A 200334-nucleotide genomic window follows, 5' to 3' on the forward strand; every position below is an offset into this window, starting at 1 on the left:
CAACCCCGTTCCCAGGGCCTCAAGTGCGCCGATCTGTCGTAGCTGCACCGGTCAGTCGTTGCGACCACCGCTGCGGTGAAACCCCTCTAGGCCGGGTCGCTTTTGGGGTCAACACAAAAAGTGCCATTTTTCTGCAAAATTTCAAAAATCCTTTAGTTTTGACGGCTTAAGCCTGACGCCCTGGTCGGCCCTCGCGGAACCTTTGGCAGCTTCGCGATTCCGCCCTAGGCAGACATAGGTGTAGGGCCTTCCTAGTGACCGCGTACCAGGGAACGAGTGATACGAGCATGACGTCGCCCCGGATCACGGTCGCCCTGAGCGTCTACAACAACGCAGAATATCTGGCTGACGCGCTGGACAGCATTCTTGCCCAGACCTTTGGCGATTTCGAGCTGGTGATCGTCGATGACGGCTCGACCGACCACTCCCCCGCCATCATCGACCGCTATGCGGCGATCGATCCGCGTATCCGGGTGATCCGCCAGGCCAATCAGGGGCTGGTGGCGAGCCTGAACCATATCATCGCGGTGGCACGTGGCCCCTATATCGCCCGCATGGACGGTGATGACGTCGCCCTGCCCGAGCGTTTCGCACGGCAGGTGGCCTTTCTCGACGCGAATCCCGACCATGGCGTTATCGGTACGCAGATCCAGACGATCGATGCGCAGGGGCGTCGCCGCAGCGAACCGCCGGTCGATCACCCCTTGTCCGCCGATGTCATTGCCGCCGCCTTGCCGACCGCGTCGCCGCTTTGCCATCCTTCGGTGATGATGCGTCGTGATGTCCTGGAAGCCGCGGGTGGCTATCGGCCCGCCTATCGCCATTGCGAGGATTACGACCTGTGGCTTCGGCTGGCGGAGCGGACCCGGATCGCCAATCTGCCCGAGCGGCTGCACCTCTATCGCTATTCCCCATCGCAGGTGTCGCACCGGCATGTCTTGGCCCAGCGTTATGGCGTGGCGGTCGCGCGGCTGGCCCGGGTGGCGCGTGCCGAAGGGCGACCTGACCCTTCGGACGGCTGGACCGCCCTTCCCCCGATCGAGACGCTCGATACCATTTTCGGGCGGCCAGGTGTGGCAAGCGATGTCCGCGCCGAAGTGGTGCGCGGGCTCTTATACGCGCCCGAAGTGATGGCGGGAGAAGGCTTGACCTGGATCGCCGCGCATCTCGACGATGTGCGCCGGACGGGTAGTGAATCCATACCCGGGCTTTGGCGAGCCGTGGCGCGATTGGCGAGTCACCATCATCGGCTGGGCGCGATCCGGCTCGCCGCGCTGCTGACCCGGCATCGGATTCGGCGATGAGCGCTTCTTCGGTTCGCGGCGCGGCGCTCTGGTCGATCGGCGCGCAATATATCGCCTTTGCGATTCAGTTCGTCGTCAGCGTGGTCATATCGCGCTTCTTCCTCAGCCCGTCCGAAATGGGGCTTTATTCGATCGCGCTGTCGGCCGCGATGCTGGTGTCCGCGTTGCAGGATTTCGGCATCCGCCGGTTCGTGGCGGGCGAGCGCGACCTGACCGAGGAGCAGCTGCGCACCTGTTTTTCGGTTTCGCTGATCTTTGCGCTGGGTATCGGCCTGATCATCTTTGCGCTCGCCTGGCCGGTGGCGCGATTCTACGACAATGTCCGGCTGACCCCGCTGCTCGTCATCATCGCCGGGTCCTATCTGATCGTGCCCTTCGGCATCGTGCCGGGCGCGATGCTCCAGCGGCGGATGGACTATTACTCCATCTTCCTGACCAGCGTCGGGGCGGCGGTGGTCAATGCGGTGTTTTCGCTGGCACTGGCCTGGGCGGGCTATTCGGCCTTTGCGCTGGCCTGGGCCTCGGTCGCGCAACAGGTGGCCCGCGCGATCATCGGCCAGTGGCGATCCGGCATCCGTCCGCCCTTCCCGCCCAGCCTGAAGGGGATCGGCCCGATCCTGCGCTTCGGGTCGAACAGCTCGCTTCTCTATATCAGCGACGCGATCAGCTCGCGCAGCCCGGAGCTGGTCATCGGCCGTATCCTGACCCTGACCGCAGTCGGCCTGTACAGCCGCGCCTCCAGCCTGGGCGCGCAGTTGCAGATGCTGGTCAGCGGCGCGGTCGACGGCGTCTTCTATCCGGCCTTTGCCCGCCTGCGCGATGCGGGGGCCGATCTGGCCGCGCCCTATCAGCGGGTGGTCGCGGCCTATAGCGGCGTGACCTGGCCCGCCATGACCTTCCTCGCCACCGCCGCGACGCCGATCGTGCTGATGCTCTATGGCCCGCGCTGGGCGGGCGTGGCGCCGCTGTTGAGCTGGATCGCGCTGGGGCAGTTGTTCTTCGCCGCCGTACCGCTGCACTTCGAGCTGCCCATCCTGCTGGGGCATATCCGGCGGCTGATCGTCGCCAATGCGCTGGATACGATCGCGTCGATCGGGCTGCTGATCCTGGGGGCGACGGTCAGCCTGGAATGGGCGGCGATCTCTCGCATCGGCTATGGAATCGTGTGGTTCGTGCTCTACGCCACGCTGATGAAGCCGCTGACCGGCTTTGCCTGGCGGGGGATGGTCAAAGTCTATGCGCAGAGCCTGATCGCCACGCTCGCGACGGTCGCGCCGCTGCTGGCCGTCTACCGCTGGGTCGCATCGCCCGAGGCCGTCGGCTTCACGCTGTTGAGCGTGAGCGCGGCGGCGGGCGTGCTGGCCTGGCTGGTGGTCGTCTATGCCGTGCGCCACCCGCTCCGGCGCGAGATCGATGCGATTGCCGGGGGCATCTGGGCCAAGCTGCCGGTCGGGCGGTTGCGCCGGGCGGGGTAAGGTCTGCTCGGCTTGTCGAGCGGCCCCCCGTTGCCCATAGTCGGCCCATGTCCCCGCCCCCACCCGGACTCGACGATCCCGAACAGGCGGCCTTTGCCTGGGCGCGGTTCCGCATGCTGATGGCGTGGATGACGGTCGCGGCCGCCGTCGCGGTGGCCTTCGCGATGATCGCGCTGGCCGAGGTCTATGGCCCGCTCAACGGGGTGACGATGCTGGGGGTGATTGGCGGGATCGGCGGCATGGTGATGCTGACCGGTGCGCTGATGGGGCTGGTCTTCCTCAGCTCGGGCACCGGGCATGACGAGGATGTCGACCGGCGGCCATAAAAAACCGGCCCCCGCGAGCATCGCGAAGGCCGGTCCTTTATCCATCGAAAGAGTGGAAGGCGATCAGCCCGCCGCCGCCTCCGGCTCCACCGGAGCCGCCGCGCGGACGCGACGACGGCGGGGCTTTTCCTCAGGGGCCGCTTCCGCCTCGGGCGCGGCGCTCAGTGCCGGGGGCAGGCGATCGGCGTCGAAGCCGGTCTGCTCGCCCGTATCCTGCACCTCGGCGGGACGCTCGCGACGCGGACGACCGCGACGACGGGGGGCTTCCTCCTCGGCCTGCGGTGCCGAAGCGACCTCGGGGGTGATGACGGGCGCGGTCACGACCGGCTGCGCATCCTCGACCATGGCGGGCTGTTCGGCGCGCATCGGGCGGCGATCCTCGCGCGGCTCACGGCGCGGGCGATCGTCGCGGTCACGCCGGGGACGCTCTTCGCGCTGCTGATTGTCGCGCGCATAGGTTTCGCGCGGCTGGTTCTCTCTGGACTGACGCTCACGGCGCGGCTGTTCGACCTCGCCCTGCTGCTCGCCGGGACGGATGGGATCGCCCTCGTCGCCATAATCCTCGGCGTCGTTGTCGAAGCCGTCGTCATACTGGTCGTCGCGCGATTCCTCGCGCTGGCGGCGCTGATTCTGCTCCTCGAAGCGCGAGCGGGTTTCGCTCAGCACCCGGAAATAGTGATCGGCGAACTGCCAGTAATATTCGGTGTTGACCCGGTCGCCCTGACGCTGCGCCTCGGTCGCCAGATTCTTGTACTTCTCGTACAGCTGGCTGGCGTTGCCGCGTGCGCGGTTGTCGATGCGATTGCCATTGTCGGAACGGCCGGGATTGCCGCCCGGACGCTGCCCACCATTGTTGTTGCCGCCACGACCGCGACGGCGGCCGGCCTGCCGATTATTGATCAAGCTGTTCGTCCTTAGTCGTCAAACCAACAAGGTCCACTTTTTCCGACCCACTCTTCCCGACATCGCGCGCGGTTCGCGCGATGCGAAGCTGTCGCACCCGATTTCGGGCGCTGCCACGGCCGCCGGACAGCAGCGACTACATGACGAAGGGTATGGGCATCGGCCCGACATCCTGCGACCCCGAAAAACCGGTGAGAGTGCCAGATGTTCGCGTGCCCCTGTGCCCGATCTAGCGGGTCGGACCTAGGTCCTTCAAGTGAAATATAGGGCATCACGCGCGATTGTTCAATGCGCCAGCAAGGCACGCGGCCGCCCGCCCAGATCGCGGTGCAGCGTTACCGCAAAGCCTTGATCCGCCAGCAAAGCCGTCACCGCCCCGGCCTGTTCATGGCCGATCTCGACCACCGCCGCCCCGCCGGGGGCGAGCAGGCGGCGCAGTTCGGGGGCGAGCAGCCGGTAATCGTCCAGCCCGTCCCGCCCGGCGAAGAGCGCGGTGCCGGGCTCGTAATCGCGTACCTCGGGCGAGAGCGGCTCGGTCGTTCCGATATAGGGCGGGTTGGTGACGATGCAGTCGAACGGCCCCGCCAGCCCGGTCGCCCAGTCGCCGCACACGAACCGCGCCCGGTCGGCCAGGCCACAGGCCGCGGCGTTGGCGACGGCGTAGCGCAGCGCTTGCGGGGAACGGTCGACGCCCAGCCCCTTCGTCTCGCGCCACTCGTCGAGAAGGGCGAGCAGCAACGTGCCTGGCCCGGTGCCCAGGTCGAGCAGGGTGGCGGGGGCACGCCCCCGGAAGTGCCGCAGCGCCGCATCGACCAGCGTCTCGCTATCGACGCGGGGGACCAGCGCGCCGGGGCCGACCATCAGGTCCAGCGTCCAGAAACCACGTGTACCGGTGATATAGGCGACCGGCTCCTGGCGCGCGCGGCGCTCGACCAGCGGCCAGAAGCTCTCGGGGACGGGCCGGGTCAGGTCGAGCAGCAGGGCGTTGCGCTCGATCCCCAGGGCGTGGGCGAGCAGCAGTTCCGCGTCTAGTCGCGCGGTGGGGGAGAAGGTGAAACGCTCGGCAGCTTCCGCGAGCGCGGTACGGGCGTCGGTCACGCCGCCGTCTCACCCCGGCGCATGCCGAAAATTAGAAAAAATTGGTTCGCGCGGAGGCGCGGAGGCGCGGAGATGTCCGGCTTGGGGCAGCGCTTGGGTGCCATCGACCGGCGAAGATGGAAAGCCTGCGGCGCAGCGGGTTGCACCGCTCCGCGTCTCCGCGTCTCCGCGCGAATATCAGCCATCGAGCGCGGCGAGCCGTTCGGCTTCATCCTCCGCCAGCAGCGCGCCGATCAGTTCGTCCAGTTCGCCCTCCAGGATTTCGGGCAGGCGGTGCAGCGTCAGGTTGATCCGGTGATCGGTCACGCGGCCCTGCGGAAAATTGTACGTCCGAATCCGCTCCGACCGGTCGCCCGAGCCGACCATCGACCGCCGGGTGCCCGCGCGTTCCGCCGCCAGCCGCTCGCGTTCGGCTTCGTAGAGGCGGGTCCGCAGCACCTTCATCGCCTTGGCGCGGTTCTTGTGCTGCGAGCGTTCGTCCTGCTGGATCACGACCAGCCCGGTCGGGATATGGGTGATGCGGATCGCCGAGTCGGTGGTGTTGACGTGCTGCCCGCCCGCGCCCGACGAGCGATAGATGTCGATGCGCAGATCCTTGTCGTCGATCTGGAGATCGACCTCCTCCGCTTCGGGGAGCACCGCGACGGTCGCCGCCGAGGTGTGGATGCGCCCGCCCGATTCGGTGACGGGCACGCGCTGGACGCGGTGGACGCCCGATTCGAACTTCAGCTTGGCGAACACGCCCGCCCCCGCGACCGAGGCCACGACTTCCTTATAGCCGCCGGTATCGGGCACCGAGGCGGAGATGACCTCGACCCGCCAGCCCTGCCGCTCGGCATAACGCTGGTACATGCGGAACAGGTCGCCCGCGAACAGCGCCGCCTCGTCGCCGCCGGTCCCGGCGCGGATTTCCAGCATCGCGGCGCGTTCGTCGGCGGCGTCGCGCGGCAGCAGGGCCAGCGCCAAATGGCGATCCGCCGCCGCCAGCGCATTGCGGTTGGCGTGGAGCTCCTCTGCCGCCAGCTCACGCAGTTCGTCGTCGCCGTCCTGCGTCATGAACGCCAGGCTGTCGGCCTCCTGCCGCAACCGACGCACCTCGGCGGCGGCATTGGCGACCGGCTCCAGCTCGGCATATTCCTTCGACACCGCCACGAAGCGGTCCGAGGGCAGCTCGCCGGTGGCCATCATCGCCTGCAATTCGTCGCGTCGCGCCTCGATCTGCGCGATGCGCTCGGCCGAGATGGTTTTCATCGCGGCGTCAGACGCTGCGCCAATGGGGGAAGCTGTTCGCCATGATCCTCGGCGATCTCGTCCTCGAACAGCAGGTCGGACAGGCTCTGCGCCACCATGTCGAGCGAGACGGTCGCCTGCTCGCCGGTCTTCAAAGCCTTGACCTGCACTTGGCCGTTCGCCAGCTCGTCATCGCCCAGGATCAGCGCATAGCGCGCGCCCTGGTCGTTCGCCTTGGCCATGCGACGCTTCATATTGCCGCGAAACGCCATGTCGGTGGCGACGTCCGCACGGCGCAGCTCGGCGACCAGGCCCGTCGCACGCAATTCCGCCGCCGCACCCATCGGTACCACGACCGCATCGATCCCCGGCTTCTCCGGTTCGTCGAGCAGCATCGCCAGCCGTTCGACCCCGGCCGCCCAGCCCACGCCCGCCGTCGCGGGTCCGCCCAACGACTCGATCAACCCGTCATAACGACCACCCGCCAGCACCGTCCCTTGCGAGCCCAGCCGGTCGGTCACGAACTCGAACGCCGTGTGGCGGTAATAATCGAGCCCCCGCACCAGCCGCGCATTGCGCGTCCAGGCGACCCCCGCCGCGTCCAGCCCCGCCGTCACCGCCTCGAAAAAGGCGCGCGCCTCGGGCGTCAGATAGGCGTCGATATCCGGCGCGGCATCGGCGATCGGCCGGTCGCGCGGGTCCTTGGAATCGAGGATGCGCAGCGGATTCTTCTCCAGCCGCACCAGGCTGTCCTCGGACAGCTGGTCCCGGTGCGCCTCGAAATGCGCGACCAGCGCGTCGCGCCAAGCGTCGCGCGTCTCGGCATCGCCCAGCGTGTTGAGCTGCAGCGTCACGCCCTCGGCGATACCCAGTTCGCGCAGCAACTGGTCGGCCATCACCAGCAGTTCGACATCCGCCGCCGGTTCGGGCGCGCCCAGGATTTCGGCGTCGATCTGGTGGAACTGGCGATAACGGCCCTTTTGCGGGCGCTCGTACCGGAACACCGCGCCCGAGGTGACCAGTTTCAAGGGCGCATATTGCTGCCACCCCTCGGTCAGATAGGCGCGCGCGATCCCGGCGGTGAATTCGGGCCGCAGGGTCAGCAGGTCGCCGCCGCGATCGGGGAAGGTGTACATTTCCTTCGACACGACATCGGTCGTCTCGCCGATCGACCGGGCGAAGACCTGCGTATCCTCGAACACCGGCAGGTCGAGCCGCTGGAAGGCGTAAAGGCCGTGGACATGCTCGAAGGTGCTAAGCACCTGCGCAAAGCGGCGCTGTTCGTCGCCGAAGATGTCCTGCGTGCCGCGCACGCGCTTGGGGGTTTCGATCCGTGCCATAGAGGTGGCGCTATCTAAGGTAGCGAGCGCCGCTGCGCTAGAGTGCGATCATGGGCCTTGCGACAGCCAGTCGGCCAGCGCCAGTTCATGGGTGGGCCGGGTCTCCGCGCACATGCTGTGCCGCATGATCTCCAGCGCCCAGCGGCGATGAGCGTCGCTCTCGCTGGCCACCGTATCGCCCGGCACCCACAGGTCGTATTCGCGCATATGCGCATCGGCGGCGGTGAACAGCACGCAGATATCCGCTGCCACCCCGGTCAGGATGACGCGGCTGACGCCCAGTTGCGGCAGCAGCACCGGCAGGTTCGTCGCATAGAAGCCCGAAAATTGCGGCTTCACGATGAAATAGTCGCTGTCGCGCGGCCGGAGCGCGGCGATCAACGCGCGGCCGGGGCTGTCCTCACGGTCGCAATGCGCGACGATCGAGGAGCGTTCGGAATGCCAATGGCCGAAATTGTCGTTGACGTAGATGACCGGCACGCCCGCTTCGTCCGCCTCCTCCCGCAACGCGACGATCCGCCGCGCCGCCGCCTCGGCCGCTGCGCGCAGATCCTCCCCGCCCTCGAAGTCCAGGTCGTTGATCATGTCGATGATGATCAGGGCGGCGGCATGGGGCGCAGTGTCGGGCATGGCGGCAACATGTCACACCACGCACCCTAAAGCCTTGATCTGCTTGAATTACACTTCCCCATCGACGGTGAGGCCGAACAATTTGAACCGAACCAGCAACGATATCGGACCAATCGGTTGACCGGATTCCCAAGCGATTGAAGCAAAGACGAAAATCTCATTGGAATACATGCAAGCTGCCAATGTCTTTTATTTTCGGTAATACAAGATTTACCGAAGTGTTTATAGGGTCAGGACCGCCGGAGTTTACCATGCCTGACCGCCAAGAACTTGAGGAATCGCTTTCCCGCCTCGCCACTTCGAACCGTTTGCCGCCCCACCTCGAGCGGCAATTCGATTGCGATCGCGCCGATAGTTCACGCAGCCAGGTCGCCTATGTCCTTGTCACCCTTCTGGTTCTGACACTGTTCGGCCTGGTGGCGGATGCGCGCATCGGCGTTTTGAATCTGTCTCTCCACTGGAAGCTGAGCCTGCAATTGCCCGCCATCGCGCTGGGGCTGTGGCTCGTGGCGCAGCGGCGAATCGCACCGGCCCATATGTGGCTGGCCGGGGCGATCCCGCTGGTCATCACCGTCGCGCTGGTCACCCGCCTGTCACTGGCGGTACCACCACCCCTGTCCGAGCGGCTGGCCACGACCGCGCTGGTCGCGGCCTTTGCCACCAACCTCGTCCTGCCGATCAGGACGCACGCGGCGATCCTGGTGTCGCTCGCCAATATCGCCGCCTATCTGGGCCTGCCCTTCGCCATTGCCCCCAGGCCCCCGCTGCTCCAGTCGGTCGACATCCTGGTCTTTCACAGCGCGATGATCCTGGCGACGCCGGTAGGCGGCTTTTTCTACGAGCGGGTGCAGAAGGAGCGTTTCCTGCTGACCCTGATCCAGCACCGGCAGAGCAGCGAGCTGGAAGCCGCGGTCCAAGAGCTGACCCGCATGTCCCTCTGCGATCCGCTGACCGGGGCAGGCAACCGGCGCAGCCTGGACGCACGCTATCCGGAATTGTGGCAGGCCGCCCGGACGCGCGGCGAGGCGTTCAGCCTGATCCTGATCGATGTCGATCATTTCAAGCTGTTCAACGATTCGGCCGGACATGCGGCGGGCGACCTGTGCCTGCAGGCGGTGACGAAAACGATCGCCGCCGCCGCCCGCTGCCCGATCGAGCAGGTCACCCGCTGCGGCGGCGAGGAGTTTGCCCTGCTGGTCCCCGGCGCCGACCTGAGGGTTGCGGAGGCCGTTCGTCGCCATGTCGAGGCCATGGCGATGCCGCATCCCGGCCTGCCCCCCGGCCGCATCGTCACGGTCAGTATCGGGCAGGCGATCCTCTATCCGGGCCGCACCACCACCAGCCAGGACGATCTGTTCCGATCGGCGGACGACGCGCTCTACCGGGCCAAGCGGGACGGGCGCAATCGCGTGGCCATCGCCGAGGACGAATTGCGCGCCGTGGGGTGAGCCGGTTTCCCCCATGGCCAAGTCCGCTCGCTGCGCGTTAAGTCCTGCTCATGACCACTCCCCGCTGGCAGCGCCTGCAAACCCGTATCGGCGATCGGATCGCGCCGCCGCGTTTCCTGCTGTTCGCGCTGATCCTGATCGGGGCGGCTGGGGGGCTGGTGCCGGTTCTGGGCATGACGCGGGGCATCCTGGCCGGATTCGATGCCGCCGCGCTGCTGTTCATCGGGTCGCTCATCCCGCTGCTGCGGCAGGGTCAGGCCGTGAAGATGCGCGCCCGTGCCGCGCGCAACGACGCCAATCGCGCCGTCCTTCTCGTCTTTTGCGGGATCGTGCTGTTCGTCGTGCTGGTCGCGGTCGGCGGCGAGTTGCGTGGGCGGAGCAGCACCGTCACCGTGGCACTGGCCGTCGGCACGCTGATCCTCGCCTGGCTGTTCTCCAACATCGTCTATGCGCTGCATTATGCGCACCTCTATTACAGCGCGGATGGCGACGGCGATGCGGGCGGTCTGCAATTCCCCGACACGGCCGAGCCCGATTATTGGGATTTCCTGTATTTCTCGGTGACGCTGGGCATGACCTTCCAGACCAGCGACGTGTCGATCGCCTCGCGCCGGATGCGACGGGTGGTGACCGGCCAGTGCCTGGCGGCCTTCATCTTCAACCTCGGCGTCATCGCCTTTACCGTCAACGTGTTGGGCGGCGGCGGCGGATAGGGGACCGCCAAAAGGGTCTGGACGACTGGCCTATCGGGTGCCTAACCTGCCGCCATCTCTCCGTCGCCGCAAAAGGCCTTTCATGATCCGCCACCCGCTTCGTTCCGTGTTCGTCGCCTCGCTGCTCGTCTCTTCCGCTGCTGCCCCGCTCTTCGTGGCGAACGCCCAAGTCCCGCAGGGCAACTCCGCGCCCGCCGCTGCGGCTCCCTTCGTCAACACCATACCCGATGCGGTCGACACGCCCTATCCGGGCACGATCAAGCTGGTCGTCGATGCCACGGATACCCAGCGCGGCATCTTCCGCGTGAAGGAAACCATCCCCGTCGCCAAGGCGGGTCCGATGGCGCTGCTATTCCCCAAATGGCTGCCCGGCGCGCACAATCCGCGCGGCGAGATCGAGAAGCTGGCGGGCCTGGTCATCAAGGCCAACGGCCGCGTCCTGCCCTGGACGCTCGATACGGTCGATGTCTTCGCCTTCCATGTCGACGTGCCGTCGGGCACGAAGGCGCTGGACGTCGAGTTCCAGTTCCTGTCGGCGACCAAGCCGGACCAGGGCCGCATCGCCGTCACCCCGACGATGATCTCGCTCCAGCCCAATTCGGTCAGCCTGTATCCGGCGGGCTATTATACCCGCCAGATTCCGATCCAGATGACCGCGATCTTCCCCACGGGCTGGACGGCGGCAGGCGCGGTCCCGGCCAAGGCGTCGGGTTCGACCTACACCTATGACACGACCAATTACGAAATCCTGGTCGATTCGCCGGTGCTGGCGGGCAAGTACGGCAAGGTCTTCCCGCTCAGCCCGCAGGTGAACCTCAACGTCTTTGCCGACAACGCCGCCGAACTGAACGCCAAGCCCGAGCAGATCGCCGCGCACCAGCGGCTGGTCGATCAGGCGGTGAAGACCTTCGGCGCGCAGCATTACGACAAATACGAGTTCCTGCTGTCGATCAGCGACCAGCTGGGCGGGATTGGTCTGGAGCATCACCGCTCGTCCGAAAACGGCGTGACGCCGGGCTATTTCACCGAATGGGACGCCGGGCCGGGCCGTCGCAACCTGTTGCCGCACGAGTTCACGCACAGCTGGGACGGCAAGTTCCGGCGCGGCGCGGACCTGTGGACCCCCGATTTCCGCACGCCGATGCGCAACTCGCTGCTCTGGGTCTATGAAGGGCAGACGCAGTTCTGGGGTTATGTGCTCCAGGCGCGGTCGGGCATGGTGTCGAAGCAGGATACGCTGGATCAGTACGCCTCGATCCTCGCCATCTACGACACCGCGCCCGCGCGGCAGTGGCGCGATCTGCTCGACACCACCAACGACCCCATCATCTCGTCGCGCAAGCCCAAGGGCTGGACCAGCTGGCAGCGGTCGGAGGATTATTACAACGAAGGCCTGATGGTCTGGATGGAGGTCGATGCGATGCTCCGCCAGAAGTCGAACGGCACCAAGTCGATCGACGATTTCGCCAAGGCGTTCTTCGGCATCCGCAACGGCGACTGGGGCGAAGTGACCTATACCTTCGAGGATGTCGCCAGCACGCTGAACGGCATCGTGCCCTATGACTGGGCCGGGTTCCTGCGCCAGCGCATCACCGAGACGGGCAAGCCCGCGCCGATCAACGGCTTTGCCATGAACGGCTACAAGCTGGTCTACACCCCCGAGCCGACCCCGACCTTCAAGCAGGGCGAGAAGGGCAGCACCAACGTCACCTATTCGATCGGCCTGACGGTGGCGAACAGCGGCGACGTGACCAGTTCAATTTGGGACAGTCCGGCGTTCAAGGCGGGCATCGATGTCGGCACGCAAATTCAGGCGGTGAACGGCGAAAGCTATACCGGCGATCGGCTGAAGGCCGCGATCCTGGCCGCCAAGGACCCGAAAAAGCCGGTCAAGTTGGTGATAAAGAACCAGGATGTCTTCCGCGAGGTGACGATCGATTATACCGGCGGCCCGCGCTATCCGCGTCTGCAAAAGGTCGGCACCGGCGAGACCGGGCTGGATCGCTTGCTGACCGCACGCTGACGCCTGTCCGACGAAGGCTTCATCCTCGTCTATCGACACGACATGGCGGGTTGCGCTATCGCGCCCGCCATTGTTTTTCCACCGGAACTCTTCCGGTATTGGCAAGAAAGACCGATTCGATGCGCATCGACCTCATTCCCGTCGGCAAGAGCCCGCCCGATGACCTCAATGTCGTGATCGAGGTGCCGACCGGCGGCGAGCCCGTGAAGTACGAGTTCGACAAGGCGTCCGGCGCGCTGTTCGTCGACCGCATCCTGCACACGCCGATGCGCTATCCGGCGAATTACGGCTTCGTGCCGCACACCCTGTCGCCCGATGGCGATCCGCTCGACGCGCTGGTCGTGTCACGCTCGCCCTTCATCCCGGGCTGCGTCGTGCGTGCCCGCCCGATCGCCGTGCTGAACCTGGAAGACGAAGCCGGCGGCGACGAGAAGCTGGTCTGCGTGCCCGTCGACTCGACCTTCCCCTATTATTCGAACGTCGGCGGCCGCGACGACCTGCCCGAGATCGTGTTCCAGCAGATCGAGCACTTCTTCACCCACTATAAGGACCTGGAGAAGAAGAAGTGGGTGCGTATCGGCACCTGGGGCGACCGCGACGAGGCCCGCCGCATCGTCACCGAGGCGATCGAACGCTATGAGGACGCCAAGGCCAAGGGCGAAGAGCCCCACGACCACGACGTCCCCGGCCGCGCCTGATCTTTCCGGTTCCGGTTTGACGAAGACGCCTCGGTGCCCAGCGCACCGGGGCGTTCTTATTTCTACCTTTCTTCTACTCCCCTCCCGCAGGCGGAAGGGGTTGGGGAAGGGCCATCCCGAGAGCTTGAGGAAGGGTCCATCCCTTGGCCTTCGACTGCGCTCAGGCTGAACGGAGCGGGGGATGTGTGGCGGTTAAGAAGATTGGTTCGCGCGGAGGCGCGGAGAACGCGGAGGCGGCTCGCCTGCCGCTGACAGCATCCCTCCATCATCAGCCAAAGATAAAGGTGTGAGGCACGCCTCGGGGGCTCAACATCTCTGCGCCCTCCGCGCCTCTGCGCGAACCCTATTCCGGTCTACCGTCCCGCGAGCGTCTTCAAAGCCTCACCCGACACCCGCTGGACGGTCCACTCGTCCATCGCCTGCGCCCCCATCGCGCGGTAGAATTCCACCGCGGGCATGTTCCAGTCGAGCACCGACCATTCGAACCGCGCCCAACCGCGATCCCGGGCGACCCCTGCCAGATGGATCAGCAACGCCTTGCCGACCCCGGCCCCACGCGCGGAGGGCGTGACGTACAGGTCTTCGAGATACAGCCCGCGCCGCCCGGTCCAGGTCGAGAAATTGGCGAAGAACAACGCAAAGCCGACCGCCTGACCGTCCCGCTCGGCGATGACCGCCTCCGCCGCCGGAGGCACGCCGAACAGCGCCTCGGCCAGCATCGGCTCGGTGGCGACGACCGCGTCGGGCTCGCGCTCGAACGCCGCCAGTTCGCGGACGAAGCCCAATATCGTGGCGGTATCGGCGGGTTCGGCCGGGCGAAGGGTGATGCTCATAATCCGGCCTCGCTCTGTGATCCGGGCGCGACAGGCCGCCGCACCGCCACCACGCACCCTGCAATGATCAGCACCGCCCCCGCCAGCGTGAACAGCGAGACATGCTCGCCGAACACCGCATAGCCCAGCCCCGCCGCCCAGACGAAGGCGGTATATTCGACCGGCGCCAGCACCTGTGCCTCGGCGCGCGCATAGGCCCAGGCGAGCAGCAGCGCCGACAGGCTGCCGAGCAGCGCCGCGATCACGATGCTGGGCCATTGCTGCGCGGCGGGCCAGCCCGAGAGAATGGGCGCGGCGGGCGTCATCAGCACCGCGATGACCAGCATGGTAAACAGCGCGACCTCGGCCGGGCCCGCGACCTGCGCCTGCCGCCGCAACAGCACCAGACTGACCGCGTAGAGGATCGAGGCGACCAGAATGGCGAGCGAGCCCAGCACCACTTGCGTGGAGGCCTGCGCCTGCACCTCGCCGCCCGCGATCACCAGCACGCCCGCGCCCGCGATCAGCGACCCCAGGATCGCGGCGCGCCGGACCGTCTCGCCCAGCATGAAGGCGGCGAGGAACAGCGCGATCAGGGGCGACAGAAAGGTCAGCGCGATGCTCTGCGCCATCGGCACCCGCGCCAGCCCCCAGAAGAACAGCAGCACCGAGGCGCCGCCCGTCGCCCCGCGCGCGATATGAAGGGCCAGTACCTCGCGCGCGGGCCAGCGTCCCCGCTTGGCCAGGAACAAGGCACCGGTGATCGCCACCCCGACCCAGGACCGCCACAGCACCGCGCTATAGGCCCCGCTGTCGATCGACAGCCGCTTCATCAGCGTGTCCATCACCGAATAGATCGCGATACCCAGCGCGGCGGCGCCAAAGGCGATGACGGGAGAGGTGCGCGCGCTCATGCCGTGGCGATACCGGGGCGGCGGGGGAAAGGCGAGCACTCCGTCGCCTTTCATAACCACCCTCACTCTTCCCACCCGCTTTCGCGGGCGGGCCCCCTCCCTCTCCCCATGGGAGAGGGAGGGAGGCGCGAAGCGCCGGAAGGGTGAGGGTGTGCACTGGCCGACGGACCGATACCGGGATTAAACCCCGCCCGGCATCCGTTGCCCGTTCGAACCGAACATCAAGGGACAAAGGGAATGAAGACGCTGATCGCCGCAACGGGTCTGACGATGCTGCTGGCCGCCCCTGCGGGCGCGCAGGTCACCGCCTCGGTCGGCGCGGACTATGCGTCGGGCCAATACGGCACCAGCCAGGAGGTGCGCAGCGCCAGTTCCACCGCCACGCTGCGCGCCAAGCGCAAGCGGGTGACGGTGTTCGCCGCACTGCCCTATGTGCAGGTCGATGCGCCGGGCAATGTCGTCGCGCCCGGCGGACCGCTGGGCCTGCCGATCCTGGTCGATCCCACCAAGCCCGCCACCCGCGTGAAGCGCAGCGGGCTGGGCGATGCGGTGGTCGGCGCCTCGGTTCAACTGATCCCGCCGCGTCGCCATCATTTGGCGCTGGCCCTGACCGGCAGCGCCAAGCTGCCCACCGCCTCGGCCTCGCGCGGGCTGGGCACGGGCAAGGCGGATTATTCGGTCGTGGCGGAGGCAGCGGTGCCGGGCAAGGTCACGCCCTTCGCGGCGGTCGGCCACACCTTTGTCGGCCAGCCCGATGGCTATAGCTTGCGCGACGTGACCAGCGCGCGGGGCGGCGTGGCGGTCGGGATCGGCAAGGCGAGCGAGGTCAGCGTCTCGTACAATTACGCCTCGCGAGTGAGCGATCAGGTCGCCGACCGGCAGGAGATCGGCGCGGGGCTCGACACCGCGCTGTCGCAGCGCCTGTCGCTGGGCGTGCAGGGCAGCGCGGGGGTCAGCAAGGGCGCGCCCGATATGGGTGCAGGCGTGCGGCTGGGGTTGCGGCTGTAACGCTATCCTCCCCGGTACGGGGAGGGGGACCGCCGCGAAGCGGTGGTGGAGGGGGAGTGCCGCTAGGCGAGCCCTTTGTGGAAGTCCCCCTCCGTCAGGGCTGCGCCCTGCCACCTCCCCGTGCCGGGGAGGATTAGGGATATACCAGCATTTGCCGATACCAGGGCAGGATATGCTCGCGGAGCAGCGGCGCCAGCGTCATCATGTCCACCACGGCGCTATCGACCCAGATTGCTTCTTCGATCTCCGCCGCCGGAACCGGTACGTGCGTGCTGCGCAGGTGGAAGACCGTCGCGTCGATCCGGTGCCCCGGCTCATTCGCCGCCGCCGCCGCGAACCGGCCGACCGGCCGCAGCGCGTCCACATCCACGCGCAGCCCGATTTCCTCGTCCAGTTCGCGGATCAGCGCGGCGGCGGGGTCCTCGCCCGGTTCGATCTTGCCGCCCGCCTGCATGAAGCATGACGTGCCCGCCTTGCGCACCAGCAGCAATCGCCCCGCCCCGTCGTCGATCAGGGCGGCGGCGATACGGATGACGGCGGGCATTACTCCGCCGCGATCGCCGCCTTGGCAACGTCGGCCGCTTCCAGTTCGGCGGCCTTGGCCTCGACCAGCTTGACGATATGCTCGACCATGTCGGCATCCTCGACCGTGTGGTCGGTCAGGCCCGACAGATAGACCATGTGCTTGCCGTTGCCGCCGCCGGTCACGCCGATATCGGTCTCGCGCGCCTCGCCGGGGCCGTTGACGACGCAGCCCAGCACCGACAGCGACATGGGCGTGCGGATATGCTGAAGCCGTTCCTCCAGCACCTGCACGGTGCGGATCACATCGAAGCCCTGCCGCGCGCAGGACGGGCAGGATACGACGCGCACGCCGCGATTGCGGATGCCCAGCGCCTTCAGGATCTCGAAGCCGACGCGCACCTCTTCCTCGGGCTCGGCCGAGAGCGAGACGCGGATCGTGTCGCCGATGCCGAACCACAGGAGCGAGCCGATGCCGATCGAGGACTTGACCGTCCCGCCGATCAGCCCGCCCGCCTCGGTGATCCCCAGGTGCAGCGGGCAGTCGGTCGCCTCGGCCAGCCCCTGATAGGCCGCCACCGCCAGGAAGACGTCGGACGCCTTCACCGCCACCTTATATTCGTGGAAGTCATGGTCCTGGAGCAGCTTGATATGGTCGAGCGCCGATTCGACCAGCGCCTCGGGGCATGGCTCGCCATATTTTTCCAGCAGGTCCTTCTCGAGGCTCCCGGCATTCACGCCGATTCGGATGGCGCAGCCATTGGCCTTGGCGGCACGGACGACTTCGGCGACGCGCTCGGACGAGCCGATATTGCCCGGATTGATGCGCAGGCACGCCGCGCCCGCATCGGCGGCTTCCAGCGCGCGCTTATAGTGGAAATGGATGTCCGCGACGATGGGAACACGCGCCGCCTTGGTGATCTTGGCCAGCGCGGCGGTCGAATCGGTGTCGGGGCAGGAGACGCGGATGATGTCCGCCCCCGCCTCTTCGCAGCGCCGGATCTGGTTGATCGTGGCGACCGGATCGCTGGTCGGCGTGTTGGTCATGGTCTGCACGGTCACGGGGGCGTCGCCGCCCACGGGCACGTTGCCCACCATAATCTGACGGCTTTGGCGGCGGACGATATCACGCCAGGGACGAATGGACATGGACCCCTATATACGCGCAGCGAGTTGCGGTTCAAAGTCAGTGCTGTACCAGACCCCCTAAATGACCGTCGCCGCCCCCATCCCCCGCCATTACGGCCTAGACTGGTTGCGGATCGGCGCCTTCGCCATCCTGATCCTCTATCATATCGGCATGGTGTTCGTGCCCTGGGGCTTTCACGTCCAGCTGGCGCGGCTGCCCTGGGTGGCGATCCCCATGCTGGCGAGCAATCCGTGGCGGCTGATGCTGCTGTTCGTCGTGTCCGGCTATGCCACGCGCGCACTGGCGGTGCGGCATCCGAGCGTCTTCAGCTTCGCGCGGGGGCGCAGCATCCGGCTGCTGGTGCCGCTGCTCTTCGGCGTCTGCGTGCTGGTGCCGCCGCAGATCTGGGCCGAGCTGGCGAGCAAATATGGCTATGCCGGATCCTATTGGACCTTCTGGATGCGGGACTGGCTGGGCTTTCGGGCGATCGGGGGCGTGGTGCCGACGCCCGCCTGGAATCACCTTTGGTTCGTCGGCTATCTCTGGGCCTATACCATGGCGATCGCGGTCATGCTGGCGGTCGGCCATGGCCTGGCCGGGGCAGCGCAGCGGCTGTTCGACCGCGTGTTCGGCGGATGGGGCGGCGCGGTGCTGCCGGTGGTCTGGCTGTTGCTGGTCGATATCCGGCTGTTCCCCGGCCAGTCGGAGACCCATGGTCTGTTCGACGACTGGCTGGCGCATGCCATCTATCTCCCCGCCCTGCTCTTCGGCTTCGGCATGGCAGGGTCGGAGCGGGTGCTGGAGAGCTTCCGCCGGGGCTGGATCGTCGCCGCGCTGATCGCGCTGGCCAGCTATGCGGTCGCCGCCGGACTGGAGTGGCGCTGGCCGGGCATGGCGGGCGCGCCGCCGGGGCTGGGCATCGTCTTTGCGGGCGCGCGCGCGGTACAGGGCTGGATGGCGGTCGTCGCGCTGATCGGGGTGGCCGAACGATTCTGGAACCGCGACCATCCCTGGCGGCGGACGCTGACCGAAGCGGTCTTCCCCTTCTATCTGATCCACCAGACGATCATCATTCTGGTCGCCTTTGCCTTGCGCGGGCTGGGCTGGCCGCTCTGGCTCGATACCATGATCCTGATCGCGGCGACGGTGGCGGGATGCTGGGCCTTTTATCTGCTCGGGCGCAATGTCAGATGGCTGCGGCCCCTCATAGGCTTGAGGCCGGGGGATGGCAGCAAGCCTGCGATCTGATAGGGGCGCGGGCGTTTCCCTGACAGTTTCGGAGTTTCGCCCATGTCCCCATCCTGGTCGCTGGTCATCCATGGCGGCGCGGGCCGGATCACCCGTGATGTCCTGACGCCCGAACAGGATGCAGGCGCCCGCGCCGGGCTGGACGCCGCGCTCAAGGCCGGGTCGGCGGTGCTGGCCGATGGCGGCGGCGCGCTGGACGCGGTCGAGGCGGCGGTGCGCGTGCTGGAGGACGATCCGCATTTCAACGCCGGGCGCGGGGCCTGCTTCACGCGCGAGGGGACCAACGAACTCGACGCCGCGATCATGGACGGGCGCGACCGGCGTGCCGGATCGGTCGCGGGGGTGACTCGCACCCGCAATCCGGTGTCGCTCGCCCGCAAGGTCATGGAGGCGAGCCCGCATGTCCTGCTCGCCGGATCGGGCGCGGATCGCTTCTCGGTGGAACAGGGGCTGGAGCAGGTCGACCCCAGCTGGTTCCACACCGACGAGCGGCGGCGCCAGCTCGACGAACTCCTCTCCCGCAACGCCGACGCCTTCGACAGCGACATGAAATACGGCACGGTCGGCGCGGTCGCCTGCGACACCCAGGGCCATGTCGCCACCGCCACCTCGACCGGGGGCGTGACCGGCAAGCGCTGGGGACGGATCGGTGACTCGCCCTTGATCGGCGCGGGCACCTATGCTGACGACCGGGCCTGCGCGGTGTCGTGCACCGGATCGGGCGAGGTCTTCATCCGGGTCGGCGTCGGGCATGAGATCGCCGCGCGTCGCCGCTTCACCGGCGAGGATATCCAGACCGCCGCCGACACCGTGCTGGCCGAGGTCAAGGCGTTGGGCGGCACCGGCGGCACCATCGTCGCGGCACCCGACGGCGCCATCGCGTGGAGCCTGACGACGGCGGGCATGTATCGCGGCCGGGCGACTTCGGCGGGCGAACATCGGGTGGCGATCTATGCCGACGAGGGATAAAGGGCGCGCTATGAAGCACTTGCGTATCCTCCTCGGGATGCTGGCGGGCCTGTTCGCCAGCCTGTCCCTCGCCTCCCCCGCCGCCGCCTATTGGGAATATGGCCACGAGACCGTCGCGGCCATCGCCTGGGCGAACATCACCCCGCATGCCCGCGCCGAGATCCGCCAGATTCTGCGCGCCCAAGCCCAGCTCGACACGCCGACCTGTCCGGTCCGGACGATCGAGGAGGCCAGCGTCTGGCCCGATTGCGTCAAGCCGCTGAAGGACGAAAACGGCAAGTCGCGCTTCGGCTATGCCTATGTCTGGCACTATCAGAATATCGACATCTGCCAGCCCTTCCGCCTGCCCCCGGCCTGCGACACGGGCGACTGCGTGTCGGCACAGATTCCCCGCCAGCTCGCCATCCTGAAAAACAGGCATGCGGGCGCGAAGGAGCGGGTGATGGCGCTGGCCTTTCTGGTCCATTTCGTCGGCGACCTGCACCAGCCGCTCCACGCGGGGGACAAGAGCGACAAGGGCGGCAACGACACCCGTGTCGACTATGGCACCTATGCGACGCCCCGCCTGAACCTGCATTCGATCTGGGACGGCCTGCTTGCCGAGCGGGCGATCTCGACCCCGCCCAAGCTGGTCCGCGCCTATCCGGCGGCCGAGCGGCGGCGCGAGTCGGCGGGCGATGTGACGGCGTGGAGCCGCGAGAACTGGGCCATCGCCAAGCGCGCCTATGCCGCCGCGATGGGGGGCGATCCGTGCCGGCCGACACCGGCCCATATGACGATGGATGAAGCCGCGATCCGCGAAATGGCACCAGTCGAGCGCGAGCAGGTGAAGCGTGGCGGGCTGCGGCTGGCCAGGCTGCTGAACAGCGCGTTCAAGTCCTGATCCAATCCTCCCCAAGCTCTGCTTGGGGAGGGGGACCACCGCAAAGCGGTGGTGGAGGGGCAGGGACGGACCGGCCTGCCCTCTCTCATCGCCCTGACGGGCGACGCCCCTCCACCATGTCCTTCGGACATGGTCCCCATCCCCATCAAAGATGGGGAGGAGTATTTAGCTCAGCACCACCGTCACGGCGCGACGATTCTCGGCATAGCTGGCTTCGTCCGAACCCAACGCGACCGGACGTTCCTTGCCATAGCTGATGACGTTCATCCGCTCCGGCGAAACACCGCGCGCCGCCAGATAGTTCTTCGCGGCGTTGGCGCGACGATCACCCAGGGCGAGATTATATTCGCGGGTACCGCGCTCGTCGCAATGCCCCTCGATGGTGATGCGGACATTGGGATAGCGCGCCAGCCACTGCGCCTGGCTGTCCAGGATCGCGCGCGACTGGGGATCGATGTCATATTGGTCGAGCCCGAAATGGATCGTGTTCGACGTCACCGAGCGCTTGAAGTCGGCGTCCGAGCCGGGAACGATCGCGCCGTCCGGGTTGGTGTTCGCACCCGCATTGGGATCGACGCCATTGCCCTGGCTGACCGGCGCGGGCGGCAGCACTTCGGGGCGCTTCTTGGCGCAGCCCGCCATGGCGATCGCCATGGTGGCGACGACGAGCGTGGTCTTGATCTTGGTCATCGGACTCTCAACTCCCTACAGATTGGTGGAACCCCCAAAACAATTTACTGGCGCAGCGGCCCCCAGGCGGGGTCCGACCCGTCGAGCGGCGTCGGAATACGACGCTCGTTCACGCCGGTCAGGTCGACCATCCATACATCCGCTTTGCCCGACGACCCCTGCGTCGAGCGCTGGAAGGTGATGACGCGACCATTGGGCGACCAGCTCGGCCCCTCGTCCTGCCAGCTGTTGGTCAGCAGCTTTTCGCCGCCGCCCGACGGGTTCATGATGCCGATCCGGAACGCCCCGCCCAGCTTGGTGAAGGCGATCAGGTCGCCGCGCGGGCTCCAGACCGGCGTCGCATAGCGCCCGCCGCCGAAGCTGATCCGCTGCTGGTTCGAACCATCGGCGTTCATGACGTAGATTTGCTGCCCGCCGGACCGATCGCTCTCGAACACGATCTTCGAACCATCGGGGGAATAGCTGCCGCCGGTATCGATCCCCGGCGCATTCGTCAGCCGCTGCGGCGAGCCGCCTTGCGACGACACGCGGTAGATATCGGTATTGCCGCCCTGCGCCATCGAAAACAGGATCCAGCGGCCATCGGGCGAGAAGCGCGGTGCGAAGGTCGTCGCGGCATTCTGCACCACCAGGCGCTGCCGCCCGGTGCCGATGTCATAGACATAGATGGCGGGCCGCTTGTCGATATAGGACATATAGACGATCGACTGCTGGTTCGGCGCGAAGCGCGGGGTCAGCACGATCGACTGGCCGTTGGTCAGGAAACGATGGTTCGCGCCGTCCTGGTCCATGACCGCCAGCCGCTTGATGCGACGCGCCTTGGGCCCGGTTTCCGAGACATAGGTGATGCGGCTGTCGAAATAGGGGCCTTCGCCGGTCAGCTTGGTATAGATGGTGTCGGCGCATTTGTGCGCCGCACGCCGCCAGTCGCCCGGCGACACGACAAAGCCCTGCCGGGCCAGCTCGCTCTTGGCCAGCACGTCATAGAGATAGCAGCCGACCGTCAGCGTCCCGTCGCCATTGGCGCGGACATAGCCCTGGACCAGCGCCTGCGCGCCGGTGCCGTTCCAATAGTCGAAGGCGGGCGCCGTCACTTCCGGGAAAGACACGGTGCGCAGTTGCGCGGGCGGGATCGGCGTGAACAGCCCCGAATTGCGCAGGTCGTTGACGATGATCTCGGACAGCTTCTGCCCCACCACGTCGGTGGTGCCCGCCGGAGTCTGCACCACCGCGCTGGTCGGCATCGCCGGAACAGCGATCGGCATCGGCGCGGAAATACCGCCCTCGACATCGACGACCAGCCCTTCCTGACCGTTGGCAGGCTGGGCGGCGGGCTGCTGCCCGGCGGCGGGAGCGGCCTGATCCTGGGTTGCGGGCGCGGGCACATCCTGTGCCCCCACAGCGCTGGCCGCCAGCGCCAAGGTGAGCGGAAGAGTCAGCAGGGAACGGGGCATAAGCATCATCCTCAACCCGGAAGTTTGTAGCGCAGCGTGATGTTCCGCCAGCCATTGGGAATGTCGTACAGTTCCTGCGGAAGCCCCCGCAGCGGCGAGCAGCCCTTGAACGTCGCGATCGCCAGCGCGTCGACGCGGTCGACATAGCGGTCATTCTCGCCGTCGACGCCGGTATGACCGACGACGCGCGGTTCGGAGGCCAGGCTGCCGTCGCGGTTGATGTGCAGGTTGATCGCGACGCGGATCTTCTCGGCGCCCGGTCCCGGCGTCACCTGTCTATTGGCGCAGGGTTGGACCTGCCGCTGGATCGCCGAGGCGATATTGGCCAGCTGCTGCGCGCCCATCTTCGCGGCGGGCGCCGCCTCGGACTTGGAGGGCGACGGATCGGGCGACAGGCCCTTCAGGAAATTGTCGCCCAGACGCGATCCGCGCGGCTTGGCCGTGGTCGCCGTCTGGCTCTGGCCGCTGCCCCGCGCCGGGGTGGAGGGCTTGGCGGTGGAGGGCCTGGCCGCCGGGCTGGGCTTGGCCGGAGCGGCGGGCGCGGGCTTGGCCTCGCGTACCGGCTTGGCCGGGGCGGGCTTGGCGGGCGCGGGCTTTGGTTTCGGCTGGGGCTTGGGCTGCGGCTGGGGCTTTTCCGCCGGTTTGGGCTGGGGCTTCGGCTGCGGCTTGGGTTCCGGGCGCGGCTGGGGCTTGGCCGGTTCGGGTTTGGGCTGGGGTTTGGGTTGCGGCTGAGGTTTCGGCTGCGGCGCCGGGGGCGGCGGTGCGGGCTGGGGCTCGGGTTCGGCCTCCACTGGCTCGGGCGGCGCGGCGTCCTCGGGCAGTCCTTCCTCGGGCGCGATCGACTGGGCGGCCTGCTCGTTGGGGTTGGGCGACGCGGCTTCCAGCGCGACGTCCTTGACCAGCGAGATGTCGATCGGCGTGACCTTCAGCTTTTCCGGGTTCGGCGTCGACAGAAAGCCGACCGACAACAGGCCGAACAGGACGATATGTCCTGCGACCGCAATCGCCAGTCCGGTCCGTTCCCCACGCTCCATCAGCGAGCGCCCGCTCCCTGGGACGGTCCGCCCTCCACGGTGACCAGCGACACGCGGTTCAGCCCGGCGCGGTTCAGCTCGCCCATCACCCGCATCACCCGGCCATAATCCAGCGCGCGGTCGGCGCGCAGATAGACCTGCGGCACCTGTCCGTCCGGCCCCTTGCGTGCCGCGATGGCGTCCAGCCTGGCGGGCAGATCGCCTTCGGTGATCTCGTCATCGTTCAGGAACATGCGCCCCTGTTCGTCGATCGCAATCTGTTCGGGCTTTTGTTCCTGGTCCAGCGCCTTGGCGCGGCTGTCGGGCAGGTTCACCGGCACGCCGCTGGTCAACAGCGGCGCGGTCACCATGAAGATGATCAGCAGCACCAGCATCACGTCGACCAGCGGCGTCACGTTGATGTCCGCCATCGGCGCGCGGCGGCCCCGACCGGAGCGGGAGGGAAGGTTCATGGCCATCGCCGCTACCCTTTCAACGCGCCTGGTCGAGCTGGCGGCTGAGCGTAGTGTGGAAGCCGTCGGCGAAGCGGTTCAGCGACGCCTCCACCCGGTTCACGCCGTGGCTGAAGCGGTTGTACGCGATCACCGCCGGGATGGCGGCGAACAGGCCGATCGCGGTGGCGAACAGCGCCTCCGAAATGCCCGGCGCCACGACCGCCAGCGAGGTGTTCTGCGCCTGTGCGATGCCGGTGAAGCTACGCATGATGCCCCAGACGGTGCCGAACAGCCCCACGAACGGCGCGACCGAGCCGACCGTCGCCAGCACGTTCAGCCGGTCCGACAGCTTGTCGATCTCGCCCGCCACGGCCGATCCCATCGCGGTCGCCAGGCGCTCGCGCGTGCCGTCGCGGTCGATATGCCCGCCGGCGGTCGAGCGCCGCCATTCCTGCACGCCCGCTGAAAACACCCGAGCGGAGGGCAGTTCATTGTCCTGCTCCATCCGGTGAAAGGCATCGATATCCTCGGCCTTCCAGAAATCGCGCTCGAACCGGGTCATGCCCTTCTTCGTGCGCGCCAGCTTGCGCGAGAAGGCGACGATGATCGCCCAGGTCCAGATGCTGGCGAGCAGCAGGCCGATCATCACGAACTTCACCACCCAGTCGGCGTGGATGAACAGCGCGACGGGCGACAAACTGGCGGCATCCATGTTGAAGACGGGATTCATGGGTGTTGGGTGTCCCCTTGCCAGACAAGGCGTTGGTAGATGGCGATCCAGTCGGCGGGCTGCCGACGCGGGCGACCGTTCGGGCCGACCCACGCAACGGTCACGCGCGCGTCGGTCAGCTTGACCGCCCCGCACCTGACTGTCTGATGAATGACGACGCGCACCGCACTGACCTCGATCAGTCGGGATGTGACGACTAGGTCGTCGTCGAGCCGCGCGGAGGCGGCATAGCGGAGGGCGATATCGGTGACGGCATAGGCGCCCTGCCCCGCCTCATGCGCGCCGCGCTGGTCGATCCCGGCTGTCCGCAACATGTCGGAGCGGGCGCGCTCCATATAGCGCAGGTAATTGGCGTGATAGACCACGCCCGACAGATCGGTATCCTCGAAATAGACACGCACCGCAAAGCGATGCTCATGCCCCTCGAAGCGGCCGCCCTTCGGCTGGTCTTCTCCCGTCACCGTCATGGTGACTGCCCGTTAACCCATCCGTCCGAGCGAAGGAAGGCACTTGCGCGCCTGTTACCTACAGGTTACATGACACCTATAGGTTACAGGAGGTTGTGATGAATCTGGTGGAAAAGGCGGAACAACGCAGTCGGTTGCGGGCGGCGCTATTCTACGCGCTGGCGACGATATTGCCGCTGATGACGATCCTGGCGTTGGCGGGACCCGGTGAATCCACGACCCGGCTTCTGCTCTGGCTGCTCATAATCGGGCTGGCCGCCTTGAACCTCAGTAGCCTCCCGTTTCGCTGGAGCCGGTGTGGACCGGTATCCCGTCTCATGAATGACGAGACGACCAAGGATCACCGGCGATCAAGTTTTGCCGCCGGCTTTTGGGCAATGATCCTGTCGGCGGCGACGACCATGGTGGTGGCGACCTTCCAACCATTGGGTGCTGCGGCCCTGGGCCGAATCACGATCACCGCCGGGCTTACCGCTGCGCTCATCGCCTTTGCCACATTGGAACTGCGCGCCAGCCGATGAACGAGACGCTTTGCAACGACTTGAAGGCCGCGCGCGAAGCCGTCGGGCTGACCCAAGGCGCACTCGCCGAGGCGATCGGGGTCAGCCGCAAGACGATCAACACGGTGGAGAATGGCGTCTTCCAGCCCTCGACCCTGCTCGCACTCAAGCTGGCGCGGGCTTTGGGCCGACCGGTCGAATCGCTGTTCTGGATCGCGGACTGATCCGGGCTTACTGGATCGCGGCGGGATCGACCTTCAACGACGGCGGGTTGATGACCGGCGGGGTATAGGGCCTGGCGGCGGGCACCGGCTGGCTCGACAGCACGGGGCCGGTGGGCGCGGTGGCCGGGGCGACGGCGGGGGCCGCGCTGCTCGCGATGGTCAGCGGGGCGACGCCCTGCTGCACCGGCACCATCGTGCCCGCGCGCCAGGCGTCATAGGCGCGGAAGAAGGCGATGAAGGGTGCGTTGAGCTTTTCCAGCCGCTCGGCCGCCTTCATGTCGAAAGCGGTGGTCGGGGCGGCGCTGATATCGGCCAGCACTTCGTCGGCGGCGGCGCAGAAGGTCTTGCGGACCGGCGTGATCGAGAAGAAATTGTACAGCCGGGTCATCGCGTCGTCATAGCTGTCGCGCCAGTCGCCGCCCTGCGCCTGATACTCCGCCGAATAGCGCTTTTCCGCGGCCGCCAGCTCGATCCGCTGGACGGTCAGCATGGTGTTGTAGCGGGTGACGATCTGCCCCTCATCCGGCCCGCGACAGGCCAGCGCGGCGACGTTCAGTCCCGAGCGCAGGTGCCAGACGGTGGCGGCGCTGGTCAGCGAGCGATTGGGCGTGGCGTAATTGCCGTCGGGCAGCAGGGCCGGGATCCGCATCCCCGGCGTGGCACCGGCGGGCAGGGCTGCGCGGACATATTGCGGCGGGGCCGGGACCATGACCGGCGGCGGCGCGACCTTGGCGGTTTCGCGCGCGGCGCATCCCGCCAGCGACAGGCCGATCGCCACACCCGATACAATACGCAAACTCGCCATGACCCTGATCCTCGGAAAACCCCGCCCCCGGTTATGGGCGACGTCATGCCGAAACAAGGTTAACACGTCGTAACCTGTGCGATGAAACGAGGCGTATGTCAGGGGGTTGGAAGTCGTGCTATTCCTCCCCTGCAAGGGGAGGAACAGGTTTACGCCGCGCGCGCGACCAGTGCGGCGGCGGCTTCGGTCATCAGCTGGGCGAGGATGTCGGCGATCGGCTCTTCCTTCGTCACCATGCCGACCGACTGGCCTGCCATCACCGAGCCATGCTCGATATCGCCGTCGATCACCGCGCGACGCAGCGCGCCCGCCCAGTAATGTTCGATCTGGAGCTGCGCCTCCATCATCGCGACCTTGCCCTCGTCCAGCGCCTGGGCGACTTCGCGCTGCTTGGCGGTGAACAGCTCGCCGCCCGCATTCTTCAGCGCGCGGACCGGGATGACCGGCAGGCGCGGGTCGATCTGCACGCTGGCCACCGCATCGCGGGCCGAGGCGCGGATGAACGCCTTCTTGAAATTAGGGTGCGCGATCGATTCGGTCGCACAGACGAAACGCGTGCCGAGCTGAACGCCCGCCGCGCCCATGTCGAGATAACCCGCGATCGCCTCGCCCCGGCCGATACCGCCCGCCACGAAGACGGGGACTTGGGTCGCGATCTCGGGCAGCATTTCCTGCGCCAGCACGCTGGTCGACACCGGGCCGATATGGCCGCCCGCCTCCATGCCCTCGATCACCAGCGCATCCACGCCCGAGCGGATCAGCTTCTTGGCGAGGCTGAGCGCGGGCGCGAAGCAGATGACCTTGGCCCCCGTCTCCTTGATCGCCTCTAGCGCGCCCTTGGGCGGCAGGCCGCCGGCCAGCACGACATGGCCGACCTGGTGACGGCCGCACACCGCGATCAGGTCGAACAGCTGCGGGTGCATGGTGATCAGGTTCACGCCGAAGGGGCGGCTAGTCATCGCCTTGGTCGCGGCGATCTCGGTATCGAGCAGCTCGGGGGTCATCGCGCCGCACGCGATCACACCGAAGCCGCCCGCATTCGACATGGCGGAAACCAGGTTGCGCTCCGAGACCCAGGACATGGCCCCCGCCATGATCGCCATATCGGCGCCCAGAAATTCCGCGCCGCGCGCCATGCGGGTGGCGAGACGCTGTTCGCCGGTGGTGGTGGTGAGGGTGTCGGTCATCGACGCTCCATGCCGTGGAGCGGGGCGGACGGCAAGATTTGGTTCACGCAAAGCCGCGATGCCGCGAAGAAGTTGGTTCGCGCGGAGACGCGGAGGCGCGGAGATGACCTGCGCGCGGCAGCGCCATCACTTGATCGACGATGGTTGAAAAAGGAACGGCGACGCGGCTAGATTCACCACCTCCGCGTCTCCGCGTCTCCGCGTCTCCGCGCGAACCAATCTTCTTGCAGACGCTTCGTGTCTTCGCGGCTTCGCGTGAACGAAAGCCCCCTCCCCAAGCCGGACCCGGGGAGGGGGAAGCCTTTAGGCCGCCTCGGCGTCCAGGCCGTAAGCGGTGTGCAGCACGCGCACCGCCAGTTCGGTATAGTCCTCTTCGATCAGCACGCTGACCTTGATCTCCGACGTGGTGATCGCGAGGATGTTGATCCCGCGCGCGCCCAGCGTCTGGAACATGGTCGAGGCCACGCCCGCATGGCTGCGCATGCCGACGCCGACGACCGAGATCTTGGCGACCCGCGTATCGTGGACGAGGTTGCCGTACCCGATCTCGCCGCTCGCCTTTTCCAGCACGTCCAGGCTGCGCGCCAGATCGGCCGAAGGAACCGTGAAGGTCACGTCGGTCGAACCGGTCGAATGCGCGATATTCTGGACGATCATGTCCACATTGATCCCCGCATCGGCCAGCGGCGCGAAGATCGCGCCGACCGCGCCGGGGCGATCCGGCACGGCGGTCAGGGTGATCTTGGCTTCGTTCTTGTCATGCGCGATGCCGGTGATGAGCTGGCGTTCCATATCGTCGATTTCCTCTTCGCCCACGATCAACGTGCCGCGATGTCCGTCTTCGTCCCGTGCGTCGTCGAACGAGCTGAGCACCCGCACGCGCACCTGTTCCTTCATCGCCAGACCCACCGAGCGGGTCTGGAGCACCTTGGCACCGACGCTGGCGAGTTCCAGCATCTCCTCATAGGTGACCTTCGACAGCTTGCGCGCGCGCGGCACGATGCGGGGGTCGGTCGTGTAGACGCCGTCGACATCGGTATAGATGTCGCACCGCTCCGCCTTCATCGCCGCCGCAACGGCGACCGCGCTGGTGTCCGATCCGCCACGGCCCAGCGTCGTGACCCGGTTGCCCTCGGCCACGCCCTGGAAGCCGGGGATCACCGCGACCACACCGCTGGCCAGGCTCTGGTCGAGCGCGGTCGTGTCGATCTCGCCGATTCGCGCTTTTGCGAACGCGGTGTCGGTATGGATCGGCAGCTGCCAGCCCAGCCACGAGCGGGCGGGGACGCCCATCGCCTGGAGCGTGATCGCCAGCAGGCCGCTGGTGATCTGTTCGCCCGCCGAGACGACGACGTCATATTCCTGGGGATCGTAAAGCGACGAGGCCTCGCGGCAGAAACCAACCAGCCGGTCGGTCTCCCCCGCCATTGCAGAGACGACGACCGCGACCTCATGGCCCGCCTCCACCTCGCATTTGACCCGCGCCGCCACGTTGCGGATGCGCTCGATTCCGGCCATCGAGGTGCCGCCGAACTTCATCACGATACGGGCCATGCGGTTTTTGCCAATCTCCTTGGGGTAAAACGGCGGTCCTGATAGGTAGCCCCCATGACGAACGCAAGCCATTTGAACGATTCTACCATTATTGGGGCCGAAGCCGCACATTTCGGAAAGATGGCGGCGGATTGGTGGGACCCCAAGGGGTCTAGCGCGATGCTGCACCGACTCAACCCGCCCCGGCTGCGTTACATTCGCGAGCAGATCGATCTGCATTGGGATGCGGACGGACAGGGCTTCACGCCGCTTTCGGGCAAGCGGGCGCTGGATGTCGGGTGCGGCGCGGGATTGTTGTGCGAGCCGCTGGCGCGACTCGGGGCCGAGGTGACGGGGCTCGACGCCGCCGCCGAAAATGTCGCGGTCGCCGCCGCCCATGCCGCGCAATCGGGACTGGACATCCATTATCGTGCGGGCAGTGTCGAGGGATTGGCGGGCGAGACGTTCGACCTCGTCACCTCGCTGGAGGTGATCGAGCATGTCGCCGATCCGGCGCGATTCGTGCGCGGGCTGGCCGATGCGCTGGCGCCGGGCGGGCTGATGATCCTGTCGACGCCGAACCGCACGCCGTTGTCGAAGCTGGCGCTGATCACGCTGGCCGAAGGGACGGGTGCGATCCCCAAGGGCACGCATGACTGGTCGAAGTTCCTGACGCCCGACGAGCTGACCGCGCTGTTGACCGACGCAGGACTGACGGTCCGCGATGTGCGGGGTCTGAGCTATTCGCCGACCAAGGGGTTCATGGTCAGCGACTCGACCGCCCTCGACTATTTCGTGACCGCGACCCGCTGACGCCGCCATTCTCCCTTCGCCTTCAGGGGAAGGGTCGGGGGTGGGGCGCTTCCGCAAACGCACGGCCAGTGGCGACGCCCCACCCCAACCCCTCCCCTGAAGGGGAGGGGCTTGCTCGGGATACCCCCATGCCATCTTTTGACCGCCCCACGATTTCGGCCAACCACCGCCTCCTGATCCTGCTCGCCGTGGCGGTCCTCGCCCGAGCGCTGACCTTCGGCAATCCGGTGGTGCATGTGGACGAGGAGTTCTACTTCTTCACCGGCCATTCGATGTGGCAGGGCGCATGGCCGTTCGTCGATGTGTGGGACCGCAAGCCGGTCGGGCTGTTCCTGCTCTATGCCATACCCGCCGCATTCGGCTTTCCGGCGGGCATCTGGGCCTATCAGGCCATGGCACTGGCCAGCGTCGTCGCGACCGCCTGGCTGATCGCGCGCATGGCCGAGCGGCTCGGCTGGGGCGCAGGCGCGACGGCGGCGGGGATCGCCTATATTCTGTGGCTGGACCTGCTCGGCGGACAAGGGGGCCAGGCGCCGGTCTTCTACAATCTGCTGATGATGGGGGCGGCCTGGGCGATCCTCGAATCGGATCGGCGAAAGCTGCGCAGCCTGGGTCTTGCCGCAATGGCGCTGGCCGGCCTTGTCCTCCAGATCAAATATTCGGCAGTGGTCGAGGGGATGGTCTTCGGCCTGTGGCTGCTCGTTGCAGAGTGGCGGCGGAGCCGGTCGCCTGTTGCCCTGATCCTTTATGGCCTCGCGCTGGTAGTCGTGTCGCTGTTGCCCACCGCGATGGCGGCGGGCGTCTATGCCGCGATCGGGCAGTGGGACGCGTTCCTCTACGCCAATTTTCTGTCGATCTTTCACCGCAACCCCGATCCGCTGGCAGAACTGGCGGGCAATCTGGGGCAGATGGTGTTGATCCTGTCGCCCATCGTCACGCTGGCTGTGCTCGGATTGAAGCGAGCAGAGCGCGATCGGGAGCGGAATTTCCTGGCCGTCTGGCTGAGCGCGGCGATCATCGGGGTGCTGATATTCCGGCCTTGGTTCGACCATTACGGCCTGCCGATCCTGCTCCCCGCCTGTACGGCGGCGGCGGCGATGCTGGGGCGGGAAGCTTGGCGGCAGCGCTATACCCCTGCCCTGCTGCTGACCGTCGCGCTGGCGGGGCAGATCGTGCTGCTGTCCTTGCGCCACGAACGCGGCGACGCGACCGAGTTCGCCGCCCTGTCCCAGGCGGTCGGCAAGGGGCCGGGTTGCCTCTACGTCTATTCGGGCAGCACCATGCTCTATGTCGCGACCCGGCGCTGCGCCCTGTCGCGCTGGATCGTGCCCGCGCATCTCAGCCGCGCGCGCGAGGCCGGGGCCACCGGCGTCGACCAGGATGTGGAGATCACCCGCATCCTCTCGCAACATCCCGCCGTCGTCGTGATGCGCCCGCCCTATAATGGCGAACGGCCCGAGGCGCATGCCCGCGTCCTGGCGGCGATGGCCGATGGCTATCGGCTGGCAGCGAAACTGCCGATGGGCAATGAGACGATCAGCGTCTATAAATCCACGCGATGAAACGCCTTCTCGCCTCGATCCATGACGTGTCCCCCCGGTTCGAGGGGGCGGTCGATGCGCTGTACGACCGTCTGTCGGGGCATCTCGGCGGCCCGCGCCTCGCCATGCTGGTCATTCCCGATCATTGGAACAGCGCGCCGATCGCACCCGGCACCCCCTTTGCCACGCGGCTGCGCAACTGGGCGGACATGGGAATCGAGATGTTCGTCCATGGCTGGTCGCACAAGGACGACATGGTCCACACCGACCAGAAGACCGCGCTGAAGGCCAAGCACATGACCGCGGGCGAAGGTGAGTTCGTCGGCCTCGACCGCGCCGAGGCGCTGCGCCGGATGCAACGCGGCACCGCGCTGATCGAGGATATCATCGGCCGCCGCGCGACCGGCTTCATCGCCCCCGCCTGGCTCTATTCGGACGAGGCACGCTTGGCGCTGGGGGATGCGGGTTTCGGGCTGGCGGAGGATCATTTCCGCGTCTGGACACCGACCGACGGCAAGATCGTCGCGCGTGGCCCCGTCGTCACCTGGGCCAGCCGTTCGCGCGGGCGGCAATTAAGTTCGCTCGCCGCCGCCGCCGTGCTGCGTCACGGCCTGCGCCCGACCCCGGTGGCGCGCGTCGCGGTGCATCCGGGCGACAATGGCGTGCCCGCGCTGCTCGACAGCATCGACAAGACCTATGCGCGCCTCGCCCGTACCCATCGGCCGTCGCGCTACGCAGACCTGCTCGCCGCCTGAATCAGCGCGCCGCCAGCGTATGGAGGTAGCGATGCCGCGCCTCCGACCCGCGCGGATAGGCGGCAAGCATCTTCGCCTCACCTGCGGTCAGGCTGAATTTCTGATAGCCTTTGCTGCCCAGGCACCGTTCGACGTCGCCGACCTGAATGCCGTGGAGCAGGCGCTTTTGCCGATCCGGCTGCGTGCGACGAACGGACAGCATCCAGTCGTCGCCGCCATCGGCGGGGCTGGGGAAATTCATCAGGCGATCCGCCGTCTCGAACCCTCGGATGAACCGCTTTGCCGGTTCATCCTGCGATACGTCACGGAAATAGCCGATCTTGGCGCATTCGACCGAGTCGGCGCGATACTGGTCGAAGGTGACGCCGGATTTGCCCCAGCTTTCGATCGGGGGACGGTCGGCCGCCTGCGCGGCGCCCAAAGACGCCAGCATGATGCCCATCACGACTGCGAAGCCACGACTCATCGACCGTCTCCCATGACATTTTTGTCATGATGACAGACTCACGGGCGGTGCGAAAGGTCCGTTCCGGCTTAGGCGACGGCCTGCAACTGCTCACCCTGGTCGAGCAATTGCTGATAGCGCGCGATCAGCGCCTCGGCATGATCGCGGTCGCTGAACACCTTGCCCGCCGCCACGCGCGCGGCGTTGCGCAGCACGCGCTGGTCGCGCGCCAACAGCCGCTCGATCGCCTCGGCACAGGCCGCCCCGTCGCGCGCGCGGAAGGTCTCGGCGAACAGCGGATTCGCCACCTCGGCACAGCCGCCATAATCGGGCACGACCAGCGGCAGACCGGAGGCCAGCGCTTCGGACGCCACCAGCCCGAACGTCTCGGTCTCGCAGCCATGGACCAGCGCGTCGCAGCTCGCCATGATCCGGGCCAGGCGCGGGCGGTCATAGACCGGGCGGAACAGGCGGATATGGGGGCTGCCCGCGATCCGCTTCTCCAGCGTCCGGCTGGCGACGCCGCCGCCGATCAGGATCAGGCCGACCGGCCGGGTCGAAGCCACACGCTCGACCGCGTCGATGACCATCGGCCAGCGTTTTTCGGGATGATGCCGCCCCAACCCCAGCAACAGATGCGCGTCCTCAGGGAGAGCACACTGCGCCAGCAGCGCGGCGCGCAGCCGTTCGTCGCGGTGGTCGGGCGAGAAGAAATGCCGCTCGATGCCCAGCGGAATGCCCTCGTCCACCCGCACGCCGCGCTTGCCCAGGCGCTTCACCAGCGCCGGGCCGTTGGACAGCACCAGGTCGTAATGGTCGAGGAAACGGTTCATGTAGCGGCTGTACCAGCTGAACCAGTCCTCCACCCGCTCCTGCGCGACCAGGCCGTCCAGCCAGCGGACCGGATAGGTGCCGACATTGTCGTTGTGCATGAAGAAGACCTTCTTCGCGCGCCCCTGCCAGCTGGCGACGAACCAGGCGGGCTTGGCGGGCGAGGAGACCTCCACGATGTCGGGGTCCAGCTCGTCGAGCAGCTGGCAGACCGGCGCGGAATCCCAGAACATCCCGTAATTGGTGTCCAGGATCAGGCGCGGCGCCTTCACATAGATGATCTTGCCGCCGCCGGGGCGTTCCTCGACCCGGTCCTCGGTGCCCGGCGCGAGCACGATCAGCTCATGGCCCATCTCGGCCAGGATCGACATCTTGCGATCGATATAGGTCCGCACGCCCCCGCCGGTGGGGGAGTAGAATTCGTTGACGTCGACGATGCGCATCGTCTGTTCCTTACTCCACCGGACCGAAACCGCCCAGCCCACGCAGATATTGGGCACGGATGGTCGTCGTCGCCACCCCGTTGGGCACGTCGATCAGCGCGGAGGCAAGCGGCGGCTTGCGGCGGCCAAGCTTCGTATTGGCCGGGAAGCCTGCGCCGTCGCTCCAGAAATTGAACTTGTTCTTGCCGTCGCGGTCATGGGTGAACAGCAGGGCATAGCGGCCGGGACGCGGCACACGGATGCATAGCGCGATCGCGCCGCCTGCCGGGGTCGGCACCTGGACGCGGCGGAAGGTCTTGCCCGCGCTGACCAGCACGCTGTCATCCTGGAGGAAATCCTCCTCGTTCGCGGGATAGAGTTCCAGCTTCAGATTGCCCTTGCGGTCCTTCAACCCCTCGATCCGGGCCAGGATGGCGGGACCGCCGCCACTCGTGCAGGCCGCCGCATCGCTGCCCAGCACCTGCGCGCCCGCCGCCTGCGGCATCATCGCCAGGCCGATCGTCGCCGCCATCATCATCTTCATCACGCGAATCATGCGCGTACCTTCCGAACCAGTGCCGCCACACCGAACCCCGCGATCAACACGACATGGACCAGCAGGGTCAGCGCCGCGGTGAAGGCGATCAGTTCGCTCAGTTCCTGATCCTGCCCGATCAACAGGATCGCGAAATTGGCGAAAAGAAGGTCCTTGTTGGGCACCAGCGGCAGGCGCGAGACGAGCAGCCGCGCCGCCGACAGGAACAACCACATGCCCAGCGACACGCTCGGCATGCCGTAATGCCACGCCAGTGCGACCAGCAGCGAATTGGCGATCAGGCGGGTGCAGTGGACCATGAAGACCCACCAGAGCGTCTTGCGATCGAGCGAGAAGACCCGCCGCGAAAAGATCAGGAAGGGCAGCGAGGTCGCCATGACGATCGCGATCGATCCCCAGACCAGCCGCAGCTGTTCCGGCGTCAGCAGCTCGCGCCCGACCGGCAGGGCCAGGCCGATCATGAGGAGGGTGATCGCATTGCCCGCGATGGCGGACAGAATGCCGACATCCTTGACCGCGCCGAAGGGGGCGGCGACCATCTTCGCATTCGCGCGCGCCCAGGCGTAGAAATAGGCCTCGCCCGAATAGCTGAACGCCACTTCGTTCGCGATCCGCTTGCGGATCAGCGCGGCCATGCCGCTGATCGGGATGCCCCACAGCCGCCGGAAGATGATATAATCGCCGATCGGCAGCGCCATGTAGAGGCCGACAAAGACGATGTAGAAGAGCGGGTTGGTCGGCACCGAATGGCTGAGGCCGACCAGACCACGCCCGAGCAGTTCCTGTCCCAGCCCGACGATCATGGCGAGCGTCAGCACGCCGCCGATAATGGCGGGCCAGCGGCTCTTGACCGTCTTCAACGGCTCCAGCGCGGCCATGTCGCGCGCCACCGGGCCGCTCGCACCGCCGACGCCCTGCGCCGCTCCGGGTACCGAGCCGCCAGGCAGGGCCTGTTGCGGGGTCATGGGATCATCTCGTTCATTCTGCACGTTATGGAGATTCCTCGGCGGCGTTCGCCGGTGGCGCCCGCTAACCTCAACACTGCTTTCTCGCACCTGAATAAGAATTCATCCTCTGTCGTGCGATTGTGTCGACCTTAGGGCTGAAATTGACATAATTCAGCGACAAGCGGCGATTAGCGCTCCCATTATAGACCCGCCCCATCTCCCACGGAGCCTATGCCCGCCGATCATATCCTGACCTATGCCCTGGCCATGCGCGGCGGCGTCGAAGCGGCGCTGGGGCGGATGCTGCCGGGCTGGCTGAACCGGGGACGGCGCGTCACGCTGATCCTGGGCGACGAGGACGGCCAGTTCCAGGGCGGCGTGCCGAGGGGTGTCGAGACGGTGACGCTGGGCCACCAACGCTATGCCGGGCTGTGCCGCGCATTGCCTTTAGCGATCGAGCGGGTGCGGCCCGATATCGTCTTCTGTCCGGGCAATCACTATACCGCCATGGCCGCTTGGACACGGGCACGGCTGGCCGGGTCCTGCCCGCCGATCGTCGCCAAGATGTCCAATGCGGTCGATCGCGGCGATCAGGCGGCGCTGATCGCCTGGGGCCAGCGGCAATGGCTGGCGGGGCACCGGCTGTTCCTGGACGCGCTGGTCGCGATGACCCCGGCGACCGCGCGCGAGGCGCAGGGCGCCACCGGGCTGTCGGTCGCGGTCATTCCCAATCCGCCGACGCTCCTCGATCCGGCCGCCGCGCCCCGCGCCACGACGCCGGGCCGCCGCATCCTGGGCGTCGGGCGGCGCGAGCCGCAGAAGCGCTGGGACCGGCTGATCACCGCGATGACCCATCTGCCCGACGATATCGGCCTGACCATATTGGGCGAGGGCAGCCTGCGTCCGGCCCTGACCGCGCAGATCGAGATACTGGGCCTGTCGCATCGGGTTTCGCTGCCCGGCCATAGCGCGAACGCACCTGCCGCGATGGCGGCGGCGCAGGTCGTCGCCCTGCCCTCCGACTATGAAGGCGTGCCCGGCGTGCTGCGCGAGGCGCTGGCGGTCGGCACGCCCGTGGTCAGCACCAATTCGAGCCCGGCGGTGCATGAGATCGTGTCCGATCGCTCGCTGGGCACCATCGTCCCGCGCGAGGATCTGGGCGCCTTGGTCGCGGCGCTGCGCCACTGGCTCGATCCCGTGGCACCGCGTCCCAAACCCGTCCCGCAACCCGGGCAGGATTCGGCCGAGCGTTATCTGGCGCTGTTCGATTCGATCGTCGCCGCCCGGGCCCGCCGCAGGCTGGGCGAAACGGGGCCGCTGGAACCTGTGCTAGCCGGGTAGAGCGGCCGGAGCTTACTGAATATCAGCCTCGGCGCGGGCCGTGTCCTTGTCCTGTTCCGCCTCACGCTCCGAACGGCGCTGGAGTGCGGACTTGGCCATGGCGGTCATCGGATCGGCCAGCGCCAACCCGAGGATGCCGAACAAGGCACTCGCCATGATCTGGGTCGACAGGGTCAGCGCGGGCGGCAGGTCGACGGTGCGCTTGGCGACCATCGGCACCACGACATAACCGTCGAAGGTCTGCACGATCAGATAGGTGCCGATCGCCCAGAAGCCCGCATCGCTACCGGCCGAAAAGCCGACCGCGATCATCAGTGCGCCGGTGATGATGGCCCCGATATTGGGGATGAAGGCCAGGATGCCCGCGATGATGCCCAGCAGCAGCGCCATCGGCACGCCGCCGATCATCAGCGCGATGCCGGTAAGCACCCCCTCCACCGCCATGCCCAGCAGACGCCCGGCGAGCAGGCGGCGCAGCGTGAACATCACGCGCCCTTGCGTGATCGCGAATTCGGCGCGGGCGGCACGCGGCACGAACCATTGCAGGCCGCGCGCATAGCCTTCGGGATCCATCGCCAGGAACAAGCCGATGATCAGGATCATGAACATCGTCGTCACCGCGCCCACGGCGGTGCCGACCCAGGAGGTCAGCTTGCCGATCGACCCCATCGACTGTTTCAGCAGGCCGTTGATATCCGACGTGCCGGGCATCAGCCCCTGCGACGACAGCCAGCCGGTGACCTTGCCCGCCTGCGTCTCCAGCGTGGAGCGAAGCTGGGTCACCTGCTGCGTCATCTCGACGCCGGTCAGGTAGAAGGTGCCGAGCAGGAAGACGATCACCGCCAGCACGACGATCAGCAACCGCCAGCCGCGCCCGATCGGCAACACCCGGCCGAGCAGTCGCACGCCACCGTCAAGCAGCGTGGCAAAGACCAGCCCGGCAAAGATCACCAGCAGCGGCTGGACCAGCAGCACCGTCACCGCCATCGCGGCGATCAGCCCCAGCCAGATCGCCGCGCGGGTCAGCTCCCGCCGGACAAAGCCTTCCCGGAACTCGATCGGCGCCGGGCGGTCGGTCAGCGGGGCCTGATCGCTCATGGCGTGGCGCCGTCGCCGGTCTTGACGGTGGTTGGGTGCAGCGACAGGCCCGCCCGGCCCGACCGCAGCGAGGTCCACCAAGTGACGGGGTTCAGCGTCGTGTCGCCGTCCAGGCTGAAGGTCACGAACTCGGCCCGACCGCCGATATTTTCATAGGGCACCGCCCCGCCCAGCCCCAGCTCGGCCAGCGAGAAGCGGCTGTCGGCCGAACGGTCGCGATTGTCGCCCATCAGGAAGACATGATCGGCCGGGATGGTGATGGCCGGATAATTGTCGCCCGGGCTCCACCCCATTTCGACCGTGTCGTAACGGCGGCCATTGGGCAGCGTCTCGGTCACGATCGGCAGGTGGCAGACCCATTGGCCGCTCGCGGTGCGGACGCGCGCCTGATCGCCATAGTCGGTGCACGGGCTGTTCGTGTCGATGGGGATGTCGATATAATGGATCGGCCCGCGCTGCACCGGCTTGCCGTTCAGGATCACCGTGCCGTCGCGCACCGCCAGCGTATCGCCGGGCAGACCGATCACCCGCTTGATATAGTCGTTGTGCGTGCCCGGCGGGGTAACGATCACGACGTCGCCGCGCTTGGGCAGCGAGCCGAAGACCCGGCCATGGATGAAGGGCAGCTGGTAGCTCCAGCTCGCCTCGGGCTGGCGCAGCACCACCGACTTGAAGATCGCGACCGGGTTGGGAATGGTCGGCGAGATATAGGACCAGCCATAGGCGAACTTGCTGACGACCAGCCGGTCGCCGACGCGCAGGCCCGGCAGCATCGATTCGGAGGGGATGTAGAAGGGCTTGGCGATGAAGCTGTGGAAGCCCAGCACGATCAGCAGCAGCCAGAACAGCCCCTTGACCTCGGCCCACCAGTCGGTGCCCTTCTTCTTGGCGGGCGGCGTCTGCGCAGGTGGCGGCGGCGCGCTCACCGTCGGGTCGGCGGGTGAGCCTGGGTTCGTGTCCAACACCGCGTCCTTCATGCGGAAACTTCCGGTCGTGCCTCGATCACGACAAAGGCCTGCGCCCAGGGGTGATCGTCGGTCATGGTCAAGTGGATATGGGCGACGTGGCCCTCCGGCGTCATCGCGTCAAGCCGTTCGCGCGCGCCGCCGGTCAAAGAGAGGGTCGGCGCACCGCCGGGCAGATTGACGACGCCGATGTCGCGCATGAACACACCCTGCGAGAAACCCGTGCCGACCGCCTTGGAAAAGGCCTCCTTGGCGGCGAAGCGCTTGGCGTAGGTGCCCGCGCGGGTGAAGGGGCGTTTGGCCGCCTTGGCCTGCTCGATGTCGGTGAAACAGCGCGCCTCGAAACGCCCGCCATGCCGGTCGAGCGCGGCCTGGATACGCTCGATGTTACAGAGGTCGGAGCCGAGACCGATGATCATGCAATTCTCCCCGGCACGGGGAGGGGGACCGCCGCGAAGCGGTGGTGGACGGGGCTCACCACCATATGAGTCCTTTGGGGCGCTCCCCCTCCACCAGCCTGCGGCTGGTCCCCCTCCCCGTGCCGGGGAGGATTCACCGGGCCAGGTCCATCGCGGCGCGCATCTTGCGCACCACTTCGGGCAAGCCGACGAACACCGCGTCGGCGATCAGGAAATGGCCGATGTTCAGCTCGCGCACCTGCGGGATCGCCGCGATGGGGGCGACATTGTCGTACGTGAGGCCATGCCCGGCATGAACCTCGATTCCGTTCTTCGCCGCCAGCGCCGCCGCGTCCGACAGGCGGCGCAGCTCCACGCTGCGCGCCTCGCCGTCCAGCTCGGCATAACGGCCGGTGTGCAGCTCGACCACCGGCACGCCCAGATGCAGCGCGGCCTCGATCTGGCGCGGATCGGGTTCGATGAACAAGGAAACCCGGATACCCGCCTCGCCCAGCTTCGCCACCATGGGCGCCAGCCATTCGCGCTGCCCGGCGGCGTCGAGGCCGCCTTCGGTCGTCCGCTCCTCGCGCTTTTCCGGCACGATGCAGGCGGCGTGTGGGCGGTGCTTCAGCGCGATGGCGAGCATTTCCTCGGTCGCCGCCATCTCCAGGTTCAGCGGCACGGTCAGTTCCGCAGACAGCCGCGCGATGTCGTCGTCGGTGATGTGCCGCCGGTCCTCGCGCAAATGTGCGGTAATGCCGTCCGCGCCCGCCTGCGCCGCGATCAGCGCCGCCTTGACCGGATCGGGATAGCCCGCGCCGCGCGCATTCCGCACGGTCGCGACATGGTCGATATTGACGCCCAGGCGCAGATGCTCGGTCATGCCGCCGCGCGGCTCCCCGGCTTGATCGCGGGGATCGCGGCCAGTTCGGGCGGCAGATCGTCGGGGCTGTAGCTCGGCACGTCGAGGCGGATGAGCGGGAAGAAGGGCACGCCCAGATCGGCGGCCCCGTTCGAGCGGTCGACCAGCGAGGCGGCGGCAATCGTCTCGCCCCCTTCGCGCGCGATGGCGGCGATCGCCTCGCGGCTGGACAGGCCGGTCGTGACCACGTCTTCCATCATCAGCACCTTCTGCCCTGGCTCCAGGCGGAAGCCGCGGCGCAGGTGGAAGGTTCCCTCGGGCCGCTCCAGGAACATGCCCGGCACACCCAGCGCACGCGCCATTTCATGGCCGACGATGACGCCCCCCATGGCGGGGGCGACGACGGCGCTGATCTGCGCCTTGATGTCGGCCGGGATCTTCGCGGCCACCGCCTCGCACAGCCGGGCGGCGCGGGCCGGGTCCATCAGGACGCGCGCGCATTGCAGATAGCGCGGGCTGCGCAGGCCGGAGGAGAGGATGAAATGCCCTTCGAGCAGCGCCTCGGCGGCACGGAACTCGGCAAGGACGTCTTCATCGGTCATGGGGCAACTCCGGCATCGGTCAGATGACCCGGCCTCATAGGATCGCCCCGCCCCCCGCGCAATCTGGCATATGCGCTCAAGGGTTGAGGGGGCGAAGTCCCGTGCTATAGTCACTCTAACAAGAACGACATGAGGCCCCGCCCCAGGACCGTCGGACGACCGATGGACGGGTGAGGGAGATGGGAGACGAGAGCGGGATGAGCGAGGTCAAGCGCATGTCCGGACCCCGGAGGATGAGGATGCCCAAACGCATGAAGGCGCTCGCGATCGCCGCCGGGATGGGATGCGCCGCGCTGTCGGGTGTCGCCTCCGCGACCCCGGCCGCGCCCCCTGCGCCCCAGACCGCCGCCCCCGCGCCGCAGGCCGCCGCCGAGGGGGCGGGCGTCTCCAACACCGCGCCGACCAGCGCTGCGGCCCCCGCCACCGCCGCGCCGACCAGCCCGTTGCTGGCGCAGGACGGCGCGCCCGCCACGACGATCGATCCCAATGTCGGCCTGCCGATCGACGGCCGCTTCGGCCTCCAGCCGCAGGTGACGAAGAACGGCGAGTTCGCGCACTGGATGCACAACGACGTGCTGGTGCCGGTCATCACCGCGATCTGCGTGCTCGTCCTGCTGCTGCTCGCCTGGGTGGTGTTCCGCTATCGCCGCGCCGCCAACCCGGTGCCGTCCAAGACCAGCCACAATACGCTGGTCGAGGTTCTGTGGACGCTGGGGCCGGTCGTGGTCCTCGTCCTGATCGCCATCCCTTCGATCGGCCTGCTCCAGGCGCAATTCAAGCCCGCGCCCGCCGGGGCCGTCACGCTGAAGGCGATCGGCAACCAATGGTACTGGACCTATCAGTATCCGGATCATGGCGGGATCGAGATCACCGCCAACATGCTGAAGGAAAAGGATCAGGTCGCGCCGGGCGAGCGTGCGCGCACCGATGCCGACGGCCCCCGCCTGCTGGCGGTCGACAACCGCATCGTCCTGCCCGTCGGCGTGCCGATCCGCCTGATCACCACGTCGAACGACGTCATCCACAGCTGGGCGATCCCGGCCTTCTGGATGAAGCTGGACGCGGTGCCCGGCCGGTTGAACGAGACGAGCTTCACCATCGAGAAGCCGGGCCTGTATTTCGGCCAGTGCTCGGAACTGTGCGGCGCACGCCATGCCTTTATGCCGATCGCGGTGCAGGCGGTGCCCCCGGCGCAGTTCGCCGCCTGGGTCGCGGCCAAGGGCGGCAAGATGCCGGGTTCGGTCGCGCCGTCGGCGGCGGTCATCCCGCAGCCGGGTGCCGAGGGTTCGAAGGTCGAAGCCACCCAGGCCAATGCGGCCGAGGCGGTCACCGGTCCGGCGGACAACATGGCCGCCCCCGCCCAATCCCCTTCTTCCGCGCAGGGCGCCACCGGGAATCCGGCCGGCCCCGGCAACGCTGGACAATAAGCCATGACCGACACCGCACTTCACCCCGGATCGGCATTCGTCGGTCATGAGGATCATCACCACGCGCACCATGACGCCGACCACAAGCCCGGATTCTTCGCGCGCTGGTTCCTGTCGACCAACCACAAGGATATCGGCACGCTCTATCTGATCTTCGCGATCGTGGCGGGGATCATCGGCGGCGGCATCTCCGGCCTGATGCGCGCCGAGCTGCGCGAGCCGGGCATCCAGTATCTGGGTATCTGGGCGGGGATGCTCCACGGCGGCGCGCAGAGCCTCGACCAGTCGTTGCACCTGTGGAACGTGCTGATCACCGCGCATGGCCTGATCATGGTGTTCTTCATGGTCATGCCCGCGATGATCGGCGGGTTCGGCAACTGGTTCGTGCCGATCATGATCGGCGCGCCGGACATGGCCTTCCCGCGCATGAACAACGTGTCCTTCTGGCTGCTGATCCCGGCCTTCACCCTGCTGCTCGCCTCGCCCTTCTTCGGGTCGGGCGCGGGCGTGGGCTGGACGGCTTACGCTCCGCTATCGACCTTCGGCGAGCCGGGTCCATCGGTCGACATGGCCATCCTGTCGCTCCACCTGGCGGGCGCCTCGTCGATCCTGGGCGCGATCAACTTCATCACCACCATCTTCAACATGCGCGCGCCGGGCATGACGCTGCACAAGATGCCGCTGTTCGTCTGGTCGGTCCTGGTAACCGCCTTCCTGCTGCTGCTCTCGCTGCCGGTGCTGGCCGCCGCGATCACCATGCTGCTGACCGATCGCAACTTCGGCACGACCTTCTTCGACCCCGCCGGGGGCGGTGACCCGATCCTGTACCAGCATCTCTTCTGGTTCTTCGGCCACCCCGAAGTGTACATCATGATCCTGCCGGGCTTCGGCATCGTCAGCCAGATCATCGCGACCTTCAGCCGCAAGCCGGTCTTCGGCTATCTCGGCATGGCCTATGCCATGGTCGCGATCGGCGTGGTCGGCTTCGTCGTGTGGGCGCACCACATGTTCGCCACCGGCCTGTCGGTGAACACCAAGATGTACTTCACCGCCGCGACGATGATCATCGCGGTGCCGACCGGCATCAAGATCTTCTCGTGGATCGCGACCATGTGGGGCGGTTCACTGTCGTTCAAGACGCCGATGGTCTGGGCGATCGGCTTCATCTTCATGTTCACGGTCGGCGGCGTGACCGGCGTCGTGCTGGCGAATGGCGGCATCGACGATTACATGCACGACACCTATTATGTCGTGGCGCACTTCCACTATGTCCTGTCGCTGGGCGCCGTGTTCGCGCTGTTCGCGGGCTTCTATTACTGGTTCCCCAAGATGTCGGGGAAGATGTATAGCGAGCTGCTCGGCCAGCTGCATTTCTGGGTTTTCTTCGCGGGCGTGAACCTGTTGTTCTTCCCGATGCACTTCCTGGGGCTGCAGGGCATGCCGCGCCGCTATCCGGACTATCCGGACGCCTTCGCGCTGTGGAACAAGGTCGCGACCCACGGCTATGAGATCATGGCCGCAGGCATGGCGATCTTCTTCATCAACCTGATCTGGTCGCTGATCGCGGGCAAACCCGCAGGCGACAATCCCTGGGGCGAAGGCGCGACGACGCTGGAATGGACGCTGACCAGCCCGCCGCCCTATCACCAGTTCGAGACGCTGCCGCGCATCGACTGATCCCGGTCACGCCATCCGGAAAGGGCCTCGGAGTGTTACTCCGGGGCCTTTTTTGTTGCGGCTTCGCAATGACACGCAATGGGCTCGACTCATCGTGATATGCGACGAAGCGCGGAACCATTTCACGCTTTGTTATCCAACTTCGCGGCATTTTCCGCTGGTCCGCAGACAGGCGGGCCTAGCGGGATTTCGAGACATGACGGGGTGGGACGAGCGGGACGCGTCGCCGATGGCGGCCACCGCCACCGAGGGGACGGCCGCGCCTGCGATACCGGGCGAGACGAACGGCGTCCTGGCGCGCGCGGGAAAGGGCAGCGCATTGTTGCCGCTGGTCGCGCTGGCCGCGTGCGGCGGCGGCGGCGGCACGGGCGGGGGCACGACGAGCGCCACCCCCGCCGGCAATGCCGGTACGCCGACCGATACATCCAGCTCCACTCCCATCGTCGTCGTCACCGCGCCGCCCACCGCCACCGAGGCCAGCCGCTTCCTGGCGCAGGCCACGATGGGCGCGACCCGCAGCACCATCGATGCCGTCGTCTCGCGCGGTTATGACGGTTGGCTGACCGACCAGTTCGCCCTGCCCCGTTCGACCAGCCACTGGGACTGGCTGACCGCGAACGGCTTCGACTCGGCCAAGATGAATTCGATCAACGGCTTCGACCCGTCCATGTGGCGGCAGATGATCGTCGAACCCGACCAGCTGCGCCAGCGGGTCGGCATGGCGCTGCTCGACATCCTGGTCGTCGGCATCGACCAGTCCAGCGATACATGGCGCGCCTATGCGATGGGGGCCTATGTCGATCTTCTGCTCAACAACGCCTTCGGCAATTACCGCACCCTGCTGGGCGCAGTGACGACCAACTATGCGATGGGCAATTTCCTGACCTATCTCTACAATCGCAAGGCCAACCCGACCACCGGCACCCAGCCCGACGAGAATTACGCGCGCGAGCTGATGCAGCTGTTCACCCTGGGCGTCAGCCAGTTGAACATGGACGGCACACCCAAGCTGAACGGCGGCCAGACGATCGACACCTATGGCCAGGCCGATGTGACCGGGCTGGCGCGCGTCTTTACCGGGCTGGTCCCGACCAGCACCGACAGCAACACCCCCGCCCGCCTGCGCCAGCCTTTGGTGATGAACGCCTCGCTCAACGAAACCGGTGCCTCGACCTTTCTGGGCACCACGGTCAGCGGCGGCGGCATGGCGGCGATCTCGGCCGCGCTGGATGCGATCTTCGCGCATCCCAATGTGCCGCCGTTCATTGCGAAACAGCTGATCCAGCGGCTGGTGACCAGCAACCCCTCGCCCGGCTATGTCACCCGCGTCGCCACCAAGTTCGCCGATAACGGCCAGGGCGTGCGCGGCGACATGAAGGCGGTGATCCGCGCCATCCTGCTCGACAGCGAGGCACGCACCCTGCCGACCGCCGCCACTGCGGGCAAGCTGCGCGAACCCGTGCTGCGCCTGACCGGCTGGGCGCGGGCGTTCAAGGCGGCCTCGCCCTCCAACGCCTGGCCGATCGGCGACACGACCAATCCGGCGAACCGGCTGGGCCAGGCCAAGGGACACAGCCCCTCGGTCTTCAACTTCTACCGCCCCGGCTACACCCCGCCCGGCACCAACCTGGCGAGCAGCGGCCTGGTCGCGCCCGAGTTCCAGATCACCAACGAACAGAGCGTCGTCGGTTATGTGAACTTCATGTACGGCCTGATCGCCAACGGCATCGGGGACGTGAAGGCCGATTACACCGACATCCTGACGCTGGCCGCCGACAGCAAGGCGCTGCTCGACGAGGTCAATCTGGTCCTCGCCGCCGGGCAATTGTCCGCCACCACCCTGGCCTCGATCCGCGCGGCGGTGGACAGCGTGTCCGCCACCGCCACCAATGGCCCGATCAACCGCGTCGGCATCGCGATCCTGCTGACGATGGCCTCCCCCGATTACCTGACCCTGCGGTGATGAGCATGATGCAAGATCAATCCAGACGCGCTTTCCTGAAGCGCAGCGCGCTGCTCGGCCTGGCCGGGACCGCCACCCCCTTCGTCTCCAGTCTGGCCGCGATCGGCGAGGCGGCGGCTGCCACCGCGTCCGACTATAAGGCGCTGGTGTGCGTGTTCCTCTATGGCGGCAACGACTATGCCAACACGCTGGTCCCGTATGACGAGGGAAGCTTTGCCGCCTATCGCACGGCCCGCGCCAATATCGGCTATCAGCGCGACGTGCTGGCGGGGACCGTGCTGAACCCGACGGTCGCCCTGCCCGATGGCCGCGCCTATGCGCTGTCGCCGAGCATGCCGGAGATGAGCCAGTTGTTCGCCGCCGGAAAGATGGCGGTCGCGCTGAACGTCGGCACGCTGGTCGAACCGACGACCAAGAGCCAGTATCAGCGCCGCACCGTGCAACTGCCGCCCAAGCTGTTCAGCCACAATGATCAGCAGAGCTTCTTCCAGGCGTCCAGCCCGGAGGGTGCGGGCAGCGGCTGGGGCGGGCGGATCGGCGACGTGTTCCAGAACGGCAACGGCAATGCCGCGCTGACCTGCATCAACACCAGCGGCAATGCGGTGTACCTGACCGGGCGCAACGCCATCCAATATTCGGTCGGCACCGGCGGCCCGATCGCCCTGCTGAACAGCAGCCGCACGCTGTACGGATCATCGACCGCGCTCGACACGCTGCGCGCGCTGATGACGACCGAGACCGGCCTTGCGATGGCCAACGAACATGCGCGGATCAGCAAGCGGTCGCTCGACATCCAGGCCCAGTTGAGCAGCGCGCTGGCCGGGGCACCCGCCACCAATTTCCCGCTCTTCCCCTCGAACAACACGCTCGCCGACCAGCTGAAGATGGTCGCGCGGATGATCGCGGTGAACCAGACGCTGGGCCTGAAGCGGCAGGTGTTCTTCGTGTCGATGGGCGGGTTCGACCTGCACGACAATCTGGTCGCGCAGCATCCGGGTCTGCTCGCCAAAATATCCTCGGCGATGAAGGCCTTTTACGACACCACCGCCGCGATGGGCGTCGCCAACCAGGTGACCAGCTTCACTGCGTCTGACTTCGGCCGTACGCTCCAGTCGAACGACGACGGGTCGGACCATGGCTGGGGCGGCATGCACTTCATCGTTGGCGGCGCGGTTCGGGGGCAGCGTTTCTATGGCAAGGCGCCGATCGTCGGCACCAACACCAATGACGATGTCGGCCAGGGCCGCCTGATCCCCACCATGTCGGTGGATCAATATGCCGCGACGCTGGCCAGCTGGTTCGGGATCGATTCGGGCGGCTTGCGCACTGTGCTGCCCAATATCGGCAATTATGACTCCTCGACCTGGAACCAGGGGTTCATGGGATAGGCCGAAAGCCTTGTGACAATATAACATATTGATTTGAGGCAATTCTCCGATCATCGCCAATCGGAAAACTTAACCCTCGGATCGTCTGGCACCGGACCGCGCGGCCCCCATATGGGCGGCCGCGCCCGTCCGGTCGCGATACAGATTCCAGAGGAGCTTCCATGCCCACTCCCGCCAAGGGTTATGCCGCCCAGTCGGCCGAAACCCCGCTCGCCCCCTTTTCCTTCGAGCGTCGCGACCCGCAGGGCGACGATGTCGCGATCGACATCCTTTATTGCGGCGTCTGCCATTCCGACCTGCACACCGCGCGCGGCGAATGGGCGGGCACCCAATATCCGTGCGTGCCGGGACATGAGATCGTCGGCCGCGTGACCGCCGTCGGCGGCGACGTGACCCGGTACAAGGTCGGCGATCTGGTCGGTGTCGGCTGCATGGTCGACAGCTGCGGCCACTGCCCGTCCTGCCATGACGGCGAAGAGCAATATTGCGAGACGACCGGTTTCGTCGGCACCTATAACGGCCCCGATCCCGTGCTGGGCGGCCATACCTTTGGTGGCTATTCCGACCATATCGTGGTCAAGCAAGGCTTCGTCCTGAAGATCAACCATGACGAGGGCGATCTGGCCGCCGTCGCGCCGCTGCTGTGCGCCGGGATCACCACCTATTCGCCGCTGCGCCACTGGAAGGTCGGGCCGGGCCAGAAGGTCGGCATCGTCGGCCTCGGCGGCCTTGGTCATATGGGCGTGAAGATCGCCGCCGCCATGGGGGCCGAGGTGTACGTCTTCTCGACCTCGCCCAACAAGGCCGAGGATGCCAAGCGGCTGGGTGCCAAGGGCCTGATCGTGTCGAAGGACGAGGCGCAGATGGCAGAGCATGCCAACAGCTTCGACTTCATCCTGAACACCGTCGCGGCCCCGCATAACCTCGACGCGTTCCTGATGCTGTTGAAGCGCGACGGGACGATGACGCTGGTCGGCGTGCCCGATTCGCCGCACCCCTCGCCCTCGGTCGGCAACCTCGTCTTCCGCCGCCGTTCGCTGGCGGGCTCGCTGATCGGCGGCATCGCCGAGACGCAGGAGATGCTCGATTTCTGTCATGAGCATGGCCTGACCGCCGACATCGAGATGATCGCGATGGACGAGGTCAACACCGCCTATGACCGGATGCAGAAAAGCGATGTTAAGTATCGCTTCGTCATCGACATGGCGACGTTGAAGGGCTGATACGCGCGCTTTGATCTTGGCACGCCCCTCCCGCAAGCGGGAGGGGATGGGGGAGGGCAGGCCACGGGCGATGGTCTCGGTGAGACTCCCTGCCCTCCCCCTATCCCCCTCCCGCCTGCGGGAGGGGGTGCGAGTTTGGCGAGCGGCAGTATCCCTTCCAAGACACCCGCTTCGATTGCCCCCCTCTCCCCCAAGCCCTATATGCGGGGCTCCCATGTCCAGCATTCCCTCCTCCGTCTTCGTTCCCGCCGACTGGCGCGACTTCCTGGCGCTCACCAAGCCGCGGGTGATGACGCTGGTGGTGTTCACCGGCCTGTGCGGGATGCTGGCGGCCCCTGTCGGCGTCGATCCGGTCATCGGCTTCACTGCCATATTGTGCATCGCGCTGGGCGCGGGCGCGGCGGGGGCGCTGAACCAATGGTATGAGGCGGACCTCGACGCGCTGATGAAGCGCACCGCCAAGCGGCCGCTGCCCGCCGGGCGCATGACCCGCGAATCGGCGCTGCATTTCGGCGTGGGGCTGGCCTGTTTCTCGGTCCTGCTGATGGGGCTGGCGGTCAATTACGTCGCCGCCGGGATCCTGACCGTCTCCATCCTCTTCTATGTGCTGGTCTACACCGTCTGGCTGAAGCGGCGGACGCCGCAGAATATCGTCATCGGCGGCGCGGCGGGCGCGTTTCCGCCGCTGATCGGCTGGGCGGCGGCGACCGGCGAGATCGCGCTCCTCCCCTTCCTGCTGTTCAGCCTGGTCTTTCTGTGGACGCCGCCGCATTTCTGGGCGCTCGCGCTGTTCGTGAAGACCGATTACGCCAATGCGGGCGTGCCGATGCTGCCCGTGGTCGCGGGCGAGCGGGTGACGCGCGCCCAGATCGGGCTCTACACCATCCCGATGGCCATCGCCGCCGTCGCGCCCTGGCCGCTGGGGCTGACGGGGCCGATCTATGGCGTGATCGCGACCGCCGGAACGGCGCTGTTCGCCGCCTATGCCGCCATCGTCGCCTTCCGCCACACCCAGCCCGAGGATTTGATGAAGCCCGAGAAGCGGCTGTTCAAATATTCGATCCTCTATCTTTTCCTTCTCTTTGGCGCGCTGGTGGTGGATCGTTGGGCATGACGCCTGACGATTCGAATCGGATTCGCGCCAAGCAGCGCGCCCGCGCCACCGCCATGGCCCTGCTGCTCGGCTTTCTGGTGGTGCTGATCTTCTTCATCACCCTGTCGAAAATCCGGTCGGGCATGCACTGATGCGACTGACGCGCCAGGGTCGGACGGTTGCGCTGGCGATCTTCGGCGTGGTGTTCATGACCGGCCTCGCCTTTGCCAGCGTGCCGCTCTACCGCATGTTCTGCCAGGTGACGGGTTATCAGGGCACGACCCAGCGGGGCAGTCAGGCCCCCGGCAGCGTCCACCGCCAGATCACGGTCAATTTCGACGCCAACGTCTCCTCGCGCCTCGCCTGGACCTTCAAGCCCGAGAACCCGCACGAGACCGTCGATATCGGCGCGCGCGACATGGTGTTCTTCACCGCCACCAACAACGCGAAGGTGCCGGTCACCGGCACCGCGACGTTTAACGTCACCCCCGATCAGGCAGGCCGCTATTTCACCAAGATCCAATGCTTCTGCTTCACCCAGCAGACGCTGAAACCCGGCGAGACGGCGCGGATGCCGGTCATCTTCTTCATCGACCCGAAGATCCTGAAGGACCCCGACGCGCGCGACATCGAGACCATCACCCTGTCCTACACATTTTACCCGGTGGATTCGGCGAAGAAAGCGGGTTAGCCTGTCCCCAAAATAGCAAAAACATAGGGACGGGATCATGGCTGGCGCGAAGAACCACGACTATCATATCCTGCCGCCGAGCCCCTGGCCGCTGGCCAGTTCGATGTCGGCGCTGTTGATGGCCTCCGGCGCGATCATGTGGATGCACAGCGTGCAGGGCGGCGGCTGGGCGTTCCTGGCGGGCCTGGCGGCGGTGCTGTTCTGCATGGGCAGCTGGTGGGCGGACGTGGTGCGCGAGGCGCATCATGGCGACCATACCCCCGTCGTGCAGCTGCATTTCCGATACGGCATGATCCTGTTCATCGCATCGGAAGTGATGTTTTTCGTCGGCTGGTTCTGGGCCTTTTTCGACTTCGCGCTATTCCCGACCGCCATGAGCTTCGTCGACGGACAGGTCGAGCGCGCGACCGAGGGCGCCGCCGCCATCGCCGCGACCTGGCCGCCCAAGGGGCTGGAGGTGATCGATGCCTTTAAGCTGCCGCTTCTCAACACGCTGATCCTGCTGACCAGCGGCACCACCGTCACCTGGGCGCATCATGCGCTGATCCACAACCAGCGCGGCGGCGAGAAGCGCGGCCTGTGGGGTGCGCTGGGCGTGGGCGACCGCGACGGCGTGCTCAAGGGCCTGTGGCTGACCGTGATCCTGGGCCTGATCTTCAGCGCGATCCAGGCCTATGAATACATGCACGCGCCCTTCCCGTTCAAGGGCATCAACTATGGCGCGGCCTTCTTCATGGCGACCGGCTTCCATGGTTTCCACGTCATCGTCGGCACCGTCTTCCTGATCGTCTGCCTGATCCGCGCCTATCGCGGCGACTTCACGCCCCGCCAGCATTTCGGGTTCGAGGCGGCGGCCTGGTACTGGCATTTCGTCGACGTGGTGTGGCTGTTCCTGTTCGTCACCATCTATGTCTGGGGTGGCTGGGGCGCGCCGGTTCATAGTGGCTGAGTTTACGCCTCCGACCATCGCGCAGGCGGCATTTCAGGGGCTGTGTCCGCGTTGCGGCCAGCCCCATTTGTTTGCAGGGCCGGTCTTCTCGACGAAGGTGACGACCTTTGCCGATGCGTGCGCCGCGTGCGGGCTGGACTTCACCCGGTTCAATGTCGGCGATGGCCCGGCCGCGTTCCTGACGCTGATCCTGGGCACGATCATCACCATCGCGGCCATCACCGTCGAGCTGACCCTGCATCCGCCGCTGTGGCTGCAAATGGCGATCTGGCTGCCGCTGACCGCGATCGGCGTGGTCTATAGCTTGCGCATCGCCAAGAGTGCGCTGATGGCGGCCGAATATCGCAACGAGGCGCGTGAGGGGGCCGTGGTTCGCCCCGAAGACGATGAAGACGCCCGAGACGGTGAGTCATGAAGCGCCTGCCCGTCCTGCCCACGCTGATCGTCGGTCTGGCGGTCGCGGCGATGATCGCGCTGGGCCTGTGGCAGTTGTTAGACCGGCTGCCGAAAAAGGAAGCCTATCTGGCGCAGCTCGCCGCCAATCCGGCGCGCCCCGTCATCGCCTTTCCGCTGTTCCCGGACGACAGCCTGCTCTTCCGCCGCACGGTCGCCGATTGCCGCTCGCCGCTCGCCATCCGCCGCGCAGGCGCCGGGGCGGCGGGATTCCGCCTGATCGCCACCTGTTCGGTGCCGCAGGGATCGCTGCAGGTGCAACTGGGCACGACCCATGATCCGCGCGCGGTGAGCCATTGGCCGGGCGGTCGCGTGAGCGGCTATGTCTCCCATGCGCCCGACAGCCGGTCGTTGCTCCAGTCGGCCTTCGACCATCGGCCGCAGGACATGCTGCTGGTCGCCGACACCCCCGCCCCCGGCCTCGATGCGAACCCCCGCCCGGGGATCGACGGGATACCCAACAACCATCTCGCCTATGCGCTGCAATGGTTCCTGTTTGCCGCCATCGCCGCAATTATCTATGTTTTGGCGGTCTCTCGGCGCAATCGAATGGTTGTGGTACGCAACGCACCCCGTTAAGCCGCAGCGCATCATGCGCTATCACAGTACCCGTGGCTCTGCCCCCGTCCTCGATTTCCGGGGTGCGACCCTGGCCGGTCTCGCCAGCGATGGCGGGCTCTACGTGCCCGAGACCTGGCCGACCCTGACCCGCCAAGAGATTGAGGGGCTGGCGGGCCTGTCCTATGCGCAGACCGCCGCAAAGATCATGGCGCCGTTCATCGGCGACAGCCTGACCGCAGAGGAACTCCAGGGCCTGTGCGACGCCGCCTATGGTCGTTTCTCGCACGCGGCCGTCACGCCCTTGGTCCAGCTCGACCATGACCAGTGGCTGTTGGAGCTGTTCCACGGCCCCACGCTGGCGTTCAAGGACGTCGCGCTCCAGATGCTGGGCCTGCTGTTCGAGCGGTTTCTGCGCGGCACCGACACCCGGCTGACCATCGTCGGTGCGACCAGCGGCGACACCGGATCGGCCGCGATCGATGCGGTGGCGGGGCGTGCCAATATCGACATCTTCATGCTGCACCCGGCGGGCCGCGTCACCGAGATCCAGCGCCGCCAGATGACGACGGTGCTCGCCCCCAACGTCCACAACATCGCGATCGAGGGCAATTTCGACGACGCGCAGGCGCTGGTGAAGGCGATGTTCAACGACCGCGCCTTTGCCGACCGCCACACCCTGTCGGCAGTCAATTCGATCAACTGGGCGCGGTTGATGGCGCAGGTCGTCTATTATTACTACGCCGCCGTCCGGCTGGGCGCGCCGGGCAAGCGCATCGCCTTCTCGGTGCCGACGGGCAATTTCGGCGACGTGTTCGCCGGTTATGTGGCCGCGCGCATGGGCCTGCCCATCGAGCGGCTGATCGTCGCGACCAACGTCAACGACATCCTCCACCGCGCGCTATCGTCGGGCGACTATTCCAAGGGGCAGGTCCAGGCGACCGCCACCCCTTCGATGGACATCCAGGTCAGCTCGAATTTCGAGCGGCTGCTGTTCGACGCCAATGGCCGCGACGGCGCGGCGCTGGCTGCGCAGATGAAGGGCTTCGAGGGTACGGGCGCGATGCGGCTGACCAATGCGCAGAGCCAGAATATCGCCCCGCTCTTCACCAGCGCGCGCGTGGACGCCGATGACATGAGCCGCGCGATGCGCTGGGCGGCGGACGAGGCCGGGCAGATCCTCGACCCGCATACCGGCATCGCCCTGTCCGCTGCGCGCAAGAGCGGGCTGGACGTGCCGGTGGTGACGCTGGCCACCGCGCACCCGGCCAAGTTCACCGATGCGGTCGAGCGCGCGACCGGCAGCCGCCCCGCGCTGCCCCGCCGCGTCGGCGACCTGTTCGAGCGCGAGGAACGCTATACCACCCTGCCCGCCACCTTCGACGCGGTGACGGCCTTTATCGACGGGCATGGTTTGCGCTAACGCACTCCCATGAAACTCGAAACGATGATCGGCGAGCCCTGGGCGGATTACGGGCTCGTCGACTCCGGCCATGGCCGCAAGCTGGAACGCTATGGCCGGTTCCGCTTCATCCGCCCCGAACCGCAGGCGATGTGGGCCCCCGCGACCACCGACTGGCGCGCGGCGGCCGAGTTCGTGCCCGGATCGGACGAGGATGGCGGCGGCCGCTGGAACTTCAACGAACCGGTCCCGCGCGACGGCTGGCCGCTCAAGTGGAACGAGGTGCGCTTCACCGCGCAGAACACGCCGTTCCGCCATCTGGGCTTCTTCCCCGACATGGCGCCGGTGTGGAGCTGGATGCGCGAGCAGGTCGACGGGATGGCCGAGCCCGAATGCATGAATCTGTTCGGTTATACCGGTGTCGGCACGCTGGCGATGGCGAGCGCGGGCGCCAAGATGGTCCATGTCGACGCGTCCAAGAAATCGGTCGAGGCGGCACGCGGCAATGCGATGCTGTCGGGTCTGGGCGATGCGCCGGTCCGCTGGATCATCGACGACGCCGCCAAGTTCGTCGCGCGCGAGGTGCGGCGCGGCCGGCGCTACGACGGCATCCTGCTCGACCCGCCGAAGTACGGACGCGGGCCGGAGGGCGAGGTCTGGCGGTTGGAGGAGGATCTACCCGGCCTGATCGCCAATTGCCGCCAGTTGCTGGACGCCGATTCGCGCTTCCTGTTCCTGACGGTGTATGCGGTGCGCATGTCGGCGATGGCGATCGGCGAGATGATGCGCCAGGTGATGGCCGATCTTCCCGGCAAGGTGGAATGCGGCGAACTCGGCGTGCGCGAGGAAGCCCGCGGCCTGACCCTGCCCACCGCCATCTGGGCGCGGTGGAGCCGGTAAGCAAAAACCTCCGTTCAGCCTGAGCGAAGTCGAAGGCCGCGCCAGATCATAGCGGCGGGGCGTGGGCTTCGACTTCGCTCAGCATGAACGGGGCGGGGGGTTACGGGGCAGCGACCTCGATCAACGCAACCTCATAGGCCGCCACCGCCCCGCCCGCCTCGAACCGCCGGGCGATCCGCCGCATCGCACCCGGCGGGATCGGGTGATGCCCCTCACGCGGTGTCCCCGCCCCGATCGCCCGGAGCGCGCGCATGAAATCCGCCGCCGATTCGTGCCGCTGCTCGAACCGCCGGGTCTCGACCGGCCAGGCCAGCGCCTCGACCGGGGGATAGACCGGACTCCCCGCCTCATGACCCTCCGCGCGGTGCGCCCCATGCCACGCCGCGAAGGTCCCCCGGACCAGCGTCGTCACCAGCATCCGCCCGCCCGGTGCCAGTAACCCGGCCAGCCGCCGCAAGCCCGCCTCCAGATCGCCGAACCACTGCACCGCCAGGCTGCTGACGATCAGGTCGAACGGCGCCTCGCCCGGCAGATCGGGATACTCGCCGTCCATCACCCGGCCGCGCACGCCCGGATGCTTGGCAAGGCCCCGCGCCAGCATGGCGGGCGCGATGTCGGTCATCAGCCAGTCGGGATTCACCAATCGCGGCAAGGTCGCAGCCGTCAGAAAGCCGGTCCCGCACCCCACCTCCAGCACGCGCGGGGCGGGTGGTGCCACCGCGACGATCCGTTCGGCCAGCCAGTCGGCGACCTGCCGCTGCACCACCGCATGCGCGTCATAAGCCGAGGCCGCGTCGAAGGCCCGCGCGATCGCTTTCGATTCGGCCATCACCTCAATCACGCACCGATCGGATCGCCGCCGCCGCGATCCACGGCGCGCCCGCCACCAGCATCAGCGACACCGCCGCCAGCAGCTTCGGCGCACCCATGTCACCGCTCCCCGCGCCGAAGATCAGCAGCGGCAGCGCGAGCGGCAGCAGGAGCAACCCGGCCAGCCCGCCCGCGCCGCGCAATCCGGCGGTCAGCGCCCCCGTCGCCACCGCCAGCGCCGCCAGCCCGGGGGTGCCGAGCAGCAACCCCGCCTCGACCCGCACCAGCGCCGCCGTCTCCAGTCCGAACAGCCCGGCCGCGACCAGCGCCGCCAGCATCAGCGGCGGCGCAAAGGCCAGCCAGTGGGCGAGGATCCGCAGCGCCATCACCAGCGGCAGCGACAGGCCGTGGACGCGAATCTGGTCGAACCACCCCGATTCGACATCGGGCGCGACCAGCCGCTCGACCGGCAGCAGCGCGGCCAGCAGCGCCGCGACCCAGATCGCCCCCGCGCCGACACGCATCAGCACCGCCCGGTCCGGCCCGATCGCAAAGGGGAAGAGCACCACTGACAGCAGGAAGAAGCCGCAGACCAGCCCCGCCCCGCCCCCGGCATAGCCGCGCCGTACGTCGCGCGCGATCAGGGTCGCCACAAGGGTCATGGCGGCGGTCATGCCGGGACGTGACCGTCCAGCGCGAGTGTCCACGCGTCCGTCAACGCCAGCGGCTGGTGCGTGGTCAGCAGCACCGCGCCGCCCCCCGCACGGTGATCCGCGATGGCCCGCTCCAGCATCGCGACACCCGCGACGTCCAGTCCATTGCCCGGCTCGTCGAGCAGCCAGAGCGGGGCCTCCGCGGCCAGCACCCGTGCCAACCCCGCGCGCCGCCGCTGCCCGGTCGAGAGCAGACGCACCGGCACATCGGCGAGCTTGCCCAGCCCGACCGTATCGAGCGCCGCGGCAGCTCGCCGATCCACCGCCGCCAGCCCGTCGAGCCGCGCCCAGAAGGACAGCGCCTCACCCAGCCGCCGCTCCGTATCGAGCGCGAGATCCTCGGTCGCCAGGGCGATCCGCCCCGACCGGGTGACACGCCCCTCGAACGGCGCGATCAATCCGGCGGCGAGACGCAGGAGGCTCGACTTTCCGATGCCGTTGGGGCCAGTGACGACCACCGCCTCGCCCGCGCCCAAGGTCAGCGACAGTTGCGTGAAGAGCAGCCGCCCGCCGCGTGCGCAGGCAACCTGATGCAACTCCAGGATCACGTCACGGCGTCTTCCAGCGCGTGCATGTCCTCGTCGGACAGGCCGAAATGATGGCCGATCTCATGGATCGTCACATGCGTGACCAGATCGTCGAGGCGCACGCCCGTCTCGACCCATTCGTCCAGGATCGCGCGACGATACAGATGGATGCGGTCGGGCAGCGCCCCTGAATCCATGCTGCTTTTCTCGCCCACCGGCCGCCCGTGATACAGGCCGGTCAGGTCCAGCGGATGGTCGAGGCCCAGTGCGGCCAGCGTCTCGTCATCGGCGAATTCCTCGACGATCAGGACGACATCGCCCAGATGCGCGGCGAACGCGGCGGGCAGGCGCGCGATCGTATCCCGCGCGATCCGCTCGATCACCTCGGGACCCGGTGCTTCACCAATCGCGTCTTGCCCGCCCATGGCCGCCGTCTTACCGCTGTGCCGGTCAAAAGAACAAGATACGCCAAGGGGACGATCATGGTGGAACGGCTGAGCGAGCTGGACCGGGACGAGGCGCTGGACGGCCTGACCGAATGGGACTGGGACGAATCGCGCGATGCGATCAGCCGCCGTTTCGTGTTTGCCGACTTCAACGAGGCGTTCGGCTTCATGACCCGCGTCGCCCTTCTGGCGGAAAAGGCGGATCATCATCCCGAATGGTCCAATGTCTGGAACCGGGTCGATATCGTGCTGACCACCCATGACGCAGGGGGGCTGTCGGCGCGCGACATCGACATGGCCGAGGCGATCGACGCTTTGGTGGAGTAACCCCTAAATCCTCCCCAAGCTGTGCTTGGGGAGGAATGGGTTCAGCCGACCGTCTGTTCGATCGCGCCGAAGATCGGGTGGTGGCGGTCGTCCTCCATCCAGATGCGGACCGTGTCGCCCTTTTTCAGGAACGGCGTCACCGCCTCGCCGCCGCGGATCGTCTCGATCATGCGCAGCTCGGCCAGGCAGCTATAGCCGACGCCGCCCTCCGCCACCGGCTTGCCCGGGCCGCCGTCCGAATCGCGGTTGGATACGGTGCCCGACCCGATGATCGTCCCCGCCCCCAGCGCGCGGGTCTTGGCGGCATGGGCGACCAAAGTCCCGAAATCGAAGGTCATGTCCTGCCCCGCATCCGCCCGACCGAAGGGCTGGCCGTTCAGATCGACCTTCAGCACGCGGTGCAGCTTGCCGTCCCGCCACCAGTCGCCCAGCGACTCCGGCGTCACGAAGACGGGGGAGAAGGCCGAGGCGGGCTTGGACTGGAAGAAGCCGAAGCCCTTGGCCAGCTCGCCGGGGATCAGCCCGCGCAACGACACGTCGTTGGTCAGCCCGACCAGCCGGATCGCCGCCAGCGCCTCCTCGCGGCTCGCGCCTAGGGCCACGTCGCCGGTGACGACGACGACCTCGCCCTCCAGGTCGCAGCCCCAGCTTTCATCGGCCAGCGGAATGGCATCGCGCGGCCCCAGAAACCCGTCCGAGCCGCCCTGATACATCAGCGGGTCATGCCAGAAGCTCTCGGGCAGTTCCGCCCCGCGCGCCTGCCGGACGAGCGCGACGTGATTCACATAGGCCGATCCGTCCGCCCATTGATAGGCACGCGGCAAGGGCGAGGCGGCGTCATGTTCGTGGAAGCGCGCACGCGGGATCGCCTCATGATCCAGATCGGTCGCCAGATTGGCGAGCGCGGGCGCATGCGTCTCCCAATTGTCGAGCGCGGCCTGCAGCGTCGGCACGATATGCCCCGCATCCGCGTACCAGGCGAGGTCGCTCGACACGACGACCAGCTTGCCGTCACGACCGTTCTTCAGACTGGCGAGTTTCATGCAGGACTCCTCTTCGCTAACTGGTATCAGATGTAACCATCCGTCCGCGCTTGTCACGCATTGCGGTGGCGATCCTGCCCGAAACTTGACTTTTGGCAATGGCCAGCGCACATGCCCGCCCGTCGAGGCGTCCACTCGCAGCGTGAACGGACCATCTGGTCCCGGCTCCGCCCCGACCCTGTCTTCAGGCTTCCCTTGTCACGCGGGGTGTCATCAACCCCGGCCCGCGCTTGCGGCCTGTCGTGACTCGCGCGCCATGATCGAAAGTAATTCCATGTCCTTTTCCGAACTCGGCCTCGCCGAGCCGCTCGTCCGTGCGCTCGAAGCCAAGGGCTATTCCGAACCCACGCCCATCCAGCGCGACTCGATCCCGACGCTGCTGGAAGGCCGCGACCTGCTCGGCATCGCGCAGACCGGCACCGGCAAGACGGCGGCCTTCGTCCTCCCCTCGATCCAGCGTCTGGTCGAGGCGAACAAGCGCGTCCTGCCGACCCATTGCCGGATGCTCGTCCTTGCGCCGACGCGCGAACTGGCCAGCCAGATCGCCGAAAATGCCAAGGGCTATGCCAAGTTTTCCAAGCTGGCGGTCGCGACCGTCTTCGGCGGCACCAGCCTGAACAAGAACCGCCAGGACCTGTCGCGCGGCGTCGACATCCTGGTCGCCACGCCGGGCCGCCTGATCGACCTCGTCGAGCAGGGCTTCCTGAACCTGTCGATGATCGAGATCCTGGTGCTCGACGAAGCCGACCAGATGCTCGACCTGGGCTTCATCCACGCGCTGCGCCGCATCGTGAAGATGATCCCGCGCAAGCGTCAGACCCTGTTCTTCTCGGCCACCATGCCCGCCGCGATCCGCGACCTGGCCGATAAGTTCCTCGACAATCCGGCGACCGTCACCGTGACCCCGGTGTCGACCACCGCCGAGCGCGTCGACCAGTCGGTGACCTTCGTCACGCAGCAGGAAAAGCAGGCGCTGCTGACCATCCTGCTCGCCGATCCCGCGATCGAACTGGCGCTGGTCTTCACCCGCACCAAGCATGGCGCCGACCGCGTCGTGAAGCTGCTGGCGGGCAACGGCATCGCCGCCAACGCGATCCACGGCAACAAGAGCCAGGGCCAGCGCGAGCGCGCGCTGGGCGAGTTCCGCTCAGGGCAAACCCGCGTGCTGGTGGCGACCGACATCGCCGCGCGCGGCATCGACATTCCGGGCGTCAGCCACGTCTTCAACTTCGAACTGCCCAACGTCGCCGAACAATATGTCCATCGCATCGGCCGTACCGCACGCGCCGGTCGTTCGGGCATGGCCATCGCCTTCTGCGCCGAGGATGAGCGTCCGTATCTGAAGGATATCGAGAAGCTGACGCGGCAGAAGATCACCGTCGTGCCGCTTCCCGCCGACTTCGTGAAGCGCGCCGAGACGATCAAGTCGCAGCGCGTGAAGGCGATCGGCGCCGACCCCGCACCGCGCGTCGACCGTCCGCGTGACCCGGCCCGCCCGCGCGCCACGCATCATCCGCGTGCGACGGACTCGCGGGCCCCGCAGGGCCGCCAGCCGCGTCGTCGCGGCGGCGGTGGTGGTGCCGGTGGTCCGGGCGGCGGTCGCGGTCGTGGCGGCCAGGGTCGCCCCGGCGGCGGCGGTGCCGGTCGCGGCGCGCAGGGCTGAACCCCTTCTTAGCCCCTCCCGCAGGCGGGAGGGGTTGGGGAGGGCAAAGGGGTCTCACCGAGACCATCGCTTGTGACATACCCTCCCCCATCCCCTCCCGTTTACGGGAGGGGCGTGCCCAGCCGCAGATGCTGGCACCATTCCCCCCTCTCCCGCGTTGAGCGCGTAACGATCCCGCGCATCAGGAGAGGTTGCCATGGATATTGCCCACACCCCCGCCGCCGAACGCATCGCCCGCGTGCTGTGCGGTCAGCGGTTGAGCGCCAATGCCAAGGGCGACTCCGAATCCGCCGCCAAGCTGGTCGACGCACAGTGGCGCGATCATATGGCCGATGCACTGGCCGTGCTGCGCACACTGCGCGAACCCGATCAGGCGATGGCCGAGGCGGGCGATCCGGCGATCTGGGAAAAGATGGTGCTGGTCGCGGTGGAAGCCGCCAAGCCGCCCAAGGTCACGCTCTAGCCCATAGTCCTCCCCATCCCCGATGGGGAGGGGGACCGCCGGGCGCCAGCCCGGTGGTGGTGGGGCAAGACCATGCGGCCTGCTCCATCACCTAAGACGGAAGCGACGGCCCCTGCCCCTCCACCACTCGGCTATCGCCGAGCGGTCCCCCTCCCCAAGCGAGCTTGGGGAGGAATAGGGTTACACCGTCACCTGCTCGCCCAGTTCCAGCACCTTGCCCGGCGGAATCCGCAGGAACTCGGTCGGGTCGCTGGCATTGCGCTGCAGGAACATGAACAGCCGGTCCTGCCACAGCGGCATGCCCTTTTCCGCCTCGGGCTTCAGCGTGTTGCGGCCGATGAAGAAGCTGGTCTTCATCGGGTCCAGCCCGGTCGTCCTGTTCTCGATGCCCAGATCGCGCGGCAGGTCGCGCGGCACGTCCGGGGTCTCCATGAAGCCATAGGTCAGCGTGACGGTCGCGAAATTATCGTCCAACCGCTCGACATGGGCGCGGCGCTCGGCGGGCACATAGGGGCGGTCGGCGGTGCGGATCGTCATCACCAGATTCTGCGCATGCAGCACCTTGTTGTGCTTCAGATTGTGGAGCAGCGCGCCGGGTGCCGAGGCGGGGTTGGCGGTCAGGAACACCGCCGTGCCCGGCACCCGCTCCGGCGGGCGCTTGGCCAGCGCGGCGGCCAGATCGGCGAGCGGGATCGCCTGGCGCTTCTCGAAGGCCGACACGATCCCACGCCCGCGCACCCAGGTATAGATGACGAGGCCGACGCCCGCCCCGACCAGCAGCGGGACCCAGCCCCCTTCGATCACGCGCAGGATATTGGCGCCGAAAAAGACCAGGTCGAGCGTCAGGAAGGGCAGGATCGCCGCCAGCGCGAGCGCCCGCGACCAGCCCCAGCGATGACGCACGACCAGATAGGCCAGGCAGGTCGTCACGACCATCGTGCCCGTCACCGCGATGCCATAGGCGGCGGCCATCGCCGAGGACGTCTTGAACTGGATCACCAGCACCAGCACGCCGAACAGCAACAGCCAGTTGATCGCGGGCAGATAGATCTGGCCCTGGAAATCGGCCGAGGTCTGGCGCACCCGCAGCCGGGGCAGGAAGCCGAGCTGGATCGCCTGTTGCGTCAGCGAAAAGGCGCCGGTGATGACCGCCTGCGCCGCGATGACCGTCGCCAGCCCCGCCAGCACGATCAGCGCCGGGCGAAGCGGTTCGGGCGCCATCAGGAAGAACCAGTCCTGATTGGTGAAGGGCTTGCCGCTCGCCGCCGCCTGTTCGAGCGTGGAAAGGGCGAAAGCGCCCTGCCCCAGATAGTTGAGCGCCAGCGCGGGCAGGACGAGCGAGAACCAGCCGATGCGGATCGGCAGCCGACCGAAATGCCCCATATCGGCGGTCAGCGCCTCGGCACCCGTGACGGTCAGGAACACCGCGCCCAGCACGAACAGCCCGACGACTCCGTGGCTGGCCAGGAAGCCGACGCCATAACCCGGCCACACGACCCGCGCGATCGAGGGTTCGTCGGCAATATGCCAGATGCCCAGCCCGCCGATGACGAGGAACCAGAGGATACAGATCGGCCCGAACAGCTTCGACACCTGTGCCGTGCCGCGCGACTGGATGAAGAACAGCCCGACCAGGATGACGATCGTGCACATGCGGATCACGCCCTCGTCGAAGATCGACGCGGCGGCGGGAATGGTGCGCAGGCCCTCCATCGCGGACAGCACGGACAGCGCGGGCGTGATGATCGCATCGCCATAGAAAAGCGACGCGCCCGCCGCGCCCAGTACCAGCGCGATGCGCGAACGTGCGCCTGCCGCCCGGCGGGCCAGCGCGGCGAGCGCCAGCACTCCGCCCTCGCCCTGATTGTCGGCGCGCATCAGGAAGACGACATATTTGATCGTCACGACCAGGATCAGCGACCAGAGCGCGAGGCTGAGCACCCCCAAGATCTCGCCGGGGTCGATGCCGTCGCCCGCCGACTGCGCCAGCGCCTCGCGAAAGGCGTAGAGCGGGCTGGTGCCGATATCACCGAACACCACGCCGATCGCGCCGATGGTCAGTGCCACCAGCGCGGGGTGGCGTTGCACACCCGCGTCACCCGTGTCGGTCGATGGCGCCGAATGGCCCGTCATCTCGCCCCTCATGTCGGTTGCCGTCCCCGTCATGCCCACCGGAACCCCCTGTGCCAAAAGGACGGCGCGCTTTACGCTTATGCGCGCCTGACGCAAGGGCTTTCGGCGACCGTTTGCAAACGCTTGATATTGCCAGGCGTCAAGCGCATGGGCGTGAAATGGTTCCCTTTTCGTTCGGCGATCATGCATTCCAGGCGCTGGCCGATGGCGCACTCTACTGGCCTGCGCGGGGGGCGTTGCTGGTCGCCGATCTCCATCTGGAAAAGGCAAGCTGGTATGCGGGCGGCGGACAGATGCTGCCGCCGTACGACTCGCTGGCGACGCTCAGCGAACTGACCGCGATCGTCACGCGGACGGGGGCGCGGGAGGTCTGGTGCCTGGGCGACAGTTTCCATGACGTGGATGGCTGCGACCGGCTGCTACCGGAGGCGCGGGCGATGCTGCTGGCGCTGACCGGCTCGACCGCCTGGACATGGATCACCGGCAACCACGATCCGGTGATGCGCGATCGCTGCGGCGGCGCGGTGACCGAGGAGGCGGCGGTCGATGGCCTCGTCCTGCGCCACGAAGCCGATCAGGCCGAGACACGCCCCGAACTGTCGGGGCATTTCCATCCCAAGCTGCGGCTGCGGGTGCGCGGCAAGCTGGTCGCGCGGCGCTGCTTCGTGGGCACGGCGAACAAGCTGATCCTGCCCGCCTTCGGCGCGCTGACCGGCGGGCTGGACGTGGACCACCCCGCCCTGCGCCAGGCCGTCGGCCGCCCCGCCGAAGCTCTGGTGCCGGTGCGCGACCGGATGCTGCGCTTTCCCGTCGCGGCGTGATCGTTTGAACATATAAAGATTGTTCACGCGAAGACACGAAGGCGCGAAGATGAACAACTTGCCGCGCGAGCGGCCTTATCATCTAAAGCCTATGATGAATGACGGGCTTCGCCAAGCAGGACGCCCTCTTCGCGCCTCCGCGTCTTCGCGTGAACAAAAAATCGGCCTTTACCGCCCCTCCGGTGGCTCGCGCTCCAGGATCCAATCCTGGCTGACGACGATGATCGAGCGCACCGGCCGCCCGTCGGCATCGCGTGACGGGTCGTAGCGATAGCGTTTCTCGATCAGGCTGCACGTCGTCTCGTCCAGCGCGCGGTTGCCGCTGCTGCGGGTCACGACGCAGCCGCTGACCCGGCCGTCGACATTGACGAAATAGCGCACCGTCACGCTGCCGCTCACCCCCGCCTCGGCGGCTTCGCGGGGATAGTCGGAGTCCTTGATGCGGCCCTTGATCCGGCGCGGCGGGGTTTCGTCGCCATAACCGTCGCCATCGCCCGACCCGCCGCTGCCCGTGCCATTGCCGATCCCGCCCGCACCGGTGCCGGGACCGGGCTTGTCCGAGGCCCCCTGGCTGGCCTGCGAGCCGGTGCCCGCGACCGGCGCGGCGATCACCGGCGAGACGGGCGGCAGCACGACCACCGGCGGCGGTGCGACCACCTGCGTCGCCTGCGACCGGAGATTGGGCGGCGCGGCGGCACCGCGCGGGCGGTGGGTCTGGACCCGCTTGGGCTGGATGCGCGGCGGCGGGGGCGGTGCGGGCGGGCGCACGTCGAAACTGTCCAGCGCCTCGGCCGGGATCGGCAGGGTCGGCGCAAAGCCCAGCCCGACGATCAGCGCATAGCCCATGCCCCCCACGATCAGCGCCGTGGGAATGGCTGCGCGCAGACGGTCGCGCCAATCGGGCCGGGCCAGCGTCATGGAGGACAGGTGGGAAGGCCCGCCCCCGCCCGCAAGCCGCTTAACCCCCTGTCCCCCGCCCCGCGTCCGTGCCACAGGACCGTCATGCAACCCCGATCCGCGCCAGAAGGAGCCCGCGCATGACCGAATCCGATATCCTGATCGTCGGATCGGGCGCGGCCGGGCTGACCGCCGCGCTGAACCTGGCCGACCGTTTCAAGGTCACGGTTCTGGCCAAGGGCAAGATGAACGAGGGCTCAACCGCCTGGGCGCAGGGGGGCATCGCCGCCGTCCTCGAACCCGGCGACACGTTCGACAGCCATATCGAGGATACGATGGTCGCGGGTGCGGGCCTGAACGACCGCGCCACCGTCGAGTTCGTCGTCGAGAACGCCCCCGCCGCCATCGAGCGGCTCCAGAAGCTGGGCGTGCCCTTCGCGACCGAGGGCAATATGCTGCACCTGACGCGCGAGGGCGGGCATTCGCATCGCCGCATCGTGCATGTCGCGGACGCGACCGGCTGGGCGGTGCTCGACGCGCTGCTGAAGGCGGCGGACGCGCATCCCAATATCAACATGGTCCCCGATCAGGTCGCGATCGACCTGGCGACCAGCCGCCACGAGATGCGCTATTCGGGGGCGGGCCATGTCTGGGGCATCTATGCCGTCGACCGGCGGACCGGCCGCGTGGTGCTGCACAAGGCGCGCGCGACGATCCTGGCGACCGGCGGGGCGGGTCGCACCTATCAATTCTCGACCGCGCCCAAGGGGGCGACGGGCGACGGCATCGCCATGGCCTGGCGGGCAGGGGCGCGCGTCTCCAACATGGAGTTCATGCAGTTCCACCCGACCTGCCTCTACAACACCCAGGTCAAGAATTTCCTGATTACCGAGGCGGTTCGCGGCGAGGGCGGACACTTGAAGATCCCCGAGACCGGGCATCGCTTCATGCCCGACCTCGACCCGCGCGCCGAACTGGCGCCGCGCGACATCGTAGCGCGCGCGATCGACCATGAGATCAAGCGGCTGGGCCTGGACTATGTCCATCTCGACATCAGCCACCAGCCGCCCGCCTTTGTCCGCGAGCATTTCCCCAACATCCACGAAAAGCTGCTTTCGCTCGGCATCGACATGACGGTGCAGCCGATCCCGGTCGTCCCCGCCCAGCACTACACCTGTGGCGGCGTCATCGTGGACCGCGACGGGCGCACCGACCTGCCCGGTCTCTATGCGGCGGGCGAGGTCACCCAGTCCGGCCTGCACGGCGCGAACCGGCTGGCCTCCAACTCGCTGCTCGAATGCTTCGTCTATGGCGAGGCATGCGCCAACCATATCGCGCAGCATTGGGACGATCTGCCCCCACCGCCCGCCATCCGCCCCTGGGACGAAAGCCGAGTCACCGATTCGGACGAGGAGGTGGTCATCAAGCAGAACTGGACCGAAATCCGCCGCTTCATGTGGAATTATGTCGGCATTGTGCGCACCACCAAGCGGCTGGAGCGCGCGCAGCATCGCATCCGCATGCTGACCGACGAGGTGAACGACTATTATGGCCATTTCCGCGTCACGCCCGACCTGATCGAGCTGCGCAACCTGCTCCAGACCGCCGAACTGATCGTCAACTGCGCGCTCCATCGCAAGGAGAGCCGGGGCTTGCACTATACGCTGGATTACCCCGAGACGCTGGACGAGGCCGTCGACACGATCCTGATTCCGTGAGGCAAGCCCCGATTCCTCCCCTTGCAGGGACGAATTTAGAATGTTTCGCGTCTTGTCGTGCGCGGGCGGCCTTTCGTCGCAAGCCCCGGACACGGGGATTTCCCCCACCCGGTCAACACGTAAGGATACCCCTGTGTTGCGGGGTATTGCGGTGACGAAGCGAGTATCGAGCGGTGGGCTGCGTTCATGGCCTGCCGGGTTTCTTCTCTTGGGGCTCGCAGGCTGTGGGGCGGATTCACGCCCTGGCGCGACGTCCCATGCTCCCAGCGTGCCCGATCCCCAGGTTTCGGTGTCGATGCCGCTCCCCCCGCCCCGCCCCAGCCGCGCGCCCGCTGCGCCTGCCGAGCTGGTGTCGACGATCAACCGCCTCTCCGCGTCGTTCGCGGGCAAGAAGGGCATTGCCGTGCGTGCGGTCGATGACGGCTGGACCGTCGAGGTAGGCGGGCGCCAGCGCCTGCCGCAGCAATCCGTCTCCAAGCTGTGGGTCGCAATCACCCTGCTCGACCTGCGCGACCGGGGCCGGGCGCGGCTGGACGAGCCGATCGTCGTGCGGCGCGAGGACCTGACCGTCTTCCACCAGCCGATCGCGATGTTGGTCAAGGGCGATGGCTATCACACCACGGTCGGCGAGTTGCTGAACCGCGCGCTCACCATGAGCGACAATACCGCGAACGACCGGCTGCTGACCTATGTCGGCGGGCCGCAGGCGGTGCGCGCGATGATCGCCGCCAAGCGGCTGGGCGACATCCGCTTCGGCCCGGGCGAGCGGCTGCTCCAGGCGAAGACGGCCGGTCTGACGTGGCAGCCCGCCTTCGCGGCGGCGGGCGCGTTCCAGGCGGCGCGCAACCGGCTCGATCCGGCGGCACGCAAGGCCGCGCTCGACGCCTATGTCAGCGATCCGCCCGATGGCGCCGCGCCCATCGCCATCGCCGACGCGCTCGCCCGGCTGGCGCGTGGTGAGCTGTTGTCCGAAACTTCGACCCGCATCCTGATCGACACGATGGAGGCCTCGCGCACCGGCCATGCCCGCCTGCGCGCCGCCGTGCCGAGTGGCTGGCAGATCGCGCACAAGACCGGCACCGGCCAGGATCTGGGCCGCCGCAATGCGGGCTTCAACGATGTCGGCCTGCTGACCGCTCCCGACGGCCGCCGCTTCGCCATCGCGGTGATGATCGGCGACACGATCGAGGATATCCGCAAGCGCCAACAGCTGATCCAGAACGTCGCGGCGGCGGTGGCCAATGCGGCGGGACCGCCGAGAGGACCGGTGGCGGTGGCGAACTGATTGCGTACAACTGTCGCAAGATGACTGGCGTTTCCCAACCTCTGACCGATTATATCCAATGGTCATCAGTGCGATAATCGAATGTGTTTGTCGAACCGGAAGAAGCAGCACGCAATCTTTGCGCAGCAATAAGGATTTTGAACAAGCAATCCCGCTAAATTACTATTATTTTGAACAAAATAACTCGATCTTGAATCACCCCTCCCCTTTAGGGGAGGGGCCGGGGGTGGGGCCTTTCCGCAGGCGCAACGCTGATGGAGAGGCCCCACCCCAACCCCTCCCCTGAAGGGGAGGGGCTTGTTTTGGTCAGTGCGCCGTCATCACCTGCAAAGCTGCGTTTCTACATCTTTACTCATGGGCGACCCACAAACCGCGCAATGGCGTGACCCATCGGCCACAGCCGCCAAAAAGCCGTGCGATCAGGGGCTGTTTACCCTCTCTCTGTTCCGCTAAACCGCGAGCATATGCCCCATCTCTATCTCGTCGACGGCTCCGGCTATATCTTCCGCGCCTATCACCGCCTGCCGCCGCTGACGAACAAGCATGGCGAGCCGGTGGGGGCGGTGTACGGCTATACCACCATGTTGTGGAAGCTGGTGGACGAGATCAACGCCGCTGACGGGCCGACCCATATGGCAGTGGTCCTCGACAAGTCGTCCAAGACCTTCCGCAACGAAATGTACGACCAGTATAAGGCGCACCGGCCCCCGCCCCCGCCCGATCTGGTCCCCCAGTTTCCGATGATCCGCGACGCCACCCGCGCCTTCTCGCTGCCCTGCATCGAGGAGATGGGGCTGGAGGCCGACGACCTGATCGCCTGTTATGCCCGCGCCGCGATGGCGCAGGGGTGGCAGGTCACGATCGTCTCGGGCGACAAGGACCTGATGCAGCTGGTCGAGGATGGCAGCCTCGACATGCTCGACACGATGAACAACCGGCGTCTGGGCGAGGCCTATGTGGTCGAGAAGTTCGGCGTCGGGCCGAAGCAGCTGGGCGATGTGCTCGCGCTGATGGGCGACAGCGTCGATAACGTGCCGGGCGTGCCGGGCGTCGGCCCCAAGACCGCCTCCAAGCTGATCGTCGAGCATGGCGACCTGGAATCCGTCCTCGCCGCCGCGCCCGAGATGAAGAAGGGCAAGCTGCGCGACAACCTGATCGAACATGCCGAGAATGCGCGGCTGTCGAAGCGGCTGGTCACGCTGGAGTGCAACGCGCCGCTGCCGCAGCCGCTGGAGGAACTGGCGCTGCATCCGACCATCCCGGATGCGCCCTTGCGCGCGTTTCTGGAGCATCACGGCTTCCGCTCGCTGATCGCCAAGATGGGCCAGATCACCGACGACGCCGCGCCCGCCCCCGCCGCCGGAGAAGCCGCGCCCGCCGCGCCGATGGACGATGACGAGCCGTGCAATCTCGACGGCTATACCACGGTGCAGGACTTGGCGACGCTCGACCAATGGGTGGCCGACGCGCGTCATCAGGGCTTCGTCGCGATCGATACCGAGACCAGCTCGACCGACGCGACCCAGGCCGAACTGGTCGGGGTCAGCCTGTGCCTGGCGCCCAACAAGGCGTGTTATATCCCGCTCGGCCATGGCGGCACCGACCTGCTGGCCGAGGTGCCGGTACAGATTCCGGTCGCCGAAGCCTTGGAGCGGATCAAGGCACTGTGCGAGGACCCGTCGGTCCTGAAGATCGGCCAGAACCTGAAATTCGACATGATCGTGCTGGGCGAGCGCGGCATCGCCGTCGCGCCGCATGACGACACGATCGTCTTGAGCTTCGATCTCGATGCGGGGCTTCACGGCCACGGCATGGACGAGCTGGCCGCGACGCACCTGTCGCACACCTGCCTCGCCTTCAAGGAGGTGGTCGGCACCGGCAAGAAACAGCTCGGCTTCCATGAGGTCGATCTCAAACTCGCCACCCGCTACGCCGCCGAGGACGCCGACGTCACGCTGCGGCTGTGGAAGCGGTTCAAGGCGCGGCTGCCGATGGAGCAGGCGACGCGCGTCTACGAGATGGTCGACCGCCCGCTCGTCCCCGTGATCGCGGGCATGGAGCGGCGCGGGATCAAGGTCGATCGCGACCGCCTCTCGCAACTCTCCACCGAATTCGCCGGACAGATTGCCGCGCTGGAGGGCGAGATCCATGCGATGGCGGGCACCCCCTTCACCATCGGCAGCCCCAAGCAGCTCGGCGAGATCCTGTTCGACCGCCTCGGCCTGAAGGGCGGGCGCAAGGGCAAGTCGGGCGTCTATTCGACCGACGTGACCGAACTCGAACGGCTTGCCCGTGACGGCGGCGAAGCGGCGGAGATCGTGCGCAAGATCCTGGAATGGCGCCAGCTCTCCAAGCTGAAGAGCACCTATACCGACGCGCTCCAGGCGCAGATCAACCCCAAGACCGGCCGCGTCCACACCAGCTACAGCCTGACCGGCGCACAGACCGGCCGCCTGTCCTCGACCGAGCCGAACCTTCAGAACATCCCGATCCGCACCGAGGTCGGGCGGCAGTTGCGCGAGGCGTTCATCGCCGAGGACGGCCATGTCCTGATCGCCGCCGACTATTCGCAGATCGAGTTGCGGCTGGCCGCGCATATGGCCGACGTGCCCGCGCTGCGTGATGCCTTTGCCAATGGCGACGACATCCACAGCCTGACCGCGATGGAGCTGTTCGGCGAGGTCAATCGCGACACGCGCGGGCGCGCCAAGACGATCAACTTCGCCATCCTCTACGGCATTTCGCGCTGGGGCCTGGCGGGGCGGCTCGACGTGTCGGCGGACGAGGCGCAGTCGATGATCGACCGCTATTTCGAACGTTTCCCCGGCATCAACCGCTATATCGCCGAGACGCTGTCGAGCGTGCGCGAGAAGGGCTTCACCGAGACGCTGTTCGGCCGCAAGACGCATTTCCCCCGCATCGCCTCGCGCAATCAGGGCGAGCGCCAGGGGGCCGAGCGCGCCGCGATCAACGCGCCGATCCAGGGGACCAGCGCCGACATCATCAAGCGCGCCATGGTCCGCATGGAACCCGCCCTCGCCGCCGCTGGCCTGAGCCATGTGCGGATGCTGTTGCAGGTGCATGACGAACTGGTGTTCGAAGCGCCCGAGGCGGATGCCGAGGCGGCGGGCGCGGTCATCCGCGAGGTGATGGCCGGCGCGGCCGAACCGGCGGTGTCGCTGTCGGTGCCGCTGGGCGTCGAGATCGGCTTCGGCAAGAGCTGGGGCGCGGCACATTGATCCACGCTTCCCTCACCCCCATTCCTCCCCAAGCGCCGCTTGGGGAGGGGGACCATGGCGATAGCCATGATGGGGGGACAGCTCGGCCCAACCTCGCGGCCGGTGACACCCCTCCGTCAGGCCTCCGGCCGATTTCGGGGCACTGCGCCCACTGATGGCCCAGACCCAGGACATCGACGCGCTGGCCAAGGGCGGGCGGACCAATATCGCGGGCTTCGTCCTGCGGCTGGCGGCGCGCATTCCCTTCCTGTTCATCGCAGGCCGCATCTATGGCCCCGATCTGGTCGGGCGCTTCGCCATTGCCGTGGTCGTCGTCGAACTGGCGGCGCTGGTCGCGACATTGGGCATGAAGCGCGGGCTGGCACAGGCACTGGCCTCCACCGATCGGCCGCATGTCCATGTCGTCTGGGACGCAATGGCGCTCGCCTTCCTCGCCTCGGTGGCGGCCAGTGCGGTGCTGTGGAGCTTTCCCGAGCTTCTCTACCCCAATAGCGCGATCACCGGGCTGGACCGGTGGCTGCCCTGCATCATCGTCGCCATCGCCTGGTCCGATGTCAGTCTCGCCGCGCTCGCCTATCGCCACAACGTCAAGGCGACCGTCACCGCGCGTGCGGTGATCGAACCCTGGACGATCTCGATCGCCGCCTGGGTCTTTTCCTTCTTCACCATCCGCGACGGCCTCGTCCTGTCCTATGTCGCGTCGATGACGGCGGCGCTGATCGCCAGCCTGGTGCCGTTCCTGCGCAGCTATGGCCTGCCGCAGGGGTGGAGCCCGCGTCTCGCCCGCGTCTTCGCGCTGGCCCGCGCCAATGCGCCGCTGGCGGGGGCGGACGCGCTGGAATGGGGCACGCGCAATGTCGACCGATTTATCCTGGGCGTGATGTTCGAACCGCGCATCGTCGGCATCTATTACATGGCGCAGCAGGTCGCTTCGCTGCCGCAGAAGCTCAAGACCAGTTTCGACCCGATCCTGGGCCCCGTCATCACCCAGAGCCTGGCCAATGGCGACATGGGCGCGATCGCGCGGCAGGTGCGGCAGGTCGCTTTCTGGATCATGGCGGCGCAGGGGTGCCTGGCGCTGATGGGCTCGATACCGGGCGAAGGCGTGATGGGCGTGGTCGGCCCGCAATTCGTGTCGGGCACCGCCGCCCTCGCCTTCCTGCTGTTCGCCGAGGTGCTGGCCTCGACCGGCGCGGTATGTGAATCGGCGCTGGTCTATACAGCGCGGCACCGCAACCTGATGATCTCGATCGCGATGCTGGGCGTACAGATCGGCCTGAGCTTCGCGCTGATCCTGGGGATGCGCGCGCTCGGCTGGCCACAGACCTGGGCGGCGGCGGGCCCGGCGGTGGCACTGGCCATGAGCGTGACCATGACCTCGGTCATCAAGGCGCGCGTGTTGTCGGGCATATTGAAGGCGCCGGTATCGCCGTTCCGCTGGCCTTTGGTTTGGGCGGCCGGTGCGGCGGTCGTGGTCGGGGGCGCGTTCACCCTGCTGCCCAAGCGGCTGGAATGGGCCGAACTGCTGTTTGGCGAGCCCGCCATCGCGGCGACCTATCTGCTGGTGCTGTGGCGCTGGGCCTTCGGTCCGGCGGACCGGGCGCTGTTCGGCAAGGCGCCGAGCGTGGAGGAGGCGACGCTGCCCAATGCGGGCGGGATCACACGGTAACCTTTTCCTCCCCAGCAAGGGGAGGTGGCAGTCCGAAGGACTGACGGAGGGGTGTCACCATCGGCGGGGACACCCCTCCACCACCGCTTCGCGGCGGTCCCCCTCCCCCTACAGGGGAGGAAGTGAACTTAATGCCGGAAGTGGCGCATGCCGGTGAAGACCATCGCCAGGCCCGCCTCGTCCGCCGCCGCGATGACCTCGTCGTCGCGGATCGAGCCGCCCGGCTGAATCACCGCCGTCGCGCCCGCCTCGACCGCGGCGAGCAGGCCGTCGGCGAAGGGGAAGAAGGCGTCCGACGCGACCGCCGAACCGATGGTGCGGGGTTCCGCCCAGCCCGCCTTCTCGGCAGCATCCTTGGCCTTCCACGCCGCGATGCGCGCCGATTCCAGGCGGTTCATCTGGCCCGCACCGACACCGGCGGTCGAGCCGCCCTTGGCATAGACGATCGCGTTCGACTTCACATGCTTGGCCACCGTCCAGGCGAAGCGGCAATCGGCCAGTTCCTGCTCCGTCGGCGCGCGCTTGGTCACGACCTTCAGCATGTCGTCGGTCAGGCGGCCATTGTCGCGGCTCTGGACCAACAGGCCACCCGCGATCGACTTCATCATCAGGCCGGGACGCGCCGGGTTGGGAAGCTCACCCGACAGCAGCAGGCGCAGATTCTTCTTCTTAGCGAAGATCTCACGCGCTTCCGGCGAAGCGTCCGGGGCCACCACCACTTCGGTGAAGATGCCCGAGATCGCTTCCGCCGTCTCGGCGTCGAGGGGGCGGTTGCAGGCGATGATGCCGCCGAACGCCGATACCGTGTCGCAGGCGAACGCCGCCTGATAGGCCTCCAGCAGCGTGTCACCGCTCGCCACGCCGCAGGGGTTGGCGTGCTTGACGATCACGACGGTCGGCGGACCGTCGAGGAACTCGCTGACCAGCTCCAGCGCGGCGTCGGCGTCGTTGAGGTTGTTGTAGCTCAGCGCCTTGCCCTGCAACTGTTCGGCCTGGGCGATGCCCTGACCGCCCTTTTGCGGCAGGTAGAGCGCGGCGACCTGATGCGGGTTCTCGCCATAGCGCAGCGTTTCGGGATGCTTGGTGAAGGCGAGCGGCAGGGTCGCCGGGAAGGCCTCGCCCTGGTCGACGAAGCCGAACCACTGCGCGATCGCCGAGTCATAGGCGGCGGTGGCGGCGAAGGCCTTGGCGGCGAGGCGCTGGCGGGTCTTCAACGTCGAGGCGCCGTCATTGGCGGCCAGATCGGCGAGGAAGTCGGCATAGTCGGCCGGATCGGTCAGGATCGAGACATAGCCATGGTTCTTGGCCGCCGAGCGGACCATGGACGGGCCGCCGATATCGATATTCTCGATGATCTCAGGACGCTCCGCGCCCTTCGCGACGGTCTGCTGGAAGGGGTAGAGGTTGACGACCACGAGGTCGATCGCGCCGATGCCATGCTCGGTCATCGCGGCGGCATGGGCGGGGTCGTCGCGCACCGCGAGCAGGCCGCCATGCACCATCGGGTGCAGCGTCTTGACCCGGCCGTCCATCATTTCGGGGAAGTTGGTGACCTCGGAAATATCGCGCACCGGCAGGCCCGCATCGCGGATCGCCTTGGCGGTGCCGCCGGTCGAGACGAGGTCGACCCCGCGCTCGGCCAGCGCACGGGCCAGGTCGATGACGCCGGTCTTGTCGGACACCGACAGCAGCGCGCGGCGGACCGGCACCAGATCGACGGAGGGAGCGGAGGGGAGCGAAACGGCCATCGGGCAGCGGGTCCTACATGCTGAAGGGGAGTTTGCGGACCCGATAGACTCCGATTCGCCGAAGCGCAAAATGTGATTCGGGGTATGCGCCTTTCCTCCCCTGCAACGAGTGGCAGGTGGATTGCCTCCCAGGCAATCCAGATCATGCCGGGGGCATGATCGACCTGTCACTGGGGACCAGCAAAGCTGGTGGAGGGGTGTAGCGCTATCGAGAGGGCGACACCCCTCCGTCAGGGCTGCGCCCTGCCACCTCCCCTTCCAGGGGAGGAATTTGATCTTTCGCGCGGAGGCGCGGAGAACGCAGAGGGGTTTTGCCCGGTGGCGAATCCTTCGGATCAATAATCGGCCAGAGCGGAAGCCTTGTCAGCGCTACAAGTCCGCCATCTCTGCGTTCTCCGCGCCTCCGCGCGAACACCCCCCCTTAAAGCGCCCGTTTGAATGCCCAGCTGACATGCGCGCCGCCCGCAGGCGTTTCGCCGGTCACGACCAACTGCTGCGTCGCCACCGGCCGTCCGGTGCCGTCGATCCACAGCGACTCCTCGATGGCCAGCATGCCGCCGCGACAGCGGAACTGCCACAGCGCGCCGTCCTCCAGCCGCAGGATCGCCTGGCCGCTCTCGGCCGTCACCATCGCCTCCACCCCGTCGCCCAGATGGAAGCGCAGGGCGAAGACCGTGCTGCCCGCCTGCCGCTTGCGACCCTCGGGCAGCAGCGCATCCTCGCCGCGCAGTTCGCGCCCGTCGCCGGTCAGCAGGAGCTGGCGGCGATGGGTGAAGCCATAGCGGCGGACATAACCGTCATGGCTCGCCTCGATCCGGCTGGCCGCGTCCGACTCCTGGCGGCTGAGCTCCACCTCGGCGACGCCGCGTCCCAGCGTGCCGTCGGCATGGATGGCGGTGGAGTTGCTGTCGCCCAGCGTCATCGTCGAATGCGCCGCCGTGGTGCGCAGGCCATGGGCCAGGCTGGCGGGCACCTGCGCCACGGTGGCGCGCGCGCCGCCGCAATTGACGACGATCCGCTGCGCGCCGTCCGAAAACTCGAAGGCCAGGGTCGAGGCACAGCCGCCCTCGATCGCGCGGGCGATCGGTGGGGGTGCGGCGTCCATGACCAGCACCGCTTGCGCCGCCGCCAGCCGCTGATAGCCCCAATCGCCCGCCTGCCGCAGCGGCCGGGTGCGCACGCCCGATGCCTCGATCACGGCCGCGATCCGCTCGGGCGTTTCGGGGCCGGAGCCCTGCCAGCTCGACAGCGCCCGGTCGCCGTGCATGACGCCGAGCAGCGCGGAGATCATCCGCTGCAACCGCGTCTGGAATTGTTCGGGAAAGGCCAGACCGCGCGCGTCATAGACTTCGCGCATCATGGTCAGCAGCATCACCGCGTCGAGCTGTACCGCCGGACTGCGCGCGATGACGCCGCCATCGGGAAACAGCCCGGTATCGAGCGCGCGGGCCAGCCCCGCCTCACCGAACGCCTGGCGCGGATCGCCACCCGCCAGCAGCAGCCCGGCCGCGATCACCCCGCACCATGCCGCGATGCGCGCAACGCCCGGCGGGGCCTTGTCGGCGCCGCGATCGAGATGCCGCGCGCCCCGCGCCATCGTGTTGAGCACGCGCGAGCGATAGACGAGGTCGTCGGACGACAGGATCAGCGGCGCATGCGCGGTCCAGAACAGGATGCGCCGCCCCCAGAGATCGGGGCGCCAGGCGACGGCATCGACCGTCTCGGCAAAGGCGTCGAGCCAGCGGCCCATCAGATACTCGGCGATCGGCGCACCCTGCGCCCGGGTCGCGACGGTCGACAGGTCGCGCAGCCAGGCGAAGCTGTGCAGATGATCGGCAAAACCCGTCGACCAGTCGGGCCGGGCGAAATCGATCGACTCGACCCCGCGCTCCTCGCCCCGCCAGTCGAGCACCCCGCCGAGCAGCGCATGACCGCGCTCGATATCGCCCAGCACCGGGTCCTCGGGCACCGCCATCAGCTTGAGTGGATGCCGCCCCTTCAGCCGCAGCGAATGCAGCGGCGTGCGCCAGGTCAGCCGGTGAAGATGCTCGCTGAGCCGATCCGCGAGCGATAGGCCGCCGCTCTGGACGCGGACCAGGCGTTTGCCTTCCTCGATGCTGTCGGCGGCGATACGGGCCTCTTCGGCCCCCATGCGATCGCGCATTTGAGTCAACGGCCCGCTCAACCGCGCAGAGCGGCGATGTTCGCGGCGTAATGCTCCGGGCCACCCCGGAAGGCGGCGGTGCCCGCGACCAGCGCATCGGCCCCGGCCTCGATACAGCGCTTGGCCCAGGCCGGATCGACCCCGCCATCCACCTCCAGGTCGATGGCGCGGCCCGAATGCTCGATCATCTTGCGGATCGCCGAAATCTTCTTGAGCTGGCTTTCGATGAAGCTCTGCCCGCCGAAGCCGGGGTTCACGCTCATCACCAGGACCAGGTCGACCATGTCGATCAGGTAATCCAGCATCTTGGCGGGCGTGGCGGGGTTCAGGACGACACCGGCGCGCTTACCCAGCCCCTTGATGTGCTGGATCGTGCGGTGGATATGCGGCCCCGCCTCCGGATGGACCGTGATCGTGTCCGCCCCGGCCTCGGCAAAGGCGTCGAGATAGGCGTCGATCGGCGAGATCATCAGATGCACGTCGAACGGCTTGGTCGTGTGCGGGCGCAACGCCCTCACCACCGCCGGGCCGATGGTGATGTTGGGCACGAAATGCCCGTCCATCACATCGATATGGATCCAGTCGGCACCAGCGGCGTCGATGGCCCGGACTTCCTCGCCCAGTTTGGCGAAATCGGCGGACAGGATGGAGGGTGCGATACGGACGGGGAGCATGGCATTTGTCCTTAACGCCATATCGCGCCCAAGTCAGCCTTTGCGTTGCAGCCGCGCGATGAAGAACCCGTCGAGCCGCCCTTCCTTTGCGAGCATCGTCGGCAGGGTGCGGATCGTGCCCTCCTCGGTGATCCCCGGCCACTCGCCGGCGATCGGCGACAGCGCATAATCGGGCCGCTCGGCCAGGAAGGCGGCGATCTGGCGCTCGCCCTCTTCGGGCTCCAGCGAGCAGGTGGCATAGACCAAGGTCCCGCCGGGCTTCAGCCAGTCGGCGGCGCGCGCCAGGATCACGCGCTGCAACGCGGCCATCTCGGCGATGATCGCGGGGCGGACGCGGTAGAGGACGTCCGGGTGACGGCGGAAGATGCCGCTGGCGCTGCACGGCGCGTCGACCAGGATCGCATCGACCGGTTGCTTCGGGCTCCATTCGCGCAGGTCGGCGGTGACGACCTCGGCGGACTGGTTGGTGCGCTCCAGATTCTCGGCGAGTCGGGCAAGGCGCGACTCGGACTGGTCGATCGCGGTGACGGTCCAGCCGGCGGCGGCGAGCTGGAGCGTCTTGCCACCCGGTGCGGCACACAGGTCGAGCACATGGCCCTTGCCCTCGCCCAGCAGCCGTGCGGGGATCGAGGCGGCGACGTCCTGCACCCACCAGGCGCCCTCGTCGAAACCCTGCAACTCCATCACCGCATTGCCCGAAGGCAAACGCACATGACCGGGCAACAGGCTGATCCCGCCCAGCTTTTCCGCCCATTCCCCGGTCGCGGACGGATCGGCCAGAGTCAGGTCGAGCGGCGGCGGCGCGGCGATGGCATGGGCGGCGGCCTCGACCATCTCCTCGCCCCAATTCTCTTCCCAACGGGCCTCGGTCGTGTCGGGCAGAGCGGGGATTTCGGGGAGCAGCACGCCGCTCTTGGTGATGGTGCTGAACACGCCGTGGACCAGCTTGCGCGGGCCGCCATCGACCAGCGGAAGCACGGTCGAGATGGCGGCGTGCGGCGGCGTGCCCAGCGCCAGCACCTGGACGAGCGCGATGCGCAGGGCGAAGCGCGCCTTGGCATCGTCGGGCAGGCGCTGCTTGGTCGCCGAGTCGATCAGCGCGTCGAGATCGGGCAGGCGGCGCAGCGTCTCCGCCGCGATGGCGTGCGCCAGACCCCGGTCAGGCCCGCCTGGCAGCGCACGAGTCGCCGAGGCGAGTGCGGCCTCCAGCGGCTCGCCCCGGCGCAACACCGCGTCGAGCAGGCGGATGGCGGCGCGGCGGCTCGCGGTGCCCAGCGGTTCGGTCGGGCGCTGCTGCCGCCCGCGCCGGTCCTCGCCCTTGGGGCCACCACGACGATCGGGACGGCCACGGGTCGGCGATTGGGGAGGACGTGTCACTTGGCAAAACTCCTGTCAGCCCCGACATGGGCTGCAATATTCCGTCCCCTTAGTCGAAAGGACCGCTCATGGGCCAGCGCCCCGACCATGTGAAGCCGCCCGCCTATCTCTCGCAGAACCCGCCCGTGCCGCAGCCCGAGGCCAAGCCGGAGCCGCAGGACGACCCGTTGGGGAAGAATCCGGTGCGCTATGGGGATTGGGAATTGAAGGGCGTTGCGGTCGATTTTTGAGGGTGAGACCCTCCCGCCTACTTCTTAAGCCCCTCCCGCAAGCGGGAGGGGTTTGGGGAGGGCACGGAGCCTCGCAGAGCCTGTCGCCTGTGGCTTTCCCTCCCCCATCCCCTCCCGCCTGCGGGAGGGGAGCGGCCAGAAGCTAAGGACACCCTTCCCAACCGCCGTTCAGCCTGAGCGAAGTCGAAGGCCACACCCCCAACCCTACCTCAGGCCGAGGCCATCACCGCCGAACGAGCGTCCCCGCCCCCTGCTTGGTAAAGATCTCCAGCAGCATCCCGTGCGGCACGCGCCCGTCCAAGATCACCGCCGCATCCACGCCCGCTTCCACCGCGTTGACGCAGGTTTCCAGCTTGGGGATCATCCCCCCCGAAATCGTCCCGTCACTGCGCAGTTCCGCGATTCTGGCCGGGTTCAGGTCGGTCATCAGTTCGCCCTGCTTGTCGAGCACGCCCGCGACATCGGTCAGCAGGAAGAAGCGCGACGCGCCCAGCCGCGCGGCGATCGCGCCCGCCATGGTGTCGGCGTTGATGTTATAGGTATGCCCGTCCAGCCCGATGGCGACCGGCGCGATGACCGGGATGATGCCGTCGGCGCACAGGCTTTCGATCAGGCGCGGGTCGACCGCGACCGGCTCACCGACGAAGCCCAGGTCGACATGCCGCTCGATCCCCTTCAGCGGATCGGCCTCGCGCCCCTGGATCTTCTCGGCGATGACGAGGCCCGCATCCTTGCCCGAGATGCCGACCGCGCGGCCCCCGGCGGCGGAGATCCAGCTGACGATTTCCTTGTTGATCGAACCCGCCAGCACCATCTCGGCGATCTGCGCGGTTTCGCGGTCGGTGACGCGCAGGCCGTTGACGAACTGCGATTCGACGCCGAGGCGCTTCAGCATCGCGCCGATCTGCGGACCGCCGCCATGGACCACGACCGGGTTGATGCCGACCGCCTTCAGCAGCACCATGTCCTCGGCGAAGTCGCGCTGCCGCTCGGGATCGCCCATGGCGTGGCCGCCATATTTCACCACGAAGGTCTTGCCCGCGTAACGCTGAAGATAGGGCAGCGCCTCGGTCAGCGTCTCGGCCTTGGCGAGCAGGGCGGCGTCGGGATCGTGGTTGGTCATGGCGGCCCTTTATCGCGGGTCGGGAGCGGGGAAAACCGGCAATATGGGTCAGGCGCGGTCCAGCCGCCGCCCCAGCCCCACAAAGACATAGATCAACGGCGGCACCAGGATCGCCGACAGCGTGACCTTGGCGATCATCTGCCCCACGATCAGCGGGCCGACGGGAAACTCGCCGTAAAAGGCGATCGTCACGAACAGCAGCGTATCGACCACCTGGCTGAGCATGCTGGCGATCGCCGCGCGCAGCCAGAGCAGCTTGCTCCCCTCGCGTCCTTTCAGGGCTGCGAAGATGGTGACGTTCAGCGTCTGCGACACGCCGTAGGCGACGATGCCCCCCATCCAGATCCGCCAGGTCGATCCCAGCACCAGCTGGATGGCATCGCGATTGGCCGGGATCATCTCCGGCGAGGCGGGCAGCTTGTAGACGACGAAGGAGAGAACCAGCGACACCAGCAGCGGCACGAAGCCCACCCGCACCAGCCGTCCGGCGGTGGCGGGGCCGTGCAGCTCGGCCACCGCGCTCGACGTGACGACCAGCAGCAGGAAGGCGAAGATGCCCGCCTCGACCGCCAGCGGGCCGAGTGCCACCTGCTTGTTGCCCAGCACGCCCGCAATACAGACCATGCCGCCATAGAAGATCGACAGGGCAAAGAGCGAGGGCGAAATCAGGCGGGGGCGAGCGGAAATGTCGGGCTGGTCCATCGGCGACTGCTAGCGCGAAAACGATCCGGGGCAAAGGATTAGCGGCGTCACATCCCTCCCCTGCAAGGGGAGGTGGCAGGTCGAAGCCCTGACGGAGGGGTGTCGCCCTTCTCGATAGCGAGACACCCCTCCGACGCGCTGCGCGCGCCACCTCCCCTTGCAGGGGAGGAATTGGCAAGCTCAACCGCTTGCACCGCACCCCGTGACAGGCTCTATTCCCCGCCGACACAGAAAAGAGGGGGATCACATGCGGTTGGCAAAATGGCTCGGCGGGGTGGCGGCGGCACTGGCGATTCCCGGGGCGATGCTGCCCGGCATCGCGGCGGCGCAAGGGAGGCCCGATCAGAAGGCGTTCTTCGACCTGTACAAGCAGCTGGTCGAAACCAACACCAGCCTGTCGGTCGGCAGCTGCACCCAGGCCGCGGGCCAGATCGCCGACCGGCTGAAGGCGGCGGGCTACAAGGACGCCGACATCACCCTGTTCTCGGTGCCCGAACATCCCAAGGACGGCGGCATCGTCGCGGTCCTGCCCGGCACCGACAAGAAGCTGAAGCCGATGCTGCTGCTCGGCCATCTCGACGTGGTCGAGGCCAAGCGCGAGGATTGGACGCGCGATCCGTTCAAGCTGATCGAGGAGGACGGCTTCCTCTATGGACGCGGCACCGTCGACGACAAGGCGATGAGCGCGGTCTGGGCCGACACGCTGATCCGCCTGAAAAAGACCCCGCCCAAGCGCACGATCAAGATGGCGCTGACCTGTGGCGAGGAAACGACCTTCGCCTTCAACGGCGCGGAATGGCTGGCCAAGAACAAGCCCGACCTGATCGCCGCCGAATTCGTCCTGAACGAGGGCGGCGGCGGGCGGCTCGATTCGGACGGCAAGCGCGAGTTGCTGGCGGTGCAGGTCGGCGAGAAAGCGGCGCAAAACTATACCTTCCTCGCCACCAATCCGGGCGGGCACAGTTCGCAGCCGACGCCGGAAAACGCGATCTACGAACTCGCCGATGCGGTGAAGGCGGTGCAGGGTTATGAGTTTCCCATCCACCTGACCGACACCACACGCGCCTTCCTGACCGCGACCGCGCAGAAGGTCGGCGGCCAGCTTGGCGATGCGATCACCCGCCTGCTCGCCAATCCGGAGGACAAGGCAGCGGATGCGATCGTCAGCCAGGACAAGGCGCTGCACTCGACGCTGCGCACCACCTGCGTCGCGACGCTCCTCCAGGCGGGCCATGCCGAAAACGCCCTGCCCCAGCGCGCGACCGCCAATATCAACTGCCGCATCTTCCCCGGCGAGACGGTCGACGGCACGCTGGCCCGGCTGAAGGAACTGGCAGGTCCCAAGGTCACCGTCACCGCCAACCAGCCGGTGCGCCCGACCGCGATTCCGCCCAAGCTGGACCCGAAGATCATCGGCCCGATGAAGACGCTGGCGGCCAAGCACTTCCCCGGCGTGCCGCTGGTCCCGATGATGTCCACCGGGGCGACCGACGGCATCTTCTTCCAGACGATCGGCATTCCCGTTTACGGCGCGCCGGGCATCTTCATCGAGAAGGACATGTCGGGCATCCACGGCCTGAACGAGCGGATTCGGGTCAGCTCGCTCTATGACGGGCGGGATTATCTCTACGATCTGGTGAAGGCTTATGCATATTGAGTGAAACCTCGCCGCCCGTGCCCGGCGGGCGGCGGCTTTTCACATCGAGCCAGGGGGGATGCGTGTGCTCCCCATCCGAGAGTGCGACGGTTTGCACATCCGGGCAGGGTCGGCATGCCCATAGGCCTGTCTTCCCCCGCCCCTCGGATAGGGGAGAAGGGGTGGATCGCGCCGTGGCCCTAACCGGGCCGGGTCGTCGTCCAGCAGGGTTTCAGCATCGCGCGCGTCCGGTTCACCCATTCGGCCAGCGGCGTGCCGGCATTCGAGTCGACCTCGACCGGAAACCCGATTTCCGAGCCGTAATGCGCCCGAAAGCGGACCTGATAGCCCACGCCGTCCAGGATCAAGTCCGCCGGGTCGCTGGGCAGTGACGGTCTCGGCATGGGGATGGATCGCAAATGGCGGACGGCTTCGGCCGCGCCGGGACATGTCCGGCTGTCGGCCCATGTGATGACGGTCGGCTTGCCGTGTCGCCGTAAGGTCATGCGCAGAATGCGGGGATCCGCCATGCTACTGGCCTCGTCGCGAAGAAACGCGACGGTTTCCGAACTATAGGCAAGTGACGGCTCATAGGTCATGTCCGCCCAGACATCATCGGGTAACGGCCCGGTGATGCTGGCTTGCAGGATCAATGCTGCGATCATCTCGGCTCTCCCGTTCCTTCAACCGCTGGGGCGTCGCGCCCGTCGCAAGCTGCCAATTGGCTGAACGCCGCCGCCATGCTTCGTTCAGATCAAATGCCTCAATATCCGCAACATACGGGAGCGAATACGTTTCGAGGAACTGGCAATGAAGATGCTCAAGACCGGATTGCTGGTGGCCCTGGCCGGTGGGGCGATTCTGACGGCCACCGCCGCCGGCGCGCAGGACTGGCGTTATGACGGCTATGCCACGCAGCAGGCGCATCAGGATGCCCAGTATCGCGCCTATCAGGCGGGCCGGGACCAGCGCGCGGCCGACGAAGCCGCTTATTATGGCGATTACCGCGCCGCCAACGCCTATGCGCATGATGCCTCGATCCGCCGGTCGGAGGCCAAACAGGCCGCCCGCTTCGCGCATGAGGCGAAGAAGGCGCAATATTGGGATTCGTGGCGGCATCACGGCTGGGGCTGGTAAGCCCCGCCACAGACGCGCAACGGAAAAGGGGCCGACGCTGGGTTAGCGTCGGCCCCTTTTTCCTGTGCGATACACTCGGCGATCACGCCAAGAGATCGGCCCACAGCCGATCAGCCGTCGTAATCGGCACCCAGATTCTGGTTGCGCGGCGGAGCGGCGGCGGTCAGGCGCAGTGCCTCGGCCGAGGCCTGCAGGCTGCCGACGTCATCCGCCTCGTCCTCGTCGTCGATCTGGACGCGCTGCAGGCTGTTGACCACGGCTTCTTCCAGATGGGTCGGACGAACCGTTTCCTCTGCGATCTCGCGCAGCGCGACGACCGGGTTTTTGTCGCGATCGCGGTCGACGGTCAGATCCGCCCCGCCCGAAATCTGACGGGCCCGCTGCGCCGCGAACAGCACCAGATCGAAACGGTTGGGAATCTTGTCGACGCAATCTTCGACGGTGACGCGCGCCATGCGTGTGTCCTTCGCAAATAATGCTGGGATGAAAGCGTGCCGCCTAGCAGCAAAGGCCGCCCAAGTCAAAAGCCTTGGGCTTGCAACACCCCTGCCCCCTGGATCGTTACGTTTTCGACAGGATCACCTACCCCAAGGAGCCGCGCCATTTCCGCCCCCCATCCGCCCGAGCAGCCCGGTTTCCAGGTCGATGGGCAGCGGCTGACCCTGCTCGACACAGGGCCACGGCGACTGGAGGCGGTGCTGGCGCTGATCGACGGGGCGCAGGTCTCGTTGCGCATCCTCTATTATATCTATGCCGATGACGAAACCGGGCGGCGGGTCCGCGACGCGATGATCGCGGCAGCCCGGCGCGGCGTCTCGGTGTCGGTGATCGTCGACGGCTTCGGGGCGGGCGCGGACGAGGCGTTCTTCCGCCCCCTGGTCGAGACGGGTGCGCGGCTGTCGCGGTTCGAGCCGCGCTTCGGCCGCCGCTATCTGTTGCGCAACCACCAGAAGCTGGCGCTGGCGGATGCAGAGGGGCCCTCCCCCTCGATCATCATCGGCGGCTTCAATATTGAGGATGATTATTTCGGCACCCCCGCCGACCAGAGCTGGCGCGATCTGGGCCTGTTGGTCGAGGGTTCGGCGGCGGCGCGGATGGCGGGATATTTCGATGCGCTGTTCGCCTGGACGGAAGATCCCAAGGGGCGCCTTCGCGACCTGAACAAGGCGCTGGCGCATTGGAGCGAGTCGAAGGGCAGATTGCGCTGGTTGATCGGCGGGCCGACCCGGCGGCTGTCGCCCTGGGCGCGAACCGTGCGCGACGATATGCGGCGGGGACGACGCATCGACGTGATCGCCGCCTATTTCACCCCCAGCCCCACCATGCTCCGCCGCCTCGACCGGGCGGGGCGGCGCGAGGCCGAGGTGCGGATCGTGACGGCGGGCAAGTCCGACAACGAGGCGACGATCGCCGCCGCGCGCTTCACCTATGCGGGCCTGCTGCGCAAGGGCGTGCGGATCTTCGAATATCAACTGACCAAGCTGCACACCAAATTATACGTGATCGACGATGCGGTGCATGTCGGCTCGGCCAATTTCGACATGCGCAGCCTGTTCGTGAATCTGGAGCTGATGCTCAGGGTGGAGGACGCCGCCTTCGCAGCCCATGTCCGCGCCTATATCGACGGAGAGGTCGCGCGGTCGGAGGCGATTACCCCCGACTGGTACAAGCGGAATACGGGCTGGTTCCAGCGGCTGCGCCAGTTCGCGGCATATCTGCTGATCGCGGTGATCGACCCGTCGGTATCGCGGGGGCTGAACTTCGGGATCGAGGCGCCGGACGGGGATTAAATTCCTCCCCTGTAAGGGGAAGTGGCAGGCCGTCAGGCCTGACGGAGGGGTGTCCCGCTATCGAGAGGGCGACACCCCTCCACCAGCTTCGCTGGTTACCCTCCCCTTACATGGGAGGAATGGGTGTCAGTCCTTCCAGGCCCAGTAGAGCTGCGCCGGGGGCACGTTCCACCATTCCATGTCGTGGTCGATGTTCGACCAGTGCGGGACCAGGAAGTCCTTCACCTTGGGGCTGAACTGATAGACCAGGAACGCGCCGCCGGGGCGCAGCACGTCATGCGTGCCTTGCGCGATCGCCGGACCGACGCCGGGCGGCAGGGTCGAGAAGGGCAGGCCCGACAGGACATAATCGGCATGGTCGAAGCCATGATCGCGCACGATCTTCTGCACGTCCGCCGCCGACCCGTTCACCGCCTTGAAGCGGGAATCGATGATCGTGTGGCGCAGATAGTCGCAGAAATCGGCATTGGTATCGATCGCGATCAACGTCGCGTCGGGCGCCATGCGCTCCAGCACCGGGCGACAGAAGGTGCCGACGCCGGGGCCATATTCGACGAACAATTTGGTGTTGGCCCAATCGACGGGGGCCAGCATCTTGCGGATCAGCTTGCCCGACGACGGAATGATCGAGCCCACCATCACCGGATGCTTCAGGAACTGCTGAAAGAACATCTGGCCGGGCGACGGATAACCCGTGGCATCGGTGCGGGACTTGCGCGCGGCGGTGGTCGAGCTGGGCATCGAGTTCCTGTCGTTCGTGATCCCCGCGTAAGGGACGCGCGAGGGAAACCCCCTCGTCGCACAGGTGCCGAACGACTTTCAAGCTATTGGGTTGCGCGGGCTCGGTGCATTCCGTCGCAAAGCGGACTCGATCGACGGGGAATTTGGCATGGACCGGACAGGGCAGATCGCGGTGATTTTCGTGTCGACGCGGACGGAGAGCGATGCGGCGGGCTATGCCGCGGCGGCGGAGGTGATGGATCGGCTGGCCGCCGGGCAACCGGGTTATCGTGGCGTCGACAGTGCGCGCGGGGCGGATGGGATCGGGATCACCGTCAGTTGGTGGGCAGACGAAGCCAGCGCTTTGGCATGGCGGGCGCATCCGGACCATGCCGCGATCCGGGACCGAGGGCGGGCGGAATGGTATTCGCAGTATGAGGTGGCCGTGGCGCGGGTTGGGCGGAGTTATGAGTGGGGCGATAATTCCTAACCGTCGACCTTGCCGCTCCCCTCCCGTAAACGGGAGGAGATGGGGGAGGGAAAGGGGTCTCATCGAGACCATCGCTTGTGGCACAGCCCCCACCCCAAACCCCTCCCCCCTGCCGGGAGGAGGGGCTTAAGCTTCTGCTAAGGCTGCTTGTCTCCTCGCGGCGTCAGCATGCCCGGCGCGATGAAGCCGATCGGCTGAATCGCCGCCGCCTCCTGCTTCAGCTTGGCGGCGATCTGTTCGTAATCCCGCTCCATTTCCGGGGTCACGCTTGCCCGCGCCTCGGTCAGCGCCTCGTCGAAGGCCGCCATATCGACCTGAGTCGCGCCCAGCGACTTGCGCAGCGCGATCAGGCCCGCCCGGCGCACCACGTCGCCCAGATCGGCACCGGTGAACCGATCGGTCCGCGCCGCCACATCGTCCAGGTCGACATCCTCAGCCAACGGCATCTTGGCCGTCTGGATGCCCAGGATACGCCGCCGCCCCGCCTTGTCGGGCACGCCGACATAGATGAGTTCATCGAACCGGCCGGGGCGAAGCAGCGCCGGGTCGACCAGATTGGGCCGATTGGTCGCGCCGATGACGACGACCGACTGCAACTCCTCCAGCCCGTCCATCTCGGCCAGGATCGTGTTGACCACCCGCTCGGTCACCTGCGGCTCGCCCAGCCCGCCGCCACGCGCCGGGACCAGCGAATCCAGTTCGTCGATGAAGATCACGGTCGGCGCCACCTGCCGCGCGCGCGCGAACAGCCGGGTGATCTGCTGCTCGCTCTCGCCATACCATTTGGACAGAAGGTCACTCGACTTGGTGGCGATGAAATTGGCCTGCGCCTCGCGCGCGACCGCTTTCGCCAACAGCGTCTTGCCGGTGCCTGGCGGACCATAGAGCAGGAAACCCTTGGCGGGCCGGATGCCCAGGCGCCGAAACGCATCCGGGTCCTTGAGCGGCAGTTCGACGCCTTCCTTCAGCTTCATCTGCGCGGTGTCGAGGCCGCCGACATCCTCCCAGCGCACGGTCGGCGCCTGCACCATCACCTCGCGCATCGCCGAGGGCTGGACGCGCTTCAGCGCCTCCAGGAAATCCTCGCGCGTCACCGATAGCGTGTCGAGCACCTCGGCCGGGATCGTCCGCTCTTCCAGGTTCAGGCGCGGCATGATCCGCCGCACCGCCTCGATCGCCGCCTCGCGAGTCAGCGCGGCCAGATCGGCGCCGACAAAGCCGAAGGTGGTGCGCGCCAGCTCGTTCAGATCGACCTTGTCGCCCAGCGGCATGCCGCGCGTATGGATGCCCAGGATCTCGCGCCGCCCGCGTTCGTCGGGCACGCCGACCACGATCTCGCGGTCGAACCGACCCGGCCGCCGCAGCGCCTCGTCGATCGCTTCGGGCCGGTTGGTCGCGGCGATGATGACCAGATTCGCGCGCGCTTCCAGCCCATCCATCAGCGTCAGCAGCTGTGCAACGAGCCGCTTCTCCGCCTCACCCTGCACCCGGTCGCGCTTGGGGGCGATCGAGTCGATTTCGTCGATGAAGACGATCGAGGGGGCGGATTTGGTCGCCTCCTCGAAAATCTCGCGCAGCCGCTGCTCCGACTCGCCATAGGCCGAGCCCATGATCTCGGGACCGTTGATCAGGAAGAACTGGGCATCCGACTCATTGGCGACGGCACGGGCCAGCCGCGTCTTGCCGGTGCCGGGCGGCCCGTGAAGCAGCACTCCCTTGGGCGGCTCGACGCCCAGCCGCTCGAACAATTCGGGATAGCGCAAGGGAAGCTCGACCATCTCGCGCAGCTGGTCGATGGTCGAGGCCATGCCGCCGATATCGTCATAGGTGACGTCGGCGCGCCTCGCCTCGCGCGGCTCCTCATATTCGGGACGCAGCTCGACCTCGGTATTCTCGTCGATATGGACGACCCCCTTGGGGCTGGCCGCGACGACCGCGAGGCGGATTTCCTGGAGCGCATAGGCGGGCGCGTTCATGAACTGCGCGACGCCCGGCGGCATGTTGGTGACCCGCTGCTGCCCCGCCGTGGCGACCACATCGCCCTGGCAGAGCGGCCGGTTGAAGAAGGTCCGCTTCAATGCCTGGGCCGAGCCCTGAAGCCGCAGATTCTGTTGCGCAGGGGCAAAGACGACACGGGTCGCAGGCTTCGATTCGACCTTACGCACCTCGACGAAATCGCCCGAGCCGACGCCCGCATTGGCGCGCTGCAATCCGTCGATGCGGACGAGGTCCAGCCCTTCATCCTCGGGATAGGGGGCGACCGCGCGCGCCGGGGTGGCCTGCTTGCCGACGATCTCGACCACATCGCCCTCGGTAATGCCCAGCGCCGCCATCAGGCTGCGCGGAACATGGGCGAGGCCCCGGCCCGAATCCTCGGGGCGGCTATTGGCCACCTGTATCTTGCGGGTCGGCGCGTCGCTGTCGGCCATGATCGTCCCTTGGCAAAGTGTCTGAAACACGAAAGCGCGGGACGTGGGGGCGGGTTCCGGCTCGCAAAAGGGCGGACGGCCGAGCCGAGGCAAAAAAAAGGGCCGATCGAAACGACCAGCCCGTGAAAGTTTTTAGGAGAGGATGCCTGAAAGGCCCGTTCCTTTTGCGGTGCGACACGTTATGTTGCAAGTGCGAAAAGCTTGGTTATGATTGCAGTTTGTGCAATCCTCTGCCCAATAGGTCAACGAGTACAGGTACGCCATGCGCAGGCTCCCCCCGCTGGGTGCGATCGAAGCATTTGTCCAGGTCGTGCGTCTGGGCTCCATCAAGGCGGCGGCCGAGGAACTGGCGCTGTCGGCGCCCGCGCTCAGCCGCCGGGTGCAGACGCTGGAACGCTTTGTCGGCAAGCCGCTATTCGCCCGGCGGCACCAGGCGATGGTGCCCAATGAAGAGGGCCAGCGCCTGATGGAGCAGATTGCGCCGCTGCTCGACCAATTGTCGGATGCGGTGGAGGCGATGACCAGCGGACAGGAAGTGTTGCGCCTGCGCCTGGGCGTGCTGCCGCTCTATGCGTCGCAGCGGCTGTTCCCGCATATGGGGCTGCTGCGTGCGGCACATCCCGAACTGCATCTGGATATCGACACCGCCGGGCATGGCATCGCGCGGCTGGGCGAAGGACTGGACGCGGTGATCGCGCTGGGTCGCGACATCGACCCCTCGCTCTACGCCAAGCGGCTCGACCGCAACAAAGTCTATGTCATCGGCGCCAAGCGGCTGCTCGAAGGCCCCAATCCGCTGCTCCGTCCCGAGCAGATGAACGGCATGACCGCGCTGCTGCACCGCGAAATGCCCGACGCCTTCACCGCCTGGTGCCAGGTCGCGGGACTGACCGATATCAAGCCCAAGGCGATCGACTTCTTCGACTCGGGCGGCCTGATGCTGGAGGCGGTGGCGCAGGGCCTCGGCGTCGCCTTCATGCACGCCAGCCATTTCGAACATGCGCATGATCCGCGTCTGGTCCGGCTGTTCGATATCGAGGTCGACAGCCCGTACAGCCACTGGTTCGTCTGCCGCCCGCGTGCGCTTCAGCTGAAGTCGGTGAAGCTGTTCCACGACTGGCTGATCGCCACGCTGTACCCGGAAGCGGCGTAAAGGCACGAATTGGCGTTCCGCCGCTCGCCACAAGCACGCCCCTCCCGCAAGCGGGAGGGGATGGGGGAGGGCAAGCCACATGCGATGGTCTCTGTGAGACTCCGAACCCTCCCCCCCGGTCCCCTCCCGCCTGCGGGAGGGGGAGTGCGCATGGCGGACCTAGGCGCTCAACCCAACGACAAAAAGCCGCGCGTCCTGTCGGACGGCGGCTTCACGCCTTCAAGACTCACGGGGCGACCCCGGGGCCGCCGCCCGCAAATTACTTGATCTTGGCTTCCTTGAACTCGACATGCTTGCGCACGACCGGGTCGTACTTGTTGAAGCTCAGCTTCTCGGTCTTGGTGCGCGGGTTCTTCTTGGTGACGTAAAAGAAGCCGGTATCAGCCGAGCTGACGAGCTTGATCTTGACGGTGGTCGGCTTGGCCATGACCTGGTTCCTGTATGCGTGAAAAAGCGAAAGCGGCAGCCGGAGCCGCCGCTATATAAGGGCTGCCCATGGCCCATGGGCCTGCCTGAGTCAAGCATTTCACCCGATTTAAGCCCCTCTTTACGGCCAAGGCCCTATGGAAACCGTGCCGCTTCCCGCTATCGGGGCGGGCATGAGAGGGATGACCATCACGATGGAGCCGGGCGAATCACCCCATGCGGGCATCAGCTCCGCCGAGATTCGCGACCAGCTCTGGGCCCGAATCGCCGCGCTCGACGTGTCCGCCCCCTATGCGCGGGCGGCCGAATTGATCGACGGGGTGGAGGCGATTCGCCGTATCGCCCATCGCCACGGGCTGGTTCCCGCCGTCACCGTCACCCATTTCATCGACCGCGCCCTCATGCGGCAGGACGAACCCGCACCGGTCCATGGCTGGTTTGCGATCCTGAGCGACGCCATCGCCAGCGAGCGGCAGGATTGGCAGACCGCCAACGCCTTTGCAGAGGCCTGTTCGGTACGCCTGGCCAGCTGATGGATGCGCTGATGATCGTCCTGGTCGCCACGCTCCTGTCACAGGCGGGCGGGCGGCTGAGCGGTTTTGCCGAAAGGCTGGCGGAACGGACGGACAGCGCCCTGCCGGTCCTGGCGGGGGTCCTGCTGGCGCAAGGGTTGCTGGCGGCGGTGGCGATCCGAATCGGGATATTGCTGGGACCGCAGGTGACACCTGAGGCGCGCAGCCTGTTGCTGGCGGTTGCGCTGGTGCTGGTGGGCCTCGGCATGATGGGGCGGTTGCCGCGCGCCGGTTCGCCCTTCGGCTCGGTTCGCCTGGGGGTGTTCGGCACCGCCTTGTTGGGGGCGGGCACGATCCTGTTGATGGAATCCGGGTTATTGCTGGTCGCGGTCGCCGCCGCACGCTCTCTCCTGCCCTGGGCGGCCTGGCCGGGCGCGATGCTGGGGATGCTCGGCGCGTTGATACCGGCGATCCTGCTGGGCGCGCGTGAGTGGCGCAGGCTGGCGTGGCGGCCGATCCGGATGACGGGCGGTGCGATCATGATCCTGATCGGCATCGTCATCGCGCTTTCTGCCAAGGGATTGATCTAGGCGGTCGATCAGACAGCGCAGGCTTTGTACATGGACAGCGGGGGAGCCATTGGGCCATCGGATCGTTAACGCAACGATTCCTCAGACAGCGGGAGCATGTCCATGTCCGATATCAATCCGGCGCTCGATACGCCGACCGACCTCAACCGCAACGCCACCGCCAGCGTCGCCGACGCGCTGAACGGCGCGCTGGCCGATTGCTATGCGCTTTATCTGAAGACCAAGAATTTCCACTGGCACGTCTCGGGTCCGCATTTCCGTGATTATCACCTGATGCTCGACGATCAGGCCGGGCAGATCCTGGGCGTGACCGACGCCATTGCCGAGCGCGTGCGAAAGACCGGCAACGTCACGCTGCGCTCGATCGGCGACATCGCGCGCCGTCAGACCATCGTCGACAATGACCGCGAATTCGTGTCGGCCGCCGACATGCTGGTCGAACTGCGCGACGACAATCTGAAGCTGGTCGAGCGCTTCCGCACGGTCAAGGACGCGGCCGAGGAGGCCAAGGACAATGCCACCAGCGGCATCGTCGACGAATGGACCGACCAGGCCGAGGAACGCGCCTGGTTCCTGTTCGAAGCCGGTCGCAAGGGCTGACCGCCCTCCCCGACCCGATACGAGAAGGCCCCGGTCGATACCGGGGCCTTTTTTCCTTCGTGTCAGATCGGGAGCGAGGAATTTCCGTCCCGCATCCACAATTCGGTCTTGGTCAAAACGTCCAGCTGCCCGGCGTCGCGCCGCGCGACAATATAATCGATCAAACCACGGAATTTGGCGGAATCGGTCTGGCCCGTTCCGGTTTCGTAAATGCCGTGAAGGTAAAATTCCAATGTCTCGCCTCGCAATATAGCCACATCAACCAGGGACTTAAGCTCGTCCAAGCTCATGTTCGAAGTGGCGTTGGCGGGCGTGACCACTCCGCCGCGATCCGTAATGCCGAACCGTGACAGCCAGCTCCCCTTACCCTGTGTCGTGCGCGCCATCTTGTATCCGGCGGCCTTCAGCGCGAGGGGCAGTTTCGTGTAGGAAAACTCGCTCGACAAATCAGTGAAATTGAACGTCTTCACCTGTGCGATAACATTTTCGCTGAGCGTGATCTGCGTCGGGCTGTCCACGCTGACGACGGTTGTTCCTACTGGCACGTTGTAACCGCCGACGAGCATGCCCGGCTGAATGCCCGACGTATCCGACATGGTGGCGATCCGTGTGCCATTGGTCTTGGCAGAGAAGCTGCGCGGCCGGAAGGGGCTGTCTTGGTAACGTCCATTGGGGTAGCAACAGAAATCATTGCCACGCGTCATTCCATTGGCTTGAGCCCAGTCTCGTACCTTCTGCAATTCCGCGAGAGCGGCCGCCAAGGTCGGCCGGGTGGTCATCAGATCATCGTCATAGCTACCGTTTAGATAGCAATCCCAGCCTGCATTATACATCTCGCGAAGCTGTGCCAGCGTCAGCCGACTTGGCCCCCCGATCTTGCCGGGAGCGATATGGAAGCCGCCCTTGACGTTGCGAGCCTGCATATAGGGGAATGCGTCCGTATATTGAGTCCGCAAAATGTCGTCGAAGCCGATGACAATGGTCGGGCGACCACCCGCGCGGGCCACCAGCGCATCCACGCTGACGCGCGGCGCATGCGGAACCTGGGTAATCACACTGTTCGTCACGCCGAAACGGCCGGCGCCAGCACTCTGTAATCCTTCGATCTCACTAGAGTGGATCGATCCCCACATGGAGCCATAAAAGAGCGGCTGCGGCGTCTGGTACAGCGGTTCCAGAAGCGGCGTTTTCGCACGAAATTCCTGGCTACCACGCGTCAGCGTCAGATCGAAGGCTGTGACGGTATGATAGATCGGGTCCCATCCCAGATCGACGAACTGTGCGATGGTGCCGAATTTGGCGGGATCGTGATAGCCGATATCCGATTTGCTCAGGCCCGGACCGCCCAGGCGTGATCCGGTCCCCTGGATCTCCACTGCACCACTGCCTTGCGCCACCGCCGAACGACTGGCGAGCAAGGCTTCATTGGTCGCGGTGAACCCACTGGTCGTATCAAAGCTTTCCAGCAAGATGGGAATGTCGAGCACGACCGCCAGCGCGGAGGCGACGACGCGCTGCCCATTCATGACGCCGACCGTGACCAGACGAGTACCGATATCCTCAGCGCGCGCGACATAGGTGGTCGCCGAGGCATCGGTGATCGGCGTACGTGTTCGGTCGGAGGTCAGGGCTTCGCGAAACCACTGGACTCCCGACATTCCCTGCGGGGCCGAATAGGTCTGGCCGACGGATCCGTCCTTCGTTGCCAACATATAGATTTGCGGCGCATCAACCGATGGTGTCGGCGTCGGTTGCGGTGCAGGGTCGTTCCCACCCTCGATCACGCAGCCAGAGCACGAAAAGGCCATCGCGCCGATCAAGAATTGACGCCGAGTTGTCATCGATTTTCCCCCGCGGGGCAGATCATCGCCGCCCCCCTTGCTTAGCGGATGCACCAAGTCAGGACAGCGACGCAATCCTGTGATCGTCCCATGCATCGATTTCTATTCCATGATGAGACAGATGATATGCTCTTTTCAACGGCAGCGCGCCCGGATTCTGCCGGATCACGGCCCATCCAATCATCCGTAACCGGAACACCGACCCTCCCCGCCAGTTAACCCCTTATCAGGTCAGGAGGATTACCCCATGCTCAAGCTTGCCATCACCTTCCTCGTCGTCGGATTGATCCTGGGGGCGCTCGGTTTCGGGGGCATTGGCGGCGCGTTCGTCGGGATCGCCAAGATTCTGTTCTTCATCGCGATCGCGCTGTTCGTGATCTTCCTCGTGCTCGGGCTGGTTGCGGGCAAATCGGTGAAGAACGCGATCGACTGATCCCCCATGCGCGAATTCGCGGCGTTGCTCGATGCGCTGATCTATACACGCTCGCGCAACGCCAAGCTGAAGCTGGTCGCGGATTACCTTGCCGCCACGCCCGATCCCGACCGGGGTTGGGCGATGGCGGCGCTGACGGGCGATCTCGACCTGCCGGGCGTCAAGCCCGCGCTGATCCGCGCCTTGATCGAGCAGCGGGTGGACCCCGTGCTGTTCCGCATGAGCCGCGATTATGTCGGCGACACCGCCGAGACGGTCGCCCTGCTCTGGCCCGCGCCCGACCGGCCGCTCGATCCCGAACCGCTGTCGGTCAGCGATGTGGTCGAGCGGCTGCGGCATCTGTCGCGTTCCGACGCGCCCGCCGCGCTGGCCGATATGCTCGACCGATCGACCGCCGAGGAGCGGTTCGCGTTGCTCAAGATGGCGACGGGGGGCTTGCGCATCGGCCTGTCCGCTCGGCTTGCGAAGACCGCCTTCGCCCAACATTTCGGATTGGATGTCGAGGCGGTCGAGGAGGTCTGGCACGGCCTGTCGCCGCCTTATGCCGAGCTGTTCGCCTGGGGCGAGGGCACGGGCGCGCAGCCGACACCCGCCGATGTGCCGGTCTTCCGCCCCTTCATGCTCGCCCATCCGCTGGAGGATTTGCGGGTCGACCTGACCGACTATGCCGCCGAATGGAAATGGGACGGCATCCGGGTACAGATCGTCCATGTCGCCGGGCAGACGCGGCTCTACAGCCGGACCGGCGACGATGTGACGCACGCCTTTCCCGAGGTGGCGAGTGCCTTCGACGCGGTCGGGGCCGTGGACGGCGAGCTGCTGGTCAAGGGCGAGCATCAGGGTGGCACGCTGGAGGATGGCGGCGGCGCGGCTAGCTTCAACGCGTTGCAACAAAGGCTCGGGCGCAAGACGGTGTCGGCGAAGATGCTGGCGGAGTATCCCGCCTTCGTCCGGCTCTACGACATATTGATCGACGGGACCGAGGATATCCGCGCTTTGCCTTGGACCGAGCGGCGCAAGAGGCTGGAGGGGTTCGCCGCAAAGCTCGACCCCGAGCGGTTCGACGTCAGCGCGGTGATCGAGGCGGAGGACTTCACCGCGCTGGAGGCTTTGCGCGCCACCGCGCGCGATGCCGCGATCGAGGGGGTGATGCTCAAGCGCCGCGATTCCCCCTATAGCGGCGGGCGGCGCGTCGGCCTGTGGTACAAATGGAAGCGCGATCCGCTGACGGCCGATTGCGTGATGATGTACGCGCAGCGCGGCAATGGCCGGCGTTCGAGCTATTATAGCGACTATACCTTCGGCTGCTGGACCGAGGAGGGCGAGTTGCTGCCGGTCGGCAAGGCCTATTCGGGGATCACCGACGAGGAATTGCGCCAGCTCGACCGCTTCGTGCGCGCGCATACCGTCCACCGCTTCGGTCCGGTGCGTGAGGTGGAAAAGACGCTGGTGCTCGAGATCGCGTTCGATTCGATCCACGATTCGAAGCGCCACAAGTCGGGCGTCGCCATGCGCTTCCCCCGCATCGCCCGCATCCGCACCGACAAGCCCGCCGCCGAAGCCGACCGGGTGGAGACGCTCAAGCGGCTGGTGACTTAACCGAACAGCCACGTCCCCATCACCCGGCCGGGCAGGAAGGCGAAGGAGCCCGCACCGATCAGTCCGGTGAGATACAGGCTGACCATCAGCTTGCGATGCGTGTCGATCCGCCCGGCCCGCGCCGCCGCGATCGCGCGCCACAGTCCGATCAGCGTGACGGGCACGAAGATATGGATGAAACTGAATTGCCCGTGATTCAGGTCGCGCAGCGCCAGGGCGGAAAGGGCCGCGACCACCATCAGCGCTGCCCAGAGCTTGCCCAGCATCCGGTGCCGCGCATCCCCTTTGCGCGCCAGCAGGACATAGAGCCCCAGCGGCAGGGCGGGCAGGACCGAGCCGAGATGAATCCACACCGCCACGTCATGCGTCCGCGCCAGGGTCGGCGAGAGCCCGAGCGCACCGCGCGCTATGGCGACCACCGCCATCAGCGACAGCGTGCCCCCTGCAAGCAGGATCGCGGCGCGGGCGGCGGGAGAGGTATCGAGAGGGCGGCGGTTCGGGGCGGCGATCGAAAGGCTGGTCATCGGTCGAGATCCTGATCGGAAACGGGTTGCCCCTTTCCTGACCTGGCGCCGAACCCGCGCCAGTCTGATTGCGTCGAACGGCGGTTTCCCTTCGTGGAGCGGCCGATTTGCCATTTCACGAAGCGCCAATTGGCCATAGGCACGGGGCCGTGATGCCCCGCTCGCGCCGCATAGTGATCGATATCGCGCTGATGATCGGCGTCGGACTGCTGCTCGCGGTACTGGGACCGTTCGGCACCTTCGACGCGCGCTTTGCCTATCGGCTGATCTATTGGATCGCGCTGATGCTGGCGGGCTATGCACTCTACAAGCCGATAATGGCGGGTGCGCTGGTTGCGGCGGCGCGGCTGCATCTGCCCGATATGGCGGGCTGGGCCGCCGCCGCGATCCTGGCCAGCCTGCCGATGAGCGTCGTCGTCTGGTGGGTCGGACGTTTGGGTCTGCCGCTGCGTTGGCCCGACGCGGATCGGGCGCTGCTGCTCTATGGCAATGTGCTGGTGATCGGGGGGTTGGCCAGCCTGTTGCTCTGGTATGGACAGAAGCGACGAAGTGTTACGTCGGAGCCAGCCGTCCCCGAACCCGCCCCGCCGATCACGACGCCCCGCCCCGCGCTGCTCGACCGCCTGCCGCCCGGTTTCGGGCCGGATATCGTCGCGCTGGAAATGGAGGACCATTATCTGCGCGTCCATGGCGCCTATGGATCGGAACTGATCCTGCTGAGGATGCGTGACGCGGTGCAGGAGGTCGCGCCGCTGATCGGCGCGCAGGTGCATCGGAGCTGGTGGGTGGCGCGGGCTGCCGTTCGCGAGACGCATCGCGAAGGGCGCGGGCTACGACTGGTCCTGACCGGCGGGGTCGAGGCGCGGGTATCGCGCGCGATGGTGCCGGTGCTGGAAGCCGAGGGCTGGTGGTAGCGGCTTTAAATTCCTCCCCTGCAAGGGAAGGTGGCAGTCCGTAGGATTGACGGAGGGGTGTCAACGCTGCTGCTGACACCCCTCCACCACCGCCCTCCCCGTGCCGGGGAGGATGAAATCAGTCGCCGACGCGCTCGATATCGGCACCCACCGCCGACAGCTTCTCTTCCAGACGCTCGTAACCGCGGTCGAGATGGTACACGCGGGCAACCGACGTCTCACCCTCGGCGGCCAGACCGGCGAGGATCAGGCTCATCGAGGCGCGCAGGTCGGTCGCCATCACCGGCGCGCCGGTCAGCTTGTTCACGCCCTTCACCATCGCGGTGCGGCCATGGACCTGGATGTCCGCGCCCATCCGCGCCAGCTCTGGCACGTGCATGTAGCGGTTCTCAAAGATCGTCTCGGTCAGGGTGCTGGTGCCCTCCGCCTTGCACAGCATCGCCATGAACTGCGCCTGCATGTCGGTGGCGAAGCCCGGATAGGGGGCGGTCGACAGGGTCAGCGGCTGGAGCGGACCATCGGCCTTCACCCGGATCGAATCGCGGCCTTCCTCGACCGTCACGCCCGCTTCGGTCAGCGCGGACAAGGTGGCGCGCATATCCTCGGCACAGGCGCCGACCAGTTCCAGGTCACCGCCGGTGATCGCGGCGGCACAGGCATAGCTGCCCGCCTCGATCCGGTCGGGCATCACCGAATAGGTGGCGCCGTGCAGCCGGTCGACACCCTCGATGGTCAGCGTCTCGGTACCGACGCCGTCGATCCGCGCGCCCATCGCGATCAGCAAGCGGCACAGATCGACGATCTCGGGCTCGCGCGCGGCATTGCCCAGGACCGAGGTGCCCTTGGCCGTGACGGCGGCCATCAGCGCATTCTCGGTCGCGCCGACCGACACCACCGGGAAGGTGTAGCGTCCGCCTGACAGGCGGCCGCCGGGCGCGCTGGCCTTGACGTAACCGGCGGTCAGTTCGATCTCCGCGCCGATCGCCTCCAGCGCCTTCAGGTGCAAATCGATCGGGCGGTTGCCGATCGCGCAGCCGCCGGGCAGCGACACCCGCGCCTCGCCCGCGCGCGCCAGGATGGGGCCGAGCACCAGGATCGACGCGCGCATCTTGCGCACGATGTCGTACGGCGCCTCGGTCGAGAAGAGCTGGCCCGCGCGGATCGTCATCACCCGGCCGAAATCTTCGGGACGCGTCCCCTCGACACGGGTCGATGCGCCGATCTGGTTCAGCAGATGGCCGAACCCGTCGACATCGGCCAGACGCGGCAGGTTGCGCAGCGTGACCGGTTCGTCGGTCAGGATCGCGCAGGGCATCAGGGTGAGCGCGGCGTTCTTCGCGCCCGAGATCTTCAGGCGGCCCGACAGCCGGTTGCCGCCGCGAATAAGGATACGGTCCATAGACCCGTCCTCCTAGCGGACGTGGCGGGCATCGCCAAGGGTCGTGCCCGTCCCCCATGGCCAAAGAGCACGAAAAGCAAAGAAAAGGGCCGGTTGATCGATATTAATGCGTGGTCGCACCCTTGATGGCTAAGGCGTTCGTCCGCTCCGGGGATGAGGTGTCAGTGTCAAATTGCGGGCTAGCTGATCGCCTGAACAAATGGGTTTCGTTGACCCCGGCCGAACGAGAGGCCTTGGCACGGCTGGAGGATCGACCAAAGACGATCCGGCGCGGTGCGGTGTTGATGGAGGAACAGGCGCGCAGCGACGAGCTGTTCGTCGTGCAGCAGGGCATGTTGATGTGCTATGTGCTGCTCGACGATGGCAGCCGCCAGGTGGTGCGCTTCCTGTTTCCCGGCGATCTCTTCGCGCTGTCGGCGCTGGTCTATGGCCGTTCGCCCGATACGGTGGTGGCGGTGTCCAATGCGGTCGTCTGTCCCTTCGACCGGGGCCAGATCGCGGGACTGGCGACCCGGCATCCCCGCCTGTTCAGCCTGATCCTGGTGCTCAACCAGATCGAGCGGGTCATCACCACCGACCGGCTGGCAGGTCTCGGCCGTACCTCGGCGCGGGTGCGGGTGGCGACGCTGTTGCTGTCGCTGCGCGGCCAGATGCGCCAGGCGGGCATAGAGGTGGCCGCATCCTTCGCCCCCGGCCTGACGCAGGAGGAGATGGGCGACGCGATCGGGCTGACCGCCGTCCACGTCAACCGGATGCTGCGCCAGCTGGAGGACGATGGGCTGATCAAGCGCGAGGGCGGGCGTGTCCACCTGCTCGACGAAGCGCGGCTGGTGCGCGAAGCGGGCTATATCGACCGGTTCGAGGGGCTGGACCTCAGCTGGCTGCCACCGGGGCATTGAGGCATTCCTTCCCCGAAAAGGGGAGGAATGGTCAGGGTCCCGCCCAACGTTGCAGGCGCGGTCGAATCTTCAGGAAGCGTCGATAGCCGCGCTCCAGCAACGCCAGCATCCAGGGAGAGCGTGCCGCCAGACCCAGCGGCCGGAGGAGCGGGATCGCCCGCCACATCGCGGCAAAGGCCGCCGCGCCCGACAGCATCCGGCCATCCTCCCGCGCGTGAAAGCGCGCGAGCAGCGTGTCGCGGTCGATCGGGCACTGGTCAGGCTCCTCCCCGCCGATCGCGACGAATTCGATCCGGCGACGTCGGTCCAGCCGCCGCATCACCGCGATCTCGCGGCGACACAGCGGACAGGCGGCATCATACCAGACGGTGACGGTCGTCATGCCCTTCCCTCCGACAAGGGCGGCCCGATCACGACCGGGCCGCCTCCACCATCAGAAAAGATCGGCGGTCATCACCTTGTTCCAGACCTTCACGAAGTCGCGGACCATGCGGGGATGGCCGTCCTCGGCAGCGTAGAATTCCGCGATGTTGCGCAACTGCGAATTGGCCCCGAAGACCAGGTCGTTACGCGTGGCAGTGTAGCGCGTCTCACCACTATCCCGGTCGTCCAGGGTAAAGCGCAAGCCCGCCTCGTCCTGCTTGGTCCAGACATAGTCCATGCTGGTCAGCACGCGGAAGAAGTCGTTGCTCAGCACGCCCACCCGGTCGGTGAACAGGCCCGCCTCGCTCTCGTCCCAATTCGCCCCCAGCGCGCGTAGGCCGCCGGTCAGCACCACCCATTCGGGCGCGCTGAGCTTCAGCAGCGCCGCCTTGTCGAGGAACAGTTCCTCGGGGGCGACGCGGCCCGCCGTCACCTCGGTGAAGTGATCGTCGACATAGTTGCGGAAACCATCGACCACCGGCTTCAGCCATTCGAAGCTGTCGGCATCGGTCAGTTCGTCGGTCGTGTCGCGCCGCCCGGCGGTGAAGGGCACCTCCAGCGCGACGCCCGCATCCGCCGCCGCCTTCTCGACCGCCGCTGTGCCGCCCAGCACGATCAGATCGGCCAGCGACACGCGCTTGCCGCCGGTCGCCCCGTCGTTGAACGCGCCCATGATCTCGCGCAAGCGCGCGATGACGGGCACGGTGCGGCGATTGACCGCCCAGTCCTTTTGCGGAGCAAGTGCCAGACGCGCACCGTTGGCGCCGCCGCGCTTGTCGCTGTCACGATAGGTGACGGCGGCGGAAAAGGCGGTGAAGGCCAGGTCCGACACCGAGAGGCCGCTGTCGAGGATCCACTGCTTCAACGCCCCGATGTCGGCGGCGTCGACCAGTTCGTAATCGCGCTCGGGGATCGGGTCCTGCCACAGCAGGTCCGGCTCGATCGTCACCTCTGGCCCGACATAACGCTCGCGCGGCCCCATGTCGCGGTGCGTCAGCTTGTACCACGCCTTCGAAAACTGCTCGGTGAAATAGTCGAAGTCGGTCAGGAACCGCTCGCAGATGGGGCGATAGACCGGATCGACCTTCAGCGCGATGTCGCTGGTCATCATCATCAGGGCATGGCTCTTGCCCTCGATATGCGCGTCGGGGGTGCGCGGCGCGTCACCGCTGACCGGCGTCCATTGCAGCGCACCCGCCGGGCTGCGCGTCTGTTCCCATTCCAGGCCCAGCAGGTTTTCGAGATAGCTGTTGTCCCACTGGGTCGGGTTCTGGGTCCAGCTGCCCTCGATGCCGTTGGTCATGGTGAATTCGGCATTGCCGGTGCCCTCGGGGTTGTGCCAGCCCAGCCCCATCTCCTCGATCGCGGCGATTTCGGGCGGCGCGCCGATGCGGTCGGCCTTCACCATGCCATGGCTCTTGCCGAAGGCGTGGCCGCCCGCGATCAGCGCCACCGTCTCCTCGTCGTTCATCGCCATGCGGGTGAAGGTGATGCGGATGTCGCGGGCCGAGGCCATCGGATCGCCGCTGGCGTAGGGGCCTTCGGGGTTCACATAGATGAGCGACTGGTGCGAGGCGGCCAGCGGCTGCTCCAGATCGTAATCGGCATCGCCATTCTGCCCGCGCCAGCGCTTGTCGCGGTTGACCATCTCGTCGAACGAGTCGACCTGGGTCATGTCGAAGACCTCGGGACCCCAATAGGTCGCGTCATCGGCCTCCCACGCATCCTCGCGCCCGCCGCCGAAACCATAGGTCGGCAGCCCCATGATCTCGAGCGAGCAATTGCCGGTCAGGACGATCAGGTCGGCCCAAGACAGCGCCGCGCCATATTTCTGCTTGATCGGCCAGAGCAGGCGACGCGACTTGTCGACATTGCCATTGTCCCACCAGCTGTTGATCGGCGCGAAACGCTGCATCGCCTCGCCAGCACCGCCGCGCCCGTCGGCGATGCGATAGCTGCCCGCCGAGTGCCATGACATGCGGATCATCTGCGGCCCGTAATTGCCATAGTCGGACGGCCACCACGCGACCGAGCTGGTCAGGAAGCGCTTGATCTCGGCCTTCAGCGTATCGAGGTCGATCTTGGCGAAGGCGGCGCGATAGTCGAAATCCTCCCCCAGCGGATTGGCACGGGGGCCGTGGCGGTGCAGCTGCTCGACGCGTAGCCGGTTGGGATACCATTCGGCCAGAGTCGGCGGCGTGGTGAAGGCACCCCCGATCCGGTCGCCGCCAAAGGGGCACTTGCCTTCGAGTACCGTCTTATAGTCTTCCATGCCGCAAGCTCTCCGGGTTCATCTGGTAAAAAGGCTGGGCGCGCAAAGACTTGGCAAGCCACAGGCTTACCGGCACGCCCATGGGGCGGGATCATGTCGCGTCTGTCATGGACATAGACGGCCTGAGGTCTTCCCCTGAGCGGAAGGAACCGCCGCTCGTCATGCCCCACAACGTCGGGCATTCCCGGTCGATCCTTGACCGATCACCCCACACCCAAAAATTTTAGCATGGATCAACCCGGATACTTGACGGAATCGGGGGGCGGTTCACCGATGAGACGGATCGATCCTCAACCCGAGGCGTATCGTCGGATTGCACGCGATGCGGCGAATCATGAAGGAACGGGATATGGCCGGATCGGCGGCGATCGTCGGCGCGGGGATAGCGGGTCTGGCCTGCGCCTCACGCCTGACCGAGGCGGGATGGCGGGTCACGCTGTTCGACAAGGGGCGCGGCCCCGGCGGCCGCATGGCGAGCAAGGTCGTGACGGCGCAAGGTGCCTGCTTCGCCTTCGATTATGGCGCGCAATATCTGACCGCGCGCGACCCGGCCTTCGTCGCGCAAGTCCGGGACTGGGAGCGGCAGGGTGTCGCCGCGCCATGGCCCGCCATGGGCGATGATGCCTGGGTCGGGGTGCCGGGGATGAATGCGCTCGTCACGCATATGGCGGCGGCGCTCGACGTTCGCTGGTCGACGCATATCCGCGCGTTGCGCCGCGATGCGGACGGATGGCGGCTGGACCATGACGAGATGGCCGAGGGGCCGTTCGATGTGGCGGTCCTGGCGCTACCCGCCGAGCAGACGGCGGGACTCGCCGCACCGATCGACCCGGCGCTGGTCGAACTGGCCCGCGCGCATCCGTCCGATCCATGCTGGACCGTGCTGCTGGGGTTCGACGCCGGCTTCTCGGCACCGGATATCCTGTCCGCCGCCGATCCCATCGACTGGGCCGCACGCAACAGCGCCAAGCCGGGCCGCAAGGGCGGTGAGGCCTGGACGATCCATGCCACGGCCGACTGGTCGCGGCGCCATGTCGAAAGCGACCGCACCTCCGTCACCGCCTCGCTGCTACGCGCCCTGGAAGAACGGGTGGGCACCCTGCCCGTGCCGGTCCATGCCACCGCGCATCGTTGGCGTTACGCGCGGTCGGGCAAGGCCGGTGTCGGGGCCTATCACCAGGCCGATACGGGGCTGGCGGCCTGTGGCGACTGGATGATCGCGCCACGGGTGGAGAGCGCCTGGCTCTCCGGGCGGCAGGCGGCGGATCTGGTAATGGCGTAGTCCTCCCCGTGCCGGAGAGGAATGAACAGGAGTTACGCCTTCTCCAGCGTGCACTGAAGCGGATGCTGGTTAGCACGGGCGAAGTCGATCACCTGCGCCACCTTGGTCTCGGCGACCTCATAGGAGAATACGCCGCACACCCCCACGCCGCGCTGATGGACGTGCAGCATGACGCGGGTCGCATCGTCCATGCTCATGCGGAAGAAACGCTGCAGGCACAGCACGACGAATTCCATCGGCGTATAGTCGTCGTTCAGCATCAGCACGCGGTACGGTGTCGGCTGCTTGGTGCGCGTCCGGGTCCGCGTCGCGACGCCCAGGCCGGTGCCCTCGTCATCGCCGTGATCGGGGCCATGATCGGGCCCTTGTCCGGGACCATTGCCGGCCATTCCCAGAGGATGGGTGAGAGTGTCGCTGTTCTGGGCCATGACGGTAAAATATGGCATGGCGGGGGGTAGGCACAAGCCCTTGGGGACAGCGTCGATCGTATAAATCGGCACTTTTGGGTGGGAATGTCCCACATCCTTCTTTCTTTGCAAAACAGGGCGAGCCTACCCTTCCCTCGCCCCTCTTTGAGGGGAGAGGGTTGCGCAGACTTGGTCTTTGCGGAAGCAAAGACTTAGTCGGAGCTGGGTGAGGGGTGAGCGCGCGGAACGCGCGCGCGAGCCGGAGACTCGCTCAACCCCTCACCCAAGCTGCGCTAGCCAGCACGCTGGCAAGCTCCGCTAACCCTCTCCCCTGTCCAGGGGAGAGGCGATGCAAAACAAGCCGAACCGCGATCGCACCTAATGAAAGTCGCGCGAGCGGGGCAACAGGCGGACATCGCGGGGATGGACCCCGCGTTGCGCCGGAGCTCCACGCGGATCGTGCGAGCGGGTGGCGGCGGCGGGCACGTCCTCCAGCCGGGTCAGCATCGCGCTGCGATCCTCGACCCCTGCGGTCATCAGGTGGATCACGCCCTCCTCGCTGCGCTGGACGACACCATGGATCAGCATCAGCCGCGAGGCCATCACCGCGCGCCGGTTCGCCTCGAAATCGCGCGCCCACATCAACGCGTTGACGATGCCCGTCTCGTCCTCGATCGTGACGAAGATCGCATTGCCCTTGCCCGGTCGCTGGCGGACCAACACCACCCCCGCCACCTTGGCCCGCCGCCCATCGGCCAGATGGCCCAGATCGGCGGCGGACAGGATGCCCTCGCCCGCCAGCTCGCGGCGCAGGAACGCCATGGGATGGCCTTTCAGCGACAGCCGCGTTGCGCGGTAATCGGCGCTGACCTGTTCGGACAGCGGCATGGGCGGCAGCGAGACATCGGGTTCGGCGGCCATTTCGGGGGCCTCCATCGCGGCGAACAGCGGCAATTGCGCCGACTTCATCCGCCGCGCCTCCCACTGCCCCTCGCGCCGTCCGCGGCTCAACGAGCGATAGGCGTCGGCCTGCGCCAGCAGGTCGAGCGCACGGCGCGGCAGCTGCGCCCGGATCGCGACCGACTCGATGGTCTCATAGGGGGCGTGATCCGCAATTCCCTTGCCCCACACCTCGCGAAAGGCATCGACCTGCCGAAAGCCCAGCCGCAGTGCGAAGGCTCCGTCCTCCCGCCGCTCCAGCCGATTGTCCCAGCCGCTGAAATTCACATCGACCGGTCGCACCTCGACCCCGCCATTCTCGCGCGCGTCGCGGACGAGCTGCGCGGGCGCGTAGAAGCCCATGGGCTGGGCGTTCAAAAGCGCACAGGTGAAGATCGCGGGCTGATGGCATTTCAGCCATGCCGAGACATAGACCAGCCGGGCGAAGGACAGCGCATGGCTTTCGGGAAAGCCATAGGAGCCGAACCCTTCGATCTGCTTGAAGCACCGCTCGGCGAATTCGGGCTCGTAACCGCGCGCGACCATGCCGCCGATCATCTTTTGCTGGAACCCGTCCATTCCCCCGACCTTGCGGAAGGTCGCCATGGCGCGGCGAAGCTGATTGGCCTCGTCGGGGGTGAATTTGGCGGCGGTGATGGCCAGTTTCATCGCCTGTTCCTGAAACAGCGGCACGCCGTACGTCTTGCCGAGCAGGGTGCGCAGTTCGTCCGCCGGACCATGATCGGGATGCGGCGAGGGATAGGTCACCGCCTCCTTTTGAGCCCGCCGCCGCAGATAGGGATGGACCATGTCGCCCTCGATCGGCCCCGGCCGGACGATCGCGACCTGCACGACCAGATCGTAGAATTCGCGAGGCTTCAGCCGGGGCAGCATGTTGATCTGCGCGCGGCTCTCCACCTGGAACACGCCGATGCTGTCGCCTTGTTGCAGCATCTTGTAGACGGCCGGGTCCTCATCCTGCGCCAGCGTGTCGAGGTCGGGACGGGCCAGGCCGTTCGCCTCCATCAGGTCGAACGCCTTGCGGATGCAGGCCAGCATGCCCAGCGCCAATATGTCGACCTTCATGATCTTCAGCTCGTCGATATCGTCCTTGTCCCATTCGATGAAGGTCCGCCCCTCCATCGCGCCGTTGTGGATCGGCACCGTCTCGTCGAGCCGCCCCTGAGTCAGCACGAAGCCGCCGACATGCTGCGACAAATGACGCGGCGCGCCCAGCAGCCGGTCGACCAGGGTGCGCAGGCGGGCGATCTCGGGATTGTCGGGGGAGAAACCGGTTTCGTGGAATCGCTTCTCCTCGAACTGTTTGGAAAAGCTGCCCCAGACGGTGCTGGTCAGCCTTTGCGTCACATCCTCGCTCAGCCCCAGCGCGCGACCGACCTCGCGCACCGTGCTGCGCGGGCGGTAATGGATGACGGTGGCGGCGATGGCGGCGCGGTGGCGGCCATAGCGGTCATAGATATACTGGATCACCTCCTCGCGCCGCTCATGCTCGAAATCGATGTCGATATCGGGCGGCTCGCGGCGTTCCTCCGATACGAAGCGCGAGAAGAGCAGGTCATATCGCACCGGATCGACCGAGGTGACGCCCAGGACCCAGCAGACCGCCGAATTGGCCGCCGATCCGCGCCCCTGGCAAAGAATGGGCGGCTCCACCGTCCGCGCGAAGCGGACGACGTCATGCACGGTCAGGAAATAATGTGCATATCCGCACCGGCGGATCAGCCCGAGTTCCTCGTCCAGCAAGGCGCGCAGCTTGACCGGAACGCCCCCCGGATAGCGCTTCGCGGCTTCGCGCCGGACCAGTTCCTCCAGCCAGTCCTGTGCGTCCCAGCCCTGCGGGATTGGCTCGTCGGGATATTGGTAGGAGATATGATTCAGACGGAAGGCGATCCGTTCCAGGATCGCCATGCTCTCCGCCACCGCTTCCGGCCGGTCGGCGAACAGGCGCGCCATCTCGACACCGGGTTTCAGATGCCGCTCCGCATTGGCCGCCAGCCGCCGCCCCCCGGTGCGGACGGTCAGCCCTTCGCGGATGCAGGTCAGTATATCCTGTACCGGACGGTCCGCAGGCGAAGCGGACAGTGCATCGGTGGTGGCGAGCAGGGGCACCCCCCGCGTCTCGGCCAGCGCGGCATGCGCCATCAGCCGCCGCCGGTCCGCCCCCGATCGCGGCATGGTCACGCCCAGCCACACCCGCCCCGGCGCCGCCGCCGCCAGCCGGTCGAGCGTCGGCGCCAGCCCCGGGTCCGCGCGCCTGGGGGGCAGCATCGCGTCCGTCATCGGCTCGCAGGGCCGCGCACTCGACTTGGGGAGCACGATCAACAGCAGATCCTCGGCATGGCGGATCAGGTCGCCCAGTCCCAGGATACAGCCGCCCTTGCGCGCCCGCTTATTGCCCGTCGTCAGCAACCGGGTCAGCCGCCCCCAGGCCGTCCGGTCGATCGGATAGGCGACGATATCCGGTGTGCCATCGGCAAAGCAGAGGCGCGCGCCGACGACCAGTTCGAAAGGCGGCATCCGGTCACCGAGCGTCTCGCGGATTTCCCGCAGCGCCCGGTAGGCCCGCACCACCCCCGCCACCGTGTTGCGGTCGGCAATGCCGATTCCGTCCAGCCCCAGCAAAATCGCCTGCTGAACCATCGCCTCCGCCGGGCTTGCGCCGTCGAGGAAGGAATAATGCGTCGCCGCGACCAGTTCGGCGAAGTCGGGCATTTACCCTTTTCCTCCCCTGCAAGGGGAGGTGGCAGTCCGAAGGACTGACGGAGGGGTGTCACCATCGGAGAGGATGGATGCCCTCGCAACCGGTGACACCCCTCCACCATGCTGCGCATGGTCCCCCTCCCCTTGCAGGGGAGAAATATCGGCCCGTCCCCTCACGCGAACAGCCCATGCACATACCAGCGCGGCCTCTCGGTTTCGGTGTAGAGCCCATGGCGGAAGATCCAGAAGCGCCGCCCGCGCACATCCTCGACCCGGTAATAGTCCCGTGTCGGCGGCGCCATGTCGGCGCGGCGCCACCATTCGCCCGCGATCCGCTCCGGCCCTTCCGCGCGCGCCACGTCGTGCATCTTGCGCCGCCAGCGAAACCGCGCCGGTGGGCCATCGGGCGTCTCGGCGGCGAGCGATTCGATCGGCTGGGGCGGGTCGAACAGGTGAATCGGCCGCAAGGGCGGCTCGCCCGGCTCTGGCTGGGTCCATTCGGTCTTGGGCGCGGGATCGGTTGCGGGCAGCAGCAATTCGGCCTGTTCGGGCATATGGCTGTCGCGGGGATGGATCCGCCGCACCCGCTCGCGCCCCAGCCGCGTGCCCAGCCGGTCGATCAGCGCCGCCACCGCCTCCGACTTGGCCTCGCCGCCCTCCAGCCGAAGCTGCACCGCGTCCAGCTTCTCGGCCAGCCCGACATCCAGCCGCATCAGGTCATATCCAAAACCGGGGTCGAGCGGATCGGCCAGCGCCTCGATCCGCTCGCGGAACAACCGCAGCAGCACGGCCGGATCGCGGGTCGGCTGCCCCGTCTCGACCCGCAGATGCTGCACCTCGCCATCCGAACGGAACAGCCGCGCGTCCCAGCGTCGCCCGCCCTCGTGCCGCTCCTCCAGCACGCGCGCCGCCTCTCCCGTCAGTTCCTCCAGCACGCCCAGCATATGCTCGGTCCGCGCCACCGGCTCGGCAAAGCGCCGCTCCACCCCGACCGGCGCGGCCACGACGCGCGGGGTCAGCGGGCTGTCCTCCTCGCCGGTCAACCGCCGCAGCGCCGTCGCCGCCTCCCGCCCGAAGCGGGCCGCGATCGTCGCCATCGGTCGCGCCAGCACGTCGCCGACCGACTTCAGCCCCGCCGCGATCAGCGCCGCGCCGGCATCCTCGTCCAGTTCCAGCGCCGCGACGGGCAGGCGACGGATCGCCCCCATCTCGTCGGGCGCCGGAGCGCCTGCATGCCGCGCCAGCGCGCGTGCCGCCTCGGGCGTATCGCCATAGGCCAGCCGCACGGTCAGTCCCCGCCGCGCCATCCGCGTCTCGATATCCTCGGCAAGGCCCCGCTCGCCGCCGAACAGATGATCCGCCCCGCCCGAATCGAGCACCAGCCCTTGCGGCGGATCGAGCGCCACCGCCGGGCTGTAGCGCCGCGCCCCCTCGGCCACCCGCTCCAGCCAGTCGGCATCGGCGGCGGGGTCGTGCGGAAAAATCTCGACCTCGGGCACCCGCGCACGCGCATCGGCCAGCGTCAGCCCGACCGACAGCCCCGCCGCTGCCGCCTGGGCGTTGAGCGCCGCCAGGCGAATCGCGCCGCCGACCGATTCGGCAAAGGCGATCGGCGCCTCATCCCGCGCCACGAACAGGTGCGGGCGCCGGGCCCGCAACCGCTCGATCGGCAACCAGGGGAAGACGAGCGCCAGATAGCGGCGCGGGGTCGAAGCTTTGCGTGTCACGGTTCCACTCCACGCGCCACCGGGCGCCCGCGGGCCCTCCCCTTCGGCGCAGCAATTCCAGATCATAGGCCGGTGCCCCCGGCGCCTCCGCCGCCAGCGCCCGCGAGGGGGCCGACGCGACCGACCAGCGGGTCGCCGCCGCGCTGGGCACGACCTGCCCCCCGACGCGCAGCACCAGCATCAACACGCCCGAAGCTTCGGCCGCCAGCATCAGCCGCCGCGACGCGGTCAGGTCCAGCCCGCGCATCGCCCCCCAGCCTTCTGCGATCACCGTGCCCAGCCCCGGACAGCGCGCGCCATCGGCGGCGGCGCGTAACAGCGCGGCATCATCGGCGACCACGACCACGACCAGATCGGCGGGGTCGAGTCCCATCGCGACCAGTCCCGGCCCATGGAGTCGCCCGCCCTGCCGCTCGGCCGCCTCGGTGCGCAGCCACAGGATCGGCCGCGCCCCCATCGTCAACGCACAGCCCAGCGCCAGCCCAGCACCGCTCGCCGCTTCGCCTTCCGAAAGCGCATGGATCTCATGGAGCTGCGCAACCGCCAGCCGAACCTCGAAGCCCCGTCCCGACTCCATCCCGCCATCATCGCCCGGCGCCACCAGAGCGGCGGCACGGCGCAGACGGTCGATCAGGGCAAAGGGCTCCTCCATATATGTTCTTGTAATGTTCTATGGCCGGAGTCGCCAGCCGTAAAAAAATTGAAAAAAGTGCTTGCCGGATTCGAAACCCACATCTAATAGCCCGCCTCACCCCAGCCGGTCAGCCGGTTCGGAACGCCAGAGCGGGCGTAGCTCAGGGGTAGAGCACAACCTTGCCAAGGTTGGGGTCGAGGGTTCGAATCCCTTCGCCCGCTCCAGCGATCTCTCGGATGAGATCGCCTTCGTCGCATAGCGACGGTTTTCATATGACATAACGATAAACGACGGCATGGATTGTTACCATTGCTGGTTACGTCAGAAGATTTTCACATTCTTCTCTGGATGCTGCCGATAATGGCGCAATCGTGATTCCATCGTTCCCACATGGATTTCGAGCTTGTGGCCGTCGGGATCGAGGAAATAGGTCGAACGCCCTTCGCTTCGGTCCTCTTTCCAGATGGCATACCCCGCCACCAATCGTGTGCTGAGCGTGGTGTAATCCTCTTCCGATACGCTGAAGGCGATATGACTATAATCGGCGTGTGGCCTACGGCATGCCTCGTCATCGCGAGACAGGCATAACCATAACGATCCCGCCTCCAGATACGCGCCATCCGCCCAGATCGCACGGACCGTGCAACCCAGCACATCCCGGTAAAATGCCACGGACCTTTCCAGATCGACGACGGCGAGCGTGATGTGATTCAGTCCGGTGATGCCTGCGGCCATGCTCTCGCGCCTTATTTGCGGAACCAGCATCGGAGGAGGCGCCGTGCCGATCAAGTCATTGTCCGTGGATGCCCATCATCGACGCCACGCGCTATCTGATCCCCATGCCGATTCGCCCCGCCACCTCCGCCGACGCCGATGCCATCGCCGCAATCATCCTGCCGGTGATCCGTGCGGGGGAGACCTATGCGCTCGATCCCGCGATGACCGAAGAGGCGGCGCTCGCTTACTGGTTCGGCGGCGACAAGACGGTCTTCGTGTTCGAAGAGGACGGCGCCGTCCTCGGCACCTATTATCTGCGCGCCAATCAGGCGGGCGGCGGGGATCATGTCGCCAATGCGGGCTATATGACCGGCTCCCCCGCGCGCGGGCGCGGGGTGGCGCGGGCGATGGCGTTGCATTCCTTCGACGAAGCCCGCGCGCGCGGCTTTGCCGCGATGCAGTTCAACTTCGTGGTCGCCAGCAACGAGGCTGCCGTGCATCTATGGACGGCGCTGGGCTTTGCGACGGTCGGGCGGGTGCCGGGGGCGTTCCGACACCCGCGCCTGGGGTCGGTCGATGCACTGGTGATGCACCGACCGCTGTGATTATCCGGCCCGCGCGACCTGGAAGCCCGCAAAGGACTGGCTGACCGGCATCAGCTCCAGCCGGTTGATGTTGAGGTGCGGCGGCAGTTCGGCGACCCAGAGCAAAGTGGCGGCGATATCCTCCGCCGTCATCGGGTCGGAACCCGCATAGAGCGCGTCCGACGCCGCCTGGTCGCCGCCGGTGCGGATGGTGGTGAACTCGGTCTCGACCATGCCCGGCTCGATCGAGGTGACGCGCACCCCCTTGCCGTGCAGGTCCGCGCGCAGGTTCAGCGAGAATTGCTTCACGAACGCCTTGGTGCCGCCATAAACGTTGCCGCCGGTATAGGGATAGTTCGCCGCCACCGAGGACAGGTTGATGATCGCCCCGCGCCGTTCGATCAGCCGGGGCAGCAGCCGATGGGTGATGGTGATCAGCCCGTCGATATTGGTCGCTATCATAGTGCGCCACTGGGCCAGATCGCTGTCCTGGGCGGGCTTGGTGCCGAGCGCGAGGCCCGCATTGTTGATGAGCAGGCCGATCTCGGCGAATTCCGGCGGCAGGCCGCCCAGCGCGGCGTCGAGCGCTTCCTCGTCGGTGATGTCGAAGGCCAGCGGACGAAAGGCCGCACCCAGCTCGTCGGCCAGCGCCTGGAGCCGGTCCGCGCGGCGGCCCGTGCCGATCACCCGCCATCCGGCCGCGACAAAGGCACGCGCGGTGCCCGCACCGATTCCGGCGGTCGCCCCCGTCACCAGAACTGTCTTCGTCATCCGTCCAACTCCCTCTCAAGCGGTTTGCCTGCTGGTATCCGGCGGGGCCGGGCACCTGCTGGTATCCGGCGGGGCCGGACATGGCAAAGCGTACGCGGTGCACAAGGCGGCAAGACCGGCCTCTGTTCCCGCTCCTTATCCAAGCACCCGAAATACCGGGCTTTTCCCGGATGGCCGGGATATCTGGATGGCGGCATGATCGGCCCCGGGAGAAGACAGGCATGGACTATCGACCAGGCCAGCCGCGACGAATCGCCAGTGACCGTTCGCGCGGCCCCTTCCCCCGTGCACAGGGCGGACAGTGCGATTTCCGGCCCGCGCTGACCGGCGCAGCGACCGAGGCGGATGGCGCCATGACGGTTCGCGCCATCTATCCTTGCCCGGAAGACGAGGCGGTGGACGGCTGGGTCCGGGTCCGCTGGTAGCGTCACGGTTGCGGGGGCCGGATCGCCCTCCCACATAAGCGGGGCGGCCGCCTTGGGGTCGCATCAGCCAGGACTCCTCATGCCCCGCCGCCTTCGTATCGATTTCGTCTCCGACATTTCCTGCCCCTGGTGCATTATCGGGCTGCGCGGGCTGGAGATCGCGCTGGAGCGACTGAAGGACGAGTGGGGCGATACGGTCGAGGCGGATATCCATTTCCAGCCCTTCGAGCTGAACCCCGCCATGGCGCCCGAGGGCGAGAATATCGTCGAGCATATCGGCCGCAAATATGGCGCGACGCCCGAACAATCGGCCGCCAACCGCGCCAATATCCGCGAGCGGGCGGCCTCGGTCGGCTTCACCATGGCGATGGCCGATGATGCGCGCATCTATAACAGCTTCGACGCGCACCGGCTGCTCCACTGGGCGGAGATGGAGGGGCGGCAGGCGGCGCTGAAGCACGCGCTGTTCGACAGCTATTTCACGCGTGGCGAGGATATCTCGAGCTACGACGTGCTGATCGCCGCCGTGAGCCGCGCCGGTCTGGATGTCGGGGAAGCAGCCGCGATCCTGTCGTCCGACCGCTACGCGACCGAGGTGCGCGAGGCGGAGCGGCTGTGGCAGGGACGCGGCATCCAGTCGGTGCCCGCCATCGTGATCGACAACCGCTATCTCATTTCGGGCGGACAGCCGCCCGAATCCTTCGAGCAGGCGCTGCGCCAGATCGCCGCCGAACCTGCTGCTGCCTGATTTTACGGAAAGGACAGTCCCTATGGCCGATACCCGTTATGCCAAGACCGAGGAAGCGCTCGCGAAGCTGACCCCCGAACAATATTATGTGACGCAAGAGAGCGGCACCGAGCGCCCCGGCACCGGCGAATATCTCCACACCCGCGAGCCGGGTCTGTATGTCGACATCGTCTCGGGCGAGCCGCTGTTCGCCTCGGCCGACAAGTTCGATTCGCATTGCGGCTGGCCCAGCTTCACCCGGCCGATCGAGCCCGCCCATGTCAACGAGCTGCGCGACACCACGCACGGCATGATCCGTACCGAGGTCCGCTCGGCACATGGCGACAGCCATCTGGGCCATGTCTTCCCCGACGGCCCGCGCGATCGGGGCGGCCTGCGCTATTGCATTAACTCCGCCTCGCTGCGCTTCGTGCCGCTGGGGGATATGGAGGCGCAGGGATATGGCGATTATGTCGACCAGGTCCGCGCCGCCGAGCAGGGCTAAAATTCCTCCCCTGCAAGGGGAGGGGTGTCACCGCTAGCGAGGTTCGTGCACCTCACCGACCGGGACACCCCTCCGTCGGTCCTGCGGACTGCCACCTCCCCTTTCAGGGGAGGAATCCGCATTGACGTTTACGGCACCTTTTGCCCGTCCGATCGTTTGGCCTTCGCAACGATAAGGTTCGGGAAACAGGGGCAATGTTGGCGACGATGATCTGGGGTTGGGCTCCGCTGTTGATGGCGGCACCGATGGCGCCCCAGCAGACCACCGATCCCGTCCCCACCTCCGCGCGCATCACCCCCGATGCCGCAGCGGGCGATACGCAGCGCACGCCGACCCGCCGCCGCCCGGTCCGCCCCTCCGACAGTGCGCCCTCGGCGATCACCGCCGACACGAGGCGCACGCCGCCGCCGGGGATCATCGGCGACTGGCACGACATCCGCACCCGCCTGAACGAGCGCGGCATCACCGTCACCGCGCGTTACGCCTCGGAAAGCGCCGCCAACGTCACCGGCGGGCGCAAGACACTGTTCCGCGAGACGGGCCAGTTCGACGCGGGCGCGCTGTTTGACCTGGAAAAGGTGATGGGGCTGAAGGGCGGGGCGTTCCAGGCCACCCTCACCTATCGCCGGGGCCGTAACCTGAGCGACGATGCGAATCTCGGCACGCTGCAACAGGTGCAGGAGGTCTATGGACGCGGCCAGACGCTGCGCCTGACGCAATTCTGGTATGAACAGCGGATCGGCGAGCGGTTCGAGCTGAAGCTGGGCCGCACCAATCCGGGCGAAGATTTCGCGATCTTTTCCTGTCACTTCATGAACTTGAGTTTCTGCGGCGCGCAACCGGGCAATCTGGTCGGCGACTATTGGCAGAACTGGCCGGTCAGCCAATGGGGCGCGCGGCTGCGCTACGAACCGCGCGACGACCTGTATGTCCAGGGCGCGGTCTATGAGATCAATCCGCGCAACCTCGACAATGATTTCTTCATCGGCCACTTCAAGGGCGCGACCGGCGTGCTGGTCCCCGCCGAAATCGGCTGGATCCGCAATGCCAGTGCCGGGCGGATCGGGTCGTACAAGCTGGGCGGCTGGATCGCGACGGCCGATGCGCCGGACGTGTTCCTCGACGTGAACCGCAGACCCGTGGCGATCACCGGCCTGGCCCCGCTGGAACGCAGCAGCCGCTACGGCGTGTACGTCAACATCCAGCAGCAGCTGACCGGCAAGACCAAGGACGGCAAGGCGGAAAACGGCCTCAGCGTCTTCCTGAACGCTACCCAGGCCGACCGCGCGACCAGCGTAACCGACAATCAGGTCGCGGCCGGGCTGTTCTACAAGGGGCTGGTCCCCGCGGTGCCGGGCGACGTGCTGGGCTTCGGCGTGGCGCGGACCCATGTGAACGGGCGCGTCGCGGATGGACAGCGGCTCGATCCCACCCGACCCGCCGTGCAGGGCTCCGAATATGCCGCCGAAGTCTATTACAGCATCCACCCGGCGGAGTGGCTGGAGATGCGGCCGAACGTCCAGTTCGTCCACCATCCCGGCGGCTATGCGCAGGCGGATGACGTCACCATATTGGGGCTGAAGGCCGCCTTCACCCTGTAACGCCCCTGATTCACGACCCGTTCAATAGGCGGCGCGCAAGGACAGGCGTGCCCAAAGGAGTGATTTGATGATCCGTTCGATGATGGCGTCCGCCCTGCTGGCGCCGACCGCCATGGCGATGATCGCCGCCCCCGTGCCCGCCTTGGCGCAGGCCAATGGCGATCTGGCGGCGGTGCAGCGTCACCTGCAATCGGTGCAGACGATGACCGCCGACTTCACCCAGACCGACCGCGCGGGCAAGGTGCTGACCGGCACGCTGACCATGAAGAAGCCGGGCAAGATTCGGTTTCAATATGAAAAGGGCGTGCCCCTGTTGATCGTCGCCGATGGCGGCGCGCTGACCTTCATCGATTATTCGGTCAAGCAGGTGCAGCGCTGGCCGATCAAGAACTCGCCGCTGGGCGTGCTGCTCGACCCCAGCCGCGACATCGGCCGTTATGCCAAGGTCGTGCCCAGCGCCGACCCGCGCCTGCTCTCGGTCGAGGCGAACGATCCCAAGCATCCCGAATATGGCAAGATCACTTTGGTCTTCGCCCGCGATGCCGCCGCGCCGGGCGGGCTGATGATGCAGGGCTGGGTCGCGCTCGACAGCCAGAACAACCGCACGACGATTCGCCTGTCCAACCAGCGTTTCGGCGTGCCGGTGGACGACAAGGCGTTCCGATTTAACGATCCCCGGAGGACGGCGGCGCGTAACTGAACGCCGGCGGACCGTTTCATTCATCCGGGCGACAGGTTCGCCGCCCTATCAAGGCGTTGCGGTTGAGGGGCCTTCGAGATTCCCCCCTGTTGCTCGGACGGGCACCCTCATCCCGCCTGCGTGACGAACGCTAGGTCGGCCCTCGCTCCATGCCCCCGGAGCGGGGGCCTTTCCGTTTCTGAACTCCCATTATTCCTCCCCTGCAAGGGGAGGAATGCGGGGCAGGTAATCTTGTCTCACTCCCCTGCCCCCGCTACATCGCATCCCGTGAAAATCGCCTCCTGGAACATCAATTCGGTGCGTTTCCGCGCCGCGATCGTCGAGCAATTCCTGAAGGAAGCCGCGCCCGATGTGCTGTGTCTTCAGGAGACGAAGGTCGTCGATGACGACTTCCCCTTCGAGCTGTTCCGCTCGCTCGGCTATGATCACATCATCATCCACGGCCAGCGGATGCACCACGGCGTTGCGATCGTCGCGCGCGTGCCCATCGCCGAGGACGACCGCCTCGACTGGCAGGCCAATGCCGAGGCGCGGCATGTCGGCATCCGCCTGCCGAACGGCGTGCGGCTGGAGAATGTCTATATCCCGGCGGGCGGCGACGTGCCCGACCGTGAGGTGAATCCGAAATTCGGCCAGAAGCTCGATTTCCTCGGTCGTATGATCGAATGGTCGGGCAAGCTCGACTGCCCGACGATCCTGACCGGCGACTTCAATATCGCCCCGCTCGAATCGGACGTGTGGAGCCATAAGCAATTGCTCGACGTGGTCAGCCATACCCCCATCGAGGTGGAGACGCTGGCGAGGTTGCAGGCGTCGAACGACTGGGTCGATCTGGGCCGTCACTTCATCCCCGCGCCGCAGCGGCTCTATACCTGGTGGAGCTACCGCGCGAAGGACTGGGCGGCGTCGGATCGCGGGCGGCGGCTCGACCATATGTGGGCGACGCGCGACGTGGCGGACAAGGCGGTGGCGCATCAGGTGTTTGAGCCGTGCCGCAGCTGGCTGAAACCCTCCGACCATATCCCGATCATGACGGAATTCGATTTTTGAGCGCCGATCCCAAAGCGGCGGCCCGCGCGATCGATGCGCTGCGCCGCGGCTGGCCGATCGCGATTGCGGGCCAGCCGCTGCTGGCGGTCGAGACGGCCGATCCGCTGCGCCTCGCGGCCTTCGATCCGGAGGACCAGGCGCCCGTCCTGATCTCGGCGGGCCGCGCGGCGACGTTGAAGCTGACCAACCAGCTGGACGCGGCCGATCCCGACGCCGCCGTGCTGGTCGAGCGTGCGCCCTGGGTCGACTTCGCCGCCGCGACCGCCCTGGCCGATCCGCAATTTGATCTGGCGACCCCGCTGAAAGGCCCGTTCCGCGCGCTCCCCCTTCCCGACCCGGCGGTCGCGGCGGCGGCGATCCGGTTCGCGCGGATTGCCGGGATGCTGCCCGCCTTCTTCGTCGGCGGTACCGGTGTCGAGGCGGAGATTTCGCTCGCCGACATCGCCGCGCATGAAAATGCCGAGGCGCTCGCTATCGCCACCCGCGCCCGCTTGCCCGTGGCGGGAGCAGAGGATGCCGAGATCGTCGCCTTCCGCTCGCCCCATGCCGCGGGCGAGCATGTCGCGTTGCTGATCGGCCAGCCCAACGGCCAGCCGCCGCTCGTCCGACTGCACAGCGAATGCCTGACCGGCGATGTGCTGGGCAGCCTGAAATGCGATTGCGGGCCGCAGCTTCATGCCGCGATCCATGCCATTGCGACATCGGGCTGGGGCATATTGCTCTATCTGCGGCAGGAGGGGCGCGGGATAGGGCTGGTCAACAAATTGCGCGCCTATCAGCTTCAAGATCAGGGCTTCGACACGGTCGACGCCAACACGCGTCTAGGCTTCGCGATCGATGCGCGGGACTTCGGCGTGGCGGCGCGGATGCTGACCCTGATGGGGCAGGACAAGGTGCGGCTGTTGACCAACAATCCGGCCAAGGTTGCGGGACTGGGAGCCGCAGGGGTGCAGGTGATCGAGCGGGTCGCGCACAGCCTGCCGCCCAATCCGCATAACGAACGCTATCTCGCGACCAAGCGCGATCGGACGGGACACCAGCTTTAAGGAGCGCGTCGCGCTCTTTCAGAAGAATGGTTCGCGCGGAGGCGCGGAGGCGCGGAGATGAATCGCTCGCGGTTAAGTGAAACTGCTTTCACTGCGGTTGCGATGAGAGGGCCGCTGTCGCGGCAAGCCAGACACCTCTGCGTTCTCCGCGCCCCCGCGCGAACATCATATCTTCTTCTAAACCTTACCCCCGCCGCGCGATCCCTTGGGCGATGATCGTCGCCTCCGCCTCGGCCAGCACCGATCCGGCATTGCCCGGCGCCATTACCGCGCGTTCGGCCGCCCGGATTCGCGCCATCGCGCGGGCCAGCATCGCGGGGGTCCAGCGACGCAGCGCACGCGCGGTCTTCGCCTCGTCGCGGAAGAAGACGCGGTGGCGCTTCATCACCGCGTCGACCGGCTCGCCCGCATCGACATCGGCCCGCATCTCGGCCAGCGCGACCAGCCGCCGGGCCAGCGCACGCAACCAGGGAATGGGCGAGGCCCCGCCCTCATCGAGCAGCGCCAGTTCGCCGCCCAGATCGCCCACGCGTCCCTCGACCACCGCCTCAACCGCATCACCCATCTCGACCTCGCCCAGATCGGCGCCGATCGCATCCATCGCGGCGTGATCGACCTCGCGCGGGCGATCGGGCGCGGCATCGAGATAAAGCGCCAGCTTCTCCAACTCGCGCATCATCACCGACCGGTCGGCGGCCGCCGCTTCGACCAGCCGCGTCGGCACCCCCGCCGCCAGCCGCAAGCCCATCTCGCCCCCGATCGTCGTCGCCAGTCGCTCCGCATCGGCAGCGGTGGGCGCATAGCAGCCGAACGCCATCGCGCGCGGCGAGTCGAGCGCCAGTTTCACGATCTTGGCGGTCGTCTTGACCGTGGGAGCGATGGCGACGACCGGATTGCCCGCCGACTCGGCCTCCAGCAGCGCGGTAAACGCCGCCAGCCCTTCCTCGCCGACGCTGGCGATACGGATATGGCGCGGGCCGCCGAACAGCGACATGGCCGCCGCTTCGTCGGTCAGGCGGGCGGGATCGCTTTTCAGCGTGGCGGAATCCAGGTCGATCCGCTCGGCATCCTGCCCCATCGCCTTGGCAAGGATCCGCGCCAGTTCGCCCGCCCCCGCCTCGTCGGGGCCATGGAGCAGGTAAAGGCGGATATCGGCGGAAGGACGCCCCAGCGCCTGTCGGATCTGGTTGGCGTTCGCCTTCACGACCGATGCGCTTTCACGGGCGGGCGGGTACCATCGCCTCGCCGGGCCGCGACCGGGCATAGGTGGCCAGCCGCGCGACGATCTCGTCCGCAACGATCACCGACAGCCGCTCCAGCGCAGTGTTTTCCGCCGCGATGGTCGCATATTCGGAGCGGACCACATCGATCCCGGCATCCGATCCGGCAGTGGAATCGACCAGGACCGCGTTGCTCGTCTGATCGACCAGCTGATAGCGCGCGCGCAGGATACGCCGTTCACGCACTACCGAGTCGTCGCGCCGCACGCCAAGCCCACGAATCTGGTCGTCCAGCTTCACGTCCAGCCGGTAACGCGCGGTCCCCGTCTTGCCGCCCAGCCGGTCGTTCAGCGCATTGGCCATCAGCCAGCCCGCCTTCCCCTGAATCGGCGCGACCTCGATCTGCGACAGGGCATTCGCGACCGGACCGGAACCGCCGCCCGCATAGAGCGGATGCAGCCCACAGCCCGACAGACCCAGCGTCAGCGCCAGACCGGCAGCGATCAGGGGAAACGTGCGGTTCATGCGACGATGTTCACCAGACGGTCGGGCACCACGATCACCTTTTTCGGGGTCGCGCCATCGAGCGCGCGGACGATCTTCTCGGACGCCAGCGCGGTGGCCTCCAACTGATCCTTGGGCAACCCCTTGGCGACGGTCAGCGTGTCGCGCAGCTTGCCGTTGACCTGCACCGCGACGGTGACTTCGTCCTCGACCAGCAGGCTCTCGTCGACCGACGGCCAGGCGGCGTCGGCGATCAGGCCATCCTGCCCCATGCCCGCCCAGGCTTCCTCGGCCATGTGCGGGACCATCGGCGCGACCAGCAGCATGGTGGTGCGGATCGCATCGTTGCGGGCCGCCGACGGCTTGGCCTTTTCGATGGCGTTGACCAGCTCGTACAGCTTGGCGACCGCCTTGTTGAAGGCCAGCGCCTCGATATCCGCCGCGACGCCTGCGATGGTCTGGTGCAGCTTGCGCGAGAGCGCCTTGTCCTCGCCCTCGGCCACTTCCGAACCGTCGAACAGACGCCACAGACGCTGGACGAAACGCCACGAACCCTCGATGCCCGATTCCGACCAGGGCAGGTCGCGCTCGGGCGGGCTGTCGGACAGCATGAACCAGCGTACCGCGTCCGCGCCGTACTGATCCACGATCGGCTCGGGATCGACAGTGTTCTTCTTGGACTTGGACATCTTCTCGACGCGGCCGACCGTGATCGGCTGGCCGGTCGCGATCTCGATGCCGTCGCGAATCTCGCCGGGTGCGAGCCAGCGGCCGTCCGAGGACTTGTAGCTCTCGTGCGTGACCATGCCTTGGGTGAACAGGCCCGCAAAGGGCTCCGCCACGTCGATCAGGCCGATATGCTTCAAGGCGCGGGTCCAGAAGCGAGCATAGAGCAGGTGCAGGATCGCATGCTCGACGCCGCCGATATATTGCCCGACCGGCAGCCACTGCTTCACCACCTCGGGGTCGAACGGGCGATCCTTGGGCTGGCTGGCGAAGCGGATGAAATACCAGGACGAATCGACGAAGGTGTCGAGCGTGTCGGTTTCGCGCCGGGCGGGCTTGCCGCAGGTTGGGCAGTCGACATGCTTCCACGTCGCATGGCGATCGAGCGGATTGCCGGGGACGTCGAAAGTCACATCCTCGGGCAGCGTCACCGGCAACTGGTCCTTCGGCACCGGCACCGCGCCGCAATCCTCGCAATGGATGATCGGGATCGGCGTGCCCCAGTAACGCTGGCGGCTGACGCCCCAGTCGCGCAGGCGGTACACGGTTTGGCCCTGGCCCCAGCCTTCGCCCTCGGCACGGGCGATGACGGCGGCCTTGGCGGCCTCGACATCCATGCCATCAAGCGGACCGGAGTTCACCAGACGTCCGGTGCCGGTAAAGGCGGTGTCGCCCTCGAACACCGGCGCGGTGACATCGCCATCGGCGACGACGCGCGTGACACTCAGGCCGTATTTCCGTGCGAAGTCCAGGTCACGCTGGTCATGCGCGGGCACGCCCATGACGGCGCCCGTGCCGTAATCCATCAGCACGAAGTTCGCGATATAGACGGGCAAGGTGATGCCGTCGTCCATCGGATGCTGCATCCGATAGCCTGTGTCGAAGCCCAGCTTTTCCTGGGTTTCCAGCTCGGCCGCGGTCGTGCCGCCCGCTTTGCAACGCTCGATGAAAGCGGCTGCCTCCGCGTTCGTCTCGGCCAGTTCGCGCGCGATCGGGTGATCCGCCGCGATCGCGACGAAGCTCGCCCCGAAGATGGTGTCGGGACGGGTCGAATAGACCTCGATCGGCGTCGCGAAGGGCGCGACGGGGGCGAAGCGGAACTGGAGCCCCTTGCTGCGGCCGATCCAGTTCTCCTGCATCAGCTTCACCTTGTCGGGCCAATGCTCAAGCGTCGTCAGACCCTCCAGCAGCTCGTCGGCGAAGTCGGTGATCTTCAGGAACCACTGGTTCAGCTTGCGCTTCTCGACCAGCGCGCCCGAGCGCCAGCCGCGCCCGTCGATCACCTGCTCATTGGCCAGCACGGTCATGTCGACCGGGTCCCAGTTGACCGCCGATTCCTTGCGATAGACCAGGCCGCCTGCGTACAGGTCGAGGAACAGCGCCTGCTCATGCCCGTAATAATCAGGCTCGCAGGTCGCGATCTCACGCGTCCAGTCGAGCGCGAAGCCCAGCCGCTTCAGCTGCGCCTTCATCGTCGCGATATTGTCGCGGGTCCAGCCGCCCGGATGGACGCCCTTTTCCATCGCGGCATTCTCGGCGGGCATGCCGAACGCGTCCCAGCCCATCGGGTGGAGCACCTCATGCCCGATCATTCGGCGATAGCGCGCCAGCACGTCGCCCATCGTATAGTTGCGGACATGCCCCATATGGATGCGCCCCGACGGATAGGGAAACATCTCAAGGACATAGGACCGGGGCTTGGGGCTGTGGTCGTCGGCGGCGAAGGTGCGCCGTTCTTCCCAGATCCGCTGCCAGGTCGAATCCGATTTCAGGGCATTGTAACGCGAGGCCATTCGGGTCGTCTTTTACTTCGTGATCGAGGCGCGGCGCAGGTCGCGCGCCTTGGTGAGGATGATGTCTTCCAGCTTCTGGATGGTGGCCGCCTGCACCGGCGCCTCCACCCACTGGCCGCCGCGATTGACTTCACGCAGGGCGGTCACGCGCAGCGCATCGGCGCGCAGATCCTGGTCGAGGATGGTGACGGTGACCTTCATCCGCTCGGTCGGGACCTGCGGATTGACGTACCAGTCGGTGACGATGACGCCGCCGTTGGAGTCGGTCTCGGCCAGCGGCATAAAGCTCAGCGTGTCGAGGCTGGCACGCCACAGATAGGAATTGACGCCGATCGTGGTGATCTTCGACGCGGCCAGATCGCCCTGTGGGCGTTCCTTCTTGCCGGCACAGGCGCCGAGCGACAAAGCGGCGATTACCGCGAACGCGGTGGCGGAACGGCGAAGCATCGGCATTATCCTGACTGCGATGAAGGACGGGAATAAGGGTTGCCTATAGCCTCTACAGGGGTGCCGACACCCCGGCAAGCGCCGGACATCATGGACGATGCGACCGATTCTGTGGAGGTTGCGCAACACTCGGACAAGATTCGCGATCATGGGCGTAACAATGGGATCGCTCACGACCGATTCCATGTTAGGAGCAATCTTGCAAAAGGGTCTCATAAAAGGGGTGGACCGTGTCGTTCGGGCGTATCGTGATCGGAATCGCAATCGGGGCGCTCGCCGCCACGACCGCGATGGTCGCGCCCGCTATCGGTGCGGTCGACCAGAATAAGCACCCGGTCAAGCCACGGGGATTCAGCCTGCTCGGCCGTGGCGGTTTTACCCCGTCCGCCGCAGACCCCCGGCTTGCCGCCATCTTCGCCAAGAGTGGACTCGATGCGGGTGACCTGCGCTTCACCCCGGCGGAGAGCCAGCGCGGCGTCAACCGCCCCGTGACCGTCGCGGTGCGCGCGCAGAGCAGCCGCACCAACGAGGAACGCGTCGCCGCCAACACCGCGCCGACTGTCGGCCTGGCCCCGATCTCCTATAATCTGGGCGTGTCAGTCGGCTGGAAGCGTGTCGCGCTGTCGGGCGATATCGCGCGTGTCGATCTGGCCGGGCTGCCGGGCAGCCGCGAGAGCGCCGATGTGGCGGTCAGCTATACCGCGAGTCGCTTCACTGGCCGCGTAAAGGCCTCGACCGACCGCCCGATCGACGGCGCACCGAAGATGATCGACATGCCGTCCAGCTATTCGCTCGACATGGGCGGGTCCTATTCGCTGACCCGCAATCTCGATGTGACGGCGGGTGTGCGCTATCGCTCGGATCGTGAGCGTCTGGCCCGGATCGACGACGATCGCCGCAACAGCCAGGCAGTCTATCTGGGAACGGCCTTCCGCTTCTGATTCCTGCTGTTGACCGCGGACTCGGCATGGATTTCCCGTCAGTCTGATTTGACGTCGATCACGGTTACCCCCGCTGGCTCTTGCCCCTTCAAACGTCGGGTAGGCGCGACGCTGGGATTGGTCGGATAGCTTTTCCCATCGAAGCGCAAACGCACGCGATAGCCGGGCAGGATGCCACCGCCGCTGACCAGCACGCTCAGATCATGCCAACCCTTCGTACCACTGTTCAGAACGCGGATGGGCGGACGCGTGATGCTGATATCGGATATAGCGTGATAACCGGTCGGCGTCAGTGTCAGGATCGTCAGATCGCACCCACCCGAGCCACATAAGCTGACGTCCTGGCCATCCTCGCGTGCTTGCCTAGCATAGACCAACGCCTCGGGTCGGCCGTCCCCGTTCAGATCATGGAGCGCATAATCATACCGGGTGAGTTTCTGGTCGCGGACATAGGCGGCCAGCCCAGCAGGAATCGGCGTCGGCTCGGCCAAGGCGGCCAGAACCAGCAAAACCACCATGACGTTTCTCCTCGCTCGACCATCATCGCGTGTCTGCACGACCGTTTAATGACGAGCACATGGGATGGGACGAACTCCAGGCATCGATCGCGGCCCAGCCCTGAAACACCCCGCGCAACCGGCGGAAGCGCTGCGCATTCATCCCGCCCAATGCGATTCGCGGCAGGCCTAGCCCGCGTCCGATTCGCATGGCTCTTGCCAAGCCCAGTGCCGGAGCGCCCGGATGCGAACGCGTGGGAAAGACCGGCGAGACGAACAAAAGGTCGGACCCGGCCTTCCATCCCGCCACCGCTTCCGCCCGATGATGCGCGGGCCAGCTTCGCAGCCCCCTGCCCCGCCTTGCCTTATGCACACCATCGCCGGGCAAACCGCCTCCCGCGATCAGCAGAACCAGCCCCCGCGCTTTGGCGATTCGCCGGACCCGGCGGTGAATGGCACGCCGCTCGGCCGGGGGCGTCGCGTGGTGACGGAACACCACCCCCGATCCGGGCGGCAGCCTGCGCAACGCGGCCCAAAGCCCCTCCCCCAGCCGCTCGTCGGTCATCAGCCATGTCACGGGGTATCGGTCGGCCATCGGGGGCATTATAGCGCCGGGCATGACCGACGACAGCGTTTCCCGCCTTGCCACCGTCTCCGCCCAGCTTCAGCACGCCGCGAAGCTCGGACAGCACGCGACCCCGACCCTGATCGCGGTGTCGAAGACGCATGATGCCGACACGATCCGCCCGCTGCTGGAGGCCGGACACCGCGTCTTCGGCGAAAACCGGGTGCAGGAGGCCGCCGCCAAATGGCCCGACCTTCGCGCGGCCTATCCGGGCGTCGCGCTTCACCTGATCGGCCAGCTTCAATCGAACAAGGCGGCCGATGCGGTCGCGTTGTTCGATGTGATCCACACGGTCGACCGCCCCTCGCTGATCGCTGCGCTGGCCGAGGCGATGGACAAGAGCGGAAAGCGGCCCGACTGTTTCCTTCAGGTCAATATCGGCGACGAGGACCAGAAGGGCGGCTGTGCCATCGCCGAGACCCCTGCGATGCTGGAGGCGGCCCGCAGCGCTGGCCTTCCCATCATCGGCCTGATGGCGATCCCGCCGCACGGGCTGGACGCCGCCCCCTATTTCGCCTTGCTCGCCAAGATGGCGCGCGAACTGGGGCTGGCGAAGCTCAGCATGGGCATGTCCGAGGATTATGAGGTCGCCGCGATGCTCGGTGCCAGCCATGTCCGCATCGGCAGCGCCTTGTTCGGAGCGCGCGCATGAGCCGCTTTGCCGCCCTTTTGTTCGATTTCGACGGTGTCTTGATCGACAGCGAATATGAAGGCAATCGCCACCTCGCCGAATGGCTGACCGCCAACGGCCACCCGCATTCTCCACAGGAAGCGATGCACCATTATATGGGGCTGGCGGGCAAGGACTTCATCGCGACGATCGAGGGGCGTATCGGCCACACCCTGCCCGAGAGTTTCTACGAAGCACGCCGGGCCGAGGATGTTCGCGCCATGGCCGAGGGCGTGGCGGCGATCGGTGGCGCGGTGGCGTTCGTGAAGTCGCTCCCCGCCGATTTTCCCAAGGCGATCGTCTCATCCAGCCCGACCGTCTGGATCGACCAGCATCTGCGCCATATCGGCCTGCGCGACCTGTTCGGCGAGCATATCTATAGCGGCCGCGAGCATGTCACGCGCGGCAAGCCCGCCCCCGACCTCTATCTCCATGCGGCCGAGCGGCTGGGCGTCCGGATCGAGGATTGCGCGATCCTGGAGGACTCCCCCGTCGGCGCGACTGGTGCGGTGGCGAGCGGCGGGCATGTCATCGGCATGTGCATGGGCACGCATTGCGCCATCGGCCATGACCAGAGACTGCGCGACATCGGCGTCGCCGCGATCGCTCAGGATTATGAGGACGTCCGCCACGAATTGGGGTTCTGAGGCCGATAGCCCTCAAACCTACCTCCGTTCAGCCGGAGCGAAGTCGAAGGCCATGGGAATAAACCTTGTCGCATAGCACCGCATGTGCGCTTCGACTTCGCTGAGCGTGAACGGAAGGGGGAATAAAGCCCCCCTCAAAAATCAAAGGAAAATTGCGCCGGTCCTAAAAGGATGCTGGCGTATCCCTTTCAAATACCCTCACCTGTCAGGCGCTGGCATACCATGTCCAGCTGATCGAGCGTCGAATAGCTGAGGGTCAGCGTACCCCCCTTCTCGCCATGCGCGATACGCACCGACAGGCCGAGCAGATCGGCAAGCTGTCCTTCCAGGGCGGCAATATCGGCATCCGCCGCGTCCTGCCCCGGCGGCAGTTTGGCGGCGCCCTTCTCGCCCTCGTCCGATCCCTTGCGACCGCCGCCCTTGGCTTCGCGGGTCAGCTTCTCGGTCTCACGAACGCTCAGGCCGCGCGCGATGACTTGATCGGCCAGCGCCTCGACCTCGTTCGCGCCCAGCAGCGCACGGGCATGGCCCATCGACAGCGCGCCGCTGACCACCTGCCCCTGCACCGTATCGGGCAGTTCGAGCAGGCGCAGCAGATTGGCGACATGGCTGCGCGACTTGTGGACGATCTTGGCGAGCGCTTCTTGGGTATGACCGAACTCGCCCGCCAGCCGCTGATAGGCCTGCGCTTCTTCGATGGCGTTCAGGTCCTGCCGCTGGATATTTTCGATCAGCGCGACTTCGAGCGTCTGGGCATCGTCGAAGTCCCGGACGACGACCGGCACCTCGTGCAACCGCGCGCGCTGGGCCGCACGCCAACGGCGTTCGCCCGCGACGATCTGATAGTCCTTGCCGTGCGGGCGCACGACGATCGGCTGGATCAGTCCGCGCGCCGCGATCGAGGCGGCGAGTTCGTCCAGCGCGGCTTCCTCGAAATGGCGGCGCGGCTGATCGGGATGCGGCTGCAACGAGCCGACAGGCAGCATCCGCACGCCCCCCGGCGTCGGCTGATCGCCCGGCCGGATCGGCGCTTCACGCGCGATATCGCCGAGCAGCGCGCCGAGACCGCGACCCAGACCGGGACGCGGACGCTTTGCCGTGGTTTCGCTGCTCATGCCGCCGCGGCTCCCGGCTGGTGGCCGAGCGGCAGGCGCGCGATCAGTTCGCGGGCCAACGCGATATAGGCCTGACTGCCGACGCAGCGATGGTCATAGATCAACGCGGGCAGGCCATGGCTGGGCGCCTCCGACAGCCGGACGTTGCGCGGAATCACCGTATCGAACACTACACCCCCCAAAACGGCGCGCACATCGGCAGACACCTGGTCGGTCAGCCGGTTGCGCCGGTCATACATCGTCAAGGCCACGCCCAGGATCGCGAGCCCCGGATTAAACCGCGCGCGTATCCGTTCGACCGTGGTCAGCAGCTGCGACAGCCCCTCCAGCGCAAAGAACTCGCATTGCAGCGGCACGAACAGCGAATCGGACGCCACCATGGCGTTGATCGTCAACAGTCCCAGCGAGGGCGGGCAATCGACCAGCACGATGTCCCAGTTGCCCTGCGTCCGCCGCAGCGCATGGTCCAGCCGATGCGTGCGATTCTCGAAATCGACCAGCTCCAGCTCGGCGCCTGACAGGTCGACCGTGGCAGGTACGACGTCCAGACGCGGCACCTGGCTATGCACCACCGCATCGTCGATCCGCGCCTCACCCAGCAGTACGTGATAGCTGGAGAACATCCGCTGGCTGTTGGGAATACCCAGCCCCGTCGAGGCATTACCCTGTGGATCGAGATCGATCAGCAGGACGTTCAGCCCCGTAGCCGCCAGCGCGGTGGCAAGATTGATGGCGCTGGTGGTCTTGCCCACCCCACCCTTCTGGTTCGCGATGGCAACGCAGATCATCGGGCCTCTACTCGGTCGAGGATCACGATCGACGATTCCGCCGAGGTGATACTATGTTCCACGTGAAACACGAAGCGCCATTGCCGCTTAAGGGTCTTGATTTCGCGCTCGTCCAGGCGGCCGCGCGGGAGCAGCCACCGCGTTTCCTGTTTGCCGCAGTGGGCGGCTGCGCGCAAAAGATTTTCGACTGTCGCCACCGCGCGAGCAGAAATAATGTCGGCCCGAAGCGGTACTGTTTCGATCTTCGAAGCATGGACCGTCACCCGGTCCCCCATGCCCAGCCCGTCGACGCATTCCTGTAGGAACTCCGCCCGCTTCTTGCGCGGCTCGACCAGTGCGACCCGCCCAGGCCAGGTGATAGCGACGATCATGCCGGGAAAGCCGCCGCCCGTACCGATATCGATCCACTGGCCATCAGCCCGATCGGCCAGAGGAATCAGCTGTGCCGAGTCGACCGCATGGCGACTCCAGATCGTGCCGATGGTCGAAGGCGAGATGAGGTTCTGCTGGTCGTTTTCTACAACCACACGGTCGAGGAACCAGTCGATCCGCGCCGCTGCATCCTCCCCGAACCGCTGCACCGCCCAGTCGCGGGCCTGATCCTCGTTCATGCGGCGACCTTTCGAGCGTAGAGAAGCACTGCCGACAGGGCAGCAGGCGTGATGCCGCGAATACGCGATGCCGCCGCCAAGGTGGCGGGGCGTGCGAGACTGAGCCGGTCGATCATCTCCTGCGACAGGCCGGGGATGGCGGCATAGTCGAGCGCAGGTGACAACCGGATTTGCTCATCCGCACGGAGCCGCGCGACTTCTTCCGCCTGTCGTTCGACATAAGGCGCGTAACGCGCGTCCTCCAGTGTTTCGGCCACCACCGCCGGATCGCAACCCTCCGCTGCGTCGGGCGCAACATGCGCCAGCGTCACACCGTCGAAACGCAGCCATTCATAAGCCGTCCGCCGCGCGCCATCCTGCGCGATCGCGGCACCGCTGCGCGACAGATCGGACGCGGTACGCACCACGGACAACCGCTCGCGCAACGTGGCCTGCTGTTCCTGCCGCCGCCGCCGATGGCCCAGCCGCTGCTCCGAGAGGCACCCGGCCGCTTCGGCGATGTCGCCCAACCGTGTCTCGGCATTGTCCGCCCGCAACGACAGACGATACTCGGCGCGCGCGGTCAGCATGCGATAGGGTTCGGTCACGCCCTGCAACACCAGATCGTCGATCATCACGCCAAGATAGCTCGATGCCCGGTCGAGGATGACAGGCCGCAGATCACAGGCATGGGCCGCGGCGTTCAGCCCGGCGATCAGTCCCTGCCCCGCCGCTTCCTCATAGCCGGTCGTGCCGTTGATCTGACCGGCGCAGAATACCCCCGCCAGAGCACCGAGTGCCAGCCGCGCATCAAGGGCACGCGGATCGATATGATCATACTCGACGGCATAGCCCGGCAGCGTGATCACCGCCCTCTCCAGCCCCGGCATGGAGGCGATCATCGCTTCCTGCACATCGGTCGGTAGCGAGGTCGACAGGCCGTTCGGATAGACCAAAGGATCGTCCAGCCCCTCCGGCTCCAGAAAGATCTGGTGGCTGTCGCGGTCGGCGAAGCGTTTGATCTTGTCCTCGATCGATGGGCAATAGCGCGGACCATTTGCCTCGATCGCGCCCGTGAACAGCGGCGAGCGGTGGAAGGCCGCCGCGATGATCGCGTGAGTCTGCTCGGTCGTCCGGGTGATCGCGCAGGCGATCTGTGGCAGCGGCCGAGCCGCCGTCATCGGCGACATGGTCCAGGGATCGGTATCTGAAGGCTGCTCGTCCAGCTTGGCCCAGTCGATGGTGCGGCCATCGAGACGCGGCGGCGTGCCGGTCTTCATCCGTGCCATCGGCAAGCCCAGCGCGCGCAACTGCTCGGCCATGCGAGTGGCAGCGCGCTCGCCGATGCGACCGCCCAGATGCCGCTCCTCGCCCCGAAACAGCCGTCCGCCCAGGAAGGTCCCGGTCGCCAGCACCACCGCACGGGCCGACAGGATCGTACCGTCGGCCAGCTGCACCCCCTCGACCCGATCGCCGTCGAGAACCAGAGCCTCGGCCTCACCCTCGACGATGGTCAAATTGGGTTGCGCTGCGAGCATCGCCTGGATTGCCCCGGCATAACGCCGTCGGTCCGCCTGTACCCGTGGCCCCTGGACTGCGGTGCCCTTGCTGCGGTTGAGCATGCGGTAATGGATCGCGCCCATATCCGCCGCGCGACCGATCAGCCCATCAAAGGCATCGACCTCGCGCACGATATGGCCCTTCCCCAATCCGCCGATAGCGGGATTGCAGGACATGGCGCCCAGGCCATGACGATCGAAGGACAAAAGGGCCGTCCGCGCACCCCGGCGCGCAGCCGCCGCAGCGGCCTCGGTTCCCGCGTGACCACCACCGATCACTACGACATCAAACATGCCCCCGCCCTACCGGAAGGACCGGGCAGCGTCAAAGCGATCCCCACCAACATTCTATGCTTAACGTTCCACGTGGAACAATCACTTGCCGAGGCAGAAGCGCCCGAACAGGGCATCAAGCATCGTCTCGGTCGCACTAACGCCCAGCACTTCCGCCAGCGCCTGTCGCGCGACCCGCAATTCTTCCGCAATCAAAAGGATGTCATCGGTTGGCGCGGCGATCAGCGCGTTGGCGGCGCGGCGGCATTGGTCCTGCTGATGCCGCTTGAATCCGATCGTATCTTCGCGCGGCAACAGTCCGGTGGCGGTGTCCGCAATCGCGTCCCAGACGCTGGCCACACTGCTACCCTCATCACGCCGCACGGCCAGCCGCCGCCCCTCGGGCAGCCTCTCCCGCCCTGGCAGATCGGCCCGCGAATGGAGCCAAATCGCATCGCGACGCGGCGGAGGCGTGTCGGCCATCCACAACAGGATATCCGCCTGAAGGATCGCCTCTTGCGCACGGGTCACGCCGATCGCCTCGATCACGTCATCGGTATCCTCGGCCAGTCCGGCAGTATCGGTCAGCACATAGGCCACCCCGGCGCGCACCACGCTCGCCTCGATCCGGTCGCGGGTCGTGCCCGCGATCGGCGAGACGATCGCCGCCTCGCGTTCGACCAGCAGGTTGAGCAAAGTCGACTTGCCGCTATTGGGCGGCCCGGCCAGCACCACGCGGATACCGTCGTGAAGCCGGTCGACCGGCGGCCGCTCGACCACCTCCAGCATCACGATGGCCAGATCGTGCATCTCGCTTTTGATCCGCGCCACCGCGGCCTGATCGAGCGGCACGTCATCCTCTTCGGCGAAATCGAGCATTGCCTCGATCATCGCGGACAGCATCGCCAGCCGATCCATCCAGCCGCGCACCGCTTGGCTCACCCGCCCCTCGACCGCACCGATCGCAGCGCGGCGCTGGCGTTCGGTCTGTGCTTCCAGCAGATCGGCCAGCCCTTCCGCCTCGGCCAGATCGATCCGGCCATTCAGCAAGGCGCGACGGGTAAACTCGCCCGGCTCGGCACGGCGAACGCCCGGCTGTCCTGCCAAGGCCCGCTCGACCGCCGCGACCACCGCACGACCGCCATGGCAATGCAACTCGACCAGATCCTCACCGGTCGCCGTCGCCGGGCCGGGGAAGCACAGCAGCAACGCCGAATCCAGTACCGCCCCCGCCCCATCTTTCAACGTCCGCAGGCTCGCGCGACGCGCCTCGGGCAACCGTCCGCCCAGCCGCTCGGCGGCTGCAAAGGCCGCCGGGCCGCTGACGCGGATCACCGCGATGGCGGCGGGCGGCTGTCCGCTGGAGACGGCGAAGATCGTGTCGGTCATGCTCAGGGTCAGCCCTTCTGCCCCTCGAACATGCGGCGCCACATGGTCATGCTCGCCTCGCCCATCGGCGCCCAGTTGCGCATCATCGCCTCGATCATCTCGGGCTTCACGCCGGACTGCATCGTGTCGAGCATCATCTGGACATAGCGTTCATGGATCGGCGTCAGGTCGGGCAGGCCCATGGCGCGGCGCGCCTCTTCGGGCGTGCAGTCGATTTCCACATTCACTTTCATGCGCCATCCTCCATCACGCGACCAAGAACGGCATAAGGCGTTATCGTCGCGACGACCACAGGAGACCCGCATGACTGCCACCAAGACCATCGCCGCCACCCACGGCGAAGGCCAGTTCAACGCCTATTATGCCGAGCCGGAGGGTCAGCCGACCGCCGCGATCATCGTCATCCAGGAAATCTTCGGCGTGAATGCGGGCATCCGCCGCAAATGCGACACGCTGGCCGAGGCGGGCTATCTGGCCGTCGCCCCCGATCTTTTCCACAAGATCGCCCCCGGCATCGAGCTGGATCCCGACGTCCCCAACGAGATGCAACAGGCACTCGACCTGATGGGCCAGTTCGACCAGGACGGCGGCATTCGCGATATCGAGGCGACGATCAAGGCGATCCGCGACGAGCATGGCGCGGACTTCAAGGTCGGCGTCGTCGGCTATTGCCTGGGCGGGCGACTGGCTTTCATGACCGCCGCGCGGACCGATGTGGATGCCAGTGTCGGCTATTATGGCGTCGGCATCGACGGCCTGCTGGGCGAGAAGCACGCCATCGCCAAGCCGGTCCTGCTCCACATTCCACAGGAGGATCACTTCGTCGACAAGGACGCGCAAGCGCGGATGCATGAGGGGCTGGACGATCACCCCAAGGTCACGCTCTTTGATTATGCCGGTGAGGATCACGGCTTCGCAACCGAGTTCGGTCAGCGGCGCTCGGATGAGTCCGCCAAGCTGGCGGATGAACGCACCATGGCGTTCTTCGCGGAGCATCTCCGCTAAATAGGCACCACCCTCACCCTTCCCACCCGCGCTGCGGGTGGGCCCCTTCCCTCTCCCATTGGGAGAGGAAGGGAGGCGTGAAGCACCGGAAGGGTGAGGGTGTATCTTTACGCCGCCTTGGCCAGTGCCTCGGCGATCAGTTTGCGGCTGTTATCCACACCGTAAAGCGCGATGAAGCTGCCCATACGCGGCCCTTGCGCCGAGCCCAGCAGCGTCTCGTACAGCGCCTTGAACCAGTCGCGCAGCGACGGGAAGGCGTTGGTCTTGCCGATCTCATAGACGATATTTTGGATGTCCTCGGCGGTCGCGCCCTCGGGCAATGCGGCCAACTGCGCATCCAGCTGGCGCAGCGCTTCCGCCTCATGCGGCTCGGGCGCGCGGCGCTGGAGCGTCGGCGCCACGAAATCGCGGGCATAGGCCAGCGCATGGTCGATCAGCCGGTCGAGCTCGGGATATTTCTCCGCCGACGCTTCCGGAACGTAATTGGCGAGATAGCCCCAGACCTGTTCCTTGGTGGCCTCACCCATCACGCCGACCAGGTTGAGCAGCAGCCCGAACGTCACCGGCAGCTCGCCCTCGGGCAGCTTGCCGTCATGGATATGGTGGACCGGATTGCCCAGCTGCTCCTTGAGCGACTGGTTGGGGTAGTTGACGCGGAACTGCCAATATTCGTCCACCGCCCGCGGGATGACGCCCATGTGCAGCTGCTTGGCCTTTTTCGGCTCGCGATAGGCGAAGAAGGCCAAGCTCTCCTCCGGCCCATAGGTCAGCCACTGGTCGAGGCTGAGGCCGTTGCCCTTGGACTTGGAAATCTTCTCGCCATGCTCGTCGAGGAACATCTCATAGTTGAAGCCTTCGGGCGGACGGCCGCCGAGTACGCGCGCGATCTTGGACGATTGGGTGACCGAGTCGATCAGGTCCTTGCCCGCCATCTCGTAATCCACGCCCAGCGCGACCCAGCGCATCGCCCAGTCGACCTTCCATTGCAGCTTGGACAGGCCGCCCAGCGCCGACTGGACGATCCGCTCGCCCTCGTCCTCGAAGGCGATCAGCCCGGCTTCGGCGTCGATCACCTCGACCGGCACCTGCAACACGATGCCCGACTTGGGGCTGATCGGCAGGACCGGCGAATAGGTGGCGCGGCGCTCGGCACGCAGCGTCGGGAGCATCACGTCCTGAATGCCCTGGAAATGCTTGAGCACCAGCCGGAGCGCATCGTCGAACCGGCCGGACGTATAGTACTCCGTCGACGAGGCGAACTCGTAATCGAAGCCATAGCGGTCGAGAAACTGGCGCAGCAGCGCGTTGTTATGCGCAGCGAAGCTGTCGAACTTCTCGAACGGATCGGGCACCTGGGTCAGCGGCTTGCCGAGATGCTCGCGCAGCATTTCCTGGTTCGGCACATTGTCCGGCACCTTGCGCAGACCGTCCATATCGTCCGAAAACGCGATCAGGCGGGTCTTCTGATCCGACAGCGCGTGGAAGGCATTGCGGACCATGGTGGTGCGCAGCACTTCGTTGAACGTGCCGATATGCGGCAGGCCTGAGGGGCCATAGCCGGTTTCGAACAGGATCGGCGCACCGCCCGGCTTGCCGTCGGGATAGCGTTTGAGGAGCTTGCGAGCCTCCTCATAGGGCCAGGCCTTGGACTCGAGAGCGGTGGAGCGGAGTTCGTCTGTCATGGATTTGCCTCTGGCAAGCCGGGGCGTGATGCACAATGTATTTTGCGATTTCCACGGACTGCTCGTCACTCATGCACAGAGTTATCCACAGGGCGAGTGCTGTTCCACGTGGAACAGATGGGGTCGTACTGTTTGGCATCCCTCCCCCATCCCCTCCCGCCTGCGGGAGGGGAGTGCCTAGTTGAAAGGACAAGCGCGCCTCACCCGGTAAGCCCCTCCCGCAGGCGGGAGGGGTTTGGGGAGGGCATCGCCGAGAGCTATTTGCTCAATGGGTCGCTTCAAATCCCCCATCCCCCGTTGCCATCCTGTTCCTACTCCCCCAAATCACTTTGGTGACTTCACTCCCCCACCCCGCCCTTCATGCCAGCCATAGCGGTGTGTGGATTTCCACCGGGGGACAGACCCGCGCCGTCTCACGCGGCGAGGCGATCGGGCTGGCGTCGGAAACGCCGGTCATCCTGCTCAACGCGCCGTTGATCGGCCAGCGACTGGGCTATGCCGAACTGTCCGGGCTCGACATCCTCGAACTCTTCGCCTTTCTGCGCCCCGCGCAATTCGCGGTCCCGACGCCGCACGGTGTCGCCCGCGCCTGTGGATTGGAGCCGCCGGACAGCGATGCGGATGTTGCCGCCTTTCTGCTTCGGGCGACCGAAAAGCTGCTCGCCATGCCGGACGGCGCATGGCCTGAGCGCGAGGGTGCGTGGACGGCTGCGCAAAGCCTTGCCCGGCTCCGCTGGCCCTGGGCGCCGCTGATCGGCCCGCGCCTCACCCGGCCGGAGCGCAACGAGCGCTGGCTGTTCAGCGCGCTGCCCGAATGGGAGGAGGACGCCCCCCGCCCCGCCCCGCGCACCATCGACCTGCCGCCGCAGGATTCGGAGGAGCGGCTGCGACGCCTGACCGGCGACGGGGCCGAGGAACGCCCGGGGCAGCGCGCCTATGCTGCCGCCGTCACCGCCGCCTTCGCCCCACGCGCAGTGCGGGACACGCCGAACATGGTGCTGGCCGAGGCGGGGACCGGTATCGGCAAGACGCTCGGCTATCTCGCCCCTGCCAGCCTCTGGGCCGAGCGGGCGGGCGGCGCGGTGTGGATTTCGACCTATACCAAGGCGCTGCAACGCCAGTTGAGCGGCGAGACCGCGCGCATCTTCCCGGATGCCGTGCTGCGCAAGGAACGCGTCGTCACCCGCAAGGGCCGCGAGAACTACCTGTGCCTGCTCAATCTGGAGGATGCGCTGCAAGGCGGGTTTGCCGGACGCGCGGCGGTGCTGGCGCAGCTGGTCGCGCGCTGGGCGGCCTATACTGCGGATGGCGACATGGTCGGGGGCGACCTGCCCGGCTGGCTGACCACCTTGTTCCGTCGCAACGGCTCGGCCGCGCTGACCGACCGGCGCGGCGAGTGCGTCTATGCGGGCTGCCCGCATTACCGGAAATGCTTCATTGAGCATGCGGCGCGCGCCTCGGTGCAGGCGGACATCGTCATCGCCAATCACGCACTGGTCATGGTCAACGCCGCACGTGGTCGCGAAACGCAGACGCGGCCAACGCGCTACGTCTTCGACGAGGGCCATCATCTGTTCGACGCGGCAGACTCGATGTTCGCCACCGCGCTGACCGGGTCCGAGACGATCGAGCTACGCCGCTGGATACTTGGCCCCGAAGCCGGATCGCGGGGGCGTCGCCGGGGCCTCGCCGCGCGACTGTCCGATGTCGCCAGCTATGACGAGGGCGGCAACCGCGCGATCGGCGATGCGGTGCAGGCGGCGCACGCGCTGGCGAGCGAAGGCTGGCTGGGACGACTGGCGGAGGGCCAGCCCTTCGGCCCGATTGAGGCATTGCTGGCGGCGGTACGTGGGCTTGCCTTTGCCCGCGCCGAGCAACCGGGGGATGCGGGTTATGGCCTGGAGACCGAACTGGCCGATCCCTCGCCCGCGCTGATCGAGGCCGCCGGGCCCGCCGCCCATGCGCTCGACGCGCTGCTGCGGCCGTTGGTGACGCTAGGCCAGCGGCTGGAGGCGGTGTTGCAGGAAGCGCCCGACTGGCTCGACGGCCAGGCACGCGCGCGGGTGGAAGGCGCGATCGCCTCGATCGCATGGCGCGCGGAAACGGTCGCCGCCTGGCTGTCGTTGCTCGCGCGGATCGGCGGGCCGGTCGATCCCGATTTCGTCGACTGGCTGGCGGTCGATCGGGTCGAGGGGCGCGAATATGATATCGGCCTGCATCGCCACTGGCTCGACCCCACCCGCCCCTTTGCCGAGATCGTGCTGAAGCCTGCGCATGGCGCGCTCGTCACCTCGGCGACCTTGCGGACCGGGGGAAATTGGGACGTGGCGGAGGCCAGAACGGGCGCGCCGCATCTGGCGCGTGGCCCCGCCCATTTTGTCGCGGAGAGCCCGTTCGATTATCCGAACCGTGCCGAAGTGCTGATCGTCACCGATGTGAAGCGTGGTGATATTCCACAACTCGCCAATGCATATTCCCGGCTGATCGCGGCCGCCAAGGGCGGGACGCTGGGGCTGTTCACCGCGATCCGGCGGTTGCGCGGTGTGCATGGCCGGATCGCCGACCGGCTGGCGCGCGACGGGCTGGCGCTGCACGCGCAGCATGTCGATCCGATCGACACCGGCACGCTTGTGGATATCTTTCGCGACGATCCATCGGCGTCGCTGCTCGGCACCGATGCGTTGCGCGACGGGGTGGACGTGCCCGGCTCGTCCCTCCGGCTGGTGGTGATGGAGGGCGTGCCCTGGCCCAAGCCCACCGTGCTGCACGCCGCGCGCAAGCTGGCGGGCGGCGGCAGCGCCTATGACGACCGGATCGTCCGCGCGCGGCTGGCGCAGGCGTTCGGACGACTGATCCGGCGCGCCGATGATCGCGGGGCGTTCGTGCTGCTGTCCGCCGCCATGCCGTCGCGGCTGCTCGACGCCTTTCCACCGGGTGTCGCGATTTCCCGCGTGACCCTCGACGAAGCGGTCGCGCGGGTCGCGGGGCGGCTTTCCTCCGACGCGCCGATAGGGCATGGGGATAGCCAAATCCTGCCAGCCGCCGCGACGGAGTTTCCGGATCGATGAAGACGCTGACGCTCCTTCGCCATGCCAAGTCGAGCTGGGACGATCCCGTCGCCCGCGATTTCGATCGTCCGCTCAATGCCAAGGGACGGCGCGCGGCAGCGATGATCGGGCGGCATCTGAAGGCCGAAGGGTTCGCGTTCGACCATGTCCTCGCCTCCCCCGCCGTGCGGGTGATCGAAACGCTGGACGAGGTGTGGAGCGGTTATGGCCAAAAGCTGGAGCCGGTCTGGAACAAGGCGATGTACCTGGCCTCCGCCCCCAGCCTGCTCGATCTGGTCCAGGCGATGCCCGACGCAGCGGACCATGTGTTGATGGTCGGGCATAATCCGGGACTGGAGGATCTGGTCCTCGACCTCACGCTCGACGGCGAATTGCGCGAGCGGGTGGAGGATAAATATCCGACCGCGACGGTGGCGCAAATGACTTTGCCGGTCGATCGCTGGGCCGAGGTCCGGGCACATAGCGCGACACTGGTGGCGTTCATCCGGCCGCGCGATCTGGACCCGACGCTGGGGCCCGATACGCCGTGACCAACCTCGCGATCGGCGCTGCCATGGTATCCCCCGTGATCGGGTTCCTGCTGGCGCTAATCCAACGTCCTACAGTCAGGCGGGTTGGTCTGATAATGGTAATATTGGCACCACTATTGGCTTTCACGCTGTTCCTCGCGTCGGCCCGCCCCGGACCTTTGGGTTATTTCGCGTGGTGGCTTACCGGCTTGGTAATGCTCGCGCCGTTTTTCGCCGTCTGGACGACCCTGACCTTGATCGGCTTTTCCGCTGGTCGGTGGAGCCTGCGCTGATCGCAGCGCTCCGACCGGCAATGTTACCCCTTCCCCTCCAGCTTCGCCTTCAGCCCGGCGAATGCGCCAAGCGGGCGGGCCTCCTCTTCGCTGATGACGCCCGCTTCCTTCAAAGTTGCCGCCGCGTTGGGGCTGCGGGGAAAGGGATCGAGTGAAAGGGCCATGGTTTCGGCCGCCGCTTCGCCCAGGTCGATCGTGCCGCCCTCGATCTCGATCGTGTCGAGCGAATCCTCGGACAGTTCGATTTCCTCGTCCGCACCGTGCCCCATGGGTTCGACGAAGCGCAGGGCGACCGGTTCGTCGACCTTGGCCGGGACCGGTTCGCCCGTCACCGAACAGGGCTGCACCACCGACCCGCGCACCGTGCCGGTGACGAGGATACCCGCCGCATCGCGCCGCACGACCAGATCGGCCGACAGCGCTTCGACCGCGAGCAATCCGAACCGCCCGGCCAGCGCCCGACGTTCGTCCGCGGTCGTGTCGATCGAGACGGGCTTTTCGCGCTCACCGATCGTGTCGATCTTTTCGGGGCGGCTCCATTCGGGGGTCACGGCAGGTCTCCAAGGGTAAGGCGAGCGAGCGAAACGGCCGCCAATTGCTCATGTAGGGTGCGAAGCGCGTCACGAACATGGGCAACGGCATCCGTATCCGCGGGTGCCGCGCCGCGATACAGGTTGCGGACCAAGGCGGCGTCCATCACCGCCTTATCCCCGGTCAGCCCCTCGCGATAGGCGGTCAGGCGCCCTCCCAGCATCGCCATCATCTTGCCGATATGCTTGCCGACCACGATGTCGCCGATGCCGAGTTCGCGAAGCTGCCCGTCCATGTCGGTGACGAAGCGTTCGGTCAGCCGCGCGGCGGGTTCCACGCCCTTGGGCTCGGCCTCCAGCCGGATCAGCACCACCGACAGGACCGCCGCGATCATGTCGAACCGGCCATCGACCGTATCGGGCACCGCCCCGTCCAGATACCAATGCTCCGCCCGCGCGCGCAGCACGACGGCGTTGTACAGCGGCAGCGCCGCATCCGCGTCACGCCCGAAATAGCGGGCGATCCCCTGCTTGAGCCAGCCCCAGGCCATGTGCCCCTCCCCTTCCTGCCCGCACGACCGGTTGCGCGCGAATTGCTTGTATGCGCCTTTCCCTTGGCATATCGAGGGGGTGACGGTCGAGCGGATCGACCGCCTGTATAGCTGCCTGTGCGGCCGATCGTCCGGCCCGGAGATAATGATGAGCGTTTCTTCCACCCGCGCCCTCGGGCTGGGCCTGATCATGGCCCTGGCGGCGTCGGCCTGTACGCCGCTGCGGTCGCATCAGGGTTATGTGGTCGATGTCGATCTCGTCAACTCGATCCAGCCGGGCGTCGACAACCGCCAGTCGGTGCTCCAGACGCTGGGCACGCCGACCATCTCCAGCCAGTTCGGCGGTGGCGACTGGTATTATGTCGCCCGCGACAGCCGCAACCTGGGCTATACCCTGCCCAAGCCCGTGTCGCAGATCACGTTGCAGATCAGCTTCGACCAGGCGGGCAACGTCGCGACGATTCGCCGCGCCGGTGTCGATCAGGTCGCCGACATCTCGCCCTATGGCAAGACCACCCCGACCCTGGGTCGCCAGCGCGGCTTCTTCCAGGATCTGTTCGGCAATATCGGCGCGGTCGGTGCGCCGGGCGCCGGTGGCGGCCAGGGCGGCGGCATGGGTGGCGGGCGTACCCGGCCGTAAGGGGCCTGGGGCACCTTTCCTGAATTCCCAACATCCGTTCAGCCTGAGCGAAGTCGAAGGCCACGGGAATGCCTTGGCCAGCGATGGGGCGTGCACTTCGACTTCGCTCAGTGCGAACGGACGTTGGTGTGGCTGGGTTTGGGAGTTGCTCTGATGCTCTCTTCACCCCCGTTTGGCCGCGTCGCGTGTTAAGCAACGACGCGGCCGTGCCGTGCTTGGACCGGCACGATCCCGAAAGGGGGTGGGATCGGGCCTGCTAACGCCCCAAAACGAAAATGGGTTCGCAAGCGGGCCTGTTTGCCGCCAGCGAACCCATCAAACCGTAGCGTCGGCAGGGCCGAAGCCCCGCCCGGCGCCTTACCGGTTCCCCGAAGCTTACTGATTCATCGAGTCGAAGAAATCCTCGTTGGTCTTCGAGTTCTTCATCTTGTCGAGCAGGAACTCCATCGAGTCGATCGTGCCCATCTGCATCAGGATGCGGCGCAGCACCCACATCTTGGACAGCTTGTCCTTCTCGACCAGCAGCTCTTCCTTGCGGGTGCCCGACTTGCCGACGTCCATCGCCGGGAAGATGCGCTTGTCCGCCACCTTGCGGTCGAGGACGATTTCCGAGTTGCCGGTGCCCTTGAACTCTTCGAAGATGACCTCGTCCATGCGGCTACCGGTGTCGATCAGCGCGGTGGCGATGATCGAGAGCGAACCGCCCTCCTCGATATTGCGCGCCGCACCGAAGAAGCGCTTGGGCCGCTGGAGCGCGTTCGCATCGACGCCGCCCGTCAGCACCTTGCCCGACGACGGCACGACCGTGTTGTAGGCGCGACCCAGACGGGTGATCGAGTCGAGCAGGATGACGACATCCTTCTTGTGCTCGACCAGGCGCTTGGCCTTTTCGATCACCATCTCGGCGACCTGGACGTGGCGCTGTGCCGGTTCGTCGAAGGTCGAGGAGACGACCTCACCACGCACCGAGCGCTGCATGTCGGTGACTTCTTCCGGACGCTCGTCGATGAGGAGGACGATCAGGAAGACTTCCGGGTGATTGTCGGTGATCGCCTTGGCGATGTTCTGCAGCATCACCGTCTTACCCACGCGCGGGGGCGCGACGATCAGCGTGCGCTGGCCCTTGCCCTGAGGCGAGACGATATCGATGACACGCGCCGACTTGTCCTTCTGGGTCGGATCGGCGGGGTCGAGGATCAGCTTCTGCTCGGGATAGAGCGGCGTCAGATTGTCGAAATTGACGCGGTGGCGGACCGCCTCCGGATCGTCGAAATTGACGCTGGTCAGCTTGGTCAGCGCAAAATAGCGCTCGCCGTCCTTGGGCGCGCGGATCTCGCCTTCCACCGTATCGCCGGTGCGCAGGCCGTGCTTGCGGACCTGGTTGGGCGAGACATAGATGTCGTCCGGGCCGGCGAGGTAATTGGCTTCCGGCGAGCGCAGGAAGCCGAAACCGTCGGGCAGCACCTCGATCGTGCCGAGGCCCATGATCTGGTCACCCTTCTCCGCCTGCTCCTTCAGGATGGCGAACAGCAGGTCCTGCTTGCGCAGCGTGGACGCGCTCTCGACCCCCAATTCCTCGGCCAGCTGCACGAGGTCGGCGGGGGTTTTCTTCTTGAGGTCTTTCAGATGCATGATCGGTCCGGATGGTCGGAGGGCGTCGGTCGGCGAGGATCGCGGCGAAACGAGGCTGTCGATAAGGAAGCGTACCCGACGCGAGGACCGCGCCGTACGGGGGAGGAGTTAGGATTGGGGGTGCCCCAAGTCAATGGGGAAAGCCGTCTAAAGCCCCTCCCGCAGGCGGGAGGGGTTTGGGGAGGGCAAAGAGTCTCACCGAGACCAGTGCCTGTGGCTTTTCCCTCCCCCAACCCCTCCCGCCTGCGGGAGGGGAGCAAAAGGGGGTGCCCTCCCGCCTGCGGGAGGGGCGGGGGGAGAGGAGTTCAGAACGGCTTGATGACGACCAGCACGACGATGATCGTCGCGGCGAGCGCAGGTACTTCGTTGATCATCCGCAACTGCTTGCCGCTGAGCTTCATCTGACCCCGCGCCAATTTCCTGGAATAGCCGACCATCCAGCCATGATAGCCGCTGAGCAGCAGCACGAAGAACAGCTTGGCATGGAGCCATCCCAGCCCCGGCACCCCCGAGAACAGCCCCAGCGAGCCTGCCAGCAGCAGCCCCAGCATCCAGACCACGATCATCGCCGGGGTCAGGATGATCTTGCGCAGCTTGCCCTCGCGCTCGACCCAGCGCGCGGCGTCGGTGGCGTCGCCCGCGACCAGCGCCTCCTGATGATAGACCAGATAGCGCGGCATCATGAACAGCCCGGCCATCCAGAAGATCACGAAGATGATATGCGCCGCCTTCACCCATTCATAGGCGGCCCCCAACAGTCCGATCATCATACGCTCCGTACGCGGGCGATCAGCCGCTCGACATGCGCGATCGGCGTGTCGGGCAGGATGCCATGGCCCAGGTTGAAGATATGCGGCCGTTCGGTGAAGGCCGCCAGGATATGATCCACCGCCCCGTCCAGCGCCTCGCCCCCGGCGATCAGCGCCAGGGGATCGAGATTGCCCTGCACCGGCAAACCCTTGGGCAGATAGGCGTCGGCCCAGACCGGATCGACTGTCTCGTCTAGCCCGACCGCGTCCACGCCGGTCTCCCGCGCATAGGCGGGCAGCTTGCCCCCGGCGCCCTTGGGGAAGCCGATCACCGGCACGCCGGGACAGCGCGCCCGGAAACCCTCGACGATCGCGGCATTGGGCGCGATCACCCAGCGCTCGAATTGCGCGGGGGACAGCGAGCCCGCCCAGCTGTCGAACAGCTGCACCGCCTCGACCCCGTTTTCGACCTGTCCCGCCAGATAGTCGATGGTCATGGTCACGATCGCATCGATGATCGCCCCGAACCCCGCCGGGTCGGCATAGGCGAAACGCCGCGTCTCGCCCTGATCCTTGGATCCCTGCCCCGCCACCATATAGGTCGCGACCGTCCAGGGAGAGCCCGCAAAGCCCAGGAAGCTGGTCTGTGGAGGCAATTGCGCCTTCACCCCCGCCACGGTGGCATAGACCGGATCGAGCCGCTCAGGGACGCGCTCCAGGGCATTCAGCGCATCATCGACCAGCGCGGGCGCCAGACGTGGCCCCTCCCCCGCCCCGAAGCTGAGGTCCTGCCCCAGCGCCCAGGGGACCATCAGGATGTCGGAGAACAGGATCGCGCCGTCGAACCCGAAGCGACGGATCGGTTGCACCGTCACCTCGGCCGCCGCCGCCGGATCGGTGGCCAAAGCCAGGAAGCCCCCCTTCTCCGCCCGTAGCGCGCGATACTCCGGCAGATAGCGTCCGGCCTGTCGCATGAGCCACATCGGCGGTGTCGCCTGCCGCTCTCCGTTCAACACGGCGAGCAGGGGCTTTTGAATCGCAACGTCGGTCAGGAGACCCCCCTTCTTCTATTAAAGAAGATTCTAAGAATGGATTGTTGAAGTGGTTGGCACGTTGGTTGTCGGGATTATGCGGCTCTCCCCGATATGCCAACACGTTGACTCATGGGGAATCGCCGATTCAACGGGATTCGGATTCATGACCCCCGTAACTCACAGGCTGTGGAAAAGAATCGGACCTGTGAGATTCATTGTGGACGAATCGGTCGTTATCCACCGCCGGTCCGCCGCTTGGCCGGTCGGCGAAGTTACGCTACCGATTCTTCCCATGTTATCCACAGAGTCATTAGGTCGGTCATGAAGACGCGGCTCCACCTGCACCTCCTGTCCGATTCCACCGGCGAAACGCTGGAGAACATCGCGAAGGCGGCGCTTGCCCAATATGACGATGTGGAAACCGTCCGGCACTTCTGGCCGATGGTGCGCACCGAGAGTCACTTGGAGCGCATCCTGCAGGAGATCGCGCAGAATCCGGGGCTGGTGATCTATACGCTGGTCAACCCGACGACGCGGCGCGTGCTGGAAAGCCGCTGCCATGCGCTGGGCCTGCCGACGGTCGCACCGCTCGATCCGGTCAATGCCGCGCTGTCGGGCTTGCTGGGCGTACAGGCCAAGATGCGCCCCGGCCGCCAGCATGTGCTCGACGCCGCCTATTTCGCGCGCGTCGATGCGATCCAGTTCACCATCGCGCATGACGACGGCATCGCCTGGGAGGAATGGGAAGAGGCCGATATCGTGCTGGCGGGTGTCAGCCGTTCGTCCAAGACGCCGACCTCCATCTATCTCGCCAATCGCGGCTACAAGACCGCCAACATCCCGATCGTAGTCGAAAGCCCCCCGCCCCCCTTCCTGTTCACGCTGAAAAAGCCGCTGGTCGTGGGCCTGACCACCAGCGCGGATCGGCTGATCGCGATCCGGCGCAACCGGCTGCTCTCGCTGAACCAGGCGCCCGACACCGATTATGTCGAGCAGGAGGCGGTCAATCGCGAACTCACTTTCGCCAGGCGCATGTTCGCCGACAATGACTGGCCGGTGATCGACGTCACCCGCCGCTCGATCGAGGAAACGGCGGCGGCAATCATCTCCCTCGTGAATCAAAGAAAGTCCGACGCATGATCATCCTCGCTTCGCAAAGCGCCTCGCGCCGGGCGATGCTCGACGCGGCGGGCGTGGCCTATGAAGCGGTCCCTGCGCGGGTGGACGAAGCCGGGGTCAAGGCGGCGATGGCCGGGGCTTCCCCACGCGACCTGTCCGATGCGCTGGCCGAGATGAAGGCGGTAAAGGTTTCCGCCAATGCCGGGCCGGTGCCGGTGCTGGGGTCCGATTCCATCGTCGCGCTCGCCGACGGCACGCTGCTCGACAAGCCGGAGAGCCGCGAGGAGGCGGCCGAGCATCTGGCGCGGATGAGCGGCGGGAGCCACGAGCTGTGGAGCGCCGCCGTCATCGCCGAGCATGGCCGCCCGGTCTGGCGGCATGTCGAGCGCGCCAAGCTCCATGTCCGACCACTGTCGCCCGCATTCATCGACTCCTACTTGGATCAGGAATGGCCCGCCATTTCGGGCTGCGTCGGCTGTTTCCGGATCGAGGGGCCGGGAGTGCAGCTCTTCTCGCGGATCGAGGGTAGCCATTTCACCATTCTCGGTATGCCGCTGCTTCTCGTGCTGGGCTATTTGCGCGAACGCGGCTGGATGTCCGCCTGATGGCCCTTCCTTATGCGGAGGTGATCGGCGACCCGATCGCCCATAGCAAATCCCCGAAAATCCACGGTTTCTGGCTAAAGGCGCTGGGCATCGAGGCAGAATATCGCGCCACCCATGTCACGCCGGACGCGCTGCCCGCCTATTTCGCCGAGCGGAAGGCCGATCCGAACTGGCGCGGCTGCAACATCACCGTGCCGCACAAGATCGCCGCGCTGGAGCATGTCGAGGATCGTGAGGATATACGCACCGCGATCGGGGCGACCAACACCGCGTTTCGCGACGCGGACGGCGCTCTGATCGGCACCAACACCGACGCGGCGGGTTTTGCCGCGCCGCTCAAAGCCTTTGATCTGGCGGGCAAGCCGGTGACGGTGATCGGGGCAGGGGGCGCCGGGCGCGCGGTCCTATATGCCCTGGCGGGGATCGGCGTCGGGCCGGTCACGCTGTTCAACCGCAATGTGGACAAGGGGGCGGCGCTATTGTCGTCCTTCGGACTGGAGGGGCAGGCGCTGCCGATCGGTGACGCCGTGCCGCCCAGCGCCCTGGTCGTCAATGCGACCAGCCTGGGCATGACCGGCCAGCCGCCGCTCGATCTCGACCTGTCGGCGCTGCCGGAGGACGCGGTCGTGTATGACATCGTTTATGCGCCGCTTGAAACCGCGCTGCTGGCGGCGGCGCGGGCGAGGGGGCTGGCGACGATCGACGGGTTGGAGATGCTGATCGGACAGGCGGCGGTGGCGTTCGAGCGGTTCTTCGGCGCGGCCCCGCCGCGCGACCGGGACGGCGAGCTGCGCGAGATCCTGCTGCGATGATCGTGCGTCGATGATCGTGCGGCTATGATCGTTTTGGGGCTGACCGGCTCGATCGGCATGGGCAAGTCGACCGTCGCGCAGATGTTTCGCGACGAAGGGGTGCCGGTATTCGACGCCGATGCCAGTGTCCACCGCTTGCAGGGGCCAGGTGGAACAGTGGTCGCAGCGATTGAGTCGGCCTTTCCCGGCACCACCGGACCCGATGGCGTGAATCGCGCCGCGCTGGGGCAGGCGGTGCTGGGCGATGATTCGGCGATGCGCCGACTCGAGGCGATCGTGCATCCCGCCGTGCAGGCCGAACGCGCGGCCTTTCTGGCGGCGCATGCCGGGGCTCCGCTGGTGGTGGTCGACGTGCCGCTGCTGTTCGAAACCGGCGGTGACAAGGCTGTGGATAAGGTGTTGGTGGTTTCGGCAAAACCCGAAATCCAAGAGGCGCGGGTGTTGGCAAGGCCGGGAATGACCCGGGCCAAATTCGACGCCATTTTGAAGCGTCAATGGCCCGATGGAGATAAGCGTGCGCGCGCCGATCATGTCGTCGCGACCGACATTCCATTGGCCGAAACCCGCGAAAAAGTGCGGTCTTTGATCGCTTGCATCACCGCATCCGAAGGCCGATAGTCGGATCATGAGAGAGATCGTTTTCGACACCGAAACGACAGGGTTCAAATTTTCGGAAGGCGACCGGCTGGTCGAAATCGGCTGTGTCGAACTGGTCAACCGGGTCGAGACCGGGCGCACCTATCACGCCTATTTCAATCCCGAACGGTCGATGCCCGCCGAGGCGCAGGCGGTCCACGGATTGTCTGACGCGTTCCTGAAGGACAAGCCGGTCTTTTCGGCCGGGGTGGCCGAGTTTCTGGACTTCATCGGCGACGCGCCGCTGATCGCGCACAACGCGACCTTCGATTTCGGCTTCATCAATGGCGAGCTGGGCGCGCTGGGCTTCCCGCCGGTCTGCGAGAAGACGCGGATGGTCGACACGCTGGCGATCGCGCGCAGCAAGCATCCCGGGGCCAAGCATACGCTCGACGCGCTCTGCTCGCGCTATGGCATCGACCGCTCGCACCGTGTGCTGCACGGCGCGCTGCTCGACGCGCAGCTGCTGGCGCAGGTCTATGTCGAGTTGATGGGCGGGCGGCAGATCGGCCTGGGCCTGCTCGCCGAGGCGAGCGCGGACACCGGCCCGGTGATCGTCGCCCGCGCGCCCGCAAAAGTCCGCCCGCCGCGCATCTTCCGGCCGAGCGAGGCGGAACTTGCCGCCCATGCGGCGTTTCTAAAGGGCATAACCGATCCGGTTTGGGGGGCCGAGGCGTCCGGTTGACGCCACGGGACAGGCCAAAAGGACCGTCCCATCAGAGTGCATCAAGGAGAAGACGATGGATATCCGGATTTCTGGTCATCAGGTCGAAACGGGCGACGCGCTGCGGACCCATGTGACGGACCGGCTTCAGGGTATCGCCGAGAAATATTTCGCCCGCGCCATCTCGTCCGAGGTGACGTTCGGCAAGGGGCCGCATGACGTCGGCTTCAAATGCGATATCGTGATGCACGTCACCCGCGGCCTGGTACTCAAAGGCCGTCACGAAGCCCAGGACGCGCACCTCGCCTTTGACGGCGCCGCGACCAAGATCGAAAAGCAGCTGCGCCGTTATTCGCGCCGTCTGAAGGACCGCAATGCGGGACAGGCGATCGAACTGGCCGAGGCCGGGGCCTATGATGCGGGCTACACCCTCTTTGCCGAACAGGTCGACGAGGACGAGGCGGGCGATGCACCCCTGATCATCGCCGAGACCCGCGTCGATATCCCCGACGCCAGTGTTTCCGATGCGGTCATGATGCTCGATCTGCGCAATACTGCGGCCCTGTTGTTCAAGAATTCGGGCACGGGATCGTATAACATGGTCTATCGCCGTGGTGACGGAACCATCGGTTGGGTCGAGCCGCAACGCGGCGGCACGGCCGGATAAGCTCTATCGTTCTTCCGCGTGGCCCGTTATTAGGCGGGCCGCGCGGGGGCGCACCGGAAAGACCATGAACGACTTCAGCGATCTGTTGCGCCACGATACGGTGCTGGCGGGCGTCAGCGCCGCCAACAAGAAGACCCTGTTCCAGGCGCTGGCGGCGGCTGCCGCCGGGCCTGCGGGGCAGGATGCCAAGCTACTGGCCGATGTGCTGCTCGAACGCGAAAAGCTGGGGTCGACTGGTTTCGGCGGGGGCGTCGCCATACCGCACGGCAAGCTGCCCGGACTGACCCAGATCGTCGGTGTCTTTGCGCGTCTGGCACAGCCGGTCGATTTCCAGGCGGTCGACGACATGCCGGTCGATCTGGTCTTTGCGATGTTCTCGCCCGCCGATGCGGGATCCGCGCATCTGAAGGCGCTGGCCCGGATTTCGCGGCGGCTGCGCGACAAGGGCTTCGTCGCCAAGCTGCGCGGGGCGGGGTCGCCCGATGCGATCTGGGCGCTGCTCACCCAGGACGAGGCGCGTGACGCCGCGGCCTGAGGGCGAGGCCGCGCATTTCCGGGCGCTCGAGACGCTCTATGCCGAAGCCCCGATCAATCGCCTGTTCGACTCCACGCTGGAGATTACCGAGCCGGGCGTCGCGCGCATCCGCTTTCGGGTGGACGAGCGGCATTATCACGCGGCCGGCGCAGCGCATGGTACGAGCTATTTCAAGATGCTCGACGATGCGGCCTTTTATGCCTGCAACAGCCTGGTCACCGACCGTTTCCTGCTGACCACCCGGTTCAACCTGCTGCTGACCCGCCCGATCAAGGCGGGGGAGGTGGTGGCAGAGGGCCGCTGGGTCAGCGGGCGGCGACGGGTGTTCGTCGCCGATGCACGGCTGATCGATGCCAGCGGCGAAGAGGTCGCGCGCGGCACCGGCACTTTCATGCGCTCCCAGATCGCGCTGGCGGGCCTGCCCGGCTATCGGACGGCCTGAGCGCGATGGACGGCCGTCTGCCGAGCGGAATGCTGGTCACCGCCCTGTTGCGCCGGATGAATGACAGCGGCGGCATGGGCATGGTGCTGGCCAAGGGCGATCCGCAGGCCGGGGGCATGTTGGTGATCGTCATCGATACCGACCCCGTCACGTCGCACCGGCGCGAACGGGTGCTGGAACGGGGTATCGGTCCCGATGGCAAGACCGCGCTGATCGAATCGACGCCTGCAAACGATATTTTAAGCTATTGGCGGCGCCGCCGGGCGCGCGATCCGGACCTGTGGGTCCTGGAACTGGATGGCGCTGCGGCGGAACGCTTCACCGCTGAAACGATCCTGCAACATTGACGAACGCGGCCGGATCGGCCACGAGCCCCCCATCGTAATTTCGCGTTGTGCTTATCGGGTGCGATCCGGTGGGTTACGCAGTCGGGGGGAAGCCCGGACGAGCGCCCTTGGGCAATGCTCGGGTCCGTGATCCAACCGCATGTCTGTTTGAGTGAATGACCGTTTTCAAGCGAGTCGCGGCGTCCGCTGCCATGGCTCTATCTCTGGCGGGTCTTCTCGCCACCAGCACCCCCAGCCTCGCGACCAACGTTGCCGGTGTTGCTGCCACTCCAGTCAGTGCGATGACTGTTTCCGGGATCAACGTCGCCGATGTCGCGATGGTTCCCCAGAGCGCCCGGGCCACCATGTCCGCGCTCCCCGATTTTTCCCAGGTTTCTGAAGGCGATGAGGACGGCGACTATGACTCGCTGGCCGACGCCGTGGCCGATCAGGACGAGATTGCGTCGAGCGAAGAGCTCCGCTGTCTGGCCGGCGCCATCTATTTCGAAGGTCGCGGCGAACCGCTCGCAGGCCAGCTCGCCGTGGCGCAGGTCATCCTGAACCGCACCAAGTCGGGTCGTTTCCCCACCGGCGTGTGCGACGTCATCAAGCAGCGCGGCCAGTTCAGCTTCGTGCGCCGTGGTGAAATCCCGTCGGTCAGCCCGTCGCACACCGCCTATCGCACCGCCGTCGCCGTCGCCAAGGTTGCGCTGGCCCAGGCATGGGACAGCACGGCGGGCAAGGCGCTGTACTTCAACACCCCCGGCAACCGTCCGGGCGTGCGGGTGCAGAAGGTCGCCGCGATCGGCAACCACATCTTCTATCGTTGATATTCAAGGCCCCGTTCCAGGGGCTTTTGCATTTGTTCGTCAAATGTTCTAAGTGGGTGGCATGTTGGACATGCCGCCCGCTTCGTGCGTCGACGATCCGCTGTCTCCGCTCTGCGCCGCCGATGTCGCGCGGGGCGTGACCCGGATGCTGCTCCGCCACGACCTGATCACCATTCCCGAAGTCCCGCTGGAAGGCGGCCGCCGGGCCGACCTGATGGCGCTCGACGCGCGGGGGAATGTCGTCGTCGTCGAGATCAAGGTGTCGCGCGCCGACATGCTGGGCGACGGCAAATGGCCCGATTATCTGGCGCATTGCGACCGCTTCTACTGGGCGGTGCCCGCCGGGTTCGACTGGTCGCCGCTGGAAAGCGCGGCGTTCCTGCCCGAGCGGACGGGGATCATCGTCGCCGATCGTTACGATGCCGCGATCGTGCGCGAGGCGCATAGCGTGCCGCTGTCCGCGCATGTGCGGAAGAAAGCGACGCTGAATTTCGCGCGCAGGGCAGGGCGGCGGATGATCGGGTTGACCGATCCGGATGCGGGGATGTGAGGCCGTTGGGCCCGGCAGGACTCCCACCCGCAACCTAGCGGTTCAGTGTGGAGAGGGTTTCCTGTGGCCTTCGACTACGCTCAGGCGGAACGGAGGTTGGGGGGGAGGGGGCCGATACAAACAGCCGTTCAGCCTGAGCGTAGTCGAAGGCCACGCTCCACCTTCACCGCGTCAATATCAACGTCACCACCGACTGCGGCGGCGCGATATCCCCCGCGATATCCACGGACTTATGCACAGCGTCGGTCACGATCATCCGCCGCTGCCACCGCCCCGGCACCGCCACGTTCAGCGGTCTCGGAGACAGGCCTGGATTGACATGGACCAGCACCAGCCGCCGTCCGTCGGGTGACAGTGCGCCGACCGTATCCATATCGTCCACCGGCACCAGCCGGTCGCCCGGCCGGATATAGCGGCTGAACTGCGCCATCGCCCAATATTTGCCCGTCACATGGATCGCATGGGGCTGGTCCGCCGCGCCCATCAGGTCGGCCTTGACGATACCCCAGTTCGATCCCTTCTCGCCCTTGCGGGTGCTGAGATCCTCGACCGCCTGCCAGAAGACCCAGGCGGCGGGCTCCAGCCGCTTGAGATCGCCGACGACATGCTCGGCAAAGGCCAGTGGCGTCGCCATGCCGGTCAGGTCCTCGGGATCGCCCGACAGCGGCGTGTCGTTCTCGCTCATCCACATCTTGATGCCCGAGGCGCGGGCGATGTCGCGCACGGCGGTCTGGTGGACCGTGCCATAGCTGTGGACGTTCAACTGTCCGATCGCGGCGCGAGTGGCGGGCGGATAGGCGGCCCAGTCCTGTACGAAAAGATGCGAGGCGGTTTCGTCGGGAGCGGCGATGACGGTGGACAGCCGCTTGGCCTTCAGCGCGGTGGCGGTCGCGTCGATCATCTGCGCCTGACGGGCGGGGCTCCAATGCGCGCCTTCCTGGGTATTGGCGGCGAACCAGTAATTGGTGTTGGGCTCGTTGACCGGCGACAGGGTGCGGAAGGTCAGATGGTGCCGCCGCTGCAATTCGTCAGTGACGCGGACCAGATAGGTGGCGAAGGCGGCTTCCTGACCGGGGCGAAGATTATCGTCCGTCCCCTTTTCCGCGCCCGACACCCGCCCGCTGACCGTCATGAACCAGGGCGGCGAGTTGGAGAAGGCCTCGAAGATCGGCTGCTTCACGCGTGCGGTGATGGCGTCGAGCCACCAGCGCTGGTTGGCGTCCTGCCCCCAGTCCCACATGGCGGGATCATCGGCGCGCCACCAGTCCTTGCCCGTCATCCCCGCCGGTTGCCGCCAGAAACCCGGCACCGCGCGCCCGACCTTCATATAGGGGGGCGTGTCCGCCGCGTTGCCGCCACCGATATTGTAGCGCGCGATCGTCCAGCCGAGGCCTTGCGGCCCGTAGAACAGATCCGCCAGCCGCGTCCGCTCCGCCTCGGGCCAGCCGCCGGTGACATGCGCGAACCAGGCGAGCGCAGTGCCCCAGCCCTCGAACACCGTCGACGGGCGGTCGATCGCGGGGCGCAGGGTCACGGGCACCGGACGGTCGGCGGGCGGCGGGGCGGCCTGTCCCTGCGCCGCCTGGGCCGCCCCCGGACCCAGGATCAGCGCCAGCGCGGCGGCCGCCAGACGGCTTTTACGAAGGATCGTCCCGTTCTTCACCCTGGCGTCTCCCCCACGCATATCCGATCAAACGTCAGACTATAGCCGGAGGCGCGGCGGGTCCGTCAACCTGCGTCGGATCAGGGATGCGCGGGCGGTCCCGAGGTCCTTTTTCCTTGTCGAGATGACAAAGCCGTCATAAAAATCAGACAAATATAGGCGCGATCCGGTCAGGGAATCGCGGGAAGTGACAAAGGGGAGTGGTATGAAGTGGCGTTTGGCGGCCGGTGTGGCCGTGGTGGCTCTGGCGAGCCCGGCTTTTGCACAAAACGGCCCACAGGTCGCCGCCGTCCAGGTCGACCCCAGCCGCCCCGATTGGGAAAATCCCGCCGTCAACGCGCGGGGAACCCGCCCCGCCAGCGCCACCGCCTTTCCCTATGAAAGCCGCGACCTGGCACTGGCGGGCGACCGGACCCGATCCAGCCGCTTCATGAGCCTCGACGGCGACTGGTCCTTCGCCTTCTCCCCCTCTGTCGACGGCGCACCCAAGGGGTTCGAGCGGCCCGGTTACGACGTGTCCAAGTGGAAGACGATAAAGGTCCCCGCGATGTGGCAGGCCGAAGGATATGGTCAGCCCAAATACAACAACATCACCTATCCCTTCCCGGCCAACCGGCCCCTGGTGCCGCATGACGATAACGAGACGGGATCGTACCGCCGCGACTTCATCCTGCCGGACGGCTGGCGCGGGCAGGATGTGATCCTTCAGATCGGCGCGGCGGGATCGGCCTATCAGCTATGGATCAACGGGCAGGACGCCGGATATTCCGAGGACTCCAAGCTCCCCACCGAATATGACGTCACCCGGTTCCTGAAGCCCGGCCGCAATGTCGTGGCGATCCGCGTCCATCGCTGGTCGGACGGCAGCTATCTGGAGGATCAGGATTTCTGGCGCGTCTCGGGGATCGAGCGGTCGGTATATCTGCGGGCGGTGCCGAAAGCGCGGATCGACGATCTGTTCGTCCATGCCGGGCTCGACAAGAATTACCGCGACGGCACCCTGTCGACCGAGTTGACGCTGCCCGCGCTGCCCCAGGCGATGACCGCGCGCATGACGCTGCTCGACGGCGAGCGGGCGGTGGTGACGCGAGAGGTAGCACTGGCCCAGGGCGCCACCTCGGCCAAGCTGGATGCCGCCGTGCCCGGCGTGCGGAGCTGGTCGGCGGAGACGCCCCATCTCTACACGCTGCTGGTCGAACTGGTCGATGCGAACGGCCAGGTCGTTCAGGCCACGCCGCAGCGGATCGGCTTCCGCACCGTCGAGATCAAGGACGGGCAGGTCATGGTCAATGGCCGCCGCATCGTGATCCGCGGCGTCAACCGCCACGAGCATGACCCCGAGACCTTCCACGTCATCTCCGAAGCGTCGATGCGCCGCGACCTGGAGCTGATGAAGCGCAACAATTTCAACGCCATCCGCACCTCGCACTACCCCAACGACCCGCGTTTCCTGGCGCTGGCGGACGAGTATGGCTTCTACCTGATGGACGAGGCCAATATCGAGAGCCACGCCTATATGGAGCAGGGCAATCGCCACGGCGATCAGCGCAGCAAATATCAGATCGGCTTCGACCCCGCCTGGGAGGGCGCGCATGTCTCCCGCGTGATGAACATGGTCGAGCGGGACAAGAACCACCCCTCGATCATCTTCTGGTCGCTGGGCAATGAGGCAGGCATCGGCCCCAATTTCGAGAAGGCGGCGGCGGCGATCCGGCGGCGCGATCCGGCACGGCTGATCTCCTATCTCGGCTGGGGGACGCTCGACTGGAGCCATCAGCCGAACAACTATGTCGATATCTATGCGCCCATGTATGACGACATCGAAAAGATGGTCGACTGGGCCGAGGACCCGACCCGTACCCAGCCGATGATCCAGTGCGAATATGCCCATATGCAGGGCAATTCGGGTGGCAATTTCAAGGATTACTGGGACACCATCTACGCGCACCGCAAGCTGCAGGGCGGCTTCATCTGGGATTGGGTCGACCAGTCCATGTATCGCTATACCAAGGACGGGCGGCGTTACTGGGGTGACGGCGGCGAGTACGGCCCCAATCCGGGCGGCGATATCGAGTTCGGCGACGGGCTGAACCAGCCCGACCGGACGCCCAATCCGCAGCTGTACGAGGTGCAGAAGGTCCAGTCGCCGATCCGCTTCGACAGCTATGATGCGAAGACCGGACGGCTGACTGTACACAACCGTCATGACTTTATCGATCTGTCGGGTTTCACCTTCGACTGGGTGGTCGAGAAGAACGGCGTCGCGGTGGCGAGCGGCCAGCTCCCCGCGCTGACGACAGCGGCCGGGCAGGTGCAGACGGTGGCGCTCGCCCCCAAATTCGCGCGCGAGGCCGGAGCGGAATATGTCCTGACCGTCCGCGCCCATGCCAAGGACGGCACGATCCGCGCGGTTCCGGCCAATTACGTGGTCGGCTGGGAACAGTTCGCGCTCACCGACGCCCCCGCCATGCCGGTGGCGGCCAGAGGGCAGGTCGCGGTCGCCGATAATGCCGACAGCGTCACCCTGTCGGCGAACGGCGCGGAGTTGGTCATCGACCGCAAGACCGGACTCGTAACGCGCTATGCGGCAGGTGGCCGCATACTGGCCAAGGGCGGCCAGCCCAATTTCGTTCGCGCCGAAACCGACAACGACACCGCCAACGGGACCGTCGCCCAGCAGTCGCCCTGGTTCACGATGAACGGCCGCTATCAGGTGCGGAGTGTATCGATCGGTCCCGACCGGAGCGTGGCCGTCGATCACGAGATGGGGGCGGGCGCGGCCCGTTTCGTCACCCGCTACAAGATGGCAGGCGACGGCGCGGTCGATGTCGACGGGCAGTTCGTACCGCTGAAGGCCGACCTGCCGCCGCCCGTCCGTATCGGCCTGTGGTACACCATGCCCACCACCATGAAGACGGTCGAATGGTATGGCCGGGGCCCACATGAAAGCTATGTCGATCGCAAGAGTTCGGCGGCGATCGGGCTGTGGCGAGGGAGCATCGCCGAGCAGAATCACGATTACATGCGGCCGCAGGATACCGGCAACAAGGTCGATGTCCGCTGGATGGAGCTTTCGGGCGAGGGGGCGGGTATGCGTGTTCGTGCATCCAAGCCGCTGATGATGCAGGCGCTCGCCTTCCCCTATGGCGACCTCTACCGCCGCGAGCCGGGGACGTGGAAGTCGACCGATATCGTGCCGCATGGCGAGACGACGCTGATCGTCGACGCCGCGCAATGGGGTGTCGGCGGCGACACGACCTGGAGCCATGTCGGCCAGCCGCATCAGCAATATCGCACCGTCCTCGCGCCGACGCGCGTCGCCTTCCGCCTGGAGCCCTTCAGCGGCGATGGCACCACCCCCGACAAAGCGAAGCCCGCCCGCGCGACAGAGGTGCAATAGGGCTGTTCTTTACTCGGACAATAAGCCATCATGCCGCATCAGGCAGAGGAGAATCCATGAAAAGGGCAACGAAATTCCTGTTCGCGGCGGCGGTCGCCACGCTGTTCGCGGGCACCGCAACGGCACAAACCGTGCCCGCCGGTACCGCCGACACGGTCGAAGTGCATGCCGACCGTCCGGGGCCGGTCTATAACCGCCGCCTGTTCGGCCAGTTCGCCGAGCATCTGGGCACCGGCATCTATGGCGGTATCTGGGTCGGCAAGGGCAGCAAGATTCCCAACGTCAACGGCTATCGCCGCGACGTGCTCGACGCGCTGAAGGCGATCCGAGTGCCGGTGATCCGCTGGCCGGGCGGCTGCTATGCGGACGAATATCACTGGCGCGAAGGTGTCGGCCCGCAGGCCAAGCGCCTGACCAAGGTCAACACCAACTGGGGCGGCGTGACCGAGGACAACAGCTTCGGCACGCATGAATTCATGAATTACAGCGAGATGGTCGGCGCCGAGGCCTATGTCTCGGGCAATGTCGGCTCGGCCTCGCCGTCTGAAATGGCCGAGTGGGTCGAATATATGACCTTCCCGTCCAAATCGACCTATGCCGAGGAGCGCCGCAAGAACGGCCGCGACCGCCCATGGAAGCTGGCCATGTTCGGCATCGGCAACGAGCTGTGGGGTTGCGGCGGCAATATGCGTCCCGAATATGCCGCCGACGTGACGCGCCGCTATTCGACCTTCCTGAAGGTCCCGGCGGGCGAAAAGCTTCAGAAGATCGCCAGCGGCGCCAACAGCGACGACTATAACTGGACCGAAGTGATGATGCGCGACGCGGGCGGCGCGTTCGACGGCATCGGCGTCCATTACTATACGATTCCGGGCAATTGGGACAAGAAGGGCGCGGCCACCGGCTTTGACGAGGAAAGCTGGGCGCGCACCCTGTCCAAGACGCTGAAGATGGAAGAGCTGCTCACCCGTCACTCGGCGATCATGGACAAGTACGATCCGAACAAGCGGGTCGCGCTGCTCGTCGACGAATGGGGCACCTGGTATGATGTCGAACCCGGCACCAATCCGGGCTTCCTGTACCAGCAGAACTCGCTTCGCGACGCGATGGTGACGAGCCTGAACCTCGACATCTTCGCCCGTCACGCCGACCGCGTGCGGGGCGCCAACATCGCCCAGATGATCAACGTCCTCCAGGCGATGATCCTGACCGACGGCGCGCGCATGGTGAAGACGCCCACCTATTGGGTGTTCGACATGTACAAGGACTATCAGGACGCGACCGTCTTGCCGGTCGATGTCCAGTCGCGCTGGTACAACAAGAACCAGTGGGTGATGAAGGCGGTCAGCGCCTCGGCCGTTCGCGACAAGGCGGGCGTGGTCCATGTCGGCCTGACCAATGTCGATCCCAACCAGCCCGCGACCGTCTCGGTCAAGCTGGACGGCGTGACCGCGGCGCAGGTGTCGGGCCGGGTTCTGACCGGCGCGACGATGGACGCGCACAACAGCTTCGACGCGCCGAACCAGGTCGCGCCGCAGCCGTTCAATGGCGCGACGCTGTCGGGCGGCATGCTGACCGTGCAGGTGCCGGCCAAGTCGGTCGTCATGCTGGACCTGCGCTGATGAAGGCCCGCGCCGGAGCGCTGCTCGCCGCCGTCCTTCTTACCGGGGCGGCGGGGTCCGCTGTGCCCCGGCGCGATGTTCCATGGAATAGTCCGGGGGCGGGTAATCCGCTGCTCCCCGGCTATTTCGCCGACCCCTCCATCGTTCGCGATGGGGGGCGTTGGTATATATTCGCCACGATCGATCCGTGGGGCGATGATCGTCTGGGGCTATGGACCTCGGACAATGGCCGCGACTGGCGCTTCTCGCAGCCGAACTGGCCGACCAAGCAGGCCGCGACCAGCCCGACCTCGGGCGATGCCAAGGTCTGGGCCCCCTCGGTGGTCAAGGCGCCGAACGGCCGCTGGTATATGTATGTCTCGGTCGGCAGCGAGGTGTGGGTCGGCTCCGCCCCATCCCCGGCGGGGCCATGGGCCGATGCCAATGGCGGCAAGCCGCTGATCGCGCGCGACTTCGCGCCCCAATATCACATGATCGACGCCGAGGCGTTCGTCGATGATGACGGCCAGGCCTATCTCTATTGGGGATCGGGCTTGAACTGGGTCAACGGGCATTGCTTCGTCGTGAAGCTGAAGCCCGACATGGTTCACTTCGACGGCGCGCCGAAGGACGTGACCCCGGCGAATTACTTCGAAGGCCCCTTCATGGTGAAGGAGAAGGGGCGTTACCTGCTGACCTATAGCGACGGCAACACCACCAAGGACACGTACAAGGTCCGTTATGCGGTCGGCAAATCGCCGATGGGCCCGTTCACCGAAGCGGCGAACAGCCCGCTGCTGGAAACCGATGCCGCACGGCAGATCATCAGCCCCGGCCATCACGCGATCTTCGCCGACAAGGGCAAGTCGTACATCCTCTATCACCGTCAGGCGCTGCCCTTCGTGATGGGTGGCGAGCGCGTGCTGCGGCAGGTGTCGGTCGACCCGCTGACCGTGCGGGCGGACGGCACGTTCGAGAAGGTTCGGCCCAGCCATGATCCGGTGATCCCGGCCTTTGCGGCAAAGCGCGATCGCGGGCTGCGCTGGACGGGCAAGGGCGTGGACGCGCTGGCGGCGGACGACAATTACGCGACCGCGTGGCGGCCCGAAGCCGGGCAGGCGCCGGTGCTGACCGCCGATCTGGGCGGATTGCGGGACATACGCGAAAGCCGGGTCCGCCCAGCCTTTGCGATTCAGCCGCAGGATCTGCGGATCGAGGCTTCGCCGGACGGCAAAAGCTGGCGCGACGTGGCGGCCGAGACAGGCGTCAGCGGCTCACCGATCACGCTGCGCCATCCGGGCAAGGCCCGCTTCCTGCGCATGACGGTGACGGCGAAGGAACCCGCGATCCTGGAGTGGTCGATCTTCTGATCTTGAGCCCCTCCCGCAGGCGAGTTTCAGGTCGGTCATGCCCCCGGTATGACCTAAACGATGCGGGGCATCGTTTACCTGACACTGGGTTTGGGGAGGGGAGGGCCGCGAGCGATGGTCTCGGTGAGACTCTTTTCCCTCCCCCATCCCCTCCCGCCTGCGGGAGGGGCGTGCCTGTAGCGAGCGGCATGTTTCCCCTCCACCGTTCAGCCTGAGCGAAGTCGAAGGCCAAGGGCAGACCTTTCCTCAAACCCCATGGCAGCAACTGTAACAAAGGGCGTGGTAGGACGGATCACATATGGGATAGGCTCCGGCCGCCGATCCTCTGGTGTTCATGAGTGAGGCAAGGAACGGTAATGGCGATCCCCGCATCGAACCCGATGGGAAGCCCCCTCGCGCCCTTCCTGTCATACTGGACGGCCCCCGATGGCTGGGTCCATCGCCGCTATGACCGCCCGCACGAACCGGGCACCGCGCGGCGGGGCAGGTTGCTGTTCCAGACCGGCCGTGCCGACATGATCGAGAAATATGGCGATGCGATCGATCATTTCCGCGCACAGGGCTGGGACGTCACCGCCTTCGACTGGCGCGGGCAGGGCGGGTCGGGGCGGCTGACGGGTGACGGGACCGGGCATATCGACCGGCTCGACCGGCTGGGCGAGGATCTGGCCGCCTTTTATGCCGGGTGGGTAAGACCGGGCGAGGGGCCGCATGTCGTGCTGGGCCATTCGATGGGCGGGTTCGCCACCCTGTCGGCGCTGGCGGGGGGCGGGATAGCGCCCGATGCGGTGGTGCTGGTCGCACCGATGCTGGCGCTGCGCTCGCCGGTCGGCCAATGGGCAGGTGCACGCTTTGCCCGCTGGCAGGTCGGGCGCGGCGATCCGCTACGCCCCGCCTGGAGACGGCTGGAGACGCCCGCCGCCGCCATCGCGCGGCAGAAAAGGCTGACCCATGACCTGACCCGCTTTGCCGACCAGCAGGCTTTTCGACAGGCGCAGCCCGAGCTGTGTCTGGGATCGCCCAGCTGGCATTGGGTGGCGGAGGCCTTTCGCGCCACGGCGGCATTGCGCGACGATCCGGCGCTGGCACGGATCGCAACGCCGGTGCTGATGCTGGTCGCGCTCGCCGATCAGCTGGTCGATGCAGGCGCGGCGGCGCGGGTGGCGCAGCGTCTGCCGCAGGGCGAGCTGGTCGCTTTCGGTCGCGGCTGTGCGCATGAAATCCTGCGCGAGGCCGATCCGGTCCGCGCCAACGCCTTTGCCGCCATCGCCGCGTTTCTCGACCGGCGTGCGCCGGTTACTTCGCCCCGCAGCGAACCGGACCACCGCCCGTAATCCGGCATTTGGGCGTGCCCGCCACCGCCACCTTGCCCAGCCCGCCATTGGCGACCGCCGCCGTATAGCGCGCCCGTGCGGCAATCTCGCCGGGGCCGTCGAGCGTGACGGTCAGGTCGCCCGCCTCCAGCGTATCGGCCGCAATGCTCGCAGGCCCATTGGCCGCCAGCCGCGCCTTGCCGACCCGGCCGCCCTCGATGGTCAGCCTGGCGGGGCCGAACAGCATCGCGGTCAGCTGATCGCCATCTGCCCGACCGATCCGCGCCTCGCCCGTGCCCGTGACCGACAGGGTAAGCGCGTTGCCCTTCATCGCCTGCACCGTCACCTGCGCGCCGCCGATGACGGTGACACCGGAGAGCGGCGGCGCGGCGAGGGCCAGCGTCACCGGCGCGTCGCCCCCGCCCGAGCGTCGCACGACCAGCGTGCTGCCCATCACCTGCGCCTCGACCTGCCGCAGCGCCGCGCCGTCACCGGACAGGGTGCCGCGCGGCGAGGGGGCGGTGGTCATGGTGACGCGGAACGGCCCCTCAACCCGCAACTTGTCGAAGCTGCTCAGATCGACGCGCCGTTCGGCGGCAAAAGCAGGCGCCGCAATGAGCGTGGAAAACAGAATAGCGGAAGCGGCGCGGATCGACATCGGCGTCATCCTCGCACCGCCCCGTCGGCGTCGCAAGCAGGTCCCCGTTACAGCGTCCGTCCGCAACGCGCCGTGCCCGAGCCGCCCTTGTTCACGGTGCAGACCGAGTTCGGCCCCAGATCGACATCACCCGATCCGCCCAGCGACACCTTGGCCGGGCCGTCGACCTGAACCGCGACGCGGCCCGATCCGGCGATCCCGACCTCGGCGCGTTTGGTATGGAGGCCACTCCCCAGCACATTGCCCGACCCGGCGATCCCGATCTTCAGCGCGTCGACCGTGCCGCTGGCATTCACCGAGCCGGAGCCCGCCACGCCCAAATCGGCCTGTCGAACCCGCATGGCGCCGATCGTCAGGTCGCCCGATCCGGCGATCCCGCCCTTGAAGCTGTCGCCCTCCACCCGGTCGATGCGCATCTGCCCCGATCCCGCGACACCCGCCCCGGTCAGGCGGGGCAGCGTCACCAGGATGCGGACGTTGCGGCGATTGCCCCAGTGCACGCCCTTCTTCATGCCGATCCGCAGCGTGTCGCCATCGCGTGCGATCCGCAACTGGTCGAGGTCGGCCGCCGCCCCTTGCGCGCGTACCGAGAAATCGCCGCCGACCCGGATATCGACCGGATCGCTGCCGTCGCTGGACACGGTGGTAAAGCCCCGCACCGCATAGCTGCGCGTGTCGCCGGATCCTTGCGCGGGGACTTCCTGTCCCTTGGTGTCGCCCTCGAACGAGCAGGCGGCGGTGGGGATGGCCAGTACCATCAGGCCGAGAAGCGTGGAAAGCGTGACGGACTTGGGCATGAGCGACCTCCTGTGTATTGAATGAATAATACACATGCTCGGGTTGCCCGTGCAAATGAAAAGGGGCGGCCCCGCCTGGGACCGCCCCTTGTTCGTATCGGCAAAGACCGACCGCGGGTCAGGCGGCGGGCTTTTCCTTGTTGTAGATGGCGGCGGCAGCGCGCAGAATTTCCAGAATCTTTTCCTGGGCGCGCGGCTCGTCCACTTCTTCCATCGCGGCGAGTTCGCGGGCGAGGCGGCTGGTGGCCGCTTCGAAGATCTGCCGCTCGGAATAGCTCTGCTCGGGCTGGTCGTCGGCGCGGAACAGGTCGCGGACCACTTCGGCGATCGACACCAGGTCGCCCGAGTTGATCTTCGCTTCATATTCCTGGGCACGGCGCGACCACATGGTCCGCTTGACCTTGGGCTTGCCCTTCAGCGTTTCCATCGCCTCGCGCATGGTCTTGTCCGAGGACAGCTTGCGCATGCCGACCGACTCGGCCTTGTTGGTGGGAACGCGGAGCGTCATGCGCTCCTTTTCGAACCGCAGCACATAGAGTTCGAGCTGCATCCCTGCGATTTCCTGCTTTTGCAGCTCGATAACGCGGCCCACGCCATGTTTGGGATACACGACATAGTCACCGACGTCGAAGTGGAGCGCCTTGGCAGCCATTGGGGGCCTTTCCGGATCAGGGCCTTCGCACGAGCGCCGAACAAGCGGAAATGGGTCCACTGATCAAGTCGGCCTCGGGAAGGAAGGGTCGAACACATCAAAGGCGGGCGGTCGCGAAAACAGCTATGCCCGTCGCGGAACCATATAGCATGGTCGCAAGAAAATTACCAGCATATGTGCAGGGTAGCGGAACCATCCGGTGCGGGCGGCCTACGCATCCCCATTCCATCTTTACTCCCCTGTAAGGGGAGGGGGACCATGCGCAGCATGGTGGAGGGGTGTCCCGCCATCGAAAGGGGGTACATCCCTCCGTCAGGCCTTCGGCCTGCCACCTCCCCTGAAAGGGGAGGAACGATCGGGATCAGTCGCCCTTGCCGGGCGCGTCCCGGTTAGTCGCCCTTGCCGGGCTCCGGGCTGAAGAACTGGTCATACTTGTTCTCGACGCCCTTCATCGCATCCGCATCTGGCGGCGTCTGGTCGAGCTTGCGGGTGACGTTGGGCCACTGGGCGGAGAAGGTGTTGTTCAGCTCCAGCCACTGTTCCAGCCCGCTCTCGGTATCGGGCAGGATCGCCTCGGCCGGGCATTCCGGCTCGCACACGCCGCAATCGATGCACTCCGACGGGTTGATGACGAGCATGTTCTCGCCCTCATAGAAGCAGTCGACGGGACACACCTCGACACAGTCCATATACTTGCAGCGAATGCAGGCATCGGTGACGACGTAGGTCATGACAACTCCCAAGGTACGAACGCGTGCTGCTATGCCGCGTGCGGCGATCCGTCAACGCTTGAAACCGTATCAGGGCCCGAAACCATATTGGGGCTAGAGACCGGCGAGGTGACCAGATCGCAGTAACAGGCGCGCCCCTCGGCGGGCGGTCCGCGCCGGACGGGCAGCGATTCCACCCGCAGCACGCGCACCTGGCCATGATGCGCAAAGGTCAGGATGCTGCCGATCCGCACCGGCGCATGGGCCCGGTCGATCGCGCGGCCGTCCATGCGGAAATGCCCATCGCACGCCATCGCCTGCGCCGTCTCCCGCGACTTGGCGATCCGCGCCCACCAGAGGAAACGGTCGAGCCGCATCGACTCGAGGGCAGGGGCGCGGGTGCTCATGGGGTGGGGCGGTCCTTTCTGTGGGGAAGTGAAGACATGCGGTATCTCATTCCTCCCCAAGCTATGCTTGGGGAGGGGGACCATCCGCAGGATGGTGGAGGGGCAGGGGCTTGGCGATGACCTTCGCGGCCTGGCGCGAGCCGCAGGACATTGCCCCTCCACCACCGCTTCGCGGTGGTCCCCCTCCCCATCAAAGATGGGGAGGAACGGAGGCGTGTCGTCACGGCGTACGCCCCCAGTCGGCGAGCGCGGCGAAGGCGTTGCCCGGGCTGGCGGTGACACGCGGGGCCGGGCGGGCGGGGGGACGGCCGCGCCAGATCCAGCGGGCGGGTTCATTCTCCCCGCCCCGTATCTTGCGGAACCCCAGATCGCCCATCAGCCGGTCGAGCGTTGCCGCCTCCAGCCCGATCGAGGTCGCCAGCGAGGCGTCGGGGGTGAAGGGTCCACGCCCCTCGCGCGCGTCATGGGCGGCGCGGGCGATACGCTCGACCAAGTCGATCCGCACCGCCTGTTCGCCGAGCGGTCGATAGCCCGAGGCGACGCCGCGCCCCGGCTCGTCGCGGCGCAGGATGGTGGCACCCGGCCGGGCGAGGTCGGGCGTCTGGCCCCACAGCGTCATCAGCGTACGCCGCCACGTCGCGGCACCGGGCTTGAGCAATCGCGGATCGAACACGTCAAGCGTGCCGATGGTGATCCCCATGCCGCGCAGCCGCCGCCGCTCGTCGGGCGACAGCGCATCGATCATCAGGCGCAGCGGCTGGCGCGGCGCGATCCCGCCCGCATCCTCCAGCGCGGCGGCGACGGCGCGGATCGCGGGCGACGCCTTGGCCTCGCGCGCCAGCCCCGCCAGCCGGACGAGCGCGGGCAGTTGCCGGTCGAGCGACCGCGTCAGCCAGGCGTCCAGCCGGGCCTTCACCTGCTCGCGCTGCAACGGGGCCAGGCAATCGAGATCGCGTTCCAGCCGCAGCACCGGCCGCCCCAGCGACGGCCCCGCTATCAGCCGCGCCACGCCATGTCCGTCCCAGACCAGCCGGTCCTCGGCAAGGGTGATTGCGTCATGCTCGGCGGCAATCAGCGTCTCGGCGCGGCGCGACCGCTCGGTGCCCAGCCGCTTTTCCGCCGCCGCCAGCAACAGGCGCTTGTCGTTCGCCCGTGCCCCCGCCTCGACGGTGAAGCGGAATCCCTCCAGCCGACCGATCGGGTGATCCTCGACCAGCACCTCGCCCTCCGGCCCGATGGTAACGGGCAACGCGCCCGCATCGGCGCCGATGCGGCGGATCAGCGCGGTGGTGCGCTTGTCGACGAAACGCTGGGTCAGGCTGGCATGGAGGCCGTCCGACAGTCGCTCCTCGATCTCGCGCGTGCGCTCGGCCCAGTGTCTGGGATCGGCCAGCCAGTCGGCGCGCTGGGCGATATAGGCCCAGCTGCGGATCGCCGAGAGGCGGCCCGCCAGCGTCTCGACATCGCCCGCCATATTGTCGAGCCGCGCAATCTCGTCGGCGAACCACTGGTGCGGGACATGACCCAGCCCTTCGGATAAATGGCCGAACACGCGCGAGACGAAGCGGGCATGGGGATCGATGCCCACCTTGCGGAAATCGGGAATGCCGCACGCCGCCCACAGCCGTGCGACCATGGCGGGCCGCCGCACCCGGTCGCGGACCCAGGGTTCGTCGGCCAGTCGCTTGAGCACCTGAAGATCGGTCGCGAGCGGGGCTGCGCGCAGCACGCCGGGGGCGGGCTTGCGCTCCAGGCTGGCGATCAGTGCGTCGATGCTCGACAGGTCGGGATCGCCCTCCCGCCAATAGAGATGGTCGAGCCGGGGGAAGCGATGCTCCTCGATCGCCAGCACCTCTTCCGGCAGGAACGAGTCCGGTCCCTCCTCGGCCAGCGCCCCGAAGCTGCCGTCGCGGTGATGCCGCCCGGCGCGTCCCGCGATCTGCGCCATCTCGGCCACGGTCAGGCGGCGGCGGCGGCGACCGTCGAACTTGTGCAGCCCGGCAAAGGCGACATGCGCGACATCCATGTTCAGACCCATGCCGATCGCATCGGTGGCGACGAGATAATCGACCTCGCCCGCCTGGAACATCTCGACCTGCGCGTTGCGGGTGCGCGGGGACAGTGCGCCCATCACCACGGCGGCGCCGCCACGCAAACGGCGCAGCATCTCGGCCACCGCATAGACCTCCTCGGCCGAGAAAGCGACGATGGCGGAGCGTTTGGGCAGGCGGCTGATCTTCCTGGCGCCCGCATAGGTGAGCGTCGAGAAGCGGGGACGGGCGATGATCTCGGCATCCGGCACCAGCGCGCGGATCATGGGCTTAAGCGCCTCGGACCCCAGGATCATCGTCTCGTCGCGACCGCGCCGGTGCAGCAACCGATCGGTAAAGACATGACCGCGCTCCAAGTCCGCGCCCAGCTGCGCCTCGTCCAGCGCCATGAAGGCGACGTCGCGGTCGGGCATGGACTCGGCGGTGCACAGGAACCAGCGCGCATCGGGCGGCACGATCTTTTCCTCGCCCGTGACCAGCGCGACTTGGCCCGGTCCCTTCAGCGCCACGACCCGGTCATAGACCTCGCGGGCGAGCAGGCGGAGGGGAAAGCCGATGATGCCGCTGCTATGCGCGCACATCCGCTCTATCGCGAGGTGCGTCTTGCCGGTGTTGGTCGGCCCGAGAACGGCCGTCACGGCGCCCGATACGCGGCTTGTCATACACCCTACATCGGGCTTCGCAGGCGCGGTTGCAACGGCATGGAGCAAGATCGTCGTGCACTGGCGGGATTCGGCCCGGTCCGGCCACGTCTTGCCGCAGCATCGGGGCGGCGGGACGCAGCAGCTTTGACTTTGCACGCTGCTGCCCACACCGCAAAGTCCTGTGCGCCGGGGGGGATCGGCGACGCTGTCGACGATTTCACGGAAACGCAAAGCTTCTCATGTTCCTTGCCACCGACGAAGCCCTGATCCTGTCCGGGGGAACCGCCACGCGCCCCATCGGCCGCGTGGCCCCGCCGCCCATGGGACGTCTCGCGCGCTGGCGCATCGCCGCTCGAGAAATCGACTGGGTGCCCGATCTGGGAACCCAGATCGGCAGCCGCGACTGGTGGCGGGGGCTGGCGACCTGTTCGGCGCTTTGTGTCGCGACCATTGCCATGGCACCGGGCTTTCACCGCCCCATCGTCGGGCAGGCCCCCGCACCCCTGACCGGCGAGGCGCGGAGCCATGAGCGGGCGCAGGCCATCGCACCGCTGGCGCTGGGCGCGGACAGTGGGCAACGGCTGGCCGCCAACGAACTCGTCATGCATCTGGCCGAAGCGCCAGAGCGCCCCATGATGGAATTGTCCGCCACCATCGGTTCGGGCGATCGTCTCGACCGCGTGCTGCAACGCGCCGGCGTGTCCCGGGACCAGGCGCGCGCCGCCGCCGCCCTGATCGAGCCGGTGACGGAGGGCGAGGCGATCCCGTCGGGCACCCGCATCGCGCTGACCCTGGGACGGCGACCGAGCCGATCGGTCGCGCGACCGCTGGAGACGATGAAGCTGCGCGCGCGCTTCGACCTGGCCGTCACGCTGACCCGCACGCCACAGGGGTTCGAGATGACGCAGGCGCCGATCGCGATCGACCGGACGCCGCTGCGCCTGCAAGGACTGGCGGGATCGAGCCTGTACCGATCGGTTCGCGCGGCGGGAGCGCCCGCCAAGGTGGTCGAGGCCTATATCAAGGCACTGGCGTCGCGCATGTCGGTCGGCCGCGACGTGAAGCGTTCGGACAGTTTCGACCTGATCATCGAGCGCGAGCGCGCCGCGACCGGCGAGACCCGGCTCGGCAAGCTGCTGCTCGCCGGGCTCGACCATGGCGGGCGCAAGGTGCAACTGGCGCGGCTGGCCGATGACGAGGACGGCCAATGGTATGACGTGAACGGGCAGAGCGAGAAGCGCGGCGCGATGGGGATGCCGGTCGCCGGGCGCGTCACCTCGTCATACGGCAAGCGGGTCCACCCGATCCTGGGCCTGATGCGGATGCACAAGGGCACCGATATCGGTGCGCCCTATGGCACGCCGATCCATGCGATGATGGACGGGGTCGTCCAGTTCGCCGGTCGCTCGGGCGGTTACGGCAATTTCATCAAGCTGGCGCATTCGGGCGGGGTCGCCAGCGGCTATGGCCATATGAGCCGCTTCGCCGTCCGTTCGGGCGCGCATGTGAAACAGGGCCAGGTGATCGGCTATGTCGGCTCGACCGGCATGTCGACCGGCCCGCACCTGCACTGGGAAGTGTGGAAGAACGGCGCGGTGGTGAACCCGCGCACGCTGAAGCTGGCGAGCATGGCGGTGCTGTCGGGTGCCAAGCTGCGCACCTTCCGCCGCGAGGTGCAGGCCCTGCTGGCGGTCAAGCCGGGGCGCTGAACACCCCCTGCGTTCGCACTGAGCGAAGTCGAAGTGCACGTTCCGCGCTTGGCCAAGTCATCCCGTGGCCTTCGACTTCGCTCAGGCCGAACGAAGGTGGGGAGGCGGGCTGGAGCCGGAACGCGTTACTTCCCCGCCGCGCGCCAGCGGCCGACCGTCTCGGTCAGCACCCGGTTGCCCCCCGACGGGTTCGCCCAGAGCGCGGTGATCGTCATGTCGCTGGACGCCGGGCATTTGTCCTCGGCCAGATTGTCCAGGCTGGCGCGCATCGGGAAGCTGACGGCCTCGCCGCACAGGATCGCCTCGCGGTTGCGCAGCGCCGAAATGGTGTCGAGCAGCCCGCGCCCGCCCTCGGGCATCGCCGAGCGCACCATCGCCTGATCGCGTTCGTTGTTCAGCCGCATCGCGATGATGGTGCCGCATTGCGACAGCACGCCCTCGGCCAGGTCGGACGGGCGCTGGGTGACGAGGCCCAGCGAGACGCCGTATTTGCGTCCCTCCTTGGCGATGCGCGACAGGATGCGGCCGACCGCCGACGTCTGTTCGGCCTGTGCGGGGATGTAGCGATGCGCCTCCTCGCAGACCATCAGGACGGGGCGACGCTCGGCGGGATGGGTCCAGATCGCATGGTCGAAGATCATCCGCGCCAGCACCGCGACGACGCTGCTGGTCACGTCCGACGGCACGCCGGAGACGTCGATGATCGAGATCGGCCGCCCGTCCCCCGGCATCCGCAGGATGCGCGCGAGGAAGTCGGTCATCGTATCGGCGACCAGCATGCCTGAGAACATGAAGGCATAGCGGGGATCGCTCTTGATCTCCTCGATCTTGGACTTGATCCGCTGATAGGGGGCGATGTCGCCGACCCGCTCCAGCTTGCTCATCTCCTGGCCCAGCTGCGCGGTCAGGTCGGACAGGAGATAGGGGATGGGCGTGTCGACGGTGACGCGCGGCAGCTCGGCGGCGGCGCGGTTGCGCATGCGCGCGGCGAGCAGGCACTTGGCGAGGACATCGGCGTCGTGCTGGCGCTGTTCGCCGCTGGCCGAGAGCAGGATCTCGCAATGCTCGGCGAAGTTCATTAGCCAATAGGGCATGCGCAGATTGCCGACGTCATGGATGCTGCCGGTGTCGCGAAACGCCCGGGCATATTCGCCATGCGGATCGATCATGACGATATGGCCCAGCGGCGCACGCTCGCAGATGCGGTGCAGGATCATCGCCGTCGCGGTGGACTTGCCGGTCCCGGTCGACCCCAGAATGGCGAAATGCCGTCCCAGCAATGCGTCGACCGCCAGAGTCGCGGGTACGGTGCGGGCGGGGTGGACGGTGCCGATCGTCACCGTCGTCTGGGCACGGTTGAGGTGGATGCCCGCCAGCTCGTCATTGGTGATCGCATGGATCGTCGCGCCGGGCATGGGATAGGAGGTGACGCCGCGCCGAAAGCCGTACAGCGCGCCCGTCTCGGGCTGGCGCATTCCCTCGCCCATCAGGTCGATCTCGGTCGTCAGCGCGGCAGCGTCGCTGGCGGGGTCGAGCGCGAGCGAGCGGATGGTGCCGATGATCCAGCGGTCGCCGCGCTTGACCTTGACCGGCATCGCAACCTGTCCGGCAGCGGCCAGCACCGGATCGGTATCCTCCGCCAGCGCGGCCAGCGCCTGGCGGTCGAGCACGATCCGTCCCGACGACCCGGCGATGGCGAGCAGCCAGCCGATGACCGGTGTATCATGGGCGGAATGGGGGTCGGCAGACGGTAGGGAGGACATGGATACGCCGTCATTTGGAATGGGAGGATGGCGACGCTAGGTTGGAAATCTTAAGATTTCCCGATCCTTACACGCGCCGCGCGATCCAGCCTGCGGTCCAGCCGAGCAGGATCGACAGCGCCACCGCCGTCAGGCCATAGGGGATGGCCGCGCGGTCGGCGGCGCGCGCCACGAAACGCTCGAACCCCGATTTGCGGATATCGATGTCGCGCACGGCGGCGGCCAGCACGCGGCCGTCGCGGATCAGGAAGGTCTCGGCGGTGAAGCGCCCCACCGGCACGCGCGCCGGAATGGTGACGCGGGCGCGGTAGAGCACGTCGTCGGTGATCTCGACGGCGCGTGGCGCCTCGACATACAGGCCGCTGCGGCGGCGCTGGTCGACCAGCCCCTGCTGGAACCGCGCCTGGACATTGGCGGGCGCAGCGGAGGCGGGCGAGAGCTGCAGGCTGTCGAGCCCGAGTTCGTAGATGGCGCGGGTGCGATCGTCGACGATCCGCTCGATCGGCCGCGACGAGGCGATGGCGTAGAAGGACGGCGCCGACTGATAGCGCAGGCGCCCGGCATTGACCCAGAGACCGGCGATCTTCTCCTTCTCGCGGATCAGGATCGACTGGGTCGGCCCCTTGACTACCACGACGATGTCGGTCGGCCGGTCGTCGCTGGGCGGGCGGCCGCCGGGATAGAGGATCGCGCCGAACAACAGCAGTTCCGCGCCGGTGAAGCTGTAGGCGATCTGGATATCGCGCTGCGACACGTCGGGGACCAGCACGGGCTTGGCCTGCGCCATCAATAGCGGCGAGAACAGCGCCAGGATGACGGAAAGGCGTTTCACAGCAGCTGGACCGTGAAGATTTCCTCGGGCCGCCACACCAGCCCTAGGAGCATGCGCAGGCCGACCAAGAGCACGATGACGGCCAGCGCCAGGCGCAGATATTCGGGCTTCGCATTGGTGGCGAGCTTCGCGCCGACCTGTGCCCCCGTCACCGATCCGACCAGAAGCAACCCGGCCAGCACGATGTCGACCGCCTTGGTGGTCGTGGCATGGACCATCGTCGCGGCGGCGGTGACGAACAAGGTCTGGAACAGCGAGGTGCCGAGCACGACATTGGTCGCCATGCCCAGGATATAGATCATGGCGGGCACGAGGATGAACCCGCCGCCGACACCCAGCAATATGGTCAGGATGCCGGTAAAGAATCCCAGCATCAGCGGGGCGAGCGGCGAGATATACAGGCCCGAGGCATAGAAGCGGGTGCGGAAGGGCAGGGCCGCGACCAGCGGATGATGCCGCCGCCGCGCAGCCTTTTGGGGACGCCCGCGCCGCTGCGCCAGGATCGCCCCGGCCGCCTCGCGCGCCATGACCGATCCGATCCACCCCAACATCAGCACATAGACGATAGCAATGACCGTATCGATTTGCCCGCTCGCCTGGAGCAGGCGGAAGATCCAGGCACCCGCGAACGACCCGATGATGCCGCCCGCGACCAGCACGCCGCCCATCTTCACGTCTACCCCGCCGCGTCGCCAATGCGCGGATACGCCCGAGACGCTCGCCCCCGTCACCTGGCTGGCGGCCGAGGCGGCGGCGACGGTGGGCGGAATGCCGTAGACGATCAGCAGCGGCGTGGTCAGGAACCCGCCGCCGACCCCGAACATCCCCGACAACAGGCCGACACCCGCCCCCAGCGCGATGATGACGAGCGCATTGACCGACAGGTTGGCGATCGGAAGATACAGGTCCACGGCCGCGTTATAGACGCGCCCGCCTTTCCGAACAGTGTCGAAGCGTCAGAAATCGCCCGCCAGCGTCAGTGCGGGGCCGGAATCGGGAGCGGCGCGCCCCGCCACCCGCTGCCGCCAGTCGAGTGACAGGCGGACGCGGCGGTTCGCGACGGGCAGGGCGATGCCCAAGGTCGGTCCGATATCCAGCCGCTGCGCATCCCGCTGCGCCCCGCCCCATAGCGCCAGCCCCAGGTCGAGGGCGGGCGTCAGCGGCGTGCTGGCCCGAACCGCGCCGTCGGCGAAGGGCTCGATCCGCGCGCGGGCCACCGCACCGGCCTGGGCATAGCCGGTCAGGACGATGCCGGGGGCAACGGAACGGGGACCGATTCCGCCCACGACCATCGCGGCGGGGGCATCCTGTCCGGCATCGAGCGCCAGCCTTTGTTCGACCAGTAGGTGAATCGGCACATGACGAAGCGGGCGCCAGTCGACCCCGACCGCCATCTCGCGACCGATTCCCTCCGCGGGCGCGGACAGGCGCAGGCTGGCGGCCACGTCGCCCCGCGAATCGAGCCGCCGTAACAAGCGGATGCCGCCTTGCGTCCCACCCAGTTGGCCACCGGGCAGCAGCGTCTGGCCGCCTTCGCGAATGACGGCCCACAGGCTGGCGCTCCACCGTCGCGGCGGGGCGGGTGGTGTGGGCAAAGCGACACGCGGCGAAAGCGGTATGACCGACGGTGCCAATGCGATGACCGGCCTGTCCTGGATCGGCGCTTGCGCGGCCGGGATCGGGGAAGGTGGAGCGGGACCTTGAATCAAGGGTGTCGGTCGTGGTGCACGCGTAATCCCGAATCGTGCGAGCCGTATCTCGGGCTGATGCGGGACGGGACCACGAAGCAGGGTCAGGGCAGCGCGCGGTTCGGTACGCTTGACGGGCCTCACCGCTATCACGACGGCCGGGTCGGAGGGCAGGAGAAAGGCGATGCGGCCCAGCGTCCACAGCCCGACGACGCCTCCCAGGAATCGCAAGGGGCGTCCGCTCATGACTGTGGCGACAGGTCGGGGAAGTGGTGGCTTGTCTTGTCCCAGGCGGGCACGCCGCCGCGCAGCACATGGATATAACGGATCAGGGCGCGGGGGATGGCCGCCAGCGCCACGAAATTGCCGATGATGAATCGCGGCAACGACCATAAGGCCTCTCGCCAGCCATAGGCGCGGCCGGTGAACGTCATGCGCACGGCCAGCCGCCATGCCAGCAGCAGGGCGTTGACCCCGAACAGGAAACGCAGACCCGGATCGACCGGCGGCAGGGGCGTGCCGGCGATCCAGTGAATCGACACGGCCAGCGCATCGGCGGTCATGCCCAGATAGGCCGCCGCCAGCACCAGCATCGCGATCGGCCCCCGCCGATCGCGTAAGCGCCACCAATGATCCCCCATCGCCAATGCCCGCCCCCAACCGGTGCGATCCCAGCCGATCAGCGCGATACCGGTCATCCACCGGGCCTTTTGCCGGACGGCGGCCACCAGGGTCGCCGGGAAATAGGCGCGGACCGCCACCACGCCGCCCCGCGTCCCGTCCGCGACCCGCGCGAACAGTCCCTCGCCGCCCAGTTCGGCGATGCGCAGGCCCAGCTCGTAATCCTCGGTCAGGCTGGTCGCATCGAACGGATCGCCCCCGCGCGACGCGGCGATCCGGCCCAGCATGGCTGGCGACAGCGCGCAGCCGGTGCCGGCCAGCGGCATGCCCGCCCCGATCCAGGTGCGGACGACCAGCTGCTTGATGTGGCTTTCGGCGAACTCGTCGGCATAGTGGCCGGACACCAGGCGCGATCCCGGTACGACCAGCGGCAGGACCGGCAACTGCACCACCGCCCGCTCCTCGATCAGCGAGTCGAAGACCGCCAGCTCGTCCGGATGCACGACATCCTCGGCATCGTGCAGGACGATCGCCTTTGCCCGAAACCCTTCCACCGCGATGTCGTGCTGGAGTGCGTGCCAAAGCGTGTTGAGGCAATCGGCCTTGGTCGTCGGGCCATCGCGCGCGCCGATGACCAGACGGACCCGATCGTCGCGTTCGGCCATATCGGCCGCCGCCGCAATGGTGGCCGGGTCATTGGGGTAGAGCCCGACATAAATACGATAATCGGGATGCCGGAAACGCGCGAGCGCAGTGGACAGCATCGCGCCGATCACCGCGGCTTCGTCCCAGGCCGGGGTGAAGACGATCATGCGTCCCGGCTGTTCGGGTTGGGGCAGCGCATAGCTGCGGATCGGCGTGGCGGGGCCTTTTATTAGTCGTCGTACGATATAGATCAGATCGACCAGAAGATCATCCAGGCCCCCGACCAACAATCCGACGGCCGCGAACAACAACAGTTCCCGCGCGACGATTTCGATGATCGTCGAGACTTCCCCCACTCGGCTCCCCCCGTTGCCGAATCTTATTGTGCCTGTCCGAAATGAGCCGATCAATAGCGGTGTGATTGGTCGTTTTGGCCTGAGTGCCCCCGCGGGAAAGCCGTGTGTTTCGCCTTTTACCCTGCAAAATCAGTATGTCGGACCGGCGGGTGGTTGCGCCTTCTGCTGCGGTGCAACATATGGGTGGCGAAAGGATTTTCCATGGCCCGGACATTTCCCCCCGGCATCGTCCATACCGCGCTGGCGGTGGGCGGCTTTGCGATCGGCACGACCGAGTTCGCGGCGATGAGCCTGGAGCCCGATCTGGCGCGCGGCCTCGGCATCGATGCGCCGACGGCGGGGCATGTCATCAGCGCCTATGCGCTGGGCGTGGTGGTGGGGGCACCGCTCCTGGCGGTGCTGTCGGCCAAGCTGGCGCGGCGCACGCTGCTGATCGCGTTGATGCTGATGTTCGCGGCGGGCAACGGCCTGTCGGCGATGGCGCCCGATTATCACTGGATGCTGTTCTTCCGATTCCTCAGCGGGCTGCCGCACGGGGCCTATTTCGGGATCGCCGCGCTGGTCGCGGCCTCGCTCGTCCCTGAGTCGCGGCGGACGGTGGCCGTCGGGCGGATCATGTTGGGCCTGACGGTCGCGACGGTGATCGGCGTGCCGCTGGCGCAGATGCTGGGCCAGTGGCTCAACTGGCGCTGGGTGTTCGGTGTCGTCGCGGCGCTGGCGCTGCTGACCGCGACGCTGGTCGCCATCGCCGCGCCGCACGACCGGCCCGACGAGGGCGCGAGCATCCGTCGCGAACTCGATGCGCTGAGCAAGGGGCAGGTCTGGCTGACGCTCGCCATCGGGGCGATCGGCTTTGGCGGCATGTTCGCCGTCTATACCTATCTGGCGGCGACGCTGACCGAAGTGACGGGCGCGTCGACCGCGATGATCCCGCTGGTGCTGGCGGTGTTCGGGCTGGGCATGACGATCGGCAATATCGTGGTCCCGCGCTTCGCCGACCGCGCGCTGATGCCGACCGCCGGGGGCTTGCTGCTCTGGTCGGCGGCGATGCTGGCGCTCTATCCGCTGGCGGCGGGCAGCCTGTGGACGATCCTGCCCATCGTCTTTGCGATCGGGCTGGGCGGAGCATTGGGCACCGTGCTCCAGACGCGGCTGATGGACGTGGCGGGCGAAGGACAGGGGCTCGCCGCCGCGCTCAACCATTCGGCGTTCAACACGGCCAATGCCATCGGCCCCTGGGCGGGTGGGTTGGCCATCGCCAACGGGTTGGGATGGACCTCGACCGGCTATGTCGGATGCGGGCTGGCGCTGGGCGGGTTCGTGATCTGGCTGATCGCGATGCGCTTCGGTGGGACTAGCGCGCCAGCGGATCGATCGAATCGCCCGGTGCTGTCGCACTGAGGCTTTGCGCCACCGCCTCGACCCGCTCCATCACGCGCAGGATATTGCCGCTGGTCAGGGCCATCAGGTCCGCATCGCTCCAGCCGCGCCGGACCAGTTCGGCCAGCACCAGCGGATAGCCGTCGACGCCGGTCATCCCCTCCGGCCCGGTGCCGTTGATCCCGTCATAATCGCCGCCAAAGCCCACCGCCCCGCGTCCCGCCACGCGGGCGATATGCTCGATATGATCGGCGACCATCGCCGCCGTCACGTGCGGGGCGGGGTGGCTGGCGTCCCAGGCAATCAACGGCGCTGGCGCGCGCGGGCCATAGATGTTGGCGACCACGCCGACCGACCTGGCATAGGCGGTGCGGCCGGCATCCCAGGCCCGCCATTCGCTCGACAGGAAGGCGGGATAGCAATTGACCATCACCACCCCGCCGCCCACGCCGATCCGGCGGAGCAGCGCGTCGGGAATGTTACGCGGCGCATCGGCCAAGGCGCGGGCATCGGAGTGCGAGGCGATGACGGGCGCCCGGCTGGTATCCAGCACCGCCGCCATCGTCGCGTCGGAAACGTGCGCGACATCGACCATCATGCCGATCCGGTTCATCTCGGCCACCACCGCACGACCAAAGGGGCTGAGCCCGTTGGCGAGTGGAGCATCGGTCGAGGAATCGGCCCAGGCCAGGCTGCGGCCATGAGTCAGCGTCAGATAGGCGACGCCCAGTGCCTTGTACTGGCGCAACACCGACAAGCGCCCGTCGATCTGATGCCCGCCCTCGACCCCGATCAGCGAGGCGACCCGGCCCGCGCGCGCGACCCGGCGGATATCTGCCGCGGTGCGCGCCATTGCGAGCCGGGTCGGATGGGCGGCGGCCAGGCGGTGGACACGGTCGATCTGCTCCAGCGTCATCTCGACCGCGCGCGGGCCGGTGACATCGGCGGGAATCCAGACCGACCAGAACTGCCCGCCGACCCCGCCGCGTTCGAGGCGGGGCAGATCGGTCTGAAGCGGATGGGGCAGGGCGGCGGTGCCGGTCGCGAGCGAAGGAGACTCGGGCGAAAGGTCGGAGTCCCGCAACTCCCAGGGCAGGTCGTTATGCCCGTCGACGATCGGTGCGCGGGCCAGGACCGACTCGACCCGCCGCGTAATGGCTGGATCCGCGGCCTGGGCGAGGAGTAGGGCGATCAGCATGTCGGCCGCTGCTCGAATCGGGTTAGCAGAGGGTCGATGGCCTGCTCGATCGTCTCGACCCGGTCGACTCGCGCAGCGGGCGGTCCCGATTCGGCCTCGGCCACGATCCGTGCCACCGCGTCCTCCGGCCCCTGCACCACCGCCTCGACCGTGCCGTCCGTACGGTTGCGAACCCAGCCGGTCAGCCCCGAGGCCGTCGCGCGCCCGAGGAGCCAGTAACGATATCCGACGCCCTGTACGCGCCCGGTGATGCGAAGATGACGACCGATCATGCCCGCGATTGTCGCGCGGGAGGGTGGGAAAGGGAAGGTCCCGATCCTCCCGGCATGGGGAGCGGGATCACTTCAGGCTGGCGGTCACCCCGTCGATCACGAACTGCACCGCCAGCGCGGCGAGCAGCACGCCCAGCACGCGGGTGATCACCGCCTCGATCTTGGCGCCCAGCAGCCGCATCAACGGCCCCGCCGCCAGCAGCGCAACGAGCGTCAGCAGCAGGATCGACACCATCGCGCCCAGCACCACGATCGAGGCTTGAAGTCCCGAATTGCGGCTCATCAACAGCATGACGGTCGCGATCGAGCCCGGCCCGGCGATCATCGGCATCGCCATGGGGAAGATCGACACATCCTCCGCCTCGTGCGGATCGTCGGCGACCTTGGCCGCGCGGTCCTCGCGCCGCTGGGTGCGCTTCTCGAACACCATCTCCAGTGCGATCAGGAACAGCATGATGCCGCCCGCGATGCGGAACGCCGCCATCTCGATGCCCAGGCCATGCAGCAGCGCTTCGCCGAACAGGGCGAAGACGAACAGAATGACCGAGGCGACCATGACCGCGCGGATCGCCATCGCCCGGCGATGCTGCGGCGTCGCCCCCGCCGAGAGGCCCGCATAAATGGGGGCGCAACCCGGCGGATCGATCACCACGAAGAAGGTGATCAGCGAGGAGATATAGAGTTCGAGCACGGCCTTACAGCGCCGTCTGGTCGATCGCGACGCCCTCGCGGCGTCCCGCCGAAACCAGGGTGTTGCGTAGCAGGACCGCGATCGTCATCGGCCCGACGCCGCCCGGCACCGGGGTGATCGCGCCCGCCCGCTGCGCCGCCGTGTCATATTCGACATCACCGACCAGACCCGTCTCGGTGCGGTTGATGCCGACATCGATGACGCTGGCGCCGGGCTTGATCCACTCGCCCTTGACCAGGCCGGGCACACCCACCGCCGCCACGACGATATCGGCGCGACCGACCACCTCGGCCAGGTTGCGGGTGCGGCTGTGCGCGACCGTGACCGTGCAGCTTTCACCGAGCAACAGCTGCGCCATGGGCTTGCCGACGATGTTGGAGCGGCCGACGACCACCGCGTCCATGCCCGACAGGCTGGGGTGGATGCTCTTGAGCAGCATCAGGCAGCCGAGCGGGGTGCAGGGGACGAAGCCCTCGCTGCCCGTCGCCAGCCGTCCGGCGTTGACCGGGTGGAAGCCGTCGACGTCCTTGTCGGGATCGATCGCCTGGATCACCGCCTGCGCGTCGATCTGGCCCGGCAGCGGCAGCTGGACGAGGATGCCGTCCACCGTGGGATCGGCGTTCAATTGCTCGACGAGCGCCAGCAGCGTCGCCTGGTCGGTATCGACGGGCAGGCGATGCTCGATGCTCTCCATGCCCGCCTCGCGCGTCGCCTTGCCCTTGGAGCGGACATAGACGCTGGAGGCGGGGTCCTCGCCGACCAGCACGACCGCCAGGCCGGGCGCGCGGCCTGCCTGTTCGCGGAACGTGGCTACCTGGGTGGCGATGCGGGTGCGGAGGCCGGCGGCGAACGCCTTGCCGTCGATGATCGTGGCGCTTGGGGTCTCTGGGGTCATGGCCGATCGCCATAAAGCGCCTGGGCGATACGCGCCAGTATGTGCGGGTCTCCGGCGACATGCAGACGCTTCAATCGTGCGGTATCACCCGCGACGATGCTGACCGCGCGCTTGGGCACCCCGAAATGATTGGCGACCAGCGGGATCAGCGCCGCATTGGCCGCGCCGTCGACCGGCGGTGCCGACAGGCGCGCGGCGAAATGCTCTTCCGTGCCCGCACTCAGCGCATCGCGACCGCCGCGCGGCGTGACCCGGACCGCGATCCGAATCCCGTCATCGCTGGCCGTCCAGGCGGGCATCAGCCGACGACGACCGCCCCCCCGTACATCGCATTGGCGATCGCGGTGTCGAGGATCTTGCCCAGGATGATGACCGCCAGCAGCACGACCATCGGCGACAGGTCGAGCGCGCCGAAATCGGGCAGGATGCGCCGGATCGGGCGATAGAGCGGATCGGTCATCTTCTGCAGCGCGTACCAGACCGAACGGATGAAATCATTCGAGGTGTTGATGACGTTGAACGCGATCAGCCAGGACAGGATCGCCTGCACGATGATGATCCACCAGACGACATTGAGCAGAATCTGAAGGATCTGAAGGATGAGGACCAACGTCAGGGCTCCCGAATACGGATTTCGCCATATCTAGGGTAGGACGCGCTTGGGGGCAATAATCGTGCGTGGCGATCCTGACGCAGGCGGAACGAAGCCCCCGGTCGCGCGTCCCATCATCATGATACAGGATAGGGGATGGCCGCGCTGGACGCGGGGCATGGTGGCGCTGCTGATCGGGTTGCCCCTGCTTTTTCTGCTGATCCTGGCGGTGTTTCCCTGGGGGCTCCTGCGCGACGCGGTGTGCCGCGCGGCGACCGAGCGGTTCGGGCGGCCGGTGACCATCGGGTCGGTCCACCGGGTCGACGGCATCGGCTTTCATCCGACCATCGCGGTCGAAGACCTGAAGATTCCGCAGGCCGGTTGGGCCGGTCAGGGCGATTTCGCGGCGGTAAAGCGGGCGGAAATCCGCTTTTCGGTCTGGCCGTTGCTGCGCGGTGCTTTCGTCCCGGAGGATATTCGCGTGTCCGGGCTTCGCCTGGCGCTGGTCCGCGACAGGCAGGGCCGCACCAACTGGTCACGCCCCGGCGAACCCGAGGAAGGCGGCAGCGCGACCGATCTGCAGGGGCTGACCGTCACCGATGGCGTGGTCAGCTATCGCGACGCCAAGGAGGATCGGCAGGCGGTGCTGAACGTCGCCGCCGACCCGGATCGCGGCGTGCGGGCCGAGGGTGAGGGCAGGGTGCGCGGCGCGCCCGTCCGCATCGCCTTTGCCGGCGCGGCGGTGAAGCCCGGCCGCTGGCCCTTCACCGCCGACATCACCGGCGAGCAGCTGGTGATGAAGGCGGTCGGCACGATGGATCGGCCACTCGACACCGATGCGATGACGCTGGACCTGACGGCGAAGGCCGACGACCTGAAGCGGATCGATGCGGTGATCGAGGCGGGGCTGTTCCAGACCCGCCCGGTCCAGCTGACCGCGCATGTCCGCCACGAACGCCCGCGCTGGACCATCACCGATCTGAAGGGACGGATCGGCCGTTCCGACCTGAGCGGGCGGCTGACCGTCGACAAGAAGGAAGGCCGCACGCGGCTGGACGGCGAGGTGACGGCGGGACAGCTCGATTTCGACGATCTGTCGTCGGCGCAAGGGCGTGCCGAGGCCGCCGCGCTCGAACGCCGGATCGGACCGCGACTGGTGCCCAATACGCGGATCGATATCGGCAAGATCGATACGACCGACGGGACCATCCGCTTCAAGGTCGGCCGGGTGGTCAGCGCGCAAGGTCCCTCACCGATCACCGGGCTGGCCGGGCGGATGACGATGGACCATCAGTTGCTGACCATCGGCGACATCCGCATGTCCTTGCGCGAAGGCGTGGTGACGGGCCAGGCGGTGATCGACCAGCGGAACGGGGCGAAGGTGCCGAAGCTGTCGGTCGACCTGCAGCTGCGCGGGGCGAGCGTGTTGTCGCTGTCGGGCGAGACACGGATCACAGGCCATGTCGGCGCGCGCGCCAAGCTGGCGGGTGTAGGCGAGACGGTGCGCGCGGCGATCGGGCGCGCGAATGGCCGCATCGGGCTGGTCGTCGCCAACGGGACCTTGCCTGATCGTTATGCGACGGCGCTGGGCTTCGACGCGGGCGCGGCATTCATGGGCGACAGCGGCAAGGCGACCCTGCGCTGCCTGGTGCTGGGGGTGGACATGACGAACGGCACGGGCCGCGCCGATCCGCTGATCGCCGATACCTCGCGCAGTCGGTTGGACGGGACGGGGACGGTCCATTTCCCCGACGAACGACTGGCGCTGCGGCTGACCGGCGCGCCGAAACAGGGGGCGACGCTGAGGCTGGCGGGGGCGGCCACGGTAACGGGCACGCTGCAAAAGCCCGATCTGGTGATCCCCAAGGAGGTGAAGTCGGTCGGCAATATCTTCAAGTCGATCGGCCGCGCGATCACTGGCGATACCGGGCCGAAGGCGCAGAACGCGGCCTGCGGGGCGCTGGCGCGGCAGGTGTTGCGGTAAGTTGCCCGCCCAACCTCCGTTCGGCCTGAGCGAAGGGATGGGTTTATTGGCCTTCCGCTTTCAGCGGCCGCGCCAGCAGCGCCCCGATCACTTCACCCACGGCCGCGCCCTCCAGCAACCGGCACACCGCCTCGCACACCGGCATGTCCACACCGGCCTCCGCCGCCGCCTGTCGCAGCACGGGCGCGGTGAACGCTCCTTCCGCCACGGTCCGCCGATCGGCCAGCAATTCCACCGCCGAGCGCCCCTGCCCCAGCCCGACGCCCAGCGAGAAATTGCGTGAGGCGGTCGACGAACAGGTCAGCACCAGATCGCCCAGCCCCGACAGGCCCGCCAGCGTCTCCGCCCGGCCGCCGCGCGCGAGGCCAAACCGCGTCATCTCGGCAAAGCCGCGTGCGATCAGCGCGGCGCGGGCATTCTGGCCCAGCCCCGCACCCTCCACCACACCACAACCGATGGCGAGCACATTCTTGATCGCGCCGCCAATCTCTGCGCCCGTCACGTCGTCGGTGGCATAGGGCCGGAAATGCGGCGCCGCGAGGCGCGCGGACAGGGCCTTGCGCAGCTCCGGTTCCTCGCACGCCAGCGTCACCGCCGTCGGCAGCCCCGCCGCCACCTCATACGCGAAGGTCGGGCCGGACAGCACCGCGATCGGCGCGTCGGGGTGGATCGCCCGCGCGACCTCGCCCACCAGCCGCCGGGTCCCCGCCTCGATCCCCTTGGAGCACAGCACCAGCGGCTTGGGGCCCACCGGCATCGTCGCCAGCACCGCGGCCACCGCCTGCGCGGGCGTGACGACCAGCAGCGCATCCATCTCGGCCATCGCCGCCGGATCGCTGACCGCCTCGATGCTCGGCGACAATGCGATGTTCGGCAGATAGAGCGGGTTGGCGTGCGTCGTGTTGATCGCCTCGGCCACCGCCGGATCGCGCGCCCAGAGCCGCACCGGCCTACGCCCATGCGCCGCCACCTGCGCCAGCGCGGTGCCCCAGGCGCCTGCGCCGATCACTCCGATCTTCATGCCTTCACCCCCGCGCCGCGCACTGCTTCCGCCGCCGGATCGAGCGGCCAGCGCGCCCGTGCCGGCGTGTCGAGCGGATCGGTCAGCCCTTCGCGGAACCGCTCCACGCCCGCCCAGGCGATCATCGCGGCATTGTCGGTGCACAGCCAGAGCGGCGGCGCGACGAAGCGCAGGCCATGCTCGGCGGCGAGCCCTTCCAGCGCCCCCCGGATCACGCCGTTCGCGGCGACCCCGCCCGCGACCACCAGAGCGGTGACCGGGGGCACATTTGCGAGTGCGCGGCGGGTGCGGTCGAGCAGGCAGTCGACCACCGCCTGCTGGAACGAGGCGGCAATGTCCTCGGGCGAATGATGCCCGACCGCACGCGCCACCGCGCTCTTCAGCCCAGCAAAGGAGAAATGCGGCTCGGCCGAACCCTTGAGCGGCCGGGGCAGCGGCACCGCATGGGGGTCGCCCTCGCGCGCCGCCGCCTCGACACGCGGGCCGCCGGGATAGCCGAGACCCAGCAGCTTGGCGGTCTTGTCGAACGCCTCGCCTGCCGCATCGTCTATAGTGGTCGCCATCCGTCGATAGCGTCCGACGCCCTCGACCAGCAGCAGCTGGCAATGCCCGCCCGAGACGAGCAGCAGCAGGTACGGATAAGCCAGTTCGCGATCCGACAGGCGCGGCGACAGGGCATGGCCCTCCAGATGGTTGACCGCGATCAACGGCTTGCCTGCCGCATGCGCCAGCGCCTTGCCGGTCACGAGGCCGACCATCACCCCACCGATCAGCCCCGGCCCCGCCGTCGCCGCGATCGCGTCGACATCGGCCAGCGTCACCCCCGCATCGGCAAAGGCGGCAGCGACCAGCGGCTCCATCGCCTCGACATGCGCGCGCGCGGCGATTTCGGGGACGACGCCGCCGAAGGGGGCGTGCGCCGCCTCCTGCCCCAGCAGCCGGTGCGCCAGCACGCGGCCGTCATCGGTGACAAGCGCGGCGGCGGTCTCGTCGCACGAGGATTCCAGTCCCAAGATCAGCATGACTTCCCCATACCCGTCCGTTGCCAACTTGTCGAAGGGGGGCTTGATGCGGCAAAGGCAGACGCATGGTTCGTTTCCGGCTCGGTACGCGCGGTTCGCCGCTGGCCCTCACCCAGGCGCATATGGTGCGCGCGGCGCTGGCAAACGCACAGGGGTGGAGCGAGGACGCGGTTCAGATCGTGCCGATCAAGACCACCGGCGACCGGGTGCAGGACCGCGCGCTGGCCGAGATCGGCGGCAAGGCGCTGTGGACCAAGGAACTGGACCGCGCGCTGTACGATCGCGAGATCGACGCCTCGGTCCATTCGATGAAGGATGTCGAGACGATCCGGCCCGACTGGCTGCATATCGCCGCGATGCTGCCGCGCGCCGATGTCCGCGACCGGCTGATCGGCGCGGAGACCATTGCCGAGCTGCGCCCCGGCGCGGTGATCGGCACCAGCAGCCCGCGCCGCCGCGCCCAGATGCTGTCGCACCGGCCCGACCTGACCATCACCCTGCTGCGCGGCAATGTCGACACGCGCCTGGCCGCGGTGGCGAACGGCGATGTCGACGCGACGCTGCTCGCCGCCGCCGGGCTCGACCGGCTGGGGCGCGAGGTCGGCCAGCCTGTTCCCACCGACCAGATGCTGCCTGCGCCTGCGCAAGGCGCGGTCGGAATCGAGACGCGCGCCGACGATGCCGCCGCAACCATGTTGATCGCCTCGATCGACCATGCCGAGACCCATGCCTGCGTGATGGCCGAGCGCGCGCTGCTCGCCGCCTTGCAGGCCGATTGCCACAGCCCGGTCGCGGCGCTCGCCTCGCTGGCGGGCGAGATGCTGACCCTGCGCGCCGAATTGCTGGCCGAGGACGGATCGTCGCGGGTCAGCGGCTGGGTCGAGGGGGGGCTCGACGAGGAACTGGGCGCGCGGCTGGCGGTCGATCTGCTCGAACGCGCGGCCCCCGAAGTGCGCCGCCTGTTCGCCGGGGGCTGAGCCCGTGGCGGTCGTCGTCGTCCGGCCCGAACCCGGCCATGGCGCGACGATCGCCGCCCTGCATGCGGCGGGGCTGGACGCCATGTCGCTGCCGCTGTTCGCGGCGCATGCGGTCGCGTGGACGGCACCGGCGGCCGAGACGTTCGATGCGCTGCTGTTCACGAGTGCCCAGGGCGTCCGGCTGGCGGGTCCGGCGCTCGATCCGCTGCGCCACAAGCCCGTGATCGCGGTCGGCCCCGCCACCGCTGCCGCCGCGCGCGAGGCCGGGCTGTCGGTGGTGCTGACCGGTACGCAGGATGCCGCGTCGGTCGTCGCCCAAGCGCAGATGCAAGGATATGCACGGCTGCTTCATCCGGCGGGGCGTGATCGGGTCGAGACGGGGGCGATGACCTGCATCGTCTATGCCGCCGATCCCGTGGCGGTGGAGGTGTCCGCGATCCACGCCCTGGCGGGGCAGATCGTCCTGCTTCACTCCGCCCGCGCCGCCGCGCGGCTGGCCGAGCTGGTCGGGCAGGCGGGCCTGTCCCGCGCCGCCGTCTCGCTGGTGGCGATCAGCGCCAAGACGGCGGCGGCGGCGGGCCCGGGATGGCAGGCGGCCGTCATCGCCACGGCCCCGCGCGACGATGCCATGGTGGCGGCCGCGCAGGCGTTGACCCGAGCCGCCGCCACGGAGATAAGCGGGGCATGAACAATTTCGCGCCTTCCGACCGACCGCCGACGCGCGGCCCCCGAAAGGGCGCGATCATCGCGCTGGTCCTGATCGCTTTTGTCGCCGGTATCCTGCTGATGGCCTATGCCATGCGCAACCTGTCCTGGTTCAACGCCAATGGCACCGCGACGCAGGCCGTCACCGCCAAGCCCGGCGGCACCGTCAAGGAAACGCCGCGTACCGATCCCATGGCGCTGGCCACGCGCGAGGCGCAATTGGCCGCGCAACTCGCCGCGCTGGAGACGCGCGCCGCGACGCTGTCCACCGACGCCACGGCGGCGGGCGCGCAGGCGGGCCGCGCCGAGTCGATCCTGGTCGCCGCCGCCGTGCGCCGCGCGGTCGATCGCGGCCAGCCGCTCGGCTATCTGGAAGAGCAGCTGCGCACCCGCTTCGGCACCAGCGAGCCGCGCGCCGTCTCCGTCCTGATCGTCACCGCGCGCCAGCCGGTGACGCTGGAAACGCTGCGGCAGGGGCTCGATACGCTGGCCCCCGATCTGGTCGTCAGCGGCGGCAATGGCTGGTGGGAAGGGCTTCGCCAGGAACTGGCGCGCCTGATCGTCATCCGGGAGGCCAATGCCCCCTCGACCAACCCGACCGACCGACTGGCGCGCGCGCACCGCCTGCTCGACGGCGGACAGGTCGATGCCGCCCGGGCCGAGGTCGCGCGCCTGCCCGGTGCCGCCGCCGCGCAAGGCTGGCAACAGGCCGCCTTTCGCTATGTCCGCGCGCGCCAGGCGCTCGACCTGATCGAGAATGCCGCGCTCGTCACCCCGCCCGCGCCGCCCCCGGCACCGATCGTGACGACCCCGGTACCGGGCACTCCGCCCGCCGACACGGCCGACACCACCACGGCCCAGACGAACCCACAGGATAATCCACAGGCTTCTCCACAGACGGCACCAGCCGCGCCGACCATCTAAAACACTGTCCATCCGGGAAATTCCCGGATGCCGATCGCCAGGCGCCCGGTACAGACAGATTGCGATGACGGCGCCGCTCAGCCCCTCTTTTGCTTCCCGGCCCGCTGCCCCTGAGCCTCTCGACACGCGCGGCCTGCGGATGTTCCGGCCCCGGCGGCAGGACTGGTTGGCGCTCGCCTTCTATGCGGTGGGGTTCGCCGTCCTGCACCGGCTGGCGGCCTATTGGGGCGGCAGCGGTTTCTATTCGCTCTGGTTTCCGGCGGCCGGGCTGCGGCTCGCTCTGCTGTGGCGGCTGGGGCCTCGGCTGACCCCGGCGATCGCGCTGGTCGAGATCGCGGTCGACGTCATCCTGACCCCGGCGGTGCTGGAGGGCATGCCCTGGACGGTCGCGATCTGGGGCATTGCGCGCCCGGTGCTGGCTTACGGCGCGACGGTTGCGGCCATCGGCTGGCTGGCGGAGCGGCGGGGGGCGGCCTTGCTGACCGCGCCGATGCCGCTGGGGTTGGCGCTGGTGCTCGCTCCGCTGGCGGCGGTGTTGAGCGCGGTGCCACAGGCGCTGACCAGCCCCGAACTGACCGGCGTATCCAGCCCGCGCGAGGTGATCGTGTCGCTCGCCGCTTTTGCGGTCGGCGATCTGCTCGGCACGCTTTTCATCGCGCCGCCGCTCCTGTGGATCGCCGATGCGGTGTCGGGCCGGGCCCGCTGGCGCTGGCCGCTGCCCTCGCTGCTCGCGGCTGTGGAGACGGCGGGGGTATTGGGGCTGGGCATCGGCCTTGCCCGGCTGCTCGACCAGGCGGGGCTGGGGATGCAGCCCGCGCCGGTGCTGGTCGCGGTGGCGTGGATCGGGTTGCGCTTCGGCCGTGCCGCCGCCTGGGGGGCGCTGCTCGTCGTGGTGCTGCGCGTCCTGCCCGACACGGCGGGCGCGATGGACACGCCCGAGCGGTTGCAGCGGCACCTGGCGCTCGCGACCATCGTCGTCACGGGCTATCTGGCGGGCAGCTTCGCCGATGCGCAGGCCACCGCACGCGCCATGCTGGAGCGGCGCGACCGGCTGCTCTTCCAGGCCGAACGGCTGAAGACGCTGCGCGCCATGTCGGTGGCGGTGATCCATGAGGTCAGCCAGCCGCTGTCCACGCTGGCGATCGAGGCGCGCCACCTGCACCAGCTGACCGCCGGGCGGGGGGACGAGATCGCGGACGGTGCGGCGCTGATCGATCGCAAGGCGGAGCATCTGGCGACGCTGATCCGACGCCTGCGCCGGTTCGGCGGCCATGCCGAAGGCGCGCCGCAGCCGCTGGCGCTGACCGCGCTGGTCGACATGGTGGCGACACTGGCCCAGGCCGAGGCGCGCGAGGCGGGCGTCGCCCTCGTCATCGCGCCGGTCGACCCGGCCTGGCAGGTGATGGCGCAGGAGGTCGAGCTGGCACAGGCGGTGATGAACCTCGTCCGCAATGCGGTGCAGGCCGCGCAGGGCGATGCCGATCCCCATCCCGTCACGTTGGACGTCACCGCCGACGAGACCCAGGCCGTGATCCATGTCATCAATCGCGCATCCGCCCGGCCGGTCGCGCGCGACGGCATGGGGATCGGCACCCATGTCGCCCGCGCCATCGTCGAGGCGCATGGCGGCACCCTGACCCGGATGCATGGGCCGGACGGCATGGTCCATGCTGCCCTGTCGCTTCCCCTGATCGAGACCCGCTGATGCCCCTTCGTTCGCCCGATCCCCTGGCCCCCGCCACCGTGCATGTGCTGGACGACGATGCCGATCTGGGGGCGGCGGTCGCGCGGATGCTGACCCGGCAGGGTTTCGTCGCCAAGGCTTTTGACGATCCCGCCGCGCTGCTGGCCGCCTATCCCGGCCAAGCCGCCCATGCCGTCGTCACCGATGTGATGATGGGCGAGTGGCACGGCTTCGACTTTGCCGAGCGGCTGCGCGCGCTCGATGCCCATGTCGCCATCCTGTTCATGACCGCCTGGCCGAACACGGCGCATGCGGTCGATTCGGTCCGGCTGCATGGCGGCGTCGATTATCTCGACAAGCCCATCGACGAGGCACGGCTGTGTGCGTCGTTGCGCGACGGCGTCGCCTGGTCGACGGCGAGTCGCGCGACCGCCCGGCGGCTGGGCGAGCTGTCGCCGCGCGAACGGCAGGTGTTCGACCTGATGGTGCAGGGCCATGGCAACAAGGCGATGGCCGGGCTGCTCGGCCTGTCGCCCAAGACGATCGAGGATCACCGGGCGGCGGTGTTCCACAAGACCCAGACGCAAAGCGTGGCGCAGCTGATCGCGCTGTCCCGCTAAATCCGCTTGCGGTGAAGCGAGGAGCCGGGCGCGGGCGGGGTGCGTTGACCGGGATCGATGCTGTCGGAGGTTCTGCCGTGATTCGTCCCGCATTCCGCATGACCCGCTGGCTGGCGGGTGCGCTGGTCCTGCCGCTGGCCGCCTGTGGCGGGGGCGGCGAGCCGGAGCGCAACATGGTGACGGCCGTCCCCTCGCCGGACGCTGAGGCGACACCGGCAGTCGAGCCGACCCGCGCCACCCTGCCCGCGCCGATCAAGACCGGCGCCACCCGCGCCCCGGATGCGGTCCTGTCCTGCTCGGCCGAGCGTGGGCAGGCGGCGGCGCAGCGGCTGGTGAAGATCTGCACCTCGGTCTCACCCGCCACCCATCCGCCCTGCAATGCGGTCAACAGCTGCGCGATCATCGAGGACGAGATCGCCCGGTCCTGTGCACTGATGGGCGATGACGCAGGCAAAACGCCCGGCTGCGCGGTCGATCCCAACAGCGATGCGGCGGCGGCCGATGTCGTCCGCCGTTATTATTCGGCGATCAACGCACACGACTATAGCACCGCCTGGACGCAATGGGGCCCGGACGGCCGCCCCGGCCAGCGTTTCGCCGATTTTCAGAAGGGCTTTGCCAATACCCGCGCGACCAGCGTGACGATCGGCAAGCTGGCCCCCAGCGAGGGCGCGGCGGGGTCGATCTATGCGACCGTGCCGGTGACGGTGAATGCGCAGCTCGACGATGGGCGGCAGCAGCGTTTCGTCGGGCAATATGTGGTGCGGCGGGTCAACGACGTGCCGGGGGCCAGTGCGGCACAGCTGCGGTGGCATATCGATTCGGCGACATTGAAGCCTGCGACCTGAGCTTCATCCAAGGCTATGGGAATGGCCCTCATGGCTAAGCGCGGGCCGTGCACTTCGACTTCGCTCAGTGTGAACGGGCGTGGGGGGACGACGGCTCCTCCCAACCTCCGTTCAGCCTGAGCGAAGTCGAAGGCCACGCCCCGGACTTCCCTTAAACCGGATGCCCCTCGGTATCGCGCAGCACCTCGCGCCGTCCGACATGGTCCGGGCGGCTGACGATGCCGTCCGTCTCCATCCGCTCGATCAGCCGCGCCGCCGAGTTGTAGCCGATGCGCAACTGCCGCTGGAGCCAGGAGGTCGAGGCCTTCTGGCTCTCGCACACCAGCTGGATCGCCGCGCGGTACTGCTGGTCCTCGGCCGTGTCTTCACCTGTGGGCGCGCCATCGAGCGCGAAGCTTTCGGCCGGTTCCTCGGTGACCGAGGAGATATAATCGGGCTGGCCCTGCGCGCGCCAATGGTCCGCGACGCGGTGCACTTCGTCGTCCGAGACGAAGGGGCCGTGGACGCGCACGATGCCCTTGCCGCCGGGCATGTAGAGCATGTCGCCGCGCCCCAGCAGCTGTTCGGCGCCCTGTTCGCCCAGGATGGTGCGCGAGTCGATCTTCGACGTCACATGGAAGCTGATGCGGGTCGGCAGGTTGGCCTTGATGACGCCGGTGATGACGTCGACCGACGGCCGCTGCGTCGCCATGATCAGGTGGATACCCGCCGCACGTGCCTTTTGCGCCAGGCGCTGGATCAGGAATTCGACTTCCTTGCCCGCCGTCATCATCAAATCGGCCAGCTCGTCGACGATCACGACGATCTGCGGCAGCGGTTCGTATTCGAGCTTCTCTTCCTCATAGACCGGCTGGCCGGTTTCGGGATGATAGCCGGTCTGGACCTTGCGGCCGAGCGGCTGGCCCTTGGACTTGGCCGCGCGCACCTTGTCGTTGAAGCTGGCGAGACTGCGCACGCCGACCGAGGACATTTGCCGATAGCGGTCCTCCATCGTCTCGACCGCCCATTTCAGCGCGCGGACCGCCTTGGCTGGATCGGTCACGACGGGCGACAGCAGATGCGGGATGTCGTCATACATCGACAATTCCAGCATCTTGGGGTCGATCATGATCATCCGGCACTGCTCGGGCGTCAGGCGATAGAGCAGCGACAGGATCATGCCGTTCAAGCCGACCGACTTACCCGAACCCGTCGTACCCGCGACCAGCAGGTGGGGCATGGGCGCGAGGTCGGCGACGACCGAGTCGCCCGCGATGTTCTTGCCCAGGATGATCGGCAGCTGCGCGGCCTGGTCGGCGAAGCTCTGCGACGCGACCAGTTCGTGGAGCGACACCATCTCCCGCTTGGGATTGGGCAGTTCGATGCCGATGACGTTGCGCCCCGGAATCACCGCGACGCGCGCCGAGATGGCCGACATGTTACGCGCGATATCGTCGGCCAGCGCGATGACGCGGTTGGCCTTGATGCCGGGCGCGGGCTCCAGCTCGTACATGGTGACGACCGGGCCGGGGCGGACCTCGACGATCGAACCCTGAACGCGGAAATCGTCGAGCACATTCTCCAGCAGCCGGGCATTGCGCTCCAGCGCCGCCTTGTCGATCTGTCCGGCGGGCGAGGGGGGGGCAGGCGTCAGCAGGTCCAGGCCGGGCAACTGATAGGGCGCATCGCGATCGGCCGCCGTCTTGGGCTTGGCGGGCGCGGGCGCGACCTGACGGTCGGCGATGACGGGGGCGGGGCGATCCTCGCGCACCGGCACCGCCTTGCGGGCCAGCGTCAGCGGTTCCTCATCCTCGTCGTCTTCGTCGTAAAGCGCCTCGTCCTCATCGTCCCAGGGCAGCGCCTCGCCATCCTCGCTCACCGCCCGGCGGCGGCGCAGGCGCGCCAGGCCGCGTTCGGCGATGTCGAGTTCCAGGCTGCGGCCCCAGATCAGCGCACCGCCCAGCCCGAAGGCCAGCCCGATCGCCACCGATCCCCAGGTCACGACCGCCGCCTGGCCCGAAAATTCCAGCGCCCAGCGGACGAGGCCCGCCACCGACAGCCCGATCACGCCGCCCCATCCCGCAGGCAGCGCCAGTACCGCCGAGTCGGACACGAAGGACAAGGCACAGGCCATCAGCGCAACGCCAAGCACCGCCTGGCGCAGCATCTTCACCCAGCGGCCCGCAGGACGGTCGCGCCACAACCGGGTCGCGATAATTGGACCGACCGGCAGGATCAGCGCCACGGCGGGGCCGAACAGGGTCAGCACGATATCGGCGATCCACGCGCCGGGATGCCCTATCCAGTTGGCCGGGGCCGCGCCCGAGGCGGTGTTGAGCGCAGGATCGCTTGCCCGGTAGCTGGCGAGCGCCAGCACCAGCATCAGCGTCACGGCAAACAGGATGAGCGCGGCGACCAGCGCACCGCTGCGCACCGCACCCGCCTTCACCGTCTCGCGCCATAAAACCGGCTGCGCGCGGCTGGCCATGGGTCTTGTCCTTCAGGAAGTCGCAAAAATCCGGGAAAAATCCCGGAAAATTCATCGCCTCTGACGGTTCCTACGTCAAGGCGCGGGGGGCGACACCCGCATTGTTTGCGACCGCGTGACGGTCTAGGAGCATTGACATGGATAGCGACGTCATCATCCTCGGCGGCGGCTTGGTCGGCGCGACTCTGGGTGTCGGTCTGGCCGCGCATGGCCTGTCTTCGATCATCGTCGATCCCGCCGATCCGGCGGTCGTGCTGGCCCCCGGCTTCGACGGGCGCGCCTCGGCGGTCGCCTCGGCCAGCTGGCGGATGCTGGACGCGATCGGCATCGGCGCGAAGCTGGCGGGCAAGGGCTGCGAGATCCGGCATATCCGGGTCAGCGACGGGCTGGAGCCGGGCAAGCTCGATTTCATCCCCGACGCCGATGACGGCGCGCTGGGCACGATGTTCGAGAACAAGCTGCTGCGCCGCGCGATCAACGAGGCCGCCAACGAAGCCGAGCTGGTCGATCTGCGGATGCTGACCCGCGCGACGCATGTCGAACGCGGCCCGGCGGGCGTCACCGCGACCTTGAGCGACGGCACCACCGTCCGCGCGCCGCTGCTGGTCGCCGCCGAAGGGCGTCAATCGCCGACTCGCGACGCGGCGGGAATCAAGGTCGCGCGCTGGTCCTATGATCACAAGGCGATCATCAGCGCCTTCCATCACCAAATCGCGCACGAGAATATCGCGTTCGAGATCTTCTACCCCAGCGGTCCTTTCGCGCTGCTGCCCCTGCCAGACGACGAGATCGGCCACCGCTCGGCGATCGTCTGGTCGGTGTCGGGGCGTGACGGCGATGGGATGCTGAAACTGTCCGACCGTGCCTTCCTGGCCGAGGCGGAAAAGAGCATGGGCGGGTTCCTGGGCAAGCTGAGCCATGCGAGCCCGCGCTCGGTCTATCCTCTGGGCTTCCATCGTGCCGCGACGATGACGGGCGAGCGGCTGGTGCTGGTCGGCGACTCGGCGCATGGCATCCACCCGATTGCGGGTCAGGGCGTCAATCTGGGCTATCGCGATGTCGCCGCCCTGGTCGAGGTGCTGGTCGAGGGCAAGCGCACCGGGCTGGACCTGGGCGATGCGGCCTTGCTCCAGCGTTATCAGCAGTGGCGTGGGCTCGACACGCTGATGGTGTCGGTGGCGACCGACGGCTTCAACCGCATCTTCAGCGTGCCCGGCAAGACCGCCAGCGCGGTCCGGCGGCTGGGCATCACCGCGATCGACCATATTCCGCCGCTGAAGAACCGCTTCATGGCCGAAGCGCGCGGTGAGACGGGGCAGTTGCCGCGCCTGTTGCAGGGTGTGCTGGTGTAAACCGGGCGGGCCGGTCCGAAGAGTATCAGGCCCTCCCCCAACCCCTCCTGCCTGCGGGAGGGGAGCGCTTGTTGGCTGGCCGTAAGCGCGCCTCATGCCACGCCCCTCCCGCAGGCGGGAGGGGATGGGGGAGGGAAAGCCACAAGGGACGCGCCTGTGATGACACCATATGGGATCCCAAAAGCCATATCCGGCGTTTCGCGCGTCATGATCCCCGGGCCTGACCATCCCACCCGTCCGCTCCGAACCCCGATCCGCGACCGCCGCCAGGCCGGTGTAGCCCGCGCCATGACAGCCGCATTGGCCGTAGTGGCGCTTGCCTTGTTGATCGGGTGGAGTGTCGGACCGACGCTTTCCCCCACCGACCGGATTTTACGCGCGGTGGCGGCATCCACGGTCGCCGCGCTCTGGCTGGCGGCGGCGATCGGGCATGTCGCGGCGCTGCGGTTCACATCACCCGCCGATATCGATGCGGCGGCCGGCGGGAGTCCCGATTCAGCGCAAGTCGCAATGGCGCAGGCGGTGCTGCGCAATACGCTGGAGCAGGTGGTGCTGGCGATCCCGGCCTATCTGGCGCTCGCCTGGGTGGTCGAGGGATCGGGGGCGATCATCCCGATGTTGGCCGGGCTGTTCTCCGTGGGGCGCACGCTGTTCTGGGCCCATTATGCGCGCGGCGCCGAGGCGCGGGCCTTCGGGTTCGCGCTGGGATTTTATTCCAGCGTCGCGGCGCTGGTCATCGTGCTGGTGGCATTGGTCGGGCGGCTGATCTGATACCCTCACCCCGTTCGCTCAGGCTGAACGGAGGGTGGAGGCGGCGGGGATCAGAGCTCCCGCGCTTCCTCGACCAGCATCACCGGCACCCCGTCACGGATCGGATAGGCGAGACCAGCCGCCTCCGACACCAGCTCCTGCGCCGCTTCGTCATAGCGCAACGGCGTCCGCGTCAGCGGGCAGACCAGCCGTTCGAGCAACCATGGGTCCAGGCTCATTGCAGCGTCACCCGATCCTCGCCGTCATGGCGACCAAAAAATTGCATCAACTGGATGATCAGCTCGGCACGCTGTTCCAGATCGGGGGCCTCCAGCAGCGCCTGCTTGGCCGCCACGTCGAACGGCGCGATCTGGGCGATGCCGTTGACCAGGCTCTCGTCGTCCAGCCGCCCGACCGCATCCCAGTCGACCGCATAGCCCTGAAGATCGGCGAAACGCTTCGATTCCTGCTCCAGCGAGGCGCGGCGGCCGAGCGACAGCAGATCCTCGTCGATCACCGGCAGCAGTTCGGCCTCGACCTGGCGGAAGGGCGTCGTCACCTCCAGCTCGCGGACGATGCGGAACAGCGATACGCCTTCGAGCACAAGGTTGTAGCGGCCATCCTCCATCGCCTCGACCTCGGCGATGCGGCCGACACAGCCCATCTGGTAGAGCGACGGCGTGTCGCCCTCGCCCGAGGGCTGGACCATGCCGATCCGCCGGTCGCGCGCCATCGCGTCGGAGACGAGTGCCCGGTAGCGCGGCTCGAAGATGTGCAGCGGAAGCGGCATCCCCGGAAAGAGGATCGCACCCGCCAGCGGAAAGATCGAGAGCCGCGCCATGTCCTTAGCCGAACAGGATGGCGGACAGGCGCCGCCGCTGCTGCGATACCCAGGGATCGGTCATGCCGACCACCTCGAACAGCTTGAGCAGCTGCTGACGTGCGGCATCCTCGTTCCAGCTGCGGTCGGCCGCGACGATATGGAGGAGGTTGTCGGCCGCGCCGTCACGGTCGCCCGCCGCCATCTGGGCGTTGGCCAGCGCGAACCGCTTTTCGTGATCGTCGGGGCTGGCCGCGACCTCGGCCGCAAGCCCCGCATAGTCCGCCGCCGGTGGAGCGGACCGCGCCAGCGACACGGTCGCGATGGCGCGGTGGATGGCGGGATCGTTGGCCAGGCCTTGTGGCAGCGCCTCGGTCGCGGCTTCGGCTTCCTCGATGCGTCCTGCACCCAGCAGCGCACGGATATGCCCCGACAGCACGGCGGGATGCTCCGGCGCCATGTCGAGCAGCTGCTGGAAGATCGACACCGCGCGCTCGGCGTCACCGGCCTCCAGCACTTCCTCGCCCATCGCGATCAGCGGTTCCAGCTCGGCCGCCGCGTCCGCCGCCTCCGACTGGATCGGCAGCTGCTTGAGCAGCTGGTCCAGCATGGTGCGCAGCGCGCTTTCGGTACGCGCGCTGGTCAGGTCGGCGACCAGCTGGCCCTGGAACATCGCATAGACGGTCGGGATCGAGCGGATCTGGAATTGGTTGGCGATGAACTGGTTCTTGTCGGTATCGATCTTGGCCAGCACGACGCCCTTGTCGGCATAGGCCTCCGCGACCTTCTCCAGCGTCGGGCCCAGCGCCTTGCACGGCCCGCACCATTCCGCCCAGAAGTCCAGGATGACCAGCTTGGTCATCGACGGCTCGACGACATCGCGGCGGAAGGCGGTGACGGCTTCCTTGTCGGCGGGCGACATTCCCAACGTGGCCAAAAGACGCTCCTTTACGTGTTGCTAGGCCCTATGTGGGCGAGGCGGGGCGGTAATGAAAGGTGGGCGCGTAAATCAGCCGTTCAGCCGTGCGATCGTGCGGTCGCGCCCGATCAGCGGCAGCAGCGCGGCCATGTCCGGCCCCTGCGCCCGACCGGTCAGCGCCAGGCGCAGCGGCAGGAACAGCGCCTTGCCCTTTCGCCCGGTCGCGTCCTTCAAGGCGGCGGTCAGCGCGGCCCAAGGATCGCCCGTCCAGTCGATCTGCCCCGCGACCTCGGCCGCCTGCGCCAGATAGGCGCGGTCGTCCTCGGCAGGCTCGGGAGCCTCAACCGGTCCCTCGATCACCTGCCACCAGTTGGCGGCCTCCGCGACGATGTTGAGATTGGGGCGCACCGCCTCCCATTCCGCCACACCCATACCGGTCGGCAGCCGGTCGGCGACGGCCTCGAACGGCGTCTGGTGGAGGATGCGCGCGTTCAGCTGCGCCAGTTCCGCTTCGTCGAACCGCGCGGGCGCCCGGCCGAAGCGGGAGAAATCGAACCCGGCGATCAGCGGGGCCATGTCGGCGACCGGCTCGACCGGATCGCTGGTTCCGATGCGGGCGAGGAGTGCGCGCACCGCCTGCGGCTCGATGCCGATCTCGCGAAAGTGATCGACCCCCAGCGAGCCGAGTCGCTTGGACAGCTTGCCCTCATTGCCGGTCAGCAGCGCGGCATGGGCGAAGCGCGGCAGCTCGGCACCCAGCGCCTGGAACATCTGAATCTGGAGCGCGGTGTTGGAGACGTGATCCTCGCCACGCACCACCTGGGTCACGCCCATGTCGATATCGTCGATCACCGAGGGCAGCATATAGAGCCATGTCCCATCGGCGCGGCGGATCACCGGATCGCTCATCGTCGCAGGGTCGAAGCGCTGGGGCCCGCGCACCGCATCGTCCCATTCGATGGGCGCGCCATGATCCAGCTTGAACCGCCAGTGTGGGCGAACGCCTTCGCTCTCCAGCGTGGTACGGTCCTCCTCGGTCAACGACAGCGCGGCGCGGTCGTACACCGGCGGCAAGCCGCGCCCGAGCTGAATCTTGCGCTTCAGGTCGAGTTCCTGCGCGCTCTCATAGGCGGGGTACACATGGCCGCCCGCGACCAGCTCGGCGAAGCGCGCCTCGTACAGAGCGAAACGCTGCGACTGGCGTACTTCGCTATCGGGGATCAGGCCCAGCCAGGCCAAATCCGCCCGGATCGCATCCACATAGCGTTCCTCGCTGCGCTCGGCATCGGTATCGTCGATGCGCAGCAGGAAGCGCCCGCCAGCCTTTTGCGCATACATCCAGTTGTGCAGCGCGGTGCGGATATTGCCGACATGCAGCCGCCCGGTGGGCGAGGGAGCGAAACGGGTCACGGTCATGAGCGCCGCCATAATCGGGGAATCACCTTTGCGCTATTGTGACAGCGCGATTAAAGGGGCCGCGACTACGGGCTGTCTGCGGGGACGGGGTACGACCATGAAATTGATGACCGGCAATTCCAATCTGCCGCTGGCGAAGGCGGTTTCCTCCTATCTGGAGGTGCCGTTGACGGAAGCACTGGTGCGCCGCTTCGCCGATGAGGAAATCTTCGTCGAGATTCAGGAAAACGTCCGCGGCGAGGACGTGTTCGTGATCCAGTCGACCGGCTATCCGGTCAACGACAACCTCATGGAACTGCTCATCATGATCGACGCGCTGAAGCGCGCGTCGGCGCGGCGCATCACGGCGGTGATTCCCTATTTCGGCTATGCGCGCCAGGATCGGAAGCCCGGACCCCGCACGCCGATCTCGGCCAAGCTGGTCGCCAACCTGATCACCGTCGCGGGCGCCGACCGCGTCCTGTCGGTCGATCTCCATGCCGGTCAGATTCAGGGATTCTTCGATATCCCGACCGACAATCTCTATGCCGCGCCGGTCATGTCGGCGGACATTCTGGCGCGCTTCAAGAACGACAACCTCATGGTCGTCTCGCCCGACGTCGGCGGCGTCGTCCGTGCCCGCCAGCTTGCCAAGCGGCTGAACAACGCGCCGCTCGCCATCGTCGACAAGCGCCGCGAGCGCGCGGGCGAGTCGGAGGTGATGAACATCATCGGTGACGTGGAAGGGCGCTTCTGCATCCTGATCGACGATATCGTCGACTCGGCGGGCACGCTGTGCAACGCGGCCGCCGCTTTGCGCCAGGCGGGGGCGGAAGACGTCGTCGCCTATGTCACCCACGGCGTGCTGTCGGGCGGCGCGGTGGCGCGAGTCGATGGCTCGGAACTGCGCGAGTTGGTCATCACCGACTCGATCGGCAATCACGAGTCGATCAACACCACGGGCAAGATCCGCCACCTGCCGATCGCTCCGTTGCTGGGCGAGGCGATCAAGCGCATCGCGGATGAGACCAGCGTGTCGAGCCTGTTCGATTGATGGTTGGACGGGCGCAGCCGCGTGTGTTTCGCTTGCGGCGAGCCCCCACCCCAAACCCCTCCCTCCGGGAGGAGGGGCTAAGAAGGCGCAAGACGATAGACCTTGGCACGCCCCTCCCGCAGGCGAGTTTCAGGTCGGTCATGCCGCCGGCATGACCTAAACGATGCGGGGCATCGTTTACCTGAAACTGGGATGGGGGAGGGTTGGACCTGGGCGAGACGCTCCTGGCTTACCCTAAAATTCTCAGCGATTTCCCAGCGCGACGATATGCTCGAACACCGCCGGGTGGAGCGGCTTCGAGCAAGCGCAGCCATATTTGAAGCGGTCACGCCAAGCGATCACCGCCTCCAGCGGGGCGAGGCCCGGCAGGGTCAGCCAGACGATCGTACCCGGCCACAGGGTGAAGCTGGTCTCGGCCCGAAAGCCCTCGGACGACAGGTCGACGACGTCGATCTCAAACCGGGTCTGGCCCTTGTCGCGCAGATGGGCGCGCATGCGCACCGCATGGCGCAGCGACCGGCGAAGGTCCTGGCCGGGAACGGGCTCGAAAGGCGGTGTGAAGACCGGTTTTTCCATGACGCTCCCCTCTTCGCTGAACAAGGTTACTTTTCCGTCAACAGGGCATCCTGACGCTCGGCCCCGACACGCTCCTGCGCACCCGCAGGCCGCCGCACGCCCGCCCGTGCGCGCTTCTTCAGTTCCGCCTTCAGATCCTCGGGCCGCGGCGCGACCAGAAAGCCGAAGCTGACCGTGCCTTCCTTCGTCTCGACGACATGGTGCAGCCGGTGCGCCTGGATGATCCGCTTCATATAATCGGACTTGGGCAGATAGCGGGTCGGCAGCCGCTTATGGACGATGATGTCGTGAAAGCCGAAATAGATCGCGCCATAGGCCGCGATTCCCGCCCCGATCCAGGTGAAGCCCGGCCACCATCCCAGCTGCACCCCGCCCAAGATCATTACGAAGGACGGAACCGCGAAGATCGCCGCATAGAGATCGTTCAATTCCCAGTTGCCGGTGCGCGGCCGGTGATGGCTCTCGTGCAGGAACCAGCCGGGGCCGTGCATGATCCAGCGGTGGGCCGCATAGGCGAACCCCTCCATGAAGATCACGGTGCCGAGAAACAGAAGGATGCCGAAAGCCCAGTTCATCGGGTCATCATAACGCATTTGCGATAAATTTGCTTCCTATTCCGTTGGTCGCGTCAAGGGATCGCCCCGACCACCCCTGAAAAGCATTTGAGATGCATTTGCATTAACGCCGTTTCGGGGTGGATTTGTCCGTCAGCCTGTGCTTTAGCCACACCCAATTTCCCTAGAACCACCCGAGAGGCGGAAGGCTAGCGCATGAACATCCACGAATATCAGGCCAAGGAATTGCTCGCCAAGTTCGGCGTGCCCGTCCCCGCCGGCTTCGCCGCGATGACCGTCGAGGAGGCCGTCGAGGCATCGTCCAAGCTCCCCGGACCGCTCTACGTCGTCAAGGCGCAGATTCATGCGGGCGGCCGCGGCAAGGGCAAGTTCAAGGAACTCGGCCCCGACGCCAAGGGCGGCGTCCGCCTGGCCAAGACCGCCGAGGAAGTCCGCGCTGCCGCCACCGACATGCTGGGCAACACGCTGGTCACCATCCAGACCGGCGAAGCGGGCAAGCAGGTCAACCGCCTGTACGTGACCGACGGCGTCGACATCGCGAAGGAATTCTACCTCGCGCTGCTCGTCAACCGTGCGACCGGCCGTGTCTCGATGGTCGCCTCGACCGAAGGCGGCATGGACATCGAGACCGTGGCGCATGACACGCCCGAGAAGATCCACTCGATCGACATCGACACCGCGACCGGCTTCATGCCGCATCACGGCCGCGCCGTCGCCGCCGCGCTCGAGCTGACCGGCGACCTCGCCAAGCAGGCCGCCAATGTCGCGTCGAAGCTCTACGCCGCGTTCCTGGGCACCGATGCCGAGCAGATCGAGATCAACCCGCTTGCCGTCACCGAAGACGGCAAGCTGATGGTGCTCGACGCCAAGGTCGGCTTCGACGGCAACGCCATGTTCCGTCATAAGGACCTGATGGAACTGCGCGACACCACCGAAGAAGACGCGATGGAGCTGGAGGCGTCGAAGTACGACCTGGCGTACATCAAGCTCGACGGCGACATCGGCTGCATGGTCAACGGCGCCGGCCTCGCCATGGCGACGATGGACATCATCAAGCTGAACGGCATGTTCCCGGCCAACTTCCTCGACGTCGGCGGCGGCGCGAACAAGGAGAAGGTCACCGCGGCGTTCAAGATCATCCTGAGCGATCCGGCGGTGAAGGGCATTCTGGTCAACATCTTCGGCGGCATCATGCGCTGCGACATCATCGCCGACGGCATCGTCGCGGCGGCGAAGGAAGTGAACCTGCAGGTTCCGCTGGTCGTCCGCCTCGAGGGTACGAATGTCGAGAAGGGCAAGGAAATCCTCGCCAATTCGGGTCTCGCCATCGTCCCCGCCAACGATCTGGGCGATGCCGCCAAGAAGATCGTGGCCGAGGTTCAGAAGGTCGCGTAATTCGCGCCTTCGGCCCTGACGGACCGATTATAAAGGGGCTCGGGCGGAAACGTCCGGGCCCCTTTCTCGTTGGTCGGGCGTAACTCTTGCGATGCGGTCGCAAGCCCGCCAAAGACGGCGGCATGATGGGCTAACCAGCCGGGAAGGAATCGCGATGAAGATCGTCGTGCCCGTGAAGCGGGTGTTGGATTATAACGTAAAGCCGCGCGTGAAGGCGGACGGGACGGGCGTCGATCTGGCGAACGTGAA

The 200334-nt window shown here is 67.1% G+C and carries 197 protein-coding genes, 1 tRNA gene and 1 pseudogene; 98 read left to right on the forward strand and 101 right to left on the reverse strand.

What is annotated here, in order from left to right; translation table 11 throughout:
- The first annotated feature begins 287 nt into the window (after positions 1-287).
- Genes GGQ89_RS10070 through GGQ89_RS10080 form a run of 3 tightly spaced genes read left to right on the forward strand, consistent with a single transcriptional unit; the run spans position 288 to position 3105 of the window.
- On the forward strand, positions 288-1304 hold the full coding sequence (locus GGQ89_RS10070; RefSeq protein ID WP_184105681.1) for a glycosyltransferase family 2 protein: 1017 nt from the start codon (positions 288-290) through the stop codon (positions 1302-1304).
- Positions 1301-2779: an oligosaccharide flippase family protein gene (locus tag GGQ89_RS10075; RefSeq protein ID WP_184105682.1), complete on the forward strand. Its 1479-nt coding sequence runs from the start codon at positions 1301-1303 to the stop codon at positions 2777-2779. Before GGQ89_RS10070 ends, GGQ89_RS10075 begins: the two co-directional genes overlap by 4 nt.
- A 47-nt stretch (positions 2780-2826) precedes the next feature.
- On the forward strand, positions 2827-3105 hold the full coding sequence (locus GGQ89_RS10080; protein ID WP_056438513.1) for a hypothetical protein: 279 nt from the start codon (positions 2827-2829) through the stop codon (positions 3103-3105).
- Between the two features lie 63 nt (positions 3106-3168).
- On the opposite strand, the gene GGQ89_RS10085 is transcribed toward GGQ89_RS10080, so the two are convergent.
- From GGQ89_RS10085 to GGQ89_RS10105, 5 genes are all read right to left on the reverse strand, one after another.
- Positions 3169-4008: a DUF4167 domain-containing protein gene (locus tag GGQ89_RS10085; RefSeq protein WP_184105683.1), complete on the reverse strand. Its 840-nt coding sequence runs from the start codon at positions 4006-4008 to the stop codon at positions 3169-3171.
- A 285-nt stretch (positions 4009-4293) separates the two neighbouring features.
- A complete protein-coding gene (gene prmC, locus GGQ89_RS10090) occupies positions 4294-5106 on the reverse strand; it encodes a peptide chain release factor N(5)-glutamine methyltransferase (protein WP_184105684.1) in 813 nt (270 codons plus the stop codon).
- A gap of 177 nt (positions 5107-5283) precedes the next feature.
- Complete coding sequence (gene prfA, locus GGQ89_RS10095; protein WP_056438521.1) at positions 5284-6357, reverse strand: peptide chain release factor 1; 1074 nt, start codon at positions 6355-6357, stop codon at positions 5284-5286.
- Entirely contained in the window at positions 6354-7676 is a 1323-nt protein-coding gene (hisS, locus tag GGQ89_RS10100; protein ID WP_184105685.1) for a histidine--tRNA ligase, read from the reverse strand. The genes prfA and hisS overlap by 4 nt, the downstream gene beginning before the upstream one ends.
- 48 nt (positions 7677-7724) lie before the next feature.
- Positions 7725-8306, reverse strand: a complete 582-nt coding sequence (locus tag GGQ89_RS10105; protein ID WP_184105686.1) for a cysteine hydrolase family protein — start codon at positions 8304-8306, stop codon at positions 7725-7727.
- Between the two features lie 251 nt (positions 8307-8557).
- Here GGQ89_RS10105 and GGQ89_RS10110 point away from each other — a divergent pair, with 251 nt between their 5' ends.
- From GGQ89_RS10110 to ppa, 4 genes are all read left to right on the forward strand, one after another.
- A complete protein-coding gene (locus tag GGQ89_RS10110; protein WP_184105687.1) occupies positions 8558-9754 on the forward strand; it encodes a GGDEF domain-containing protein in 1197 nt (398 codons plus the stop codon).
- 50 nt (positions 9755-9804) lie between these two features.
- On the forward strand, positions 9805-10467 hold the full coding sequence (locus GGQ89_RS10115) for a DUF1345 domain-containing protein (RefSeq protein ID WP_184105688.1): 663 nt from the start codon (positions 9805-9807) through the stop codon (positions 10465-10467).
- 82 nt (positions 10468-10549) lie between these two features.
- Positions 10550-12490: a M61 family metallopeptidase gene (locus GGQ89_RS10120; RefSeq protein WP_184105689.1), complete on the forward strand. Its 1941-nt coding sequence runs from the start codon at positions 10550-10552 to the stop codon at positions 12488-12490.
- 119 nt (positions 12491-12609) lie between these two features.
- Positions 12610-13188, forward strand: a complete 579-nt coding sequence (ppa, locus tag GGQ89_RS10125; protein WP_056438535.1) for an inorganic diphosphatase — start codon at positions 12610-12612, stop codon at positions 13186-13188.
- A gap of 353 nt (positions 13189-13541) precedes the next feature.
- Here the strand turns inward: ppa and GGQ89_RS10130 are convergent, their stop codons facing one another.
- Together GGQ89_RS10130 and GGQ89_RS10135 are read right to left on the reverse strand one after the other, a co-directional pair.
- Positions 13542-14021: a GNAT family N-acetyltransferase gene (locus GGQ89_RS10130; protein ID WP_184105690.1), complete on the reverse strand. Its 480-nt coding sequence runs from the start codon at positions 14019-14021 to the stop codon at positions 13542-13544.
- Positions 14018-14914 carry a DMT family transporter gene (locus GGQ89_RS10135; protein ID WP_184105810.1) on the reverse strand — a complete coding sequence of 299 codons (897 nt, stop codon included), beginning with the start codon at positions 14912-14914 and terminating at the stop codon, positions 14018-14020. Before GGQ89_RS10135 ends, GGQ89_RS10130 begins: the two co-directional genes overlap by 4 nt.
- 237 nt (positions 14915-15151) lie before the next feature.
- Between GGQ89_RS10135 and GGQ89_RS10140 the strand changes: the two genes are divergently transcribed.
- Entirely contained in the window at positions 15152-15922 is a 771-nt protein-coding gene (locus tag GGQ89_RS10140; protein WP_184105691.1) for a transporter, read from the forward strand.
- Positions 15923-16055: 133 nt separating this feature from the next.
- On the opposite strand, the gene GGQ89_RS10145 is transcribed toward GGQ89_RS10140, so the two are convergent.
- Entirely contained in the window at positions 16056-16466 is a 411-nt protein-coding gene (locus GGQ89_RS10145) for an NUDIX hydrolase (protein ID WP_184105692.1), read from the reverse strand.
- Positions 16466-17593, reverse strand: a complete 1128-nt coding sequence (ispG, locus tag GGQ89_RS10150; protein WP_175311228.1) for a flavodoxin-dependent (E)-4-hydroxy-3-methylbut-2-enyl-diphosphate synthase — start codon at positions 17591-17593, stop codon at positions 16466-16468. Before ispG ends, GGQ89_RS10145 begins: the two co-directional genes overlap by 1 nt.
- Positions 17594-17654: 61 nt before the next feature.
- Here ispG and GGQ89_RS10155 point away from each other — a divergent pair, with 61 nt between their 5' ends.
- From GGQ89_RS10155 to GGQ89_RS10165, 3 genes are read left to right on the forward strand one after another with little or no spacing between them, the layout of a single operon-like run.
- Positions 17655-18821 (forward strand): acyltransferase family protein, encoded by a 1167-nt coding sequence (locus GGQ89_RS10155; RefSeq protein ID WP_184105693.1) that lies wholly within the window; start codon positions 17655-17657, stop codon positions 18819-18821.
- Positions 18822-18863: 42 nt separating this feature from the next.
- The gene (locus tag GGQ89_RS10160) at positions 18864-19790 is read left to right on the forward strand and encodes an isoaspartyl peptidase/L-asparaginase family protein (protein ID WP_184105694.1); all 927 of its coding nucleotides are present in this window, start codon (positions 18864-18866) and stop codon (positions 19788-19790) included.
- Between the two features lie 10 nt (positions 19791-19800).
- Positions 19801-20673 (forward strand): S1/P1 nuclease, encoded by an 873-nt coding sequence (locus GGQ89_RS10165; RefSeq protein ID WP_184105695.1) that lies wholly within the window; start codon positions 19801-19803, stop codon positions 20671-20673.
- A gap of 165 nt (positions 20674-20838) precedes the next feature.
- Here GGQ89_RS10165 and pal read toward each other — a convergent pair whose 3' ends face one another.
- The 6 genes from pal to GGQ89_RS10195 are packed head-to-tail and all read right to left on the reverse strand — an operon-like array spanning position 20839 to position 25482.
- Positions 20839-21363 (reverse strand): peptidoglycan-associated lipoprotein Pal, encoded by a 525-nt coding sequence (gene pal, locus GGQ89_RS10170; protein ID WP_184105696.1) that lies wholly within the window; start codon positions 21361-21363, stop codon positions 20839-20841.
- Positions 21364-21407: 44 nt separating this feature from the next.
- Positions 21408-22817: a Tol-Pal system beta propeller repeat protein TolB gene (tolB, locus tag GGQ89_RS10175; RefSeq protein WP_184105697.1), complete on the reverse strand. Its 1410-nt coding sequence runs from the start codon at positions 22815-22817 to the stop codon at positions 21408-21410.
- A gap of 11 nt (positions 22818-22828) precedes the next feature.
- Positions 22829-23851, reverse strand: a complete 1023-nt coding sequence (locus GGQ89_RS10180; protein ID WP_184105698.1) for a cell envelope biogenesis protein TolA — start codon at positions 23849-23851, stop codon at positions 22829-22831.
- Positions 23851-24309 carry a protein TolR gene (gene tolR, locus GGQ89_RS10185; protein WP_076714464.1) on the reverse strand — a complete coding sequence of 153 codons (459 nt, stop codon included), beginning with the start codon at positions 24307-24309 and terminating at the stop codon, positions 23851-23853. The genes GGQ89_RS10180 and tolR overlap by 1 nt, the downstream gene beginning before the upstream one ends.
- A 13-nt stretch (positions 24310-24322) precedes the next feature.
- On the reverse strand, positions 24323-25015 hold the full coding sequence (gene tolQ, locus GGQ89_RS10190) for a protein TolQ (protein WP_056438563.1): 693 nt from the start codon (positions 25013-25015) through the stop codon (positions 24323-24325).
- A complete protein-coding gene (locus tag GGQ89_RS10195; protein ID WP_184105699.1) occupies positions 25012-25482 on the reverse strand; it encodes a YbgC/FadM family acyl-CoA thioesterase in 471 nt (156 codons plus the stop codon). The genes tolQ and GGQ89_RS10195 overlap by 4 nt, the downstream gene beginning before the upstream one ends.
- Before the next feature lie 98 nt (positions 25483-25580).
- Between GGQ89_RS10195 and GGQ89_RS10200 the strand changes: the two genes are divergently transcribed.
- A complete protein-coding gene (locus GGQ89_RS10200) occupies positions 25581-26003 on the forward strand; it encodes a hypothetical protein (RefSeq protein ID WP_056438568.1) in 423 nt (140 codons plus the stop codon).
- Positions 26000-26206 carry a helix-turn-helix transcriptional regulator gene (locus GGQ89_RS10205; protein WP_184105700.1) on the forward strand — a complete coding sequence of 69 codons (207 nt, stop codon included), beginning with the start codon at positions 26000-26002 and terminating at the stop codon, positions 26204-26206. Before GGQ89_RS10200 ends, GGQ89_RS10205 begins: the two co-directional genes overlap by 4 nt.
- A 7-nt stretch (positions 26207-26213) precedes the next feature.
- On the opposite strand, the gene GGQ89_RS10210 is transcribed toward GGQ89_RS10205, so the two are convergent.
- The 3 genes from GGQ89_RS10210 to GGQ89_RS10220 all read right to left on the reverse strand — a co-directional run bounded on the left by GGQ89_RS10210 (position 26214) and on the right by GGQ89_RS10220 (position 29752).
- Positions 26214-27011, reverse strand: a complete 798-nt coding sequence (locus GGQ89_RS10210) for a hypothetical protein (RefSeq protein ID WP_184105701.1) — start codon at positions 27009-27011, stop codon at positions 26214-26216.
- 149 nt (positions 27012-27160) lie between these two features.
- A complete protein-coding gene (locus GGQ89_RS10215; RefSeq protein WP_184105811.1) occupies positions 27161-28147 on the reverse strand; it encodes a nitronate monooxygenase in 987 nt (328 codons plus the stop codon).
- A gap of 354 nt (positions 28148-28501) precedes the next feature.
- Complete coding sequence (locus tag GGQ89_RS10220) at positions 28502-29752, reverse strand: aspartate kinase (protein WP_056438578.1); 1251 nt, start codon at positions 29750-29752, stop codon at positions 28502-28504.
- 54 nt (positions 29753-29806) lie between these two features.
- On the opposite strand from GGQ89_RS10220, the gene ubiG reads away from it, so the two are divergent.
- The 3 genes from ubiG to GGQ89_RS10235 all read left to right on the forward strand — a co-directional run bounded on the left by ubiG (position 29807) and on the right by GGQ89_RS10235 (position 32840).
- Positions 29807-30544 carry a bifunctional 2-polyprenyl-6-hydroxyphenol methylase/3-demethylubiquinol 3-O-methyltransferase UbiG gene (ubiG, locus tag GGQ89_RS10225; protein ID WP_184105702.1) on the forward strand — a complete coding sequence of 246 codons (738 nt, stop codon included), beginning with the start codon at positions 29807-29809 and terminating at the stop codon, positions 30542-30544.
- Positions 30545-30672: 128 nt separating this feature from the next.
- Positions 30673-32106, forward strand: a complete 1434-nt coding sequence (locus GGQ89_RS10230) for a hypothetical protein (protein WP_184105703.1) — start codon at positions 30673-30675, stop codon at positions 32104-32106.
- Entirely contained in the window at positions 32103-32840 is a 738-nt protein-coding gene (locus GGQ89_RS10235; RefSeq protein WP_184105704.1) for a polysaccharide deacetylase family protein, read from the forward strand. Before GGQ89_RS10230 ends, GGQ89_RS10235 begins: the two co-directional genes overlap by 4 nt.
- Before the next feature lies 1 nt (position 32841).
- On the opposite strand, the gene GGQ89_RS10240 is transcribed toward GGQ89_RS10235, so the two are convergent.
- The 4 genes from GGQ89_RS10240 to GGQ89_RS10255 all read right to left on the reverse strand — a co-directional run bounded on the left by GGQ89_RS10240 (position 32842) and on the right by GGQ89_RS10255 (position 36059).
- Entirely contained in the window at positions 32842-33306 is a 465-nt protein-coding gene (locus GGQ89_RS10240; protein WP_184105705.1) for a hypothetical protein, read from the reverse strand.
- A gap of 68 nt (positions 33307-33374) precedes the next feature.
- Complete coding sequence (locus GGQ89_RS10245; protein ID WP_184105706.1) at positions 33375-34559, reverse strand: glycosyltransferase; 1185 nt, start codon at positions 34557-34559, stop codon at positions 33375-33377.
- Between the two features lie 10 nt (positions 34560-34569).
- Positions 34570-35094 carry a DUF2141 domain-containing protein gene (locus tag GGQ89_RS10250; protein ID WP_056438597.1) on the reverse strand — a complete coding sequence of 175 codons (525 nt, stop codon included), beginning with the start codon at positions 35092-35094 and terminating at the stop codon, positions 34570-34572.
- A complete protein-coding gene (locus GGQ89_RS10255) occupies positions 35091-36059 on the reverse strand; it encodes a hypothetical protein (RefSeq protein ID WP_221238917.1) in 969 nt (322 codons plus the stop codon). Before GGQ89_RS10255 ends, GGQ89_RS10250 begins: the two co-directional genes overlap by 4 nt.
- A 213-nt stretch (positions 36060-36272) precedes the next feature.
- Between GGQ89_RS10255 and GGQ89_RS10260 the strand changes: the two genes are divergently transcribed.
- A complete protein-coding gene (locus GGQ89_RS10260) occupies positions 36273-37382 on the forward strand; it encodes a glycosyltransferase (RefSeq protein WP_184105708.1) in 1110 nt (369 codons plus the stop codon).
- A 12-nt stretch (positions 37383-37394) separates the two neighbouring features.
- Here GGQ89_RS10260 and GGQ89_RS10265 read toward each other — a convergent pair whose 3' ends face one another.
- The 5 genes from GGQ89_RS10265 to pyrE form a co-directional block, all read right to left on the reverse strand.
- Positions 37395-38480, reverse strand: coding sequence for an AI-2E family transporter (locus GGQ89_RS10265; RefSeq protein WP_184105709.1), 1086 nt, complete (start codon positions 38478-38480; stop codon positions 37395-37397).
- Positions 38477-39457, reverse strand: coding sequence for a signal peptidase I (gene lepB, locus GGQ89_RS10270; protein WP_184105710.1), 981 nt, complete (start codon positions 39455-39457; stop codon positions 38477-38479). The genes GGQ89_RS10265 and lepB overlap by 4 nt, the downstream gene beginning before the upstream one ends.
- On the reverse strand, positions 39454-39864 hold the full coding sequence (gene acpS, locus GGQ89_RS10275) for a holo-ACP synthase (RefSeq protein WP_056438608.1): 411 nt from the start codon (positions 39862-39864) through the stop codon (positions 39454-39456). Before acpS ends, lepB begins: the two co-directional genes overlap by 4 nt.
- Before the next feature lie 133 nt (positions 39865-39997).
- Positions 39998-40726, reverse strand: a complete 729-nt coding sequence (locus tag GGQ89_RS10280; protein ID WP_184105711.1) for a pyridoxine 5'-phosphate synthase — start codon at positions 40724-40726, stop codon at positions 39998-40000.
- On the reverse strand, positions 40723-41307 hold the full coding sequence (gene pyrE / locus GGQ89_RS10285) for an orotate phosphoribosyltransferase (protein ID WP_056438614.1): 585 nt from the start codon (positions 41305-41307) through the stop codon (positions 40723-40725). The genes GGQ89_RS10280 and pyrE overlap by 4 nt, the downstream gene beginning before the upstream one ends.
- Before the next feature lie 251 nt (positions 41308-41558).
- Between pyrE and coxB the strand changes: the two genes are divergently transcribed.
- The 13 genes from coxB to GGQ89_RS10345 all read left to right on the forward strand — a co-directional run bounded on the left by coxB (position 41559) and on the right by GGQ89_RS10345 (position 55031).
- The gene (coxB, locus tag GGQ89_RS10290) at positions 41559-42734 is read left to right on the forward strand and encodes a cytochrome c oxidase subunit II (RefSeq protein WP_184105712.1); all 1176 of its coding nucleotides are present in this window, start codon (positions 41559-41561) and stop codon (positions 42732-42734) included.
- 3 nt (positions 42735-42737) lie between these two features.
- Complete coding sequence (gene ctaD, locus GGQ89_RS10295; protein WP_184105713.1) at positions 42738-44411, forward strand: cytochrome c oxidase subunit I; 1674 nt, start codon at positions 42738-42740, stop codon at positions 44409-44411.
- A gap of 196 nt (positions 44412-44607) precedes the next feature.
- Positions 44608-46374, forward strand: coding sequence for a DUF1800 domain-containing protein (locus GGQ89_RS10300; protein ID WP_184105714.1), 1767 nt, complete (start codon positions 44608-44610; stop codon positions 46372-46374).
- 5 nt (positions 46375-46379) lie between these two features.
- Positions 46380-47762 (forward strand): DUF1501 domain-containing protein, encoded by a 1383-nt coding sequence (locus GGQ89_RS10305; RefSeq protein WP_330218802.1) that lies wholly within the window; start codon positions 46380-46382, stop codon positions 47760-47762.
- 161 nt (positions 47763-47923) lie between these two features.
- Positions 47924-48985 carry an NAD(P)-dependent alcohol dehydrogenase gene (locus tag GGQ89_RS10310; RefSeq protein ID WP_184105715.1) on the forward strand — a complete coding sequence of 354 codons (1062 nt, stop codon included), beginning with the start codon at positions 47924-47926 and terminating at the stop codon, positions 48983-48985.
- Between the two features lie 214 nt (positions 48986-49199).
- Positions 49200-50099, forward strand: a complete 900-nt coding sequence (locus tag GGQ89_RS10315; protein WP_184105716.1) for a heme o synthase — start codon at positions 49200-49202, stop codon at positions 50097-50099.
- Positions 50096-50230, forward strand: coding sequence for a hypothetical protein (locus tag GGQ89_RS20275; protein ID WP_257575300.1), 135 nt, complete (start codon positions 50096-50098; stop codon positions 50228-50230). The genes GGQ89_RS10315 and GGQ89_RS20275 overlap by 4 nt, the downstream gene beginning before the upstream one ends.
- Positions 50230-50769 carry a cytochrome c oxidase assembly protein gene (locus tag GGQ89_RS10320; protein ID WP_184105717.1) on the forward strand — a complete coding sequence of 180 codons (540 nt, stop codon included), beginning with the start codon at positions 50230-50232 and terminating at the stop codon, positions 50767-50769. The genes GGQ89_RS20275 and GGQ89_RS10320 overlap by 1 nt, the downstream gene beginning before the upstream one ends.
- 37 nt (positions 50770-50806) lie before the next feature.
- Positions 50807-51718: a cytochrome c oxidase subunit 3 gene (locus tag GGQ89_RS10325; protein ID WP_184105718.1), complete on the forward strand. Its 912-nt coding sequence runs from the start codon at positions 50807-50809 to the stop codon at positions 51716-51718.
- Between the two features lie 67 nt (positions 51719-51785).
- The gene (locus GGQ89_RS10330; protein WP_342354518.1) at positions 51786-52133 is read left to right on the forward strand and encodes a DUF983 domain-containing protein; all 348 of its coding nucleotides are present in this window, start codon (positions 51786-51788) and stop codon (positions 52131-52133) included.
- Positions 52130-52750 (forward strand): SURF1 family cytochrome oxidase biogenesis protein, encoded by a 621-nt coding sequence (locus GGQ89_RS10335; RefSeq protein ID WP_184105720.1) that lies wholly within the window; start codon positions 52130-52132, stop codon positions 52748-52750. Before GGQ89_RS10330 ends, GGQ89_RS10335 begins: the two co-directional genes overlap by 4 nt.
- 13 nt (positions 52751-52763) lie before the next feature.
- The gene (gene thrC, locus GGQ89_RS10340) at positions 52764-54152 is read left to right on the forward strand and encodes a threonine synthase (RefSeq protein ID WP_184105721.1); all 1389 of its coding nucleotides are present in this window, start codon (positions 52764-52766) and stop codon (positions 54150-54152) included.
- Between the two features lie 9 nt (positions 54153-54161).
- A complete protein-coding gene (locus GGQ89_RS10345) occupies positions 54162-55031 on the forward strand; it encodes a class I SAM-dependent methyltransferase (protein WP_184105722.1) in 870 nt (289 codons plus the stop codon).
- A gap of 100 nt (positions 55032-55131) precedes the next feature.
- Here the strand turns inward: GGQ89_RS10345 and GGQ89_RS10350 are convergent, their stop codons facing one another.
- From GGQ89_RS10350 to GGQ89_RS10365, 4 genes are read right to left on the reverse strand one after another with little or no spacing between them, the layout of a single operon-like run.
- On the reverse strand, positions 55132-55860 hold the full coding sequence (locus tag GGQ89_RS10350) for a methyltransferase (RefSeq protein WP_184105723.1): 729 nt from the start codon (positions 55858-55860) through the stop codon (positions 55132-55134).
- Positions 55861-55864: 4 nt separating this feature from the next.
- Positions 55865-56503, reverse strand: coding sequence for a heme exporter protein CcmB (locus GGQ89_RS10355; protein ID WP_184105724.1), 639 nt, complete (start codon positions 56501-56503; stop codon positions 55865-55867).
- Between the two features lie 8 nt (positions 56504-56511).
- Positions 56512-57102, reverse strand: a complete 591-nt coding sequence (gene ccmA / locus GGQ89_RS10360) for a heme ABC exporter ATP-binding protein CcmA (RefSeq protein WP_184105725.1) — start codon at positions 57100-57102, stop codon at positions 56512-56514.
- Positions 57099-57506: a metallopeptidase family protein gene (locus GGQ89_RS10365; protein ID WP_184105726.1), complete on the reverse strand. Its 408-nt coding sequence runs from the start codon at positions 57504-57506 to the stop codon at positions 57099-57101. Before GGQ89_RS10365 ends, ccmA begins: the two co-directional genes overlap by 4 nt.
- On the opposite strand from GGQ89_RS10365, the gene GGQ89_RS20280 reads away from it, so the two are divergent.
- Positions 57405-57854 (forward strand): 4a-hydroxytetrahydrobiopterin dehydratase, encoded by a 450-nt coding sequence (locus tag GGQ89_RS20280; protein WP_276208909.1) that lies wholly within the window; start codon positions 57405-57407, stop codon positions 57852-57854. The genes GGQ89_RS10365 and GGQ89_RS20280 overlap by 102 nt on opposite strands.
- 41 nt (positions 57855-57895) lie before the next feature.
- On the opposite strand, the gene GGQ89_RS10375 is transcribed toward GGQ89_RS20280, so the two are convergent.
- On the reverse strand, positions 57896-58897 hold the full coding sequence (locus GGQ89_RS10375; protein WP_184105727.1) for a fumarylacetoacetate hydrolase family protein: 1002 nt from the start codon (positions 58895-58897) through the stop codon (positions 57896-57898).
- A gap of 274 nt (positions 58898-59171) precedes the next feature.
- On the opposite strand from GGQ89_RS10375, the gene GGQ89_RS10380 reads away from it, so the two are divergent.
- Positions 59172-60560, forward strand: coding sequence for a DEAD/DEAH box helicase (locus GGQ89_RS10380; protein WP_076717806.1), 1389 nt, complete (start codon positions 59172-59174; stop codon positions 60558-60560).
- A 196-nt stretch (positions 60561-60756) separates the two neighbouring features.
- Complete coding sequence (locus GGQ89_RS10385) at positions 60757-61023, forward strand: hypothetical protein (protein WP_184105728.1); 267 nt, start codon at positions 60757-60759, stop codon at positions 61021-61023.
- A 180-nt stretch (positions 61024-61203) separates the two neighbouring features.
- Here GGQ89_RS10385 and GGQ89_RS10390 read toward each other — a convergent pair whose 3' ends face one another.
- Complete coding sequence (locus GGQ89_RS10390; protein WP_056438977.1) at positions 61204-63156, reverse strand: potassium transporter Kup; 1953 nt, start codon at positions 63154-63156, stop codon at positions 61204-61206.
- Positions 63157-63314: 158 nt separating this feature from the next.
- On the opposite strand from GGQ89_RS10390, the gene pdeM reads away from it, so the two are divergent.
- Positions 63315-63977, forward strand: coding sequence for a ligase-associated DNA damage response endonuclease PdeM (gene pdeM, locus GGQ89_RS10395; protein WP_184105729.1), 663 nt, complete (start codon positions 63315-63317; stop codon positions 63975-63977).
- A 168-nt stretch (positions 63978-64145) separates the two neighbouring features.
- On the opposite strand, the gene GGQ89_RS10400 is transcribed toward pdeM, so the two are convergent.
- Complete coding sequence (locus GGQ89_RS10400; protein WP_184105730.1) at positions 64146-64895, reverse strand: energy transducer TonB; 750 nt, start codon at positions 64893-64895, stop codon at positions 64146-64148.
- A 119-nt stretch (positions 64896-65014) separates the two neighbouring features.
- Between GGQ89_RS10400 and nadB the strand changes: the two genes are divergently transcribed.
- From nadB to GGQ89_RS10420, 4 genes are all read left to right on the forward strand, one after another.
- Complete coding sequence (gene nadB, locus GGQ89_RS10405; RefSeq protein ID WP_184105731.1) at positions 65015-66592, forward strand: L-aspartate oxidase; 1578 nt, start codon at positions 65015-65017, stop codon at positions 66590-66592.
- A gap of 145 nt (positions 66593-66737) precedes the next feature.
- Complete coding sequence (locus GGQ89_RS10410; protein ID WP_380773367.1) at positions 66738-67877, forward strand: serine hydrolase; 1140 nt, start codon at positions 66738-66740, stop codon at positions 67875-67877.
- A 464-nt stretch (positions 67878-68341) separates the two neighbouring features.
- Positions 68342-71116, forward strand: coding sequence for a DNA polymerase I (gene polA / locus GGQ89_RS10415; protein WP_184105733.1), 2775 nt, complete (start codon positions 68342-68344; stop codon positions 71114-71116).
- 154 nt (positions 71117-71270) lie between these two features.
- On the forward strand, positions 71271-72785 hold the full coding sequence (locus GGQ89_RS10420; protein WP_184105734.1) for a lipopolysaccharide biosynthesis protein: 1515 nt from the start codon (positions 71271-71273) through the stop codon (positions 72783-72785).
- Between the two features lie 128 nt (positions 72786-72913).
- Here the strand turns inward: GGQ89_RS10420 and purH are convergent, their stop codons facing one another.
- The 4 genes from purH to GGQ89_RS10440 form a co-directional block, all read right to left on the reverse strand.
- On the reverse strand, positions 72914-74533 hold the full coding sequence (gene purH, locus GGQ89_RS10425) for a bifunctional phosphoribosylaminoimidazolecarboxamide formyltransferase/IMP cyclohydrolase (protein ID WP_056438687.1): 1620 nt from the start codon (positions 74531-74533) through the stop codon (positions 72914-72916).
- Between the two features lie 421 nt (positions 74534-74954).
- On the reverse strand, positions 74955-76685 hold the full coding sequence (locus GGQ89_RS10430; protein ID WP_244955776.1) for a heparinase II/III family protein: 1731 nt from the start codon (positions 76683-76685) through the stop codon (positions 74955-74957).
- 29 nt (positions 76686-76714) lie between these two features.
- Complete coding sequence (gene rpe / locus GGQ89_RS10435) at positions 76715-77371, reverse strand: ribulose-phosphate 3-epimerase (RefSeq protein WP_076714387.1); 657 nt, start codon at positions 77369-77371, stop codon at positions 76715-76717.
- Between the two features lie 33 nt (positions 77372-77404).
- Positions 77405-78748 carry an RsmB/NOP family class I SAM-dependent RNA methyltransferase gene (locus GGQ89_RS10440; RefSeq protein ID WP_380773353.1) on the reverse strand — a complete coding sequence of 448 codons (1344 nt, stop codon included), beginning with the start codon at positions 78746-78748 and terminating at the stop codon, positions 77405-77407.
- Between the two features lie 68 nt (positions 78749-78816).
- Between GGQ89_RS10440 and GGQ89_RS10445 the strand changes: the two genes are divergently transcribed.
- The gene (locus GGQ89_RS10445; RefSeq protein ID WP_076714385.1) at positions 78817-78978 is read left to right on the forward strand and encodes a DUF1674 domain-containing protein; all 162 of its coding nucleotides are present in this window, start codon (positions 78817-78819) and stop codon (positions 78976-78978) included.
- 223 nt (positions 78979-79201) lie between these two features.
- Here the strand turns inward: GGQ89_RS10445 and argB are convergent, their stop codons facing one another.
- Positions 79202-80101 (reverse strand): acetylglutamate kinase, encoded by a 900-nt coding sequence (gene argB, locus GGQ89_RS10450; RefSeq protein ID WP_056438695.1) that lies wholly within the window; start codon positions 80099-80101, stop codon positions 79202-79204.
- 48 nt (positions 80102-80149) lie between these two features.
- Positions 80150-80803: a queuosine precursor transporter gene (locus GGQ89_RS10455; protein ID WP_082442340.1), complete on the reverse strand. Its 654-nt coding sequence runs from the start codon at positions 80801-80803 to the stop codon at positions 80150-80152.
- A 247-nt stretch (positions 80804-81050) separates the two neighbouring features.
- Here GGQ89_RS10455 and GGQ89_RS10460 point away from each other — a divergent pair, with 247 nt between their 5' ends.
- Positions 81051-82460 (forward strand): M20/M25/M40 family metallo-hydrolase, encoded by a 1410-nt coding sequence (locus GGQ89_RS10460; protein WP_184105736.1) that lies wholly within the window; start codon positions 81051-81053, stop codon positions 82458-82460.
- A gap of 179 nt (positions 82461-82639) precedes the next feature.
- Here the strand turns inward: GGQ89_RS10460 and GGQ89_RS10465 are convergent, their stop codons facing one another.
- Positions 82640-83104 carry a hypothetical protein gene (locus tag GGQ89_RS10465; protein WP_184105737.1) on the reverse strand — a complete coding sequence of 155 codons (465 nt, stop codon included), beginning with the start codon at positions 83102-83104 and terminating at the stop codon, positions 82640-82642.
- A gap of 145 nt (positions 83105-83249) precedes the next feature.
- Here GGQ89_RS10465 and GGQ89_RS10470 point away from each other — a divergent pair, with 145 nt between their 5' ends.
- Positions 83250-83576 carry a hypothetical protein gene (locus tag GGQ89_RS10470; protein ID WP_184105738.1) on the forward strand — a complete coding sequence of 109 codons (327 nt, stop codon included), beginning with the start codon at positions 83250-83252 and terminating at the stop codon, positions 83574-83576.
- Between the two features lie 110 nt (positions 83577-83686).
- Here GGQ89_RS10470 and rpoZ read toward each other — a convergent pair whose 3' ends face one another.
- On the reverse strand, positions 83687-84031 hold the full coding sequence (gene rpoZ, locus GGQ89_RS10475) for a DNA-directed RNA polymerase subunit omega (RefSeq protein ID WP_042486773.1): 345 nt from the start codon (positions 84029-84031) through the stop codon (positions 83687-83689).
- A gap of 147 nt (positions 84032-84178) precedes the next feature.
- Between rpoZ and GGQ89_RS10480 the strand changes: the two genes are divergently transcribed.
- Complete coding sequence (locus tag GGQ89_RS10480) at positions 84179-85366, forward strand: phospholipase D-like domain-containing protein (protein ID WP_076717803.1); 1188 nt, start codon at positions 84179-84181, stop codon at positions 85364-85366.
- 126 nt (positions 85367-85492) lie between these two features.
- Here GGQ89_RS10480 and GGQ89_RS10485 read toward each other — a convergent pair whose 3' ends face one another.
- Entirely contained in the window at positions 85493-86107 is a 615-nt protein-coding gene (locus GGQ89_RS10485) for a class I SAM-dependent methyltransferase (RefSeq protein ID WP_056438713.1), read from the reverse strand.
- Between the two features lie 148 nt (positions 86108-86255).
- On the opposite strand from GGQ89_RS10485, the gene GGQ89_RS10490 reads away from it, so the two are divergent.
- Positions 86256-86576 carry an antibiotic biosynthesis monooxygenase family protein gene (locus GGQ89_RS10490; protein WP_184105739.1) on the forward strand — a complete coding sequence of 107 codons (321 nt, stop codon included), beginning with the start codon at positions 86256-86258 and terminating at the stop codon, positions 86574-86576.
- Between the two features lie 137 nt (positions 86577-86713).
- Here the strand turns inward: GGQ89_RS10490 and GGQ89_RS10495 are convergent, their stop codons facing one another.
- Complete coding sequence (locus tag GGQ89_RS10495) at positions 86714-89005, reverse strand: CDC48 family AAA ATPase (protein ID WP_056438718.1); 2292 nt, start codon at positions 89003-89005, stop codon at positions 86714-86716.
- 262 nt (positions 89006-89267) lie between these two features.
- Here GGQ89_RS10495 and GGQ89_RS10500 point away from each other — a divergent pair, with 262 nt between their 5' ends.
- The gene (locus GGQ89_RS10500) at positions 89268-90158 is read left to right on the forward strand and encodes a LysR substrate-binding domain-containing protein (protein ID WP_184105740.1); all 891 of its coding nucleotides are present in this window, start codon (positions 89268-89270) and stop codon (positions 90156-90158) included.
- A gap of 259 nt (positions 90159-90417) precedes the next feature.
- On the opposite strand, the gene rpmG is transcribed toward GGQ89_RS10500, so the two are convergent.
- Entirely contained in the window at positions 90418-90585 is a 168-nt protein-coding gene (gene rpmG, locus GGQ89_RS10505) for a 50S ribosomal protein L33 (RefSeq protein WP_007407030.1), read from the reverse strand.
- 181 nt (positions 90586-90766) lie between these two features.
- On the opposite strand from rpmG, the gene GGQ89_RS10510 reads away from it, so the two are divergent.
- The 3 genes from GGQ89_RS10510 to GGQ89_RS10520 all read left to right on the forward strand — a co-directional run bounded on the left by GGQ89_RS10510 (position 90767) and on the right by GGQ89_RS10520 (position 92286).
- The gene (locus tag GGQ89_RS10510) at positions 90767-91117 is read left to right on the forward strand and encodes a hypothetical protein (RefSeq protein WP_244955777.1); all 351 of its coding nucleotides are present in this window, start codon (positions 90767-90769) and stop codon (positions 91115-91117) included.
- Positions 91117-91686 (forward strand): TMEM165/GDT1 family protein, encoded by a 570-nt coding sequence (locus GGQ89_RS10515; RefSeq protein ID WP_184105741.1) that lies wholly within the window; start codon positions 91117-91119, stop codon positions 91684-91686. The genes GGQ89_RS10510 and GGQ89_RS10515 overlap by 1 nt, the downstream gene beginning before the upstream one ends.
- Positions 91687-91788: 102 nt before the next feature.
- Entirely contained in the window at positions 91789-92286 is a 498-nt protein-coding gene (locus GGQ89_RS10520; RefSeq protein WP_380773348.1) for a Dps family protein, read from the forward strand.
- Between the two features lie 62 nt (positions 92287-92348).
- Here the strand turns inward: GGQ89_RS10520 and GGQ89_RS10525 are convergent, their stop codons facing one another.
- Positions 92349-94106 (reverse strand): polysaccharide deacetylase family protein, encoded by a 1758-nt coding sequence (locus GGQ89_RS10525; RefSeq protein WP_184105743.1) that lies wholly within the window; start codon positions 94104-94106, stop codon positions 92349-92351.
- A gap of 268 nt (positions 94107-94374) precedes the next feature.
- On the opposite strand from GGQ89_RS10525, the gene GGQ89_RS10530 reads away from it, so the two are divergent.
- Together GGQ89_RS10530 and GGQ89_RS10535 are read left to right on the forward strand one after the other, a co-directional pair.
- Positions 94375-94560 (forward strand): DUF1328 domain-containing protein, encoded by a 186-nt coding sequence (locus GGQ89_RS10530; protein ID WP_007407044.1) that lies wholly within the window; start codon positions 94375-94377, stop codon positions 94558-94560.
- A 6-nt stretch (positions 94561-94566) separates the two neighbouring features.
- The gene (locus tag GGQ89_RS10535; protein WP_184105744.1) at positions 94567-96159 is read left to right on the forward strand and encodes a cisplatin damage response ATP-dependent DNA ligase; all 1593 of its coding nucleotides are present in this window, start codon (positions 94567-94569) and stop codon (positions 96157-96159) included.
- Here the strand turns inward: GGQ89_RS10535 and GGQ89_RS10540 are convergent.
- Positions 96156-96683 carry a DUF2306 domain-containing protein gene (locus tag GGQ89_RS10540; protein ID WP_184105745.1) on the reverse strand — a complete coding sequence of 176 codons (528 nt, stop codon included), beginning with the start codon at positions 96681-96683 and terminating at the stop codon, positions 96156-96158. The genes GGQ89_RS10535 and GGQ89_RS10540 overlap by 4 nt on opposite strands.
- Before the next feature lie 152 nt (positions 96684-96835).
- Between GGQ89_RS10540 and GGQ89_RS10545 the strand changes: the two genes are divergently transcribed.
- The gene (locus GGQ89_RS10545) at positions 96836-97597 is read left to right on the forward strand and encodes a LytTR family DNA-binding domain-containing protein (protein WP_240456432.1); all 762 of its coding nucleotides are present in this window, start codon (positions 96836-96838) and stop codon (positions 97595-97597) included.
- 118 nt (positions 97598-97715) lie between these two features.
- Here the strand turns inward: GGQ89_RS10545 and murA are convergent, their stop codons facing one another.
- Positions 97716-98996, reverse strand: coding sequence for a UDP-N-acetylglucosamine 1-carboxyvinyltransferase (murA, locus tag GGQ89_RS10550; protein WP_184105747.1), 1281 nt, complete (start codon positions 98994-98996; stop codon positions 97716-97718).
- 209 nt (positions 98997-99205) lie between these two features.
- On the opposite strand from murA, the gene GGQ89_RS10555 reads away from it, so the two are divergent.
- Entirely contained in the window at positions 99206-99895 is a 690-nt protein-coding gene (locus tag GGQ89_RS10555) for a Crp/Fnr family transcriptional regulator (protein WP_240456421.1), read from the forward strand.
- Positions 99896-99926: 31 nt separating this feature from the next.
- Here the strand turns inward: GGQ89_RS10555 and GGQ89_RS10560 are convergent, their stop codons facing one another.
- The gene (locus GGQ89_RS10560; RefSeq protein WP_184105749.1) at positions 99927-100277 is read right to left on the reverse strand and encodes a thiol-disulfide oxidoreductase DCC family protein; all 351 of its coding nucleotides are present in this window, start codon (positions 100275-100277) and stop codon (positions 99927-99929) included.
- A 51-nt stretch (positions 100278-100328) separates the two neighbouring features.
- Positions 100329-102590, reverse strand: coding sequence for a catalase/peroxidase HPI (katG, locus tag GGQ89_RS10565; RefSeq protein ID WP_184105750.1), 2262 nt, complete (start codon positions 102588-102590; stop codon positions 100329-100331).
- Positions 102591-102924: 334 nt separating this feature from the next.
- On the opposite strand from katG, the gene GGQ89_RS10570 reads away from it, so the two are divergent.
- Positions 102925-103872, forward strand: coding sequence for an NAD(P)/FAD-dependent oxidoreductase (locus GGQ89_RS10570; RefSeq protein ID WP_240456422.1), 948 nt, complete (start codon positions 102925-102927; stop codon positions 103870-103872).
- Between the two features lie 32 nt (positions 103873-103904).
- Here GGQ89_RS10570 and clpS read toward each other — a convergent pair whose 3' ends face one another.
- From clpS to GGQ89_RS10590, 4 genes are all read right to left on the reverse strand, one after another.
- A complete protein-coding gene (clpS, locus tag GGQ89_RS10575) occupies positions 103905-104261 on the reverse strand; it encodes an ATP-dependent Clp protease adapter ClpS (RefSeq protein ID WP_056438998.1) in 357 nt (118 codons plus the stop codon).
- 396 nt (positions 104262-104657) lie between these two features.
- Complete coding sequence (locus GGQ89_RS10580; RefSeq protein ID WP_184105751.1) at positions 104658-107951, reverse strand: error-prone DNA polymerase; 3294 nt, start codon at positions 107949-107951, stop codon at positions 104658-104660.
- 161 nt (positions 107952-108112) lie between these two features.
- Complete coding sequence (locus tag GGQ89_RS10585) at positions 108113-109666, reverse strand: Y-family DNA polymerase (protein ID WP_338112305.1); 1554 nt, start codon at positions 109664-109666, stop codon at positions 108113-108115.
- Entirely contained in the window at positions 109557-110318 is a 762-nt protein-coding gene (locus GGQ89_RS10590; RefSeq protein WP_184105752.1) for an ImuA family protein, read from the reverse strand. Before GGQ89_RS10590 ends, GGQ89_RS10585 begins: the two co-directional genes overlap by 110 nt.
- 131 nt (positions 110319-110449) lie before the next feature.
- On the opposite strand from GGQ89_RS10590, the gene GGQ89_RS10595 reads away from it, so the two are divergent.
- A tRNA-Gly gene (locus GGQ89_RS10595) sits at positions 110450-110524 on the forward strand.
- Positions 110525-110621: 97 nt separating this feature from the next.
- Here the strand turns inward: GGQ89_RS10595 and GGQ89_RS10600 are convergent.
- Complete coding sequence (locus tag GGQ89_RS10600; RefSeq protein ID WP_184105753.1) at positions 110622-111035, reverse strand: VOC family protein; 414 nt, start codon at positions 111033-111035, stop codon at positions 110622-110624.
- Between the two features lie 104 nt (positions 111036-111139).
- Between GGQ89_RS10600 and GGQ89_RS10605 the strand changes: the two genes are divergently transcribed.
- Positions 111140-111622 (forward strand): GNAT family N-acetyltransferase, encoded by a 483-nt coding sequence (locus tag GGQ89_RS10605; protein WP_184105816.1) that lies wholly within the window; start codon positions 111140-111142, stop codon positions 111620-111622.
- Here the strand turns inward: GGQ89_RS10605 and GGQ89_RS10610 are convergent, their stop codons facing one another.
- The gene (locus tag GGQ89_RS10610) at positions 111623-112372 is read right to left on the reverse strand and encodes an SDR family NAD(P)-dependent oxidoreductase (protein ID WP_184105754.1); all 750 of its coding nucleotides are present in this window, start codon (positions 112370-112372) and stop codon (positions 111623-111625) included. It lies immediately after the preceding gene.
- Between the two features lie 221 nt (positions 112373-112593).
- Between GGQ89_RS10610 and GGQ89_RS10615 the strand changes: the two genes are divergently transcribed.
- From GGQ89_RS10615 to ribA, 7 genes are all read left to right on the forward strand, one after another.
- Positions 112594-112797 (forward strand): hypothetical protein, encoded by a 204-nt coding sequence (locus tag GGQ89_RS10615; RefSeq protein WP_056438767.1) that lies wholly within the window; start codon positions 112594-112596, stop codon positions 112795-112797.
- Positions 112798-112876: 79 nt separating this feature from the next.
- Positions 112877-113545, forward strand: a complete 669-nt coding sequence (locus GGQ89_RS10620; RefSeq protein WP_184105755.1) for a DsbA family oxidoreductase — start codon at positions 112877-112879, stop codon at positions 113543-113545.
- Between the two features lie 22 nt (positions 113546-113567).
- Positions 113568-114029 (forward strand): peptide-methionine (R)-S-oxide reductase MsrB, encoded by a 462-nt coding sequence (gene msrB / locus GGQ89_RS10625; RefSeq protein ID WP_184105756.1) that lies wholly within the window; start codon positions 113568-113570, stop codon positions 114027-114029.
- 233 nt (positions 114030-114262) lie between these two features.
- On the forward strand, positions 114263-115630 hold the full coding sequence (locus GGQ89_RS10630; RefSeq protein ID WP_244955778.1) for a carbohydrate porin: 1368 nt from the start codon (positions 114263-114265) through the stop codon (positions 115628-115630).
- Between the two features lie 67 nt (positions 115631-115697).
- Positions 115698-116330: a LolA family protein gene (locus tag GGQ89_RS10635; protein WP_380773340.1), complete on the forward strand. Its 633-nt coding sequence runs from the start codon at positions 115698-115700 to the stop codon at positions 116328-116330.
- 267 nt (positions 116331-116597) lie between these two features.
- Positions 116598-117380 (forward strand): exodeoxyribonuclease III, encoded by a 783-nt coding sequence (locus GGQ89_RS10640; protein WP_184105758.1) that lies wholly within the window; start codon positions 116598-116600, stop codon positions 117378-117380.
- Positions 117377-118426: a GTP cyclohydrolase II gene (ribA, locus tag GGQ89_RS10645; RefSeq protein WP_184105759.1), complete on the forward strand. Its 1050-nt coding sequence runs from the start codon at positions 117377-117379 to the stop codon at positions 118424-118426. The genes GGQ89_RS10640 and ribA overlap by 4 nt, the downstream gene beginning before the upstream one ends.
- Before the next feature lie 184 nt (positions 118427-118610).
- On the opposite strand, the gene holA is transcribed toward ribA, so the two are convergent.
- The 4 genes from holA to GGQ89_RS10665 are packed head-to-tail and all read right to left on the reverse strand — an operon-like array spanning position 118611 to position 123116.
- Entirely contained in the window at positions 118611-119630 is a 1020-nt protein-coding gene (holA, locus tag GGQ89_RS10650; protein ID WP_184105760.1) for a DNA polymerase III subunit delta, read from the reverse strand.
- A 13-nt stretch (positions 119631-119643) separates the two neighbouring features.
- The gene (lptE, locus tag GGQ89_RS10655; protein WP_056438786.1) at positions 119644-120171 is read right to left on the reverse strand and encodes an LPS assembly lipoprotein LptE; all 528 of its coding nucleotides are present in this window, start codon (positions 120169-120171) and stop codon (positions 119644-119646) included.
- Complete coding sequence (gene leuS / locus GGQ89_RS10660; protein WP_184105761.1) at positions 120168-122669, reverse strand: leucine--tRNA ligase; 2502 nt, start codon at positions 122667-122669, stop codon at positions 120168-120170. Before leuS ends, lptE begins: the two co-directional genes overlap by 4 nt.
- Positions 122670-122681: 12 nt before the next feature.
- Positions 122682-123116 (reverse strand): DUF3576 domain-containing protein, encoded by a 435-nt coding sequence (locus tag GGQ89_RS10665; RefSeq protein WP_056439008.1) that lies wholly within the window; start codon positions 123114-123116, stop codon positions 122682-122684.
- 248 nt (positions 123117-123364) lie between these two features.
- Between GGQ89_RS10665 and GGQ89_RS10670 the strand changes: the two genes are divergently transcribed.
- Entirely contained in the window at positions 123365-124057 is a 693-nt protein-coding gene (locus GGQ89_RS10670) for a hypothetical protein (RefSeq protein ID WP_076717783.1), read from the forward strand.
- Positions 124058-124095: 38 nt separating this feature from the next.
- Here GGQ89_RS10670 and GGQ89_RS10675 read toward each other — a convergent pair whose 3' ends face one another.
- Positions 124096-124575, reverse strand: coding sequence for a hypothetical protein (locus GGQ89_RS10675; protein WP_184105762.1), 480 nt, complete (start codon positions 124573-124575; stop codon positions 124096-124098).
- A 22-nt stretch (positions 124576-124597) separates the two neighbouring features.
- On the reverse strand, positions 124598-125149 hold the full coding sequence (locus GGQ89_RS10680) for a thiamine phosphate synthase (RefSeq protein ID WP_240456424.1): 552 nt from the start codon (positions 125147-125149) through the stop codon (positions 124598-124600).
- A gap of 22 nt (positions 125150-125171) precedes the next feature.
- Here GGQ89_RS10680 and GGQ89_RS10685 point away from each other — a divergent pair, with 22 nt between their 5' ends.
- Together GGQ89_RS10685 and GGQ89_RS10690 are read left to right on the forward strand one after the other, a co-directional pair.
- Entirely contained in the window at positions 125172-125831 is a 660-nt protein-coding gene (locus GGQ89_RS10685; protein WP_184105763.1) for a YggS family pyridoxal phosphate-dependent enzyme, read from the forward strand.
- A complete protein-coding gene (locus GGQ89_RS10690) occupies positions 125828-126496 on the forward strand; it encodes an HAD family hydrolase (RefSeq protein WP_184105764.1) in 669 nt (222 codons plus the stop codon). The genes GGQ89_RS10685 and GGQ89_RS10690 overlap by 4 nt, the downstream gene beginning before the upstream one ends.
- Before the next feature lie 188 nt (positions 126497-126684).
- Here the strand turns inward: GGQ89_RS10690 and GGQ89_RS10695 are convergent, their stop codons facing one another.
- The 6 genes from GGQ89_RS10695 to GGQ89_RS10720 all read right to left on the reverse strand — a co-directional run bounded on the left by GGQ89_RS10695 (position 126685) and on the right by GGQ89_RS10720 (position 132443).
- On the reverse strand, positions 126685-127611 hold the full coding sequence (locus tag GGQ89_RS10695; protein WP_184105765.1) for a ParB/RepB/Spo0J family partition protein: 927 nt from the start codon (positions 127609-127611) through the stop codon (positions 126685-126687).
- Entirely contained in the window at positions 127608-128399 is a 792-nt protein-coding gene (locus tag GGQ89_RS10700) for a ParA family protein (protein WP_056438807.1), read from the reverse strand. The genes GGQ89_RS10695 and GGQ89_RS10700 overlap by 4 nt, the downstream gene beginning before the upstream one ends.
- On the reverse strand, positions 128396-129010 hold the full coding sequence (rsmG, locus tag GGQ89_RS10705; RefSeq protein ID WP_184105766.1) for a 16S rRNA (guanine(527)-N(7))-methyltransferase RsmG: 615 nt from the start codon (positions 129008-129010) through the stop codon (positions 128396-128398). The genes GGQ89_RS10700 and rsmG overlap by 4 nt, the downstream gene beginning before the upstream one ends.
- Positions 129007-130842 (reverse strand): tRNA uridine-5-carboxymethylaminomethyl(34) synthesis enzyme MnmG, encoded by a 1836-nt coding sequence (mnmG, locus tag GGQ89_RS10710; RefSeq protein WP_184105767.1) that lies wholly within the window; start codon positions 130840-130842, stop codon positions 129007-129009. Before mnmG ends, rsmG begins: the two co-directional genes overlap by 4 nt.
- An 81-nt stretch (positions 130843-130923) precedes the next feature.
- Positions 130924-132210 carry a tRNA uridine-5-carboxymethylaminomethyl(34) synthesis GTPase MnmE gene (gene mnmE, locus GGQ89_RS10715; protein WP_184105768.1) on the reverse strand — a complete coding sequence of 429 codons (1287 nt, stop codon included), beginning with the start codon at positions 132208-132210 and terminating at the stop codon, positions 130924-130926.
- An 8-nt stretch (positions 132211-132218) separates the two neighbouring features.
- Positions 132219-132443, reverse strand: coding sequence for a DUF6489 family protein (locus GGQ89_RS10720; RefSeq protein ID WP_042486898.1), 225 nt, complete (start codon positions 132441-132443; stop codon positions 132219-132221).
- 70 nt (positions 132444-132513) lie between these two features.
- On the opposite strand from GGQ89_RS10720, the gene GGQ89_RS10725 reads away from it, so the two are divergent.
- Positions 132514-133215, forward strand: a complete 702-nt coding sequence (locus GGQ89_RS10725; RefSeq protein ID WP_184105769.1) for a dienelactone hydrolase family protein — start codon at positions 132514-132516, stop codon at positions 133213-133215.
- Positions 133216-133322: 107 nt separating this feature from the next.
- On the opposite strand, the gene GGQ89_RS10730 is transcribed toward GGQ89_RS10725, so the two are convergent.
- Entirely contained in the window at positions 133323-134897 is a 1575-nt protein-coding gene (locus GGQ89_RS10730) for a lysine--tRNA ligase (RefSeq protein WP_184105770.1), read from the reverse strand.
- A gap of 332 nt (positions 134898-135229) precedes the next feature.
- On the opposite strand from GGQ89_RS10730, the gene GGQ89_RS10735 reads away from it, so the two are divergent.
- Genes GGQ89_RS10735 through GGQ89_RS10745 form a run of 3 tightly spaced genes read left to right on the forward strand, consistent with a single transcriptional unit; the run spans position 135230 to position 138767 of the window.
- The gene (locus GGQ89_RS10735) at positions 135230-137965 is read left to right on the forward strand and encodes an ATP-dependent DNA helicase (RefSeq protein ID WP_338112306.1); all 2736 of its coding nucleotides are present in this window, start codon (positions 135230-135232) and stop codon (positions 137963-137965) included.
- Complete coding sequence (locus GGQ89_RS10740; protein ID WP_184105771.1) at positions 137962-138495, forward strand: SixA phosphatase family protein; 534 nt, start codon at positions 137962-137964, stop codon at positions 138493-138495. The genes GGQ89_RS10735 and GGQ89_RS10740 overlap by 4 nt, the downstream gene beginning before the upstream one ends.
- Complete coding sequence (locus GGQ89_RS10745) at positions 138492-138767, forward strand: hypothetical protein (protein WP_184105772.1); 276 nt, start codon at positions 138492-138494, stop codon at positions 138765-138767. The genes GGQ89_RS10740 and GGQ89_RS10745 overlap by 4 nt, the downstream gene beginning before the upstream one ends.
- A 23-nt stretch (positions 138768-138790) precedes the next feature.
- Here GGQ89_RS10745 and GGQ89_RS10750 read toward each other — a convergent pair whose 3' ends face one another.
- A complete protein-coding gene (locus GGQ89_RS10750) occupies positions 138791-139318 on the reverse strand; it encodes a YceD family protein (protein WP_184105773.1) in 528 nt (175 codons plus the stop codon).
- On the reverse strand, positions 139315-139848 hold the full coding sequence (locus GGQ89_RS10755) for a ubiquinol-cytochrome C chaperone family protein (RefSeq protein WP_076714326.1): 534 nt from the start codon (positions 139846-139848) through the stop codon (positions 139315-139317). Before GGQ89_RS10755 ends, GGQ89_RS10750 begins: the two co-directional genes overlap by 4 nt.
- A gap of 148 nt (positions 139849-139996) precedes the next feature.
- Between GGQ89_RS10755 and GGQ89_RS10760 the strand changes: the two genes are divergently transcribed.
- A complete protein-coding gene (locus GGQ89_RS10760; protein ID WP_056439014.1) occupies positions 139997-140488 on the forward strand; it encodes an outer membrane protein assembly factor BamE in 492 nt (163 codons plus the stop codon).
- A gap of 375 nt (positions 140489-140863) precedes the next feature.
- On the opposite strand, the gene rho is transcribed toward GGQ89_RS10760, so the two are convergent.
- The 3 genes from rho to hemE all read right to left on the reverse strand — a co-directional run bounded on the left by rho (position 140864) and on the right by hemE (position 143906).
- The gene (gene rho / locus GGQ89_RS10765; RefSeq protein WP_042486922.1) at positions 140864-142120 is read right to left on the reverse strand and encodes a transcription termination factor Rho; all 1257 of its coding nucleotides are present in this window, start codon (positions 142118-142120) and stop codon (positions 140864-140866) included.
- A gap of 305 nt (positions 142121-142425) precedes the next feature.
- Entirely contained in the window at positions 142426-142887 is a 462-nt protein-coding gene (locus GGQ89_RS10770) for a CopD family protein (protein WP_184105774.1), read from the reverse strand.
- A complete protein-coding gene (hemE, locus tag GGQ89_RS10775) occupies positions 142887-143906 on the reverse strand; it encodes a uroporphyrinogen decarboxylase (protein WP_184105820.1) in 1020 nt (339 codons plus the stop codon). Before hemE ends, GGQ89_RS10770 begins: the two co-directional genes overlap by 1 nt.
- 318 nt (positions 143907-144224) lie before the next feature.
- Here hemE and GGQ89_RS10780 point away from each other — a divergent pair, with 318 nt between their 5' ends.
- From GGQ89_RS10780 to GGQ89_RS10830, 11 genes are all read left to right on the forward strand, one after another.
- Complete coding sequence (locus tag GGQ89_RS10780) at positions 144225-145043, forward strand: pyruvate, water dikinase regulatory protein (RefSeq protein ID WP_056438836.1); 819 nt, start codon at positions 144225-144227, stop codon at positions 145041-145043.
- The gene (locus tag GGQ89_RS10785) at positions 145040-145627 is read left to right on the forward strand and encodes a Maf family protein (protein ID WP_184105775.1); all 588 of its coding nucleotides are present in this window, start codon (positions 145040-145042) and stop codon (positions 145625-145627) included. The genes GGQ89_RS10780 and GGQ89_RS10785 overlap by 4 nt, the downstream gene beginning before the upstream one ends.
- Complete coding sequence (aroE, locus tag GGQ89_RS10790; RefSeq protein WP_184105776.1) at positions 145627-146439, forward strand: shikimate dehydrogenase; 813 nt, start codon at positions 145627-145629, stop codon at positions 146437-146439. The genes GGQ89_RS10785 and aroE overlap by 1 nt, the downstream gene beginning before the upstream one ends.
- Before the next feature lie 24 nt (positions 146440-146463).
- A complete protein-coding gene (gene coaE, locus GGQ89_RS10795; RefSeq protein ID WP_184105777.1) occupies positions 146464-147057 on the forward strand; it encodes a dephospho-CoA kinase in 594 nt (197 codons plus the stop codon).
- Between the two features lie 7 nt (positions 147058-147064).
- Entirely contained in the window at positions 147065-147760 is a 696-nt protein-coding gene (gene dnaQ, locus GGQ89_RS10800) for a DNA polymerase III subunit epsilon (protein WP_058746407.1), read from the forward strand.
- A 55-nt stretch (positions 147761-147815) separates the two neighbouring features.
- Positions 147816-148406: a ribosome hibernation-promoting factor, HPF/YfiA family gene (hpf, locus tag GGQ89_RS10805; protein ID WP_056438849.1), complete on the forward strand. Its 591-nt coding sequence runs from the start codon at positions 147816-147818 to the stop codon at positions 148404-148406.
- 64 nt (positions 148407-148470) lie between these two features.
- The gene (gene ptsN, locus GGQ89_RS10810; protein ID WP_056438851.1) at positions 148471-148941 is read left to right on the forward strand and encodes a PTS IIA-like nitrogen regulatory protein PtsN; all 471 of its coding nucleotides are present in this window, start codon (positions 148471-148473) and stop codon (positions 148939-148941) included.
- Positions 148925-149383, forward strand: a complete 459-nt coding sequence (locus tag GGQ89_RS10815) for a PaaI family thioesterase (RefSeq protein ID WP_338112307.1) — start codon at positions 148925-148927, stop codon at positions 149381-149383. The genes ptsN and GGQ89_RS10815 overlap by 17 nt, the downstream gene beginning before the upstream one ends.
- Positions 149384-149388: 5 nt before the next feature.
- Positions 149389-149730, forward strand: coding sequence for a DUF1491 family protein (locus GGQ89_RS10820; protein WP_076714317.1), 342 nt, complete (start codon positions 149389-149391; stop codon positions 149728-149730).
- A 155-nt stretch (positions 149731-149885) separates the two neighbouring features.
- On the forward strand, positions 149886-150539 hold the full coding sequence (locus GGQ89_RS10825; RefSeq protein ID WP_056438860.1) for a cell wall hydrolase: 654 nt from the start codon (positions 149886-149888) through the stop codon (positions 150537-150539).
- Positions 150540-150600: 61 nt separating this feature from the next.
- Positions 150601-151089, forward strand: coding sequence for an MmcB family DNA repair protein (locus GGQ89_RS10830; RefSeq protein ID WP_184105779.1), 489 nt, complete (start codon positions 150601-150603; stop codon positions 151087-151089).
- 163 nt (positions 151090-151252) lie between these two features.
- Here the strand turns inward: GGQ89_RS10830 and GGQ89_RS10835 are convergent, their stop codons facing one another.
- The gene (locus tag GGQ89_RS10835; protein ID WP_342354520.1) at positions 151253-152752 is read right to left on the reverse strand and encodes a glycoside hydrolase; all 1500 of its coding nucleotides are present in this window, start codon (positions 152750-152752) and stop codon (positions 151253-151255) included.
- Between the two features lie 205 nt (positions 152753-152957).
- On the opposite strand from GGQ89_RS10835, the gene GGQ89_RS10840 reads away from it, so the two are divergent.
- From GGQ89_RS10840 to GGQ89_RS10855, 4 genes are all read left to right on the forward strand, one after another.
- A complete protein-coding gene (locus tag GGQ89_RS10840) occupies positions 152958-156152 on the forward strand; it encodes a glycoside hydrolase family 2 TIM barrel-domain containing protein (RefSeq protein WP_184105781.1) in 3195 nt (1064 codons plus the stop codon).
- A gap of 56 nt (positions 156153-156208) precedes the next feature.
- A complete protein-coding gene (locus GGQ89_RS10845; RefSeq protein WP_184105782.1) occupies positions 156209-157774 on the forward strand; it encodes an alpha-N-arabinofuranosidase in 1566 nt (521 codons plus the stop codon).
- A complete protein-coding gene (locus GGQ89_RS10850) occupies positions 157774-159123 on the forward strand; it encodes a family 43 glycosylhydrolase (protein WP_184105783.1) in 1350 nt (449 codons plus the stop codon). Before GGQ89_RS10845 ends, GGQ89_RS10850 begins: the two co-directional genes overlap by 1 nt.
- Positions 159124-159479: 356 nt before the next feature.
- A complete protein-coding gene (locus tag GGQ89_RS10855) occupies positions 159480-160457 on the forward strand; it encodes an alpha/beta fold hydrolase (RefSeq protein WP_184105784.1) in 978 nt (325 codons plus the stop codon).
- On the opposite strand, the gene GGQ89_RS10860 is transcribed toward GGQ89_RS10855, so the two are convergent.
- The 6 genes from GGQ89_RS10860 to GGQ89_RS10885 all read right to left on the reverse strand — a co-directional run bounded on the left by GGQ89_RS10860 (position 160420) and on the right by GGQ89_RS10885 (position 166373).
- Positions 160420-161094: a GIN domain-containing protein gene (locus GGQ89_RS10860; protein ID WP_184105785.1), complete on the reverse strand. Its 675-nt coding sequence runs from the start codon at positions 161092-161094 to the stop codon at positions 160420-160422. The two genes, GGQ89_RS10855 and GGQ89_RS10860, sit on opposite strands and share 38 nt — an antisense overlap.
- Before the next feature lie 47 nt (positions 161095-161141).
- A complete protein-coding gene (locus GGQ89_RS10865) occupies positions 161142-161891 on the reverse strand; it encodes a head GIN domain-containing protein (RefSeq protein WP_184105786.1) in 750 nt (249 codons plus the stop codon).
- Positions 161892-162009: 118 nt separating this feature from the next.
- The gene (locus tag GGQ89_RS10870; protein WP_042486954.1) at positions 162010-162543 is read right to left on the reverse strand and encodes a CarD family transcriptional regulator; all 534 of its coding nucleotides are present in this window, start codon (positions 162541-162543) and stop codon (positions 162010-162012) included.
- A gap of 389 nt (positions 162544-162932) precedes the next feature.
- Positions 162933-163274, reverse strand: coding sequence for a ferredoxin FdxA (gene fdxA, locus GGQ89_RS10875; protein WP_042486955.1), 342 nt, complete (start codon positions 163272-163274; stop codon positions 162933-162935).
- Between the two features lie 29 nt (positions 163275-163303).
- The gene (locus tag GGQ89_RS10880; RefSeq protein ID WP_056438888.1) at positions 163304-163660 is read right to left on the reverse strand and encodes a S4 domain-containing protein; all 357 of its coding nucleotides are present in this window, start codon (positions 163658-163660) and stop codon (positions 163304-163306) included.
- Between the two features lie 220 nt (positions 163661-163880).
- Entirely contained in the window at positions 163881-166373 is a 2493-nt protein-coding gene (locus GGQ89_RS10885; RefSeq protein ID WP_184105787.1) for a helicase-related protein, read from the reverse strand.
- Positions 166374-166594: 221 nt separating this feature from the next.
- Between GGQ89_RS10885 and GGQ89_RS10890 the strand changes: the two genes are divergently transcribed.
- The gene (locus tag GGQ89_RS10890; RefSeq protein ID WP_184105788.1) at positions 166595-168064 is read left to right on the forward strand and encodes a M23 family metallopeptidase; all 1470 of its coding nucleotides are present in this window, start codon (positions 166595-166597) and stop codon (positions 168062-168064) included.
- Positions 168065-168189: 125 nt separating this feature from the next.
- Here the strand turns inward: GGQ89_RS10890 and GGQ89_RS10895 are convergent, their stop codons facing one another.
- From GGQ89_RS10895 to GGQ89_RS10915, 5 genes are all read right to left on the reverse strand, one after another.
- Positions 168190-169827 carry an ATP-binding protein gene (locus GGQ89_RS10895; RefSeq protein ID WP_056438897.1) on the reverse strand — a complete coding sequence of 546 codons (1638 nt, stop codon included), beginning with the start codon at positions 169825-169827 and terminating at the stop codon, positions 168190-168192.
- A gap of 67 nt (positions 169828-169894) precedes the next feature.
- Positions 169895-170614, reverse strand: coding sequence for a TIGR02186 family protein (locus GGQ89_RS10900; RefSeq protein ID WP_221238927.1), 720 nt, complete (start codon positions 170612-170614; stop codon positions 169895-169897).
- Between the two features lie 41 nt (positions 170615-170655).
- Positions 170656-171570 (reverse strand): TSUP family transporter, encoded by a 915-nt coding sequence (locus GGQ89_RS10905; RefSeq protein WP_184105790.1) that lies wholly within the window; start codon positions 171568-171570, stop codon positions 170656-170658.
- Positions 171571-171615: 45 nt separating this feature from the next.
- Positions 171616-172593: a hypothetical protein gene (locus GGQ89_RS10910; protein WP_240456426.1), complete on the reverse strand. Its 978-nt coding sequence runs from the start codon at positions 172591-172593 to the stop codon at positions 171616-171618.
- On the reverse strand, positions 172590-173969 hold the full coding sequence (locus GGQ89_RS10915; protein WP_184105791.1) for a glycosyl transferase family protein: 1380 nt from the start codon (positions 173967-173969) through the stop codon (positions 172590-172592). The genes GGQ89_RS10910 and GGQ89_RS10915 overlap by 4 nt, the downstream gene beginning before the upstream one ends.
- A 201-nt stretch (positions 173970-174170) precedes the next feature.
- Here GGQ89_RS10915 and GGQ89_RS10920 point away from each other — a divergent pair, with 201 nt between their 5' ends.
- The gene (locus GGQ89_RS10920; RefSeq protein WP_056438906.1) at positions 174171-175370 is read left to right on the forward strand and encodes an MFS transporter; all 1200 of its coding nucleotides are present in this window, start codon (positions 174171-174173) and stop codon (positions 175368-175370) included.
- Here the strand turns inward: GGQ89_RS10920 and GGQ89_RS10925 are convergent.
- From GGQ89_RS10925 to GGQ89_RS10950, 6 genes are all read right to left on the reverse strand, one after another.
- On the reverse strand, positions 175324-176547 hold the full coding sequence (locus tag GGQ89_RS10925) for a dipeptidase (RefSeq protein ID WP_184105792.1): 1224 nt from the start codon (positions 176545-176547) through the stop codon (positions 175324-175326). The two genes, GGQ89_RS10920 and GGQ89_RS10925, sit on opposite strands and share 47 nt — an antisense overlap.
- On the reverse strand, positions 176541-176819 hold the full coding sequence (locus tag GGQ89_RS10930; RefSeq protein ID WP_184105793.1) for an acylphosphatase: 279 nt from the start codon (positions 176817-176819) through the stop codon (positions 176541-176543). Before GGQ89_RS10930 ends, GGQ89_RS10925 begins: the two co-directional genes overlap by 7 nt.
- 67 nt (positions 176820-176886) lie before the next feature.
- Positions 176887-177510, reverse strand: coding sequence for a MarC family protein (locus GGQ89_RS10935; RefSeq protein WP_042486983.1), 624 nt, complete (start codon positions 177508-177510; stop codon positions 176887-176889).
- A gap of 4 nt (positions 177511-177514) precedes the next feature.
- Positions 177515-178405, reverse strand: a complete 891-nt coding sequence (gene folD / locus GGQ89_RS10940) for a bifunctional methylenetetrahydrofolate dehydrogenase/methenyltetrahydrofolate cyclohydrolase FolD (protein ID WP_184105794.1) — start codon at positions 178403-178405, stop codon at positions 177515-177517.
- Positions 178402-178704: a DUF167 domain-containing protein gene (locus GGQ89_RS10945; protein ID WP_184105795.1), complete on the reverse strand. Its 303-nt coding sequence runs from the start codon at positions 178702-178704 to the stop codon at positions 178402-178404. Before GGQ89_RS10945 ends, folD begins: the two co-directional genes overlap by 4 nt.
- Entirely contained in the window at positions 178704-179015 is a 312-nt protein-coding gene (locus GGQ89_RS10950; protein WP_056438920.1) for a YggT family protein, read from the reverse strand. The genes GGQ89_RS10945 and GGQ89_RS10950 overlap by 1 nt, the downstream gene beginning before the upstream one ends.
- Positions 179016-179136: 121 nt before the next feature.
- Between GGQ89_RS10950 and GGQ89_RS10955 the strand changes: the two genes are divergently transcribed.
- Positions 179137-180981, forward strand: coding sequence for an AsmA family protein (locus GGQ89_RS10955; protein WP_184105796.1), 1845 nt, complete (start codon positions 179137-179139; stop codon positions 180979-180981).
- 43 nt (positions 180982-181024) lie between these two features.
- Here GGQ89_RS10955 and GGQ89_RS10960 read toward each other — a convergent pair whose 3' ends face one another.
- Positions 181025-182002: an NAD(P)H-dependent glycerol-3-phosphate dehydrogenase gene (locus GGQ89_RS10960; protein ID WP_184105797.1), complete on the reverse strand. Its 978-nt coding sequence runs from the start codon at positions 182000-182002 to the stop codon at positions 181025-181027.
- Positions 181999-183024 (reverse strand): tRNA (adenosine(37)-N6)-threonylcarbamoyltransferase complex transferase subunit TsaD, encoded by a 1026-nt coding sequence (gene tsaD / locus GGQ89_RS10965; RefSeq protein WP_184105798.1) that lies wholly within the window; start codon positions 183022-183024, stop codon positions 181999-182001. Before tsaD ends, GGQ89_RS10960 begins: the two co-directional genes overlap by 4 nt.
- A 65-nt stretch (positions 183025-183089) precedes the next feature.
- Between tsaD and hemC the strand changes: the two genes are divergently transcribed.
- The 6 genes from hemC (at position 183090) to GGQ89_RS10995 (ending at position 188782) form a co-directional block, all read left to right on the forward strand.
- Positions 183090-184001, forward strand: a complete 912-nt coding sequence (gene hemC, locus GGQ89_RS10970) for a hydroxymethylbilane synthase (protein ID WP_184105799.1) — start codon at positions 183090-183092, stop codon at positions 183999-184001.
- A gap of 4 nt (positions 184002-184005) precedes the next feature.
- Complete coding sequence (locus GGQ89_RS10975; RefSeq protein WP_184105800.1) at positions 184006-184689, forward strand: uroporphyrinogen-III synthase; 684 nt, start codon at positions 184006-184008, stop codon at positions 184687-184689.
- Complete coding sequence (locus GGQ89_RS10980; RefSeq protein WP_184105801.1) at positions 184686-185630, forward strand: hypothetical protein; 945 nt, start codon at positions 184686-184688, stop codon at positions 185628-185630. Before GGQ89_RS10975 ends, GGQ89_RS10980 begins: the two co-directional genes overlap by 4 nt.
- A 64-nt stretch (positions 185631-185694) precedes the next feature.
- Positions 185695-187335 carry an MASE1 domain-containing protein gene (locus tag GGQ89_RS10985; RefSeq protein ID WP_184105802.1) on the forward strand — a complete coding sequence of 547 codons (1641 nt, stop codon included), beginning with the start codon at positions 185695-185697 and terminating at the stop codon, positions 187333-187335.
- Positions 187335-187934 (forward strand): response regulator transcription factor, encoded by a 600-nt coding sequence (locus GGQ89_RS10990; RefSeq protein ID WP_184105803.1) that lies wholly within the window; start codon positions 187335-187337, stop codon positions 187932-187934. The genes GGQ89_RS10985 and GGQ89_RS10990 overlap by 1 nt, the downstream gene beginning before the upstream one ends.
- Positions 187935-188011: 77 nt before the next feature.
- Complete coding sequence (locus GGQ89_RS10995) at positions 188012-188782, forward strand: hypothetical protein (protein ID WP_206362741.1); 771 nt, start codon at positions 188012-188014, stop codon at positions 188780-188782.
- A gap of 151 nt (positions 188783-188933) precedes the next feature.
- Here the strand turns inward: GGQ89_RS10995 and GGQ89_RS11000 are convergent, their stop codons facing one another.
- The gene (locus GGQ89_RS11000) at positions 188934-191249 is read right to left on the reverse strand and encodes a DNA translocase FtsK (RefSeq protein ID WP_184105804.1); all 2316 of its coding nucleotides are present in this window, start codon (positions 191247-191249) and stop codon (positions 188934-188936) included.
- A 137-nt stretch (positions 191250-191386) separates the two neighbouring features.
- On the opposite strand from GGQ89_RS11000, the gene GGQ89_RS11005 reads away from it, so the two are divergent.
- Positions 191387-192601, forward strand: a complete 1215-nt coding sequence (locus GGQ89_RS11005; protein ID WP_184105805.1) for a UbiH/UbiF/VisC/COQ6 family ubiquinone biosynthesis hydroxylase — start codon at positions 191387-191389, stop codon at positions 192599-192601.
- A gap of 207 nt (positions 192602-192808) precedes the next feature.
- Positions 192809-193372 (forward strand): MAPEG family protein, encoded by a 564-nt coding sequence (locus tag GGQ89_RS11010; protein WP_184105806.1) that lies wholly within the window; start codon positions 192809-192811, stop codon positions 193370-193372.
- 50 nt (positions 193373-193422) lie between these two features.
- On the opposite strand, the gene GGQ89_RS11015 is transcribed toward GGQ89_RS11010, so the two are convergent.
- From GGQ89_RS11015 to gltX, 4 genes are all read right to left on the reverse strand, one after another.
- Positions 193423-193590 (reverse strand): Trm112 family protein, encoded by a 168-nt coding sequence (locus tag GGQ89_RS11015; protein ID WP_076714270.1) that lies wholly within the window; start codon positions 193588-193590, stop codon positions 193423-193425.
- Positions 193587-194192, reverse strand: a complete 606-nt coding sequence (locus GGQ89_RS11020) for an LON peptidase substrate-binding domain-containing protein (protein ID WP_056438944.1) — start codon at positions 194190-194192, stop codon at positions 193587-193589. Before GGQ89_RS11020 ends, GGQ89_RS11015 begins: the two co-directional genes overlap by 4 nt.
- 4 nt (positions 194193-194196) lie before the next feature.
- Entirely contained in the window at positions 194197-195093 is an 897-nt protein-coding gene (locus GGQ89_RS11025) for a tetratricopeptide repeat protein (RefSeq protein ID WP_056438947.1), read from the reverse strand.
- 87 nt (positions 195094-195180) lie between these two features.
- Complete coding sequence (gltX, locus tag GGQ89_RS11030) at positions 195181-196506, reverse strand: glutamate--tRNA ligase (RefSeq protein ID WP_184105807.1); 1326 nt, start codon at positions 196504-196506, stop codon at positions 195181-195183.
- Between the two features lie 97 nt (positions 196507-196603).
- Between gltX and GGQ89_RS11035 the strand changes: the two genes are divergently transcribed.
- Positions 196604-197539 (forward strand): ribose-phosphate pyrophosphokinase, encoded by a 936-nt coding sequence (locus tag GGQ89_RS11035; protein ID WP_184105808.1) that lies wholly within the window; start codon positions 196604-196606, stop codon positions 197537-197539.
- Positions 197540-197782: 243 nt separating this feature from the next.
- On the opposite strand, the gene GGQ89_RS11040 is transcribed toward GGQ89_RS11035, so the two are convergent.
- Both GGQ89_RS11040 and GGQ89_RS11045 read right to left on the reverse strand, forming a co-directional pair.
- On the reverse strand, positions 197783-198115 hold the full coding sequence (locus GGQ89_RS11040; protein ID WP_184105809.1) for a pilus assembly protein PilZ: 333 nt from the start codon (positions 198113-198115) through the stop codon (positions 197783-197785).
- Between the two features lie 26 nt (positions 198116-198141).
- Positions 198142-198708, reverse strand: a complete 567-nt coding sequence (locus GGQ89_RS11045; protein WP_244955779.1) for a sterol desaturase family protein — start codon at positions 198706-198708, stop codon at positions 198142-198144.
- 177 nt (positions 198709-198885) lie between these two features.
- Between GGQ89_RS11045 and sucC the strand changes: the two genes are divergently transcribed.
- A complete protein-coding gene (gene sucC / locus GGQ89_RS11050) occupies positions 198886-200085 on the forward strand; it encodes an ADP-forming succinate--CoA ligase subunit beta (RefSeq protein ID WP_056438953.1) in 1200 nt (399 codons plus the stop codon).
- Positions 200086-200239: 154 nt separating this feature from the next.
- Positions 200240-200334, forward strand: a pseudogene (locus GGQ89_RS11055) (electron transfer flavoprotein subunit beta/FixA family protein); the annotation flags it as partial.

This window comes from Sphingomonas yabuuchiae, from assembly GCF_014199595.1.
In the GTDB taxonomy this organism is placed as follows: domain Bacteria; phylum Pseudomonadota; class Alphaproteobacteria; order Sphingomonadales; family Sphingomonadaceae; genus Sphingomonas; species Sphingomonas yabuuchiae.

Excerpts from the sequence above, each read along its gene's own strand:
- GGQ89_RS10070 (WP_184105681.1), top strand. The coding sequence starts at position 288 with ATGACGTCGCCCCGGATCACGGTCGCCCTGAGCGTCTACAACAACGCA.
- GGQ89_RS10075 (WP_184105682.1), top strand. The coding sequence starts at position 1,301 with ATGAGCGCTTCTTCGGTTCGCGGCGCGGCGCTCTGGTCGATCGGCGCG.
- GGQ89_RS10080 (WP_056438513.1), top strand. The coding sequence starts at position 2,827 with ATGTCCCCGCCCCCACCCGGACTCGACGATCCCGAACAGGCGGCCTTT.
- prfA (WP_056438521.1), bottom strand. The coding sequence starts at position 6,357 with ATGAAAACCATCTCGGCCGAGCGCATCGCGCAGATCGAGGCGCGACGC.
- hisS (WP_184105685.1), bottom strand. The coding sequence starts at position 7,676 with ATGGCACGGATCGAAACCCCCAAGCGCGTGCGCGGCACGCAGGACATC.
- GGQ89_RS10105 (WP_184105686.1), bottom strand. The coding sequence starts at position 8,306 with ATGCCCGACACTGCGCCCCATGCCGCCGCCCTGATCATCATCGACATG.
- GGQ89_RS10110 (WP_184105687.1), top strand. The coding sequence starts at position 8,558 with ATGCCTGACCGCCAAGAACTTGAGGAATCGCTTTCCCGCCTCGCCACT.
- GGQ89_RS10115 (WP_184105688.1), top strand. The coding sequence starts at position 9,805 with ATGACCACTCCCCGCTGGCAGCGCCTGCAAACCCGTATCGGCGATCGG.
- GGQ89_RS10120 (WP_184105689.1), top strand. The coding sequence starts at position 10,550 with ATGATCCGCCACCCGCTTCGTTCCGTGTTCGTCGCCTCGCTGCTCGTC.
- ppa (WP_056438535.1), top strand. The coding sequence starts at position 12,610 with ATGCGCATCGACCTCATTCCCGTCGGCAAGAGCCCGCCCGATGACCTC.
- GGQ89_RS10130 (WP_184105690.1), bottom strand. The coding sequence starts at position 14,021 with ATGAGCATCACCCTTCGCCCGGCCGAACCCGCCGATACCGCCACGATA.
- GGQ89_RS10135 (WP_184105810.1), bottom strand. The coding sequence starts at position 14,914 with ATGAGCGCGCGCACCTCTCCCGTCATCGCCTTTGGCGCCGCCGCGCTG.
- GGQ89_RS10140 (WP_184105691.1), top strand. The coding sequence starts at position 15,152 with ATGAAGACGCTGATCGCCGCAACGGGTCTGACGATGCTGCTGGCCGCC.
- GGQ89_RS10145 (WP_184105692.1), bottom strand. The coding sequence starts at position 16,466 with ATGCCCGCCGTCATCCGTATCGCCGCCGCCCTGATCGACGACGGGGCG.
- ispG (WP_175311228.1), bottom strand. The coding sequence starts at position 17,593 with ATGTCCATTCGTCCCTGGCGTGATATCGTCCGCCGCCAAAGCCGTCAG.
- GGQ89_RS10155 (WP_184105693.1), top strand. The coding sequence starts at position 17,655 with ATGACCGTCGCCGCCCCCATCCCCCGCCATTACGGCCTAGACTGGTTG.
- GGQ89_RS10160 (WP_184105694.1), top strand. The coding sequence starts at position 18,864 with ATGTCCCCATCCTGGTCGCTGGTCATCCATGGCGGCGCGGGCCGGATC.
- GGQ89_RS10165 (WP_184105695.1), top strand. The coding sequence starts at position 19,801 with ATGAAGCACTTGCGTATCCTCCTCGGGATGCTGGCGGGCCTGTTCGCC.
- pal (WP_184105696.1), bottom strand. The coding sequence starts at position 21,363 with ATGACCAAGATCAAGACCACGCTCGTCGTCGCCACCATGGCGATCGCC.
- tolB (WP_184105697.1), bottom strand. The coding sequence starts at position 22,817 with ATGCCCCGTTCCCTGCTGACTCTTCCGCTCACCTTGGCGCTGGCGGCC.
- GGQ89_RS10180 (WP_184105698.1), bottom strand. The coding sequence starts at position 23,851 with ATGGAGCGTGGGGAACGGACCGGACTGGCGATTGCGGTCGCAGGACAT.
- tolR (WP_076714464.1), bottom strand. The coding sequence starts at position 24,309 with ATGGCCATGAACCTTCCCTCCCGCTCCGGTCGGGGCCGCCGCGCGCCG.
- tolQ (WP_056438563.1), bottom strand. The coding sequence starts at position 25,015 with ATGAATCCCGTCTTCAACATGGATGCCGCCAGTTTGTCGCCCGTCGCG.
- GGQ89_RS10195 (WP_184105699.1), bottom strand. The coding sequence starts at position 25,482 with ATGACGGTGACGGGAGAAGACCAGCCGAAGGGCGGCCGCTTCGAGGGG.
- GGQ89_RS10200 (WP_056438568.1), top strand. The coding sequence starts at position 25,581 with ATGAATCTGGTGGAAAAGGCGGAACAACGCAGTCGGTTGCGGGCGGCG.
- GGQ89_RS10205 (WP_184105700.1), top strand. The coding sequence starts at position 26,000 with ATGAACGAGACGCTTTGCAACGACTTGAAGGCCGCGCGCGAAGCCGTC.
- GGQ89_RS10210 (WP_184105701.1), bottom strand. The coding sequence starts at position 27,011 with ATGGCGAGTTTGCGTATTGTATCGGGTGTGGCGATCGGCCTGTCGCTG.
- GGQ89_RS10215 (WP_184105811.1), bottom strand. The coding sequence starts at position 28,147 with ATGGCGCGCGGCGCGGAATTTCTGGGCGCCGATATGGCGATCATGGCG.
- GGQ89_RS10220 (WP_056438578.1), bottom strand. The coding sequence starts at position 29,752 with ATGGCCCGTATCGTGATGAAGTTCGGCGGCACCTCGATGGCCGGAATC.
- ubiG (WP_184105702.1), top strand. The coding sequence starts at position 29,807 with ATGACGAACGCAAGCCATTTGAACGATTCTACCATTATTGGGGCCGAA.
- GGQ89_RS10230 (WP_184105703.1), top strand. The coding sequence starts at position 30,673 with ATGCCATCTTTTGACCGCCCCACGATTTCGGCCAACCACCGCCTCCTG.
- GGQ89_RS10235 (WP_184105704.1), top strand. The coding sequence starts at position 32,103 with ATGAAACGCCTTCTCGCCTCGATCCATGACGTGTCCCCCCGGTTCGAG.
- GGQ89_RS10240 (WP_184105705.1), bottom strand. The coding sequence starts at position 33,306 with ATGAGTCGTGGCTTCGCAGTCGTGATGGGCATCATGCTGGCGTCTTTG.
- GGQ89_RS10245 (WP_184105706.1), bottom strand. The coding sequence starts at position 34,559 with ATGCGCATCGTCGACGTCAACGAATTCTACTCCCCCACCGGCGGGGGC.
- GGQ89_RS10250 (WP_056438597.1), bottom strand. The coding sequence starts at position 35,094 with ATGATTCGCGTGATGAAGATGATGATGGCGGCGACGATCGGCCTGGCG.
- GGQ89_RS10255 (WP_221238917.1), bottom strand. The coding sequence starts at position 36,059 with ATGACCCCGCAACAGGCCCTGCCTGGCGGCTCGGTACCCGGAGCGGCG.
- GGQ89_RS10260 (WP_184105708.1), top strand. The coding sequence starts at position 36,273 with ATGCCCGCCGATCATATCCTGACCTATGCCCTGGCCATGCGCGGCGGC.
- GGQ89_RS10265 (WP_184105709.1), bottom strand. The coding sequence starts at position 38,480 with ATGAGCGATCAGGCCCCGCTGACCGACCGCCCGGCGCCGATCGAGTTC.
- lepB (WP_184105710.1), bottom strand. The coding sequence starts at position 39,457 with ATGAAGGACGCGGTGTTGGACACGAACCCAGGCTCACCCGCCGACCCG.
- acpS (WP_056438608.1), bottom strand. The coding sequence starts at position 39,864 with ATGATCATCGGTCTCGGCTCCGACCTCTGTAACATCGAGCGTATCCAG.
- GGQ89_RS10280 (WP_184105711.1), bottom strand. The coding sequence starts at position 40,726 with ATGACCGAGCATCTGCGCCTGGGCGTCAATATCGACCATGTCGCGACC.
- pyrE (WP_056438614.1), bottom strand. The coding sequence starts at position 41,307 with ATGACCGATGAAGACGTCCTTGCCGAGTTCCGTGCCGCCGAGGCGCTG.
- coxB (WP_184105712.1), top strand. The coding sequence starts at position 41,559 with ATGAAGGCGCTCGCGATCGCCGCCGGGATGGGATGCGCCGCGCTGTCG.
- ctaD (WP_184105713.1), top strand. The coding sequence starts at position 42,738 with ATGACCGACACCGCACTTCACCCCGGATCGGCATTCGTCGGTCATGAG.
- GGQ89_RS10300 (WP_184105714.1), top strand. The coding sequence starts at position 44,608 with ATGACGGGGTGGGACGAGCGGGACGCGTCGCCGATGGCGGCCACCGCC.
- GGQ89_RS10305 (WP_330218802.1), top strand. The coding sequence starts at position 46,380 with ATGATGCAAGATCAATCCAGACGCGCTTTCCTGAAGCGCAGCGCGCTG.
- GGQ89_RS10310 (WP_184105715.1), top strand. The coding sequence starts at position 47,924 with ATGCCCACTCCCGCCAAGGGTTATGCCGCCCAGTCGGCCGAAACCCCG.
- GGQ89_RS10315 (WP_184105716.1), top strand. The coding sequence starts at position 49,200 with ATGTCCAGCATTCCCTCCTCCGTCTTCGTTCCCGCCGACTGGCGCGAC.
- GGQ89_RS20275 (WP_257575300.1), top strand. The coding sequence starts at position 50,096 with ATGACGCCTGACGATTCGAATCGGATTCGCGCCAAGCAGCGCGCCCGC.
- GGQ89_RS10320 (WP_184105717.1), top strand. The coding sequence starts at position 50,230 with ATGCGACTGACGCGCCAGGGTCGGACGGTTGCGCTGGCGATCTTCGGC.
- GGQ89_RS10325 (WP_184105718.1), top strand. The coding sequence starts at position 50,807 with ATGGCTGGCGCGAAGAACCACGACTATCATATCCTGCCGCCGAGCCCC.
- GGQ89_RS10335 (WP_184105720.1), top strand. The coding sequence starts at position 52,130 with ATGAAGCGCCTGCCCGTCCTGCCCACGCTGATCGTCGGTCTGGCGGTC.
- thrC (WP_184105721.1), top strand. The coding sequence starts at position 52,764 with ATGCGCTATCACAGTACCCGTGGCTCTGCCCCCGTCCTCGATTTCCGG.
- GGQ89_RS10345 (WP_184105722.1), top strand. The coding sequence starts at position 54,162 with ATGAAACTCGAAACGATGATCGGCGAGCCCTGGGCGGATTACGGGCTC.
- GGQ89_RS10350 (WP_184105723.1), bottom strand. The coding sequence starts at position 55,860 with ATGGCCGAATCGAAAGCGATCGCGCGGGCCTTCGACGCGGCCTCGGCT.
- GGQ89_RS10355 (WP_184105724.1), bottom strand. The coding sequence starts at position 56,503 with ATGACCCTTGTGGCGACCCTGATCGCGCGCGACGTACGGCGCGGCTAT.
- GGQ89_RS20280 (WP_276208909.1), top strand. The coding sequence starts at position 57,405 with ATGCGCGGCGAACGCGGCGGGCAGGCGCGCGATCGTATCCCGCGCGAT.
- GGQ89_RS10365 (WP_184105726.1), bottom strand. The coding sequence starts at position 57,506 with ATGGGCGGGCAAGACGCGATTGGTGAAGCACCGGGTCCCGAGGTGATC.
- GGQ89_RS10375 (WP_184105727.1), bottom strand. The coding sequence starts at position 58,897 with ATGAAACTCGCCAGTCTGAAGAACGGTCGTGACGGCAAGCTGGTCGTC.
- GGQ89_RS10380 (WP_076717806.1), top strand. The coding sequence starts at position 59,172 with ATGTCCTTTTCCGAACTCGGCCTCGCCGAGCCGCTCGTCCGTGCGCTC.
- GGQ89_RS10385 (WP_184105728.1), top strand. The coding sequence starts at position 60,757 with ATGGATATTGCCCACACCCCCGCCGCCGAACGCATCGCCCGCGTGCTG.
- GGQ89_RS10390 (WP_056438977.1), bottom strand. The coding sequence starts at position 63,156 with ATGACGGGCCATTCGGCGCCATCGACCGACACGGGTGACGCGGGTGTG.
- pdeM (WP_184105729.1), top strand. The coding sequence starts at position 63,315 with ATGGTTCCCTTTTCGTTCGGCGATCATGCATTCCAGGCGCTGGCCGAT.
- GGQ89_RS10400 (WP_184105730.1), bottom strand. The coding sequence starts at position 64,895 with ATGACGCTGGCCCGGCCCGATTGGCGCGACCGTCTGCGCGCAGCCATT.
- nadB (WP_184105731.1), top strand. The coding sequence starts at position 65,015 with ATGACCGAATCCGATATCCTGATCGTCGGATCGGGCGCGGCCGGGCTG.
- polA (WP_184105733.1), top strand. The coding sequence starts at position 68,342 with ATGCCCCATCTCTATCTCGTCGACGGCTCCGGCTATATCTTCCGCGCC.
- GGQ89_RS10420 (WP_184105734.1), top strand. The coding sequence starts at position 71,271 with ATGGCCCAGACCCAGGACATCGACGCGCTGGCCAAGGGCGGGCGGACC.
- purH (WP_056438687.1), bottom strand. The coding sequence starts at position 74,533 with ATGGCCGTTTCGCTCCCCTCCGCTCCCTCCGTCGATCTGGTGCCGGTC.
- GGQ89_RS10430 (WP_244955776.1), bottom strand. The coding sequence starts at position 76,685 with ATGGGGGCCGAAGAGGCCCGTATCGCCGCCGACAGCATCGAGGAAGGC.
- rpe (WP_076714387.1), bottom strand. The coding sequence starts at position 77,371 with ATGCTCCCCGTCCGTATCGCACCCTCCATCCTGTCCGCCGATTTCGCC.
- GGQ89_RS10445 (WP_076714385.1), top strand. The coding sequence starts at position 78,817 with ATGGGCCAGCGCCCCGACCATGTGAAGCCGCCCGCCTATCTCTCGCAG.
- argB (WP_056438695.1), bottom strand. The coding sequence starts at position 80,101 with ATGACCAACCACGATCCCGACGCCGCCCTGCTCGCCAAGGCCGAGACG.
- GGQ89_RS10455 (WP_082442340.1), bottom strand. The coding sequence starts at position 80,803 with ATGGACCAGCCCGACATTTCCGCTCGCCCCCGCCTGATTTCGCCCTCG.
- GGQ89_RS10460 (WP_184105736.1), top strand. The coding sequence starts at position 81,051 with ATGCGGTTGGCAAAATGGCTCGGCGGGGTGGCGGCGGCACTGGCGATT.
- GGQ89_RS10465 (WP_184105737.1), bottom strand. The coding sequence starts at position 83,104 with ATGATCGCAGCATTGATCCTGCAAGCCAGCATCACCGGGCCGTTACCC.
- GGQ89_RS10470 (WP_184105738.1), top strand. The coding sequence starts at position 83,250 with ATGAAGATGCTCAAGACCGGATTGCTGGTGGCCCTGGCCGGTGGGGCG.
- rpoZ (WP_042486773.1), bottom strand. The coding sequence starts at position 84,031 with ATGGCGCGCGTCACCGTCGAAGATTGCGTCGACAAGATTCCCAACCGT.
- GGQ89_RS10485 (WP_056438713.1), bottom strand. The coding sequence starts at position 86,107 with ATGCCCAGCTCGACCACCGCCGCGCGCAAGTCCCGCACCGATGCCACG.
- GGQ89_RS10490 (WP_184105739.1), top strand. The coding sequence starts at position 86,256 with ATGGACCGGACAGGGCAGATCGCGGTGATTTTCGTGTCGACGCGGACG.
- GGQ89_RS10495 (WP_056438718.1), bottom strand. The coding sequence starts at position 89,005 with ATGGCCGACAGCGACGCGCCGACCCGCAAGATACAGGTGGCCAATAGC.
- GGQ89_RS10500 (WP_184105740.1), top strand. The coding sequence starts at position 89,268 with ATGCGCAGGCTCCCCCCGCTGGGTGCGATCGAAGCATTTGTCCAGGTC.
- rpmG (WP_007407030.1), bottom strand. The coding sequence starts at position 90,585 with ATGGCCAAGCCGACCACCGTCAAGATCAAGCTCGTCAGCTCGGCTGAT.
- GGQ89_RS10510 (WP_244955777.1), top strand. The coding sequence starts at position 90,767 with ATGACCATCACGATGGAGCCGGGCGAATCACCCCATGCGGGCATCAGC.
- GGQ89_RS10515 (WP_184105741.1), top strand. The coding sequence starts at position 91,117 with ATGGATGCGCTGATGATCGTCCTGGTCGCCACGCTCCTGTCACAGGCG.
- GGQ89_RS10520 (WP_380773348.1), top strand. The coding sequence starts at position 91,789 with ATGTCCGATATCAATCCGGCGCTCGATACGCCGACCGACCTCAACCGC.
- GGQ89_RS10530 (WP_007407044.1), top strand. The coding sequence starts at position 94,375 with ATGCTCAAGCTTGCCATCACCTTCCTCGTCGTCGGATTGATCCTGGGG.
- GGQ89_RS10535 (WP_184105744.1), top strand. The coding sequence starts at position 94,567 with ATGCGCGAATTCGCGGCGTTGCTCGATGCGCTGATCTATACACGCTCG.
- GGQ89_RS10540 (WP_184105745.1), bottom strand. The coding sequence starts at position 96,683 with ATGACCAGCCTTTCGATCGCCGCCCCGAACCGCCGCCCTCTCGATACC.
- GGQ89_RS10545 (WP_240456432.1), top strand. The coding sequence starts at position 96,836 with ATGCCCCGCTCGCGCCGCATAGTGATCGATATCGCGCTGATGATCGGC.
- murA (WP_184105747.1), bottom strand. The coding sequence starts at position 98,996 with ATGGACCGTATCCTTATTCGCGGCGGCAACCGGCTGTCGGGCCGCCTG.
- GGQ89_RS10560 (WP_184105749.1), bottom strand. The coding sequence starts at position 100,277 with ATGACGACCGTCACCGTCTGGTATGATGCCGCCTGTCCGCTGTGTCGC.
- katG (WP_184105750.1), bottom strand. The coding sequence starts at position 102,590 with ATGGAAGACTATAAGACGGTACTCGAAGGCAAGTGCCCCTTTGGCGGC.
- GGQ89_RS10570 (WP_240456422.1), top strand. The coding sequence starts at position 102,925 with ATGAAGGAACGGGATATGGCCGGATCGGCGGCGATCGTCGGCGCGGGG.
- clpS (WP_056438998.1), bottom strand. The coding sequence starts at position 104,261 with ATGGCCGGCAATGGTCCCGGACAAGGGCCCGATCATGGCCCCGATCAC.
- GGQ89_RS10580 (WP_184105751.1), bottom strand. The coding sequence starts at position 107,951 with ATGCCCGACTTCGCCGAACTGGTCGCGGCGACGCATTATTCCTTCCTC.
- GGQ89_RS10590 (WP_184105752.1), bottom strand. The coding sequence starts at position 110,318 with ATGGAGGAGCCCTTTGCCCTGATCGACCGTCTGCGCCGTGCCGCCGCT.
- GGQ89_RS10600 (WP_184105753.1), bottom strand. The coding sequence starts at position 111,035 with ATGGCCGCAGGCATCACCGGACTGAATCACATCACGCTCGCCGTCGTC.
- GGQ89_RS10605 (WP_184105816.1), top strand. The coding sequence starts at position 111,140 with ATGCCGATTCGCCCCGCCACCTCCGCCGACGCCGATGCCATCGCCGCA.
- GGQ89_RS10610 (WP_184105754.1), bottom strand. The coding sequence starts at position 112,372 with ATGACGAAGACAGTTCTGGTGACGGGGGCGACCGCCGGAATCGGTGCG.
- GGQ89_RS10615 (WP_056438767.1), top strand. The coding sequence starts at position 112,594 with ATGGACTATCGACCAGGCCAGCCGCGACGAATCGCCAGTGACCGTTCG.
- GGQ89_RS10620 (WP_184105755.1), top strand. The coding sequence starts at position 112,877 with ATGCCCCGCCGCCTTCGTATCGATTTCGTCTCCGACATTTCCTGCCCC.
- msrB (WP_184105756.1), top strand. The coding sequence starts at position 113,568 with ATGGCCGATACCCGTTATGCCAAGACCGAGGAAGCGCTCGCGAAGCTG.
- GGQ89_RS10630 (WP_244955778.1), top strand. The coding sequence starts at position 114,263 with ATGGCGGCACCGATGGCGCCCCAGCAGACCACCGATCCCGTCCCCACC.
- GGQ89_RS10635 (WP_380773340.1), top strand. The coding sequence starts at position 115,698 with ATGATCCGTTCGATGATGGCGTCCGCCCTGCTGGCGCCGACCGCCATG.
- lptE (WP_056438786.1), bottom strand. The coding sequence starts at position 120,171 with ATGAACCGCACGTTTCCCCTGATCGCTGCCGGTCTGGCGCTGACGCTG.
- leuS (WP_184105761.1), bottom strand. The coding sequence starts at position 122,669 with ATGGCCTCGCGTTACAATGCCCTGAAATCGGATTCGACCTGGCAGCGG.
- GGQ89_RS10665 (WP_056439008.1), bottom strand. The coding sequence starts at position 123,116 with ATGCTTCGCCGTTCCGCCACCGCGTTCGCGGTAATCGCCGCTTTGTCG.
- GGQ89_RS10675 (WP_184105762.1), bottom strand. The coding sequence starts at position 124,575 with ATGGTGGTTTTGCTGGTTCTGGCCGCCTTGGCCGAGCCGACGCCGATT.
- GGQ89_RS10680 (WP_240456424.1), bottom strand. The coding sequence starts at position 125,149 with ATGGCCGACCGATACCCCGTGACATGGCTGATGACCGACGAGCGGCTG.
- GGQ89_RS10685 (WP_184105763.1), top strand. The coding sequence starts at position 125,172 with ATGACCGACGACAGCGTTTCCCGCCTTGCCACCGTCTCCGCCCAGCTT.
- GGQ89_RS10690 (WP_184105764.1), top strand. The coding sequence starts at position 125,828 with ATGAGCCGCTTTGCCGCCCTTTTGTTCGATTTCGACGGTGTCTTGATC.
- GGQ89_RS10695 (WP_184105765.1), bottom strand. The coding sequence starts at position 127,611 with ATGAGCAGCGAAACCACGGCAAAGCGTCCGCGTCCCGGTCTGGGTCGC.
- GGQ89_RS10700 (WP_056438807.1), bottom strand. The coding sequence starts at position 128,399 with ATGATCTGCGTTGCCATCGCGAACCAGAAGGGTGGGGTGGGCAAGACC.
- rsmG (WP_184105766.1), bottom strand. The coding sequence starts at position 129,010 with ATGAACGAGGATCAGGCCCGCGACTGGGCGGTGCAGCGGTTCGGGGAG.
- mnmG (WP_184105767.1), bottom strand. The coding sequence starts at position 130,842 with ATGTTTGATGTCGTAGTGATCGGTGGTGGTCACGCGGGAACCGAGGCC.
- mnmE (WP_184105768.1), bottom strand. The coding sequence starts at position 132,210 with ATGACCGACACGATCTTCGCCGTCTCCAGCGGACAGCCGCCCGCCGCC.
- GGQ89_RS10720 (WP_042486898.1), bottom strand. The coding sequence starts at position 132,443 with ATGAAAGTGAATGTGGAAATCGACTGCACGCCCGAAGAGGCGCGCCGC.
- GGQ89_RS10725 (WP_184105769.1), top strand. The coding sequence starts at position 132,514 with ATGACTGCCACCAAGACCATCGCCGCCACCCACGGCGAAGGCCAGTTC.
- GGQ89_RS10730 (WP_184105770.1), bottom strand. The coding sequence starts at position 134,897 with ATGACAGACGAACTCCGCTCCACCGCTCTCGAGTCCAAGGCCTGGCCC.
- GGQ89_RS10740 (WP_184105771.1), top strand. The coding sequence starts at position 137,962 with ATGAAGACGCTGACGCTCCTTCGCCATGCCAAGTCGAGCTGGGACGAT.
- GGQ89_RS10755 (WP_076714326.1), bottom strand. The coding sequence starts at position 139,848 with ATGGCCTGGGGCTGGCTCAAGCAGGGGATCGCCCGCTATTTCGGGCGT.
- GGQ89_RS10760 (WP_056439014.1), top strand. The coding sequence starts at position 139,997 with ATGAGCGTTTCTTCCACCCGCGCCCTCGGGCTGGGCCTGATCATGGCC.
- rho (WP_042486922.1), bottom strand. The coding sequence starts at position 142,120 with ATGCATCTGAAAGACCTCAAGAAGAAAACCCCCGCCGACCTCGTGCAG.
- GGQ89_RS10770 (WP_184105774.1), bottom strand. The coding sequence starts at position 142,887 with ATGATCGGACTGTTGGGGGCCGCCTATGAATGGGTGAAGGCGGCGCAT.
- GGQ89_RS10780 (WP_056438836.1), top strand. The coding sequence starts at position 144,225 with ATGAAGACGCGGCTCCACCTGCACCTCCTGTCCGATTCCACCGGCGAA.
- GGQ89_RS10785 (WP_184105775.1), top strand. The coding sequence starts at position 145,040 with ATGATCATCCTCGCTTCGCAAAGCGCCTCGCGCCGGGCGATGCTCGAC.
- aroE (WP_184105776.1), top strand. The coding sequence starts at position 145,627 with ATGGCCCTTCCTTATGCGGAGGTGATCGGCGACCCGATCGCCCATAGC.
- coaE (WP_184105777.1), top strand. The coding sequence starts at position 146,464 with ATGATCGTTTTGGGGCTGACCGGCTCGATCGGCATGGGCAAGTCGACC.
- dnaQ (WP_058746407.1), top strand. The coding sequence starts at position 147,065 with ATGAGAGAGATCGTTTTCGACACCGAAACGACAGGGTTCAAATTTTCG.
- hpf (WP_056438849.1), top strand. The coding sequence starts at position 147,816 with ATGGATATCCGGATTTCTGGTCATCAGGTCGAAACGGGCGACGCGCTG.
- ptsN (WP_056438851.1), top strand. The coding sequence starts at position 148,471 with ATGAACGACTTCAGCGATCTGTTGCGCCACGATACGGTGCTGGCGGGC.
- GGQ89_RS10820 (WP_076714317.1), top strand. The coding sequence starts at position 149,389 with ATGGACGGCCGTCTGCCGAGCGGAATGCTGGTCACCGCCCTGTTGCGC.
- GGQ89_RS10825 (WP_056438860.1), top strand. The coding sequence starts at position 149,886 with ATGACCGTTTTCAAGCGAGTCGCGGCGTCCGCTGCCATGGCTCTATCT.
- GGQ89_RS10830 (WP_184105779.1), top strand. The coding sequence starts at position 150,601 with ATGTTGGACATGCCGCCCGCTTCGTGCGTCGACGATCCGCTGTCTCCG.
- GGQ89_RS10840 (WP_184105781.1), top strand. The coding sequence starts at position 152,958 with ATGAAGTGGCGTTTGGCGGCCGGTGTGGCCGTGGTGGCTCTGGCGAGC.
- GGQ89_RS10845 (WP_184105782.1), top strand. The coding sequence starts at position 156,209 with ATGAAAAGGGCAACGAAATTCCTGTTCGCGGCGGCGGTCGCCACGCTG.
- GGQ89_RS10850 (WP_184105783.1), top strand. The coding sequence starts at position 157,774 with ATGAAGGCCCGCGCCGGAGCGCTGCTCGCCGCCGTCCTTCTTACCGGG.
- GGQ89_RS10855 (WP_184105784.1), top strand. The coding sequence starts at position 159,480 with ATGGCGATCCCCGCATCGAACCCGATGGGAAGCCCCCTCGCGCCCTTC.
- GGQ89_RS10860 (WP_184105785.1), bottom strand. The coding sequence starts at position 161,094 with ATGTCGATCCGCGCCGCTTCCGCTATTCTGTTTTCCACGCTCATTGCG.
- GGQ89_RS10865 (WP_184105786.1), bottom strand. The coding sequence starts at position 161,891 with ATGCCCAAGTCCGTCACGCTTTCCACGCTTCTCGGCCTGATGGTACTG.
- GGQ89_RS10870 (WP_042486954.1), bottom strand. The coding sequence starts at position 162,543 with ATGGCTGCCAAGGCGCTCCACTTCGACGTCGGTGACTATGTCGTGTAT.
- fdxA (WP_042486955.1), bottom strand. The coding sequence starts at position 163,274 with ATGACCTACGTCGTCACCGATGCCTGCATTCGCTGCAAGTATATGGAC.
- GGQ89_RS10880 (WP_056438888.1), bottom strand. The coding sequence starts at position 163,660 with ATGAGCACCCGCGCCCCTGCCCTCGAGTCGATGCGGCTCGACCGTTTC.
- GGQ89_RS10885 (WP_184105787.1), bottom strand. The coding sequence starts at position 166,373 with ATGACAAGCCGCGTATCGGGCGCCGTGACGGCCGTTCTCGGGCCGACC.
- GGQ89_RS10890 (WP_184105788.1), top strand. The coding sequence starts at position 166,595 with ATGTTCCTTGCCACCGACGAAGCCCTGATCCTGTCCGGGGGAACCGCC.
- GGQ89_RS10895 (WP_056438897.1), bottom strand. The coding sequence starts at position 169,827 with ATGTCCTCCCTACCGTCTGCCGACCCCCATTCCGCCCATGATACACCG.
- GGQ89_RS10900 (WP_221238927.1), bottom strand. The coding sequence starts at position 170,614 with ATGGCGCAGGCCAAGCCCGTGCTGGTCCCCGACGTGTCGCAGCGCGAT.
- GGQ89_RS10910 (WP_240456426.1), bottom strand. The coding sequence starts at position 172,593 with ATGAGCGGACGCCCCTTGCGATTCCTGGGAGGCGTCGTCGGGCTGTGG.
- GGQ89_RS10920 (WP_056438906.1), top strand. The coding sequence starts at position 174,171 with ATGGCCCGGACATTTCCCCCCGGCATCGTCCATACCGCGCTGGCGGTG.
- GGQ89_RS10925 (WP_184105792.1), bottom strand. The coding sequence starts at position 176,547 with ATGCTGATCGCCCTACTCCTCGCCCAGGCCGCGGATCCAGCCATTACG.
- GGQ89_RS10930 (WP_184105793.1), bottom strand. The coding sequence starts at position 176,819 with ATGATCGGTCGTCATCTTCGCATCACCGGGCGCGTACAGGGCGTCGGA.
- folD (WP_184105794.1), bottom strand. The coding sequence starts at position 178,405 with ATGACCCCAGAGACCCCAAGCGCCACGATCATCGACGGCAAGGCGTTC.
- GGQ89_RS10945 (WP_184105795.1), bottom strand. The coding sequence starts at position 178,704 with ATGCCCGCCTGGACGGCCAGCGATGACGGGATTCGGATCGCGGTCCGG.
- GGQ89_RS10955 (WP_184105796.1), top strand. The coding sequence starts at position 179,137 with ATGATACAGGATAGGGGATGGCCGCGCTGGACGCGGGGCATGGTGGCG.
- GGQ89_RS10960 (WP_184105797.1), bottom strand. The coding sequence starts at position 182,002 with ATGAAGATCGGAGTGATCGGCGCAGGCGCCTGGGGCACCGCGCTGGCG.
- tsaD (WP_184105798.1), bottom strand. The coding sequence starts at position 183,024 with ATGCTGATCTTGGGACTGGAATCCTCGTGCGACGAGACCGCCGCCGCG.
- hemC (WP_184105799.1), top strand. The coding sequence starts at position 183,090 with ATGGTTCGTTTCCGGCTCGGTACGCGCGGTTCGCCGCTGGCCCTCACC.
- GGQ89_RS10980 (WP_184105801.1), top strand. The coding sequence starts at position 184,686 with ATGAACAATTTCGCGCCTTCCGACCGACCGCCGACGCGCGGCCCCCGA.
- GGQ89_RS10985 (WP_184105802.1), top strand. The coding sequence starts at position 185,695 with ATGACGGCGCCGCTCAGCCCCTCTTTTGCTTCCCGGCCCGCTGCCCCT.
- GGQ89_RS10990 (WP_184105803.1), top strand. The coding sequence starts at position 187,335 with ATGCCCCTTCGTTCGCCCGATCCCCTGGCCCCCGCCACCGTGCATGTG.
- GGQ89_RS11000 (WP_184105804.1), bottom strand. The coding sequence starts at position 191,249 with ATGGCCAGCCGCGCGCAGCCGGTTTTATGGCGCGAGACGGTGAAGGCG.
- GGQ89_RS11005 (WP_184105805.1), top strand. The coding sequence starts at position 191,387 with ATGGATAGCGACGTCATCATCCTCGGCGGCGGCTTGGTCGGCGCGACT.
- GGQ89_RS11010 (WP_184105806.1), top strand. The coding sequence starts at position 192,809 with ATGATCCCCGGGCCTGACCATCCCACCCGTCCGCTCCGAACCCCGATC.
- GGQ89_RS11015 (WP_076714270.1), bottom strand. The coding sequence starts at position 193,590 with ATGAGCCTGGACCCATGGTTGCTCGAACGGCTGGTCTGCCCGCTGACG.
- GGQ89_RS11020 (WP_056438944.1), bottom strand. The coding sequence starts at position 194,192 with ATGGCGCGGCTCTCGATCTTTCCGCTGGCGGGTGCGATCCTCTTTCCG.
- GGQ89_RS11025 (WP_056438947.1), bottom strand. The coding sequence starts at position 195,093 with ATGTCGCCCGCCGACAAGGAAGCCGTCACCGCCTTCCGCCGCGATGTC.
- gltX (WP_184105807.1), bottom strand. The coding sequence starts at position 196,506 with ATGACCGTGACCCGTTTCGCTCCCTCGCCCACCGGGCGGCTGCATGTC.
- GGQ89_RS11035 (WP_184105808.1), top strand. The coding sequence starts at position 196,604 with ATGAAATTGATGACCGGCAATTCCAATCTGCCGCTGGCGAAGGCGGTT.
- GGQ89_RS11040 (WP_184105809.1), bottom strand. The coding sequence starts at position 198,115 with ATGGAAAAACCGGTCTTCACACCGCCTTTCGAGCCCGTTCCCGGCCAG.
- GGQ89_RS11045 (WP_244955779.1), bottom strand. The coding sequence starts at position 198,708 with ATGCGTTATGATGACCCGATGAACTGGGCTTTCGGCATCCTTCTGTTT.
- sucC (WP_056438953.1), top strand. The coding sequence starts at position 198,886 with ATGAACATCCACGAATATCAGGCCAAGGAATTGCTCGCCAAGTTCGGC.